The organism is Mycobacterium decipiens, assembly GCF_963853665.1.
Classification (GTDB): Bacteria; Actinomycetota; Actinomycetes; order Mycobacteriales; family Mycobacteriaceae; genus Mycobacterium; species Mycobacterium decipiens.
On sequence record NZ_OY970459.1, the window covers coordinates 1840116 to 2070801 of the forward strand.

Genomic DNA, 230686 nt, shown 5'->3' on the forward strand with positions numbered 1-230686 from the left:
CCATCGCGCTCGGGCGTATCGGGGAGCCCGCCGACGTGGCGAGTGCGGTCGCATTCCTGGTGTCGGACGCCGCGAGCTGGATCACCGGCGAGACGATGGTGATCGACGGGGGTCTGGTGCTCGGCAACGCGCTGGGGTTCCGGGCACCGCCGCACGGCGGTAATGGTCAGCAATGAGCACTGAGGAAGGCAGCACGGCCGACCTGAACGCGCGGGTAAAGACGCTGCTGGACGAACACAACCCGGCCACCAGCGACCCGCGGGAGTTTCTCGGCGCGCGGTTCGACGCGGGGCTGGCGTGGGTGTACTTCCCGCGGGGCGAAGGCGGATTGGACCTGCCGCGAACGTGCCAGGCTCAGGTCGACGCGCAGCTCGCGGCCGCGGGCGCGCCACCGGCCGGCGGCGGCAGAAACATCATCGGGATCGGTATGGCGGCACCGACGATCGCGGCGTTCGGGACGGCGGAACAGAAGCGAAAGTTTCTGCGCCCGTTGTTTACCGGTGAACACCTCTACTGCCAGTTGTTCAGCGAACCGGGTGCGGGGTCTGATCTCGCTGCGGCGGCAACCCGCGCCGTCCGCGACGCGCATCACCCGCAGGATTGGATTGTCAACGGACAGAAGGTTTGGACATCGATGGCGCAGCACGCGCAGATGGCGATCCTGGTCGCTCGCACCGATCCGACGGTGCCCAAACACGCTGGCCTGACTTACTTCCTGTGCGACATGACGCAGCCGGGCGTCGACATTCGGCCGCTACGCCAGATCACCGGCGAGGCGGAGTTCAACGAGGTCTTCCTCACCGATGTCCGGGTGCCCGACGCGAACCGGCTCGGCCCCGAAGGTGGTGGCTGGCGGGTCGCGACCACCACGTTGAACAACGAGCGCGTCGCTATCGGCTCGCGAACCGGCCTTCCCCGGGAGGGCGGAATGATCGGCAAGGTTGCCCAGGCGTGGCGTGACCGACCGGCGTTGCGTAACCCGGCTATGCACGACGAGATGATGCGGCTGTGGGTGGATGCGGAGGTGTTCCGCCTGACCGGTGAGCGGCTGCGCCAGCGGGCCGCTACCGGCCAGCCCGGCCCAGAAGGTGCCGGCATGAAGGTGGCTTTTGCCCGTCTGGCACAACAGATCTCGGGTTTCGAGCTGGAACTGCAGGCCGAATCCGGACTGCACTATGACGACTGGACTTTGCGTAGACCCGAAACGGTCGACTTGACCGGTCGCCAGGCTGGCTATCGCTACCTGCGTGCACGCGGCAACTCGATCGAGGGCGGCACCTCAGAGATCTTGCGCAACACGATCGCCGAGCGGGTGCTCGGCCTGCCCGGTGAGCACCGCGTCGATAAGGACGTCGCCTGGAAGGACTTGGACAGGTGAGCGCCGCGGACTTGTTGTACTCGGACACCGAGGACGCGTTGCGGGACAGCGTTCGGCAATTGTTCGCCGACCGATGCCCGCCGGAATTGGTAGCGCAGGCCTACGAGATGCCGCCGCACGACTTTTCGGCGATCTGGCGGACGCTGGCCGCCGACCTGGGGGTGGCGGGGTTGCTGGTGCCCGAGGCGCTCGGCGGCGCCGGCGCGGGTGCCCGCGAGACCGCGGTGGTCATGGAGGAGATCGGCCGGGCCGTCGCACCCGTGCCATTTTTGTCCAGCGCCGTGCTGGCCACGGTTGCGCTGCTGCACGCCGGCGATACCGAAACGCTGCCGGCGTTGGCGCAGGGCGTGCGCACCGCGGCGCTGGTGGTGCCGCTGTCGACGGCGCCCGGCGAGCCGGTCGCGGGGGTGAGCATCGGCGCCGACGGCCTGACCGGTTGGGTCGGCAACGTGGCGGGCGCGAGCGAAGCCGACATCCTGGTGGTGCCCGTCGCGGGTGAGGATGGAACCGAGCTGCATACCGTCATTCGCGACGCGGCCGGCGTCGAGGTGTCGCCGCTGCTGGCGCTGGATATGACCAGACCCCTTGCCCAGGTGCGGTTCTCAGGGGCGCGGTCGGCGCGGGTCGGCACCGGCCCGGCGCACGGCGCGGTCGCGGCGGCGCTGGAGACGGGCGCGACCCTACTCGCCTCCGAGCAACTCGGGCTGGCGCAATGGTGTTTCGACACCACGCTGGCCTATACGAAGCAGCGCAAGCAATTCGGCCGCGCGATTGGGTCGTATCAGGCGATCAAGCACCGCCTGGCCGACCTGTGGTTTGAGGTGAGTTCGGCCACCGCGGCGGCCCGATACGCCGCCGACACCCGCGCTCGCGGCGACGCAGACGCGGCCATCGCCGCGGCCATCGCTCAGGCCTACTGCAGCGGTGTCGCCGTGCACGCCGCCGAGGAGTGTGTCCAGCTGCACGGCGGTATCGGGATGACCTGGGAGTATCCGGCGCATCTGTACCTGAAGCGGGCCAAGAGCGACCAGTTGGCCCTGGGCACCGCCTACCGACACCGCGCCCGATTGGCCGCGTTGGTCGACCTGCCGGCCAGCTGAGTCGTTCGGCGAGCAGACGCAGAATCGCACGACACGCCGCCGGCTTGTGCGATTCTGCGTCTGCTCGCCAGGCCTAGGGAGCCAGTGTGGCGCCGAACAACTCCGTCATCGCCGCCCAATGCCGTTCGTCGGCTGCGGTGTCATAGGGCGGATTGTCCGGGACCGCGAACCCATGGGCGGCCGGGTACCACTCGATGCGGTGCTGCACACCGGCCGCTGTGAGTGCCTTGTCGAGTTGCTCGGCGTGGTCGGTGGTGAACGACGCGTCGTTCTGGGCGCCGCCGATGTACACGGTGGCGCTGATCTGGTCGGCCAGCAGGTGTGGGCTGTCCGGGTTGTCGGTCACCAGGCCGCCGCCGTGGAAGGACGCTGCGGCGACAACACGGTCGGCTTGACGGCCAGCGATCACCAGTGACATCCGCCCACCCATGCAGTAACCGCAGACACCGAATCGTTGGCCGGCCACCTCCGGGCGACTGGCTAGGTAGTCGAAGAGCGCGCCGGCGTCGCGGGTCACCCGGTCCGGTGTCAGGGTGCCCATCATGAACATGATCCGCGCGCGCTCTTGGGCGTCGCCGAACACGGTGGTCATATCGAACGGGGCCCAGTCGCCCTCGCGGTAGTACACATCGGGAAGCAGCACCACGTAGCCCGACCCGGCCAGCCTGGCCGCCATCTGGTCGAAGGTCACGCGCACGCCGCCCGCGTCGGGGAACATGACCACACCGGGCCAGGGGCCAGGGCCGGCTGGGGCGAACAGATGTACCGGGCAGCTGCCGTCGGGAGTGGCGACGGTGTCGGTGATCTTCGGCATGGTCTCCGTTGTACTCCGTGGCCCGAGCGCAGATCTATTGGCGTCGACCCGTCGCGCCCGCTTCGCCGCGCTTGCGATCGCCGTTAAGCTGACCGCGTGCCGATCCCGACGCCCTACGAGGACTTGCTGCGCCTCGTGCTCGGAACTGGCGCGGCCAAATCCGACCGCACCGGCACCGGAACCCGCAGCCTGTTCGGCCAGCAGATGCGGTATGACCTGTCTGCCGGCTTCCCGCTGATCACCACCAAGAGGGTCCATTTCAAATCGGTGGTCTACGAGTTGCTGTGGTTTTTGCGCGGCGACTCCAACGTTGGCTGGCTGCACGAACACGGAGTTACCATCTGGGACGAATGGGCAAGCGATACAGGCGATCTCGGGCCGATCTACGGCGTGCAGTGGCGATCGTGGCCCGCTCCTTCGGGTGAGCATATCGACCAGATCGGCGGGGCGCTTGATTTGCTGCGCACCGACCCCGACTCCCGGCGCATCATCGTGTCGGCCTGGAACGTCGGCGAAATCCCGCGAATGGCGCTGCCGCCGTGTCACGCGTTCTTCCAGTTCTACGTCGCCGATGGCCGGCTGAGTTGTCAGCTCTACCAGCGCAGCGCCGACCTGTTCCTCGGTGTGCCGTTCAACATCGCCAGCTACGCGTTGCTCACCCACATGATGGCCGCCCAGGCCGGCCTGTCGGTCGGCGAGTTCATCTGGACCGGCGGCGACTGCCACATCTACGACAACCACGTGGAGCAAGTCCGGCTGCAGCTCAGCCGCGAGCCACGGCCATACCCAAAACTCGTTCTGGCCCACAGAGATTCGATATTCGACTACACTTTCGACGACATTGTTGTCAAGGACTACGATCCGTATCCGGCGATCAAGGCTCCTGTCGCGGTATGACGGTCCTGGGCCTGATCTGGGCTCAGGCGCCCTCAGGAGTTATCGGCCGCGGCGGCGGCATCCCATGGCGGTTGCCCGAGGACTTGGCGCGTTTCAAACAGATCACCATGGGTCACACGGTCGTGATGGGCCGGCGGACCTGGGATTCGCTGCCGGCCAGCGTCCGGCCGCTGCCCGGCCGGCGAAATGTCGTAGTGAGCCGCCAAACTGGCTTCATGGCGCAGGGAGCGGAGGTGGTCGGTTCGCTCGAGGAGGCATTGAGTGAGCCGGAGACGTGGGTGATCGGCGGCGGACAGATCTATGCGCTGGCGCTGCCGCACGCGACCAGATGTGAGATCACCGAGGTCGACATCGACCTGCCGCGCGATGCCGGCGACGCACTCGCCCCGGTGCTCGACCAGGCGTGGCGGGGCGAGCCAGGCCAGTGGCGCCTCAGCCGATCGGGCTTGCGCTACCGGTTCCTTAGCTACCATCGCTCATGAGCGCCGCTTCTTCTCATCGCTTCGCTCTGCATCGTCGCGGCGCGCGCTCATGAGCGCCGCTTCTTCTCATCGCTTCGCTCTGCATCGTCGCGGCGCGCGCTCATGAGCACCTTGACCGCCGCGCAAGCCGGCCGGGTGGCCGTCGCGGCACAGGGCTTCGCCGAGCCCAAGCCGGCCGGCCAGATTACCCGTCGCCATCTCAGCCGGCTGATCTCGCGAATCCAGCTGCTGCAGCTGGATTCGGTGTCGGTGGCGGTGCGCGCGCATTACGCGCCGGTGTTCAGCAGGCTCGGCCCCTATGACCGTGAGGTGCTCGACCGTGCCGCCTGGGGCCCCTCGCGGACGCGGCTACTGGTCGAGTACTGGGCGCACGAGGCCGCGCTGATGGCCGTCGACGACTGGCCGTTGTTGCGTTGGCGGATGCGCCAGTATCGACATGGCCGCTGGGGCACCCATATCGTCAAGGCCAACCCGCAGCTTGCCGATGACATCGTCGCTGCCATCGCCGAGCTCGGGCCGAGCACCGCCGGGCAGATCGAGGCGTACCTGGCCGCCGAGCCGCGCCGAGGCCAACGAGCCTCGAATAACGCAATGTGGAACCGCAGCGATACCAAATGGGTCGCTGAGGCGCTGTTCGCCTCCGGTGTGTTGACGACGGCCACTCGGGTCGGCTTTGCCCGCCACTACGACTTGGTGGAGCGGGTGCTGCCCTGCGACGTGTTGGTCCGGGAGGTTGACGACGGCGAGGCCGTGCGCGAGCTGACGCTGCGCGCCGCCACCGCGCTGGGTGTGGGCACCGAGGCCGACATCCGCGACTACTTCCGGCTGTCCGCCCAGCAGGTCAAGCCGGCCGTTGCTGACCTGGTGGCCGCCGGCGAGATTGAGCGGGTCAGCGTCGCGGGCTGGCCGGCGCCGGCCTATCTGCGGGCCGGACGGACCGTGCCACGCCGAGACCGGGGCACTGCGCTGTTGTGTCCGTTCGACCCGTTGATTTTCTTCCGGCCGCGGGTGGAGCGCCTGTTCGGCTTTCACTACCGCATCGAGATTTACACGCCGGCGGCAAAACGCCGATACGGGTACTACGTGTGGCCGCTGCTGCTGGACGGACGGTTGGTCGCGCGGGTGGATCTCAAAGCCGATCGCGTCGCGAACACGCTGCGCGTGGTGGGCGCGTTCGGCGAACCCGACATCCCGCGGGCCCGGGTCGCCGAGGCGCTGACCGGCGAGCTGAGCCGTATGACGTCGTGGCTGGGGTTGGGCGGGATCTCCGTGTCCGGCCGGGGCGATCTGGCCGGCGAACTCCGCACAGCAGCCAAGCGGGCCTGCTGATGAACGGCGCCGCGAGAGTAAGGCTGGGTGATCATCTTGACTTCTCAAACGGAAGTGCTCCGCCGGTGCGAGATTTCGACGGCCGTTATCCCGTCTATGGCGCCAATGGCGTAATCGGGTATGCGGCCGAAAGCAATGCCCGCGGCCCGCTGATAGTCGTCGGTCGGGTCGGTTCGTATTGCGGGAGCTTGCGTTATTGCGATTCCGATGTGTGGGTGACCGACAACGCGCTGGTCTGTCGGGCTAGGCGTCCGGAGGAAACGAGATATTGGTACTACGCGCTGCAGGGCAGCGGACTGAATCGATATCGTGCCGGATCCGGACAGCCCCTGCTTAGGCAGAGCATCCTGCGCGACATTTCGGTTTGCGCCGTCGACGCGTCCGGCCGCCAGCGAATCGGTGAGATTCTGGGTGCCCTAGACGACAAGATAGCCGCTAACCAGCGTGTTGTTCACGCCGCCGAGAACCTGATGCTTGCGGTGATCGGGCACATCTCTGATTGCGCGACCCTGTCCAGCTTGGCGAGCAGGTCGACCGCGTGTCTTGGGCCGCAGAAATTCGATGCCAGGGTTGCCCATTACAGCTTTCCGGCTTTCGACGATGGCGCCCAGCCCAGCCATGTCGATGGTCAAGCGATCAAGAGCACCAAGTTCGTATTGTCCGAGCCGTGCGTGCTCTTCCCGAAGATGAATCCGAGAACTCCACGAATTTGGAATGTCACGAGTCTTCCGTCGGAGATGGCATTGGCAAGTACCGAATTCGTGGTGTTGCGGCCAATGGGCGTCGATACTTCCGCCTTGTGGTCAGCGTTGCGGCAACCCGAGGTCACGGCGACGCTCCAACAGATGGTCGCGGGCATGACAGGAAGCCGCCAACGAATCCAACCGCAGGAGCTTATGCGGGTTCGGGTGCGAGATGTGCGGCGGTTGTCTGCCGGGCAAGCCAAAGCCATCGCGAGCCTGGGTGCGCTGTGCCATGGGCGACGAACCGAATCCGCGCACTTGGCGGCGCGCCGCGATGCACTTCTGCCGCTGCTGATGTCCGAGAAGATCCGGGTATGCAGATGATGCCTGAGAGGAAGAGGCGGCGGCCGCAGGCGCCATCGACAATGAAGGAGCTCAAGGACACACTTTGGAAGTCCGCCGACAAGCTGCGCGGGTCGCTATCGGCCAGCCAATACAAGGACGTGATCCTCGGTCTGGTGTTCCTCAAGTACCTTTCCGACGCCGATGACGAACGGCGCGCGGCGATCCGTACCAGGTTGGCGGCCAACCGCATCAACGAGTTGCAGACCGAACAGGGCCCCGGCGCCGGCGTGTTCGTGGTGCCGCCCAATGCGAGATGGAACTTCTTGGCGGAGAAGGCAAAAGCAAAGCAGACCGTCGGTCGTGAGCCGGCAACGAACGCTGGTCAGCTCATTGGCGAGGCGATGGACGCCGTGATGAAGGCAAACCCGACGCTCGACGGGACACTGCCGCGGCTGCACAACGTGGACAACATCGACCAGCGCCGGCTGCGCGAGCTGATCGACTTGCTCAACGGTGCCCGGTTCAGTCGACAGGGCGAGCATCGCGCGCGGGACCTGATGGGTGAAGTCTATGAGTACTTCCTCGGCAACTTCGCTCGCGCAGAAGGGAAACGGGGCGGCGAGTTCTTTACTCCGCCCAGTGTGGTCAAGGTAATCGTCGAAGTGCTGGAGCCTTCGAGCGGGCGGGTGTACGACCCGTGCTGCGGTTCGGGCGGCATGTTCGTGCAGGCCGAGAAATTCCTCTATGAGCACGATGGCGACCCGAAGGACATTTTGATCTACGGCCAGGAGAGCATCGAGGAAACCTGGCGGATGGCAAAGATGAACCTGGCCATCCACGGCATCGACGACACCGGCCTGGGCGCGCGGTGGGGTGACACCTTTGCCCGCGACCACCATCCGGACGTGCAGATGGACTATGTGATGGCCAATCCGCCGTTCAACATCAAAGACTGGGCCCGCCGCGAGGATGACCCGCGGTGGCGCTTCGGCGTTCCGCCCGCTAACAATGCGAACTTTGCGTGGATTCAACACATCCTGTCCAAGCTGGCGCCCGGCGGTAACGCCGGCGTGGTATTGGCAAACGGATCGATGTCATCCAACTCCAACGGGGAGGGCGATATTCGAGCGCGGATTGTCGAAGCGGACTTGGTGTCGGTCATGGTTGCGTTACCCACTCAACTGTTCCGCAGCACCGGAATCCCGGTCTGCCTGTGGTTCTTCGCCACAGACAAGGCGGCGGGCGAGCAAGGGTCGGTCGACCGGACCGGGCAGGTGCTGTTCATCGACGCCCGCGAATTCGGCTACCTGGTAGACCGGGCCGAGCGCGCCTTGACGAACGAGGAAATCGCTAGGATTGGCGATACCTACCATGCGTGGCGCGGCTGCAAATCGGCTGCCGCAAAAGGGGTTTCCTACGAAGATGTTGCGGGGTTCTGTAGGTCTGTGTCACTAGCGGAGATCAGAGCTGCCGGCTACGCGCTAACCCCGGGGCGCTTCGTCGGTGTGCCGGAGGTCGAGGACGACGGTGAGCCGATCGACGAGAAGATCGCACGTCTGACCAAGGAGTTGTTAACGGCGTTCGAGGAGTCGGCCCGGCTGGAAGGGGCTGTCCGGGAGCAATTGAACCGCCTCGATGGATCAGTTTGAGGTTGCTGTACACCTCGGCACCGGCCCACCAGCCACTTTTCGGGTCTGCTATGTCGTGGCCAGCGCGATTCCCAGCCCCACCATCATGACCGCGATCAGGCCGTCCAGGATTCTCCACGACCAGGGGTTGGCGAACAGCCCGCGCAACCGGCCGGCGCCGAACCCGAGGGTGGTAAACCACACCGCACTGGCGGTGACCGCGCCAAGGCCGAACAGCCAGCGCTCGTCGCGGTGCTCGTTGGCCAGCGTGCCCAGCAGCACGACGGTGTCGAGATAAACGTGTGGGTTGAGGAACGTGAGCGCCGCACAGGTCACCAGGACCTCGGCCAAGCGCGCCGGCGTGGCCTCCGACGGGGTCAATGCGGAGGGTCGCCACGCCCGCCGGGCGGCAAGCAGCCCGTAGCCGGTCAAGAACGCCGCGCCGCCGAACTTGGCGACATTGAGCGCACCCGGATGTGCGCTGATCAATGCGCCAAACCCGGCGATACCGGTGGCGATTAGCGCGATGTCGGACACCGTGCACAACACCACCACCGGCAGCACATGCTCGCGCTGGATTCCTTGCCTGAGTACGAACGCGTTCTGTGCGCCGATCGTGGCGATCAGCGTGAAACAGGCCAGGAAGCCGATGACCAGGGGTGAGCTCACGCGATCGACGCTAGGCAGTTCTTACCGGCTCAGTACAGCTAATGATTTTGCGTATCCATTAATATCGCTAATGTGCAGCAGCTCAGCCGCGTGTATGACCGGCAGCTTGACGGTTCGCAGCTGGCCGCGTTGGCGGCCGTGGTCGAACTGGGCAGCTTTGATGCGGCCGCAGAGCGCCTACATGTCACCCCTTCGGCGGTTAGTCAACGCATCAAGTCGCTGGAGCAGCGGATCGGCCAGGTGCTGGTGGTCCGAGGAAAGCCTTGTATGGCAACGACCGCCGGGATCCCGCTGTTGCGGCTGGCGGCACAAACGGCATTGCTTGAGTCGGAGGCGCTGGCCGAAATGGGTGGCAGCGCATCGCTGGAACGCACCCGGATCACCATCGCGGTCAACGCCGATTCCATGGCGACGTGGTTTTCGGCCGTGTTCGACGGGCTCGGCGATGTCCTGATCGACGTTCGGATCGAGGATCAGGACCATTCCGCGCGGCTGCTGCGCGAGGGCGTGGCGATGGGGGCGGTGACCACCGAGCGGACCCCGGTGCCCGGCTGCCGGGTTCACCCGCTCGGTGTGATGCGCTACCTACCGGTGGCCAGCAGGGCGTTCGTCGAGCGCTATCTATCCGACGGGTTCACCCCCTCGGCGGTGGCCGAAGCTCCGTCGCTGGCGTGGAATCGCGACGATGCACTGCAGGACATGTTGGTGCACAAGGCGTTTCGTGGCACCATCGCCAGGCCGACGCACTTTGTCCCGACCGCAGAGGGCTTCGCCGCCGCAGCGTGCGCTGGGCTGGGCTGGGGCATGTTCCCCGAGAAGCTGGCTTCGTCGCAGCTTGCCGACGGATCGTTCGTGCGGATCTGCGACGTACACCTCGACGTTCCGCTCTATTGGCAATGCTGGAAGCTCGACAGTCCGATCATCGCGCGAATCAGCGACACGGTGAGGGCGGCCGCGGACGATCTACGTTGACTGACGCCGCCACGCTCATTGCGCCGCTCAGAGCCGTGCATCGTAAGGTGAGCGCCGTGGCAGAGACCGCGGCGCTGCGCGTGCAACTGATCGCCAAGACCGAGTTCCTGGCGCCGCCGGACGTGCCGTGGACCACCGACGCCGACGGTGGCCCCGCGCTGGTCGAGTTCGCCGGCCGGGCCTGCTACCAGAGCTGGTCCAAACCCAATCCCCGAACCGCGACCAACGCCGGCTATATCCAGCACATCATCGATGTCGGACACTTTTCGGTGCTCGAGCACGCGGGCGTGTCGTTCTACATCACCGGCATCTCGCGGTCCTGCACACATGAGCTGGTCCGACACCGGCATTTCTCCTACTCGCAGTTGTCGCAGCGCTACGTGCCGGAAGGCGACTCGCAGGTCGTCGTGCCGCCCGGGCTGGAGGACGACGCCGAGCTGCAGCAGATCCTGACCGCCGCCGCGGACGCCAGCCGCGCCACCTACACCGAGCTGCTGGCCAAGTTGGAAGCCAAGTTCGCCGACCAACCCAACGCGATACTGCGTCGCAAACAGGCCCGCCAGGCCGCGCGTGCCGTGCTGCCGAATGCCACCGAAACTCGCATCGTCGTGACCGGCAACTACCGGGCATGGCGACACTTCATCGCTATGCGGGCCAGCGAGCACGCCGACGTGGAAATCCGGCGCCTGGCCATCACGTGCCTGCGTCAGCTCGTCGACGTCGCACCCGCGGTATTTGCCGACTTCGAGATCGCCACCCTGGCCGACGGCACCGAGGTCGCGACCAGTCCGTTAGCCACCGAAGCCTGACCCGTCGCGAGCGCGCGCAGATGTACCGTCCGCGCGGCGTGTCGCTGTACGGACACATGCGCTCTCGCGGCAGGGATAAAGCGCCAGGTAACCTAGGGAGCCGTGACCACCGTCGGATTCGACGTCGCAGCGCGCCTGGGAACCCTGCTGACCGCGATGGTGACGCCGTTTGGCACCGATGGCTCCCTTGACACCAACGCGGCGGCGCGACTGGCGAACCAGCTGGTGGAGCAGGGATGCGACGGCCTGGTGGTCTCGGGCACCACCGGCGAATCGCCGACCACCACCGACGACGAGAAACTCGAGCTACTACGTGTCGTCCTGCAGGCGGTGGGCGACCGGGCGCGTGTCATCGCCGGCGCGGGCACCAACGACACCGCGCATAGCATCCGGCTGGCCAAGGCCTGCGCGGCCGAAGGTGCGCACGGGTTGCTGGTGGTCACTCCGTACTACTCGAAGCCGCCGCAGCGGGGTCTGCACGCCCATTTCACCGCCGTGGCCGACGCGACCGAGCTGCCTGTGCTGCTTTATGACATCCCCGGGCGGTCGGCGGTGCCGATAGAGCCCGAAACGATCCGCGCATTGGCGTCGCATCCCAACATCGTCGGGGTCAAGGACGCCAAGGCCGACCTGCACAGCGGTGCCCAGATCATGGCCGAAACCGGACTGGCCTACTATTCCGGCGATGACGCGCTCAACCTGCCCTGGCTGGCCATGGGTGCGACCGGCTTCATTAGCGTGATTGCCCATCTGGCGGCCGGACAGCTTCGAGAGTTGTTGTCCGCCTTTGGTTCTGGCGATACCGCTACCGCTCGCAAGATCAACGTCGGCCTTGCGCCGTTATGCAATGCGATGAGTCGGCTGGGTGGGGTGACGATGTCCAAGGCGGGTCTGCGGCTGCAGGGTATCGGCGTCGGCGATCCACGGCTGCCGCAGGTTGCCGCGACACCGGAGCAGGTCGACGCGTTGGCGGCGGATATGCGCGCGGCTTCGGTGCTCAGGTGAGTTACACAGTGAGCCAAACGTGAACGAGGACCTTCCACCGCCAGGTCCTCTGACCGCAGGCGGGCTACGGGTCACCGCGCTAGGCGGCATCAGCGAAATCGGTCGCAATATGACGGTTTTCGAGCATCTGGGCCGGCTGTTGGTTATCGACTGCGGTGTGCTGTTTCCCGGTCATGATGAACCCGGTGTCGATCTGATCCTGCCGGACATGCGGCATATCGAAGACCGGCTCGACGACATCGAGGCGCTGGTGTTGACCCACGCGCACGAGGACCATATCGGGGCGATTCCGTTCTTGCTCAAGCTGCGGCCGGATATCCCGATCGTCGGCTCCAGGTTCACCTTGGCCCTGGTCGCCGCGAAGTGCCGGGAACACCGCGTCAAACCGGTGTTCGTCGAGGTTGCCGAGGGCCAGAGCACCAGGCATGGCGTGTTCGAATGCGAGTACTTCGCCGTCAACCACTCCGTCCCCGACGCTTTGGCCATCGCCGTGTACACCGGCGCTGGAACCGTCTTGTTCACCGGCGACATCAAGCTCGATCAGCTACCGCTGGACGGTCGCCCCACCGACCTGCCCGGGATGTCCCGGCTGGGTGATGCCGGCGTCGATCTGTTTTTGTGTGACTCGACCAATGCCGAGCATCCGGGCGTCGGGCCATTGGAAAGCGAGGTGGGCCCGACGCTGCACCGGCTGATCAGGGGTGCTAACGGACGGGTCATTGTGGCGTGTTTCGCCTCCAACGTGGACCGGGTGCAGCAGATCATCGATGCGGCAGTGGCATTGGGCCGGCGGGTGGCATTCGTCGGGCGATCGATGGTCCGCAACATGGGAATTGCGCGGGACCTGGGCTTTTTGCGCGTGGACAATTCAGACCTGATCGACATCGCCGCCGCCGAGATGATGGCGCCCGAACAAGTCGTGCTGATCACCACCGGCACACAGGGCGAGCCGATGTCGGCGTTGTCGCGCATGTCGCGCGGCGAACATCGCAGCATCACCCTGACTGCGGGTGATCTCATCGTCTTGTCGTCGTCGTTGATCCCCGGCAACGAAGAGGCGGTGTACGGCGTCATCGACGCCCTATCCAAGATCGGCGCCCGAGTCGTCACCAACGCCCAAGCCCGGGTGCATGTTTCGGGCCACGCCTATGCCGGTGAACTGCTGTTCCTCTACAACGGGGTGCGGCCACGGCATGTCATGCCGGTGCACGGGACGTGGCGGCACCTGCGTGCCAACGCCAAGCTGGCTGCCAGTACCGGAGTACCGCAAGAGTCGATTCTGTTGGCCGAGAACGGTGTCAGCGTCGATCTGGTCGCCGGCAAAGCCAGCATTTCGGGTGCGGTGCCGGTCGGCAAGATGTTCGTCGACGGCTTGATCACCGGCGACGTCGGCGACATCACCCTGGGCGAGCGGCTCATTTTGTCGTCGGGCTTTGTCGCGGTGACCGTGGTGGTCAAGCGTGGTACCGGCCAGCCGTTGGCTGCGCCACACCTACACTCCCGGGGTTTTTCCGAAGACCCCAAGGCGCTCGAGCCCGCCGTGCGAAAGGTCGAGGCGGAGTTGGAATCGCTGGTGGCCGCGAACGTCACCGATCCGATCCGGATCGCCCAAGGAGTGCGCCGCACGGTCGGCAAGTGGGTGGGGGAAACCTATCGCCGCCAGCCGATGATCGTGCCAACGGTCATCGAGGTATGAAACTTCGTGCCGCAAGCTGTTTCGGGCGTGTGGCCCGGGCTAGTTCTTCTCTGCGTAGGCAGACCACTCGATTTGGGATGCGTTGAGTTTGCGGCCGGTGGGTTCGACGTAGCGCTGCAGAAGCTCCTCCGGCCCGGCCTGCTCGGTCAGCCGCCAACCGTAGTCGGCGAGAAACGCGCCAACTTCGTCGGGCTGTAAGCCGAAGTGCCACAGTTGACGTCGCTGGCGAACCTTGCGATACAGCGTCCGGGTGCCGTAGCGGTTGGTACCGTCAATAAAGTCCCGGCGGACGTAGGTGAAAACCATCCGACTGCCCGGCGCAGTCGCGCGCAGTCCCTCCAAGGTTCGCCGGACGGCATGTTCGGTGAGGTATTGGGTCACGCCTTCGCAGATAAAGAAAACCCGGTAGTCGGTGAGATAGCCGTGCTCGGCCAGAGCGGTAAGCAGGTCGTCATGCTCAAAATCCAACGCTACCAAGCGAACCGATAACGGAAGTTCACCTAGTACCCGGCGGACCGTCTTGGCCTTCCTGGCGATGTTGACCGGTAAGTCAACTTCGAAGACGGGGATGCGGACCCGCCGGGTCAACCGGTAGGCGCGGGTATCCAATCCGGCGCCAAGGATGACAACCGCGTCGATGTCGCGGAGCGCTTCGTCGAGCTTGTCTCCGATGAAACGCTTGCGGCAGGACAGATTGGCCCACAGACCGCGGCCGGACCACTCCGACGCACCGATGAGTAGCCGGCGCAATGCCGCCGACCGGGTTGCACCGACCAGCCATCGCAGCGGCCTCGGCAAAAACAGGTCCGCGAGGTCGTCGTCCACCAGCCGGCGGTCCGGTGGCTCGTTTTGTTCCACGGCCGCCAATACCATCGGGCCGACGGCGGTCTGGGCGGCGGGATTTCGGGTCATCGACTACCGCTTGTTCACGTAGCCCGCATCGACCGGCAAGCTGACGCCGGTGATATAGCGCGCTTGGTCGGACACCAGCCACGCCACCGCGTTGGCGATGTCGGTTGGCTGCAGAACCTGCACCGGCAGCGCGTTACCCATGTCGGGCGGCGACGTCGACTCGGCGGCAAGGTCGGCAAGCCACTGCCGGGTGAACTCGTTGTTGATCATCGGCGTGTCGACACCGGACGGATGCACCGAGTTTACCCGGATACTGTGCGGTGCAAGCAGATTGGCATAAACCCGCATCAGTCCGACCAACCCGTGTTTGGCCGCGGTGTAGCCGATAGAGCCGGCATCGGCGCTGGCGGCGCCGACCAGTCCGGCGGCCGAGTTGATCAGCACGATCGACCCGCCGTCGCCTTGGTCGATCATGGTCGGTATCGCGGCCTCCACGGTGTGGAAGACGCCGGTGAGGTTGACGTCGATGGCATCGTGCCAACCATCGGTACCCGCCTGCATGGGACCGATCCCGGCATTGGCCACGACGATGTCGAGCCGGCCGAACTCATCAAGGCCCGTCTGCAACGCGGCGGAGAGCGAGGCGCGATTGCGCACGTCGGCCTGCTTGGCCACGATGCGGGCGCCAGCGTCCTTGACTAGCTTGACGGTGGCGTTCAGGTCGTCCCAGCTGCCCAGCGGATAGCGCACGCTGGCGATCTGCTCGCACAAGTCGACCGCGATCACATTCGCGCCGTCGCTAGCCAGCCGGACCGCATGGGCGCGGCCCTGACCGCGCGCGGCCCCGGTGATGAACGCGACTTTGCCTTTCAATGGTCCGGCTGGTGCCAAGTCGATCACCGGCGCAGCTGCCCTTTGTCCGGATCGCCCGCCGGAACGGGTTGCAACATCTTGATGTCCGGCGCCCCGACCAGGTGCTCGCCGACCGCGGTGAACATCTCGATGACCGCTGGCGCTGTGCTATGCGCCTTGAGTGATTCGGCATCGGCCCATTGCTCAACGAAGATGAAGGTCTCGCCCGTTTGGTGCAGCGCGTACAACTGACAGCCAGGTTCGCCGTGCACTTCGTCGACCGCCCGGGTGAGGATGTCGCGAACGGTGTCGACTGATCCAGGTTTGACGGTCAGAGTGGCGACGACGACGACGGGCATGCTGGGGCCTCCTGGAACTCGGACGCTTTTTGGGCACGTCTTGGGGGCGCGGGGTTGGTGCGTCGGGACGCGCCGTGACTTTTGTCACCGTTCGTCACCCTACTCACGCGTCCGGACCACACGGCGCCGATGGGGGGCATAGATCAGAGTTGCCAGTGTGGCGGGTGGTGCAGATGGTGTGGTTGCGACTAGGCTTGCCGTCATGGCTAGCAAGACCGTTGCCCGCTCTAGCACGCGAACGAGCAGGTCAAGGGCCACTTCGCGGGGCGCATCCCGAAGTGCACGACCGGCCGCGCCCAGAAAGAGGTCGAGCAGACCCGTCAAGGCGGTGAGCAGACCCCCCAGACGGCACCATCGGTCCCTGCTGGTCTCCGCCGGACTCACCTGCGGCCGGGCCGCGCGCGCCACCTGGATGATGGCGGCCAAGGGCACCGGCGGCGCCGCGCGCTCGATCGGGCGAGCCCGCGAGATCGAGCCCGGGCATCGCCGTGACGGAATCGCGCTGGTGTTGCTCGGTCTTGCCGTCGTCATCGCCGCAAGCTCGTGGTTCGACGCCGCCCGACCGCTCGGCGCATGGGTCGACGCGGTGCTAAGGACGTTCATCGGCTCGGGCGTCGTCATGCTCCCAGTGATCGCCGCCGCCGTGGCGGTGGTGCTAATGCGAACCGAGCCCAACCCCGATGCGCGGCCCCGGCTGATCCTCGGGGCCAGCCTGATCGCGAGCTCGTTTCTCGGCCTGTGCCACCTATGGGCGGGCTCGCCCGAGGACCCGGAGTCGCGCCGGCGGGCGGCGGGGTTCATCGGTTTCGCTATCGGCGGGCCGCTCTCGGACGGGTTGACCGCCTGGATCGCCGCGCCGCTGTTGTTCATCGGCGCGCTGTTCGGACTGCTGCTGCTGGCCGGGATCACGATCCGGGAAGTGCCCGATGCACTGCGCAGCATGTTCAGCACCCGGTTGTTCCAGCGTGACTACTCCGACGACTACGACGACTACGACGGCTACCACGACTATCAGGACTTCGAGGGTGACGACGCGGACACCGTGGAGGTCGCCCGCGAGGACTTCTCCGACGGCTACTACGACGAGGCGCCGGTGCGCCCCGACGACGGACCACAGGCCTGGCCGTCGGCCCCGGCTGTGGAGACAGAAGACGACGCTCCGACCACTCCGGAACCCGCCGTCGCCCGGACCCGCCGTCGCAGTTCACGCAAACAGACCCAGACCCTGGACCGGGTCGTCGAGGGGCCTTACACGCTGCCGTCGCTGGACCTGCTGATAGCCGGCGATCCGCCCAAGAAACGCAGCGTCGCCAACAGCCACATGGCCGGGGCGATCGGGGAAGTGCTCACCCAGTTCAAGGTGGACGCCGCCGTTACGGGCTGTACCCGCGGGCCCACCGTCACCCGCTACGAAGTCGAGCTGGGACCCGGCGTCAAGGTGGAGAAGATCACCGCGCTGCAGAAGAACATCGCCTACGCCGTGGCCACCGAGAGTGTCCGCATGCTGGCGCCGATCCCCGGCAAGTCGGCCGTCGGCATCGAGGTGCCCAACACCGATCGGGAAATGGTGCGGCTGGCCGACGTACTCACCGCAGCGTCGACCCGCCGCGACCACCATCCGCTGGTGATCGGGCTGGGCAAGGACATCGAAGGCGACTTTATCTCGGCCAACCTGGCCAAGATGCCGCACTTGTTGGTCGCCGGTTCGACGGGATCGGGCAAGTCCAGCTTCGTCAATTCCATGCTGGTCTCACTGCTGACCCGGGCCACTCCCGAAGAGGTCAGGATGATCCTGATTGACCCGAAGATGGTCGAACTGACGCCGTATGAAGGCATTCCGCATCTGATCACGCCGATCATCACCCAGCCGAAGAAAGCCGCTGCTGCGCTGGCCTGGTTGGTCGACGAGATGGAGCAGCGCTACCAGGACATGCAGGCGTCGCGGGTGCGTCACATCGACGACTTCAACGACAAGGTGCGATCCGGTGCCATCACGGCGCCGCTGGGTAGCCAGCGCGAGTACCGGCCGTACCCCTACGTGGTGGCAATCGTGGACGAATTGGCCGACCTGATGATGACCGCGCCGCGCGACGTCGAGGACGCCATCGTGCGGATCACCCAGAAGGCCCGTGCCGCCGGCATTCACCTGGTGCTGGCCACCCAGCGCCCATCGGTGGACGTCGTCACCGGGCTCATCAAGACCAACGTGCCGTCCCGACTGGCGTTTGCGACCTCTTCGCTCACCGACAGCCGGGTAATCCTGGACCAGGCTGGGGCCGAAAAACTGATCGGCATGGGCGACGGTCTGTTTCTGCCGATGGGTGCGAGCAAACCCATCCGGCTGCAGGGCGCGTTCATCACCGACGAAGAGATCCACGCGGTGGTCAGCGCCTGCAAAGACCAGGCGGAACCCGAGTACACCGAGGGCGTGACGGCCGCCAAGCCCACCGGCGAACGCACCGACGTCGACCCCGACATCGGCGACGACATGGACGTTTTCCTGCAGGCCGTGGAGTTGGTGGTATCCAGCCAGTTCGGCTCCACCTCGATGCTGCAGCGCAAGCTGCGGGTGGGCTTCGCCAAGGCGGGCCGGTTGATGGACCTGATGGAAACCCGTGGCATCGTCGGGCCCAGCGAAGGGTCCAAGGCCCGTGAGGTGCTGGTCAAGCCCGATGAGCTGGCGGCGACGCTGGCAGCGATCCGGGGTGTGAGCAGTGACTCAGATGCGGGTGACGACCTCGAGTAGCGTCGCCGACCGTGAACTCACTGCGAAATTTCGACTCAGATCTCGCAGCCAGTACACGTTCGGCGAAGTAGAACCCTAAAGCACCAGCAGCATGCGGGAGTTGCCCAGGATGTTCGGCTTGACGTAGCTCAGATCCAGGAATTCGGCGACCCCGATGTCGTAGGAGCGGCACATCTCTTCGTACACCTCGGCGGTTACCGGCGTTCCCTCGATCTCGGTGAAGCCGTGCTGGGCGAAGAACTCGGTCTCGAAGGTCAACACGAACACCCGCTCCAGTTGCAGGTCACGGGCCACTTCGAGAAGCCGATCGACGATGGCGTGGCCGATTCCGTGGCCGGTCACGGCGGGGTCGACCGCGACGGTACGGATCTCACCAAGATCGGACCACAACACGTGCAACGCCCCGCAACCAACCACCCTGTCCTGGATCTCGGGGTGTTCGGCGACCCAGAACTCCTGAACGGCTTCGTAGAGCGTCACCAGATTCTTTTCCAGCAAGATCTTTCCCGCATAGGTGTCGACGAGGTGTTTGATCGCGGGGACATCGGACGTTCGCGCGCGTCTAACCACCGGCCGATGATCTCGTGGGCTTTCGGTCACGTGTGAACAGTATCGACATCGAGGACTGCGTGAGCTGGTCAACCGTTATTCTGGTTGCCGTGTCGGGGCAGCCGCAAACAGGTCAGATGGCAGGCCGTGCCCGTATCGCCAACCTCGCCAATATCCTGACCCTGCTGCGGCTGGTGTTGGTACCGATCATGCTGGTGGCCCTGTTCTACGGTGGCGGCCATGAGCCCATTGCCCGGGTGGTGGCGTGGGCGATATTTGCGGTTGCCTGCGTTACCGATCGATTCGACGGACTGCTGGCCCGCAACTACGGGATGGCCACCGAATTCGGTGCGTTTGTCGATCCGATCGCGGACAAGGCGCTGATCGGGGCGTCGCTGATCGGGTTGTCGATGCTCGGTGACTTGCCGTGGTGGATCACGGTGTTGATCCTGACCCGTGAGATCGGGGTGACCGTGTTGCGATTGGCGACAATTCGTCGCGGCGTCATTCCCTCCAGCTGGGGCGGCAAGCTCAAGACCGTGGTCCAGGCGGTGGCGATCGGCTTGTTCATATTGCCGCTTTCGGGTCCGCTCCACGTTGCGGCCGAGGTAGTGATGAGCGCCGCGATCGTGCTCACGGTGGTCACCGGCGTCGACTACGTCGTGTCGGCCATCAGGGGGATACGCCAGACCGCCAACTGATCCGGGGAACCAACACCACCGCAGTCGGCGTTCACCTGATGACGACTGAGAGGCGGACAAGGAGAACTCGATGGCGGCATTGGTGCGTGAGGTCATTGGTGACGTGTTGCGCGGGGCCCGGACGTCGCAGGGCCGGACGCTGCGCGAAGTGTCTGAGTCGGCGCGGGTGAGCCTCGGGTACCTGTCGGAGGTCGAGCGCGGTCGCAAGGAGCCCTCGAGCGAGCTGCTCAACGCGATCTGCGATGCATTGCGGGTCCCGTTGTCGGTGGTGCTCATCGATGCGGGCGAGCGGATGGCGCGCGAGGAGCGCGCGGCCCGCACCACCTCGGATGGCGGAGCAACCGGTGCCACCATTGACCCCGGCACCAAGGTCGTCATTCCCCCGGTGGTGTCTCTGGCGGTGGCCTAAGTGCCGTCCGGCAGTCCGCGTCCCCAAGATATGCACCATGGGTGGGGCTACGCGCGCTGACGCACTAAATTGAGCGACAGGGCAGCGAGCCCATCCGGTGCACACAAAGAAACGAAGGCGGAGCTAACTAATGGCCAATCCGTTCGTCAAAGCGTGGAAGTACCTCATGGCGCTGTTCAGCTCGAAGATCGACGAGCACGCCGACCCCAAGGTGCAGATTCAGCAGGCCATTGAAGAAGCACAGCGCACCCATCAGGCGCTGACTCAACAGGCGGCGCAGGTGATCGGCAACCAGCGGCAATTGGAGATGCGGCTCAACCGGCAGCTGGCGGACATCGAAAAGCTGCAGGTCAATGTGCGCCAAGCCCTGACATTGGCCGACCAGGCCACCGCCGCCGGTGATGCTGCCAAGGCCACCGAATACAACAACGCCGCCGAGGCGTTTGCAGCTCAGCTGGTGACCGCCGAGCAGAGCGTCGAAGACCTCAAGTCGTTGCACGACCAAGCGCTCAGTGCCGCGGCCCAGGCCAAAAAGGCCGTCGAACGAAACGCGATGGTGCTGCAGCAGAAGATCGCCGAGCGCACCAAGCTGCTCAGCCAACTCGAGCAGGCGAAGATGCAGGAGCAGGTCAGTGCATCGTTGCGGTCGATGAGTGAGCTCGCCGCGCCGGGCAACACACCTTCGCTCGACGAGGTGCGTGACAAGATCGAACGTCGTTACGCCAACGCGATCGGTTCGGCCGAACTTGCCCAGAGCTCGGTGCAGGGCCGCATGATCGAGGTTGAGCAGGCCGGCATCCAGATGGCCGGTCATTCCCGGCTGGAGCAGATCCGGGCGTCGATGCGGGGCGAGGCGTTGCCGGCTGGGGGGACGGCGGCCACACCCAGACCGGCCACCGAGACTCCCGGTGGGGCTATTGCCGAGCAGCCCTACGGTCAGTAACACGGCAGATTCGACATGGTCGTGAAGTCGAATCAGCGCGGGCATGGGCGCGCGGTGCTGCAACGCGGACTCGACACGGTAGCCGACCTAGCCGACTTGGTGGCCCGCAAGATCAGGGCCGCAAGCGACCCGCGGGCACGGTTGCTTCGTCGGCGCCGACGAGCGCTGCGATGGGCATGGATATTCACCGCCGGGGTCGCTTTTTGGGGCTTGGTGACGGCAGTCCTGGCGGCCTGGGGCTGGTTTGCGCTGTTGCTGCAGATCACCGGCGCGGTAGCGGTGGTCATGGCCGTTCCGGCGACGTTGTTGTTCTTCCGCTACCGCTGGCTGAAGGCGGAGCCGCTGCCGGCGCAGCGGCCGACCAACACCCGTCGGCTCCCTCCGTCCGGTTCGGCGGCGCGGCCCGCGATGGGCGCGCTGGGCGCCTCCGAACGCGGGTTCTTCTCATTGCTGGGAGTTATCGAGCGGGGCGCAATGCTGCCCGCCCACGAGGTCAGTGATCTGACTGACGCGGCCAAGCGGACGTCGGCCGCGATGGTGGCCACCGCCGCCGAGGTGGTGTCGATGGAACGGGCGGCGCACGAGTCCGCATCGTCGCGCGGGTATCTGGTGCCGACCATCAATGCCTACACCGCGCAGCTGGGGGCCGGCGTTCGTCAGTACAACGAAATGGTAACCGCGGCAGCGCAATTGGTGTCTTCGGCGAATGGTGACGCGGTGCGTGACGTGGGTTCGCAACAGCGCTATCGCGCGGAACTGGCTGGAGCTACCGATCGTCTGGTTAGCTGGGCCCAGGCGTTTGACGAACTGGGCGGATTGCCGCGCAGATAGCGGGCTACGGCCCGCCGACGCCGCCGTTACCGCCGGCGCCGCCGGAGCCAACCAGCCGTCAGATGTCGCTGCTGCAGAGTTGGGTTCAGTCGGGTCGCGGCCCGTAGCGGTCGATGTACGCCTGGTGGATATGGGCGTCTCGTTGCCGAGCACGTTGATCAACGAGCTCCGGGTCGAGGCCGTGTACGCGCAGCATGTGCCGGCGCCATATCTTGTTGAGCGCGTGCGAGAAGTACACGAACGGAATGAGAATCGGCAGCGTCATGCTCAGGTGGACGTCCAGCGTCGTCGGAATCAGCCAGAACGGGGCGACCACCAGCACCGCCGGAACTGCGACGCGGATCATCATCCGGGCGGTCGCACCCTTTCCCGCGAGGTCGTTGCGCACCCAGTCCCGCATCGAGTCGGGCAGTCGTCTGCCGTAGCAATAGCGGATGTACTGCAGCGCGTTGGGTTTCGTGCGTGCGTCGCTCATCTAGAACGTCGCCCGCAGTGACGGAATGACAATCCCGGCCAGGCCGCGCATGAGTGCCTTGAGCATGTCGAAGGTGTCGAAGTAGTCCCGCCACAGGGTGATCCGGCCGTTGTGCACCTCGAAAACGCCGCATACCCAGAACTGAATCCGCAGTGGGCCGAAGATCAGTGCGTCTGTGCGTTCGGTGAGCACCGCAGCGCCGTCGGCGGCCACGCGGTGGATCTTCACCTCGAACCCGATGCGGCCTTGCATCTGGCGAAGCAGCTTCGCCGTTCGGCGGCCGCCGCGGATCCTGGAAAATCCGACGTTCTCGTAGACCAGGTCGTCGTCGAATGCCGCGTCTACGGTTTCGAAGTCCTCATCCTGCAGGGCGTTCAGGAAACCCTCGACCGTGCGCATGTTGTCGGTGCTGGTTTGGGTCAGCTCGGTCATGGTTGCCAGCCTAGGGCTGCGGCGCTGTGGCAGGGTAGGGCGAATGCGCGTCGCGGTGGTCGCCGGGCCAGATCCCGGGCACTCCTTTCCCGCGATCGCGCTGTGCCAACGGTTCCAGCAGGCCGGCGATACGCCTACCCTGTTCACCGGGGTGGAATGGCTGGAAGCCGCCGGCGCCGCCGGCGTTGAGGCCGTCGAGTTGGAAGGGCTGGCGGCCACCGACGACGATCTTGACGCCGGGGCCAGGATCCATCGGCGTGCCGCGCAGATGGCCGTGCTGAATGTGGCGCCGCTGCGCGCATTGGCGCCTGAGCTGGTGGTGTCCGACGTCATCACGGCGTGCGGCGGCATGGCCGCCGAGTTGCTGGGGATCCCGTGGGTGGAACTCAACCCGCATCCGCTGTACCTGCCGTCGAAGGGGCTGCCGCCGATTGGCAGCGGATTGGCTCCGGGCACCGGTATCCGCGGCCGGCTGCGCGATGCCAGCATGCGAGCGCTGGCGGGGCAGTCCTGGCGGGTGGGCCTGCGGCAGCGCGCCGCCGTTCGGCTCGAGATCGGACTGCCGGTCCGTGACCCCGGACCGCTGCGACGGCTGATCGCCACATTGCCCGCGCTCGAGGTTCCCCGTCCGGATTGGCCCGCCGAGGCCGTCGTGGTGGGCCCATTGCACTTCGAGCCGACCGATCGGGTGCTGACCGTCCCCCCCGGTTCCGGGCCGGTGGTGGTCGTCGCGCCGTCCACCGCGTTGACCGGAACTACCGGATTGGCCGAAATCGCGCTGGGGTGCCTGGCGCCGGGAGAAACGCTGCCGGCGGGATCGCGCCTGGTGGTGTCGAGGCTGAGCGGAGCGGACCTGATGGTGCCGCCCTGGGCGGTGGTTGGGCTGGGGAGCCAGGCCGAGCTGTTGACGCAGGCCGATCTGGTGATCTGTGGCGGCGGTCATGGGATGGTGGCCAAGACACTGCTCGCCGGGGTGCCCATGGTGGTAGTTCCCGGCGGCGGGGATCAGTGGGAGATGGCCAACCGGGTGGTCCGTCAGGGCAGCGCGGTGCTGATCCGACCGTTGACGTCCGACGCGCTGGTGGCGGCGGTGAACGAGGTGCTGTCGTCGCCGAGGTTCCGCGCGGCCGCGAAAAGGGCCGCCGCCAGCATCGCGGGGGTCGCCGATCCGGTGCAGGTATGCCACGACGCGCTTGCGCTGGCTGGGTAACGCCGTAGGTATGTTGGCGAGCGTGCGGTTGACGGAGTTCCACGAGCGGGTCGTCCTGCGGTTCGGTGCTGCTTACGGCTCGTCGGTGCTGGTCGACCACGTACTGACCGACTTCGACGGCCGCACCGCCGCCCAGGCGATCGAGGACGGTGTCGAGCCCCGTGCTGTGTGGCGGGCGCTCTGCGTCGCCTTCGACGTTCCCCGGGATCAGTGGTGAGCCCTTGGGACCTCGAGTCTGCGCTCAGGGCGTCGGTCTAGCTGCTCGCTAGAGCGGACAATCGCCGCACTTGGCTCCCGCGGGTGTTCGGTACAAGAGGCAGCAGCTGCGACGCCTGAACCGCAAACTTGGGCCGGTGATCACGCCGGAGCCGGTCAGGTTGCCGGTGCTCAGCAGACCGTTGGTGAGCTCGACCAGGGGCCTACGCAAGTGGGGGCGCGCCGCAAGGACGGCCCTAGCCGTCCCGACCAGGGCAGACGCGATGTTTCCGGACAGCAGGCCGGGCGCCAACTTGACCCGCAGGCCGGCCGCGAATGGCTCCATATGGTTGGTCACGACCACGCGATAGAGCAACTCCGGCGATGGTGAGGCAGGCGCTCCGACGGGTTCGGGCAGTCGTAGCTGTGCGCCGTCGTCGGCACGCTGCAGGTTCGTCAAGTCCGGGATGACGCCGTGGCTCAGTACGCACGCCAGCACGGGTGACCACAGCCGGGCTGCATGGCCGAGGTGCACCAGGGAGGCGCCGATTCGCAACTCCGTCGTGTGGTAGCGCCTGACGGTGGCCTCGATCAAATCCGCGGAGCCGTCGGCGTAGGACCGGGCGACCGGATGCCATCCCGTTGCATCTCCACCCACGGTCAGTGCGAAAAACCCTCCATAGGAGGAGATTTCGGCCAGCTCAGCGGAGATGTTCATGTGTTCTTCGATAGCTGATATTCCCACACACGGCGTGTCGAACTTGAATCGAACAGGTGTTCGGCTACTGTGGTGACCATTCGGAGATCCGACTTGTCGGTGGCCTTCTCTAGTGTCACGGCCAACCGACCAATACCGGTCACCGAACACCGACTACAGGAGAGGCACCATGACGCAAGCCCCCGACCGTGAGAAGGCTCTTGAGCTGGCCGTGGCCCAGATCGAGAAGAGTTACGGCAAAGGTTCGGTGATGCGCCTCGGCGACGAGGTGCGTCAGCCGATCTCGGTCATTCCGACCGGGTCCATCGCACTGGACGTCGCCCTGGGCATCGGCGGGTTGCCGCGTGGCCGGGTGATAGAGATCTATGGCCCGGAGTCTTCGGGTAAGACCACCGTGGCACTGCATGCGGTGGCCAATGCCCAGGCCGCCGGCGGTGTCGCGGCGTTCATCGACGCCGAGCACGCGCTGGATCCGGAGTATGCCAAGAAGCTCGGGGTGGATACCGACTCCTTGTTGGTCAGCCAGCCGGACACCGGTGAACAGGCACTCGAGATCGCCGACATGCTGATCCGCTCAGGCGCGCTCGACATTGTGGTCATCGACTCGGTGGCGGCGCTGGTGCCGCGGGCGGAACTCGAAGGCGAGATGGGGGACAGCCACGTCGGACTGCAGGCCCGGCTGATGAGCCAGGCGCTGCGGAAAATGACCGGCGCGCTGAACAATTCGGGAACCACGGCGATATTCATCAACCAGCTCCGCGAAAAGATCGGCGTGATGTTCGGATCGCCCGAAACGACAACTGGCGGAAAGGCGCTGAAGTTCTATGCGTCGGTGCGTATGGACGTGCGGCGGATCGAGACGCTCAAGGACGGTACCGAAGCGGTCGGTAACCGCACCCGGGTCAAGATCGTCAAGAACAAGGTGTCGCCACCGTTCAAGCAGGCCGAGTTCGACATTCTCTACGGCAAGGGCATCAGCAGAGAAGGCTCGTTGATCGATATGGGCGTGGATCAAGGCTTTATCCGCAAATCCGGTTCCTGGTTCACCTACGAGGGTGAGCAGCTCGGCCAGGGCAAGGAAAATGCCCGCAACTTCCTACTGGAGAACGTCGACGTGGCTAACGAGATCGAGAAAAAGATCAAGGAAAAGCTTGGCATTGGTGCGGTGGTGACCGATGACCTCTCAAATGACGGCGTCCTGCCCGCCCCCGTCGACTTCTGAGTCGACTCGCGAGGAGCAGGCGCGGGCACTGTGTCTGCGCCTGCTCACCGCGCGATCAAGAACCCGAGCCGAGTTATCCGGCCAGCTGGCGAAACGGGGGTACCCCGACGACATCGGGAAGCGGGTATTGGATCGGCTGGCCGCCGTTGGCCTGGTGGACGACACCGACTTCGCGGAACAGTGGGTGCGGTCCCGTCGGGCGAGCGCGGGAAAGAGCAAGCGCGCATTGGCCGCCGAATTGCACACCAAGGGCGTCGACGACGAGGTGATCGCCGCGGTGTTGGACGGGCTCGGTGGCGGTGCCGAGCGGGACCGGGCTGAGCGGCTGGTCCGGGCCAGGCTGCGACGGGAGGTACTGAGTGAGGACGACGCGAAGGTCAGTCGCAGGCTGGTGGCGATGCTGGCCCGCCGCGGGTACAGCCAGACCGTAGCGTGCGAAGTGGTGGTCGCCGAGCTGGCCGCCGAACGGGAACGCCGGCGGGTCTAGCTGCGGGTTAATCCAATGGGCCTCGGTCGCCGTACCATGGCCCCGTGACTTCGATGGTGGTGCCAGACGCGGCTGCGCCGTTATCGGAGTCGGCGCGCACCTATCAGGTCCGCACCTATGGCTGTCAGATGAATGTCCACGATTCCGAGCGGCTGGCGGGCCTACTCGAAGCGGCTGGCTACCACCGTGCAGCCGACGGTGCCGAGGCCGATGTCGTGGTCTTCAACACCTGCGCCGTCCGCGAGAACGCCGACAACAGGCTGTACGGCAACCTGAGCCATCTGGCCCCGCGCAAGCGTAGAAATCCGGACATGCAAATCGCGGTCGGTGGTTGCCTGGCTCAGAAGGATCGAGACGCGGTGCTTCGCAAGGCTCCGTGGGTCGACGTCGTCTTCGGCACCCACAACATCGGGTCGCTGCCCACGCTGCTGGACCGCGCCCGGCACAACAAGGTCGCCCAGGTGGAGATCGCCGAGGCGCTGCAGCAGTTTCCGTCGTCGCTGCCGAGCGCTCGCGAGTCAGCTTATGCCGCTTGGGTTTCCATCTCGGTCGGCTGCAACAACAGCTGCACGTTCTGCATCGTCCCGTCGCTAAGGGGCAAAGAGGTCGACCGCAGCCCGGCCGACATCCTGACGGAGGTGCGGTCACTGGTCGATGCCGGGGTGCTCGAAGTCACGCTGCTGGGCCAGAATGTCAACGCCTACGGCGTTTCGTTCGCCGACCCCGCGCTACCTCGAAATCGGGGCGCTTTCGCCGAGCTCCTGCGGGCTTGCGGAGACATCGATGGGCTGGAAAGGGTCCGGTTCACCTCCCCGCATCCGGCCGAGTTCACCGACGACGTCATTGAGGCGATGGCCGAGACGCAAAACGTCTGCCCCGCACTGCACATGCCGCTGCAATCCGGATCGGACCGTATCCTGCGCGCGATGCGGCGCTCCTACCGAGCCGAGCGCTATCTGGGGATCATCGAGCGCGTGCGGGCGGCCATGCCCCATGCCGCGATTACCACCGATCTGATCGTGGGGTTTCCCGGTGAGACCGAGGAGGACTTCGCGGCCACGCTTGATGTGGTGCGACAAGCTCGGTTCGCGGCCGCGTTTACCTTCCAGTACTCCAAGCGGCCGGGCACTCCGGCGGCTGAACTCGACGGACAGTTGCCGAAAGCCGTCGTCCAGGAACGTTATGAGCGGCTGGTGGAGCTACAAGAGCAGATCTCGCTTGAGGGGAACGGGGCCATCGTCGGGCAATCCGTGGAGGTGCTCGTTGCCGCCGGTGAAGGACGCAAGGACGCCCGCACCGCGCGCATGAGCGGGCGGGCACGTGACGGCAGACTGGTCCATTTCACAGCCGGTGACCCTCGGATTCGTCCGGGCGACATCATTACCGCAGCAGTCACCGACGCCGCGCCGCACTATCTCATCGCCGACGCGGGCATCCTCAGCCACCGGCGCACTCGCGCCGGTGACGCGCACTCCGCGGGGGAGCGGCCGCGCGGTATCGGCCTGGGCCTGCCAAGTGTCGGGCGGCCCCGGGTCGAGTCCACCGAACCCGCCGGGTGCGGAACGTGAACGGAGAACAGGTCGTGGCGGAATTCGATGCCTTCCGGTCCGAGATCGAGGCGGCGGAACGCCGCGTTGCGGGTGAGATCGAGCCTGGCGCAAGGGCTTTCGTTGTCGCGATCCTGGTGTTCGTGCTCGTAGGTTCCTTTGTCCTGCCGCACACGGGTCAGGTACGGGGATGGGATGTGCTGTTCGGCAGCCACGGCGCCGGTGCGGCCGCGATTGGCCTACCCGAGCGGGTCTTCGCCTGGCTGGCGCTGATTTTTGGCGTCGGCTTCTCGATGTTGGCATTGATGACTCGGCGCTGGGCGCTGGCCTGGGTGGCGCTCGCGGGCTCGGCGCTGGCCAGCGGTACCGGACTGTTGGCCGTCTGGTCGCGCCAGACCGTGGCCGCCGGTCATCCCGGCCCAGGTATTGGGCTCATCGTCTCGTGGATAACGGTGATCGTGCTGACATTTCATTGGGCGCGGGTGGTGTGGCAGCGCACCATCGTGCAGCTCGCTGCCGAGGAGCAGCGTCGCCGGGTCGTCGCGCAGCACCAATCTAGGACGCTGTTGGACAGCTTCGACGACCCCGATACGCCGAGCACCCGAACCGGTGACTCCGAAGACCGCTAGGACCTGCGGGTCAGCGCCTCGGCGGCGGCCTCGGCCCACTGTCGCCATTGTTCGGCGTTGGCCTTGGCCTCTTCGGCTTCTTTGGTCTTGCCAGCCGCGGCGGCCTTGGCGGCCTGCTGCTCGAACTGCGTGACGCGGGCGCGGAACTGCTCGGCACGCGCCTGAGCCTGCGGGTCGGACCAATCCGCGTCGCCGGCGTCGCGCACCTTCTTCTCGATCGCGCGCAGCCGGCGCTCCAACTCGGCCGACCGTTCCCGGGGCACCTTGCCGATCGCATCCCACTTGTCGGCGATCGTCCGGAGCGCCGCCCGGGCGGCGTCGAGGTTGGCGGTGTCGAGCTTTTCCGCTTCAGCCAGCAGCGCCTCTTTTGCGGCGGCATTGGCTCGCAACTCGGCGTCTTTTTCCGCCGTGGCGGCATTGCGAGCCGTGAAGAAGGAGTCCTGTGCGGCCTTGAAGCGACGCCACAACGCGTCGTCCACGTCCTTGCTTGCTCGGCCAGCTGCTTTCCAGTCGGCGAGCAGCTTGCGGAACTCTGCGCTGGTGGCGGTCCAGTCGGTCGACTCGGATAGCTCCTCGGCCCGGTCGCAGAGTCGTTCCTTCGACTGCCGGACGCCAGATCGTTCACGGTCCAATTCGGCGAAGTGGGATCCGCGCCGTCGGTTGAACGTGTCGCGGGCCGCGGAGTAGCGCTTCCACAGTGCGTCGTCGACTTTGCGGTCCAGCCCGCCGATCGTCCTCCACTCGTCGAGGATCGCCCGCATGCGGTCACCGGCGACTTTCCACTGGGTGGAGTTGGCGGCCAGCTCCTCGGCTTCGGCGGCCAGCGCCTCCTTACGGGCCGTCTGGGCGGCTCGATGCTGCTCACGTCTGGAGCGGTCCGCGGCCGCGATGACCTCGGCACGATCGTGAATGCTTGTCAACCGGTCCGCGAGCGCGTCGACATCGCCCAGCACGCATGCCGTCGGCAACGTTTCGGCCAGCTCGATGGCATGGGCTTTGATCTTGCGTGCGTCGCCGGTCCCCGTCGCCAGCCGCTCGTCCATCAGCGTGATTTCGGTGCTCAGGTCATCGAATCGCCTGCCGAAATGGGCGAACGCGGCTTCGGGGTCGCCGGCCTGCCAGGAACCGATGATGCGCTCACCGGTCGCGCTGATCAGCCACACCGTGCCGTCGTCGTCGACACGTCCGAAACGGTGTGGATCGCTGGGCGGGGGCGCTGCCACCGGGTGGGCGATGGGTCGGGCCGCCGGCCCGGGGCCGGGACGCGGTCCCGGTCGGGGCGCCGGTCTTGCCACCGGTTGGGGAGCCGGCCCGGGCGACTCGTTGCTGCCGGGTTCGTCAGCCGTCATGCGCTCGTCACCTACCTTGCAACCCTTCGCGCGGTGGTATCCCGCGCACCTGCCGCGCGAAGCGGCACCTCTATGGTCGGCAGGCCCGATGCGCTCACCGGGTTCCGCTAACCGTTTTCCAACAGTATTGAAGCAAGTATTGAAGCAGCTCGACAGGCTGTCCGTGCCACCATTGAGAATGCTGGGCCCAAGCTGGGGCCGTTGCTGGGCCGATAGCCCAACCCGAGAGCGTCACAATAGTCGTGAGCAACGCCGCGGCCGCCTTGTCACCTATGCTTTTTCCACCATCCGAAGAGCTGATCGAGATTGGGTCCCTGCGGATCACCCTGGACGAGAGAGATCATCAGTTGCGCCTCGTTGGTCCATACCACAGTCGGGCTGCTTTCCTGGACCGCGCAGAAAACCATGCCGCCCACCTGCGGGCTGTCGGGGTGCTGCCAGCTGGTTGGTGACTTCGTTTCCCCGGGGCAAGTCACCATGATGTCGGTGCGCAAGAGTCCGTCGAAGGACTGGCGCAGCGTGGCGGTTTCCCCGAACAGTGCGTAAATCCCCCGAGACGGGCCACCGGGGTCGATGTTCTTATCGCATAGCACTCTGGCCAGCGCATCCTTCGGCGGCAAGAACGACCTGCATGTGCCGGGCGCGTAGCCCAACGGCAGCAGGCTGAGCAGGCGGGCCAGCGCGTCCGCGGATGCCGGCGACGCTGGAGCGGATGTCGCCGTGGGTCCGGTCGTCACGGTCTGGGGAGCCGACGAGGTGTTCGGGCGAAGGCTTAGCCGGACTCCCTGGGCGGCGAGGACCACCAGGACCACCAAGGCGGCCGCTCCGAGGAGCAACCACGGATTGCGCAAACGCGAGATTAGCGGGGCCGGTTGCCCTAACGGTGGTGCGTCACCGGGCGGCCGCTGTGGTGGGGGTGTGTCGCTATGACCGGGCCACGAGGTGTCCGGTTTGAAAGCCGAAGTGTTCAGCGACGTCGTCGGAAACGACAATGGCGACACTGGCTCGGGAAAGCTCAGGTCGGGTTGTGCCATCGGCGTCACCGGTGTGGGCGCAGAAGGTGTGGCGGACGGCGGAGCCACGTAGGTGATTCCCGGGTCAGCGGCGGCGTCGTCGCGCAGTCCGGATTCTTGGCTGCGTTTAAGGATGCGAAACTCCTGGGCCTGATGGGGTGCGCTGAGTGCCTGATGCGCAGCCAGCGCCAGCTCACCCGCGCTGGCGTAGCGATCCTGCGGATTTTTCGCCATGCCGCGCGCGATCACCTCGTCGAACGCGGCGGGGATCCCGGGTCGCAGCTGGCTGGGACGCGGGATGGGTGCCATCAGGTGCGCGGTGATCAGCATGCCGGCGCTGTCGGCCCGATAGGGCGGGGATCCGGTCAAGCACTCGTGCAGCACACAGGCCAATGAATAGATGTCGGCGCGGTGGGTCACCTCGGCGTCGGAAAACCGCTCGGGAGCCATATATCTCCAGGTCCCCACCGCGCTGCCGATCTGGGTCAGTTTCTCGTCGGTGGCCGCGCTGGCAATCCCGAAATCCACCAGATACGCGAAGTCGTCGCGGGTGACCAGGATATTTTCCGGCTTCACATCGCGGTGCATCACCCCGGCGGCGTGGGCGGCGTCCAATGCCGAGGCCACTTGATGCACCAGCGCCACCGCCCACGGCGGTGTCACCGGCCCGAACCGCTCCAGGAGCAAGGCCAAGTGGGTGCCCTCGACCAGCCGCATGTCCAAGTAGAGCTGCCCGTCGATTTCCCCATAGTCGTGGATGGGCACCACGTGTGGTTCCTGCAACCGGCCCGCATTGCGCGCTTCCCGTTGCATCCGCATCCGGAACACCGGATCGTGGCTGAGCGACTCCGACATAAGCTTGAGCGCCACCACCCGCTGCCGGACGGTGTCGACGGCCTCATAGACCTCGCCCATCCCGCCGCCGCCCAGCTGCCGCTTGAGGTAGTAGGGGCCGAACCGGGTCCCCACTCGCGAACCTCGCGCGGAGGCGCTCATCGCCTTCTCCTCAGAGCAACGGTCAATTGCACAGGCACGCCACACTCATCGGCCGACCCGCCGACCGCAAACCCGGGTGGAGCAACCATGACGGTAATTCCTCACCAATCCCGGCGCACCAAAACATGCAACATCCGTCCCACAGCTGAAACCGTTCCGTTAGCCGCGCCGTCGAGCTGTGTCCGTGGGTGAACGTCGGTTTTGGCCGGCGAATTCCGAAAGCCAGTGGCAAAGCGTGTCCCCGGGCGGAATGTCTTGCTGTGATATTTGTCCAGCACACCACAATCATTATTGAACAACTGCTTAAATCGAGGTGTATCGGACAACTTCCGGGCCGAATGTCGGTGGGAGGTCACCTATGGCCGGCGTCGAATTGGCGACTCTGCTCGCGCTGGCCGCCGCGCTAATGGCCGGGATCGGGTATGTGGTCCTTCAGCGGTCCGCGCAACAGGTCACCGACGAAGAAGACGTCGGCCATTTCACGTTGTTCCACCTCTCCCTACGCCACGCCCAGTGGTGGCTGGGTAGCCTGGCCGCGCTCGCCAGTTTCACCCTGCAGGCCATTGCGTTGACGATGGGTTCGGTGGTGTTGGTGCAGTCACTGCAGGCCAGCGCGCTGCTGTTCGCGCTGCCGATCGATGCCCGGCTCACCCGCCATCGGTGTACCGCCAGGGAGTGGATGTGGGCGGTATTGCTGGCCGGCGCGGTGGCCGTCATTGTCATGTCGGGCAACCCGGCGGTCGGCGATACCCGGGCCCCGCTGTCGACCTGGGCATTGGTTGCCGCCGTGATTGTTCCCGCGGTGCTGCTTTGTGTGCTTGGCGCGAAGATCGCCTCCGGTGCGCTGTCGGCGGTGCTGCTGGCGGCGGCGTCGGCGGCAACGCTGGCGGTATTCACCGTGCTGACCAAAGGGGTCGTGACGGAGCTCGACGAAGGCTTCGCGACGCTGATCCGGACCCCCGAGTTGTATGCCTGGATCGTGGTTCTGCCGATCGGGCTGGCGCTACAGCAATCCTCGCTGCGCGTGAGCGCGCTTACCGTCTCGTTGCCGACGATCGTCGTGGCCCGCCCGGTGATCGCCTCGGTGCTGGGGATCACCGTGCTCGGTGAGGTGCTGCACACCGGTCGGGTGACGCTGTTCGCGCTGGTGGCTGCGATAGTGGTGGTGGTTGTCGCGACCGTGGCCCTGGCCCGGGACGAGGCCGCCATGATGACTACGCCCTCCGACGAAATGGGGACCGCGGGCCAGCTCGCGGTCCGTTAGCCGCCCGCGGGTCGCGCGCGAAACCCGGCGGGCCCGGTACGGTGGCCGGCGGCCAGTGCGACCGTCTGTCCGGTGCCATCGGGTGTGACCAGCCAGACATAGATTTTTCAATGGCCATACATAGGTTGGTGGATGGTTCTTCCAGTTAAGTTTTGGGGAGGTTCGAATCCGGGAGCGACCGTGGTGGACATGCCCAGCAGCGGGTAGTGGATACCGGATGTATGGCACGGCTTCCGAGGCCGGACTTCGGCGAGGAGGTCGCCCATGACGAAGGCGGATATCGCGGTGGTTCTCGCCCTGTGCGCCGCGTTGGCATCCGCGATCGGCAATGTGGTTCGTCAGCGCTCCGCCCAGGAGATCACCGACGAGCGGGTGGGACATCTCAAGCTCTTCCGCTTGTCGCTGCGCGATACCCGGTGGTGGCTGGGTGCCGGCGGGGCGATCGCCAATTACACGTTGCAGGCCGCGGCCCTGGCGCTGGGATCGGTGATGCTGGTGACGGCCTTGCAGGTGACGGCGCTGCTGTTCGCGTTGCCGATCTATGCCTGGGTGACCCGGCGCCGGGTCACCCACTGGGAGTGGACCTGGGCGGTACTGCTGGCCGCTTCGTTGGCGCTGGTGGTCACGGTCGGTGAACCGAGCGCCGGGGCTTCGCGCGGCTCCCTGACCGTCTGGTTGCTGGTGGCGCTCGTGCTGGGGCCGGTGCTGGTGTTCTGCGTGCTGGGTGCCCGGCTCTGGACCGGTTCGGTGGCCGCGGTGCTGCTGGCGGTGGTCGCGGGTTGCGCCTTGGCGCTGTTTGCGGTGCTGACCAAGGCTGTCGTCGAGATAGTCGGCGGGGGCCTCGGGGCATTGCTACGCGCGCCGGAATTCTATGCCTGGATCGCAGCCGCGCTGGTCGGAATGATCTTTCAGCAGTCGTCATTCCGCGCTGGTTCGCTGACCGCATCCCTGCCGACATCGGTCGTCGCCAAGCCGTTGGTCGGTTCGATACTGGGCATCGTTGTACTCGGCGAGACGTTGCACACCAGCAGAACGGGGTTGTTTGTGGTGGCTGTGGGCGTTGCGTTGGTGATTGTCGCGACCGTGGCCCTGGCCCGTGGCGAGGCCGAGAAGGTGGTGGAAGAGGCGGTTGAGAGCGGGCGCATTCCCAAAGTCTCCGACCGGCATGCCGCATCGCCGCAGGTTCGGCCCGGCGACGCAGCCGCTGAAGACGACGATCGAACCGACCGGCTACCCAGGGCCGGGCAGTCGGCTTACTAGCGTCCGCCCGCCAAGGCGCTAGTTTTGTGTCGTGTTGAGCGCCATCGCAATTGTTCCGTCCGCGCCGGTGCTGGTTCCCCAACTGGCCGGCGGGGCCGCTGCCGAGCTGGCCGACCTGGGGGCCGCGGTGAACGCGGCGGCCGCCTTGTTGCCCGCGCGCTGGATCGCCGTCGGAACGGGGCGTGCCGATGACGTCGTGCGCTCCGACCGCGTCGGCACCTTTGCGGGCTTCGGCGCCGACGTGCGAGTTCGGCTCTCGCCGCAGCTGGGTGACGGGGTTGCGGTGCCGGTGGAATTGCCCCTGTGCGCGCTGCTCACCGCCTGGGTGCGGGGCCAGGTCCGGCCCGAGGCCAGCGCGCAGGTCCATGTCTATGTCAGTGACCACGGCGCCGACGTCGCTGTGGCCCGCGGGAGGCGGCTGCGTGCCGAGATCGACCGGTCGCCCGAGCCGATCGGGGTACTGGTCGTCGCCGACGGTTTGAACACCCTGACGCCGCGCGCTCCCGGTGGCTACGACCCCGATGGCGCCGGCGTACAGCTGGCTCTCGACGACGCGCTGGCCAGCGGCGACATCGCGGCCTTGGCCCGACTGCCCGAGCAGGTGCTTGGGCGGGTGGCATTTCAGGTGCTGGCCGGCCTCGCCGAGCCGGGGCCGCGGTCGGCCAAGGAGCTCTACCGGGGAGCGCCGTACGGTGTGGGGTACTTCGTCGGTGTCTGGCAGCCGTGAGGCCCCTGGCGATAGTGGGACCGACCGGTACCGGCAAGTCCCAGCTGGCGCTGGACGTCGCCGAGCGGCTCGGCGCCGGGATAAGCGCGGAGGTTGTGAACGCCGACGCGATGCAGCTATATCGCGGCATGGACATCGGGACGGCGAAGCTGCCCATCGACGAGCGCCGCGGCATCCCGCATCATCAACTCGACGTCCTCGGTGTCACCGAAACCGCGACCGTCGCGCGCTACCAGCGTGCCGCCGCCGCGGACATCGAGGCGATCGCGGCCCGGGGAGCGGTGCCGGTCGTGGTGGGCGGCTCGATGCTCTACATCCAATCGCTGCTCGACGACTGGTCGTTTCCCGCAACGGATCCGTCGGTGCGCGCGAGATGGGAGCAGCGCCTGGCCGAGGTCGGGGTGGCTGGGCTGCATGCCGAGCTGGCTCGCCGCGACCCGGCCGCGGCCGCGGTAATTCTGCCCACCGACGCCCGGCGCACGGTGCGGGCGCTCGAGGTGGTCGAACTCACCGGGCAGCCGTTTGCCGCGTCCGCACCGCGCATCGGCGCGCCCCGGTGGGACACGGTTATCGTCGGGTTAGATTGTGACACAACCATTCTCGATGAACGACTGGCCCGTCGCACCGACCTGATGTTCGATCGGGGCCTGGTGGCGGAGGTACGCACGCTGCTTCGCAACGGCCTGCGCGAGGGCGTCACCGCGTCACGCGCGTTGGGCTACGCCCAGGTAGTTGCCGCCCTCGACGCGGGTGCCGGAGCCGAAGCGATGCGGGACGCGCGGGAGCAGACCTATGGCGGTACCCGCCGCTATGTGCGACGGCAGCGGTCCTGGTTTCGCCGAGACCACCGGGTGCATTGGCTCGACGCCGGCGCGACTACCCCGGCGGACCGTGCTCGCCTGGCCGAGGACGCGGTGCGAGCATGGCGGCACGTAACCTGATCTGGTGGCGCACATGATCTTCGCGAAGGGCCACGGTACCGAGAACGACTTCGTGCTACTGCCCGATGTCGAGGCCGAGCTGATGCTGACCCCTGCCCGGGTGGCGGCGTTGTGCGACCGGCGCCGCGGGCTAGGCGCCGACGGGGTGTTACGGGTTACCACCGCGGGTGCGGCCATGACGGCGGGGGTGCTCGACCGCCTGCCCGACGGTGTCAGCGCGACCGACTGGTATATGGACTACCGCAACGCCGACGGGTCGGCAGCCCAGATGTGCGGCAACGGGGTGCGAGTGTTTGCACACTACCTGCGCGCCACTGGCCTGGAGGCCCGCGACGAGTTCGTCGTGGGGTCACTGGCCGGCCCGCGACTGGTCACCTTGCATCACGTCGAGGCGACGAACGCCGACGTCTCCGTCGATATGGGCAAGGCCAACAGACTGGGCGAAGGAGAGGCTGTCGTCGGTGGTAGGCGATTTCACGGCGTTGCGGTCGATATGGGCAACCCGCATCTGGCCTGCGTGGATCCCGAGCTGACCGTCGAGGGCCTGGCAGCGTTGGACGTGGGCGCGCCGGTGGGGTTCGATCGTGCGCGGTTCCCCGACGGGGTCAATGTCGAGGTAGTCACGGCCCCGGCGGGCGGTGCGGTCTGGATGCGGGTTCACGAACGCGGTGTGGGGGAAACCCGCTCGTGTGGCACCGGGACGGTTGCGGCCGCGGTCGCCGCGCTGGCGACGGTGGGCGCGGCGACCGGCACCCTCACCGTGCACGTGCCGGGCGGTGAGGTCACCGTCACCGTCACCGATGCCACCACCTTCCTACGCGGGCCGTCGGTGCTCGTGGCCCGCGGTGACCTCGCTGACGATTGGTGGAACGCGATGGGGTGATCCCGGGTGGTTGCCGATTAATTCAGATGCGCGGCCATCCGCGACGTGCCACCATCGGGTACTGGCTATGACACATCCAGACTCGCCCGACACGGGCTCTTCAGACCTCACACCAAGCCTCGGGGAACTCGCACTCGAGGACAGATCGGCGCTGCGCCGGGTTGCCGGGTTGTCGACCGAGCTTGCCGACGTCTCCGAGGTGGAGTACCGCCAGCTGCGGCTGGAGCGGGTGGTGCTGGTGGGAGTGTGGACCGAGGGCAGCGCGGCCGACAACCAAGCCAGCCTGGCCGAGCTGGCGGCACTCGCCGAAACCGCTGGCTCCCAGGTGCTCGAAGGACTCATGCAGCGCCGCGATAAGCCCGACCCGTCGACCTACATCGGCTCGGGCAAGGCGGCCGAACTCCGCGAAGTGGTGGTAGCGACCGGGGCCGACACCGTCATCTGCGACGGTGAGCTGTCCCCGGCGCAGTTGACCGCGCTGGAAAAGGCGGTGAAGGTCAAAGTCATCGACCGCACCGCGCTGATTCTCGACATCTTCGCCCAGCACGCCACCAGCCGGGAGGGTAAAGCCCAGGTATCGCTGGCTCAGATGGAGTACATGCTGCCACGGTTGCGCGGCTGGGGTGAGTCGATGTCGCGGCAGGCCGGCGGCCGCGCCGGCGGCAGCGGCGGTGGGGTGGGCCTGCGCGGTCCCGGTGAGACCAAGATCGAGACGGACCGGCGCCGCATCCGCGAGCGGATGGCCAAGCTACGACGCGATATCAGGGCGATGAAGCAGGTCCGCGACACCCAGCGCAGCCGCCGGCTGGGCAGCGACATGCCGTCGATCGCGATCGTCGGCTACACCAACGCGGGCAAGTCCAGCCTGCTTAATGCACTGACCGGAGCCGGGGTGTTAGTCCAGAACGCGCTGTTTGCCACCCTGGACCCCACCACCCGGCGCGCGGAGTTCGACGACGGTCGACCGTTCGTGGTCACCGACACCGTCGGCTTTGTTCGGCACCTGCCCACCCAGCTGGTCGAGGCGTTTCGCTCCACGCTGGAGGAGGTCGTCGACGCCGATCTGTTGGTGCACGTTGTGGACGGAGCGGACGTCAACCCGCTGGCTCAGATCGACGCGGTCCGTCAGGTGATTTCCGAGGTGGTCGCCGACCACACCGCCAATCAAGACGGCGAGCCGCCGCCCGAGCTGCTGGTGGTGAACAAGGTCGACGTCGCAGGTGACCTGACGCTGGCCAAGCTGCGTCGCGGGCTGCCCGACGCGGTGTTCGTTTCCGCTCGCACTGGGGACGGTATCGACGCGCTGCGGCGGCGGGTGGCCGAGCTTGTTATGCCCACCGATACCGCCGTGGACGTGGTGATCCCCTATGACCGCGGCGACCTGGTGGCCCGTGTGCACGCCGACGGGCGGGTGCAACAGGCGGAGCACAACGCCGAGGGCACCCGGATCAAGGCCCGGGTCCCGGTGGCGCTGGCCGCCACCCTGCGGGAATTTGCGCCGCAACCGTAGCCCCGGCGCGAGATCCGCGGCACGTGTCGCGCTCGTTGGCCGGACCCGGCCAACCGCCGACCAACCGTCCGGTTGGTATATGTTGAGCACCAGAGCTTCTTTCCGCGGAGGTTATCGATGGGCAATGTCGTCAACTACCAGCGCACACTCTTCGAGCCCGAACATGAGTTGTTTCGCGAGTCCTACCGAGCCTTCCTCGATCGCCACGTAGCGCCGTATCACGACGAATGGGAAAGGGCCAAGATCGTCGACCGCGGTGTGTGGCTCGAGGCAGGTAAGCAGGGCTTCCTGGGCATGTCGGTGCCCGAGGAGTACGGCGGCGGGGGTAATCCGGACTTCCGGTACAACACGATCATCACCGAGGAAACCAGCACCGGGCGATACAACGGGATCGGCTTCGGCCTGCACAACGACATCGTGGCGCCGTACCTGCTGGCCCTGGCCACCGAAGAGCAGAAGCAGCGCTGGTTTCCCAAGTTCTGCACCGGGGAACTGATCACCGCGATCGCGATGACCGAGCCGGGAACCGGTAGTGACCTACAAGGTATCAAGACCCGTGCGGTCAAACACGGTGACCACTACGTATTGAACGGATCAAAGACGTTCATCACCAACGGGATCAACTCAGATCTGGTGATCGTGGTGGCGCAGACTGACCCCGAAAATGGTGCGCAAGGGTTCAGTTTACTGGTCGTCGAACGCGGTATGGACGGCTTCGAACGCGGCCGCCATCTGGACAAGATCGGGATGGACGCCCAGGACACCGCCGAGCTGTCATTCACCGACGTGCAGGTTCCAGCCGAGAATCTCCTTGGTCAGGAGGGGATGGGATTCATCTACCTGATGCAGAACCTGCCGCAGGAACGGATCTCGATCGCGATCATGGCGGCCGCAGGGATGGAAGCCGTGCTGGAGCAGACACTGCAGTACGCCAAGGAGCGCAAGGCCTTTGGCAGGCCGATCGGTAGCTTTCAGAACAGCCGATTCTTGCTGGCCGAGTTGGCAACCGAAGCCACCGTGGTACGCATCATGGTCGACGAATTCATCAAGCTGCACCTCGAGGGGAAGCTGACCGCCGAGCAGGCCGCCATGGCCAAGTGGTATTCCACGGAGAAGCAGGTCTATCTGAACGACCGCTGTCTGCAACTACATGGTGGGTACGGCTACATGCGCGAATTCCCGGTCGCCCGATCCTATCTCGATTCGCGGGTACAGACGATCTACGGTGGCACGACCGAGATCATGAAAGAAATCATCGGTCGCGGCCTGGGAGTGTAAGGCTCAGGTGTGTGCGTCGCGTGCGGCATGGGCCCTGCGTAGCAGCGTCAGCAGGTCGTCGTCCCGTCCCGGCTCCACGCGGTATTTCGTTGGGAGAATGCTGATCTGGCGTTCGGCGGCGAGGAGTGCAGTGAAGATCTTGTCGCGTTCGACCGGATCGGTCTCGTAGTGCAGGTCGAGATACTCGGTGGCATACCGCCGGGCCCTCGCCATGGCGTTCTGCGCCCGTCCGCGCGCCGACCAGAACGACGCCCCGGTCGTGATGAGCAGGACGATCATGATCACCGTCAGCGACTGCGCGGTGCTCACCTCAACGACCGGGACCGGCTTGCCGCGGTTGATGAACGGAATCCTGTTGTCATGCAACGCTTCCAGCATCAACTTGACGCCGATGAAGCCAAGAATCATCGCCAGCCCATAGGACAGATAGACCAGCCGATCCAGCAGGCCGTCGATCAAGAAGTACAGCTGGCGCAGACCCAACAGCGAGAACGCGGTGGCCGCGAACACCAGGTAGACGTTCTGGGTCAAGCCGAAAAGTGCTGGAATGGAATCGAATGCGAAAAGGATGTCGGTGCCGCCGACGGCGATCATGACCAGCAACATCGGGGTCATCATTCGCTTGCCGTTCTCGACGGTGAACAAGCGGTCTCCGTAGTAGTTCTGGGAGGTCCGTAAGAACCGATCGGCCAGGCGGACGATGACCGACCTCTTAACCGTGTCGGCGTTGCGGCTTTCTAGCCCTGTGGGTTTGGCGAGGTTGCCCGCCATGACCAGCAGCACCAGGCCGAACAGGTAGAAGGCCGAGTTGAAGTTCTCGATGAGCGCAGCGCCGACGAAGATGAATCCGGTGCGGGTGAGGAGCGCAAACGCGATACCGAACAACAGCACCTTTTGTTGGGCGACGCGAGGCACCCCGAAGCTGCTGATAATGACCAGAAACACGAACAGGTTGTCGACTGACAGGGCTTCGTCGGTCAGGTAGCAGGCGAAATACTCGACCGCAAGCTCCGGGCCGCCGAAGATGACCACTGCGATGCCGAACAGGATGGCGATCCCTACGAACGTCGCCGACTGGATTACGGCCTCACGCAACGTCGGGACATGGGTCTTGCGGATGTGCGCGACGTAGTCGACCAACATCAAGCCGGCGATCAGGACGATGGTGAGGACCCAGACCAGGCCGGAAGCACCCATCTCAGCTGGGTTTCCTCTCACCGCGTCAGTCGGGATGTCGTTTCCGGCACGGTAACGCAAACCCAGCCCGGGCCGCAGCTCGGTTGCTCGCGACACGGGCGCGCCCGGGCATCAATTTGACATCGACTGGGTCTCCGTTTCCGTAATATTTGCGATTTGACTTCGCAATTGTCGTTCGCTAAAGCAAAGTAATGCGAGCCCGGCGACAATACAGAAGTTAGCGGGGGGACGGTCCACGGTGGCAGATCCACCGGCTCGGGGTTGGGCAGGCATCGGCTGGGAGGCTTGGTGAACGGGCAGAGGGGTCAATTGAGCAAGCTGATCGGGCATGCGGTGCTCAGCTTGGCGGCCACAGCGGTGGCCGCCGTGTTGCTGGCGCCCACGGTAGCGGCTTCGCCGATAGGCGAGGCCGAGGATGCCATGATGGCCGCGTGGGACAAGGCGGGTGGCGACGCTTCAACGCTGGGTGCCCGCCGGGGTGACGTCTATCCGATAGGCGACGGGTTCGCCCTGGACTTCGACGGCGGCAAGATGTACTTCACGCCGGCGACCGGCGCCAGATACATCTACGGCCCGATTCTGGACAAATACGAGTCGCTGGGCGGCCCGGCCGACAGCGATCTGGGATTCCCGACCATCAACGAAGTGCCCGGCCTTGCCGGACCTGACAGTCGGGTGAGCACCTTCTCCGCCAGCGACAACCCGGTGATTTTCTGGACGCCTGAACACGGCGCATTCGTCGTGCGGGGCGCGCTGAACGCCGCGTGGGACAAACTGGGCAGCTCGGGTGGTGTCCTGGGCGCCCCGGTTGGCGATGAAACCTACGATGGCGAGGTCACCTCCCAGAAGTTCACCGGTGGTGAGGTTTCCTGGAACAGGGCGACCAAGGACTTCACCACCGTCCCGGCGGTATTGGCGGAGCAGCTGGCGGGCTTGCAGGTAGCGATCGATCCCACCGCAGCCATCAACATGGCCTGGCGCGCGGCAGGCGGCGCCGGAGGTCCGCTGGGCGCCAAAAAGGGTGGGCAGCACCCGATCGGCGGTGACGGTATCGCACAGGACTTCGTCGGCGGCAAGGTCTTCTTCAGTCCGGCCACCGGTGCGAACGCCGTCGAGGGTGAAATCCTGGCGAAGTACGAGTCGCTGGGCGGACCGGTCAGTAGCGATCTGGGTTTCCCCATCGCCAACGAATCCGACGGTGGTTTCGGGCCCTCCAGCCGGATCGCCCTGTTTTCCGCGGCCGACAAGCCGGTGATCTTCTGGACTCCGGACCACGGCGCGTTCGTCGTGCGCGGGGCGATGAAGGCGGCATGGGACAAGCTTCGCGGTCCCAACGGCAAGCTTGGCGCCCCGGTTGCGGACCAGACCGTGGATGGCGACGTTGTCGCACAGACGTTCACCGGCGGCAAGATTTCGTGGAACCGGTCAAAAAACACGTTCACCACGGAGCCCGCGAATCTGGCGCCGTTGCTGTCCGGTCTGCAGGTGTCGGGGCAGAACCAGCCAAGCACATCGGCGATGCCCCCGCATGGCAAGAAGTTCACCTGGCAGTGGTGGTGGCTGGGGGCCGCTGGCGCGGCGGTGCTTCTTATCGTCTTGGTGGCGTTGGGGATGTTCGGGTTGCGTCGGCGTCGCGGTCGCCGCGACACCGCTGCCTACGATCATGACCAAGCCCCGGATGCCGAATACGAGACCACGGCTGATGGGGACTGGCCGCGCGACGAAGAGTTCGGTTCCGAGCACTTCGGCTTCGGCGAGCAGTTCCCGCCGGAACGTCCGGTGCCGGACGGGGGATCCGCACCGCGGGTCAGTTGGCCGCGAGGGGCCGGGGCGGTTGCCGGTGTGGCCGAGGACGTTCCAGGTGGCGAAGGCTACGGCAGCGATCTGTGGTCCGGACCCGGCGGGGTTGGGATCGAGGACGAGGTCGACGACGAAGACCCCGACGCGGTGGACACCACTCCGACACCGGTCGTGTCGCAAGCCGACCTTTCCGAATCGGTCGGTCCCGATCCGATCGTTCCGGAACGCGTGGTACCGGAGACCTTCGTTCCGCAGGCCTTCGTTCCGGAAGCGGCGGACCCCGAAGCCGCGGTACCCGACGTCCACGCTCCGGACGCCGATATTGGTGACACTGCGTTTTCGGAGGCGGCGGTACCCGCAGCTGAAGAAAGAGGCGGGCGGCACGCGGCCGCAGAACCCCCGCAACCATCGAGCGCGGATGTGCGCCCGGCGATCCATCTGCCGCTCGAGGATCCGTACCAGATGCCGAACGGATATCCCATCAAAGCCAGTGTGAGCTTCGGTCTGTATTACACGCCCGCCGGTGCGCTGTACCACGACACGCTCGCCGAACTCTGGTTTGTCAGCGAGGAAGCCGCACAAGCCAACGGCTTCGTCAAGGCGGATTGACAGTCCGCCGCCGGACCGGCGTCAAACCTTGCGGATCACCGTGACGACCTTGCCAAGCACGGTGGCGTCGTTGCCCGGGATCGGATCGAAGGCCGGGTTGTGCGGCATCAGCCACACCTGGCCGCCCGCGCGTTTGAACGTCTTGACGGTTGCCTCACCGTCGATCATGGCCGCAACAATGTCGCCGTTGTCGGCGACATTTTGCTGTCGCACGACTACCCAGTCACCGTCGCAGATCGCGGCTTCCACCATCGAGTCACCGATCACCTTGAGCAGGAACAGGGTGCCCTCGCCAACCAGCTCACGGGGCAGCGGGAAGACGTCCTCGACGGCTTCCTCGGCAAGGATCGGCCCGCCGGCCGCGATGCGTCCCAGGACGGGGACGAAGGTGGGTTCCGGTAAGGCATCCGAGCCGGGCACTTCGGTGATCGGCGACGCCGCGACGTCGTCGGCCCCGCGCACATCGACGGCGCGGGGCCGGTTCGGGTCACGGCGCAGGTAGCCCTTGCGCTCCAGGGTGCGCAACTGGTGAGCCACCGAAGACGTCGACGTCAGACCGACCGCGTCGCCGATTTCCCGGATGCTCGGTGGATACCCGCGGCTAGTGACCGACGCGCGGATGACGTTGAGAATTGTGCGTTGTCGCTCGGTTAGCGCCGTGTCCACGGACTGCAACCGGCCGTCCGCGCCAATGGCTCCGCCGCCGACTGAGGTGTCGTTGCTGTCGCTCATGGCACCGAATGTAGCCGCACCCGTGCCAATAATCAAACATGTGTTCGACATGGTGTGTCGCGGCACCGGTGCACCGGGGCAACCCGGCGAATAACAAACGTGTAACTCGCGGTACGGCGGGGTATTCGCCGCACATGCCCGCGGTGCGACCGCCGGCAATTTGTCGGTGGTGTGGTTTAGCGTTTTGCTCGTGCGACACGCTTCGATCAAATGTTCGGGTATCGAACACACAAGCGACTAATGTGTCGAACACCCGAGCGATAGTCTTCTCAGCAGGAGGAACGACCATGACACTTTTCCAGGCAGGTCCGCCCCGTACCGCCAATCCGCCCAGTCTGCGAGTCCGGGTCGACGGGCCTGGCAGGCGCCGCGCCGACTTGACCCAATCGCGCCGGCCCGGCCGGTCTAGGCCGGCGGGTGCGCCGCTTCGCTACCGCGGCATCGGGGTCGGGCTTTCCATCGCGGGGCATCGCAGGAGGCCGGTCACGCCGGCCACGACGGTGGGGCTGGCTCTGCTCGCCGCGGTGATCACCGTCTGGCTGGGTCTGGTGGCGCAGTTCGGGGAGATGATCAACGGCGGTTCCTCCGAATGGTCCGCCGGTTCACCCGCTGGCGTTCCCTACCGGCTTGCCGTGGTGCGGGTTGAACCGGGGGAGTCCTTGCAAGATGTGGCGGCTCGGGTAGCGCCGAATGCGCCGGCTCGCCAGGTTGCCGATCGCATCCGCGAACTCAACGCGCTTGTGTCACCGGCGGTGGCCGCGGGCCAGACACTGATCGCGCCGGTCGGCTGACGGTATCGCGTTGTCCCGCCGAAACCGTTCTGCGCGAACGTTACTCGGTGACCGCGATGCCGAGCGCGCAACCATCGCGACTGCGGTGGCTCTGCGGCGGAGCGCACAGGTAGTCTCGGAGTCGTCTGCGATACCCGGATGTCAGGACGGCAAAGGAGCGGCCATGCATTGCCCGTTCTGCCGGCACCCCGATTCGCGCGTGATCGACTCGCGGGAAACCGATGAAGGCCAGGCTATCCGGCGTCGCCGGTCGTGCCCCGAGTGCGGACGACGATTCACTACCGTGGAGACCGCGGTGCTGGCCGTAGTCAAGCGCAGTGGTGTCACAGAACCCTTCAGTCGCGAGAAGCTGATCCGCGGTGTGCGCCGGGCATGCCAGGGGCGCCAGGTCGATGACGACGCGTTGAACCTGCTGGCCCAGCAGGTTGAGGATTCGGTGCGCGCCGCGGGGTCGCCGGAGGTCCCGAGTCACGATGTCGGCCTGGCTATCCTGGGTCCGTTGCGCGAACTCGACGAGGTGGCCTATCTACGGTTCGCGTCGGTGTACCGGTCGTTTTCTTCCGCGGACGATTTCGAGCGCGAGATTGAGGCGCTGCGCGCGCACCGCAACTTGTCAGCCCCGAGCTGACCTGTCGCGCAACGCTAGGCTTCCTGCATGCCTGTCGACCTGCACCCCGATCTCGCGGCACTGGCACCTCTGCTGGGTAATTGGGCGGGTCGCGGTGCGGGCAAGTACCCGACCATCCAGCCGTTCGAATACCTCGAGGAAGTTGCGTTCTCGCATGTGGGTAAACCGTTTCTGACGTACGCGCAGCGGACCAGGGCGGTAGCCGACGGCGCTCCGTTGCATGCCGAGACCGGGTATCTGCGTGTTTGCGAACCGGGTCGCGTTGAACTCGTTCTCGCCCATCCAAGCGGCATCACCGAAATCGAGGTTGGAACGTATTCGGTCACCGGTGACGTCATCAAACTCGAAATGTCGACAAGTCCGACCGGGGCGATCGGGCTGGCTCCGACCGCCAAAGAGGTGACCGCGCTTGACCGTTCCTTCCGTGTCGACGGCGACGAGCTCTCGTACTCGGTGCGAATGGGTGCAGTCGGGCAACCCCTGCAGGATCACCTCGCCGCCGTGTTGCGCCGACAGCGCTGACCCCCGCGTCAGTCGACTTGTGCCACACCGTCACTGACGGCGCGGCCGGCCACCCTAACCCAGCCCTCGGGACTCCAGGTGGTTTGGATCAGCGATCCCTTGCCCTGGGTAATGGTGAGGTCGCGGCTGAGGTAGTCGGTGATCCGAATAGCCGCGGAACCGGTCGCTTCGTCTTCGACGACACCCAGGTTGGCGGCGAACACTCGGGCGCGTATCGAGCTAGCCGACTGGTCGGTCCAGGTCCATAGGTAGTGCGCGGTGTCGTCGGGAAAATCGGCGGGGTCGGCGGCGGCAAGGACGTCGACCGAGTCGAGGTCGTGGATTGCGAGCTCGGGCGCCCATTCCGAGCGGGCGCTGATGGCGGTGAGATCGCTCTGGTAGCTCACCTGGACAATGCCGGCCGGCACCTGCAGCGTGTTGATCGGCGTGCCATTCTCGCGCAGCCACCAGGAAAGCCCGACGGTGGGATGGCCGGCGAACGGGATCTCGGTGCTTGGCGTGTAGATGGTGGCGTGCGCGGTGGTCGAGCCGGCGGCGGGAAGATCTACGAATATGGTTTCGCTGTAACCCAATTGGGCTGCTAGTTGCTGCCGGTCGGCCGGTCCGACCTTGCTGGCGTCGACCACACCGAGCGGATTCCCAAAATTCCCATCTGAATCGGTGAAAACGCGCAACACCGTCACCTCAATAGCCATGGCCCGACTGTACGACCCGGGCGGGAGCCCCGACACACCCGGTGGCCGATCAGGTAGCGCTGCGTTCGTCGGATCCCATGGCGTTCAGCACGGCGACACGGGTATCGTCCGAGCCGGTGACGGTTCGTTCGCCGCCACCCGCGCGCAGCAATGCGCGAAGCGCGGCCTGGTCGTATTCGGCGGGCTCAGAGGTGTCGATGAAGCGCTGCACGACGTCGATGAAACGAGTGGGGTCGTCGTGAAATGGGAAGTGCCCCGAACCCTCGAAGATCTCTAGCCGCGAGCCTGGCATGGCGGCATGCGCCATGTGAGCGTGACGGACGGGCAACACCACATCTTTTGTCCCCCAAATGATCTGCACCGGGATTGCTTGGGTCAAGTAACATCGGTCCAGCATGGTGACCATCTGCCCCCGCCAGTCCACCACAGCCCGCAACGTGCGGCCGAACGCCGCTGATGCCGTCGGTTCCGGCAGGTCGTCCAGGATACGCAGCACGTTGGGCAGATCGTGCCCCAGGCTGGTCGTGCCGATGACCTTACCCACGATCCGCCCGGCGATCTGGACCGCCGGCAGCACCAACGGCAACCGCAGCACGGCCATGGCCTCGCTGCCCATCGGCAACGAGGCCAACCGGAAGACCACGTTGACATCCTTGGTGACGCCCCCGGCGCCGACCAGGATCAACCGGTCGACCAGCTGAGGGAACTGGTAGGCGAATTGCATTGCCACCCCGCCGCCCAGCGAGTGACCCACGATGGTCACGCGCTCGATGTCGAGCACACTGAGTAGGTCGCGCATGCCGTTGGCGTACGCAGCGACCGAATAGTCGGCGCGTGGCTTGTCGGATTGCCCGTGGCCGAGGAGATCCGGGGCGATGACGGTGAACCGCTGGGCCAGCTTGGCCTGTACCCCATTCCAGGTGGTGGAATTGTCACCAATGCCGTGGATAAGCAGAATCGCCGGCCCCGAGCCGGCGATCCGGAACGCGCGCCGATAACCGTGAATGGTGCGGAACTGCAGCGAAGGCGGTGCCACTTCGCGCACCGGGCGAAGATTTCGCTTCCGCTCGGTCATCTCGCCAACCTCGTTGTCGGGCCGATAGGGACGCTTGAGGGATCAAGTCGGGTCGTCGTCGTCAAACTTCTTCTCTGCCTGCTGGGCTAGGAACCGCTCAAACTCGGCGCCAAGCTCGTCGCCGCTCGGCAGATCTTCGTCGCGTGCTAGTAACGACCTGTTCTCCTGAGCGTCGATGAAGGCATCGTACTGGCGCTCGAGGGCCGCCACCACTTGAGCCACTTCGGCGCTCGCCTGGACTTGCTCGTCGATCTTTGCGCGGATCTCTGCCGCCGCTTCGGTCAGCGCGGCCAGCGGTAGCTGCAGGGAGCCGGTCTTGGCGACCTGCTCGAGCAGTGCCTGGGCGGCCGCGGGGTAGTCGGTCTGCGTCAGATAGTGCGGGACGTGCACGGTGAACCCGACGACCTCGTGACCGTGCTGGGCCATCCGGTATTCCAGCAGGTTGGAGGCGCTACCTGGGACCTGGATTTCGGAAATCCACGGCTGGAAATCCGTGATGAGGTCCCTGTTGTTGGAGTGTGCGGTCATCGTGATCGGTCGGGTGTGCGGAACGGCCATCGGGACGGTGCCCAGGCCGATGGTCTGCCGTACCCCCAGGCGCTCGGCCAGCAGTCGGACCGCGGTGATGAAACGCTCCCACTTCAGATCCGGCTCCATGCCGGCCAGCAGCAGAAACGGGTTCCCGATGCTGTCGCGCAGCGCGTAGAGGCTCAACTCTGGATCTTCGTAGTGGGTGAAGTGATCGGTCTTGAAGGTCATCAATGGCCGTCGCGAGCGATAGTCCAGAAGTTCATCGATGGCGAACGACGCGACCAGCTCTGTGTCCAGGGCCGCCCTGAGGTGGGCGGCGGCCAGCCGGATTGCATGACCGGCGTCGGAGAAGCCCTCCAAGGCGTGCACCAACACCGGACCACGGCCGTCGGGCGTCGACAGCTGGGGCGCCGGGAACTCGAGCTCGTACATGCCGGGCTGCCCCGGCTCGTATTCTCGCGCCTCGTCCGCGCCTTGATCGCGAGCCATGGGTGCTGCCTCCTCTCCGGGTACTCGCCGGGCTGCCGTAACCAGTGTCCCTCAAATCAGCGGGCACTAATGATTGAACAGCGACCCTGGGTGCCATTGTGTTGCGAAACGCGAAAGCGGCGGACCGCATTCGACGCCGGCCGATCGTGGGCGGCGGCGAATTTGCTGGCAAGCCTACTTGCGCGCCGGGACAGATTCACATCCGCTTGCCCGTTGGGGCCCGATCAGCGGCGGAACTCGTTGAGCGCGCGCATCTTGTTCATCACGTCCAGCGCCGCGTTCTTGTAGGCCTCGGAGAAGGTGGGGTAGTTGAACACCGCGTCGACCAGGTATTCGACGGTGCCCCCGCATCCCATCACGGCCTGTCCGATGTGCACCATCTCGGTGGCGCTGGTGCCGAAGATATGCACGCCGAGCAGCGTGAGATCTTCGGTGGACACCAGCATTTTGAGCATGCCGTAGGAGTCGCCTGCGATCTGGCCGCGGGCTAGCTCCCGGTACCGGGCCACGCCCACTTCGTACGGGATGGAGTTCTTGGTCAGCTCCACCTCGGTGGCACCGACGTAGGACACCTCGGGGATCGAGTAAATGCCGATCGGCTGAAGGTCGGTGATTCCGTCGGTTGGTTCGCCGAAGGCGTGGTAGGCCGCCAGCCGGCCCTGTTCCATCGACGTCGCGGCCAACGCCGGGAAGCCGATGACGTCGCCGACTGCGTAGATATGGTCCACCTTGGTTTGGAAGCTGTCGTCGACGAAGATCCGCCCACGCCCCTCAACCTCGAGTCCGGCATTATGCAGGTCAAGGTGATCGGTTTGTCCCTGGCGTCCCGCGGAGTACATCACCGTCTCGGCTGGAATCTGTTTGCCGCTGGCCAGGGTGGTGACGGTGCCCGCAGCGCCTACGTCGACCGCGGTCACCTCCTCGCCGAACCGGAATGTCACCGCCAAGTCGCGCAGGTGAAATTTGAGTGCCTCGACGACCTCGGGGTCGCAGAAGTCCAACATGTTGTCCCGCTTCTCCACGACGGTGACCTTGGTGCCCAACGCGGCAAACATGGAGGCGTACTCGATACCGATCACGCCCGCGCCGACCACGACCATCGAGGACGGGAGCGACTTGAGATCGAGGATCCCGTCGGAGTCGAGCACCCGTTCCTCGTCGAATTCGACTCCGGACGGCCGTGCCGGCCTGGTGCCGGTGGCGATGACGATGTAGTCGCCGGTGACGGTGGTCTTCTCCCGGCGGGTCTGATCCTCGACGAGGATGGTGTGTGGGTCGATGAACCGGCCATGGCCGACGATCAAATCGACTCGGTTGCGCATCAACTGGTTGCGCACGACGTCGACTTCCTTGCCGATCACGTGTTGAGTCCGCGCCAGCAGGTCGGCCGGGGTGATCCGGTCCTTCACCCGGTAGCTTGCGCCGTACAGCTCGCGCTGGCTCATCCCGGTGAGGTAGAGCACGGCCTCGCGCAACGTCTTGGATGGGATCGTGCCGGTGTTGACGCAGACGCCACCGAGCATTCGGCCGCGTTCGATAATCGCGACGGACTTGCCGAGCTTGGCCGACGCGATGGCGGCCTTCTGGCCGCCTGGGCCTGACCCAATCACCACGATGTCGTATTCACGCATCGACCCCATGAGATGACAGTAGAGCGCACAGTCACGCCTTCGTCCACACGAGGCCGCTCAATCGCGCCGCGCGGGCGCCGGCTGACGGTGCCGGGCCTCAGCGTTGAGATCCATGACGAAGCATCGAGGAGACTTTGAACTCCACCGCCCCGGAACACTGATCGCCGCGCTACCGGCCATCCTCGGCTTCGTGCCGGAAGAATCGCTGGTTCTGGTGTCGTTGGAAGGGGGGCAACTGGGGTCGGTGATGCGTGTCGACCTCTGTGATGAACTCGCTGATCGGGTTGGGCATCTAGCCGAGGTTGCCGCCGCGGCGGGCCCCGAGGCGGCGGTCGCGGTGATCGTCGACGGGGACGGAGCGCAGTGTCCGCGATGCGGCGAGGAATACCGGCAGCTCTGCGCGGCGCTCTCCGCGGCGTTGTCGCAGCATGACATCGTGTTGTGGGCAGCGCACGTGGTCGACCGGGTAGCCGCTGGCGGGCGTTGGCACTGCGTGGACGGCTGCGGCTGCAGCGGCGTGATCGACGATCCGTCGGCGTCGCCGCTGGCGGTGGCGGCGGTGCTGGACGGCAGGCAGCTCTACCCGCGGCGCGCCGACCTGCAGGCCGTCATCGCCGTTGACGACCCGGTGCACAGCGCCGAGCTCGCCGTTGCGTTACGACGACAAGCGGCCGCCCGAGAGATCGCACACCGTGGCGACCCCGTCGGTTGCAGTCGCCGGGACGTGGAAAGCGCGATGGCCGCCGCCGCCCGTGTCACCGACGGGCAATCGTTGTCCGACGTGGAGCTGGCGGGGCTCGGTTGCGCACTGCGCGACGCTCAGGTCCGCGACACGCTGTATGCCCTCGCCGTTGGCGAAAAGGCCGATGCGGCCGAGTCACTGTGGGCGTTACTGGCCCGCGTGCTGGCCGAGCCGTGGCGGGTGGAGGCGCTGGTGTTGCTCGCGTTCAGCGCCTACGCCCGCGGTGACGGGCCGCTGGCCGGCGTTTCGCTGCAGGCCGCGCTGTGCTGCGAGCCGGGGCATCGGATGGCGCGCATGCTGGACACTGCACTGCAGTCTGGTCTGCGCCCTGAGTACATCCGTGACCTCGCGGTCACCGGCTATCGGCGGGCTGAACAACTCGGTGTGCGGTTACCGCCGCGACGGGTGTTCGGTCGGCGCGCGGGCTAGGTCAGACCTTTTCGACCTTGACCGCGTGGGCCATCTCGTGTGGCAGGGTGACGTTCTCGTGACCCGGGATGACGATGGTCACCCCACCGCCGGGGCTGGTCTCGACCCTCACTCGTGCGTTGGGCACCACGCCGGCGTCTTTGAGCCGCGTGATCAGATCGATGTCGCCCTGAACATGCTCGGTGAGTTGGCGGACGACGACCGCGACCGGCGAACCGGCCGGCAGCTCGGTCAACCGGACAAGGTTGACGCCGTCGGTGCCGGTCTCTTGGCCCACGCCGAGTTCCACCAGGCCCGGGATCGGGTTGCCGAACGGGGACGTGGTCGGGTTGTTGAGCACCTGAACCAGCCGGCGCTCGACGTCCTCGCTCATCACGTGCTCCCACCGGCATGCCTCGGCGTGCACCTCTTCCCACGGCAATCCGATGACATCTACGAGGAGCCGTTCGGCGAGGCGGTGCTTGCGCATCACGGCGACGGCCAGCGCACGGCCCTTGTCGGTAAGTTCCAGGTGGCGATCGCCTGCCACCCGGAGCAGCCCATCACGCTCCATCCGGGACACGGTCTGGCTGACTGTCGGCCCGCTCTGCTCGAGCCGCTCGGCGATCCGAGCACGCAGTGGCGTCACGCCCTCTTCCTCGAGGTCGTAGATCGTCCGCAGGTACATCTCGGTGGTATCAACCAACTCGTTCATTCAGCACCCTCCCTTGCTGAGTCTACTGGGCCAGCTGCGCAAATGGTTCGCCGACGCCCCCCACTGCAGCAGTGTGCCCGCCGCTGACGCGGCGGGCACACTGACTGCTACCTAGCTCAAGGTGTCCAGCCTCAACTGGCGTAGGACCTTAGCCGATCGGCCCGCTCGCCGTGCCGCAGCTTGCCCATCACGTCGCGCTCGATCTGCCGAACCCGTTCGCGAGACAGGCCGAACAGCTTGCCGATTTGATCCAGGGTGCGTGGCTGACCGTCGTCCAGGCCGAAGCGGAGCCGGATCACCTGATGTTCACGCTCGTCGAGAGTGGCCAGCACACTGCGGATGTCGGTGTGCAACAGCTCGGCGATGACCGCGTTCTCCGCGGACATGGCTTCGGCGTCCTCGATGAAATCGCCCAATGGCGCCTCCTCCTCGGAGCCGACCGGCATATCCAGGCTCACCGGGTCGCGACTGTGCTCCAGCAGGTCGTTGATCTTGTCGATCGGAATGCCGGATTCGGCGGCGAGTTCCTCGTCGGTGGCTTCGCGGCCCAGATTCTGGTGCATCTCCCGCTTGATCCGCGCCAGCTTGTTGACCTGCTCAACCAGGTGGACGGGCAGACGGATGGTGCGGCTCTGGTCCGCCATTCCGCGGGTGATGGCCTGACGGATCCACCACGTGGCATACGTCGAGAACTTGAATCCCTTTGTGTAGTCGAACTTCTCCATCGCGCGAATCAGCCCCAGGTTGCCCTCCTGGATGAGGTCAAGCAACGGCATTCCCCGACCCGTGTAGCGCTTTGCCAGTGACACCACCAACCGCAGGTTCGCTTCCAGCAAGTGACGGCGTGCCGCCTCGCCATCGCGCACCACCGCTGCCAGCTCGCGTTTCCGGTTCTCGCCGAGGCGCTTCCGGGTCTCCAGCAGATGCTCGGCATACAGCCCGGCTTCGATGCGCTTGGCCAGTTCGACTTCCCCGGCGGCGTTGAGCAACGCCGTCTTGCCGATGCCGTTCAGATAGACGCGCACCAAGTCCGCTGCGGGGCTTTGAGCATCCAGATCCCCGGCACCCCGGCTTGTGGTGGCCCTCGTGGTGGCTTCGGCCATTGCGACCTCCCGATTGGCTGGCTTGTCCTGTCATGGGGATCAACGACAGACCTGGACTTTGAGTTCCCGCCCGGCCGCCATCTCACACCCTGTGACGTGCAGGAATGTGCGGAAGACCTGAGAATGTCCTGAGAAGTGCGGCGTACGGCCGGTTGGCCGGAACGGCGGCTAACCGTGGTCGGCGAACCCCGGCGGATCCGATTGCGGTGCCGGCTGTCGCCGAGGCTCGACCGCGGGCCGTTCTGCGGTCGGAAACAGCGGGGTGCGCCGGCGGGCGCCATCGAATCGTCGGGGTTCGTCAGCGCGGCGCGGGGGTCGGTCGTTGGCGATCAGAACGGCCATCCACGGCAACGGCACCGAGACTGCCACGATGAGCAGTGAGATGAGCCCGTTGTGCCAGAGGCCGTAGGCAACGGCGGCCAGAATGAGCGCCGGGATCCGGAACGCCATCAGGGTCAGGTACTTGCGTACCCGCGCGCGATGCTCCACCTCATAGGAGGGCGCCGCAGCGGTAATCAGTACCGGCCGGCCCTTGTCGGTGAAGTCGTCGAAATCGTCGAAGTCGTCGACCGTGTCCTCGAACTTGCCACCGATACCCAGCCGCAAGCCGTGCTTCATTACTCCACTGTCCCACACGCAGTCGATTCCGGAGTAGCGAGCTTTCCGGTCGAGCCGGGGGGCACAATGTCAGGTATGCAGACCCAGACGATCGAACGCACCGACGCCGACGAACGCGTCGACGACGGGACCGGCAGCGACATACCGAAGTACTTCCACTACGTCAAGAAGGACAAGATCGCTGAGAGCGCGGTTATGGGCAGCCATGTGGTTGCGCTGTGCGGTGAGGTGTTTCCGGTTACCCGCGCGCCCAAGCCGGGCTCGCCGGTCTGTCCGGATTGCAAGCAGATCTACGAGCGGCTCAAGAGGGACTGACTAGGTCGGCGGTTCTGCGGCGACAGCGTTCTGTTGAGCCGTCGAAGAATGTGTCGGCGTGCCGATACCTAAGCGTGCAATCAGCCAGTTGCGCAGCCGGTGGGCATGCGTCGCCGGCGCCGGCCACTCTTCCTGGACGGCGGCATTGAGTTCGGCGCCGAGCATGATCGCAAAGCCGCCGAAGAATGCGAACAACAGGAAGGCGATCGGTGTGGCCAGCGCGCCGTAGGTGTAGCCGGTGCGGGTGATCCACGTGAGGTAGACCCGCAGGCCCAGGGTGGCGATCAGGAAGACCGTCATCGCCAGCACCGCGCCAAGGACCAGCCGATGAGTCGGCAGTGGCACCGGTAGCGCCACCCGGTACAGGATGATGACCCCGACGGTCAGACCGAGAACGAGCGCGGGGTAGTAGCCGTAGCGCAGCAGGTTGGCCAAGCCCTCCGGGATGTGCTCGCTCACCGCCCGCGGACCCACCACTATCACCGGCGCGGTCGCCACCAGGAACACCAGCATCACCACGTATAGGAACAGGGCAAAGAAGCGCTGCCGGACCGGGTGGCGCAGCGGGGTCTGGTCGTGCGCCTCCACCACTGCATCGACGAACGCCGAGATCGCCGAGGATCCCGCCCACAGCGAGATCAAGAAACCCAGCGACGCCACCTCGCCGCGGGCGTTGTTGGTGATGTCGACGATGGTGGGTTCGATGATCTCGTTGACCACGCTGCGGGAAAAAAAGCTATGGGCCGTCGAGAGCGCGGTCTTTTCAATGGCGGGCAAGGTGTCCGGGCCGAACAGCGGCGCCACGTAGGCCAGACTGCCCAGCATTCCCAACAGCAGCGGCGGCAGAGACAAGGCCGACCAAAACGCCGCCTGGGCTGACTCCGAGAAGATCGAGTCGTCCCAGCTCTTGGACAGAGTCCTGCGGGAAATTCGCCAGATGTGGTGGCGGGACGGCTTTGGAATCCGGTCGCTCATACCAGTCCAGCATTACCGAAAACTACGCACGCCACCGGCATTTGTGGACGGGCGAGTTCGGCTTACTCGCTTCCGCTGACCTCCAGCACGGCGGACATCTCGGTCAGTTTCGCCTCGTGCTCGTTGGCGTGATGCTGGCAGAAAAGAAGCTCGGCTCCGGAGGGCAACTTGGCACGCACCCGGGCTGCCGCGCTACAGCGGTCGCAGCGGTCTGCTCTTGTCAGCTCGGGACTGGTCAGAGTTGCGTTCATGGCTTCTCCGTTCTGGCGTGTCATCACTCTGTCAGACGTTCGGGGATTTCGCCGTGTTCCCCGGCCGCTATCGGGTGTGTCGTTTCTCACGACTTTTTGGCCCGCCTATCGGGCAGGCTGGTGAGAATGACGCCCCGTCCTGCCGTGCTGGTGCACCTATGCGGGGTGAAGGAGTGGTCGCGTGCGCGAGACCGCGGTGAGATACGCCCCGAGCCCGGCAAGCCCGGGTTCATCCACCTGTCGACACTCGAGCAGGTGCATCTGCCCGCTAACCGCCTCTACCGCGGCCGCACTGACCTGGTTCTGCTGTACATCGACCCGGCGGCGCTCGACTCACCCGTGCGTTGGGAGCCGGGCGTACCTACGGATCCGCAGTCGATGCTTTTCCCGCATCTGTACGGCCCACTGCCGGTGCGCGCAGTGCTCAAAGCGAGTGCCTATCCGCCGGGTCGCGACGGGGCCTTCCCGTCGGCTCCCCAGGACCCCACGTAGGCGTCGGCCTCGATTTCCACCAGCAGGCCGGGTGCGATCAGCGCAGAAACCTCGACCATCGTCGCCGCGGGACGGATGTCACCGAACAACCGGGCGTGCACCTCGCCGACCTCGCGCCAGCGTGAAATGTCGGTCACGTAGATCCGGGTACGGACCACGTCGGCCAGGGTGGCACCGGCTTGTTGGAGCGCGATCTCTATTCGGCGAAAAGCATCTCGGGTCTGAGCGGCCAGACTATCGCCGCTCCCGGTTGTTCCGGCCACCGTCACAAGGGGCCCAATACGCACCGCGCGCGAGTAGCCGACAGCCGATTCGAAGTCGGATCCGGATGAGACAACCGTGCGGCGGGTTGACATGGGAGTCACAGTACGACGGCCAGATCGCCGGCGCATCCGAATTTATTGTGCCGCAAGGGGATAACCTGCACATTAGCGACCGCCAAGCCCGGCCGGGCGCGGCGACGATGGGGCCGGCGGATCCGGCGGGGCTGGACGGGCGGCGCCCCCGGCGCCGGCGGGCGGTTCTACGGCGCACCCGGGACGCCCGGGTAGCCGCCCGGCCTACACACCCGCCGGGAGTGTCGCTCAGTCCAGGTAGTCGCGCAGGACCTGCGAACGGCTGGGGTGGCGCAGCTTCGACATCGTCTTGGATTCGATCTGGCGGATGCGTTCGCGCGTCACGCCGTAGACCTGGCCGATCTCGTCAAGGGTGCGCGGCTGGCCGTCGGTAAGGCCGAAGCGCAGCCGTACCACTCCAGCCTCGCGTTCGGAGAGGGTATCCAGCACCGACTGCAATTGGTCTTGCAGCAACGTGAACGACACCGCGTCGACGGCCACCACCGCTTCGCTGTCCTCGATGAAGTCGCCAAGCTGGCTGTCGCCTTCGTCGCCGATGGTCTGGTCCAACGAGATCGGCTCCCGGGCGTACTGCTGGATCTCCAGCACCTTCTCCGGCGTGATGTCCATCTCTTTGGCCAGCTCCTCGGGCGTGGGCTCGCGGCCCAGGTCCTGCAGCAGCTCGCGTTGAATGCGACCCAGCTTGTTGATCACCTCGACCATGTGCACCGGGATGCGGATGGTGCGGGCCTGATCGGCCATGGCGCGGGTGATGGCCTGGCGAATCCACCACGTCGCGTACGTGGAGAATTTGTACCCCTTGGTGTAGTCGAACTTCTCGACCGCGCGGATCAAACCCAGGTTGCCTTCCTGGATCAGGTCGAGAAACGCCATCCCTCGGCCGGTGTAGCGCTTGGCCAGCGAAACCACCAGCCGCAGGTTGGCTTCCAACAGATGATTTTTCGCGCGGTCGCCATCGCGACAGATCCACATCATGTCGCGGCGCTGGGCGGCGGGCAGCTTCTCACCGCGCTCGCTCAGCTCCGTCATCAGTTGCGTCGCGTACAGGCCAGCCTCGATCCGCTTGGCCAGCTCGACCTCTTCCTCGGCGTTGAGCAGCGCCACCTTACCGATCTGTTTGAGGTAGGCGCGAACCGAGTCGGCGGACGCGGTGAGCTCGGCGTCCTTGCGGGCTTGACGCAACGCCTCCGATTCGTCTTCGTCCCACACGAAATCGCCGGACGCCTTGTCCTTTTCGGTGGGCTCAGCTATCCCCTCGTCGTCGGCGGGGGCCTGGCCGGGTGTTACGGCCGCCTCAGCCTCGCCATCCTCGCCGTCCTCGTGGTCGCCCGAGTCGAGTTCGTCGTCGGCGTCGGGCGCCACGTCGTCTTCGAGGTCGTCGAGGTTGAGGTCGGCGGTGTCAAGGTCGAGGTCCTCGCCGGGCTCGACGTCAAGGTCTGGTTCAGCGTCGAGATCCTCGGCGCCGTCCGAGGCCACCTCGTCCTGGGCGCCTTTGGGCGCCGGTGATTTCGCCGCGTGGCCACGCGCCGACGGTGTCTTTGCCGAAGCGGATTTGGCCGCGGTGCGGGTCTTTTTCTTCGGGGTATCGCTTGGCGCGGTGTCCTCGGGTGTCGAGGTGGATTTGGCGGCGCGGGCTGCCGTCTTAGCGGCGCGCTTGGCGGGGGGTGCGCCATTGGCAGACTTCGCCGCGGTTTTCTTGGTCCCGGACGCCGAAGACGCGGCAGGCGCCGAAGATGCGGGAGACTTAGTGGCGGTGCGTTTCACCGGCTCGTCGGTCGCCGGGCTTGCCTTAGTCGCTGCCACATACACCCCTTCGGTCGTTACTCACTTCCGGTTGGGTCTGGGCGTGCGTAACCGAAAGTGTCTGTTATGTCGAATGTCGGCGTTGATATCAGCGTGAGTACTCGCGCGCTATCGGTCGGGCGGCCGCCGCTGACCATTGTAACTTCACCGCGCACTAGGACTGCCCGAGCGGGCAAAATTCAGTGCGTCAGAGCCGCGACGGAAGCCATCGCCGCACCGACTATCCCGGCGGTGTTCTGCAGTGCCGCGGGTACCACTGGGGTGCGGTTTTCCAGCAGCGGCACCCATTTGTCGGCCTTGCGGCTGATGCCGCCGCCGACGATGAACAGGTCGGGCCAGATCGCGTTCTCGATGGCGACAAGCACTCGTGTCACCTGTTTGGCCCATTTTTGATAGGTCCAGTTGTTCCTTTCCTTGACCGAGGATGCAGCCCGTTCCTCCGCCTCCTTCCCGCCGACCTCAAGATGTCCGAACTCGGTGTTGGGTATCAACGTCCCCTGATGGATGACCGCGGACCCGATTCCGGTTCCGAACGTGAGGAGTACCACCAACCCGGGGTTGTTCTTGCCGGCCCCATAGCGTGCTTCGGCGAGCCCGGCGGCATCGGCATCGTTGAGGATCGTGACCTGCTGACTGTTCAGCTCGGCGCCGATGACGTCGCGCGCGTTGGTCCCAATCCAAGACTCATCCACGTTGGCCGCGGTCCGGACGACGCCGTGGGTGACGACGCCCGGATAGGTCACCCCCAGCGGACCCCGCCAGCCGAAGCCGTTGACCACCTCCGCGATGGTCTTGCTGACTGCGGACGGTGTGGCCGGTTGCGGCGTTAGGAGCTTGATCCGGTCGCCGATCAGCTGACCGGTGTCCAGGTCGACGATTCCGCCCTTGATGCCGCTGCCGCCGACGTCGATGCCGAAGCCACGGCGCTGCGGCATCGCGCCTGCCGTGTCGATGGCGGTGTCGGGTGTATCGGGGGCGGTCATCGAATCTCCTCGGCGAGACTTGGACGTGCGCTTACCCTAGCCTGGCGGCAGCGGGGAGGCGCTTGAACAACTGTGATGCGATAGGTCCGTGACACGACCCGACAATGAGCCGGCGCGGCTGCGCTCGGTGGCCGAAACGCTCGTCGCCGAGGCGGCTGCGTTCGTGCGCTGTCGCCGCGCCGAGGTCTTCGGCGCTACCAGCCGAGCCGCCGGCAACGGCGCCGTGCGAGCCAAGAGCTCCCCGACCGATCCGGTGACCGTGATCGACACCGACACCGAGCGGCTGTTGCGTGATCGGCTGGCTCACCTTCGTCCCGGTGACCCGATTCTGGGGGAGGAGGGTGGTGGGCCCGCCGACGTGACGGCTACGCCCGCCGACCGGGTCACCTGGGTGCTCGACCCGATCGACGGCACGGTGAATTTTCTCTACGGCATCCCGGCGTACGCGGTATCGGTCGGGGCGCAGGTCGGTGGCGTGTCGGTGGCGGGCGCGGTCGCCGACGTGGTCGCGGACACGGTGTATTCGGCGGCGACGGGCCTCGGCGCCCACGTCACCGACGAGCGGGGGACACACGTGTTGCGGTGCACCGGTGTCGAGGAGTTGTCGATGGCGTTGCTGGGTACCGGTTTCGGGTACTCAGTGCGCTGCCGCGAGCGGCAGGCCGCGCTGCTGGCTCAGGTTGTGCCGTTGGTCCGGGACGTGCGTCGGATCGGTTCTGCGGCGCTGGACTTGTGCATGGTGGCGGCGGGCCGGCTGGACGCCTACTACGAGCGAGCGGTGCAGGTGTGGGACTGCGCGGCGGGTGCGTTGATCGCTGCCGAGGCGGGGGCCCGGGTGGTGTTGTCAACGCCGGAGGTGGGTGGCGCAGGGATGGTGGTGGTGGCCGCCGCGCCCGGAATCGCCGACGAGCTGATGGCGGCGCTAGAGCGATTCAACGGTTTGGAGCCGATCCCGGACTGAGCCGTCCGGCGCCGGTTAGCAACTGCTGGCGTGGATCTTTGCCAGCAGCGCGGGATCCGACGGCTCGGTGGCGCCGGGTCGCAGGGTGGCGAGCACGGCGTCGATGTCGTCGTTGTGCGCCAACGTGGTGAAGTCCGTGCCAAGCGCAAGGTCGACGGAGTCGTCGGCGCGGTTGTCGCGGAACAGCTCGGTGCACGGTGCTACCAGCCATACCGCGGCCGCGGTGGCCTGCCCCGCGGTGCCGAAGCGGATCTGGCCTTGGCAGTCCAGGCGGGTGCCGGCATAGATCGGGTCATTGGCGGCGGTCGGCTGCGCGAAGCCCAGATCCTGCAGCGCGTCGGCGATGTCAGCGGCTTGACCGCCCCTGCCACTGGCGTTGAGGACGTGGATTTTGGTATCGATGAGTTTGGTGGGTGCGATCTCGGTCATATCCGTGCGTGACACTTGCTCACCGAGGTTGGTCGGTGCCGACCCCGCCAGTTGCGGAGGCGGGTTGCAGACCGCGGGCGCGCCGACATCCGCGGGCCGGGTCAGGGCAAGGGTCCACACCACACCCGTCACCACCACCAGGAAGGCCACCACGACGATGGCGGGTCGGGGATTGCGTCGCCGAAAGGGCCGACCGTGCTTGTCGAAACCGGTACCCTCGGTGATTTGTGCGACCACATGTGTACTTTAGTCCGCCGACGATGGGTGCCGGTGCGGCGCGTTGAGGAGGCGGGCCGTCGGGTTAGTCCGCCGACGATGCGTGCCGGTGCGGCGCGTTGAGGAGGCGGGCCGTCGGGTTAGTCCGCCGACGATGGGTGCCGGTGCGGCGCGTTGAGGAGGCGGGCCGTCATGCCAGTCGCGCTCAAAACGCACCGCTGAGGGGCGATCACGAGGTTCAATGTGGATATGTGATGCAAATCATACTTGAATGGGCCTAGATATGGGCACGAATCGTTTGGTGGATGCGTTCGACGCTGGTACAAAGCGTTGCTTGAAGTACGAGGGCACGTGAGGGGACAAGAATGCCTACCGACTATGACGCTCCACGGCGCACCGAGACTGACGACGTCTCGGAGGATTCGTTGGAGGAGCTCAAAGCACGACGAAACGAGGCGGCGTCGGCCGTGGTCGACGTGGACGAATCCGAATCCGCTGAGTCTTTCGAACTGCCCGGCGCCGATTTGTCCGGCGAGGAGCTGTCGGTGCGCGTCGTACCCAAGCAGGCTGACGAGTTCACCTGCTCGAGCTGCTTTTTGGTGCAACACCGCAGCCGGCTGGCCAGCGAGAAGAACGGCGTGATGATCTGTACCGACTGCGCGGCCTGATTGGTCAGCTGCGCAATGCCGACAACACCCGCTCCGGGCGGCGGCAGCTCACCAGCCAGTACGGCGTGGGATCGTCGGGGTCGTCGAGGACAACCAGAATCATGGCCCTGACCCAGGCCCGATGCAGGACAAAGGCCGCCGGATCGAGTTGGCGGCCCAGCGCCGCAGATTTGGCCGTGGCCGGGATTTCGGCGGACCGAGCGATCACGGTGATGGGCAGATGCGCTTGTCCGGCCCAAAGTTCGACTCCAGCCCCGTCTGCTGCGCCGGCGGTGACCCGGATCTCGACCCGGCCGAGCCACAACAGCGCCCCAGCTGCGACTGTGAACAGCGTTGCGAACGGTACCCAGTTGGGTAGGGCTGCAATACCCAGGTTCACTTCGTACGAGATGAGCGCCGCCAGTGCGAAACTCAACGGCCACCACCACCAGGGCACCCACAATCGCTCGCGATATCGCACGATGTGCGGCGCAACCCGCGTCCCAGACACGCGGTCAAGGGTAGTCTGTGGCCCCGTGTCGACCACTCTGGCGATTGTTCGCCTTGACCCCGGGCTCCCGCTGCCCAGCCGCGCTCATGACGGCGACGCCGGCGTTGATCTCTACAGCGCCGAAGACGTCGAGCTGGCACCCGGGCGGCGCGCCCTGGTGCGGACGGGCGTCGCGGTCGCCATCCCGTTCGGCATGGTCGGGCTGGTCCATCCGCGCTCGGGATTGGCCGCGCGGGTGGGGCTTTCGATCGTCAATAGTCCTGGCACCATCGACGCGGGTTATCGTGGCGAGATTAAGGTCGCGCTGATCAACCTGGACCCGGCCACCCCGATTGTGGTGCATCGCGGCGACCGAATTGCCCAGTTGCTGGTGCAGCGGGTCGAGTTGGTCGAGCTGGTCGAGGTCTCGTCGTTCGACGAGGCCGGGCTGGCCTCCACGTCCCGTGGCGACGGTGGTCACGGTTCTTCCGGCGGACATGCGAGTTTGTGACCGCCGACGACGATCAGTGGGGGTACCGCCCGCTTGCGCGGGACGGAGCGATGAGGAGGAGTAGCGCTCGCGATGGTATTCGGTAGGCGCAAAGACGACAGCGAAAATCCGCCCGCCGAGCCGGCAGAACCGGACGACGTCCAGGCTGACCCTGTCTCCGAGGGAGCCGCCGAGCTGGACGGCCCGTTCGACATCGACGACTTCGATGACCCGTCGGTGGCGGAGCTGGCCCGGCTCGACCTGGGCTCGGTGCTGATTCCCATGCCGGCCGCGGGTCAGGTACAGGTTGAGCTGACCGAGAGCGGGGTTCCCAACGCGGTGTGGGTCATCACATCCAATGGTCGCTACACCATCGCGGCGTACGCGGCGCCCAAGACGGGCGGGCTCTGGCGTGAGGTGGCCGGTGAGCTCGCCGACTCGTTGCGTAAGGACTCGGCAAAGGTCTCGATCAAGGATGGCCCGTGGGGTCGCGAAGTGATCGGCACCGCCGCCGGCGTGGTGCGGTTCATCGGGGTCGACGGCTACCGCTGGATGATCCGATGTGTCGTCAATGGCCCGCACGAGACCGTCGATGCGCTGACCGAGGAGGCCCGTGAGGCGTTGGCTGACACCGTGGTTCGCCGTGGTGATACCCCGCTGCCGGTGCGGACTCCGTTGCCGGTGCAACTGCCCGAGCCGATGGCGGCGCAACTGCGGGAGGCCGCGGCCGCACAGGCCGACGCGCAACAGCAAGCCGACCAGCCGGCCCCACGGCGCGGCGCCGAAGGATCAGCGATGCAGCAGTTGCGCAGCACCACCGGTGGCTAGCCGGGCGACGATGCGCGCCGTGTAGCGGGGTGAGGAGAAGCCCGGCAATTGGGTCCAGCCGGGCGACGATGCGCGCCGTGTAGCGGGGTGAGGAGAAGCCCGGCAATTGGGTCCAGCCGGGCGACGATGCGCGCCGTGTAGCGGGGTGCGGAGAAGCCCGGCAATTGGGTCTAGCCGGGCGACGATGCGCGCCGTGTAGCGGGGTGAGGAGAAGCCCGGCAATTGGGTCCAGCCGGGCGACGATGCGCGCCGTGTAGCGGGGTGCGGAGAAGCCCGGCAATTGGGTCCAGCCGGGCGACGATGCGCGCCGTGTAGCGGGGTGCGGAGAAGCCCGGCAATTGGGTCTAGCCGGGCGACTAGGTTTTGTGGCGGCTTGAGACCTCGGCGAGAGCGGCAAGGCAGGCAACACCCAGCGCGGCGGCGTCGGCGCCGATCTCGTCCAGTGTCACCGTCCGCAGCGCTGCATGGGGCGCGGCGGCCACCCAGTCGATACCGACCTGCAGAGGGTGAATCGGATCGTCGACTGCGGCGGCCACCCCCAGCGGCACGGCCAGCCGGGTCAGCTCGGCGCGGCTGGGGGCGATATAGGCTGCCGCTTCTTCCATCGCGTCGGGCAGCTGCGGCCACTGAGCCCGCCACGACCGGGCCAGCTCCTCGGCAAGCCAGGGCGGACTGGACGCCCGCAGCTGCGTCGTCGTCGCCGACAGGCCGGTGCGGCGCAACTGCGAGGCCGAAAACCGCGCCGCGTGCGCGGCGGGCGCTGATCCAGGCGTGCCGGTCCAGGCCGGCAGCGCGGCCAGGACCGCTACCGTGCGATCGGGATGAGCCAGGGCCCATGCGGCTGCGACCGCGGCTCCGATCGAGACACCGCCGACGCCGATCGGTCCCGTTCTCGCCGCGTCATCGAGGGCAGCCAGATAGCCGTCGATCAACTGATCCGGCCGTGGTCGCGGAGTCACGAGCTGTGCGCCCGCTCCCCGCAACGGGCCGGAAAAAGCTCGATGAACGTAGTCGTCGTCGGATCCGGTTCCGGGCAACAACACGGTTGTGACACCACGCAAATCGACAGCCACCCCTCGATAGTGCCCCGCGGTCACAAGTGCTCCAACATCTGTGGTGAGGTTCGTGTGGCGTCCGGGAACCAACAGGTCTACGGTGGCCGTTGGCATTAGTGGAATGCGCCGAAGTTGGACGAATCTTCCATAACGTAGGTGACGTGTCAGGAGAGGCCATGGGGGCCCAAGGTTATCTGCGCAGGCTCACCCGTCGATTGACGGAGGACCTGGAGCAACGCGACGTCGAGGAGTTGTCCGACGAGGTGGCCAACAGCGGCGCGCAACGCGCGATCGACTGCCATCGCGGCCAGGAGGTGACGATGGTTGGCACCCTGCGCTGCGTGGAAACCAAAGGCAAGGGGTGCTCGGGTGGTGTTCGCGCCGAATTGTTCGACGGCACCGATACCGTCACGCTGGTGTGGCTGGGTCAACGCCGGATACCCGGCATCGACTCCGGTCGCACGCTGCGGGTGCGGGGCCGGCTGGGCAAGCTGGAGAATGGGACGAAGGCCATCTACAACCCGCATTACGAAATCCAGCGGTGACCTGCCGGCAGTCGGATTCGCCGGTGGCTTGTGAACGCTAACCGCTTCAGCGCCCAGCGCCTCCTGGCGCACGCCGGCGGCGTGAGTGGGCTCGTCTACTCGTCGTTGCCGGTGGTGACCTTCGTGGTTGCGTCCAGCGCCGCCGGGCTGCTGCCCGCCATCGGGTTCGCCCTGGGTATGGCCGCGTTGATCCTGTTGTGGCGGCTGATTCGGCGGGAATCCACACAGCCGGCGGTAGCCGGATTCTTCGGGGTCGCGGTGTGCGCGCTGATCGCCTACGTGGTGGGACAGTCGAAGGGCTACTTCCTGTTGGGCATCTGGATGTCGTTTTTGTGGGCGGTGGTCTTCGCGCTGTCCATCCTGATCCGCCGGCCGGTGGTGGGTTATCTGTGGAGTTGGGTAACTGGGCGCGATCGCGGCTGGCGTGGCGTGCCCCGGGCCGTCTATGCGTTCGACGTCGCCACGCTCGGGTGGACGTTGGTATTCGCCGCCCGGTTCATTGTCCAGAGGCTCCTGTACGACGCCGATGAAACGGGCTGGCTGGGAGTGGCGCGGATCGGGATGGGCTGGCCGCTGACCGCGGTGGCCGCGCTAGCCACGTACGCGGCAATCAAGTCAGCCCAGCGCGCCATGCTTGCCTCCGGTAGCGCAGCGGACCACGCTGCGGCCGTGGCGGGCGGGCCCGAAATCGACGCCGACACCAGCCCCGGGTAACGCCCACCGGTTAGGTGGACGGCAGCAACAGCCGGCTCAGCTCCTCCTCCGCCTCGGTGACCGCGACGAAGAGCAACTCGTCACCACCTTCCAGCGGCTCGTCGGCTTCCGGCACGATGACTCGCGGGCCACGCAGGATCGTCACCAGCACGGCATCCCGCGGCAGCTTCAGCTTGCGCACCGGTTTGCCGCCCCACGGCGTGTTGTCGGGCAGGGTGATCTCCACCAGGTTGGCCTGACCCGTGCGGAACTCCATCAGCCGCACTAGGTCGCCGACGGCGACGGCCTCCTCGATCAGCGACGCCAGCATGCGGGGTGTTGATACCGCGACGTCTACCCCCCAGGCGTCGTTGAACAGCCACTCGTTGCGGGGATCGTTGACCCGCGCCACCACCCGCGGCACCGCGAACTCGGTCTTGGCCAGCAGGCTGAGCACCACGTTGACCTTGTCGTCGCCGGTAGCGGCGACGACCACGTCGAAGTCCTCGAGGTGAATCGACTCCAGCAGGCTCAGTTCGCAGGCATCGCCGAGCCGCCAGTGCGCCTCCGGGATGGCGTCGGCGTCGAGGTGATCGGGATTGCGCTCGATCAGGGTGATTTCATGTCCGTTCTCCACGAGTTCGCGGGTGACCGAGCGGCCCACCGCGCCCGCTCCGGCGACAGCGACCTTCATCTTCGGGCCCCCGCCTCGAAGTCCTCACTCGGCGGCAGGGCCGCGATGGCCACCGCCTCGGCGGCCCTGCCGGATATCGCGGCGACGTAGACGCTGTCGCCGGCCTGCAGGACCGTCTTCGGCTCCGGCAACACACCGGTTCCGAATCGAATCAAGAACGCAATCCGTGCGCCGGTGGCCTGCTCGAGATCGGTCGCCCGGTGACCCACCCAGTCCTCGTGCAGGACGACCTCGGCGACGGCGACGGTACCGGTCGGATCGCGCCACTTGGCGGTCTCGGTCTCCCGTGTCAGCGCGTTGAGCAGTCGATCGGTGGTCCAGGGCACGGTCGCGATGGTGGGGATGCCGAGTCGCTCGTAGACCTCCGCGCGCTTGGCGTCGTAGATGCGCGCGACGACGCGCTGCACACCGAACGTTTCCCGGGCCAATCGTGCCGAGATGATGTTGGAGTTGTCCCCGGAGGACACCGCGGCGAATGCGTCGGCCCCGTCGATGCCCGCCCGTATTAGTACATCCCGGTCGAATCCCTGACCCAGCACCCGCTCACCGGGAAACTGCGGGCTGAGCCGATTGAACGCGGCGCTGTCACGGTCGATAATCGCGACGTCATGGCCTATCCGGGACAATCCGTCGGCCACCGCAGCCCCGACCCGGCCGCACCCCATCACAACCACCCGCATTTGAGGTCCTCTCGGCTGTGTCCTGTGCGTATACGCAATCGGCAACCCGCGGTGGCCAGCCGATTTGAGCGGCGAACATTCTCGCGTAGGGAACGCTACCGCCAGGCCTGCAGGGGCTTACCCTTGGCTCTCGTGTCCAAACTTTCAACCGCCGCTCGCCGGTTGCTTATCGGCCGGCCTTTTCGCAGCGACCGGCTGCATCACACGCTGTTGCCCAAGCGGATCGCTTTGCCGGTGTTCGCCTCGGATGCGATGTCATCGGTGGCCTACGCCCCCGAGGAGATCTTCCTGGTGCTCTCGGTGGCCGGGCTGGCGGCCTACTCGATGGCACCGTGGATCGCGCTGGCGGTCGCGGCCGTCCTGCTCGTCGTGGTGTCCAGCTACCGGCAAAATGTGCACGCCTACCCCTCCGGTGGCGGCGACTACGAGGTCGTCACCACCAACCTGGGGGACACCGCCGGCCTGGTAGTCGCCAGCGCTCTGATGGTGGATTACGTTCTCACCGTTGCGGTTTCGATATCGTCGGCGACGTCGAACATCGGCTCCGCGATCCCGTTTGTCTACGACCACAAGGTGTTGTGCGCGGTGTGCGCGATCGTGTTGGTGACGGCGATGAACCTGCGCGGGGTCCGCGAATCGGGGGTGACATTCGCCATCCCGACCTACGCGTTCATCGCCGGAATCGCCATCATGCTCCTTTGGGGGTTGTTCCGGATCTTCGTGTTGGGCAACCCGGTGCGCGCCGAATCCGCCGGGTTCGTCATGCACGCCGAGCATGGCAAGGTTGTTGGTTTCGCGCTGGCATTCCTGGTGGCCCGGTCGTTCTCCTCGGGGTGCGCGGCGCTGACCGGTGTGGAGGCCATCAGCAACGGGGTGCCGGCGTTTGAGAAGCCCAAGTCCCGCAACGCCGCGGCAACCCTGCTCATGCTGGGCGCCATCGCGGTGACCTTGCTGGTGGGGATCGTCGCGATGGCTGTGATGACCGGCGCCCAGGTCGTCGACGATCCCGAAACGCAGCTGACCGGTGCTCCGCCGGACTACCAGCAGAAGACGCTGGTCGCGCAGCTGGCAAAAGCTGTTTTCGGCAGCTTCCACCTCGGGTTCCTGCTGATTACCGCGGTCACCGCGCTCATCCTGGTGCTGGCCGCCAACACCGCGTTCAACGGCTTCCCGGTGCTCGGCTCGGTTTTGGCGCAGCACAGTTACCTGCCCCGCCAACTGCACACCCGCGGGGACCGGCTGGCGTTCTCCAACGGAATCCTGTTCCTCGCCGCGGCGGCAATCGGGGCGGTTGTTGCGTTCCGCGCCGAACTCACCGCACTGATCCAGCTGTACATCGTCGGCGTGTTCATATCGTTCACGCTGAGCCAGATCGGCATGGTCCGGCACTGGACGCGGTTGCTGAGCACCGAGGTCGATCCGCGTGCTCGGCACACGATGATGCGCTCTCGAGTGGTCAACACGGTCGGTTTCCTGTCCACCAGTACCGTCCTGTTGATCGTGCTGGTGACAAAATTCCTTGCCGGAGCATGGATCGCGATTGTTGCCATGGGCGCACTTTTCATCATGATGAAGCTGATTCGCAGGCACTACAACACGGTCAGCCGGGAGCTGGTGGAGCAGGCCGCGGCCGAGGAGACCGAAATGGTGCTGCCCAGCCGCAATCACGCCGTGGTGCTGGTGTCCAAGTTGCACCTGCCGACCCGGCGCGCACTGGCCTATGCACGAGCGACCCGCCCCGACGTGTTGGAAGCCGTGACGGTTAACGTCGACGAAGCGGATACCCGTGATCTGGTGCGCAAATGGCAGGACAGCGATATCAGCGTGCCACTCAAGGTCATCGCCTCGCCGTACCGCGAAATCACGCGTCCGGTACTCGATTACGTCAAACGGGCCAGCAAGGAGTCGCCACGCACCGTGGTGACGGTATTCATCCCGGAGTACGTGGTGGGGCATTGGTGGGAACAGGTTCTGCACAACCAGAGCGCGCTGCGGCTCAAAGGCCGGTTGCTGTTCATGCCTGGGGTGATGGTGACCTCGGTTCCGTGGCAGCTGACTTCGTCGGAGCGGGTCAAGACGTTTCAGCCGCACGTGGCTCCCGGTGACACCCGACGGGGAATTTTCGATTGACCCCGAATACCGAAGCCGACGAGGCGTCGAACACGTGACATCCCCATCAGCGCGCGGGGAACTGACCGTAGTCACCGGTGCCCCCGCAAACGGCGGCAGCTGCGTGGCACACCACGAGGGCCGGGTGGTCTTCGTCCGCTACGCGTTGCCCGGCGAACGTGTGCGGGTGCGGGTCACCGCGGACCGCGGTTCCTATTGGCATGCAGCGGCAATCGAGGTGATCGACCCGTCGCCCGACCGCAGGGCGTCGCTGTGCCCGATCGCCGGGGTGGACGGTGCCGGGTGTTGTGATCTGGCGTTTGCCGCCCCCGAAGCGGCCCGGGTACTCAAGGGGCAAGTGGTGGCCAACCAGCTGGAACGGCTCGGCGGGTACCACTGGCATGGCGAGGCCGAACCGCTGTCGGATGCCGGCCCCACCGGTTGGCGCACCCGGGTCCGGCTCGAAGTGGGGACGGACGGCCGCCCCGGCTTTCACCGCTACCACAGCACGGAGCTGGTGAGTGACCTGGGCTGCGGGCAGTTGCCCGCCGGCATGCTGGACGGGCTGACCGAGGCCTTTTCCCAATCCGACTTGCCGGCGGCAGCTCAGCTGCACGTGGCCGTCGACGATGACGGCGAGCGCCATGTGGTGCGCACCGTCCGGCAGCACCGCCGCAACGCGACGAGGAACGTGGCCAAGGTGCTGGAGGGCAGCTACCAGGCGGTGCAGCGGGTGGGCCGGCGCAGTTGGCGGGTGCCGGTCACGGCCTTCTGGCAGGCGCATCGCGACGCGGCGTCGGTCTACAGTTGCCTGGTCGCTGACTGGGCGCAGCCCGCTGCGGGCATGACTGCCTGGGATCTCTACGGCGGCGCGGGGGTTTTCGCCGCGGTGCTGGGTGAGGCGGTGGGGGAGTCCGGGCGGGTGCTGACCGTCGACACCTCGCGGGCGGCGTCGCACGCCGCGCGGGCCGCCTTGGGTGAGCTACCGCAGGTGGACATCGTCACCGATTCGGTGCGTCGGGCACTGGAGGCGCAACGGGGGGGCGTCGACCTGGCGGTGCTGGATCCGCCGCGGTCGGGTGCCGGGCGCGAAGTCATCGACCTACTGGCCGCCGCCGGGGTACCGCGCGTGGTGCATATCGGTTGCGAGGCAGCATCTTTCGCTCGCGATATCAGCCTCTACCTCGGTCGTGGGTACGGCGTCGAGAAGATCAAGGTGTTCGACGCGTTCCCGCTGACTCACCACATCGAATGCGTCGCGCTGTTGACGCGGTGAGTTGTGCGTCGAGACTGCGGTGAGCGCGTGGATCAACGCTCTCGACGGGCTCGGGCCGACAGACGTGTTCACCGGGTGGTGATTATGCTGGCGATGGCGCTCCGGGAAGTCTGGTCGGAACTGGGATTCCCAATTCTCGCGGTACGACGGCTTGTCCGGCGCACCGCGCCTACCGGGAGGAAAGCGCGAGTCATGCCGAACCTCAAGACGTTATGACCGAGGTGATCCGGGTCCGTGGGCTCACCTTCACCTATCCCAAGGCGGCAACGCCCGCTGTGCGTGGCATGGACTTCACCGTGGGCCGCGGTGAGATTTTCGGATTCCTCGGTCCCAGTGGGGCGGGGAAGTCGACGACGCAGCGGCTTCTCGTCGGCCTGCTTCGTGGCCACGGCGGCGAGGCCGCGGTCTGGGGTAGGGATCCGGTGTCCTGGGGATCCGACTACTACGAGCGCATCGGCGTGTCGTTCGAGCTGCCCAACCACTATCAGAAGCTCACTGGGCTGGAGAACCTGCGGTTTTTCGCCTCGCTGTACGCAGGTCCGACGCTGGACCCGATGCAGCTGCTGGACTCCGTCGGCCTGGCCGACGACGCCCATACCCGGGTGGGCAGCTACTCCAAGGGCATGCAGATGCGGCTGACGTTCGTCAGGTCGCTGATCAACGATCCCGAGTTGCTCTTCCTCGACGAACCGACCTCCGGCATGGACCCGGTGAACGCCCGCGCGGTCAAAAGCATGATCAGGGAACTGAAATCACGCGGGCGCACGGTGTTTCTCACCACCCACGACATGACCACGGCCGACGAGTTGTGTGACCGGGTGGCGTTCGTGGTCGACGGGAGGATCGTCGCCCTGGACCGGCCCGCCGAGCTGAAGATCGCCCGCAGCCAGCGTCTGGTCCGGGTCGAATACCGAGAAGACGGAACCGGCGGTGGCAGTCTGGCCGCCGCCGAGTTTGCGATGGACACCCTGGCCGATGACCCGGAGTTCCACGCGGTGCTGCGTGGACGGCACGTCGAGACCATCCACAGCAGGGAAGCCAGTCTCGACGACGTCTTCGTCGAAGTGACCGGCAGGCGGTTGTTGTGACGCGGCTGGCGTCGGCGCTGCGGCTGGAGCTGACCCTGCAAACCCGGCAGCGGTTCCTGCATGCGGCGGTCTTCTCCGGGCTGATCTGGCTGGCGGTGCTGTTGCCGATGCCGGCCCACCTGCGTCCGGTCGCCGAACCCTACGTGCTAGCGGGCGACATCACCATCATTGGCTTCTTCTTTGTCGCCGGCACCGTGTTCTTCGAAAAGCAGGAACGTACGCTGTGGGCGGTCATTGCCACCCCGCTGCGGTTCGGTGAGTACTTGGCCGCCAAACTGGCTGTCCTGCTGGCGATCTCGCTAGCAGTGGCCGTGGTGGTCGCGACCATCGCGCATGGGTTCTCCTATCACCCGGCACCGATGATCCTCGCGGTGGCGCTGGGGACGTTGCTGATGCTGTTGGTGGGCTTCATCAGCTCGTTGCCGTTCGCGTCGATCAGCGACTGGTTTCTGGCGGCGACCATTCCGCTGGCCGTGATGAATCTGCCGGTCCTGTACTACTCCGGTCTGTGGCCGAACCCGGTGCTGTATCTGGTGCCCACCCAGGGACCGCTGCTGCTGCTGGGCGCGGCCTTCGACCAACTCAGCTTGGCGCCGTGGCAGATCGGGTACGCGGTGGTGTACCCGACCGTCGGCGTGGCGGGGTTGTTCTGGATGGCTGACGTGATGTTCGCCCGCTACGTCGTCGCGAAGGGTGGCTGATGGTGAGGGGTGCATCGGCGCGGGCACTCGCCGCGTTCGGGCGCAACGACATTCGCGGCACCTACCGAGATCCGCTGCTGGTGATGATCGTGGTGGCGCCGGCCATCTGGACCAGTGCGGTCGCGCTGCTCACGCCGCGCGCCACCGCGATGTTGGCCGACCGCAACGGATTCGACCTGGTTCCCTACTACCCGCTGGTATTGACCGCGTTCCTGCTGTTGACGAGCATCATCATCGTCGGCGGCCTGGCGGCTTTCCTCGTCCTGGATGAGCTTGACGCTGGAACCCTGGTCGCGCTGCGCGTCACGCCGGTTCCGCTGTCGGTCTTCTTTGCCTATCGCGTCGCTACCGTGATGGTGGTTACCACGATCTACGTCGTGGCAACAATGTCGCTCAGCGGGATACTCGACCCCGGGCTGCTACCGTCACTGATCCCGATCGGATTGCTGGCAGGACTCTCGGCGGTCGTCACCTTGTTGCTGATTGTTGCCTTGGCGAACAACAAGATTCAAGGCCTGGCCATGGTCCGTGCACTGGGCATGCTTATCGCCGGATTGCCCTGCCTGCCGTGGTTCATCCATTCCTACTGGAACCTCGCGTTCGGTGTGTTGCCGCCGTACTGGGCGGCCAAGGCCTTCTGGATCGCAAGCGACCACGGAACGTGGTGGCCGTACCTCGCTGCGGGCGCTGCCTACAATCTGGTGATCGCCTGGCCGCTGTTCCGGCGCTTCCGCGCCAAACACACGTGAGCCTTTGGTCCTCAGCCCAACACGAAGTAGCGCAACCAAACATAGACCGCGGCTAGTGCCAGCGAAACCGCGGTGACCACAATCCCTTTGCGGGTGAATTCCCAGAATGAGATCGGTGTGCCTGCCCGCCGCGCGATTCCCAGCATCACGACGTTGGCACTAGCCCCGACGGCGGTCAGGTTGCCGCCGAAGTCCGCACCCAGCGCCAGGGTCCACCAGAGCGTGTCGGGGTGGACTTGGCCGGGCATGACCGCGGTCAACTCGGTGACGATCGGTGTCATCGTCGCGACGTAGGGAATGTTGTCGATAATCCCGGACACCGGGGCTGAGATGCCGAGGACCAGAAATACGGTGCGCAATTCGTTGCCGCCGGTCAACTCGACCGCCGCGCGCGCCAGCTCATCGATGACGCCGGTCTTCACTAGCGCCCCAACCATGGTGAACAGCCCGGCGAAAAACAGCAGTGTCTCCCACTCGACGCTGGCCAGATACTCCGACCGCTTCAGTCCCGAGATCACGACGAGGATCCCGGCGCCCAGCAACGCCACGACGGACGGCTGCATGTGCAGCACCGGATGGGCGACGAACGCAACGAACACCAGCAGCAGGACAACGCCACACTTGATGAGCAGCCGGGTATCGCGGATGGCTTCGCGCTCATCCAGCGACATGATGTCGGCGACTCGATCGGCATCGACCGTGACGGAGCCGAACAGCAGGGGTAACAGAGCGACGAAGACGACGAGCACAATCAGCACGATCGGCGCCATGTGTAGCAGGAAGTCGTTGAACGTCAATCCCGCTCGGCTAGCGATGATGATGTTGGGCGGATCACCGACCAAGGTCGCCGCGCCGCCGATATTGGATGCGAAGACCTCGGCCATCAGGAACGGCGCCGCGTTGATCGCCAGCCGGTCACACACCAGCAGCGTGACCGGCGCGATCAACAACACCGTGGTGACGTTGTCCAGCATGGCCGACCCGAACGCCATCACCAGCACTAGCAGGATCATGATCCGACGCGGGGAGGCATTCGCGCGTTTGACGGCCCAGATCGCGACGTATTCGAAGATGCCGGTCTGGCGCAGGACGCTGACGATGATCATCATGCCCAGCAGCAGAAAGATTACGTCCCAATCGATTCCGGTCTCGGGCGAGTAGAACACGTCACGGGAGCCGACGATCCCGGCGCCGAGCATGATCCCCGCCCCCGCCAGCGCAACCAGGGTCTTGCTGACACGGTCGCTGGCGATAAGCGCATAGGCGACCACGAATACCGTGATGGCGATGACGCTCATCGGCTATCCTCCGGATCTTCCAGTAGGCGGTCGCGGCGGCGTCCCCCCGCTGACGGTCAGCTCAACACGAAGTAGCGCACCCAGAGATAGATTGCCGCCAGCACGGCGGACATCGTCGTGACCACAATGCCTTTGCGGGTGAACTGCCAGAATGAGATCGGATTGTCTGCCCGCTTGGCGACTCCCAGGATGACGACGTTGGCACTGGCCCCGATGGCGGTGAGGTTACCGCCAAAGTCGGTGCCCAGCGCTAGGGCCCACCACAGCACTTCCGGGTTGCCTTGGTCCGCCAAGGCTGGGACCAGGCTGGCGACGATCGGTGTCATGGTTGCGGCATAAGGAACGTTGTTGACGATCCCGCTGATCACCAACGACGCGGCCAGAATCACCATCGTCGCCAACAGGGTGTTGCCGCGGGTGGCGGTAACCGCCATCTGGGCTAGCTGTTCTACGACGCCCGTCTTCACCAGAGCGCCGACCATGATGAACAGGCCCACGAAGAACAGCAGCGTGTCCCACTCGACGCTGGATAGGTATTCGGAGTGGTCCAGCCGGGATGTGACGATCAGGGCGCCGGCGCCCAGCAGCGCCACCATGGACGGCTGCATGTGAATCACGGAGTTTGCGACGAAGGCCGCGAACACCATCACCAGGACGACTCCGCACTTGATTAGCAGCCCGTGATCGCGAATGGCCTCCTTCTCTTCCAGCGACATGACGTCGGCGACCCGCGCGGGATCGACGGCGAACGCGCCGGGAAACAGCCGCGGCAGCATCAGGATTAACACCGCCATCACGATGATCACGATCGGCGCCAGGTTGACCAGGAAGTCGTTGAATGTCAGGCCGCCCTTGCTGGCGATGACGATGTTGGGTGGGTCGCCGACCAAGGTCGCGGTGCCGCCGATATTCGACGCGAACGCTTCGGCCATCAAAAACGGCGCCGCATTGATGGCCAGCCGGTCGCATACCAGCAGCGTCACCGGCGCGATCAGCATGACCGTGGTGACATTGTCCAGCAGGGCAGATGCGATCGCGGTCACCACCACCAACAGGATCATGATGCGCAGCGGCGAGCCGCGGGCCCGTTTAGCTGCCCAGATCGCGACGTATTCGAACACGCCGGTCTGCCGTAGCACGCTGACGATGATCATCATGCCCAGCAGCAAAAAGATGACGTCCCAATCGATTCCGGTCTCGTGGGAAAAAAAGACGTCCTCGGAATTGATGATCGGCAGGGCGACCACGACCGCCGCGCCCGCTAGCGCTACCAGCGTCTTGTTGAAGCGGTCGCTGGCGATCAACGCGTAGGCCACGACGAACACCGACAGCGCGACGACACTCATCGAGTTGCCCGGCTTGGTGTCCGCAGACCGATTGTCGCCGAATCCGTTGAGATCAAGACTTCAGCGCCGCAGCAAGTAGGCGCGACGCCGTGACCACCCCGAGCAACCTTCCACCTTTGACCACCGCGATGAGCGGGCTTCGCAGTCGGGCCATGAGCGCGGCTACCTCGATGATGGTGTCGTCGGCATTAGCCGGGGGAACTTCGACCAGGTGGTTGGGCAACACGTCGCGGACCTTTTTGCCACTCAGTTTCTCCGCGCACCGGTCGGCCATCGATTCGTTGAGGACACCGGCCAGCGAGGGATCGTCTTGCACATAACTTGGGACGACGAACCGCACAACCTGGGAGGCAGGGAGTACCGCATACGGTTTTCCTGCTCCGGCGGTGACCAACAGCCCGGGCAGGCGGTGTTCTGCGAGCATGCGTGCAGCATCCAGCGCATTTGAATCGATGCTCACGACGGGATAGTCCTCGGCCATTTGCTCGGCACGCATATCCCGACCATACGTCTGAACCGGGGGCGCAGTTGGGTCGAGGTCTACCTTCATATCGAACTCCGGGGTTGCATGACAGTAGGGTCGCCGACCAGGCTTCCCGGCGCACCGGCCACCGACGCTATCAAAGTGGTTCAGCTCAATTGATCGGCGGAGGTCGATTGCGCGTGCTGGGCTCCGCGGGGTTCGCTGCGTACACTGGCGAAATGCTGCAACAGATCCGCGGACCTGCCGATCTGCAGCACCTCTCCCAGGCTCAGCTTCGGGAGCTTGCTGCCGAGATTCGCGAGTTCCTGATCCACAAGGTCGCCGCCACCGGGGGACACCTGGGGCCGAACCTCGGTGTCGTCGAGCTGACACTGGCGCTGCATCGGGTGTTCGACTCGCCCCACGATCCGATCATCTTCGACACCGGTCACCAGGCGTACGTCCACAAGATGTTGACCGGACGCTGCCCGGACTTCGAAAGCCTGCGCAAGAAGGGCGGGTTGTCGGGGTATCCGTCACGCGCCGAGAGCGAACACGACTGGGTGGAGTCGAGCCACGCCAGCGCGGCATTGTCGTACGCCGACGGGTTGGCCAAGGCGTTCGAGTTGGCCGGACACCGCAACCGGTGTGTGGTCGCGGTGGTCGGCGACGGCGCGCTGACCGGCGGCATGTGCTGGGAGGCGCTGAACAATATCGCCGCCTCGCACCGGCCGGTAGTCATCGTGGTCAACGACAATGGGCGCAGCTACGCGCCGACGATCGGAGGCGTCGCCGACCACCTGGCGAAGTTGCGGCTGCAGCCCGCCTACGAGCAGGCGCTGGGGAAGGGCCGTGACATGGTGCGCGCGGTGCCACTCATCGGTGAGGTTTGCTATCACGTCCTGCACAGCGTTAAGGCGGGTCTGAAGGACTCGCTGTCACCGCAGCTGCTGTTCACCAACCTTGGCCTGAAGTACGTCGGCCCGGTGGACGGTCACGACGAACGGGCGGTGGAGGTCGCGCTGCGCAGCGCCCGCGGCTTCGGCGGCCCGGTGATCGTGCACGTCGTCACCCGCAAGGGGATGGGTTATCCCCCGGCGGAAGCCGACCAGGCCGAGCAGATGCATTCCACCGCCCCGATCAATCCGGCCACCGGGCAAGCCACCACGATGGCGGGCCCGGGGTGGACGACGACCTTTGCCGACGCACTCATCGGGTACGCCCAACAGCGCCGCGACATTGTGGCGATCACCGCGGCGATGCCCGGCCCGACCGGGCTGTCGGCGTTCGGGCAGCGTTTTCCGGATCGATTGTTCGATGTCGGTATCGCCGAGCAACATGCGATGACGTCGGCGGCCGGGTTGGCGATGGGCGGGATGCACCCGGTGGTGGCGATCTATTCGACGTTCCTCAACCGGGCGTTCGACCAGATCGTGATGGATGTTGCGCTGCACAAGCTGCCGGTCACCATGGTGCTGGACCGGGCCGGGGTCACCGGTCCGGACGGCGCCAGTCACAACGGCATGTGGGACCTGTCCATGCTGGGCATCGTGCCGGGCATGCGGGTGGCCGCACCCCGCGACGGCACCCGGTTGCGCGAGGAACTCGGTGAGGCGCTCGACATCAACGACGGACCGACGGCGATCCGGTTCCCCAAAGGCGATGTGGGCAAAGATATTCCGGCTCTTGCACGGCGGGCCGGCGTGGATGTGCTCGCGGTGCCGGCCGCTGGGCTGAACCATGATGTGCTGCTGGTGGCGGTCGGTGCGTTCGCGTCGATGGCGTTGGCGGTGGCCAAGCGGCTGCACAACCAGGGAATCGGGGTGACCGTGGTGGACCCGCGCTGGGTGTTGCCGGTCTGCGACGGTGTGCGTGATCTGGCGGTGCAGCACAAGCTGCTCGTGACGCTGGAGGACAACGGCGTCAACGGCGGTGTGGGGTCGGCGGTGTCGGCCGCTTTGCGGCGCGCGGAGATCGATGTGCCCTGCCGCGACGTCGGGTTGCCTCAGGGCTTCTACGAGCACGCATCGCGAGCCGAGGTGCTGGCCGATCTGGGGCTCACCGACCAAGACGTGGCCCGGCGGATCACCGGATGGGTTGCCGCGCTGGGGACCGGGGTATCCGCTTCCGACGCGATTCGAGAACATCTCGACTAAGGCAGCGAGCACGGTCCAGGCCCGTCGAAGGCCCCAGCTACGTCCTAGTGGTCGTCGCCCTCGGTGCCGTCGGGTGTCCGGGTCAACGCCGTCGCCAGGATGGGGCCCACGAGGTCTCGCTGCCAGATCCGGGCCTGGCCGGCGCGCAGGTACTCCTCGACAGCGGCGGCGGGGTCCGGAAAATCTTGCGTGGCGGCTTCCCATTCCCAGCACAGCCGTCGCACCAGATCAGGTGAGACCAGGTTCTCCGTGGGTACCCCGACCCGTTGCGACACCTGGCCCAGCGCCGTGCGTGCCGCATCCAGCCGTGCGGCGGCTTCCGGCTTGCGTTTGATCCACCGCCCCGGCGGTGGCGGCCCGTTTGCCGGCTCGGCCACCTCCGGTGGATCTCGGTTTTCGCGCGCTGCCTGCAGCGCCGCCAACCACACCGCGGCGCTACGACGCTGGTTGCGTCCGCCGAACACCGGCAACGCGACGAGGTCGGCGAGGGACTTCGGGTCGGCAAGGGCGGCGTCGATGATGGCCGAGTCCGGCAAGATCCGGCGCGGCGCGATGTCGCGGCGCTGGGCGATCCGATCGCGCGCCGTCCACAACTCGCGGACGGCGGCCAGGCGCCGGCGGTCATGCACCTTGTGGATACCCGAGGTTCGTCGCCAGCGGTCCCGCCGGGCGACCGCCGGAACTGACCTTGATTCGAACGCCCGCAGGTGTTCGAATTCCTGTGCAGCCCAATCGGTTTTGCCTTGCTCGGCCAGCACCTGCGAGATCGCCGCGCGCAGTTCGATGAGCAGTTCCACGTCCAGTGCCGCGTAGTTCAGCCAGGCCGGGGGTAGCGGGCGTTTGGACCAGTCGGCCGCGCCGTGGCCCTTGGCCAATCCCAGCCCGAGCAGCCGCTCGACCATGGTCGCCAGGTTCACCCGATCGAATCCGGCTAGGCGTCCGGCAAGTTCGGTGTCGTACAGCGCCGGCGGGCGCATACCGACCTCGGCCAGGCAGGGCAGATCCTGATCGGCGGAGTGCAGGATCCACTCGTCGTCGTTGAGCACGGCAGCGACCGGCGCCAGCACGGTCAACGGGTCACCGCCGTGGCTGACCGGGTCGATCAGCACGGTGCCCGCCCCGGCCCGCCGGATCTGGACCAGATAGGCCCGGTTGGAGTAGCGGAAGCCCGACGCCCGCTCGGCGTCCACCCCGAACGGTCCGCGCCCGCGATCCAGCAGTTCTGCGGCCGCGGCGATTTCGCTGGCGGTCACACAGAGATTCGGCATCCCACCGGCAGGGTGGAGCAGCGGGGTGGGTTCGGGTTCCGTGCCGCCGGGCTCCGCACCCCCCGCTTCGGACTGCTCGGGGCACATGTCAGGCGCGTGACCGCGAGCCGAGGTCGGTGACCCCGGCTGGCGGCAGGCCCGCCGCGTGCTCCAGGACATCGCAGAACGCCTCGACATGGGCGCCCAGATCGGGGTTGGTCGCCGTCCATGACGCCCGTAGCTCCAGCTGGTGGGCGCGCGGCGGCCCGGAGATATCGCCGTATCGCACCGATGTGGTGGCGGTGACAGTGCCGCCCAGGGCCCGCACCTGATCGGTGCGCGCTGCCAGCGCGTCGACCAGCCAACTCCACGCCACCTCGGGTAGCAGGGGGTCGACGGCTTCACTCGAGTCCAGGTCGGCCTGGACATAGGCGACCAGGCGGATGGTGCCGTCCCACGCGTCGGAGCCGTCCGGGTCGTACAGCAGGATCAGCCGGCCGAAGGCGTCGCCCTCGGACCGCTCCGGGACGACATCGAGTTCGGGATGCTTGACCTCGGCTCCCAGCGCGTAGCTGTACGGAGCTAGCCGCTGCGGCGGTCGGATAGGACCTAGTTCGATTTCCGGCCGTACGGTGACCGCGTTCATCGCCGCTACTGCTTCGCGGAATAGGGTCGGCTCGGCTGAGGTCACCAGCGCCGCTCCTCCTCATCGCTTCGTTCCCCGCAAGCGGGCGATACCCCCGCCGCATCGTCGGCGCGGGTCACAGATTTCGACGGTAGACCTATCCGCGCACCCGCGTGAACAGGCGCGCCGAACTGTGCTCAGCTATCACGGCCGGCACCGAACCGTGCGGGGCGCTTCTCACGATGTGCGGCCAGTCCTTCCTGGACGTCGGGACCGCTGAACCCGATGAATTCCAGGCCGAGCGAGGTTTCGAAGGTGGGCCCGAACATGCGATACCAGTGATTGAGACTGCGCTTGGTCCAGCGGATCGCGTTTTGTGCGCCCTGCGCGAGGGTGTCAGCCAGGCGAGTCGCGGTTGCGAGTACTTCCTCATCGTCCACGCAGGTCGAGACCAGGCCGATGCGCTCGGCTTCCTCGCCGGAGAGCGTCTCGCAGGTCAGCAGGTAGTACTTGGCTTTGGCCATGCCGACCAGCAACGGCCAGCAGATCGCGGCGTGATCACCGGCGGCCACCCCGAGTTTGGTGTGCCCGTCGATGATTTTCGCGGTCCGGCCCGCCACCGAGATGTCGGCGAGCAACGCCACCACCAGGCCCGCGCCGACCGCCGGACCCCGAATCGCCGACACCACCGGCTTGTCGAAGTTGACCAGATTGAGCACCAGATCACGGGCCTCGCGCATAATCCGGACCCGGCCCTGGTAGTCACCAATGGTCTCCTCGATCAAATCGAAGCTGCCGCCGGAGGAAAACGCCTTGCCCTCCCCGCGAACCAGGACCACGCGCACCCTCGGATCGCGATCGATCACCGGCCAGATGTCGGCTAGGTCGCCGTGCATCTGAGGCCCGACCGAGTTCAGGCCGGGCGCGTCCAGAATCACCTGCAGCACGCCGTTCTCGCTGGGCTCACACCGAAGGCTGGGGAAGTCGTCGTAGCTGACCGGCACGTTTCGCATCGAGGTGATGTTACGCAGGTGCCGCCGCGCGGCCGTGGCAGCATTGAGTTCGATGAGTATCCGTCGCGAGCTTCCGCAATCGCCCTACCTGGCCGCGGTCGCCGGCCGCAAACCGAACCGGGTGCCGGTGTGGTTCATGCGGCAGGCGGGCCGCTCGCTGCCCGAATATCGGGCGCTGCGCGAACGGCACAGCATGCTGGCCGCCTGTTTCGAGCCGGACCTGGCGTGCGAGTTCACCCTGCAGCCGACACGCCGTTACGACGTCGACGCGGCGATCCTGTTCTCCGACATCGTTGTGCCGCTGCGCGCCGCAGGCGTGGATTTGGACATCGTCGCCGACGTCGGGCCGGTGATCGCCGACCCGGTGCGCACCGCAGCCGATATCGCTGCTCTGAAACCCCTTGATCAGCGGGCGATTCAGCCTGTGCTGCAGGCGGTTTCACTGTTGGTCGCGGCGCTGGGAGAGGTGCCGCTGATCGGGTTCGCGGGAGCGCCGTTCACGTTGGCCTCCTACCTGGTGGAGGGCGGACCGAGCCGGCACCACGCCCGCACCAAGGCAATGATGCTGGCCGAGCCGGCGAGCTGGCATGCGCTGATGACGAAGCTGACCGACCTCACCATCGCGTTTCTGCACGGCCAAATCGGTGCCGGGGTGGACGCCATTCAGGTATTCGACTCGTGGGCCGGGACGCTGTCGCTGGCCGACTACCGTCAGTACGTGTTACCGCACAGCGCCCGGGTATTCGGCGCGTTGAGCGAACATGCCGTGCCGATGACGCACTTCGGGGTCGGGACCGCCGAGTTGCTGGGCGCCATGTCGGAGGCGGTGCGCTTGGGTGGTCAGGCCAGCGTCGTCGGGGTGGATTGGCGGACCACACTGACCGACGCCGCCGCCCGCGTCGAGGCCGGCACCGCGCTGCAGGGCAACCTCGATCCGGTGGTGCTGCTGGCGGGCTGGCCGGCGGTGGAACGTGGCGCACGGGCCGTTGTCGACGACGGACGTCGCGCCGTGGACGCCGGCGCCGCCGGGCACGTCTTCAACCTCGGCCATGGGGTGCTGCCGGAGACCGATCCCGGGGTGCTGGCCGAGTTGGTGTCGCTGGTCCATTCGCTATGACCCCGGCCGGCTCGTATTGTGTTGTGGGCGGCGGAATCTCGGGATTGACCGCGGCGTATCGGCTACGGGTGGCCGTCGGTGACGATGCGACCATCACGGTGTTCGACCCGGCCGACCGGCTTGGTGGGGTATTGCGCACCGAACCGGTCGGCGGACAACCGATGGATCTGGGCGCCGAGGCGTTCGTGCTGCGCCGGCCCGAGGTGCCGGCACTGCTGGCCGAGCTGGGCCTGTCGGGGCGGCAGCGCAGCACCACCGGCGCCCGGCCGCTGATCTACAGCCAGCAGCGGCTGCACCCGTTGCCGTCGGACACGGTGGCCGGCATCCCGTCCTCGGCGACGTCGCTGGCCGGGTTGGTAGACGGCGCCACGATCGCGCGCATGGAGGCGGAACCAACCCGACCGCTGCGCTGGCAGGCGGGCAGCGATCCCGCGGCGGCCGAGTTGGTGGCCGACCGGTTCGGCGAGCAGGTTGTGGCCCGCTCGGTGGACCCGCTGCTGGGCGGGGTGTACGCGGGCGCGGCCGCGACGATCGGGCTGCGCGCGGCCGCCCCGAGCGTGACCGCGGCTCTCGACCGCGGCGCGGGCAGCTTGACCGACGCGGTCCGGCAGGGATTGCCACCGGCTGACGGCGGTCCGGTATTCGGCGCGTTGCAGGGCGGCTACCAGGTGCTGCTGGACGAGCTGGTCCGGCGCAGTCGGCCGCGGTGGGTGCGCGCGGCTATCGAGAAGATCGGTCACGGATGGGAGCTGTACGACGAAACCGGGGCTCGTTGGCACGCCGACGCGGTCATCCTGGCCGTACCGGCACCGCGGCTGGCGCGCCTGATTGACGGCCTGGCCCCACGAAGCTTCGCCGCCGCCAGCCGGATAACGAGCGCGTCGTCGGTGGTGATGGCGCTCGCGGTGCCCGGCAATACCGCGCTTCCGGAGTGTTCCGGTGTGCTCGTGGCGACCGGCGAGCCGGTACACGCCAAGGCGGTCACCTTGTCGTCTCGCAAGTGGGGCACTGCCGGCGACGTTGCGCTGCTGCGGCTGTCTTTCGGGCGGTTCGGGGACGACTTGGCCGGCCGCGCGTCCGACGAGGAGCTGCTGGCCTGGGCGGTGGACGACCTGGCCACGGTGTTCGGTGTTGCCGTCGATGTGCTCGATGTCCGCGTGCGACGGTGGATGGACGCGATGCCGCAGTATGGGCCCGGCCACGCGGAGCTGGTGGCCGAGCTGCGGGCCGGCCTGCCACCGACTCTCGCCGTGGCGGGCAGCTACCTTGACGGAATCGGCGTTCCGGCTTGCATCGCCGCGGCAGGTCGGGCGGTCGCCGGCGTCCTCGAGGCGGTAGACGCGCAAGTGGCACGATAGGAGCCATGGCCCGCCTCGATTACGACGCTTTGAACGCCACGGTTCGCTACCTGATGTTTTCGGTCTTCTCGGTGCGGCCGGGTGAGCTCGGCGAACAGCGCGACTCGGCGGTAGATGATGCGTCCCGGTTCTTCAAGCAGCAGGAGGAACGCGGCGTGGTGGTGCGCGGCCTCTACGACGTGACGGGTTTGCGGGCAGACGCCGATTTCATGATCTGGACCCATGCCGAACGCGTCGAAGCATTGCAAGCTACCTACGCCGATTTCCGGCGCACCACCACCCTGGGACGGGCTTGCACGCCGGTGTGGAGTGGTGTGGGACTGCATCGGCCGGCCGAGTTCAACAAGAGTCACATCCCGGCGTTTCTGGCCGGCGAGGAACCCGGCGCCTATATCTGCGTGTATCCGTTTGTGCGGTCCTACGAGTGGTACCTGCTGCCTGATGAGGAACGTCGCCGCATGCTCGCCGAGCACGGTATGGCCGCGCGCGGATACAAGGACGTCCGGGCCAACACGGTGCCGGCGTTCGCGCTAGGTGATTACGAATGGATCCTGGCTTTTGAGGCCCCGGAGTTGGACCGCATCGTCGACCTGATGCGTGACCTGCGTGCCACCGACGCGCGGCGGCATACCCGCGCGGAGACGCCGTTTTTCACCGGACCGCGGGTGGCGGTTGAGCAGCTGGTGACCTCGCTGCCCTGAACGATTAGAACGGGAGTCGCATGACCCAGCCCGACCCGACCGATCCCACCCGCTTCGAGGAGATGTACCGCGACGACCGGACGTTGCACGGGTTGCCAGCGGCCACGCCCTGGGACATTGGCGGCCCGCAGCCGGTGGTAAAGCAGCTGGTCGCGTTGGGTGCGATCAAAGGCAAGGTGCTCGACCCGGGCACCGGCCCGGGTCACCACGCGATCTACTACGCGTCCAAGGGCTACTCGGCCACCGGCATCGACGGGTCGGCCGCCGCCATCGAGCGGGCGCGGGAACACGCGCGGCAGGCGGGGGTATCGGTGGACTTCCGGGTGGCCGACGCCACGAAGCTTCAGGGACTGGACGCCCGGTTCGACACCGTCGTCGACTGCGCCTTCTACCACACCTTCAGCACCGACCCGGAGCTGCAGCGGTCCTACGTGCGGGCATTGCACCGGGCCACCAAGCCGGGTGCACGCCTGTACATGTACGAATTCGGCGCGCACAACGTGAACGGTTTGAGTGCGCTGCGGTCGTTGTCCGAGGATGACTTCCGACAGGTGCTGCCGGGCGGCGGTTGGGAGATCACCTATTTGGGGCCGACCACCTATCAGACCAACGTCAGCGTGGAGACCTTCGAGACGATAGCCGCGCGCTATCCCGATATGGCCGATGAGGTTAAGCCACTGCTGGAACGCATCCGGATCATCGAACCGTGGCTGGTCGATGGCATAGCGCACGTCCCGTTTTGGGAAGTGCACGCAACGCGGGTGGACTGACCCGACGCGAAACTGTAGTTAGCGCGCAAGAGTGCGAGTGGAGACCGCGCTAACTACAGGCTCGGCGCTTCGTTCGTCGGGACCAGGCGCAACGAGATCGAGTTGATGCAATAGCGCAAGTCCGTTGGTGTGGGATAACCCTCACCGGCGAACACATGGCCCAGGTGGCTGTGACAGTTCGCGCACAGCACCTCGGTGCGGATCTGGCCCAGCGAGTGGTCGGGACGTAGGATGACAGCGTCGGCGTTCGTCGGGTCGAAGAACGACGGCCAGCCGCAATGCGATTCGAATTTCTCTGTGCTGCAGAATAACTCGGCGCCACAGGCCCGGCACTGGTAGACACCCTGGGATTTGGTGTCGGTGTACTCACCGGTGAATGGCCGCTCGGTTCCGGCGCGGCGCAGCACGTCGAACTCCTGCGGGGTGAGCTTCTTACGCCACTCGTCGTCGGTGAGTTCGAGCTTCGGATGGGTCATGCATCTACGCTAGCCGGTTCGCGCTTAGCCGTCAGCCACGTCGGATCGATGCCGCTGTCCAGCCGGTTTTCCGCCTTGGCGTCCAGGTAGCGGAAGTAGAGCACGGTGAACGTCACGATCAACAGCAACGACCAACCGTAGGTGATCTTCAGGTACTCCAGGGCGCGACCCCACCTCATCCAGTTGAAGAGCAGCCAGCGATCCAGCGTGAGGAAGCCGTAGATGCCCAGCCACGCCGGCCAATTGCGGAGCACAGAGTTGGGCAGCACGACCGTCATCAGGAACGGGAACAGCATCATCGAGTAGTAGCCCTGGGCCAGCGACATCACCAGCCACGACCACAGCAGCAGCACACCTGACGAGGTGGTGAACCAGAACAGGGGGTCGCGGGTGCGGTAGTAGCGATACAGCAACCACATGCCGCCGATCGCGATCACGGTGAACAGCAGCCGCAGGAACAGGATCAGCCAGGTGGGTAGGCCGAAGTAGACGCCGTTGCCCTGAATCGAGCTGTTGAAGTAGTCCCGGGTGCCCAGGATGTAGGGCAGCGTCCGGGTGAAGAAGCTCATCGGGTCGCTGACCAGCGGCAGTGCGGCCAGGTTCACGACGATAGGAACCGCGATGGCGGTCACCAGCGCCCGCCACTGGCGGTTCAGCAGCGGCAGCAACAGCAGCGGACCCAGCAGGGGTTTGAGCACCAGCGTCAGCCCGATCGCCAGCCCGGCCCACCACTGGTGACCGACCTTCCCATCCAGCAGCCACCGCAAGAACAAAACCTCCAGCAGCAGGATGCAGCCATTGATGTTGGTGAACACCAGGGTGTTGGTCACGGTCTCGGTGCAGAACATGGCCAGCAGGAGTGCTGGAGCGGCAACCGATGCCCACGTGTAGTTGAACAACCGCAGCAACAGGTAGGCGGCGACGACAATGGCCACGGTGTTGATCAGGATGAACAGGTAGCGCGACGGGGCGAACGGCAGGTATCCGAACGGCGCCATGAGCAGCGTGCCGCCCGGTGGGTACAGATAGTGCGGGTCGACGTAATCGAAGTGCTCGTTGTAGATGTCCCAGCCGCGCCGGAAGTTCATCACCGCGCGATACACGGGTTTGAAGTCGTCGGTGATGTTTCCGTTGGTGGTCAGCACGATGCTGCGGTGCAGCACGGAAAGGATCGCCGCGGGCCACAACACCGACCGCAAGATGCTGGCCGTGCTCGGTGCGCTGGTGCGGGGACGGAATGCGGCCTGGATCTGATCGCGCAGGCCGGTTGGGGTCGAGTCTGCTGCCGTCACCAGCGCACCGTACACCGGGGCGCCAGCTGCCGAAGTGTCAGGCGGGACAGTAGGTGTCGGTGCCGGGCAGCTTGCCGCTGTCCAGATAGCCGACCAGCGGTGGCACCGCGCACGACGAGTAGACGCTGGCGCCGTGGCCGATGCCCTGCCACATCACCCGCTTGCTGGCGGCATTTGCGTTGATGATGGTGGCCGCCGTCGCGGCGACGCCTTCCGAGCCCACGATCGGGTCGTTCTGCACGCCCAGCAGCAAAACGTCGACCTTGAGATCCTTCGGCGGTTGCGGCGGTGAACTGCTCGGCCAATGCACGCATTTGACGAGGTTGAGCGCGGCGACGGTGCCGAACTGCGGATACAGCTTCCCCCAGGCGACCACCAGCTCGCGGACCCGGTCCGGGGTCGGGCGGTTGACCGCGTCGCTGCACGAGCTGACGAACTGGCCGTCTGTGTCCTGGGTGGTATCGGCGCGGTTGATCAGGTTGGACAGCAGGTTGATGTCCCCGGAGCGGGCGGCCGCCAGCGCGTCGGCCAGTTTCGTGGTGCCCTCGACCCGGCCGCTGTCGGGGAAGCCCAACGCGGTGGTGATGGCGTTGGCGACAGACGCCACCGACGCGCCACCGGGCCCGTCACCGGACCGGGCGGCCGACAGGAGCGTGCTGACAGCGCCTTTCGGATCGGAGCCCAGCGCGCAGTTCACCGCGACGCATTGCGCCGCGAATGCGTCAAGTGCGGCCTGTTGGCCCTTGACCTGCTGCTCGGCCGCGGCTTCGGCGGACACCCCCACCGCAATCGGGGAGTCGAGGATCAGCCTGGCGACCTTGTCGGGACGCGATGCCGCGTAGGCCAGCGCGACCTGGGCGCCGTTACCAATTCCGACGAGGGCGAGGGCAGGGACGTCCCAGAGGTTGCGCAGCCGCTCGAGGTCCGAGGCGGCGTGCGTGTTGTCGTAGGCGGACTCGCCCGGAGCAATGGCGTCGGTGCAGTCCGTGGTGGCGGAGTTGGAGATGTCGGAAAGATTGGCCACCGGATCGTCACCGGTCTGGAATTGCGCCTGATCGCGCATCTCTTCGCGGTCAAAGTGATCGCGGCAGTCGATCGGGCTCGACATGCCCATGCCACGACGGTCGACGGCGACGATGGGATGGCTGCGCAGCACGTCGGTGCCCGCGTGTGACAGCCAGACCGGCAACTGCGTCGAGGAGGGCAGGTCGGAGCCGGTGGTGAACACCAGCGGTCCGGCGTCGCGCGGGGTCTGGTTGGAGCGGGCGCGCACCACGCCGATACTCACCTTCGCGGCCCCTCCGACCAGCGGGTCGAGATCGGTGTCATAGCTCGCGCAATCCAGTTCGATCCCGGGCGCGGCCGGAACGCCCGCGTCCGAGAACACCCGCGACGTGCAACCGTGCCACGACAAGTCGTTCTTGGGTGCGGCAACCGGCGGCGGACCACCCGGCGGTGGTGTCGTGGTAGCCGCGCCTTGCGGTCGGGCACCCGAGTTGGTAGCGAACCGCGGGTCGGCGCCGAAGGCTGGGACGCAGCCGGCCAGCACCGTCGCCGAGAAGGTCACCGCGACCAGCAGCACGGCGGACGTCGTTTGCCGACTCATGCCGACCACAGTAGCCATTGCGCGCTGATCGGCGAGCGTCACGCCAGAGTGGCGCTCGGTGGCGTGCGGGCGACCAAGCCGCCTAGGTCCTGACGTATCGGGTGTACAGGTAGCCGGCATCGTCGGTGAGGACATGGGCACAGCGCATCCGGGTCAGCACCTGCGCGGGGCCCGTTGTAATGCGCCGGGCCAGACCGCCGACGACGTAGGGGGCGATCGTCAGACACAGCTCGTCAAGCACGTCACGCTCGATGAAGGATCCGAGCAACGTCGGCCCGCCTTCGGTAAGGATCCGCCGCAGACCCCGAGCCGCGAGGCCGGCCAGCAGCGCGGCCACATCGACACTGCCGGGATCATCGCCAGGGCAGTCGATGACGTCGGCGAGGCCGGCGAGCCGCTGGCGTGTCTGGGTGGCGGCCGCCGTGGAGGTGAACACCAGTGGCGGCACCTCGGTGCGGGTAAACACCGCCATGTCCCGGTTCAGGTGACCCGTCTTGGTGACGATCGCCAGCTGCGGGACTTCGCTTTGGTCCCGGGCCTGCCGCCGCTGGCGCTGGGCGACACCGAGGTGGACGCCCGAGTAGCCCTCGCTGCGCACCGTGCCCGCGCCGACCACGACGACGTCGGCGAGTTCACGCAGCAGGTTGAAAACGAATCGGTCGCCGGGCCCGCCCATCGCTCCGCTGGTGCCATCGGCGGTGGCGCCGCCGTCCAGGCTGCTGATGAAGTTCGCCCGCAACCAGGTGCCGTCCTCCGGATAGGCGTAGAGCCGGGGGAGTTCGCCGTCGCCGAGCGGCTGCACCGACCTGAGCAGCCTCAGCGGCGTGTCAGCGGCTCCGAGCGCAGCAGAGTCGGGCATGAGTTTGATTGCAGCACGCCGCTAGAGTGCCACCATGCACGGGTCCACCTCCCCGAATGTCCGGCAAGCTTCCGGCCGGGTGGGCCACCTGGTGGACCGGCACCCAACGGTGTCCCCGGAGCGGCTGATCTCCCAATTGCGGCCACCGCCGACCTTCGCGCAGGTCAGATTCACGACGTATCGACCTGACCCGGCGGAGCCGACGCAGGCTGCCGCCGTTGTTGCCTGCCAAGAGTTCTGTCGCAGGGCCGTCGAGCGGCGGGCGGGCCGCAAGAAGCTGTTCGGCAAAAGGGAGGTGCTGCCGGGGGTCGGGCTGTATCTGGACGGCGGGTTCGGTGTGGGCAAGACGCACCTGCTGGCGTCCGCGTACTACCAGCTGCCCGGAGCCGGACCCGACGCTGCGACGCGGCCCAAGGCGTTCGCGACGTTTGGCGAGCTGACCCAGCTGGCCGGGGTGTTCGGCTTCGCCGAATGCATCGATCTGCTCGCCGATTACACCGCCGTATGCATCGACGAGTTCGAGCTGGACGATCCGGGCAACACAACGCTGATCTCCCGGCTGCTTTCGTCCCTGGTCGAGCGGGGCGTTTCGGTGGCTGCCACCTCCAACACATTGCCCGAGCAGCTCGGCGAGGGCCGTTTTGCCGCCCAGGACTTTCTACGCGAGATCAACACGCTGGCAAAGATTTTCAGCACGGTGCGGATCGAGGGACCGGACTACCGGCACCGGGATCTGCCGCCGGCACCCCAGCCGTTGTCAAATGACGAGGTCGCCGCGCGGGCGGACGGTGTCGACGGGGCGACCCTGGACGACTTCGACGCACTCTGCGCGCACCTGGCCACCATGCATCCGTCGCGGTATTTGACCCTGATCGAGGGTGTGACCACGGTGTTTTTGACCGGCGTGCACGGCATCGATGACCAGAACGTCGCGTTGCGGCTGGTCGCGCTCACCGATCGCCTGTACGACGCCGGCATTCCGGTGGTGGCGTCCGGGGCCAAGCTGGACACGATTTTCAGCGAGGAGATGCTGGCCGGTGGCTATCGAAAGAAGTACCTGCGGGCCACCTCCCGGCTGTTGGCACTGACTGCGGGTGTCAGACCTCCCGGATCATGACGTAGTCGTTCTCGCGATGGGTGCCCAGTTGAAACGTCCGGGTGCCGTTGATCCTAAACCCGCTCTTGGTGTAGAAGCGTTGTGCACGTTGGTTTTCCTGATTGACTCCTAGCCACACGCAGCGGATGGCCCACCGGTCGGCGGTGGCCAGTGCGGCGTCCATCAACGCCGGCGACACGCCAGCGCCGTGAAAGTCAGCGAGCACGTAGAGCTTGGACAGTTCAGCGGCCGGGCGGAGCTCGACGGCTCGCTGCACCTCGACGTTGTCGGGAACGCCGCGAATCAGCATGGCGTAACCGACTATTCGGCTGTCGTGCTGTGCGGTGAGAATCGCACGCTGCGGATCCGTCAGGAACTCGGCGAAGCGGGCCGCGGACAGGTTGGCGTCGATGAACGCCGAGATGTGCTCCCTGGCCACCGATGGCGGACACGCCAGCGGAAAGGTGCGTGCGGCGACGGCGGCCAGTTCGTCGGGGTCGACGGAATCCGTCGCATCAATGTGTATGGACAGTTCAGAGGTTCCATTGCGCTAGGTGCTGGCCAGTCTTCTTGTCCAGCAGGATGACGTTTGAGACCGGATCGCGGTAGGCGTCCCAATACACGCCGCCGCGGACAATCGAGCCCTGTGGGGCATTCCCGAGCGCGGCGTCCAGCCAGTCGGGCGCGTCGCAGGGCCGCGGCTTGTAGGCGTCGGCGAATGGAGTGATCCCGTCGAAGCTGAAATTGGTGGCCAGGATGAAGGGATTGGGCACCCGGACCGCGTGGACCGTCACGTCCGCGCGCGCGACGGAACTGCCGGGAAGGCTTTTGATCGGGTTGCCGCTACGCAGGTAGCCGAAGCCGGGCGGCGGATCCACCGGTACCACGCTGGTGACGGTGACGTCCGCGACGTAACTGCCGGTATCCACCCGCAGCGTGTCACCGATGCGCCCGATCGGCGCGTCTTGGGCCCACGCGCGCGGCGCGGCGACACCCGCGGCGGCCACGAGGAAAATGCTCACCACGATCAGCCAGCGGCGCATGTTTTGCCTCCTCGGCTTTCCCGTTTTCGGGACCTTCGCATGATTGCACACGCGATGGCGCGAGGGGGAGGGTTGGTTTGACCGCCTCAGGTGGCGCCGGGCTCGCTGGCGCTGGCGTCACCGGTCAGTGATTCGAGCGCGGTGATCAGATCGGTCTCGAGGCGCTCCTTGTCTATACCGGATCCGTCGAGCGGCCCGTCTTCGAGTTCGAGCAGCGCCAGCAGCAGGTGCTCGGTGCCAATGTAGTTGTGGCCAAGCCGAAGTGCTTCACGGAAGGTCAGTTCGAGCACTTTGCGCGCCGGGCCGCTGAACGGGATCAGCGCGGTAGGTTCCTGGCCGGCGGGGGGCAGCGTTACGGCAGCACGCAGGGCCTCGGTGTCGATCTTCTGCTTACGCAGCATGCCGGTGGCCAGCGCGGTCGGATCGCTGAGCATGCCGAGCACCAGATGGTCGGGGGTGATCTCGCTGTTGGCGGCTTCGTGCGCGGCGTTTTGGGCTGCGACTACGGCATTACGGGCTCGTGGAGTGAAACGCCCGAAGCCCTGATCGGGGTCCAGGGTGGTGGCCTCGGCTTTCGGGACGAACCGCTTTTGGGCGGCCTGTTTGGTGACGCCCATGCTCTTGCCGATCTCGGTCCAGGAGGCTCCCGAGCGGCGCGCTTGATCGACGAAGTGCCCGATCAAATGGTCGGCGACCTCGCCGAGACACTCGGCGGCCAATACCGCGTCGGCGAGCTGGTCCAATGCGTTGCTGTGCGCCTGTCTGATGGCGTTGATGAGCTCGTCCAGGCTGACGGGGTAGGCGATCTTGGTTGGTTGAACCATGGCGTCAACGTTAGGTTGACGATCGGATCGTGTCAACCTTAGGTTGACGGACGAAGTGCAAAGGTAGCGCCCTAGTGGGTGGTAATTGCGTTGGCGCACAGCGTCGTTCAATGTTCATCTCCGATTTCACCGCAGAAGATGCACACCCACCGCCGCTCTGGGACGATCAGGGAGGTATGAGACTCTTCCTGCTCCCGACGGTGATCAGTCTGGCCGCCATGATCGGCACCGCCGCGCCGGCCTACGCCGATAGCAAGGACGATGAGTTCATCGCCTCACTCGATGCGGCGGGCCTTACGTATCCGGACCCGGGCCGCGCAATAGCCGCCGGCAAAGCGGTGTGCAAATGGGCCGACGCCGGCAAGGGGGCGGTAGAGGTCGTCAGCGAAGTCCAAAATGCCAACCCGGGGCTGCACGGGGACAGCGCTGCTCGGTTCCTGGCAATCGCGGCCAACGTGTACTGCCCCAAGGCCTTGTGGGGCGGTAGTGGGAAAGGCGGCCGCGGCTAGCGGCTGTCGGACGCGCTAGGCGCGTCGCGTACCGGCAGCGCTGGGTGGCGAGACCGGGGCGGGACCACGGCGTTGGTCGCATCAACGCCTGACTGAATGCCGACAATCGCGGCCCGCTCGCCATTCGGGGGCCTGGTCACAGGTCCGCTCCATCGGGTCCAGGTACCTGCTCCTGGGGCGGCACAGGCCGACGATCGGCAGATCTGTCTGCGGGTTCTGTCGTTTGCAGGCTTCGCTTGGGGTCGCGTATGGTCGCAGTAGATAGTTTTAAAAAGTAAATATTGCAGGAAGCAAGTCTTGCAGCTGGTAAATCTTGACGATGGTGCTGCTTCCTCGCCAACTGCGGATCGAGGAGCTAGCCTCTCCGTGCTCGACAGGGCTTTGAAAGTAGCTAGAGCGCAACAACTTTCGTCGGTGCAGCTGTCGTCCAGCGAGCCAAACTCGGCCACCACCTCAGGATCGAGGCTTGCAAACTGTCAGGAACTGCCGGAATTCGATGATTAGGAGACGCGTGAATATCAATCCGTTCGACGATGATAATGGCACCTTCTTAGTCTTGGTCAACGAGGGGGAGCAGCACAGCTTATGGCCAGCTTTTGCCGAGATTCCGGCGGGCTGGCAGGTGGCTTTTGGTGAGGCGACGCGCGCTGCGTGCCAGGAGTATATCGAACAGAACTGGACCGACATTCGGCCGAAGAGTCTGCGCGACAAACTGGCCCAGGCACAGGATTTTGAGGCCTAATCTGGGCGGATGCGTGTATTCGGATGAAGGCAAATGACAACGCGTTTCGGCTGACGCGGGAACAATTAGACATATGGCTTGCGCAGCAAACAGGTCACTCGGATTTGGAGTGGCAGGTTGGCGTGTTGGTGAAAATCGAGGGCGCGTTAGCTCCTGATCTACTTGAGCAGGCTATCCGTCGCGTGGTGGGAGAGATCGAATCGGTCCGGGCCGCCTTCTTCGAGGTAGATGGCGAAGTTTCGCAAAGGGTGGTTGAACACCCGAACTTTGATGTTCCGCACTATGACGTCCGATGTTCGCGGGATCCGGTGCAGGAAGTTTATCGGCTAACGGCATCGATACGACGCACGCCGATGTCATTAGCCGGTCCGCTGTTCAAATTTGCATCATTTCAGGCGCGGCCGAACGAATCTTACTTGTTCATATGCCTACATCATATCGTTGCCGACGGGTTCAGCTGCTATCTGATTGCTAATCGAGTTGCAGCCGTCTACTCTGCGCTTGTCGCTGGTATGGATGGGTCGCCTGCATTTTTGGGCTCGCTGCGTGATTTGATTTGCCGTGAGGAAGAATATGAGGCGTCCAACGATTATCGTGAGGATCTGACTTACTGGACTGAAAATATTCCATTCGAAGACGCGCCGGATTATGGGTTTGCGCAACCTGCGGACGAATATGATTCGGGCTTGGCCTCAGCGCGGGTCCCATTGGACCCTTCGATTATTGATCGAATTCAAGGATTGTCTCAAGCATTAGGTGTGCGGCCGGCGTCGATCATCACGGCGGCGTGCGCGCTCTTGGTGCGGGGGTGGTTCACAAGCGGTGACAGCTCACTGGTGGTGTTCGATTTCCCGGTCAGCCGGCGAGTAGGTCCGGATTCGGGGATACCCGGGATGGTCTCTGGGGTTGTGCCGCTGGTGTTGCGGGCTTTGCCGGCAACGGTGGTTACAGACTTCTGCGTGCATGTTGACGTGCGGATACGAGAAGCAGTGCAACATCAGAGATTTCCCGTGCAGGTTCTTGAGCGCAACGGTCACAGCAATGCAACGGGCAGGCTGGTTGTCAATTTTGTCCCTTCGTCAACTATCCGGGATTTCGCTGGCGCCTCGGCGTCAGCGCTAGTTACGGCCTGGGGCCGGGTGGAGCACTTTGGATTGTTCTTCATGAGGGCCGACGGTCAGCTCTTTCTGAGTACTGCGGGCGCGGGGCAACCGTTTTCAAATTTTGGCGTCTCTGCCTTGGCGGCCCGGTTGGAGCGGGTGTTGGCGGTGATGGTGGCCGATCCTGGCGCGATGTTGTCGTCGGTGGATGTGTTGGGGCGGGGTGAGGGGGCTCGCCTTGATGTGGTTGGTAATCGGGCGGTGTTGGATGCGTCGGGGGTGGGGGTGTCGGTTCCGGTGGTGTTTGGCCAGCAGGTGGCTTGTAGGCCGGAGGCGGCGGCGTTGGTGTGTGGGGGTCGGGTGTGGAGTTATCGCGAGGTTGATGTGGCCAGTAATCGGTTGGGGCATTTGTTGGCTGGTTTGGGGGTGGGTCGGGGTGTGGTGGTGGGGTTGTTGGTGGAGCGTTCGGCTCGGGCGGTGGTGGCGATTTTGGGGGTGTTGAAGAGTGGGGCGGCGTATGTGCCGATCGATCCGGGTTATCCCGAGGCCCGGATTGGGTTTTTGATCGAGGATGCCGCGCCGGTGGTGGTGCTTGCCAGTGCGGGGTTGGCGGGTCGGCTGGCTGGTCGTGATGTGGTGGTCATCGATATTGATGATGCGCTAAGCGATACCTCTTATCCCGCTGGCGGGTTGCCGGCGCCGGCGGCCGATGACTTGGCCTACATCCTGTACACCTCGGGCACCACGGGAACCCCGAAGGGGGTGGGGATTGCTCATCGCAATATCACTCAGTTGTTTGGTTCGTTGGGTGCGGGTGTGGTGCCGGCGGTGGGGCAGGTTGTGGCGCAGTGTCATTCGTATGCGTTTGATGTTTCGGTGTGGGAGATGTGGGGGGCGTTGTTGCGTGGGGGGCGGTTGGTGGTGGTGCCCGAGTCGGTGACGCGTTGCCCGGAGGATTTTCATGAGTTGTTGGTGGCTGAACGGGTTGGTGTGTTGACTCAGACGCCTTCGGCGGTGGGCGCGTTGTCGGTGCGGGGGTTGGAGTCGGTGACGTTGGTGGTTGTGGGTGAGGCGTGTCCGGTTGAGGTGGTGGATCGGTGGGCGCCGGGGCGGGTGATGGTCAACGCCTACGGCCCAACCGAGACGTGGTACGCGTCGATGAGTGCGCCGTTGTGTGCGGGTTCGGGGGTGGTGCCGATTGGGTCGGCGGTGTCGGGGGCGGCGTTGTTTGTGTTGGATGGGTGGTTGCGGCGGGTGCCGGCCGGTGTGGTGGGGGAGTTGTATGTGGCCGGTGTGGGTGTGGGTGTGGGGTATTGGCGTCGGGCGGGGTTGACGGGGTCGCGGTTTGTGGCGTGTCCGTTCGGGGGGGCTGGTGCGCGGATGTATCGCACGGGGGATTTGGTGTATTGGGGTGCTGATGGGCAGTTGGTGTATGTGGGGCGTGCCGATGAGCAGGTCAAGATTCGGGGGTATCGGGTTGAGTGTGGGGAGGTGGCTTCGGCGTTAGCGGCGTTGCCTGGGGTGGGTCAGGCGGTGGTGATTGCTCGTGAGGATCGGCCCGGGGATAGGCGGTTGGTGGGGTATGTGACCGGTGCGGTTGATCCGGGTGTGTTGCGTGCGCGGGTGGCTGAGCGGTTGCCGGCTTATATGGTGCCGGCGGCGGTGGTGGCGGTGGATGTGTTGCCGTTGACGGTTAATGGGAAGTTGGATATTCGGGCGTTGCCGGTCCCCGAATATGGTGGGGGCCAGCGGTATCGGGGTCCCGGTGGTGTGGTTGAGGAGGTTTTGGCCGGGATTTATGCCCAGGTGTTGGGGCTGGACCGGGTGGGGGTTGACGACTCGTTTTTCGATCTGGGTGGGGATTCGTTGTTGGCGATGCGGGTGGTCGCCGCGGTTAATCGGGCGTTGGATGCTGATCTTTCGGTGCGGGTGTTGTTTGAGGTGCCCACGGTTGGCGGGTTGGCGGCGCGGGTGGGGGTGGGGTCGCGTCGGTGGACGCCGTTGGTGTGTGGTGAGCGGCCGGCGGTAATTCCGTTGTCGTTTGCCCAGCGTCGGTTGTGGTTTTTGGATCAGTTGGAGGGGCCTTCGCCGGTCTATAACATCCCGCTGGCGTTGGGGTTGAGTGGGCAGTTGGATGTGGCGGCGTTGGGTGCGTCGTTGGCCGATGTGGTGGGTCGTCATGAGAGTTTGCGCACGGTGTTTAACGCGGTGGATGGGATCGCCGAGCAGGTGGTCATCCCTGCGGAGCGGGTGGGTTTGGATTGGGGTGTTGTCGATGCGAGCGGGTGGTCGCGGCGTCGGCTGAGTGAGGCCATTAACGCCGAGGTGGGTCATTGTTTTGATTTGGCGGCCCGGATTCCGCTGCGGGCGCGGTTGTTTGGTGTTGCCGAGCAGGAGCATGTGTTGGTGCTTGTGGTGCACCATGTTGCTGCTGATGGTTGGTCGCTGCGGCCGTTGGCCGCCGATTTGAGTGCGGCCTATGCCGCCCGGTGTGCGGGTCGGGCTCCGGGGTGGGCTGATTTGGCGGTGCAGTATGTGGACTACACGTTGTGGCAGCGGGCGAATCTGGGGGAGTTGGCCGATCCCGGTAGTGGGGTGGGGGCCCAATTGGCGTATTGGGAACGGGCTTTGGCCGGGATGGCTGAGCGGGTTCGGTTGCCCACCGATCGGGCTTATCCCCCGGTTGCCGATCATCGCGGCGCCAGTATCGGGGTGGGGTGGTCGGCGCAGTTGCAGCAGCGGGTGGCTCGGGTGGCTCGGGAGCATCACGCGAGCAGTTTCATGGTGATTCAGGCGGCGCTGGCGGTGTTGTTGGCCAAGATCAGCGGTAGTTCTGATGTGGCGGTGGGGGTTGCGGTTGCTGGTCGTGGTGAGCCGGCGCTGGATGAGTTGGTGGGGTTTTTCGTCAACACCGTGGTGGTGCGGGTGCAGGTGGCCGGTGGCGGCACCTTCGCGGAATTGTTGGCGCAGGTGCGTCAGCAGAGTTTGGCGGCTTTTGAGCATCAAGAGGTGCCTTTTGAGGTGGTGGTGGAGCGGCTTAATCCGGTGCGTTCGTTGACTCATCACCCGTTGGTGCAGGTGATGTTGGCCTGGCAAAACAACGAATCCGCGGAGCTGACCCTGGGTGATTTGCGGGTCAAGCCCTTGGCGGTGGATACCCACAGTGCGCGTATGGATCTGACGTTTTCTTTGGGGGAACGTTTCACCGATGCGGGTGCGCCCGCCGGGATCAGCGGCGCGGTGGAGTTTCGTACCGATGTTTTCGATGCGGCAACCATCCAGACGCTCATCGCCCGGTTGGAGCGGGTGTTGGCGGTGATGGTGGCCGATCCTGGCGCGATGTTGTCGTCGGTGGATGTGTTGGGGCGGGGTGAGGGGGCTCGCCTTGATGTGGTTGGTAATCGGGCGGTGTTGGATGCGTCGGGGGTGGGGGTGTCGGTTCCGGTGGTGTTTGGCCAGCAGGTGGCTTGTAGGCCGGAGGCGGCGGCGTTGGTGTGTGGGGGTCGGGTGTGGAGTTATCGCGAGGTTGATGTGGCCAGTAATCGGTTGGGGCATTTGTTGGCTGGTTTGGGGGTGGGTCGGGGTGTGGTGGTGGGGTTGTTGGTGGAGCGTTCGGCTCGGGCGGTGGTGGCGATTTTGGGGGTGTTGAAGAGTGGGGCGGCGTATGTGCCGATCGATCCGGGTTATCCCGAGGCCCGGATTGGGTTTTTGATCGAGGATGCCGCGCCGGTGGTGGTGCTTGCCAGTGCGGGGTTGGCGGGTCGGCTGGCTGGTCGTGATGTGGTGGTCATCGATATTGATGATGCGCTAAGCGATACCTCTTATCCCGCTGGCGGGTTGCCGGCGCCGGCGGCCGATGACTTGGCCTACATCCTGTACACCTCGGGCACCACGGGAACCCCGAAGGGGGTGGGGATTGCTCATCGCAATATCACTCAGTTGTTTGGTTCGTTGGGTGCGGGTGTGGTGCCGGCGGTGGGGCAGGTTGTGGCGCAGTGTCATTCGTATGCGTTTGATGTTTCGGTGTGGGAGATGTGGGGGGCGTTGTTGCGTGGGGGGCGGTTGGTGGTGGTGCCCGAGTCGGTGACGCGTTGCCCGGAGGATTTTCATGAGTTGTTGGTGGCTGAACGGGTTGGTGTGTTGACTCAGACGCCTTCGGCGGTGGGCGCGTTGTCGGTGCGGGGGTTGGAGTCGGTGACGTTGGTGGTTGTGGGTGAGGCGTGTCCGGTTGAGGTGGTGGATCGGTGGGCGCCGGGGCGGGTGATGGTCAACGCCTACGGTCCGACCGAGACCACGATGTGTGTCTCGATGAGTGCGCCGTTGTGTGCGGGTTCGGGGGTGGTGCCGATTGGGTCGGCGGTGTCGGGGGCGGCGTTGTTTGTGTTGGATGGGTGGTTGCGGCGGGTGCCGGCCGGTGTGGTGGGGGAGTTGTATGTGGCCGGTGTGGGTGTGGGTGTGGGGTATTGGCGTCGGGCGGGGTTGACGGGGTCGCGGTTTGTGGCGTGTCCGTTCGGGGGGGCTGGTGCGCGGATGTATCGCACGGGGGATTTGGTGTATTGGGGTGCTGATGGGCAGTTGGTGTATGTGGGGCGTGCCGATGAGCAGGTCAAGATTCGGGGGTATCGGGTTGAGTGTGGGGAGGTGGCTTCGGCGTTAGCGGCGTTGCCTGGGGTGGGTCAGGCGGTGGTGATTGCTCGTGAGGATCGGCCCGGGGATAGGCGGTTGGTGGGGTATGTGACCGGTGCGGTTGATCCGGGTGTGTTGCGTGCGCGGGTGGCTGAGCGGTTGCCGGCTTATATGGTGCCGGCGGCGGTGGTGGCGGTGGATGTGTTGCCGTTGACGGTTAATGGGAAGTTGGATATTCGGGCGTTGCCGGTCCCCGAATATGGTGGGGGCCAGCGGTATCGGGGTCCCGGTGGTGTGGTTGAGGAGGTTTTGGCCGGGATTTATGCCCAGGTGTTGGGGCTGGACCGGGTGGGGGTTGACGACTCGTTTTTCGATCTGGGTGGGGATTCGTTGTTGGCGATGCGGGTGGTCGCCGCGGTTAATCGGGCGTTGGATGCTGATCTTTCGGTGCGGGTGTTGTTTGAGGTGCCCACGGTTGGCGGGTTGGCGGCGCGGGTGGGGGTGGGGTCGCGTCGGTGGACGCCGTTGGTGTGTGGTGAGCGGCCGGCGGTAATTCCGTTGTCGTTTGCCCAGCGTCGGTTGTGGTTTTTGGATCAGTTGGAGGGGCCTTCGCCGGTCTGTAACATCCCGCTGGCGTTGGGGTTGAGTGGGCAGTTGGATGTGGCGGCGTTGGGTGCGTCGTTGGCCGATGTGGTGGGTCGTCATGAGAGTTTGCGCACGGTGTTTAACGCGGTGGATGGGATCGCCGAGCAGGTGGTCATCCCTGCGGAGCGGGTGGGTTTGGATTGGGGTGTTGTCGATGCGAGCGGGTGGTCGCGGCGTCGGCTGAGTGAGGCCATTAACGCCGAGGTGGGTCATTGTTTTGATTTGGCGGCCCGGATTCCGCTGCGGGCGCGGTTGTTTGGTGTTGCCGAGCAGGAGCATGTGTTGGTGCTTGTGGTGCACCATGTTGCTGCTGATGGTTGGTCGCTGCGGCCGTTGGCCGCCGATTTGAGTGCGGCCTATGCCGCCCGGTGTGCGGGTCGGGCTCCGGGGTGGGCTGATTTGGCGGTGCAGTATGTGGACTACACGTTGTGGCAGCGGGCGAATCTGGGGGAGTTGGCCGATCCCGGTAGTGGGGTGGGGGCCCAATTGGCGTATTGGGAACGGGCTTTGGCCGGGATGGCTGAGCGGGTTCGGTTGCCCACCGATCGGGCTTATCCCCCGGTTGCCGATCATCGCGGCGCCAGTATCGGGGTGGGGTGGTCGGCGCAGTTGCAGCAGCGGGTGGCTCGGGTGGCTCGGGAGCATCACGCGAGCAGTTTCATGGTGATTCAGGCGGCGCTGGCGGTGTTGTTGGCCAAGATCAGCGGTAGTTCTGATGTGGCGGTGGGGGTTGCGGTTGCTGGTCGTGGTGAGCCGGCGCTGGATGAGTTGGTGGGGTTTTTCGTCAACACCGTGGTGGTGCGGGTGCAGGTGGCCGGTGGCGGCACCTTCGCGGAATTGTTGGCGCAGGTGCGTCAGCAGAGTTTGGCGGCTTTTGAGCATCAAGAGGTGCCTTTTGAGGTGGTGGTGGAGCGGCTTAATCCGGTGCGTTCGTTGACTCATCACCCGTTGGTGCAGGTGATGTTGGCCTGGCAAAACAACGAATCCGCGGAGCTGACCCTGGGTGATTTGCGGGTCAAGCCCTTGGCGGTGGATACCCACAGTGCGCGTATGGATCTGACGTTTTCTTTGGGGGAACGTTTCACCGATGCGGGTGCGCCCGCCGGGATCAGCGGCGCGGTGGAGTTTCGTACCGATGTTTTCGATGCGGCAACCATCCAGACGCTCATCGCCCGGTTGGAGCGGGTGTTGGCGGTGATGGTGGCCGATCCTGGCGCGATGTTGTCGTCGGTGGATGTGTTGGGGCGGGGTGAGGGGGCTCGCCTTGATGTGGTTGGTAATCGGGCGGTGTTGGATGCGTCGGGGGTGGGGGTGTCGGTTCCGGTGGTGTTTGGCCAGCAGGTGGCTTGTAGGCCGGAGGCGGCGGCGTTGGTGTGTGGGGGTCGGGTGTGGAGTTATCGCGAGGTTGATGTGGCCAGTAATCGGTTGGGGCATTTGTTGGCTGGTTTGGGGGTGGGTCGGGGTGTGGTGGTGGGGTTGTTGGTGGAGCGTTCGGCTCGGGCGGTGGTGGCGATTTTGGGGGTGTTGAAGAGTGGGGCGGCGTATGTGCCGATCGATCCGGGTTATCCCGAGGCCCGGATTGGGTTTTTGATCGAGGATGCCGCGCCGGTGGTGGTGCTTGCCAGTGCGGGGTTGGCGGGTCGGCTGGCTGGTCGTGATGTGGTGGTCATCGATATTGATGATGCGCTAAGCGATACCTCTTATCCCGCTGGCGGGTTGCCGGCGCCGGCGGCCGATGACTTGGCCTACATCCTGTACACCTCGGGCACCACCGGAACCCCGAAGGGGGTGGCCGTCACCCACAACGGCATCGCCGACCTAGTGACCAGCCACGTTGAGCGTCTGGGCATTTCGCCCAACAGCCGGATTCTGCAGTTCGCTCCGTTGATGTTCGATGCTTCCGTCGGGAACATGTGGTTTGCCTTGTTGACCGGAGCAGCCGCGGTGATACCCGACAACGACCAGGCGCTGCCGGGCACCGAACTAGCTGACTTCATGGTCCAGCAAAAAATCTCCCACGCGGTGTTCACGCCTACGGCGTTGGCTGCCCTCCCCGCCAATCAATTGCACGGCATGACGCTGCTGGTGGGCGGCGAGGTCTGCACCAAAGAACTCGTGGACCGATACGCCGCCGTGGCGACACTGATAAACGAGTACGGCACGACCGAGACGACGGTGGATTCGACCATGACGGGCCCGCTGGAAAGCGGTTCGGGGGTGGTGCCGATTGGGTCGGCGGTGTCGGGGGCGGCGTTGTTTGTGTTGGATGGGTGGTTGCGGCGGGTGCCGGCCGGTGTGGTGGGGGAGTTGTATGTGGCCGGTGTGGGTGTGGGTGTGGGGTATTGGCGTCGGGCGGGGTTGACGGGGTCGCGGTTTGTGGCGTGTCCGTTCGGGGGGGCTGGTGCGCGGATGTATCGCACGGGGGATTTGGTGTATTGGGGTGCTGATGGGCAGTTGGTGTATGTGGGGCGTGCCGATGAGCAGGTCAAGATTCGGGGGTATCGGGTTGAGTGTGGGGAGGTGGCTTCGGCGTTAGCGGCGTTGCCTGGGGTGGGTCAGGCGGTGGTGATTGCTCGTGAGGATCGGCCCGGGGATAGGCGGTTGGTGGGGTATGTGACCGGTGCGGTTGATCCGGGTGTGTTGCGTGCGCGGGTGGCTGAGCGGTTGCCGGCTTATATGGTGCCGGCGGCGGTGGTGGCGGTGGATGTGTTGCCGTTGACGGTTAATGGGAAGTTGGATATTCGGGCGTTGCCGGTCCCCGAATATGGTGGGGGCCAGCGGTATCGGGGTCCCGGTGGTGTGGTTGAGGAGGTTTTGGCCGGGATTTATGCCCAGGTGTTGGGGCTGGACCGGGTGGGGGTTGACGACTCGTTTTTCGATCTGGGTGGGGACAGCATTTTGGCGATTCAGGTGGTCGCGCGGGCTCGTGGGGCTGGCGTGTTGTGTCGACCGCGGGACGTGTTCGCCGAGCAGACCGTGGCCGGGGTGGCCCGGGTCGCCACTGTCGCCGGTGAAGTCCTCGAGGTTGCTGGCGGTGACGCGGGTGTGGGCCAGGTGTTGGCGACCCCGATTGTGCGCTGGCTGGAAACTGTGGATGGCCCAGTGCGGCAGTTCAATCAGACGATGGTGGTGCAGGCCCCGGCGGGGGTGAGCGAGGCCGGTGTGGCGGTGGTGCTGCAGGCGCTGTTGGATCGGCACGCCATGCTGCGGCTCCGGGTCGGTGATGACGGCGCGGGGGGTTGGTCGTTGCATGCGGGGCCGCCGGGGTGTGTGGATGCGCGCCGGTGTTTGCAGGCTGTGGGGGTGTTGTCCGACGAGGCGCTGGCGCGGGCGTGGTCGCGGTTGGATCCGGCCGCTGGGGTGATGGTGAGCGCGCTGTGGGTCGGTTCCACCGCCCAGTTGGCGTTGGCGATTCATCACTTGGCAGTTGACGGGGTGTCATGGCGGATCTTGCTGGATGACCTCAACAGGGCCTGGGATCAACACCGTAGCGGCGAGCAGGTGGTGGCGGCGGCGGTAGGGACGTCGTTTCGGCGGTGGGCGTCGGTGTTGGCCGAATATGCGCGTCGTCCGGCGGTGGTGGAGCAGGCGGCTGCTTGGCGGAAGGTGCTGGGGGTGCCGGCGGCACTGCCGGCGGTGGAGCCGGCGGTGGATACGTTTGCCACGGCGTCGTCGATGTCGGTGTCGTTGGATGTGGAGACGACTCGCCGACTGCTAGGTGAGGTGCCGGCGGCGTTTCATGCCGGGGTGCAAGATGTGCTTTTGATCGCGTTCGCGTTGGCGTGGGCGCAGTTTTTCGGCAGTAGCGGGACGCCGATCGGCATTGACGTCGAGGGTCATGGCCGCCACGAGGAGGTGGCTGCCGGTGTTGATTTGTCGCACACGGTGGGGTGGTTCACCACCAAGTACCCGGTGGCGTTGCGGGTGGGCGGGTTGGATTGGGCGCAGGTGGTGGTCGGTGCTGCCGCGTTGGGGGCGGTGGTCAAGGATGCCAAGGAGCAGCTTCGGGCCCATCCAGACGGTTTGACGTACGGTTTGCTGCGGTATTTGAACGCCGACGTTGAGTTGACCGGGGCTGACCCGGTGATCGGGTTCAACTATCTGGGGCGTTTCGGTACACCGGGGCGGGCTGATGCCGGTGAGGACGGCTGGCGGATCGCAAAGTGGGGTTCGTTGTCTCCCGACAGCAACGCCGGCTCGTTGATGCCGTTGCTGCACACCGTGGAGGTCAATGCGGTCACCGTCGATGCGCAGGCCGGCCCGCAACTACAGGCCCACTGGACTTGGGCGTCGTCCAAACTTGATCGTGACCAGATCACCCGGGTCGGGCAGTTGTGGTTTGCGGCCCTCGATGGGTTGTGCGCGCATGTGGGCCGTGGTGGGGGTGGGTTAAGCCCGTCTGATCTTGCGCCTGCCCGGCTTAGCCAGCGGCAGATCGAGCGGCTCGAGCAGTGCTACCGCCTCGCTGATGTGTTGCCGCTGACCCCGACGCAGCGGGAGATGCTTGTCCACGCGAGCGGGCCGCCGGGCCGCACCGCGGTGTATGTGGTGCAGCTCGACATCGGCTTGGCTGGCCCGGTTGATCAGCACCGCTGGGGTCAGGCGGTGCATACCGTGGTCAACCGTCATCCCAATCTGGTGGCCCGGTTCGCATGGCGACACCTCGATGAGCCGGTGCAGATCATCCCGGGTGCTCCCGAGCCGGCCTGGCGGTACGTCGATCTTGGCGATGTCGGTGATATTGAGGGCCAGGAGCAGATCGGGCGGGTGTGCGCCGCCGAACGCGCCGCGGTCGCCGATGTCGATGGCGGTGGCAGTGCCTTTCGGGCTGTGTTGATAAGTACCGCAGCGCATCGACACCGGTTTGTGCTCACCATGCACCACCTGGTGTGTGACGGCTGGTCGCTGCCGATCCTGCTGCACGAGATTTTCGCCGTTTACACCAGACAGCCGTTGGCCGCACCGGTGCCGTATCGCAGGTTTGTCGCCTGGCTTGCCGGCTGTGACCTCGATTCCGCACGCGCGGCATGGCGTGAGGTGTTCGCCGGTTTTACGCAGCCCACCCTGGTGGGCCCACCGGATCGGTCGGGGCTCGTTGAGGGCGCTGCGAAGGGATTCTTGCTCTCCGCTGAGATCACCGAAGCGATCGGTGGTTTGGCGCGCTCATGTCATGTCACCGTCAGCACCGTGTTGCACGCGGTCTGGGCGCAGCTACTGAGCTGGCTAACCGGCCACCACGATGTCGCGTTTGGCATCTCGGTGTCGGGGCGCCCGGCGGAGCTGGCCGGCGTGCAATCCATGGTGGGCCTGTTGATCAACACGGTGCCGGTGCGGGCCCGGATCACACCCACGACCACCGCCGCCGACCTGTTGGACCAACTCCAGCACGCCCACCACAACACCCTTGAGCACCAGCACCTAGCCCTGGCCGAGATCCACCGCCTCACCGGCCACCAAAGGTTGTTCGACACCCTTTTCGTCTACGAGAACTACCCCATGGACACCCTGGACACCCCGGGCGCCGACGACGAGTTGACCCTCACCCACATCACCGGCTTTGAATTCAGCCACTACCCCCTTGCCGTGCGAGCCCTGCCCGGACCCCAACTCGAGTTCCGCGTCGAGTTCGACACCGATGTTTTCGACACGGAAACCATCGACTTGCTCATCGGGCGGCTGCAACGGCTGCTGGAGGTGATGGCCGCCGAACCCAATCGGCCGCTGCTGGAAGCGGAAGCAATCCATCAATCCCGGACAGGCGCGTCCACCTCGAAGTAGCGGCGGGAATCGCTGCACCGTCAACAGCGTTCGTCTACGCGGAGCACAGAGGCCGACAAAACCGCTGGTCGGTACCCTGTTGGCAGGGCCTCGCGCCTGCCGGGATGACCTAGGAGAAGTCCATGACCGCCGGCGAGCAGTATTTCGACCTCGGCTCCTTTCACCGGCCGATCGAAACCTCATGCGCGCAAGCCCAGGTCTGGTTCGACCGCGGACTGGTGTGGGCGTACGCGTTCAACCACGAGGAGGCGATCCGCTGCTTTGAGCGGGCCCTGGAGCTCGACCCGGGTCTGGCCATTGCGCGGTGGGGAATCGCCTATTCGGTTGGGCCCAACTACAACAAGGCATGGGAGGCATTCGACCCGGTCGATCTCACGGCGTCGCTGGCCCGCGCCCGAATGGAACTCCAGCTGGCCCCACAGGGTAGGGCCAGCCCGGTCGAGCATGGGCTCATCGCCGCGCTGCAGGCCCGCTTTCCCACCGACGACCCCTCCGACGCGCAGGCCCTGCACGCCGGTCTTGGCGCCTACGCCGACGCAATGACGGTACTGGCCGCGGCCTATCCCGACGACGTCGACGTGCAGGCGCTCGCTGCCGATGCGCTGGTCAACGTCACGGCGTGGGCGCTGTGGGACACCGCCACGGGCAAGCCCGCGACAGGCTCACGCGTGATCGAGGCCAAGCGCATCCTCGACGATGCGCTGGCCACGCCCGCGGGCCGGGAGCATCCCGGGATCCTGCATCTGTATCTGCACACCATGGAGATGTCGGCGACTCCCGAGGACGCCCTACCGGCCGCCGATCTGTTGCGCGGCCTGGTGCCCGATGCCGGGCATCTGCAGCACATGCCGAGCCACATCGACGTGCTGTGCGGCGACTACCGCAGCTCGGTGATTGCGAATCTTGCTGCGGTGCAGGCGGATCGACGCTATGTAAGCCGCGAGGGCCCGTTGAACTTCCACTCGCTCTACCGTGCACACGATCTGCATTTCATCGTGTATTCCGCGATGTTTGAAGGGCGGTCGCAGATCGCGTTGCAGGCCGCCGACGAACTGGCCGGTCAGTTGACCGCCGAGCTGCTGTCCATCGAATCGCCGCCCATGGCCGACTGGCTCGAGGCGTTGGCGCCGCTGCGCACCCACGTGCTGGTGCGGTTCGGCCGCTGGGATGAGCTGATCGTGCAGCCACTGCCGCAGGACCAAGACCTCTATTGCACCACCACGGCCACGATCCACTACGGACGCGGCGTTGGGCTGGCGGCAACCGGTCGGCTGGCGCTAGCGGACGCCGAGCGCGCCGCGTTCGGGCAGGCATACGACCGGATACCGGACTCCCGCTATCTGTTCAACAACACCGTTCGCGACATCCTGGCCGTGGCCGCTGCCATGCTCGACGGTGAGATCGCCTACCGCGAAGGGCGGTTCGAGGAGGCGTTCGGTCACCTGAGGCGCGCGGTCGAACTCGACGACGCGCTGCCCTACGACGAGCCCTGGGGCTGGATGCAGCCCACCCGGCACGCGTACGGGGCGCTGCTGCTCGAACAGGGCCACGTCGAAGACGCGGCCGCGGTGTATGCCGCGGACCTGGGGCTGGACCCGACGTTGGCCCGGCCCTGTCAGCATCCCGGGAACGTGTGGAGCCTGCACGGGTATCACGAATGCCTGCAGCGGCTCGGGCGGAGCGGTGAAGCCGCGATTATCGGTCAGCAACTTGCGCTGGCCGCCGCGCGGGCTGACGTGCCGATTCGTGCGTCGTGCGCTTGCCGGCTTACTGCGTGCTGCGAAGGCTCGTGATCCGCTCGTTCAGCGACGGTGACACTCAGAAGATCTGGGAGCTCTGTCCGAAGGGGGTTAGTAGGGAGCTGGCCAACGCCTGCGGCTAGCTTCGGGCCGATGCGAGTCCCGGCCGTTACGACGTGGCACGTCCCCTACGGTCGGTCCACCTGTTTCTAGAGCCAGGTTTGTGTTTGGTACCGACTTCGGTTGATGTCGCAGGCCACGAGGTGATGGTTTTGGCTGTATGCCGCAGCGTACGGCTGCGACAGCGGGCGTCCGAAGCGCCACTGTCGACATTTACGTGAGACGAGCCGCGGCAACGGCGCGCGTCAGTCTTTGATGCAGTCCATGATGACCAGGAGCGGGTTGTTGAGTAAGTAGTCCCAGTAGTCGCCCTCGTCGCCCGCTTCGGGGGCGGGTTCCAGATCGGGTATGTGCACGGCGAAGTCGTGGAAACCGGCATCGCGGAAAGCGGAGGCATAGGCCTCGATCGGCAGGTAGTAGTTCCTGACCTCCAGCGAGGAATCGGCGAGGTTGAGCGTGATGTCGATCGGTGCGCCGTCGAAGACGTGGTCGGCCAGTTCTACCTCGAATCCGTACTTGCGGTAATCGGGCCGGAAAGAGTACACGCCCGGATTGGTGTTCACGGTGACGAACCGGCCACCCGGTTTGATCCGACACGCCAAGCCGCGACACATCTGCGCGAGTTCTGCACGATCTTGGGCGTACACCAACAGCCAAGCGCCGACGACGATGTCGTAATCCTGTTGCGCGACCATCGAACGGGCATCCGCCACGATGTATTCGATGCCCAGCGGCTCCCGCGATTCCTGTTCGCGGGCCAGGGTGATCATGCGTTCGGAGATGTCGAGTCCGACCGCCTGCGCGGCGCCGGCGCGACGCAGCAAGCGGGTGAAATGCCCTTCGCCGCACGCGACGTCCAGCACCTTCTTGCCGTTGATGTCACCAATGTGTTTCAGAAAGGAATAGGTCTCGATGCGTTCTCGCCAGGCCTGTGTTTTCGACTCTTGATACTGCTCGGCGATATGCCCCTGGTTGTAGTCGATTACCATGCCGACCAGCCTTTTCTAAAGCAGAAGCCCAATGCGGTTATCGCCGGCTGGCGGCCGGCTTACAGAACCCCGAGGGTGCATGAAACTCGGGAGGGTTCACCACCTGGTTCTAAAGCCAGGTTGTGTTTGGTACCGATTCAGTTGATCTCGCAGGCCACGGGGTGATGGGTGTGGCTGCATGCCGCAGCGTACTCGGCCGGAATCAGATAGCCCAGTGGCGATGGCTGCCATTGTGCTCGTCCTTGAAGTCGCCGATGACGACGCGGGCTTCGAGCAGGTTGGTCCAGTGGTTTATGCGGCGTCGTGGGTGGGATGTGGTACAGCCCTCCCTTTCCGGCGCAAAACGATTGCAGCGCTTGAGAAATCAGTTCGAGGCCATTGTCCATTCGCAGCACCATCGGCGGGCCGCCAGCGGCGGTGAAACACTTTTGCAGCTCGTAGATGAGCCGCTCGGCGGTGATCGAGCGCTCTACGATGTTCAGCAGGGACTCGCGGGTGCGCTCGTCGACCATCGACGCGATCTTGATGGCCCTGCCGTCGACGGTGGAGTCGAACTGGAAGTTCAACGCCCACCACCTTGGGCGCATCAGCCGCCACCTCCGCCGGCCGGGGCGACTGGCCCGCACGTTTGCGTGGGCTGTGCACGCGGCGCTGCAGGCCTTCCTCCTTCCACAGCCGATGCACCTTATTCTTGTTCACCTCTCGGTGCTCGTTATGGCGCAGCGCCGCCCACGCCCGGCGAAACTGATGGCATGGGTGTTTGGTCGAGTACTCACGCAGCAATTGCCGTAGTGGGGCGTCCCGGATCGGCCGGGGTTTGCGCGGCAGGGGTGCGCCGGTAGGTGGCACGGGCAAGCCCGACCGCTTGCACGCCGACCGCTCAGAGGTGCCCATGGCCTCTTTCAGCATGTCCACCGCGCGGCGCTTGGCGGCCGGGCTCAAATTTCCCCTTTGCCACCTCCCGCAGAGCATCGTTTCCAGCTCCGCCTCGGCCAGCAGCCGCTTGAGGCGGGTTCTGCTCCCGCAGCTCCTTGAGTTCTTTGGCCGCGTCCGCATCCATCCCGCCGTACGTGCGGCGCCAGTTGTACAACGTCGCCGCCGCGACCTCCAGCTAGGCGGTGATCGCTTCATTGGTCTTACCCGCCGCGGCAAGTTTGTCCGCGAGGCGCAGCTTACGCACCACATCCTCAGCGGAATGCTTCTTCCAGCCAGCCATTCGTCTCATCGTCCCTTCCGACCCCCATCCGGGGCCACAGGCCTCTACAACAAGGCGGACTCATCTATTGGGACACGCCAGTTCAAGCTGACCATCTGCCCATGGCAACGACTCGGCAAATCGCTCAAGCTCCGCCAACTGAAACAACACCTTCGAGCCGTACTTCTTCGCTGAGAACCTTCCGGCTCGTCGCAGGTTATCGGTTTCTGTCACACTGACCGACCAAGATGCTAGCGGCCTCTGTCGGTGTCACCAGCAGCGACGTGGGGCTGTTTGGTGACCCTGTCCATGAGTCGTCCTGAGTGAGTCCGTCATGGATGGCGAACGTAGTTCCGAGTCCGCACCACCGCGAGTACATGCGGTGTACGTCGCAGCACCGTTTAGGCCACCCTTAGTTGCGCGAATATTACGCGGGGGTTGTCGAGATAGCCCGATATAGGCGGTGAGCTGCAAAAAACACTGTGCGCGATACTGGGATTGAACCAGTGACCTCTTCCGTGTCAGGGAAGCGCTCTCCCGCTGAGCTAATCGCGCTTGGGGATCGATTCTGGAGGTGGAGACGGGAATCGAACCCGTGTGCACGGCTTTGCAGGCCGTTGCCTCACCACTCGGCCACTCCACCGCGGGGGTTTTTGATGCCACTTGCACCTTCGAGCGGATGACGGGATTCGAACCCGCGACCCTCACCTTGGCAAGGTGATGCGCTACCAACTGCGCTACATCCGCGCGCAACGAGCGAGAGCGTCGCCCGGTGCGAAGGACGACATTAGTCCACGTGAGCGGGCACACACAAATCTCTTGGTACGTTGCGGTTCTAGGCTATCGCAGCGTCTGCGCGGTGCGCACGGAGATCAGGTTGAAGCGCGGGTCGTGCTAGTGTTCGACGTCGTTCGCCTCTCGGCGCCGGTCCCGTGGCTCAGTGGGAGAGCGTCCGCTTCACACGCGGAAGGTCGCTGGTTCGATCCCAGCCGGGACCACCACAAAGTGCAGTTCGGCGGCTTTTTGCCACCCAACATGGTGCGCAGCGTCCGGCCGAAGCCGACCAGGCCGCCCCCGATGTCGATGTCATCGGTGATGAACATCTCGTCCAGCGCGGTAAGGCGCAGCGTTCGGGTCATGGGCGCGGGATGGCCAGTAGTTCGGCAATCAGCTCCCCGACGCGTTCGGCGATGTCGTCGCGGATCGCGCGAACGACCTCGACCGGTTGGCCGGCGGGGTCGGGCAGGTCCCAGTCGCGGTAGGTGACACCCGGGTAGTAGGGGCAGGTGTCACCGCAGCCCATGGTGATCACGACGTCACTGGTTGTTACCTGCTCGTCGGTGAGCACCGTGGGGGTGTTGGGGGTGACGTCGATGCCCAATTCGGCCATCGCCGCGACCGCCGCCGGGTTGATCTGATCGGCGGGTTCTGTTCCGGCGCAACGGACTTCGATGTGATCACCGGCCAGGTGGCGCAGCAGCCCGGCGGCCATCTGGGAGCGTCCGGCGTTGTGCACGCAGACGAACAGGACGCTGGGTTTGCCGGCCGCACGGGGAACTCGATGACCGGCTGGCTGACCGAACAGGCGAGTGCGCAGCGCCAACGACACATAGACCAACCCCACCAGGACCGGCACCTCGATCAGGGGTCCGACGACTCCGGCCAGTGCCTGCCCGGAGGTTGCGCCGTAGGTGGCGATGGCCACCGCGATGGCCAGTTCGAAGTTGTTGCCCGCCGCGGTGAATGCCAGCGTGGTGGTGCGTGGGTAGCCCAGTCGCAGGGCCGCACCCAGCAGGTAACCGCCGCCCCACATGATCGCGAAGTAGACCAGCAGTGGCAGCGCGATGCGCGCAACATCCAGGGGGCGGCTGATGATCTGATCCCCTTGCAGCGCAAACAGAATCACGATGGTGAACAGCAGGCCATACAGCGCCCACGGCCCGACCCTGGTTAGGAACCGCGATTCATACCAGCGCCGACCCCGGGCCCGTTCTCCGATCCGCCGCGACAGGTATCCGCCCAGCAGCGGGATCCCAAGGAAGATCAGCACCGATTTGGCGATCTGCCCCGGTGAGGTGGCGATGGTGGTCTGGGCTAGGCCCAGCCAGCCGGGTAGCACCGACAGGTAGAACCAGCCGAGCACGGCGAACATGGCGACCTGGAAGATCGAGTTCAATGCGACGAGCACGGCGGCGGCTTCGCGGTCGCCGCGGGCCAGGTCGTTCCAGATGATCACCATGGCGATGCAGCGGGCCAGCCCCACGATGATCAGACCGGTGCGGTACTCGGGCAGATCGGGCAACAGCAACCAGGCCAGCGCGAACATCAACGCCGGTCCCAGCACCCAGTTCAGCAGCAGCGAACCAATCAGCAGCTTGCGGTCGCCGGTGACGGTGTCGAGGCGGTCGTAGCGGACCTTCGCCAGAACCGGATACATCATGACCAGCAAGCCCAGGGCGATCGGCAACGAGATCCCGTCGATCTGAACCCTTTCCAATGCGATGTTCAGACCCGGAATCCACCGGCCGAGCAGCAGCCCGGCGGCCATCGCCGAACCGATCCACACCGGCAAAAACCGGTCAACGGCGGATAGCTTGCCCGCCGCCGGCGGTGTGGTGTCGCGGGGGAGGGTCGCCGTCATGCCGGTGCCCCGACGGTGGGCGTGGCATCGGCATGAACGCTCAGCAGCGTCGACAACGCATGGAGCGCCTCGGGAACCACGGCGTAGTACACCCACGAGGCGCGGCGCTGCGAGGTGAGTAAACCCGCGTCGCGCAGGACCTTGAGGTGATGCGAGATCGTCGGCTGGCTCACCGCGACGCCCGCCGAGATGTCGCAGACGCAGGCCTCGCCGCCGGCATGACTGGCCACCGAGCTCAGCAACTGCAGTCGCACCGGATCGGCCAGGGCCTTGAATTGGGCCGCCATTTCGGCCGCGGTTTTCGAACTCAGCGGTTCACGCACCAGCGGCGTGGTTACACAACAGGCCAAATCCGGTCGGGGCAGCGGGTTAGACATACATCAATATTGATGATCATCGAATCAATGTGCAAGTGGCACCCGCGGCCACCGGTGGTGGGCATCGTCGGTTTGGATGCCCACCACCGGGTTCGCCGTCAGCAGCACGAGGCCGCGGTGCCGCTCTGGCCCGCGCAGCACGCGTTCGCCTCCGCGTCACCATCGTCGGCGAGTTGGGGGCCGGTGCCGAAGGTGTCCGAGTCGGCCAGCACGGTATAGACCTCCCAGCGTTCCCCGCCGGGGCCGGCAACCCACACCTTGTCCTGGGTGGCAAAACAACACGTCGTGCCGAGTTCCTCCTCGGTGAACATTCCGGCCTCGGTCAACCGGGTGATCTCGGCATGCACGGTGTCGCTGGAGTCGACCTCCACGCCGAGATGGTTGAGGGTGCCGCCGGTACCCGGGTTTTCCAGCAGCACCAACTTCAGCGGCGGGTCGGCGATCGCGAAGTTCGCATACCCGGGCTTGCGCTTGGCCGGCTCGGCGTTGAAGAGTTTGGCGTAGAACGTGATTGCTTGCTCGAGATCATCGACGTTGAGCGCAAGCTGGACTCGAGACATTCGAGACACCTCCTGGTTATTTCGACATATATCAAAGTGGCGCCGGTACCCAGTCTGGCACCTTTTTGATATATGTCAAGATATCTGGCAGGGTGGGCTTATGCCGAAGTCGCTGCCCGTGGTCGATATCTCCGCTCCGGTCTGCTGTGCCCCGGTGGCCGCCGGACCGATGAGCGACGAGGACGCCCTGGCGGTGGCTTTGCGACTCAAGGCCCTGGCCGACCCGGCACGAGTCAAGATCATGTCCTACCTGTTCAGCTCGTCGGCGGGGGAGGAGATCAGCGGCGAATTGGCCGCGGTGCTCAACCTCAGCGATGGCACCGTCAGCCATCACCTGGCCCAGCTGCGCAAGGCCGGCCTGGTCGTCTCCGACCGCCGGGGCATGCACGTCTTCCATCGGGTTCACCCGGAAGCCCTGGAAGCGCTGTGTCACGTACTCAACCCCGACTGCTGCGATCTGCGGGGATCGGGTGCCGGGTCGGGGCGGCACGTCTAGGGTCGGGCACCATGGTGCTGCGCTCGATCCTATTGTTCGTCCTGGCTGCGGTCGCCGAGATCGGCGGCGCCTGGCTGGTGTGGCAAGGCGTCCGCGAGCAACGAGGTTGGCTCTGGGCGGGACTCGGAGTCATCGCACTCGGCATCTATGGGTTTGTCGCCACATTTCAGCCGGACGCCCATTTCGGCCGGGTCCTGGCCGCCTACGGCGGTGTGTTCGTCGCCGGTTCGCTCGCCTGGGGCATGGCCCTGGACGGGTTCCGGCCCGACCGGTGGGACGTCATCGGCGCCCTGGTCTGCATGGCCGGGGTGGCCGTGATCATGTACGCCCCTCGTGGTCACTGACCGCCAGGCATTCCTCGAGGCAATGGCATACCGTCAGGCTTGACCTCGGATATGCCCGCCAAAACACAAGGGGATGACCGGCGATGACCAACAGCGAAGGTATCGGCTTCCTGAAACTCGAATGCCCGCAAGGCCATCCGGTTGGCAGGATCCTCAAGCAGGTCCCACATCAGCTGGTCCAATACGACCCTGGAGCTAGCGTTGGCCCACGCCGACATTGGCCGCAAGAAGGCGAGCAGCACCAATTCAAGACACGCTGCCCCCACTGCGACAAACCTGTGGGCGATTCCACCGCCACGCTGCAGAACAAACTGAGTGAATTGCTCGCCGACGCATCCGAGGCGTACGGAACCGCGACGGTGCCGTACCTGTAGGCGCGGTCGGCGGGCGGCGCCGCTATTCAGAAGTTGCTCAGCGTGGCGGCGGCGGCCGCCGCGATGACGTCCCTCATTTCGCCGCGCTTCCGCCATGCCCGGAGCTGTCGCATAGCGCCATTGCCCTGCATAGCGATGCGGTCGAGCTCGTCGACGACGCGGTCGTATTCACCGAGCGCATCCAACGCCGGGCGTACCCGTCGGACCAGCGAACGCAGTTGCTCACCCGCCGGCACCGCCCCACGGCCGTCGACTAGGTCCAGCGCGCATCCGGAGAGCCCGTCGTGGGCGGCTTTCCAGTACGCCGCCCGCAACGCACCGGGCGGCAGGTGCCCAACGACATCGCCACGTGCGTCGAGGGCCGTCATCACGGCAGCCCTAATCAGGGTGGCCAGCAGCACCGTTTCGGCGACTGTCGCCGGCACGTCGGCCACCCGGACCTCAACCGTCGGGAAGTTCGCCGACGGGCGCACGTCCCAATAGATCATGTTCGGGTCCAGAATCACCCCAGCGTCCAGCAGCATGCGCACGGCGCGGTCGTACTCCTCGATCGAGGAGAAGAACGGCGGCGCCCCCGCGGTTGGCCAACGAGTCCATAGCACGCTCCGCCAACTTGCATAACCGCTATCGGCATTGCGGTACAGCCGGGAATTGGCGGACAGCGCAAGCAGCGACGGCAGCCACGGGCGCAGCCAATTGCTGACCTCGATCGCGGCTGCACGGTCGGGCACCCGCACGTGCACATGGCAGCCGCAGATCCCTTGCTCGTGCGCGATCATCCCGAACTGGGCCCCGATCCGCCGGTAGCGCGGGGTGGCCGTGACCGGGAACTCGTGCGGCGTGGCCGGCGGCAGCCCCAGAGCCAGCAACCGAAGCCCGCCGGCCTCGGCGGCCTGCGCCGCGATGCGTCTCATCCGGGCCAGCTCCTCGCCGAGTTGCGCGCTGGTGGTCGTCACGCTGGAGGTGGTTTCGACCTGGCAACTGCTCAACTCCAGCTGCAGGGCGACGCCCCGGCGTTCGGCCTCCGCGGCGACCGCTGTATTGCGCGGGGCCGGTTCCCCGGTTCGGGGGTCAACGAGGAGGAATTCCTCCTCCACACCAACGGTAGGAAGGTCGCTCACCGAGCACCGCGTGCTCATATCCGCAAGCTACCCGAGTGCGCCGATGGCGAAACACGCCTAGGTGTCTGCATTGTCGATCTCCCCAACTGAATTACTTTGCGGGGCAAGCGATCCTCGCGCGGTGGGGTCGGGCGCTCTCAGAACGCCAGCGCGCTATCCACGGTCGGGTAGATGGGCAGGACCCGGCTCAGCGCGCACGCCTTGACAATTCGGGCGACGATGGACTGGCGGCTCACCAGGCGCAGGTCCACACCGCGTTGTCGGCATCGTTGCGCCTCGTCGGCCAGAACGGCGAAAGCGCAGCAGCCCATGAAATCGAGGCCGTTGACGTCCACGATGAACGGGCCCGGTGCGGTGACGCCGGCGGCGGCCTCGCTGACCAATTGGCGCCAGATGTGCTCGTTGCAGGCGTCGACCTCGCCGCCCGCATGGATCAACAGTGCCGCCCCGCTGCGGTCGGTGGTTGCCCGCAGCGCGCTGCGTGGGTCGCCCAGCTCGTAGACGAGCCGCGTGCTGAGCAGGTGGGGACTGGAACTTGGTTCTGTAGTGATCAGGCCCATGGTGCACTCCTAATCGGCCGGCTTAGACGCCGCGATGGATGCCCGTCCTGCATGTCTGAAGACAGACTCGTCGCAAATGTAGATCTCATTCTTATAACAAGACAGGGCGGTCTGTCTATATTTTGGATCTTAAGAGTATGGTGTGGCCGCAATGGCAACCCCTGAACTGGCGAGAACCGCCGTGCCGGCTCGGGAACGAATCCTGAGTGCGGCCTACGAGTTGTTCGCCCGGCGTGGGATCCGTGGGGTGGGCACCGATGAGGTGATCGAGCGGGCCGGGGTGGCCAAGGCAACGCTTTACCGGCACTTCGCGACCAAAAACGACCTGGTGCTGGCGGTGTTGCAGCGTCGAGAAGACCTCTGGACGTTCGGTCTGATCGAGGCGCAGTCACGGCTGCGCGGCGATACCCCCGAGGGGCAGTTGCTGGCGATCTTCGACGTCCTGCACGAGTGGTTCCAAAGCCGCGACGGCTATGAAGGCTGCTCGTTCGTCAATGTGTTGCTCGAATTGGGGCGCGATCATCCTGCCGGACGGGCCAGCATCGCGCACATGGACACGGTCCGCGATATCGTCCGCCAACGCGCTGTGGCAGCCGGGCTGTGCGATGTTGAGGACTTCGCCTGGTCGTGGCACATGCTGATGAAGGGCGCCATCATCCTTGCCGCTATCGGCGACCCGGGCGCCGCCCAGCGCGCCCAGGCGATGGCCCGCACGCTCATCGAGCAGCATCGCCCGAACACCCCGGCTTGAGGCCGGTCGGTCACGCAGCGGGGGTGCCGGTTTTGCGGTAGTGCTCGGCCTCGAGTTCGGCGATCGCGCGAGAAGTGCGCTCGCGCAGCAAGATCGCGGCCGTGATGCCGGCGACGACGGCGATGACGAGCGCGATCCAGGAGAAGCGTTCCAGCCAGTGTTGGGCGGCCATCCCGGCGAAGTACACCAGTGCGGTGGTGCCGCCGGCCCAACAGATGCCACCGGAGACGTTGGCCGCCAGGAAGCGTGGGTAGGCCATCTTCAAGGCACCGGCGAGCGGCCCCGCGAATATCCGCAGCAGCGCGATGAAGCGACCGAAGAACACCGCTCGGACCCCCCATCGGTTGAACAACCGTTCAGCGAGCGCGACATGTCCGGGGCCGAAGTGTTTCGGGAACCGCCGGCCGAGCCGGTCAAACAGTGGCATGCCAAATCGGCGGCCGATCGAGTAGCCGATCGAGTCGCCGACCACGGCGCCGATCACGGCGGCGCCACCGACCCCGATCGGGTTCACCGCCAGCTCGTGGTGCGACGACAACAGCGCGGCACTGACCAGCACGATCTCCCCGGGTAGGGGGATGCCCAAGCTCTCGATCCCAACCACGGCGCCGACCACCAGGTACACCGCCAGCGGCGGGATCGACTGCAGCAGTGCCTCCACATCCATGGGTAAAGGATGCCTGACTGGCCCAGGATGCGCCCCGTAATGTCGTTCCCGAGTCCGGCGCGTCGTGTGCGATGGTCTGCCGGACCGGATAATCCGAGGAGAGCCAGTGGAATTCAACATCGCCCAGGTGTTCGCGGCGGTCGCGGCAGCGAACCCCGACCGGGACTGCATCGTATTCGGAGATCGGCGATTCACCTTCTCGCAGATCGACGAACGCACCCGCCGATTGGCCCGGGCGCTGCACGACTGGGGATTGGGCGCCCACCGGGAACGCTCTGGGCTGGCGCCGCATGAGTCGGGTCAAAACCATCTCGCGTTGTACATGACCAACTGCAACGAGTTCCTCGAGGCGATGATCGGGGCATATAAGGCCCGGGTCGCCCCGTTCAACGTGAACTATCGCTACGTCGCCGATGAACTGGCGTACCTGCTGCGCAACGCCGGAGCGGACGCGGTCATGTACCACGCCCGGTTCGGGCCGATATTGGCCGAGACGTTGGAGAAGACCCGCGGCGAGCTGCGGCTGATTCACGTCGACGACGAGTCCGGAAATGATCCGCTGCCCGGCGCGGTGCGCTATGAGCAACTGCTGGCGTCGGTGTCCGACGAGCCGCTCGACGTTGCGGTGTCGCCCGACGATCTCTACGTGCTGTACACCGGTGGCACCACCGGGATGCCCAAGGCGGTGCTGTGGCGCCAGCACGACATCTACATGAACGCCATGGGTGGCCGGACCGTCGGTACCGGTGAGATGGTGACGAGCCTGGACGAGATCGTCGAGCGATCACGGCCGGGGGGACCGGGTTCGATGACGGTCGCGCCGCTCATGCACGGCGCGGCGCAGTGGGCGGCTTTCATCAGCCTGTGCGGCGGGCGGCCGTTCGTCATGCCCGCGACGGCGACCCGCTTCGATCCAGCCGAAGCCTGGGCGCTGGCCAGCCGTGAGCGGGTGATGACGCTGTCGATCGTCGGCGACGCCTTCGGCCGGCCGTTGGTCGACGAACTCGGGTCCGGCGGATACGACCTGTCGGGACTGGTGGTGCTGATCACCGGAGGAGCCGCGCTCAGCGCCGGAGTCAAACAGCGGTTCGTCGAGCTGCTGCCGCAATTGACGATCCTGGACGCGGGTGGCTCATCGGAATCCGGAGCGCAGATGGTTCAGGTCTCCAGTCGGGTGGTCCGCGCGACCGGACGGTTCGACCCGAACCCCGGCGCGGTGGTGGTCAGCGAGGACATGGCCAGAATCCTGTCCCCGGGCGACGACGAGATCGGCTGGCTGGCCCAGCAGGGCTTGATACCGCTGGGCTACCTCGGGGACAAGGCGAAGACCGCACGGACATTTCCCGTCATCGACGGTATCCGGCATTCCGTTCCGGGTGATCGGGCCCGCTGGGACGCCAACGGTCAGATCGAGTTGCTTGGCCGGGATTCGGTCACCATCAACTCCGGCGGCGAGAAGATCTTCGCCGAAGAGGTCGAGGCCGCGATTGCCGAGCACCCCGCGGTCTACGACGTTGTGGTGACGGGTCGCCCCAGCGCCCGGTGGGGAAACGAAGTCGTCGCCATTGTCCAGCTGGCCGAAGGCGGGCAGGCCGACGCCGAGGACATCGTCGCCGAGGCGGCCCACCACATTGCCCGGTACAAACTGCCGAAGCAGATCGTCTTCTGCAGCCAGGTGCAGCGGCAACCGTCCGGAAAGGCCGACTATCGGTGGGCGAAAGAGCTAGTCGGACAAGACCTTTGACGCTGCCTTAGGGAGATAACGCTTGCGCATCCGGTTGAAAGCCGTGGGTTCCGGTCCGTCCTGGTAGCGGTCGTGGAACTCCCGCGCCAGCTCGAGGACCGGTGTCGCGGTGGTATCCAGCTCGAAGTCGTACTCGGCGTCGGCGTGGGCGGCGCGTGCGCTGCCCCGGTTCCACCCGGGGTAACGATCGCCGCGTTCTTGTTCCCGGCGGGCGCCTTCGTCGTCGGATACGAAAACGCCGACCATCCAGACCCGACATCCCCCGAAAATCACCAGCGCATCCACCAACCAGTCACGCTTCCAGATCACGTCGTCGGCGATCACGTTCATGCCGTTGTCCAGGTAGGACCTGATGGCGTGATACCGGGCATGCATGGCCCGGTCCAAAAGGGGCCCCGGGTGCACGGTGAACCATTCCAGTCCGTCGGCTTCGACCACGCACTCCCACGTGTAGTACTCGGGCCGGACCCGTGCCAGGTCGAGTTGTTTCGGTGGCAGCGCCAGCCAAAACGCGTCAATGCCCAGGTGCATCCAACATTCGGCGGCAAGATCCTGAAACGCCAGAGCGAGTGACGTCTTTCCCGCGCTGGATCCGCCGTTGAGGATGATGAGCTTGCCCACTGAAGGACCCGACACACCCGCCATAGCCGCAGGAGGATACCGCACCCGCAGGCCCGGTTTAGCCGCTTTCGTCCGGTCAGCCCGAGTAGCCTGCGCCGCGTGGTTCACCGGCCCCGCCACAATGCGCAAGAGTTTGCTGGACGCGGCGGTTCCCGCGCCGGCGTCGCGGGAACCGCCGCTGTTGAATTCCGGAATCCCGGACGTCAACCGCGGAATGTTGGTGGTGGAATCAACGAGACGCGCTGTTGGTCAAATGTCCGCCGAGCTGTCCCAGGCGGGATAGGATTTGTTGCTGCCGATGCTCGATGATTCGCGGTGACCAACGGTCGTCCGGTGCGGGAGGTCGCAGATGTCGTTTGTGATTGCGGTGCCGGAAGCGGTGGCAGCGGCGGCTTCGGATCTGGCCAACCTCGGGTCGGCGATCGGTGCGGCGAATGCGGCGGCGGCGTTGCCGACTACGGGGCTGGCGGCGGCTGGCGCCGATGAGGTGTCGGCGGCGGTGGCGGCGTTGTTTGGGGCCTATGCGCAGGGCTATCAGAGCCTGGGTGCGCAGATGTCGGTGTTTCACAGCCAGTTCGTGCATTCCCTAACGGCCGGTGTGGGTGCGTATGCGGCGGCCGAGGCGGCTGGTGCTTCGGCGATGCAGGACTTGTTTGGGGTGATCAATGCGCCGGCCCAGGCGGTGTTCGGGCGTCCGTTGATTGGTAATGGTGTCAACGGGGCTGATGGGACCGGGGCTCCCGGTGGGCCGGGTGGGTTGTTGCTGGGTAATGGGGGCAATGGTGGTTCGGGTGCGGCGGGTCAGGCCGGTGGTGCGGGCGGGGATGCCGGGTTGATCGGTAGTGGCGGAACCGGTGGCAAGGGCGGGGCGGGAGTGGTTGGGTCCGGTGCGGCCGGGGGTGCCGGTGGTCGGGGTGGGTGGTTGCTGGGCAACGGCGGGACTGGTGGGGCTGGTGGCGCTGAGGGGCTAGCTGTGACCGGGGGTGTTGGTGGTGTCGGTGGGGCGACCGGGCTGTTGGGCAGTGGGGGATTTGGTGGTGCTGGTGGGACGGGTACCACTGGCGGGGTTGGGGGTAGCGGTGGGGTTGGTGGTGTGTTTGGCGGTGGTGGGTTCGGCGGGGCCGGTGGGGTTGGCGCCGCTGGTGGTACGGGTGGGGCGGCGAGTTTCTTCGGTACCGGCGGTGGCGGCGGGGTGGGTGGGGAAGGTGCGCCCGGCGGTGACGGCGGCGCCGGGCCGCTGTTCATCGGCAATGGCGGTATTGGGGGTCTCGGTGGGGCCGGTGCGGCCGGTGGTAACGGCGGTGCCGGGGGGACGGTGTTCGGCGATGGTGGTGCCGGCGGGCAGGGTGGGCCGGCGGTGGCGGGTGTGTTGGGTGGTCTGCCTGGGCCGGGTGGTAACGGCGGTAATGCGAACTGGTTCGGTTCCGGTGGCCCCGGCGGGCAGGGTGGTACCGGTCTGGCCGGCACCAACGGGGTCAACCCCACCTCGACTCCCAACCCCAATACCGGCACGACCGGCGGCAACAACGCTGGAAATGGGGATCAAACTGGCGGCGACGGGGGTCCCGGCCCGGCCGGAGGCCTCGGTGAGGCCGGGGGCACCGGCGGGATTGGCGGGCAAGGGGAATCGCAAGACGGTAACAACGGCACCGGTGGTGCCGGCGGCGCCGGGGGCACCGCTGGTCCCGACGGCGGCGACGGCGGCAACGGCGGTCAAGGGGGCGACGGTTTCACGAACGGCGCTGGCACGGCAACCGGGGGAAAGGGCGGTAGCGGCGCCACGGGTGGCGTCGACGGCGGTGCCGGCGGTGCCGGCGGCATGGGCGGCATCGGCGAGAACATGGGTGCCGGTCCCGCGGTCGGGGGCGACGGCGGCGACGGCGGTGCCGGTAATGGGGCACTAGGCACCGCGGGCGGTAGTGGCGGCACTGGTGGTGCCGGCGGTCATGGTGGTAAGGGCGGGATGTTCATCGGCAATGGCGGTGCCGGTGGCGCCGGAGGGACCGGGGGCACCGGCGGCACCGGGGCCGCCGGCTACGCCGGTGGTGTCGGTGGCGCGGGCGGACCCGCAGTTAGTTCGTCGGGTGATGGGACGGGCGGCAATGGCGGCCTCGGCGGCCTCGGCGGTGTCGGCGGCAGCGGCGGAACGGGCGGTAGCGGAGGAATTGGCGGCAACGGCGGCGCGGCCGGGGCGTTCATCGGTATCGGTGGCGCCGGGGGCGCTGGCGGTCTTGGCGGCACCGGCGGCATCGGCGGCATCGGTGGTGCCGGCGGTAATGGTGGTGGCGGTGGATCAGCAAGCGGGGGAGCGGCCGTTGGCGGCGACGGCAACACGGGCGGCGTTGGCGGCATGGGTGGTACCGGCGGCGTCGGGGGAGCCGGCGGGGTAACCGGCGGCAACGGAGGATCCGGTGGGCTGATCGGGTTCGCCGGCGCCGGCGGCGGCACCGGAGGCGGTGGTACCGGCGGCCAAGGTGGCCTCGGTGGCCAGGGCGGCAACGGCGGCGACGGTGGCAACGGTGTGACGGGCGGCCAAGGCGGCAACCTTGCGTTGGGTGGCGCCGGCGGCAACGGCGGCGCCGGCGGCTCGCCGGGCGGCAGCGCTGGCTTCCAGGGCAATATGGGCCCGCCCGGAATGCAAGGTGTCGACGGATAGGCATCCGACCGGATCGCCCGACCGTCGCAGTTATGCGGGAAGAACAAAGAACAAAGGACCGCAGACGTTTGGGCCGCCGATTCGCTTGCGCCGCAATATCCAATCGAATCAAGGAGATTGGCGATCAGCTGGCTGCAGCAATTGATCGCGCGACCTCGTGTCGCGTGGCCCGCTCGACACGGTCGGCCAACCAAGGTCGCTGGGCAACGGCATGCCCAGCGCGGCGTACCTGCACAGGATCCTTCGGGATTATTCACAGCTACTTCGCACTATGGAGCTGCGGAAGCGAGGTTACGGTTAATTCGTCGGATTCGAGTGCGGAATAGAGCAACCACGTGAATGCCTACGACGTGTTAAGACAACACCACAGCGTGCTCAAGGGGCTGGGCCGCAAGGTCAGCGAGGCGCCGGTGAACAGCGAAGAGCGCCACGTTCTTTTCGATGAGATGCTGATCGAGCTGGACATACATTTTCGCATCGAGGGCGACCTGTACTACCCGGCGCTTTCGGCCGCCAGCAAACTGATCGCGGTTGCGCATGCCGAGCACCGCCAGGTGGTTAACCAGCTGGCAACGCTACTGCACACGCCGCAGAGCACGCCCGGATACGAACGAGAGTGGAATGTGTTCAAGGCCGCGTTGGAGGCGCACGCCGACGAAGAGGAACGCGACATGATTCCCGCGCCGCCTCCGGTGCGGATCACCGACGCGGAACTCGAGGAGCTCGGCGAGAAAATGGCGGCCCGTATTGAGCAGTTGCGCGGCTCGCCCCTGTACACCCTCCGCACCAAGGGCAAGGCCGCCCTGCTGAAGGCCGTCTAGCCGGCTAGCGGCGCCCGACTCCGACCATCATGATCGGCGTTATGACGCGGATGTCGGCGCCGAAGGCAGCGGCGGCCGCGTTGGCGTCCTCGGGCGAGATCAGGCCGGCACTGACCACAGCGCCCCGCAGGCTTTCGAAGGACAACCTGAAGAAGTCGAAGCCCGCGGAGCGGGAGTCGATCACCCGTGCGCGGCCCTCGCCGCGAACCTCGGTGAGTCCCGCCGCGGCGAGGTCGGCCACGACGTGGCGGCCGTAATGCGGCTCGAAACCGGTGCGCTGCATGAAGGACAGGATCGCCTCGGTCACCCGGTCCAGCCGCGCGTCAGCGCCCTCGAATCCGAAGGCGGTCCAGTCGTAGTCCTCGATGACCAGCCAACCGCCGGGGCGCAGCGCCGCGGCCAGGCGGTCGAGGATCTGCCTGCGCTCAGGCAGGTGCTCGAGCACCAGCCGAGCGTGAACCAGGTCGAACTCGCCGCGCGGCAGCTCGTCGGTCCGGATGTCGACGCGACGGACTTCGATCGTGTCACTGGCCAACGGCTCGATAAAACGGGTGTCGATGTCGATCGCGACCACCGTGGCGCCGCGGCCGGTCATCCATTGCAGCAGCGAGCCGCCGCCCGCGCCGACTTCCAGGCAGTGCCAGCCTCCCTCGGCCCGGCTGATACCGAGTTCGTCGAGCAGCGCCTGGGTCCCGGGATCCCATAGGCTCTCGATTCCGGCCAGCCTGGTCCGTTCTTCGGGGAACGCTTGGTCATAGACGTAGTCCCGTGACATGGCGGTAACGCTATACACGCGCACGCTGAGGAACCAGATACGCCGTTGCCGGCTCGCGCCGGTCGCCAGAACCACCTGCATTGGATCTTTGTAATCCCTTGTGTCACTGTAGCTTCAGTGGCAACAGCGCGGCGATTCTTGTCGGTGACCGTTCGTAAAGTTTGAGGCGTGGGTTCGAGCAGTCGCGAGGAGATCGTCGAGGTCTTCAACGCGCTCGACGCGGACCTGGACCGCTTGAGCGCATTGTCCTTTGACGTGTTCACCACCCCCGAACGACTGCGCGCCTTGGAACGCCTGGAACGCGCGGCACGCCGACTGCGCGCCCCCCAGCACGCGTTGATCAATCAGCTCGGCGCCCAGGCCAGCGACGCGGAACTGGGCGGCAAGCTGCGTACGGCGCTGGCCGACCGGTTGCGCATCACCAAGGCTGAGGCCGGCCGGCGCATCGACGAAGCCGCCGATCTCGGAGAACGCCGAGCGCTCACCGGGCAGCCGTTGGCGCCCCGGTTGACCGCGACCGCGGCCGCTCAACGCGAGGGGCTGATCGGCGATTCGCACGTGCGGCTGATCCGCAGTTTCCTGGCCCACCTGCCCGCCGAGGTGGACCTGTCCACCCGGGCGGCCGCCGAAGCCGATCTGGCCCACAAGGCCGGCGACTATCGCCCCGATGAGTTGGCCACCTACGCCCAACGGATCATGGACTGGCTGCACCCCGACGGGGAGTTCAGCGATGCCGAACGGGCCCGCAAACGCGCCATCACGATCGGCAACCAGGACTACGACGGCATGTCGCGGATCAGCGGCTACCTCACCCCCGAAGCGCGCGCCACCTTCGAGGCCGTGCTGGCCAAACTGGCCGCCCCCGGCGCCGGCAACCCCGACGACCACACCCCGGTCATCGACCAGACCCCCGATCAGGCTGCGGTCCGGCGCGATGCCCGCAGCCAAGCTCAACGCAATCACGACGGCCTGCTGGCCGGCCTCCGGGCCCTGGTGGCATCGGGCAAGCTGGGCCAGCACAACGGCCTACCGGTGTCGATCGTGGTCACCACCACCCTCAAGGAGCTGCAAGCCGCCGCCGGCAAGGCCCTGACCGGCGGCGGCTCCCGGCTGCCCATGTCGGATCTGATTCGAATGGCCAGCCACGCTCGCCACTACCTCGCCATCTTCGATGGCGGCAAAGCGCTGGCGCTGTATCACGCCAACCGGCTGGCTTCCCCGGCACAGCGAATCATGCTGTACGCCAAGGACCGCGGCTGTACGAAGCCGGGCTGTGACGCACCCGCCTACCACAGCCAGGTCCACCACGTCCGGGGGTGGGCCAGCACCGGCCGCACTGACATCAACGACCTCACCCTGGCCTGCGGGGTCGACAACAGACTCGCCGAGAACGGCTGGACCACTCGCAAGAACGCCAAAGGCGACACCGAATGGATCCCGCCGGCCCACCTCGATCGCGGACAACCCCGAACAAACCCCCACCACCACCCGGAACGATTCCTATCCGATGACGACGACGAACCCGTTTGAGCGCGAAAAGTAGGGCGTGTCCTAGCGACCAATGATCGTGAGTTCACCTCCGCTCGGCGGTGATCGCATGTAAGCATCTCCGGTAGTGGGTATTCGGCCTATTGCGAGCAGGTCAGCTGACGCAGCGGAAACCCGATAAGGAGATTCCTATGACGGCCAACGTAGACAACACCAAAACCTGCCAGATCGACGTGCTAATCGAGGAGCACGACGAGCGCACCCGGGCAAAGGCGCGGCTGACCTGGGGCGACGACAGTTTCGTCGGGGTCGGCCTGGCCCGACTCGATCCGGCTGACGAACCGGTGGCCCGGATCGGCGATGAACTCGCCATCGCCCGCGCGCTGTCTGACTTGGCGAATCAATTGTTCGCGCTGACATCGTCGGATATCGAAGCCAGTACTCACCAGCCGGTTACGGGTCTGCACCACTGAATAGGGGGCCTCACCCTTTAACGACGCCCAAGGGAACGAGGCGAGCGACCTTGCGGGCCAGGCCGCCGTGCTGGCTAACTTCGATGACCTCGTCGATGTCCTTGTAGGCCTCCGGCTTTTCCTCGGCAAGCCCTCTGCCGGAGGTGCCGCGGACGAGGATGCCGCGCTCGGCGAGGCTGGTACGTACCGCCTCGCCGCTGGTGTGGTGGGCGGCCTGGTGACGGCTCTGCACCCGCCCGGCGCCATGCGCGGTGGAAAAAAACACGGGGTTGTCGGCGACCCCGGCAAGCACATACGACGCAGTGCCCATCGTCCCGGGTATCAGCACGGGTTGGCCGACCGCGGCCAGTTCGGCAGGTAGCTCGCGATGATGCGGCGGCAGTGCACGGGTCGCACCTTTGCGGTGCACGCACATGGAGCGGAGCTGACCGTCGACGGGGTGCACCTCGATCTTGGCCAGGTTGTGCGAGACGTCATAGAGCAGGTCCAGCGCTGTCCCGACTTCATCCTCGAACACGCGACGCGTTGCCTCGGTGAGCAGTTGGCGGTTGGCGCGTCCGTAATTTGCCGCCGCGGCCATTGCCGCGAGATAGGCCTGGCCATCGGGGGAATGCGCCGGCACACACGCCAATTGCCGATCGGGCACCGCAATGCCATAGCGGCCCATGGCTTGTTCCATCTGGCGGACGTGATCGGTGCAGATCTGATGGCCCAGGCCCCGCGAGCCGGTGTGAATCATCACGCAGGCGGTACCTTCGGCCAGGCCCATCTGCGCGGCCGCGGCCGGATCGTAGACGCGGTCGACGGCCTGGACCTCCAAGAAGTGGTTGCCTGAACCAAGGCTGCCGATCTGCCCGAGCCCGCGTTCGATCGCTCGGTCGCTGACCGCGGCCGCGTCGGCTCCTGTCATCACACCGCCGTCTTCGCACCGCTCGAGATCCCGCGCGACACCGTGCCCCTCTTCCACCGCAAACCGGGCACCACCGGCCAGTACCTGTTGCAACGCGTGCCGGTTGGGCAGCCGCCACACCCCTGCGGTGCCCACGCCACGCGGTATCGCGCGATCGAGCCGATCCATTACCGCCGGCAGTCGTGGTTGCAACCTCTCGCGGTCAAGCCCGTGGGCAACCAAAAGTCTTACACCGCACGAAATGTCGAAGCCGACTCCACCAGGAGAGACGACTCCGTCATTGTCGATATCGGTCGCGGCCACCCCACCGATCGGGAATCCATAGCCCCAGTGCACGTCGGGCATCGCATAGGACGCACGGACAATCCCCGGTAGCGCAGCCACATTGACCACCTGCGTCAGGGCCAACTTGCCCCGGTCCCGAGGCAGCAGCGATCGGGACGCGAACACCATCCCGGGCACTCGCATCGCGCCCTCGCGTTCGATCCGGAACCGGTATGGGGTCTCCTCGACGATTCTCATGCGCGGGCTCTCAATTCACGTTGAGCGACACCGACTTAGGCATGACACTCACTGAACCAGCGTAGTCGCATCGGCCAGCGCAAAATGTGCCGTCGACAGTGCAGGGCGGCCCTGGAAACATGGGGCACCAGTCACGTCGTGGGAAGGAGCCATCGGGTGAACGCCGGACCGGCGATCGAGGTCGCTGTCGCCTTCGTCTGGCTGGGCATGGTGCTGGCGATTTCGTTTCTGGAAGCTCCGGTGAAGTTCCGGGCGCCGGGCGTGACGCTGCAGATCGGGCTCGGCATCGGCCGCCTGGTGTTCCGTGCGCTCAACACCGTTGAGGTCGCGTTCGCGTTTGTCATCCTCGCGATCGTGGTGGCCGGCCCGACACCGGCGCGGATCGCCGCGGCGCTTTCCGTCGCCTTGGCCGCGCTGACGGTCCAGCTGATCGCGGTGCGTCCTCGCCTGACCCGGCGTTCCAACCGGGTGCTCGCCGGGCTGCAGGCGCCCCGGTCCCCTGCGCACTACGTCTATGTCGGTTTGGAGGTAGTCAAGGTGGTTGCATTGCTCGTGGCGGGGATACTGCTACTGAACGGCTGAAAGACATCTCACGAAGTTAAAAGTCATGCCGCGAGCTGGAGAGGGGGTGGAAGCGCCCGATGTTCGTCGTAGAGCTGGCCGGTGTGCAGGCAGTGGTGGAGTTGGCCGAGGAATTTGTTGAACAGGTGTGGTTGGGCTTGGCGGTTCCAGTCGCCGGCGTCGGCCAGCAGTGTCAACAACGCGGCGAATCCGGCGGCGTCGTTGCTGACCCGGCTGCGCGCCACCACGCGGCCGTCGCGGTCGACCACTGCAACGTCGTGATGGTCTGTGGCCCAATCTATTCCGCAGTACAGTCCCACGTTCTCCTCACGCCTTCGATCCATCGCTGTGCCGTTACCGGTGGATTCAGGCGGCGCCCTAATCGTGGGACTCAAAGGTCCGTCATCTCACTAGCCGTCCGTGACTCCAGCGCACTGCAGGACTTCGTTCTGTCGAAGAGCTCAAGGCTCGGGAACAATTGTCAGGCAGTCAACCCTGCGGCGGCTCGGGCAACGAAATCTCACCACCCCCGAAGTTGGCTCTGTCGCCAGGCGCGCCGTTCTTTCAGAAGTCGTCGAACGACGGGAAGCACACGGGCGTCGCCAGGCGGCAGACCGAACAGGAACAGCCCCAGTCACATGACCAATCAACCCTTCCCAACAAACGATTAGGACGCACCGATGCAATCCATCTCGCTGACCAGCCTGGCCGCCGAAAAGCTGGTCGAGGCGCAGCAGGCGCACAGCGGCCGGGCCGCACACACCATCCACGGTGGTCACACCCACGAACTTCGCCAGACCGTGCTGGCCTTGCTTGCCGGCCACGATCTGTCCGAACACGACAGCCCGGGTGAGGCGACGTTGCAAGTGCTGCAGGGTCATGTCCGCCTGACCGCCGGTGATGACGCCTGGGACGGCAAGACCGGCGACTATGTCGCGATTCCGCCGCAGCGGCACGCCCTGCATGCGGTCGAGGATTCGGTGATCATCTTGACCGTGTTGAAATCCCTGCCCGACGCTCACTAGGCGTGCTGTCTACGCCGTGGTCGCGGGCCATGGGCCTGCGGGTACCCATCGTCAACGCGCCCATGGGCGGGGTCGCGGGCGGGCGATTGGCCGCCGCGGTCACCGCCGCCGGCGGGCTGGGCATGGTCGGCATGGGCAGTACCGCGACGCGGGCATCGTTGCACACGCAGCTGCGGCACCTGACCGGCAAGTTCGGGATCGGCCTGGTGGACTGGGTAATTCGCAACGAGCCGGGGCTGCTGGAGGAGGCTCTGGCCGCGCGGCCGGTCGTGTTGTCGGTCAGCTTCGGTGCCGACTGGTCATGGGTCGGCAAGGCCCGCGACGCCGGAATCGCCACCGCCACACAGGTTTACGACGCTCTCGGGGCGCGTCAGGCGGTCGACGCGGGTGTTGACATGCTGGTGGCGCGCGGGGCCGAAGGTGGTGGTCACGGGGAGGTGAAGCTGGCGACGCTGCCGTTGCTCGACATCGTTTTGGCTGCCGTGGCCGTGCCGGTGCTGGCGGCGGGCGGCATCGCCTCGCCCCGAAGCCTGGCCGCCGTGCTGGCCGCCGGTGCCAGCGGCGCATGGGTGGGCACCCGCCTGGCCGCGTGTCCGGAGGCGCTGACCGGCGACGCCGCCCGCCGGGCGCTGATCGCTGCCCGCGAAACCGACACCCGGATCACTCGGGTCTTCGACGTCGCCGCCGGCCTGCCGTGGCCCGCGCGGTTCCCGTCGCGCGTGCTGGCCAATGACTTCGTGGCGCGCTGGACGGGCCGGGAAGAGGAGCTGGCCGCCGATGGCGCGGCCCGCGACGAACTCACCGCCGCGGTCGCCGCCGACGACCTGCGGATCGCTCCCGTCGACGCCGGTCAGGGCGTCGGCATGATCGGCGATGCCGCGCCGGTGGGTGAGGTCATCGAACAGATGTGTCTGGGCGCGCAGCGTTTGCTTACCGCGTGGAGGTCCTAGCGGCGCGGCGCTGGAGCACGACGCAACACCGGGCCGGCCCGGGTTTTAGCCGCACCTGGGGCCCGTATGGCGCCAGGGCGTCGGCCACGCCGCTGATCAACGCGTGGTTCATGTTGCAGGCCAGCTCGGTTTGCACCTGGGCCAACGCGTGGAACGGGCAGTTCGCGAGCTCGATCTCGCGATCGCTGCGGCGGGGTTCATAGCCGTACCTGCTCAGGACGCCGAGCGCCAGCTGCAGCGCCGCCGCGGCGTCCGCGGGTGGCCGGTTGGCGGCGGTGGCGCCGATGGTGTGGCCGTAGTCGTGGGCGATCCGGTTGAGCACCTCGACGACCGGCTCCCCGGTGTTGGCCGACCGTGCGATGGCCGCGGCCATCAGCCGCCCGGCCAGCTCGTATTCGCGCTGCGGGAGGCTGACGGCGATGTCGCGGCCGGCCCGGCGATACAGCTTGGCGGTCCGCCCGGCGCCGGGGCCGGATCGGCCGGTGAGGCGCGCGTACTCGGTGTCCAGCAGGCCTTCGGCGGTGAGTCGGTCCAAGTGGAATTTCGCCTGGTGGTGGGGGATGCCGACGGCGTCGGCCGCCTGCTCGCGGCTCACTGCCACGGGTTGCGAGCACACGAATTGGTAGAGCTGGTGCCGCACCGGATCCGCGAGCGCGCCGATCCCGGCGGCGTCGCGCTGCAGGTCATCCACGTCGACCACCCATTTCTAACAGACAAAATACTTGACGATACAGTCTACAAGTTCTAACGTTCGAATTATTATCCTTTAGAACTGGAGGAAGCCATGGGCATCAGACCAACGGCCAGCCCCGCACTCGCAGACCAGCTGAAGGATCCGGCCTACTCCGCGTACGTGCTGCTGCGCACCGTGTTCGCGGTCGCGCCGATCGTGTTCGGGCTGGACAAATTCTTCAATCTGCTGACCCATCCGAACCACTGGAACATGTACCTGGCCGGCTGGGCCAACGCCCTGGTGCCCGGCACCGCCGATCAGTGCATGTATTTGGTCGGGGTGATCGAGATCGTGGCCGGGGTGCTGGTTGCGGTCGCACCGCGCATCGGCGCCTGGGTAGTCGCGGCCTGGCTGGCCGGGATCATCCTGGACCTGGTGACCGGGCCCGGCTTCTATGACGTTGCGCTGCGCGACTTCGGTTTGCTGGTGGGTGCCGTCGCGCTCGCCCGACTGGCGCAGGGCGTGCACACTGGCACGATCGGGCGCGGCTAGCCAGACCGCCGGCGCGTCACACCGCGCGCAGGTAGCGCTTGGCGATGACGCGCTGCGCCACCGCCCCCAGCGGCCCGGCGGCCTTGCTCGCAAAGGTCGCCGGCCGGGAGAACGACGACACCTCGGCGAATACCGCGGAGCTGGTCGGGTCCCGGCGTACCGCGAACCGTTCCTCACCGGACACCGGATGGCCCGGCAAGGTGCCATAGCCGAATCCGCGCAAATCGGGTTCGTCGACGACGTACACCACGCGGCACGGTGCGCGCAGGAAAGCGACTCCCACCAGCACCACCGCGGAGACCACGGCGATGTCGGAGCTGGCGTGTACCCGCAGACCGGCGCCACGCTGCATGCCCCAGTGCATGACGGCGTCGGCCGCCCGCTCGAAACGCTCCTGGCCCATACCGATCTGGGTCATCACGCTGAGGTGGTCGTATCCAGGGGGCAGCTCGCCGGCCGCGGTCGCACCCACCTCGGGGTAGGTCAGCGGCAGATCGGCCAGCGCGTCCAGGTCCACCCGTTCAGCTTGCCACGCGGCAGTGGGCGGCACAGCGGGGAAATGACTGCGCGGCGTACGGTCTTACCCGTGATCGCACAAGCATCCGGAACCTTCACACTGGGCGGTGATCTGACCGTCAACCGGCTCGGTTTTGGTGCCATGCGCCTCACCGGCGACGGCGTCTGGGGCCCGCCCGCCGACCGCGACGAAGCCATCCGGGTGTTGCGGCGCGCCGTCGAACTCGGTGTCAACTTCATTGATACCGCCGACTCCTACGGCCCCTACGTGTCCGAGGAGATCATCGCCGAGGCGCTACATCCGTATTCCGGGCTGGTGATCGCGACCAAGGCGGGGCTGCTCCGTACCGGCCCGGGCGTGTGGATCCCGCTGGGCAATCCGAGCTACCTGCGCCAGGAATGCGAGATGAGCCTGCGGCGCCTGCGGGTGGACACCATCGACCTGTTCCAGCTGCACCGCATCGACGCAAACTTCCCGCTGGCCGATCAGCTGGGTGAGCTGGTGGCATTGCAAAACGAAGGCAAGATCCGCCATATCGGTTTGTCCGAGATCGACGTCGATCAACTCATCGCGGCCCAGCGGATCACGCCGATCGTGTCGGTGCAGAACAGGTACAACCTGACCGCCCGCACCGCAGAACCCTTGCTGGAGGCGGTGACCAGCCGGGGCATCGGCTTCATTCCGTGGTTCCCGCTGGCCGCCGGACCGCTGGCCGCCCCGGATGGCCCGCTGCACCAGATCGCCGCCGCCCACCACGCGACGCCGTCGCAGCTGGCGCTGGCCTGGCTGTTGAAGCGGTCGCCGGTCATGTTGCCGATCCCGGGCACGTCGCGGGTGGCGCACCTGGAGGAGAACGTCGCCGCCGCCGAGATCGTCCTGACCGACGAGGAGTTCGAAACCCTGGCGGCTGCCGGCGCGCGGCGCTAGCTCACCGGGCGCGCAGGGTGGGCACAGGTGACTCTTGGCCGGACCCAATACGGTGTTCTGGTGGCCGGCGACGTAGTGCGACACCCTGGCGGCGGATTCAACCCGCCCGAACCGACCCGCAAGGGCGGGCCCGACTACGGCAGGTTCATCGATGGCGTCAGAAGGTTGCAGGATCACGCTCGTGCCGTCGACGCGCCCGATGAGGTGATCACCGAGGCCGCCGACTTGCTTGAGAAGGTGTCCGTGCTGCTCAGCCCGTTCGACGCCGACGAATGGCAGTCGCCGTCCGGGCGCCGGATGGATCTGCCGGTACGGGGCAACATCCTGACCATCCCGATGAAGGTCCAGAAGGTACCGGTAGCGGGAGCCGCCGACCGGATCCAGGGCTGGGCCCGTTTCGCCCGGTTTCATCTCGGGCGAAACGGTGCCGTGCACGGCGGTGCCCTCGGAATGCTGTTCGACACCGTGCTCGGGTTGGCGGCCTCGGTGCTCACTGGCAGTCCCCGCCAGCGCACCGCATACCTCAAGATCAACTACCGCAACATCGTGCCGATCGAGAAAGAGCTGCAGATCGACGCGGGCGTCGACCGGGTCGATGGGCGCAAGATCTTCGTGTCGGGCCGGCTGAGCCACGGTGACACGCTGCTGACCGAAGCCGACGCGCTGTTTGTGCGGCTCAAGCCCGCCCAGCCGTAACCGACAAAACGTGCGCGGTGCAGCAACCTCCCCTATAGTGAACGCACACGTATACTAAATTGGCATGCTGCTAGCCTGGCGCCCCATCGTCATCCCACGCTGCTGTGGACCCGCGGCCTGCCACCGCCGCTGTGGAGAGGCCGATGACCGATCAGTCCGCCGGTGGATCCGCGTTTTCGTCGGTGACGATCGTGATTCCCGCCTACAACGAAGAACGGTTCATCGCCAAATGCCTTGAATCATGTATCGACCAGACTTCGGCACCGGACGAGATAATAGTTGTCAACAATAAATCGACCGACGATACCGTATCGATAGTGCGCCGGATTCAAGCGGAGAACCCGCACATAGATATTCGACTCCTCGAGCAAAGCACGTTTCAAGGCATCGCTCCGACGCGCAACTGTGGGTTCGATGACGCGCGCAGTGAAGTTATCGGCCGGATTGACGCCGACTCCATCGTTGCCAATGACTGGGTTGCGACCATTCGCCAGTGTTTTGCGGACCCGGCCATCGACGCGGCGACGGGGCCGGTCGTGTACTACGACATGCCGCTGCGAGGGCCCGTTTTCAAGCTCGACGATACCGTTCGCCAGCGCATGCATCGCAAGGCGAAGGACCAGCGCTTCCTGCTTGGGGCGAACATGGCCCTGCGCGCCTCGGCGTGGCGGGCGGTGCGCCATCTCACGCGGCTGGATCTGGAAGATCGGCTCCACGAAGACATCGACCTTGCGGTGACGCTGTTCAAAAACAATTTTGAGATCCTGTATGAGCCCGCGTTAGTTGCCGGAATGTCGGGCCGACGGGTGGAATGCGCGCCCCGCGATTTCTATCGGTACGCCACACGCTATATTAGGACGACAAAAGCACACGGCGTCAGCAGCGGTGCCGCGCTGATGACGATATTCATCCTGCTATTGGGATACTTTCCGGTCCGCGTGCTGCGGTTCTTTTATGACGTTGAGGGCAATCGGTTTAGTTTGACAAAGCTCCGCAGCGGGCGGCGCCGACGCGAGACCAAGCCTGCGTCGGTGGCCCGCTGCGTCGGTATGCCGGGTGCCGATGCCTGCGGCGCGCACCCAGACGCGCCGTCCCAGCGCGCGGCGTGATCGGCGCCGTAGCGGCGATTTGACGTTCGCGGTCCGGCTCGCCACACCTGAGGCGCGGGGCCAAAGATCGGTGTTTCACTCAACGCGGCAGGCGCGCGCATCGCCTTGGGTTCGTCGAGGTCCACCCCGATAGCATGGTCGCGATCGATGCGATACGCCCCAGATAGACCCACAGACGATAGACCCACAGACCTTCCGCAGCCAGCCAAGCCTTGGAGACCGACCCGATGAGCGCCCCCGCACACCCCTCCCGAGCAGACGGCGGCGATCCGCGGCACCCGGCTGTGCCGGGTGTGCGGTCGCCGCAAGCCCCGATCCGGGTTCCTGCCGGGACTACCGCGGCGGCCGCGGTCGGCGAGGCCGGGCTACCGAGGCGCGGCGCGTCCGACGCGGTCGTGGTGGTCCGCGACGCCGACGGCAAGCTGCGCGACTTGAGCTGGGTTCCCGACGTTGACGCCGAGGTCACTCCGGTGGCCGCCAACACCGAGGACGGTCGCAGCGTGATCCGGCATTCAACCGCACACGTGTTGGCCCAAGCCGTCCAAGATCTCTTCCCGCAGGCCAAGCTGGGCATCGGGCCACCCATCACCGACGGCTTCTACTACGACTTCGACGTCGCCGAACCGTTCACCCCCGAGGACCTGGCGGCGCTGGAAAAGCGGATGCGCCAGATCGTCAAGGACGGGCAACTGTTCTCGCGACGGGTCTACCAATCCAAGGGCCAGGCCCGCGCCGAGCTGGCCAGCGAGCCCTACAAGCTGGAACTCGTCGACGACAAGTCCGGAGACGCCGAGATCATGGAGGTCGGCGGTGACGAGCTCACCGCATACGACAACCTCAACTCGCGCACCCGCGACTGCGTCTGGAGCGACCTGTGCCGCGGCCCGCACATCCCGACCACCAAGCACATCCCCGCGTTCAAGCTCACGCGCAGCTCGGCGGCCTACTGGCGCGGTAACCAGAACAACGCCAGCCTGCAACGCATCTACGGCACCGCGTGGGAGTCGCAGGAGGCCCTCGAGAACCACCTCGAGTTGATCGCCGAGGCGCAACGCCGTGACCACCGCAAGCTGGGTGTCGAGCTGGACCTGTTCAGCTTCCCCGACGAAATCGGTTCCGGCTTGGCGGTTTTTCATCCCAAGGGTGGCGTGGTGCGCAGGGAGATGGAGGAGTACTCCCGGCGCAAGCACATCGAGGCCGGCTACGAATTCGTCAACACCCCGCACATCACCAAGGCGCAGCTGTTCCACACCTCGGGCCACTTGGACTGGTACGCCGACGGCATGTTCCCGCCGATGCACCTCGACGCCGAACACAACGACGACGGTACGGTGCGCAAGCCGGGCCAGGACTACTACCTCAAGCCGATGAACTGCCCGATGCACACGCTGATCTTCTCCGCGCGGGGGCGGTCGTATCGGGAGCTTCCGTTGCGGCTCTTCGAGTTCGGCACGGTGTACCGCTACGAGAAGTCCGGTGTGGTGCATGGGCTGACCCGCGCCCGCGGGTTCACCATGGACGATGCGCACATCTTCTGCACCCGCGAGCAGCTGCACGGCGAACTGGCATCGCTGCTGACGTTCATCCTCGACCTGCTCGGCGACTATGGACTCGAGGACTTCTACCTGGAGCTGTCCACCAAGGACCCCGACAAGTTCGTCGGCTCCGAAGAGGTCTGGGACGAGGCCACTGCCGCACTGGCCGAGGTCGCCCGGGAGTCGGGCCTTGAGCTGGTTCCCGATCCCGGCGGCGCCGCCTTCTACGGCCCGAAGATCTCGGTGCAGGCGCGCGACGCGCTGGGCCGCAGCTGGCAGATGTCGACCATCCAGGTGGACTTCAACTTCCCGGAGCGCTTCGAGCTGGAGTACACCGCCCGCGATGGGGCTCGGCACCGGCCGGTGATGATCCACCGGGCGCTGTTCGGGTCAATCGAACGGTTCTTCGGCATCCTCACCGAGCACTACGCGGGGGCGTTCCCGGCATGGCTGGCGCCCGTTCAGGTGGTGGGCATCCCGGTCGCCGATGAGCACATCGCCTACCTGGAAGCGGTTGCCAGGCGACTGAAATCGCACGGGGTGCGGGTCGAGGTCGACGTCAGCGACGATCGGATGGCCAAGAAGATCGTCCATCACACCAACCAGAAGGTGCCGTTCATGTTGCTGGCCGGCGACCGCGACGTGGCCGCCGGCGCGGTGAGCTTCCGGTTCGGTGACCGCACGCAGATCAACGGAGTGCCCCGGGACGACGCGGTCGCGGCCATTGTGGGTTGGATCGCGGACCGCGCAAACCACGCTCCCACAGCTGAACTGGTGAAAGTGGCCAGCCGTGGGTGACGAGCAGCGCGCGGATCCCGCCGGCGGGGACGACACCATCTTCGATCGGGGTGTCGGCCAGCGTGACCAGCTGCAGCGATTGTGGACCCCGTACCGGATGAACTACCTGGCCGAGGCGCCGCTGAAACGCGACGACGCCAACTCGGCGCAGCCGTTCAGCGAGATTCCGCAACTGTCCGACGAAGAGGGGCTGGTGGTCGCTCGCGGCGAACTGGTCTACGCCGTGCTCAACCTGTACCCGTACAACCCCGGGCACCTGATGGTGGTGCCCTATCGGCGGGTATCGGAGCTGGAGGATCTCACCGACGCGGAAAGTGCGGAGCTGATGGCGTTCACCCAGAAGGCGATTCGCGTCATCAAGAACGTGTCGCGGCCGCACGGCTTCAACGTCGGTCTGAACCTGGGGACATCGGCGGGCGGGTCGCTGGCCGAGCACCTGCACGTGCATGTGGTGCCGCGATGGGGCGGCGACGCGAACTTCATCACCATCATCGGGGGCTCCAAGGTGATCCCACAGTTGCTGCGCGACACCCGCCGGCTGCTGGCCAGCGAATGGGCTCGCCAACAATGAGCTCCCACCAGTGGGCGCTACCCCCGCCCGTCGGCGGGGGAGAGCGCCACTCATGAGCAAGGTGCCGTTCCTATCCCGGGCGGCGTTCGCACGGGTCACCAACCCGCTCGCCAGGGCGCTGCTGGGGGTCGGCCTCACGCCGGACGCCGTGACCATCGTGGGTACCACCGCGTCGGTGGCGGGGGCGCTGACGCTGTTCCCGATGGGCAAGCTGTTCGCCGGCGCGTGCGTGGTCTGGTTCTTCGTCCTGTTCGACATGCTCGACGGGGCGATGGCCCGGCAACGAGGGGGCGGCACCCGCTTTGGCGCTGTCCTGGACGCCGCGTGTGATCGCATCAGCGACGGCGCGGTGTTCTGCGGGCTGCTGTGGTGGATAGCGTTTCACATGCGCGACGAGCTGCTGGTGGTCGCGACGTTGATCTGCCTGGTCACCTCGCAGGTGATTTCCTACATCAAGGCGCGGGCGGAGGCCAGCGGGTTGCGCGGTGGCGGCGGCATCATCGAACGGCCGGAACGGTTGATCATCGTGCTGACCGGAGCCGGCGTGTCGCAATTCCCGTTTGTCGCCTGGCCGCCGGCATTGCCGGTGGGGATGTGGCTGCTGGCGGTAGCCAGCGTGATCACTTGTGGGCAGCGGTTGTACACGGTGTGGGCGTCCCCCGGGGCGACCGATCGCATTCCTCTTCCTGGAAAGAGCGAGCCGTGATGCCCTCGGCGCCCGGTCTGAAGGCGGGGCTGAGGCTGCCCGAAGGCCCGCGCGAATATCTCACCGGTACCGCAACCGACTGGGCGTATGCCGCCGGCTGGATGGCGGTGCGAGCGATGCCGGAATTCGCCGCGCGCAACGCATTTGACGCCGGAGCGCGTTATGCGGCCCGCCGTGGCGGGCCCGAGCAGCTACGCAAGAACCTGGCCCGCGTCCTGGGGGTGCCGCCGGCCGCGGTCCCGGGCGCACTCATGCGTGCCTCGCTGGCGTCCTATGGCCGTTATTGGCGGGAGGTGTTCCGGTTGCCGACGATGGACCACCGTGCGATCGCCCGCCAGCTCGACCACCTGATCGGCGGGCTGGACCAGCTGGATGCGGCGTTGGCAGCGGGCCGCGGCGCCGTGCTGGCATTGCCGCACAGCGGCAACTGGGATATGGCCGGGGTGTGGCTGGCGCAGCGGCACGGCACCTTCGCCACCGTCGCGGAGCGACTCAAGCCCGAGTCGCTGTACCGGCGTTTCATCGACTATCGCGAGGGCCTCGGCTTCGAGGTGGTGCCGCTGTCCGGCGGCGAACGGCCACCTTTCGAGATTCTCTGCGAGCGGCTGCGGGACAACCGGGTGGTGTGTCTGATGGCCGAGCGTGACCTCACCCGCACCGGGGTCGAGGTCGACTTCTTCGGCGCGCCCACCCGGATGCCGGCGGGGCCGGCCAAGCTGGCGATCGAGACCGGAGCGGCCCTGCTGCCCACGCATTGCTGGTTCGAGGGTCGGGGCTGGGGCTTCCGGGTGTATCCGGCGTTGGATTGCACCAGTGCTGACGTCGTCGCCATCACGCAGGCACTGGCCGATCGATTCGCGCAGAACATCGCCGCCCACCCGGCGGACTGGCACATGCTGCAGCCGCAGTGGCTGGCGGATCTGTCCGAGGCCAGGCGGGCGCAACTGAGGTCCAAATGAGGAAAGCCTGATGCGGATCGGGATGGTCTGTCCGTACTCGTTCGACGTCCCGGGCGGGGTGCAGTCCCATGTGCTGCAGCTGGCCGAGGTGATGCGAGCGCGCGGGCACACGGTCAGTGTGCTCGCGCCGGCCTCGCCGCACGCCTCGCTGCCCGACTATTTCGTCTCGGGGGGCAAGGCCGTCCCGATTCCCTACAACGGTTCGGTGGCGCGGCTCCGATTCGGCCCGGCGACTCACCGCAAGGTCAAAAAGTGGCTTGCAGAAGGCGATTTCGACGTGCTGCATCTGCACGAGCCGAACGCCCCGAGCCTGTCGATGCTGGCCCTCAACATCGCTGCGGGTCCGATCGTGGCGACGTTTCACACCTCGACCACCAAGTCGCTGACGCTGACGGTGTTTCAGGGCATCCTGCGGCCGATGCACGAGAAGATCGTCGGCCGGATCGCGGTGTCCGATCTGGCCCGGCGCTGGCAGATGGAGGCGCTGGGGTCCGATGCTGTGGAGATCCCCAACGGGGTGGACGTCGATTCCTTCGCCTCGGCGGCCCGGCTGGATGGGTATCCGCGGCAGGGTAAGACGGTGCTGTTCTTGGGCCGCTACGACGAGCCCCGCAAGGGCATGGCGGTGTTGCTCGACGCGCTGCCGAAGGTGGTGGGGCGATTTCCGGACGTGCAGCTGCTCATCGTCGGCCGTGGTGACGCGGACCAGTTGCGTAGCCAGGCAGGCGGTTTGGCAGCGCACATGCGCTTCCTGGGCCAGGTCGACGATGCCGGCAAAGCCTCGGCGATGCGTAGCGCCGACGTCTACTGTGCGCCAAACACCGGCGGTGAGAGTTTCGGCGTCGTGTTGGTCGAAGCGATGGCCGCCGGCACTCCGGTGGTGGCCAGCGACCTGGATGCCTTCCGGCGTGTGCTGCGCGACGGCGAGGTCGGGCGGCTGGTGCCGGTGGGACCCCCGGATTTGCAGGCCGCCGCGCTGGCCGATGCCCTTGTTGCGGTGCTGGAGAACGACGTGCTGCGGGAGCGCTATGTGGCGGCCGGTCTCGAGGCGGTCCGCCGGTATGACTGGTCGGTGGTGGCGAGTCAGATCATGCGGGTGTACGAGACGGTCGCCGGGTCGGGCGCCAAGGTTCAGGTGGCCAGCTGATGACGTGGCTGTTGGTGGCCGGCGCGGTGCTGCTCGTTGTGCTGATTGCGTTCGGGGCATGGGGATATCAGACGGCCAACCGGCTGAACCGGTTAAACGTCCGCTATGACCTGTCCTGGCAGTCGCTGGACGGCGCGCTGGCCCGACGCGCGGTGGTGGCGCGCGCGGTCGCGACCGATGCGTACGGCGGTGCTGCCCCGGGCAGGAGGCTGGCCGCGCTGGCCGACGCCGCGGAGTGTGCGCCCCGGCATGCGCGGGAGAATGCGGAAAACGAGCTTTCGGCCGCGCTGGCGGTGGTCAATCCGGCGTCTCTGCCGGCCGCCCTGATCGCCGAGTTGGCCGACGCGGAAGCCCGGGTGCTGCTGGCGCGCCGCTTCCACAACGACGCGGTTCGCGACACCCTCGCCCTGGGTGAGCGACGGCTGGTACGTGCGCTCCGGCTCGGCGGCACCGCCACGCTGCCAACCTATTTTGAGATCGCCGAACGGCCCCACGCGTTGGCGCACGGCGAGCAGGGTGTGCCCCGCCACCGCACCTCCGCGCGGGTGGTGCTGCTGGATGAGCGCGGCGCCGTGCTGTTGCTGTGCGGCTCGGATCCGGCGAACCCGGCGTTTCCGGACGGGGCCGCGCCTCGATGGTGGTTCACCGTCGGGGGCGAAGTGCGACCGGGTGAGCGGTTGGCCCAGGCCGCCGCCCGCGAGCTGGCCGAAGAAACCGGTCTGCGGGTCGCACCGGCCGACATGATCGGACCTATCTGGCGCCGCGACGAGGTCTTTGAGTTCAACGGATCGCTGATTGACAGTGAGGAGTTCTACCTGGTGTACCGGACGCGTCGGTTCGAGCCGTCCGTCGCGGGGCGGACCAATTTGGAACGCCGCTACCTGCACGCCGCCCGCTGGTGCGACGCGAACGATATCGCCGCGCTGGTCGGGTCCGGCGAGCTGGTGTATCCGGTGCAACTCGGCGAGCTGTTGCCGGCGGCCAACCGGCATGCGGACGCCGCGCTGGACAACGAGGCCGCGCGCGATGCCTCTGTACCCCAGCCCATTCGCTGAGACTCTCAGGGAAATCGGGGCAACGCCGGGATCGGCGGCGGCCAACCCAGTTCGGCCAGGGCGTCGTTGACGCCCTGCACGGCGCCCTGCTGCAGATCGGCGGCGACCGTGGCCCAATCGACGTCCGGAAACAGCCCGAACGGCCTAGGCACATCCTGATAGGCGGTGCGCTCGTAGCCCAACTCGACGAGCACTCGCAAGTTCGGCTGGATGAGGTCGGCCAGCGGGTCTCCCAGCACGGGGATGGCGCGCAGCGGATACAGCAGCGGCAGATCCTCCGAGGGAATCAGGATGTAGGTAGTTAGCGACTGCGGCGACACCGGCTGGACCACACCCGCGGCAAGCTGGGCCGGCGTGAGGTCGGTGTACAAGGGGTGCAGCAAAAGGAAGCCCGCGATCGCGTTAGCGGTCGCAAAAAAATTGAGCGGATACAGCGGGAAGTCGGCGGCCGCGTCATATTGGATTGCGTAATCGGTGGTCGGGTAGGCATCGGCCGGAGTCGCGCCGAAAAACGTGAAACCGATTTCCTTGATGTACTGACCGGCGAAGCGCGAGAGAAAGCCGCCGTCGGGCCGATTTGGGTTACCGGTCAGCGTGAAAAACAGGTCATCCGGACCTGGCCGCATGTCGGCAGGCAGCGACATGAGCTGCCGCATTACCAGGGTGGCTACCGTCGCGCTCTGGGAGGTGGCGAAAACGACGGTGTCGTATCCCGCCTGGTATTGCGTCATGATCGCGGCATGCAGGTTTGCCGCCCCCAGACCTACCGACGTGTCGAAGGTCAGGCTATCCAGGCCGGTAAACGGAAATAGCTTCGACGGCGTAACCAGGAATTGCGGGGTAAACCCGGGGAAACCGGGGAGGTAGAGCGGCTCGACCTCCGCGATGTACTCCGGCTCGGGCAGCGGGCTGAAACTGGTGCCGCCCAAGATCAACGCGGTGGCCGCCTGGCCGAGGGTTGACTCGGGATCGGCCAAGATCAAGTTGGCGTACAGGTTGGTGATGGCCAGCAGGTCGTTGGCGGTGATTATGCCCCCGATGTTCCCGTCGCCGGGTTTTCCGATGCCCAGCATCCCGAATCCCGTGTTCCCGATGCCAATGTTGCCGCTGCCGACGTTCAGGAAACCGATGTTGTTGTTTCCGGTGTTCCCGATGCCGACGTTGCCGTTTCCGGTGTTCTCAAAGCCGATGTTGTAGTTGCCGGTGTTTTCGTTGCCTAGGTTGAAGGCGCCGATGTTCAAAATGCCTACGTTGGTGGGGAGCCCGGCGCCGGTGTACGCGCTGGCCAACTGGCCTGCCAGGCTTGTCAGCGACTGTTGCCAGGGCGTCAACTGGGTGGCCAGCGCCGAAGCCCAGGTGTGATAGCCCCACATCGCGACCACGTCCTGGGCCCAGATCTGCTCATATTCGGCCTCGGCGGCCGCGATCGCCGGGGCGTTCTGGCCCAGCAGGTTGGCAGCCACCAGCGTCGCCAGCACTGTCCGGTTGGCCGCGACCAGCGCTGGGGGAATGGTGGCCGCCAGTGCCGCCTCGAACGCGCTCGCCGCACCCCGGGCCTGGCCGGCCGCCCGCTCAGCTTGACTCGCCGCCGTGCTCAACCACCCCAGGTAGGGGTCGGCGGCGCGCGTCATCGCCACCGATGCCGGACCCTGCCATGCCCCGCCCGCCAGCCCTGCGGTCACCGACGCAAACGAACTCGCCGCGGTATGCAACTCCTCGGCCAACCCATCCCAGGCCGTCGCCGCCGCCAGCATCGGGCCCAGGCCCGCACCGGCAAACATGCGCGCCGAATTCACCTCCGGCGGCAAAACGGCGAAACTCATCGCTACGTTCTTTCTCGGTTGGCCCCTGGTCGGTCGGCCACCACCGCGGCGGGTATCCCCGATGAGCCGTGGTTATAGGTCACCGAGCGATTCCGGTAGCAAAAACTCTATGACAGGTCCGTCAGGATCTGTGCAGTTCCACCAAAACTTCCCGTGGCGGGGCCGAATTATCAAAGATCAGGGTTGCAACCGTTCCAGCCGGCCATGGGTAATGCGGATTCGGTTGTGCAGGCGGTTTTCCCGGCCTTGCCAAAATTCCACGATTTCCGGGGCGATGCGGTAGCCGCCCCATCCTGGCGGCACCGGGATCTGGTCCTGGTCGGCAAAGCGACGGATCACCTCGGCGAGCTGGTCGTCGAGCTGGGCGCGAGAACCGACCGGGCGGGACTGCTGTGATGCCCACGCACCCAGCTGCGCCCCTCGCGGGCGCACGGACCAGTAGGCGAGTGTTTCCTCGGTGCTGACCTTGCTGACTGGGCCTCGGACGTGCGCCTGGCGGCCCAGCTCGTACCAGGGAAAGGTCGCCGACGCGTAGGGTGTGGCGGCGAGCTGCTCGCCCTTGGCCGACGTATAGCTGGTAAAGAACGCGACACCCGACTCGTCCAATATCTTGCAAAGCACCGAACGGCTCACCGGTTTCCCGTCGTCGACAGTGGCCAGCACCATGGCGTTCGGTTCCATCACCCCGGCGCGCTGTGCATCATTCATCCACCGGCGAAGCAACGCCAGCCAGCCGTCGTCGAGCCAGTCGAAGTCCAGGTCGCCGCAGCCATCCTTCTCCGGTCCGTATTCGCCACGCATCCGTGCTAATTGGTCTCCATCGATGTCGACCATCTGGGCGTTATCGTCCATCTGGGCCTCCGGTGCTCGACGGGGGAGAGATTCGTAATCTACCAATCGGCGACCGGCCATCCCCCGGAGTAGCTACCGGGCGAGCGTGGCTGCGGTCGTATCGTAGTGGGGATCAGAGGAGGCACCCATGGATCCTGCAGGTAACCCGGCCACCGGTACGGCGCGGGTCAAGCGCGGCATGGCGGAGATGCTCAAGGGCGGCGTCATCATGGACGTTGTCACCCCGGAGCAGGCCCGCATTGCCGAGGGCGCCGGTGCGGTCGCGGTAATGGCGCTGGAACGAGTGCCCGCCGATATCCGCGCCCAGGGTGGGGTGTCGCGGATGAGCGATCTCGACATGATCGAGGGCATCATCTCCGCGGTCACGGTCCCGGTGATGGCGAAGGTGCGCATCGGCCATTTCGTCGAGGCGCAGATCCTGCAGACACTGGGCGTGGACTACATCGACGAGTCCGAGGTGCTGACTCCCGCCGACTACACCCACCACATCGACAAGTGGAACTTCACCGTGCCGTTCGTGTGTGGGGCGACCAATCTCGGGGAGGCGCTGCGGCGCATCAACGAGGGGGCGGCGATGATCCGGTCGAAGGGCGAGGCAGGTACCGGTGACGTCTCCAACGCGACCACGCACATGCGGGCCATCGGCGGCGAGATCCGCCGGTTGACGTCGATGTCGGCGGACGAGTTGTTCGTCGCGGCAAAGGAATTGCAGGCGCCCTACGAACTCGTCGCCGAGGTGGCTCGGGCGGGCAAGCTGCCGGTCACGCTGTTCACCGCCGGGGGCATCGCCACACCGGCGGACGCGGCGATGATGATGCAGCTGGGCGCCGAGGGCGTCTTCGTGGGTTCCGGCATCTTCAAGTCCGGTGATCCCGCGCAGCGCGCGGCGGCGATCGTCAAGGCCACCACGTTCTACGACGACCCCGATGTGCTGGCCAAGGTGTCGCGCGGGCTCGGCGAGGCGATGGTGGGGATCAACGTGGACGAGATCGCCGTCGGCCACCGGCTCGCCGAGCGCGGCTGGTAAGAACGGCGATGAGGGCTCGCGCGAAGAGCAGACGGTCATAGCGTGTCGATCGAAGAGATCCTTGATCTCGAGCAACTCGAGGTCAACATCTACCGAGGAAGCGTGTTCAGCCCCGAATCGGGTTTCCTGCAGCGCACCTTCGGTGGTCATGTGGCCGGGCAGTCGCTGGTGTCGGCGGTGCGCACCGTCGACCCGCGGTATTCGGTTCACTCGCTGCATGGCTATTTTCTGCGGCCCGGAGATGCCAAGGAGCGCACGGTATTTCTCGTCGAGCGCATCCGGGACGGCGGATCATTCTGCACCAGGCGGGTCGACGCCATCCAGCACGGGGAAACCATCTTCAGCATGGCGGCGTCGTTCCAGAGTGAGCAGGACGGCATCACCCATCAGGACGCCATGCCGGCGGCGCCGCCACCCGACGGCCTGCCGGGGTTGAACTCGATCAGGGTCTTCGACGACGCGGGATTCCGGCAGTTCGAGGAATGGGACATCTGCATCGTGCCCCGCGAGCGCCTGCAGCTTTTGCCCGGCAAGGCTTCCCAGCAGCAGGTGTGGTTTCGGCACCGCGACCCGCTGCCCGACGACCCGGTGCTGCACATCTGCGCGCTCGCCTACATGAGCGATCTCACGCTACTGGGATCGGCGCAGGTCACCCACCTCGATGTGCGGGAGCATCTGCAGGTGGCATCGCTGGACCATGCCATGTGGTTTATGCGAGCCTTCCGTGCCGACGAGTGGTTGCTCTACGACCAATCGTCGCCGTCGGCCAGCGGTGGTCGCGCGCTCACCAAGGGCGAGATATTCAAACAGTCCGGTGAAATGGTCGCGGCGGTCATGCAGGAGGGGCTGACCCGCTATCGGCGCGGGTACCAGTCGGCTGGGCAGTGAGCGGGCTGTGACCTTTCCGAGGGTCGGGGTACTGGCGCTGCAGGGCGACACCCGGGAGCACCTGGCGGCGCTGCGCGAATCCGGGGCGGAGCCGATGACGGTGCGGCGCCGCGACGAACTTGACGCGGTGGACGCGCTGGTCATTCCGGGTGGGGAATCCACCACCATGAGCCACCTGCTGCTCGACTTTGGCCTGCTGGAACCGCTGCGGGCGCGGCTGGCCGACGGGCTGCCGGCCTACGGTTCGTGCGCCGGCATGATTCTGCTGGCCAGCGAGATCCTGGACGCCGGTGCCAACGGCCGTGCGGCGCTGCCGCTGCGGGCGATGGATATGACGGTGCGGCGCAACGCTTTTGGACGTCAGGTCGACTCGTTTGAGGGCGATATCGCGTTTGTGGGTCTGGACGATCCGGTGCGCGCAGTGTTCATCCGGGCGCCCTGGGTGGAACGGGTCGGCGACGAGGTGCAGGTGCTGGCCCGGGCCGCGGGACACGTCGTGGCGGTGCGACAGGGCGCCGTGCTCGCGACGGCCTTTCACCCGGAGATGACCGGCGATCGCCGGATTCATCAGTTGTTCGTCGACATCGTCAACGGGAATGCGTGACACCTGGCCGTCACGCTGGCGTGACGCTCGGCGCGACGAGGCGTCCACGTAGACTCGTCTGGCGAACTTGTCGAGCACCAGAAGGCAAAAGAAAAGGTAAAACACTGCGATGAGCGGCCATTCCAAGTGGGCCACCACCAAGCACAAGAAGGCCGTCGTCGACGCCCGCCGCGGCAAGATGTTCGCCCGGCTGATCAAGAACATCGAGGTGGCGGCCCGTGTCGGCGGCGGTGATCCGGCCGGCAACCCTACGCTCTACGACGCGATTCAGAAGGCGAAGAAGAGTTCGGTTCCCAATGAGAACATCGAGCGAGCCCGCAAGCGCGGCGCGGGCGAGGAAGCCGGTGGCGCTGACTGGCAGACCATCATGTACGAGGGATACGCGCCCAACGGCGTGGCCGTGCTGATCGAGTGTCTGACCGACAACCGCAACCGCGCTGCCAGCGAGGTGCGAGTGGCTATGACGCGCAATGGCGGCACCATGGCCGACCCGGGCTCGGTGTCCTACCTGTTCACCCGCAAGGGTGTGGTGACCCTGGAAAAGAACGGCCGGAGCGAAGACGATGTGCTGACGGCCGTCCTGGACGCCGGCGCCGAGGACGTCAACGACCTGGGCGACAGTTTCGAGGTCATCTCCGAGCCTGCTGAACTGGTCGGGGTCCGCACCGCTCTGCAGGACGCGGGCATCGACTACGAATCGGCCGAGGCCAGCTTTCAGCCCTCGGTGAGCGTGCCCGTCGACCTGGACGGCGCACGAAAAGTGTTCAAGCTCGTCGACGCGCTGGAGGACAGTGACGACGTGCAGAACGTGTGGACCAACGTCGAGGTGTCCGACGAAGTGCTGGCGGCGCTCGACGAGGAGTGAGGTTTGGGTGCGGTGCTCTGGGTCGGAGAGCCGTTCTAGTCCCACCCGTGGCGCATGTCCTCGACAATGCGCGGATGCTCCAGCGTCGAGGGCACCAGCGTGCGGGGTGCGATGTCGCCGGAGAACACCGTGGCGGCGTCCAGTACTTGCTGGTCGAGGAACCGTAGTGGCGGTGCGTCACCCGGAAGAGCAGCCGGGGGCGCGGTGTCGCCGCGGCTCGCCAGGGCGAATCCCCAGTCGCCGAAGGTGGGCACATGCACGTGGTAGGGGGTGACGGCGTAGCCGGCGGATTGAATCGTCGAGATCGTGCGCCAGAACGCGGTCGGGGTGGAATACGGGCTGCCCGCCTGCGCCACCAGGAGCCCCCCAGGAGCAAGCGCACGAGACGCCAGCGCGTAGAACTCGGTGGAATACAGCCGGCCCAACGCGGGGGTGTCGGGATCGGGCAGGTCGACGATGACGGCGTCGAAGCGGCCGACCCCGGTGCCGCGCAGCCAGCTCATCGCATCGTCGATCACCACGTGCACGCGCGGGTCATCCAGCGACCCGCCGTTGGCCTCGCGCATGGTGGTGCGGGCCAGCTCGATCACCGCCGGGTCGAGTTCGACCTGCACGATCTGTTGCACACCGGGCTGCCGTAGCAGCTCGTGGGCCGCCAGGCCGTCGCCGCCGCCGAGCACCAGCACCGAGCGGGCGCCGTCCCGCAACGCGGGGTAGACCAGGCTTTCGGTGTAGCGGTACTCGTCGCGGGTGGAGAACTGCAGACCCCCGTCCAGGTACAGGCGCAGGTCCTCGCCGCGGCGGGTGACGACGATCTCTTGGTAGGTGCTGTGCCGGTAGGCGATGATCGGGTCGGCGTAGAGCTGTTGGCGGCTGGTGGTTTCGATGTCGTGCGCACGCACCAGCAGGGTGATCAGCAGCCCGAGCGCGGTAGAAAGCGCGCACAGGGCGGTGACCAGCTGCCGGGTGGACACGATGCGTCGTAGCAAGAAGATGGACACGATGGCCGCGGCTACCAGGTTGACCATGCCGGTGGCCGCCGCGCCGCGGATCATTCCCAGCTGCGGCAGCAGGACGAACGGCCAGACCAGCCCGCCGACCAACGCGCCGAGGTAGTCGGCGGCGTTGAGGTTGGCCAGGGTGCGGCCCGCGTCGGCGGCGCCCGCCACCCGGCCCCGCTGCAAGAGCGTCATCAGCAGCGGAACCTCGGCGCCGACCAACCCGCCGATCAAAGCCGTCCCCACGGCCAACACCAACGTCGACCCGTCGATGAAGGCAAACGCCACATACAGCGCCGCCGCGGACAACCCGCCGATGATGCCCAGCAGCGCCTCGACGGCGATGAACGCGACCGCCGCGTGCGCCAGCAGCGGCTTGACCAGCAAGGCGCCCAAGCCCAGTGCGGCAATGTAACCCGCGACGATCAGGGACGTTGCGACGATCCCGCCGCCGTTGAGGCTGGTCGACAGCGTCAGCAGCGCGAGCTCGTAAATGAGACCGCATGCCGCGCAGGCCGCGACGGCGGCCAGCAGCAGCGCCCGCCAGCGCCCGGACGACTCCGTGGCGCGGGCCAGCGCCGGTGCGTGATCCGTGGCTGTCATGACAACGCGGCGGCAATCACCCCTGCTACGGCCAGCAGCATTACCGCCGTGGCGAACGCCGCCGGATGCAGCGCCGGCGCGTCGATGTGCTCACGGAACCGACCCGGCACCGCAATTTCCAGGATCACCAACGCCACCCCCTGCAGTGCGACGCCGACGAGCCCGTACACCGCCACGCCGATCAGCCCCTGTGCCAACTGGTTGGAGCTGGCGTAGATGGCGGCGATGATGACGATGGCCAGCGCCACATACATCGCCGAGGCCAGCACGACGGCGTTGGGGCGCCGGTCGATGAACACCAGGCGACGCAGATCGCCCGGGGTCAACAGGTTGACCATCACGAAGCCCGCGACCAGCACGGCGGCGCCGACCAAGAAGTACAACACGGTGGCCACCACTCCGTGCAGGATCGGCGTAAGGCTGACGGTCCCGAAATCGACTCCGGCCTGGTACCTGGCCTGGTGCATGACTGTCTCCTTTGCGTTCCGGCCTTACTTGCTTCCGCCCGGGCCGCCGGGGCTGCCCCCCGAACCGCCCGACGGCGACCCGGGGGTAAACCCGGGGCCGAGGAAGATATACGCGCCGTGGTTGTATCCCGCGCTCAAGTGTTCGACGCGGATAACGCACGGATAGGTGCCGTCCGGGCCGACGGACACGATGTTGTTGCGGTAGCGCAGGTACTCGGTGTCGCCGTAGGACGCGCGCGCCGCGGGGGCCCGGTACTTGGCGAGCGTGTCGGCCACCTGTTTTGGCGATCCGGTGCACAGATAACGCGTTCCGTTCACATCGCGGGATTCCTCGCGATAGTGCGACGCGATGTAGGAGCCGACATCCCTGTTAAGCAACGTAATTCCGGAAATCAGGGACACCGTGGCGGCGACCGCAAGCACGGCGGCAACCCCGAACAGCCGGTTGCGGCTCATGGCCGCCACCGGCTCGCCGTATGGACCACCGTCCCGCCGGATGCACTCGGGTACAGGTGCCACGTCCGCCAACGCCAGCCGGTCAAATAGGGTTCGGCGGCCAGCGCGGTCAACGCGGCGTCGTCACCGGGAAACACGCCGCCGAGCCACCCGGTTTCCAGAGCACAGCGTTCGCGAAGGTCGCGCGCGAGCCGGCGAAACGTCACCTCGTCGTGGGTGTGGGTGCGGGATTGCAGGTCATAGCCGGGTGCTTCGGTGCGCTCGGGCAGTTCGCCCCCGTGGCTGCGAGCGGTGCAGGACACCTGTTCGGAGAAGCCGCCGGTGGGATGCTCGACCGTGACGACGTGTGATGCGCTCAGAACGCCGAGCTGCAAGAGGCCACCAACCGGGTGGGCCAGTCGACAGGTGGCCAGTGGCCGCGGCGCGGGCACGTTGAGCGCCAGACCAAGCCGTTCCCCTGATACGTCGGCCGGGGTTACGGCGAGCTGATGAAGCGGCACCGATCTGGTCCTCTGGGTCCTACGCCGAGGCGGGGGGCGCGGGGTAGACGGTGAGCTCGCCGGGCAGCACGGGCTTGCCGGTGGCCACCTCCCAGGGCATGTTCGGCGCCCAGCGCTCGAACGACAGCAGCGCGGACTCGTCGGCGTTGGTGCAGTCGACGTAGTCCATGTCGCCGCCCGCCGGCAGGCCCGTGGTGCCTTCGGTGGTGTACCCGGCCCGACCACGCTCGGTCTGCCGATACGTCACCTCGTCGACCACGTGCTGGCCACCGGGCTGCAAGTCAAGATCGGCGCGTTTCGCCCACATCGCAAGTTCAAGGCGCCCGTCGTCCTCTTCCACGCTGAACCAGACCGGCTGGTCGCCGCCTTCCAACAGATGCTCCCACCACACGAAGGGACCCTCGCGAAAGGTGACCGATCCGCGTACCACGTAGTCGATGCCGCCGTAGCTGACAACCGCACCGGGGCCGAGCTGGCGCGGCCCGAACTGCGGCATGGCGTTGAAGGCGAGCGGATCCCGGCGACCACCCGGCTCGGGTGCTGTCTTGGGCCGCCGGAGGGCGACGACGAGAACGATGATGGCGGCGATGAACAGCGCCACCGCGAGCACAACCAGCAGACTTCCCACACGCACCCTCTCGTACCGCCTACTGCGCCGCGGTTGGTCGATCGGCGGAATATCGATGGTGCGGTTAAGGTAACAGCTTTGATTGCTCCTGGTGTCACAACGGTCCCGCGGTGCCAGCGGATTATCCGAGGTGGCGGTGCCACCCGCAGGTCCGGCGGGCCGGACGGGCGGTCTGCGATCTGGGGTAGCTGGCCCCGTCGCCGCCTGTCGTGCCGGCCGATGTCACAACCACCTGAGGTGGTGCTCGGCGAGGTGATCGATCAAACCGCGCGTGTCCTGCGCGGCGATGTCGGTGGGATCCGCTACCGTATCGAACGGTTGTTCGGAAACGCCTGAGGGAGCATGCGGTGCGGGTGATGGGTGTCGATCCCGGGTTGACCCGATGCGGGCTGTCGCTTATCGAGAGCGGGCGCGGTCGGCAGCTCACCGCGCTGGACGTCGATGTGGTGCGCACCCCGTCGGACGCGGCCCTGTCGGAGCGACTGCTGGCCATTAGCGATGCCGTCGAGCATTGGCTGGACACCCACCATCCCGACGTGGTGGCCATCGAGCGGGTGTTCTCCCAGCTGAACGTCACGACGGTGATGGGCACCGCCCAGGCCGGCGGCGTCATCGCCCTGGCGGCGGCCAGGCGCGGTGTCGATGTGCACTTTCATACCCCCAGCGAGGTCAAGGCAGCGGTTACCGGCAACGGTGCCGCGGACAAGGGGCAGGTCACTGCGATGGTTACCAGAATCCTTGCGCTGCAAGCCAAACCGACGCCGGCCGACGCGGCCGACGCGCTGGCCCTGGCGATCTGCCACTGCTGGCGGGCGCCGATGATCGCCCGGATGGCCAAAGCCGAAGCGCTGGCCGCGCAGCAGCGCCGCAACTATGCGGCCAAGCTGAAGGCCGCCCGATGATCGCCTCGGTCCGCGGCGAGGTCCTCGAGGTGGCGCTCGATCACGTGGTGGTCGAGGCGGCGGGTGTCGGCTATCGGGTGAATGCGACGCCGTCGACGCTGGCGACGCTGCGCCACGGCACCGAGGCCCGGCTGACCACCGCGATGATTGTCCGCGAGGATTCGATGACGCTGTATGGCTTCTGCGACGGGGAAACCCGTGACCTGTTCCTGACGCTGCTGTCGGTCTCCGGCGTCGGGCCGCGGCTGGCGATGGCGACGCTGGCCGTGCACGACGCTGCGGCGCTGCGGCAGGCGCTGGCCGACGGCGACGTCGGGGCACTGACCCGGGTGCCCGGCATCGGGAAACGCGGCGCCGAACGGATGGTGCTGGAGTTGCGCGACAAGGTCGGCCCAGCCGGCGCAGCCGCCGGAGCACCCGCGGTCAATGGCCACGCGGTGCGCAGTCCCGTGGTGGAGGCGCTGGTCGGCCTCGGTTTTGCGGCCAAACAGGCCGAGGAAGCCACCGACAAGGTACTGGCCGGGAGCCACGATGCGACAACGTCGGGCGCCCTGCGGGCCGCTTTGTCGCTGCTGGGGAAGGCCCGATGACTGACGAGCCGGCGGAGCGCGACGTCTCGCCCGCGCTCACCGTCGGCGAAGGCGACATCGACGTCAGCCTGCGGCCCCGCTCGTTGCGTGAGTTCATCGGCCAGCCCCGGGTGCGCGAACAGCTGCAGCTGGTCATCGAGGGAGCCAAAAACCGCGGCAGCACGCCGGATCACATTCTGCTGTCCGGGCCACCGGGCCTGGGCAAGACGTCGCTGGCGATGATCATCGCCGCCGAGCTCGGGTCGTCGTTGCGGGTGACGTCGGGGCCCGCGCTGGAACGCGCGGGCGACCTGGCCGCGATGCTGTCCAACCTGGTCGAACACGACGTGCTGTTCATCGACGAGATCCATCGCATCGCGCGACCAGCCGAGGAGATGCTCTACCTGGCCATGGAGGACTTCCGGGTGGACGTGGTCGTCGGCAAGGGCCCTGGGGCGACGTCGATTCCGCTGGACGTCGCGCCCTTTACCCTGGTCGGGGCGACCACCCGGTCCGGCGCGCTGACCGGCCCGCTGCGCGACCGGTTCGGCTTCACCGCGCACATGGATTTCTACGAACCCGCCGAGCTGGAGCGGGTGCTGGCCCGTTCCGCCGGCATTCTCGGCATCGAGCTGGGCGGCGAAGCCGGCGCCGAGATTGCCCGACGCTCGCGGGGGACGCCGCGGATCGCCAACCGGTTGCTGCGCCGGGTTCGTGACTTCGCCGAGGTGCGTGCCGACGGCGTCATCACCCGTGACGTCGCCAAGTCCGCGCTGGAGGTCTACGACGTCGACGAACTCGGTCTGGACCGGCTGGACCGGGCGGTGCTGTCGGCGCTGACCCGCAGCTTCGGTGGCGGGCCGGTCGGGGTTTCGACGCTGGCGGTGGCGGTGGGGGAGGAGGCCGCCACCGTGGAGGAGGTGTGCGAGCCGTTCCTGGTGCGTGCCGGTATGGTGGCCCGCACCCCGCGCGGCCGGGTGGCCACCGCGCAGGCCTGGACGCACCTGGGCTTGACTCCACCGGTCGGGGTCAGCCAACCGGGGCTGTTCGAGTAGTGGCCGGCGGCCTTACCAAACACCCATCCGGCTAGGGCGATCCGTTCGTCCCGTTGGCGCCGGCCAAAATGCCGCCGCTGCCGCCGGTGCCGCCAACTCCACCGTTGACGCCGTTGCCGCCGTTGCCGCCGAAACCGAACAATGCCGGGACGAAGGAGCCGTCGTTAACTAACCCGATGTTGCCGCCGTCGCCGCCGTCGGCAGCCAAGACGCCGACGCCACCGTTGCCGCCATTGCCGCCGTACCCGATGCTGATGAGGCCGCCAGCGTCGCCGCCGGCGCCGCCCTTGCCGCCCGCTCCAGCGACACTGTCGCCGCCAACACCGCCGGCGCCGCCGATGCTCGGGCCGACGAGCGCGGCACCTTGACCGCCCGCACCGCCCGCGCCGCCGGTGGTGAGGCCGAAGCCGCCGACACCGCCGAGACCGCCGGCGCCCAGGCCGACCAGCACGGCACCTTGACCGCCCGCACCGCCCACGCCGCCGGTGTTGCCGACGCCGCCCAGGCCGCCGAAACCGCCGACGCCCAGACCGACGAGCGCGGCGCCGATGCCGCCCTGGCCACCCGCACCGCCTTCGCCGCTGTCGCTGCCACCACCAATGCCGCCGGCTCCCGCCTGGCCGAGGCCGAACACGCCGGCGCCTTCACCGCCGGCGCCACCGGCACCGCCCACGCCGGCGGCACCCGTCGCGGCGCCACCGGCGCCACCGCCCCCACCGAGGCCGAAGAGGTAACCGCCGCCGGCGCCGCCGGCGCCGCCGGCGCCACCGGCATCGACGCCCAGTCCGCCGACGCCCCCCGCGCCGCCCACGCCAGCGAACAGGCCGTTTCCGACGCCGCCGGCGCCCCCGGCGCCGCCGGTCGTGCCCGACCCGCCGGCCCCGCCGGCACCCGCGAGTCCGAATGCGCCGCTGGCGCCGCCGGCCCCGCCGTCCCCGCCGGTTGAACCGGGACCGGGAGCGTTACCTCCAGCGCCGCCGTTGCCGCCCCAGCCGAACAATGGGGCATTTCCGCCAGCCCCACCAGCACCACCCGGACCAGCGAGCACTGAACCACCGGCGCCGCCGGCCCCGCCGCTGCCGACCAGCCACCCCCCGGTGCCGCCGGCACCGCCGGCCCCACCCATAAAGCCGTTCCCGCCGGCCCCGCCGTTGCCGACCAAACCCGCGGATCCACCACTTCCGCCGTTCTCGCTGGCGACCCCGCTGGTGAAGCTAAAGCCGTTGCCGCCGTTGCCATACAAAATCCCACCGGCGCCGCCGTTGGGACTTGCCGCGGTCCCGTTCGCGCCGTTGCCGATCAGCGGACGCCCGAACAACGCCTGAGTGGGCGCGTTCACCACACCCAAAATGCCGCTCTCCAACGCTTGGGCAGCGTTGGCCGCCTCCGCACCCGCATACGCCCCACCGGCAGCGGTCAACGCTTGCACAAAACTCTGATGAAACTGCGCGGCCTGAGCGCTCAGCGCCTGATACTGCCCGGCGTAGGCACTGAACAGCGACGTAATGGCCACCGACACCTCATCGGCACCGGCCGCCAGCATCCCGGTTGTTGAGGTTGCCGCGGCCGCGTTTGCCGTGCCGAGCGACGTACCGATGCTCGCCACCTGCTGCGCCGCCGTCGCCAGCATCTCCGGAGTTGCGATAAGGAACGACATCAGAACCCTCCGTAAAAGTGATTTGGCACACATTACCCGCGTACCAGCGACGGATGAGCAATATCGGCGGATCCGATCTGTACGCAGTGACCTGGGTTACATTGCCGCGCTCTTCGGGTACTCAGTCGATGCCGGTGTATCCGGTGTCTACCGAGGAGATGTTTGTTATGAAGAGCGCGGAAAGCGACCGTCCCAGCAGGTTGTGGATGCCACGCTCCCGCGGCGCGGTGAGCGGATTGCTGCTCATCATCCTGGGCGCCTGGGGTGCGCTGATACCGTTCGTCGGTCCCTACTTCAATTTCGCCTATACGCCCGGTCAGCAATGGGTGTGGACCGCGGTTCGGGGCTGGCTTGAAGTGTTGCCCGGAATCGCCACTGTGGCAGGCGGTCTGCTGCTGATCGGTTCCAGAAATCGCGTCAACGCGATGTTTGGCGGTTGGCTGGCGGTGCTCGCCGGTGCCTGGTTCGTGGTCGGCGGCTCGTTCGCCCCCGTGCTGCGCATCGGAACTGTCGGCGATCCGGTTGCGGCAACGGACTTCAAACGAGCCCTGCTCGAGGTGTCGTACTTCTCGGGCCTGGGTGTGCTGATCGTGTTCCTGGGCGGGGCTGTGTTGGCCCGCCTGGTGGCTCGGTTGGCGCGTGATGTCCAACCCGCGGAATCGGTAGCGCCCGCAGAGCCCGCCGAATCGATACCGGTCAGGCATGCGGCACCGGAACCGTCAGCGGACGCGGAAACCGAAGCGCAGCCGGAGCCGGAGGCGCAGCCAGAACCGCAGGCGCAGCCAGAACCGCAGGCGCAGCCGGAACCAGAGGCGCCGGCAGAACGGGTGGCGCCCGCGGAAGCGGCGTCGGGCACCTCGCTACGGCACCGGCTGGGCGGCCTGTTCCGCCGCCAGCGTGCCGGCGCGTCGGCCGGTCACCGCGACACGGCATAGCTATTCGGGCGCACCGGGCCTGCTTTGCCGATGGTCCGGTGTCAGAGCAGCCCGAGTAGTCGCAGGTCGCTGACGTACTTGGCGATGATCGGCGCGCAGATGTGCGGAATGTCTTTATCGGGGCCGATCTTCGCTTCCTGGACGGCGGCTCGGAACCGGTCGGTGGGCGCCGTCGATCCGCACACCGGCTGGTCGGGCTGCCGGTAGTTGTGCAATAGCGGCAGTAGTGAACTGTGGCGCTGCCGGTCCGGCAGGGCGCGCAGCGAAGTCTCGAACCGGTGCAGCCACTCGCCGTAGTCGCCAATCCGTTGGATGGAGCAACCGGCGTCATTGAGCCAGTCGACGAACTCGTCCAACCCGATGCCGTCGTCGTAGGGGTTCATCACGTGATAGGTGTGGAACCCTTCGCCGCTTTGGGTGCCTAGCACCGAGATTGCCTCGGCGATGAATTCGACAGGCAGACCGTCATAGTGGGCGCGTTGCCGGTGGCCGGCGGTGTCTTGCTGGTAGAAGGAATCCGGCGCGATACCGGTGGCCGCCAGGCTCAGCATCAGCCGGGTGAACATGTCCGGCACGTTGAGCTGACCGGCATAGGTGGTGTCGGCCAGGATCATGTCGCAGCGGAACACCGCGACCGGCAGCCCGCACAGCTCGTGGGCCTCGCGCAACAGCACTTCTCCGGCCCACTTGCTGTTCGCATAGCCGTTGGCGTAGCTGTCGTCGACGTTGCGGGTAGCGCTGACGACCCGGATGTCGGCGTCCTCGGTGAAGGCCGCCGGCGGGATCTGGTCGCCCACCGCGATCGTCGAGGTGTAGATGTATGGCTTGCGCTTGCCGGTCAGTGCCAGCCGAAGCAACTCGGCGGTGCCCAGTGCGTTGGGGCCGAACAGCTGGCGGTACGGCAGCACGTGGTTGACCAGGGCCGCGGGGTCGACGATCAAGTCGACTGTGTCGGCCAGCCGCTGCCACGTCGGGCGGTCCAGGCCTAGGTCGGCATCGCCCTTGTCGCCGGCGATCACCTCGAGGTGATCGGATGCCAGGTCTTGGTAGTGCCGCAGCAGCTCCGGATCGCCGCTGTCGAACGTCTTGTCCAGCCGGGCCCGCGCTTGGGCGTCGGACTTGGCCCGGACCAGGCAGATCAGCTTGCCGTCGACCAGGTCCATGCGCTCGAGCCATTCCAGCGCCAGGTAGCGACCCAAGAAGCCGGTGGCGCCGGTCAGGAGCACGGTGCGCACCTGGCCGTTCGGGGCCGGCAGGTTCGGGGCTGCCGCCAGGGTGGCGGCGTCGATGAACTTGTCCAGGGTGAGGTCGCTCGCGTGCACCTGGGTAGCCGGTTGCTCGCGGGGCCCGTGTACCGAGGCGAAGGTGGGCCGCTGGGCGCCGGGTGTGCGCGCCGCCTCGATGTAGCCGGCCAGGGCCTGCAGGTCGGTTGCCGGGCTGACGATGACGCCCACCGGCACGTCTACGCCGAAGATCTCATGCAGCAGGTTGGCCAACGACAGCGCGGAGAGCGAGTCGCCGCCCAGGTCGGTGAAGTGGGCGTTCGGCCGCACATCGCCAGCCCCGGAGCCCAGCAGCGCCCCCGCGGCGCGACACAGCGTCTCGAGCACCGGCCCATCGGCACCGCTTTGTCGCAGCTCGCGTAGCTCGTTGGCCTGGCCGTCGGCCAGCTTGGCGTAGAGCTCTTCCAGGCGCTGGCCGTAGTGCTTCTTCAACTGCGGGCGCGCCAGCTTGCGGATGCCGGTGAGCAGGCCGTTCTCCAGGGCGAACGGCGTGGTCTCGATGATGAAGTCGCGCGGGATCTCGTAGGTCTGCAGGCCGGACGCCTTGGCGACCTCCTGCAGGGAATCGCTGAGCAGCGGCTTGAGCCCGGCGAGGCTATGGCGAAACAGCGCATCTTCGGTGGGAACGATCACCGCGAGCAGGTAGGCCCGGGCGCTGTTGCCGTAGATGAAGATCTGCCGGATCAGCGGGCTGTCGCCGAAAATCGTCTCCAGCTTCGACACGGCGACGAATTCGCCCTGGGAGAGCTTCAGCACGTTGTTGCGACGGTCGAGGTAGACGAACTGGTCGGGGCCGACCTCGGCCACGACGTCACCGGTCCGGTAGAAGCCGTCGGCGTCGAAGACTTCGGCGGTGACTTCCGGGCGCTTGTAGTAGCCCGGGAACAAGCTCTGCGTCTTGACCAGCAGCTCGCCCCGGGGATGGGGCCGGTCGGTGCGGAAGTAGCCCAGGTCGGGCACGTCGACCAGCTTGTAGTCGATCACTGAGGGGCGCCGCACGATGCCGTCCATCAGAATCATGCCGGCCTCGGTGGAGCCGTAACCCTCCAGCAGATGCACATCCCCCAGCAGCGTCTCGACCCACGTCTTCATTTCGTCGGAGATGGGCGCGGAGCCGGTCAGCGCCGCGACGAAACGCCCGCCGAGCAGGTTGGTTCGCAGCTCGGCCCGCACCTGTTCTTCCAACGCCGCGCGGTCGCCGCCGTCCACCAAACGCCGGTCGACCTCGCTCTGGAACTCGGCGAACACCATGTCCCAAATGCGCGGCACGAAACTCAATTCGGTGGGCCGCACCGCGGCGAGGTCCTCGAACAGGGTCGACAGGTCGCTCTTGGCGACGAAGTACGCGGTGCCACCGTTGGAGAGCGTCCCGTACAGCATCTGCCGGCCCATGACGTGACTCATCGGCATGAAGTTGAGCGTGATCGATGGGTAGCTGGTCGGCTCGAACCAGGCACTCGACTTGCGCCAGAAGTTCATCAATCGGGTCTGGCGGTACATGGCGCCTTTGGGCGCGCCGGTACTCCCGGAGGTGTAGATCAGCAGCGCCAGTGTGTCGTCGGCCGGATCGGCGATCGGCGTGGCCGGCAGCGTCTTCCCGCGCTCAAGCACCTCGGCAAGTGTCTCGATGATCACCGCACCGGCCAGACGAGCTCGGGCGGCTTCGACCGCGTCGCGGTGTGCGTCAACCTCGGGGTGGTAGTCGAACACGACCAGCCGGGCCGGCGCGTGACCGGTCCGCACCAATTCGACGGCGTCACCGAGATTGTCGATGCTCGCGGCGAGCACGGTCGGCTCGGTCTCGGCGACGATGGGGCGCAACCCGCTGACCGGCGCACTGGTCTGCAGCGGAACTGACACGGCGCCCAGCCGGACCAACGCGATGTCGATCATCGCGTAGTCGACGCTGTTGAAGCCGAGCACGCAAACGCGGTCGCCGGGCCGGACCGCAGGCTCGGCGCTCAACGCGTTGGCGAACGCGCCGGTGCGGTCCCATAGCTCGCGGTAGGTCAACATCTCGAACTCGGGCAGCAGCTCGGCCGTGGTGCGGCCGGTGGCGGGGTCGGTGACGAAGTGGATGGCACGCCGGCCGAGCGCCGGCCGATCGGCGTAACCCTGCATGACCATGCGGATGATCTGCGCTGGCGTGACGCCGGCCTGATCGATTGCCTGGGTGATCGCCTCGTTGGGCTTGGCGGCGGCGAACTGTGTGTCGTTGGCAAATAGGTCTGCTACGCGGCGTGCCAGCCGTTCCGCACGGTTGTTGATCGACATGACAGGTCACCTCGGAATGACGAACGGGTCGGGGAGCTCACGGCGCGACGGTGCGCCGGAAACCAATAAAACGTTAGCGAAAGTAAATATATTACTCAAGGCTGCGCCTAGCGAACCCGCTGCTGATGGCTGTGAGATGCACCACGCGATGATGTCGGCGCCGCCGGGCCTGCCTGGGGCCTGTCAGAGGCCGGCCAGGATCCCGCACACGATGTCAAGACCCTCCGACAGCAGCTCGTCGCTGATGGTCAGCGGTGGCAGCAGCCGGACGATGTTGCCGAACGTGCCGCAGGTCAAGATGATGACGCCGGCCGCGTGGGCCGCGGTGGCGAGTTTCGCGGTCAGCCCGGGGTCGGGGTCGGTGGTTCCGGATTTGACCAGTTCGACGGCGATCATGGCGCCGCGGCCACGCACGTCGCCGATCCGGTCGTCGGCGGCTTGCAGCGGCATCAACCGGTCGGTCACCAGGCGCTCGATCTGGCGGGCCCGCTCGATCAGGCCATCGCTCTCGATGGTCGCGATGGTGGCCAGTGCGGCCGCGCAGGCCACCGGATTGCCGCCGAAGGTGCCGCCCAGGCCGCCGACATGGGGGGCGTCCATGATCGCGGCGCGGCCGGTGACCGCCGACAGCGGCAATCCGTCGGCAATGCCTTTGGCCGTGCAGATCAGGTCGGGCTCGATGCCCTCGTGCTCGCAGGCGAACATCGCTCCGGTGCGGGCAAACCCGGTTTGCACCTCGTCGGCGACGAACACCACGTCGTGCTCGCGGCACCAGTGCAGCAGGGTGGGCAGGAACCCCTCGGCCGGAACGATGAAACCGCCTTCGCCCTGAATCGGCTCGATGATGAGGGCGGCCAGGTTGGTGGCGCCGATCTGCTTGTCAATGACGCTGATGGCCCGGGCCGCGGCCAGCTCACCGTCGGTGGCCAATTCCTTGTCGAGCAAGCCATCCCGATACGGGTAGGACAGCGGCGCGCGGTAGATCTCCGGCGCGAACGGACCGAAGCCGCTCTTGTAGGGCATCGACTTGGCGGTCAGTGCCATTGTCATGTTGGTGCGGCCGTGGTAGGCGTGGTCGAAAGCCACCACGGCGGGCTTGCGGGTGTAGTAGCGCGCGATCTTGATGGCGTTCTCGACCGCCTCGGCGCCGGAGTTGAACAGCACCGAGCGCTTCTGGCCGGAACCCGGCGTGATCCGGTTGAGCTGTTCGGCGACGGCAACATACCCCTCGTAGGGCGTCACCATGAAGCAGGTGTGGGTGAACTCCGCCACCTGCGCGCGTATCGCGTCGACGACGCGCGGGGACGAGTTGCCGACCGTCGTCACCGCAATGCCCGAACCCAGGTCGATCAGCCGGTTGCCGTCGACGTCCTCCACAATGCCGCCGCCGGCGCGGGCCGCGAACACCGGCATGGTGACCCCAACGCCACGAGGCAGCGCCGCGGCCCGCCGGCTGGACAGTTCCAGCGAGGCCGGACCCGGGATTTCGGTGACCAGATGCCGACTCTGCTGCAGGCTGGCCACAGATCCTCCTCAACCGGCTGGCCGGTCACGTCGCGGGTAAAGCCTAGCTGTTGGCCGGGGTTTCCGGCCTGCCAGACTGGACGGGCACACTGGATCGTAACGGGGTGCGCGGCCGGCGGGTCGGCCCGGCACCGCGATCGCCATACCGAACGAAAGACAGGTTGATGGACAGTCTCGTTTTGTTCTTGCCGTTCCTGCTCATTATGGGTGGGTTCATGTACTTTGCTTCGCGCCGCCAGCGGCGGGCGATGCAAGCCACCATCGATCTGCACGACTCGCTGCAGCCGGGTGACCGGGTAAACACGACTTCCGGACTGCAAGCCACCATCGTCGAAATCGCCGACGACACCGTCGACCTTGAGATCGCGCCCGGGGTGGTCACCACGTGGATGAAGCTGGCGATTCGTGACCGGATCCTGCACGACGACGACCTCGATGAGGATTGCGCCGACGACATTGATGAGGAGTCGGCCGACGACACGGACACGGTGACCGGCGAGAGCCGGGTGGCCAAGGAATCCTGATCGCGAACCGGCCGGCCGGCACCGACGAGCCGCGTGCGCGACGCGCCCCAGCGCGACACGTAGGCTCTGTCGGGGGTAGAAACTGATTTCGAGGAGATTGAAGGAACGTGGCATCGTCTTCGGCGTCGGTGCATCCTGCCCGCTACCTGTCGGTGTTCCTGGTAATGCTGATCGGCGTCTATTTGCTGGTGTTTCTCACCGGGGACAAGCGAGCCGCCCCCAAGCTCGGCATTGACCTGCAGGGCGGCACCAGGGTCACGCTGACCGCGCGTACTCCGGACGGCTCGGCCCCGACCCGGGAAGCGCTGGCGCAGGCACAGCAGATCATCAGCGCGCGGGTCAACGGGCTGGGAGTCTCCGGTTCGGAGGTGGTGGTCGACGGTGACAACCTGGTCATCACCGTGCCCGGAACCGACGGCAACGAGGCCCGCAACCTCGGACAGACCGCTCGGCTCTACATCCGGCCGGTGCTCAACTCGATGCCGGCGCAACCCGCTCCGCAAGAAGCGCCGCCGCCCGGTCAACCCGCCGCACCGCCGTCGCCGCAATCGGGTGCGCCGGTGTCCCCGAAACCGGGGACCCAACCCCGGCCGTATCCGCAGGACCCGGCGCCCACACCGAGCCCGGCGCCCGGCCCAACCGCGCCGGCGCCGCCCGCTGATGCGCCTGCGCCGCCGGATCCGCGCAAGGATCTCGCCGAGCGCATCGAGCAGGAGAAGAAGTGGCGGCAGAGCACCAACCAGTACATCCAAATGGTCGGCCTGCAATTCCAGGCCACCCGCTGCGACAAGGACGACATTCTGGCCGGCAACGACGACCCGAAGCTGCCACTGTTGACCTGCTCGACCGACCACAAGACCGCTTACCTGCTGGCACCGTCGATCATCAGCGGTGACCAGATCCAAAACGCCACGTCGGGTATGGACCAACGCGGCATCGGCTACGTCGTCGATCTGCAGTTCAAGGGTCCGGCGGCAAACATCTGGGCCGACTACACCGCCGCCCATATCGGCACCCAGACTGCCTTCACACTGGACTCGCAGGTCGTCAGTGCACCGCAGATCCAAGAAGCGATCCCCGGCGGCCGGACCCAGATCAGTGGTGGGGATCCGCCATTCACCGCGTCGACCGCACGCCAGCTCGCCAACGTTTTGAAGTACGGGTCGCTGCCGCTGTCCTTCGAATCGTCGGAAGCCCAAACGGTTTCGGCGACCTTGGGGCTGTCGTCGCTGCGAGCGGGCATGATCGCGGGTGCGATCGGCCTGCTCTTGGTGCTGGTGTATTCGTTGCTCTACTACCGGGTGCTGGGATTGCTCACGGCTTTGTCGCTGGTCGCTTCCGGCGCCATGGTGTTCGCGATCCTGGTGCTGTTGGGCCGATATATCAATTACACCCTGGATCTGGCGGGTATTGCGGGTCTGATCATCGGTATCGGCACCACCGCCGACTCGTTCGTGGTGTTCTTCGAACGAATCAAAGATGAGATTCGCGAAGGCCGTTCGTTCCGGTCGGCGGTGCCGCGCGGCTGGGCGCGCGCCCGCAAGACGATCGTGTCGGGCAATGCCGTCACCTTCCTGGCCGCTGCGGTGCTGTACTTCCTGGCAATCGGCCAGGTGAAGGGATTCGCGTTCACCCTGGGCCTCACCACGATCCTCGACGTCGTCGTGGTGTTCCTGGTGACCTGGCCGCTGGTGTATCTGGCGTCCAAGTCGTCGATGCTGGCCAAGCCGGTATACAACGGCCTGGGAGCTGTTCAGCAGGTTGCGCGCGAACGCCGGGCCATGGCTAGGACGGGACGGGGATAGCGGATGGCGTCGAAAGCCAACACCGACAGGAACACCGAAGCCAGTTCGGCGGTCGAACTGACCGACGGCGACGCCACGACGGACACGGCCGGAAAGCCGCCGCACCACAGCTTCCTCTCGCGGCTCTACACCGGCACGGGTGCGTTCGAGGTGGTGGGACGCCGCCGGCTGTGGTACGGCGTGAGCGGTGCGATCGTCGCGGTCGCCATCGTGAGCATCATCTTTCGCGGGTTCACCTTCGGGATCGATTTCAAGGGCGGCACCACGGTGTCCATGCCCGCCGCGGGCGGGAAAAGCACCGCCCAGGTCGAACAGGTCGAGGACGTCTTCTATCGCACCCTCGGCAGTGAGCCGCAATCGGTGGTGATCGTCGGGTCCGGGGCCTCGGCGACGGTGCAAATCCGTTCGGAGACGCTGACCAACGACCAGACGGCGAAACTGCGTGACGCCCTGTTCGACGCATTCGGACCCAAGGGAACCGACGGCAAGCCCAGCAAGCAGGCCATCAGCGACTCGGCGGTATCGGAGACCTGGGGCGGTCAGATCACCAAGAAGGCGGTGATCGCGCTGGTGGTGTTCCTGGTGCTGGTCGCCCTCTACATCACCGTGCGCTACGAGCGCTACATGACCATCTCCGCGATAACGGCCATGATCTTCGACCTGGCCGTCACCGCCGGTGTGTACTCCCTGGTGGGCTTCGAAGTCACCCCGGCTACTGTCATCGGCCTGCTGACCATTCTCGGTTTCTCGCTCTATGACACCGTCATCGTGTTCGACAAGGTCGAGGAGAACACCCACGGCTTCCAGCACACCACCCGGCGCACCTTCGCCGAGCAGGCCAACCTCGCGATTAACCAGACGTTCATGCGGTCGATAAACACCAGCCTGATCGGCGTGTTGCCGGTGCTGGCGCTGATGGTGGTGGCGGTCTGGCTGCTGGGCGTCGGCACCCTCAAGGACCTGGCGCTGGTGCAGCTGATCGGCATCATCGTCGGCACCTACTCGTCGATCTTCTTCGCGACGCCCCTGCTGGTCACCCTTCGTGAACGCACCGAGCTGGTGCGCAACCACACCCGCCGGGTGGTCAAGCGGCGCAACTCCGGCGCGCCGGCGGGATCGGCCGACGTCAGTGCGGACCTCGAGGAGCAACCGGACGCCGCTGAGGAAAAGTCGCTGGTGGCGAGCGGGCAGGCCAGCGGCAACGTCGCGGCGGCACCGAACAAGCCGGCGCCGGGGGCGCGCCCGGTGCGTCCCACCGGTACCAGGCGTCCGACCGGCAAGCGGAACGCCGGCCGGCGGTAGTCGCGATGGCCAACTGGCGTCGGCGCACTGCGCGGATCGCCGGCGTGCGGTGGGCATTGCGGTGCTCGGCCTTTGGCATGGTCATCGGTACGGCGGCGACGCTGGCCGCGTGTTCGGGGAGCGCCGCGGCGCAGATCGACTACGTGGTCGACGGCGCGCTGGTCACCTACAACACCAACACCGTCATCGGCGCCGCATCGGCCGGGGCGCAGGCTTTTGCCCGGACGCTCACCGGGTTCGGCTATCACGGCCCGGACGGGCAAGTGGTGGCCGACCACGACTTCGGAACGATCTCGGTGGTGGGCGGTTCGCCCTTGGTGCTCGATTATCAGATCGCCGACGACGCCGTCTATTCCGACGGAAGGCCGGTGACCTGCGACGACCTGGTGTTGGCCTGGGCGGCCCAATCCGGGCGTTTTCCCGGCTTCGACGCTGCCACCCAGGCCGGCTACGTCGACATCGCCAATATCGAGTGCACGTCGGGAGAGAAGAAGGCCCGGGTGTCGTTCATTCCGGATCGCAGTGTCGTCGACTACACCCAGCTGTTCGCCGCGACGTCGATGATGCCGTCGCATGTCATCGCCGACCAACTGGATATCGATGTGACCGCGGCGCTGCTGGCCAACGAGGCGCCACAGGTGGAACGGGTTGCTCGACTGTGGAATACCACGTGGGACCTGCGGCCGGGCCTCAAACCCGACGAAGTCCGCAAAAGCTTCCCGTCGTCAGGGCCCTACAAGATCGAATCCATCCTGGACGGTGGTGCCGTCGTGCTCGTCGCCAATGACCGTTGGTGGGGCACCCAGGCGGTCACGAAGCGGATCACCGTCTGGCCGCAGGGGGCCGACATCCAAGACCGGGTCAACAACCGCAGCGTCGACGTGGTCGACGTCGCGGCCGGTTCGTCGGGATCGCTGGTCACTCCGGACAACTACCAGCGCACCGATTACCCGTCGGCCGGGATCGAGCAGCTGATCTTCGGACCGCGCGGCCCACTCGCGCAAAGCCGCGCCCGCCGCGCGTTCGCACTGTGTACGCCGCGGGACGCGATTGCCCGGGACGCCGGGGTGCCGATCGCGAACTCGCGGCTCAGCCCAGTAATCGACGATTCCGTAACCGAGGCCGTCGGTGCCGCCGAGGCCCGTCGGTTCGACAGCGCGGATCCTGCCGCCGCTCACGATGCGCGCGATGGTGCGCCGCTGACCGTGCGGATCGGCTACGGGCGGCCCAACGCGAGGTTGGCGGCCACCGTCGGGACCATTGCTAACTCGTGCGCCTCGGCCGGGATCACCGTCTCTGATGTGGCGGTGGACACATCGGGACCGCAAGCGCTCCGGGACGGAAGGATCGACGTATTGTTGGCGAGCACCGGTGGAGCCACCGGTAGTGGATCGAGCGGGTCGTCTGCGATGGATGCCTACGACTTGCACAGCGGCAACGGAAACAATTTGTCGGGCTACGCAAATGCCCAGATCGACGGCGTTATCGGGGCGCTTGCGGTATCCGCCGACCCGGCCGAGCGTGTCAGGTTGCTCGGCGAGGCCGCGCCGGTACTCTGGGACGAGATGCCAACTTTGCCGTTGTACCGGCAGCAGCGCACGTTGTTGCTGTCGACGAAAATGTATGCGGTGAGCAGGAATCCGACGCGATGGGGTGCGGGTTGGAACATGGATCGATGGGCGCTACGGCGGTGACCGTCGCTAGCTCCCGGCCACGGGTGTGACGAAATATGGTGTTCAGCAATGGTTGTCCTCGGGCGAGCCATCGGCAGGTAATTGACAGGTTCCGGCGACGAAACGCTGATCAATCGGAGCGTATCGTCGCAGATGCTCCGTCCGGTCCAAGAGAGGATCTGTGCCATGGTTGAGTGGTCACGGCCTCTTGGGGAGGGGCGTCGTTGCGGCCCGCGGCGGGTGATCACGTGTTGAACGTGATCGCGACGGGGCTCTCCTTCAAGGCACGACGGAGGCGCCGCCGGGAGGTTAGGACCGATGACGGGCGGGTGTTGGCGTTCGGCGAGGCCTGTCCGAGCCCGGCCGCGCCCGTAGCCGACCTGGTCGAGTCGCTGACCCGCGACGTAGCCGACTTTCCGGTTCCGGGTGTCCAGTTCAAGGACCTCACCCCGCTATTCGCTGACCGGCGAGGGCTGGCCACGGTAACCGAAGCGCTGGCCGACCAGGTGTCCGGAGCTGACCTGGTGGCCGGCGTCGACGCCCGCGGGTTTCTGGTGGCAGCGGCCGTGGCTACCAGGCTCGGAGTCGGTGTGCTGGCCGTTCGCAAGGGCGGCAAGCTCCCGCAGCCGGTGTTCCGCGAGGACTATCACCGAGAGTACGGCGCCGCCACCCTGGAGATTCTCGCCGAGGGCATCGACATGGCGGGCCGCCGCATCGCGATCATCGATGACGTACTAGCAACCGGTGGCACCCTCGCCGCGGCGCAACGCCTGATTGAGCGCGGCGGCGCCACCGTGACCGGGGCGGCGGTGGTGGTCGAACTTGTGGAGTTGAGCGGTCGCGCGGCGCTCGCGCCTCTGCCAGTGCACAGCTTGAGCCGCCTGTGAGGGGATATCCTCTAGGTCGGAGGTGACGAACGTGGCCGAGGACCAGCTCACGGCGCAAGCTTCTGAGCCCCTGCCCTCGTCGCTGGTCCCCGACCCACCCGAGCCGCCGGTCGAGACCCTAAAGACGAGCAGCAGCGCGTCCCGTCGGGTGCGGGCCCGGTTGGCCCGGCGCATGACCGCCCAGCGCAGCACCATCAATCCGGTGCTCGAGCCGTTGGTGGCGGTGCATCGGGAGATCTATCCCAAGGCAAACCTTTCGATGCTGCAGCGAGCCTACGAGGTTGCCGACCAACGGCATGCCAGTCAGTTGCGCCAGTCCGGTGATCCGTACATCACTCACCCGCTGGCCGTTGCCAACATTCTGGCCGAGTTGGGCATGGACACCACCACCTTGGTGGCCGCGCTGCTGCACGACACCGTTGAGGACACCGGCTACACCCTCGACGCGCTGTCCGAGGAGTTCGGCGAAGAGGTGGGCCATCTCGTCGACGGGGTGACCAAGCTGGATCGGGTAGTCCTGGGTAGCGCCGCCGAGGGCGAGACTATCCGCAAGATGATCACGGCCATGGCCCGCGATCCGCGGGTGCTGGTGATCAAGGTGGCCGACCGGCTGCACAACATGCGCACCATGCGCTTCCTGCCGCCGGAGAAGCAGGCCCGCAAGGCGCGCGAGACGTTGGAAGTCATTGCCCCCCTAGCGCATCGGCTGGGCATGGCTAGCGTCAAATGGGAGTTGGAAGACCTGTCCTTCGCGATCCTGCACCCCAAGAAATACGAGGAGATCGTCCGGCTGGTCGCCGGCCGCGCACCGTCGCGGGACACCTACCTGACCAAGGTGCGGACCGAGATCGTCAACACATTGACCGCGTCGAAGATCAAGGCGACGGTGGAGGGCCGGCCCAAGCACTATTGGTCGATCTACCAGAAGATGATCGTCAAGGGCCGCGACTTCGACGACATCCACGACCTGGTCGGTATCCGCATCCTGTGCGACGAAATCCGGGATTGCTACGCCGCCGTCGGTGTGGTCCATTCGCTGTGGCAGCCGATGGCGGGACGGTTCAAGGACTACATTGCCCAGCCCAGATACGGCGTGTACCAGTCGCTGCACACCACCGTGGTCGGGCCCGAGGGCAAGCCGCTGGAAGTGCAGATCCGCACCCGGGATATGCACCGCACCGCCGAGTACGGCATCGCCGCGCACTGGCGCTACAAAGAGGCCAAGGGGCGCAACGGAGTGCTGCATCCGCACGCCGCCGCCGAGGTCGACGACATGGCCTGGATGCGTCAGCTGCTCGACTGGCAACGGGAGGCGGCCGACCCCGGCGAGTTCTTGGAATCCTTGCGCTACGACCTTGCGGTGCAAGAGCTTTTCGTGTTCACCCCGAAGGGTGACGTGATCACCCTGCCGACCGGTTCGACGCCGGTGGACTTCGCCTACGCGGTGCACACCGAGGTCGGCCACCGTTGCATCGGCGCCCGGGTGAACGGCCGGTTGGTAGCGCTGGAACGCAAGCTCGAGAACGGGGAAGTCGTAGAGGTCTTCACGTCCAAGGCGCCCAACGCGGGGCCGTCGCGGGACTGGCAGCAATTCGTGGTGTCGCCGCGCGCCAAGACGAAGATCCGGCAGTGGTTTGCCAAGGAACGCCGTGAGGAGGCGCTGGAGACCGGCAAGGAGGCGATGGCCCGGGAGGTACGCCGTGGCGGACTTCCGTTGCAGCGCTTGGTTAATGGCGAATCCATGGGAGCGGTGGCCCGCGAGTTGCACTACGCCGACGTGTCGGCGCTCTACACCGCGATCGGTGAGGGGCACGTCTCGGCCCGGCACGTCGTGCAGCGGCTCCTGGCCGAGCTCGGCGGTATCGACCAGGCCGAGGAGGAACTCGCCGAGCGGTCCACGCCAGCGACCATGCTGCGGCGTCCGCGCAGCACCGACGACGTCGGGGTCTCCGTCCCCGGCGCCCCGGGTGTGTTGACCAAGCTGGCCAAATGCTGCACGCCCGTGCCGGGAGACCAGATCATGGGGTTCGTCACCCGCGGCGGTGGGGTCAGCGTGCACCGCACCGACTGCACCAACGCCGCATCGCTGCAGCAGCAGGCCGAGCGCATCATCGAGGTGGTGTGGGCGCCATCGTCGTCGTCGGTGTTTTTGGTGGCGATTCAGGTCGAGGCGCTCGACCGGCACCGGCTGCTGTCGGATATCACCCGCGCGTTAGCCGACGAGAAGGTGAACATCCTGTCGGCGTCGGTCACCACGTCGGGCGACCGGGTGGCGATCAGCCGGTTCACCTTCGAGATGGGTGACCCCAAGCATCTCGGGCATCTGCTCAATGTCGTCCGGGCGGTGGAAGGCGTCTACGACGTCTACCGGGTGACGTCGGCCGCGTAGTAGTTCCACCGCGAGCAGACACAGAATCGCATTCCCGCAACCGATTTCGTGCGATTCCGCGTCTGCTCGGCGAGCCTTGCGTAACGACTCAGTCCAACAGCACCGACGTGATGATCACGTCGAGGGCGGGCTTGCCGTCCTCGCCGCCGCCGGCTACGCCGGCCTTGGCGATCTTGTCCAGGGTGGCCAGCCCGTCGGCCTGGATCGTGCCGAACACGGTGTACTGCGGTGGTAGCTGCGAGTCCCGGTAGACCATGAAGAACTGGCTGCTGTTGGTATTGGGCCCCGCGTTGGCCATTGCCAGTGTCCCGCGCGGATAGATAACCGGCTCGTTCAGCTTGGGGTCGTTCGGCGGGTATTGGTCGGTGGGGTACTCGTTGGCGAACTCGTAGCCCGGACCACCCGTGCCGTCGCCTTTCGGGTCGCCGCATTGCAGTACGCCCAGCATTGGCGAGGTAGTCAACCGGTGGCACTTGGTGTCTTTGAAGTACCCCTGCTGAGCGAGGCTGACGAAGCTGTTGACGGTGCACGGCGATTCGTTGTTGGCCAGCATCAGACCGACGTTGCCCTGGTTGGTCGCCATGCTGACGCTCACTTGGGCCGGGTCGGTCGGAACCTTGCCCGTCCTGGGCGGCTTGACCGGCTTGCCAGCCTTATCCGGCGAAGCCGGGTACTGGCAGTTGGCGCCCAGGTTGGCCGACGGCTTGAACGGCGGCAACGGGCCGACGGTACCCGTGTCCGGAGCCGCGCTGGTCGGGGCCGACTCGCTGGGGGTCGCCGATGCGGTGTTGCTCTTGTTGTCGTTGGTGGTGATCACGACGATCACCACAGCGGCGATCACCGCCACTGCGGCGATGGAGCCACCGACGACTAACAGGACCCGGCGCCGCCGGGCTTGCTTGGCGCGGCGCTCCAGCTGCCGTTCGAGCTTGCGCTTGGCTGTCGCACGTCGCTGTTGGTTGGTCGGCACGGCCGATATCCCTCCCTGGTCGTCCGGTGAGTCGGGCCGAGTGGCCAGCCCAGGCTAATCGGGGCGCCGCGTCCCGTGTCAAGCGGGCTAGGCCAGCCGGGTGGTCCGCATCGTTGCCAAAGCGCTGGGATGGGAAACTGGAAGCGTGTTGATCACCGGATTTCCTGCCGGGTTGCTGGCGTGCAACTGTTATGTGCTGGCCGAGCGACCCGGAACCGACGCCATCATCGTGGATCCAGGCCAGCGCGCAATGGGGCCGCTGCGGCGCATTCTCGACAAGAACCGGCTGACCCCGGCCGCGGTGTTGCTCACCCACGGGCACATCGACCACATCTGGTCTGCACAGAAGGTTTCCGACACCTTCGGCTGCCCCACCTACATCCATCCCGAGGACCGGTTCATGCTGACCGACCCGATCTACGGCCTGGGCCCGCGGATGGCGCAACTGGTAGCGGGTGCGTTCTTCCGCGAGCCCAAGCAGGTCATCGAGCTGGACGTCGACGGCGACAAGATCGACCTGGGCGGCATCTCCGTCAACGTCGAGCACACTCCCGGGCATACGCGCGGATCGGTTGTCTTCCGGGTCCTTCAGGCGGCCAAGAACGACAAGGACGTCGTGTTCACCGGTGACACGCTCTTCGAGCGCTCGATCGGTCGGAGCGACCTTTTCGGTGGCAGCGGGCGCGATCTGCTGCGCTCGATTGTCGACAAGTTGCTTGTGCTTGACGACACCACGGTGATTCTGCCCGGACACGGCAACTCCACCACCATCGGGGCCGAGCGTCGCTTCAATCCGTTCCTCGAGGGCCTGAGCCGGTGACGGAATTCTCGTCCCTCTCGGCCCCCAAAGGGGTACCGGACTACGTCCCGCCCGACTCGGCGCAGTTCGTCGCCGTGCGTGACGGGCTGCTGGCCGCGGCCCGCCGAGCCGGCTATAGCGATATCGAGCTGCCCATCTTCGAGGACACCGCGCTGTTCGCTCGGGGCGTGGGTGAGTCCACCGACGTGGTGGCCAAGGAAATGTACACGTTCGCCGACCGTGGTGACCGATCGGTGACGCTGCGGCCCGAGGGTACCGCCGGCGTGGTGCGCGCGGTGATCGAACACGGCCTGGACCGCGGCGCGCTGCCGGTGAAGCTGTGTTACTGCGGCCCCTTCTTCCGCTACGAGCGTCCCCAGGCCGGCCGGTATCGCCAGCTGCAGCAGGTCGGTGTCGAGGCGATAGGCGTCGACGACCCGGCGCTGGATGCCGAGGTGATCGCCATTGCCGACGCCGGCTTCCGTTCGCTGGGTCTCGATGGGTTCCGGCTGGAAATCACCTCCCTGGGCGACGAGAGCTGCCGTCCACAGTACCGGGAGTTGTTGCAGGAGTTCCTGTTTGGGCTCGATCTCGATGAGGACACTCGCCGGCGCGCCGAGCTCAATCCGTTGCGGGTGCTCGACGACAAGCGTCCCGCGGTGCGTGCGCTGACGGCCGACGCGCCGGTGCTGCTCGACCATCTCTCCGATGTCGCCAAGCAGCACTTCGACACCGTGCTGGCTCATTTGGACGCGCTCGGGGTGGCTTACGTCATCAACCCGCGCATGGTGCGCGGGTTGGACTACTACACCAAGACCACCTTCGAGTTCGTGCATGACGGGCTGGGCGCCCAATCCGGCATCGGCGGCGGCGGCCGCTACGACGGCCTGATGCGCCAGCTGGGCGGACAAGACTTATCCGGCATCGGGTTCGGGTTGGGCGTGGACCGGGCCTTGCTGGCGCTGCGCGCCGAGGGCAAGAACGTGGGGGAGACCACCCGGTGCGACGTGTTCGGTGTGCCGTTGAGCGAGGCCGCGAAGCTGCGGCTGGCGGTGTTCGCCGGGGAGCTGCGGGCTGCCGGTGTGCGGGTTGACCTGGCCTACGGTGACCGCGGGCTCAAGGGCGCGATGCGGGCCGCGGATCGATCGGGTGCCCGGCTGGCGCTGGTCGCTGGCGACCGCGATATCGAGGTGGGCACGGTGGGGGTGAAGAATCTCGCGACCGGCGAGCAAGCGTCGGTGCCGATGGCATCGGTCGTCGCCGAGGTGCTTTCGCGGCTGGGCCACTAGACCGCTGGTCATTGCCGACTGGATCGCAGCGCCGGAGTATGTGACGGCCGCGGCCAGCGAGCTGGCGCCAGAAGCGGGGCGCCGGCGCGACCGGAGGCCCTGGTGAAGCGGTGGCGCCGGTGTCCTCGGACAGCTTGGCGGCACTGGCGGCAAAGGCGGACAGATTCTCGGTCAGCCCGGGGCCGACGGGCCGGCGTAACGAAACCTTTGGGCCTGGGCCGCACGATCGCCCGCGTCGCGACCCTTGACTTCACTTCGAACTAGTGTTCGAATACGATTCATGCGCTGGGCATGCCAGGTCGTCGCGGTCAACGGGACGCCCGTCGACGACGGGGCGCTACCGGGGCTGCAGCGGATCGGCCTGGTGCGAAGTGTGCGGGTTCCGCATTTCGAGGGAATTACCTTTCACGAGGTGCTGTGCAAGTCCGCGCTGAACAAGGTGCCCAACGCGGCCGCATTGCCCTTTCGCTACACCGTCAACGGGTACCGCGGCTGTTCGCATGCCTGTCGCTATTGTTTCGCGCGCCCCACCCACGAATACCTGGACTTCAACTGCGGCACCGACTTCGACACCCAGGTGGTGGTGAAGACGAACGTCGCCGCCGTCCTGCACCGCGAGCTACACCGGGCCTCGTGGCGACGCGAGACCGTCGCACTGGGCACCAATACCGACCCCTACCAACGCGCGGAAGGCCGCTACGCACTGATGCCGGGCATCATCGGCGCCCTCGCCGGATCGGGCACGCCGCTGTCCATCCTGACCAAGGGCACCTTGCTGCGGCGCGACCTGCCCCTGATCGCCCACGCGGCCCAACAGGTGCCCGTGGCGGTGGCGGTGTCGTTGGCGGTGGCCGACCCGGAGCTGCACCGCGATGTCGAACCCGGCACGCCGACACCGCGGGCGCGGCTGGAACTCATCACCGCCATCCGCGACGCCGGCCTGGATTGTCACGTGATGGTCGCGCCGGTCTTGCCACACCTCACCGACTCGACCGAGCACCTCGACCGGCTGCTCGGCCAGATCGCCGCCGCCGGTGCTACCGCAGTGACGGTCTTCGGGCTGCATCTGCGGGGTTCGACGCGCGGCTGGTTCATGTCCTGGTTGGCCCGCGCGCATCCCGAACTGCTCGGCCGGTATCGCGAGTTGTATCGGCGCGGGGCATATCTACCGCCGAATTACCGCGAGATGCTGCGGGCACGGGCGGCCCCGCTGATCAGCAAGTATCGGCTGGGCGGTGATCGCCGTCGGTCCCCGCCGGTGACCGAAGCGACGATAGTGCCGGAATCGGCACAGCCGACATTGTTCTGAGCTATCCGCCGCGCGGTTTGGTCAGGGTGAACCGGTCCACCACACTGACCGCGCCGTACGGCCCGGTCACCGCGTAGTACGTCGCCTTGATCGATGTGTTGCCACCTGGTCGACCCGGGTCGACATCGAAAGCCACGAAGCCGTAAGGATTGTCGCGGTCGCGAAACGCCGACCACGGGGCATCCTCCAACACGTGTATCGACGGCTTGCGCCGGATCGCGGGATCGAACGCGCCAACTCCGGTTATCACCTGGCACCGAGGGGTCGGGAAAAGGAACCCGTTGGTCGGCCTGGATGTGCCGCCACCACCGATGACCAGGTGTACCGTTCCCTGGGTTGCATCGATGAGGTCGGCGCGGGTGTCCACCGGTGCCGGCGTTCGGGTATCGGTACCCAGTGCTCCGCGCAGCGGGTGTGACCGCTCGTAGTGGTGTTCATGACCGCACACCACTAGGTCGACCTCGTACTGGTCGAACAGTGGCAGCCATTCTTGCCGGATTCCGAGGTCGGCACCGTTGTTCTCATCGGCGGTGGAAATCGCCGTTTGATGCATGCAAATGACCACCCAGTCGACTGCTGGGTCGTGCCGGGCATCGGCGAGTTCGGCTTGCAGCCAACGCTTTTGTTCGCCGCCGGAGTAGCCGCGTACGTAGGAGTTGCCGGCGTCCTGGTAGCACACGTCATCGTTGTGCAGGCTGATCACCCGCACCGAGCCAGCGGTGAACGAGTACCACAGTCCGCGCAGCTGTGGACTGGATCCCGAATCGGGCACCGCAAAGTAGGTCTGATAGGCGCCGTAACCGATTGGCCCGTTACCCAATTCGTTTTCGTGATTGCCCGCCGCCGGCATCCAGGGCCGGTAACGCGCCGAGCGGGTGTTGTTGTCAAACCAATCCGACCAGGTGCGAATTCGGTCTCGTGCCAGGTTGGCGTAGCACAGGTCGCCGTTGATCAGGTTGAACAGCGGGGCAATACGCTCGATCGCGGTCGTGATATCGCCGGCGAAGGGTGACCCGATGTTGTCGCTGACGTACGTCCCGTCGGCCGGCCTGCCCAGCGCGGGCGTGGACTGGTCACCGAAACTCGTAAAGAGCAGCGGCTTCCGCCCCGATGGCGCGGTTCTTATCGTCCCGAGTTCCGGGTCCGTGCCGTCGTGTACCGCGGCGTACACGTAGTCGGTGTCGGGGAGCAGATTCGTCAGGTGGGCGTGGTTCACCCGAACCTCGGTGTTGGAATTCGCGTCTCGGTACGTCCGGGTCTCGGCCACCACGGTGCGGCCGAAGCCGGACGCCGGAGCGCCCAGCATGACGCGCGGATTTCCGACGGCCTGCGTCGTGTGCCATGACACCACCACCTCAGTGCTGGCGTTCTTGCCGAACTGCAGATGCAGACCGCCCACCGGCGCCGCGCCGCTCCGATCGGGCCGATTCCAGACGGTCGGACCGCGGCGGCGCGACGACAGTAGTGCGGCCCCGCCCGCGCCCATTCCGATACCGAGGACAGCCGAGGCCGCCCCCGTCGTCAGGAGCCTGCGGCGGCTGACACCTGCCGGGAGCGAATGCTCGTCGACGGGTTGCATCGGATCGTCGCTCACCCACGCTTGATACCCGGGCGGGATTACGGGTCGGTAAACATGCTGCCTAATGGCGGTGTGGCTCAAGCAATCCAGCCTGCCCGTAGTGCGGCGGTCGTGATGCCAGCCATTCCCGGGTGGCCTCCTGTGAACGCTCGATGAGGGTTGCCGCATGCGAGAAATCCGCTCCGGAAACGGCGACCGGACACAGCGGTCGGATGACGCGCAGATCGACCGTTGGCTCGAAGCGCTCCACGTCGACCGCGAGGCGATGGTTGAGGGCGACGGTCATCGCGTGCAGAACCATGTTGACCGCCGTCTTTGGTGCGGCGGGCAGGTCGCAGGAGTAGCCGGTCGGCAACACCCAGACTCGGTCGGCGCCTAGCGCGACGGCATGGGACACCGGGGTGTTGTTCACCACACCGCCGTCCATCAGGTAGCGCCCGTTGACGTTCACCGGCGGGAATACGCCCGGGATGGCAGTGCTGGCCGCGATCGCGTCGACGGCGTCACCCGAGGAGAGTAGAACGTCGGTGCCCGAGACCACGTCGGTAGCCACTACGTGCAGTGGGATCGGCGCATCCTCGAGTCGGGTGAATTCCAGTTTGTCGGCCAGAAGTCGCCGCAAACCACCGTTGGGTACCAGGTGCGATCGGCGACCAAGCATGCCCAGGGTCCCGGCGATCGGATGGGCGGGGAATATGTCTTTGCGTGACAGTGACATCCACAGGTCGGCCAGTCCGCGAATTCCGGCGGTGTCCGGCCGCGCCGCGATCCACCCGCCGTTGACCGCGCCGACGGACGTGCCGACGATCAGGTCGGGCATGGCCCCTTCGTCGGCCAACGCAAGCAGCATCCCCACCTGGATTGCGCCGAGGCTTGCGCCGCCGGACAACACGAATGCTGTAGGCACACCTGCATAGTATGGAAATTTGCCGGCTAGGCTGCGCATTCGGCAGACATCTCGATCGGTTTGTCGGTAACGAATCCGGTAGCGTTTTCGATATGCCGAACGTGCGAATGGCGACGAACGTGGTCGCGGTAGCGACGTTTGTGGGAGCGGCCCTGGGCGGGGCTACGCCGGTGATCGCACACGCGGATCCAGCCGGGCATCAAGTGACCTACACCGTCACGACCACCAGTGACTTGACCGCCAACATTCGGTACATGAACACCGATCCGCCTAGCATGGCGGCCTTCAATGCCGATTCGTCGAAGTACATGATCACCGTGCACACCCCGATCACCGGTGGGCAGCCGCTGGTCTACACGACCACGCTGGCTGACCCCAACCAGTGGGCGATCGTCACCGCCAGTGGTGGGCTGCGGGTCAATCCGGAGTTCCACTGCGAGATCGCGGTGGACGGCCGGGTGGTGGTGTCGCAGAGCGGCGGCAGCGGCGTGCAATGCGCGACACGCCCCTGGTAGCGCAAGCCCGACCTGTCCAGCCTCGACGGCACGAATCAAACCGCTGCTGATGTCGGCGGTCCCTACCGTGATCGGGTGGTGAAGACGCAGATCATCGCTGGAGCTGCTGACGAGGGACTACCCCAGGTCGGCGGTGGAGAAGGTGTCGCAGATGTTCGGGTCGCCAGTTTGATACCCGACGGTGAACCACTTCTGCCGTTGCGCCGCCGAACCGTGGGTCCAGGTCTCGGGGTTGGTGCGTCCGGTCGTCTGCCGCTGAATGCGATCGTCACCCACCGACGCCGCCGCCGAAAGGGCGTCTTGAATATCCTTGTCGCTCAACGGCTCCAGGTAAGGCACACCGGTGCTTTCCTGCTTGACGGTGGACGCGTAGTGTGCCCACACCCCGGCATAGCAGTCGGCCTGCAACTCCGTGCGTACGCCGCTGCCCGCCGCGCCTTGGGCACCCTGCTGGGCACGGCCGAGCACCCCCATCAGGTTCTGCACGTGATGGCCGTATTCATGGGCCACCACATACTCTTCCGCGAATGGGCCACCGCTGGAACCGAATTGGGTGACCAGCACCTGGAAGAAGTCGGTGTCGAAGTAGGCCGTCTTGTCCACCGGGCAGTAGAACGGCCCGACGTCGCTGCTGGCCGGTCCGCATCCGGTGCCCACCTGGCCGCTGAACAGCCGCATACGGGGGCGGGTGTAGCCGGACAGCAGCTGCTTCCATACCGCGTCCACAGAGTTACCGGTGGCCACCACCCGGCACTGCACGAACCTGTTGGCGTCGGCCCCGGTTCGGCACTGGCTCAGGTCGAAGCCCGGCGCTACGTCGTCGCGGATGTCGACCGGTTGCTGGCTCACCACGCCACCGGGATCCACACCCAGCAGCAACGCGACCACCACCACCAACAACCCGCCGAGACCGCCGCCGATGGCCAAGCCCCGGCCGCCACCGCCACCCGACGTCGACGTGGTGCTGGTGTCGATTTGCATACCCTCGTTGAAGGTCATCGCACCCTCCCGAAATCTGACCGGGCAACCCGGGCCGATCCAGCCTAACCCTGCTGTGCAGCGGCGAACCGGGCATCGGTATACCTGCGCAGATTGGTCAGAAACCGGCGCAGGGCCAGGTTCAGCAGGGGCCGAAACACCAACATCGCCAATCGCGCCGCGCCGGCGGGCTTTTGCGCCATGGTCCAGGTCAGCCGGCAACCACCGGGGATGACCTCGACTCGGTAGTCTTCGGCGAACGCGGCGACGGCTCGCGTTGAGCACTCATTGAACCGAAATGCCATGTGGGTAAACGGTTCCCACGAAAGGAACTCCTCGTCGCCGACGATGCCCCCGCGCATCTCGACGATGCGGGTGGTACCGACACCGCGCGGTTGGGGACTGGTCCAGGTCACCTTGGTGATCACCGTGGCCCAGCGCGGCCAGGACTCGGCGTCGGCAAGCACCTCGAACAGCTGCTCGGGCGTGATGGCGAGGTCGACGGTATTGCGGAACAGGTAGGGCGCGGTCTCGATGAAGCTCAGGTCCACGCGCTCGCACGGGAACATAAACCTAGACCTTAGCCACACCGCCTACCCTGGCCCGTCGCTGGTCGCGGCGAGCAACGGCACCACCACGTCGCTGATCGGCGTCGCCAGGCCGTGGGCGCGTGCCTTGCGGACGATCACCGCGTTGCGAATGTCCCATTCCAGCCGCCGGCGGCTTTCCCGGTCGGCCAGCATCGAGGTGCTCATGTCGTCCGGCGCGGAGCGGAAGAGGTCGACCAGCTGGCTGACGACGTCGTCAGCCAGCTGGGCGCCCTCGGCGCGCGCCACCGCCAGGCATTCGGCGACATAGCGGCGCGAGAGCGCCGCCACGTCGTCGCGGCGAAACATTGCGGACCGCCGTCCGGACAGAGCCATGAAACCGGCCAGCGCGTTGACCAGCAGTTTGCGCCAGGCCGCGGTGGTGAAGTCGGGGTCGCAATCCACCCTGGCGCCGGCGCCGCGCAGCAGGTCGGCGAACTGCTCCGCCGCGGGCCCGGTTGGGACCACCAGTGCGGCCTCACCGCGCAACCGCACCCACCCGGCAGGCTGGGTCTCGGCGGAAAACCAAACGATCCCGGGGACCACGGCCGAGGACGGACAGTAGGGCTGCACCTGCTCGACCTGTTCCACACCGTTCTGCAGGACGACTACCACGGTGTGTTCGTCGCACAGGCGCGCCAGCCAGCCACCCGCGGCCTCGTTCTGGGTGGCCTTGACCGCCAGGATCAGCACATCGACCGGGCCCCAATCGATGTTCTGCCCAGGATCGGTGTGCACCGGACCGGGCACCACGATGGGGTCGGCGCCGTCGGGCCGAAGCTCGATCCCGGCACGCGGAGTGTGGCCGCACAGCAGCGGCGAATACCCGGCCTTGTGTAACAGCGCGGCGACCGTGGTCCCGACGGCACCGGGTCCGACTAGCGCGATGGTGGTTGAGATGACCTCGAAACTACCCCTTTAGACTGAGCAGTCGGTCAAACCTGGTGAAGGGAAGTTTTTGTGCTGCGCAACCACGCCGCTGGTTCGCTACGGGATCGCGACGCCGGGCAGCGGGTGGCGTTGGCCGGTTGGGTGGCCCGCCGCCGCGACCATGGCGGGGTCATCTTCATCGACCTGCGCGACGCTTCCGGCATTGCCCAGGTGGTGTTCCGGGCCTCCGACGTGCTGGCACAGGCGCACCGGCTGCGCGCCGAGTTCTGCATCGCGGTGACCGGCGTCGTCGAGGCCCGCCCGGTTGGCAACGCCAACCCGGAGATCGCCACCGGCGACATTGAGGTCAACGCCACGTCGCTGAGGGTGCTGGGCGAATCCGCGCCGCTGCCGTTTCAGCTGGACGAACCAGCGGGTGAGGAGTTGCGGTTGAAGTACCGTTACCTCGACCTGCGCCGCGACGCCCCCGGCGCGGCAATTCGATTGCGTTCCAAGGTGAATGCCGCCGCACGAGCGGTGCTGGCGCGTCACGATTTCGTCGAGATCGAAACGCCGACGATCACCCGCTCGACGCCGGAGGGGGCGCGCGACTTCCTGGTGCCGGCCCGGCTGCATCCCGGTTCGTTCTATGCCCTGCCGCAAAGCCCGCAGCTGTTCAAGCAGCTGCTGATGGTGGCCGGGATGGAGCGCTACTACCAGATCGCCCGCTGCTACCGCGACGAGGACTTCCGCGCCGACCGGCAGCCCGAATTCACCCAGCTCGATATGGAGATGAGCTTCGTCGACGCCGAGGACATCATCGCGATCTCCGAGGAGATTTTGACCGAGTTGTGGGCGCTGATCGGCTACCGGATTCCGACGCCGATCCCGCGGATCAGCTATGCGGAAGCCATGCGCCGATTCGGTTCGGACAAACCCGACTTGCGGTTCGGCCTGGAGCTCGTTGAATGCACAGAGTTCTTCTCCGACACTACATTTCGCGTCTTCCAGGCACCGTATGTGGGCGCGGTCGTGATGCCCGGCGGGGCCGCTCAGCCGCGGCGCACGCTGGACGGCTGGCAGGACTGGGCCAAGCAGCGCGGACACCGCGGACTGGCCTACGTACTGGTCGGCGAAGACGGCACCCTGGGCGGCCCGGTGGCCAAGAACCTGTCCGAGGCCGAGCGCGGCGGCCTGGCCGCGCATGTCTGGGCCAAACCCGGCGACTGCATCTTCTTCTCGGCCGGCCCGGTGAAATCGTCGCGGGCCCTGCTGGGTGCGGCCCGGATCGAGATCGCTGGCCGCCTGGGCCTGATCGACCCGGACGCGTGGGCATTCGTCTGGGTGGTCGACCCGCCGCTGTTCGAGCCGGCCGACGAGGCGACCGCCGCCGGTGACGTCGCGGTGGGTTCGGGGGCGTGGACAGCGGTGCACCACGCCTTCACCGCGCCAAAACCGGAGTGGGAGGAGCGCATCGAATCCGATACCGGCAGCGTGCTGGCCGACGCCTACGACATTGTCTGCAACGGCCACGAGATCGGCGGCGGCTCCGTTCGTATCCACCGGCGCGACATCCAGGAACGGGTGTTCGCGGTGATGGGCTTGGACAAGGCGGAGGCGGAAGAGAAATTCGGTTTCCTGTTGGAGGCGTTCATGTTCGGCGCACCGCCGCACGGCGGCATCGCGTTCGGCTGGGACCGGACCACCGCACTGCTGGCCGGGATGGACTCGATCCGCGAGGTGATCGCGTTCCCGAAGACCGGTGGCGGCGTCGACCCGCTCACCGACGCACCGGCGCCGATCACCGCCCAGCAGCGCAAGGAGTCCGGAATAGACGCCAAGCCCAAACAGGTTGAGCAGGCATGACCCAACAGATGCCGGACCGCGAAACGATCAAGGCGTTCAACGACGCCATCATCGACGAATTTCGAGCCAACGATGGCTTGGTCGGGGGCCAGTTCGCCAATGCCGATCTGCTGCTGCTCACCACGACCGGCGCCAAGTCCGGCCAACCGCGGGTGGCGCCGCTGGCCTACCTGCGCATCGACGGCAGGATAATCATCGTCGGATCCTTCGCCGGCTCCGACCGCGACCCGGCCTGGGTGGGTAATCTCCGGGCCAATCCGCGGGCACACGTCGAGGCCGGTACCGACGCGTTCGACGTCACCGCGCGTGAGTTACCGACCGCGGAGCGCGACGAGATCTTTCCGAAGGTCACCGCCGCCGCACCCGGATACGCCGACTATCAGGCGAAGACCAACCGGGTGATTCCATTGTTCGAACTGCACCGCGCCTAACTGCTCAGCAGTCTGCGGCACAACCGGGCGCGCCAGCGCGGTAGCGATGAGGTTCTCGCGTTTGAGTAAATGGGCGTCATGAGCACTTCGCTGCTGGCCAGGACGGCCTACGGTAGCCTCGCGACCGTCCAACGGTTGCTCGCCGTGTTGTGGCCGATCACCCAGACATCGCTCGCCGCCGGTCTCGCGTGGTACCTCACCCACGACGTGCTCGACCATCCACAGCCCTTCTTCGCGCCGATTTCGGCTGTCGTGTGCATGTCGGCGACCAACGTGCTGCGCGCGCGACGCGCCGCACAAATGATCGTCGGGGTGGCGCTGGGGATCGTGCTGGGCGCCGGTGTGCACGGCCTGCTCGGTTCCGGACCGATCGCCATGGGTGTGGCGGTGTTCATTGCGCTCTCGGTTGCGGTGCTGTGCGCCCGCGGTTTCATCGCCCAGAGCTTGATGTTCATCAACCAGACCGCCGTCTCCGCGGTGCTGGTCTTGGTCTTCGCGTCCACCGGCGGGGTGGTCGCCGAACGCCTCTTCGACGCGTTGATCGGTGGCGGTCTGGCGCTGGTGTTCAGCATTCTGCTCTTCCCTGCCGACCCGGTGGTGATGATCTGCAGCGCGCGTGCCGACGTGTTGGCCGCCGTGCACGACACCCTCTCCGAGCTGGCAAACCTGGTAACCGATCCCCGCAATACCCCTCCCGACTGGCCGATGGCGGTCGTTGACCGACTGCATCAGCACCTCGGCGGGCTCATCGAGGTTCGCGCCAGCGCTGCCCTGGTGGCGCGGCGGGCACCCCGCCGATGGGGGGTGCGGGGCATCATCGGCGACATCGATCAGCAGGCCGCGTACTTGGGCCTGCTGGTCAGCTCCGTGTTGCATCTGGCCCGCACCATTACCGGGCCCGGTAGCGACGAGCCCCCAGAGGCCGTGCACGCCGCGCTCGCCGACCTGGCGGCGGGAACCGGCCTCGCCGACGCGGATCCCGCGGCAGCGACCGCACACACCGCCGCCGCCCGCCGCAGCGGGTCCGCGCTTCAGGCCGCCGCCCGCGACCGGGACGAGGTGGTGCGCGCCGACGTCGTCCAAGCGTGCGTGGACGACCTTCAGCGGGTAATCGAACGTCGCGGCCCGTCGGGCAAATCAGGGTGAATTGGCCAGAAACTCCTGGACCAGCCGCTTCGGCGCCTGCGTCAGCCAGGCCTCGGTGACCAACTCCTCGAGGTCGCGGACCTCGATCTCGGCCAGCCTGACCAGCACCGCCGGATAGCCGTCGAAATGCGGGGTGGTGAAGTACACGTCCGGCTCCTCGGCGATCAACGCGAACTTGACCCCCTCGTCGGACACCCGCACGCCGAGGATGTCGCCGGACGGCGGCTCCGATCCCGCCCTAGCCAGAGCTTGGCGGTCGGACTTGCGCAGCGGCCGCTCCCACGCCATCAGCTTCTTGCCGACCCGCCAGTCGTGCGGTGTCCGCTGCGTGATGAGCGGCAGCCCATCCACGATGCGAGCGACGTCGTTCCAGGTGGCCACGCTTTAATTGTGCTCCGGCTATGGTGCGCTTGGTGCCACATTGGTGGACGATCGAGGCGGATGTCGAGGCAGGAGGGTAGCTAGTTGTCAGAAGGTAGCTCGTTGTCAGGAGGTGGGCCGTTGCCATCCCCGGACACTCACCGCTATCGAGTAACGCATCGCACCGAATACCGCTACTCCGACGTGGTGACCAGCTCCTACGGCCGCGGGTTTCTCACGCCGCGGAATTCACTGCGGCAGCGTTGCGTCGCGCACCGGCTGATCATCGACCCGGCCCCCTCCGACCGGTCCACCAGTCGCGACGGATACGGCAACATCAGCTCGTATTTCCATGTCACCGAGCCGCACCACACCCTGACGATTACCAGCGACTCCATCGTCGACGTGTCCCTGCAGGTGCCCGGGCTCTACACCAGCGGGCCGGCGCTGGGACCGTGGGAGGCCGCCCGGCCGGCCGGTCTGACCGGATCGCTTGCCGCCGAGTTCACCCTGGACTTGAACCCGCCGGAGATCACCGATGAAGTGCGCGAGTACGCGGCCCCTAGCTTCGTGCCCGAACGCCCATTGGTCGAGGTGCTGCGCGATCTCGCGTCGCGGATCTACACCGACTTCACCTACCGCTCGGGGTCTACGACGATTTCCACCGGAGTGAACGAGGTTCTGCTGGCCCGGGAAGGGGTCTGCCAGGACTTCGCCAGGCTGGCGATCGCCTGTCTGCGCGCCAACGGGTTGGCCGCCTGCTACGTGTCCGGATATCTGGTCACCGACCCGCCGCCGGGAAAGGATCGGATGATCGGTATCGACGCGACGCACGCCTGGGCCTCGGTGTGGACTCCGCAGCCGCCCGGTCAATTCGAGTGGCTGGGGCTTGATCCCACGAATGACCAGATGGTCGATCAGCGCTACATCGTCGTGGGACGCGGCCGCGACTACGCGGACGTGCCGCCGCTCCGCGGCATCATTTACACCAACTCCGAGAACAGCGTGATCGACGTTTCCGTGGATGTCGTGCCGTTCGAAGGGGACGCGCTGTATGCGTGACTTCCACTGTCCCAACTGCGGCCAGCGCCTGACGTTCGAGAACTCCACCTGCCTTTCGTGCGGCAGCGCGTTGGGGTTTTCGCTCGCCCAGATGGCGCTGCTGGTGATCGCCGACGACGCCGACTTTCAACTCTGCGCCAATCTCCACCTCGCCGAATGCAACTGGCTGGTGCCCAGTGATCGGCCCCGCGGACTCTGCGGGTCGTGTGTGCTGACCGCCGAACGGCCCAGCGATACCAACACCTCCGGGTTGGCGGAGTTCGCCCTAGCCGAAGGCGCCAAGCGACGGCTGATCGCCGAGCTGTACGAGCTGAAGCTGCCGATCGTCGGACGTGACCAGGATCCCGAGTACGGGTTGGCATTCCGGCTGCTATCGAGTGCGCACGAGAATGTGGTCACCGGGCACGAGAACGGCGTCATCACACTGGATCTCGCCGAAGGCGACGACGTCCACCGGGAGCAGCTGCGGGTTGAGATGGACGAGCCGTACCGCACCCTGCTCGGGCATTTCCGGCACGAGGTCGGGCACTACTACTACTACCGGTTGATCGGCCGGTCCAGCGACTACCAGTCGCGGTTCAACGAGCTATTCGGCGATCCCGACGCCGACTACTCCGAGGCGCTGGATCGGCACTACCGCGATGGCCCGCCGGAAGGTTGGCAGGAAAGCTTCGTGTCGTCGTACGCGACGATGCATGCCGCCGAGGATTGGGCCGAGACGTTCGCTCACTACCTGCACATCCGCGACACCCTGGACACCGCGGCCTGGTGCGGTCTGGCACCGGCGTCGGCAACCTTCGACCGGCGGTCGCTGGGCCCCAGCGCGTTTCCCACCATCATCGAGACGTGGCTGCCGCTGTCGTGGTCGCTGAACATGGTCAACCGTTCGATGGGCCACGACGACCTGTATCCCTTCGTGCTGCCGACCGCGGTCCTGGAGAAGATGCAATTCATCCACACCGTTATCGACGAGGTGACCGCGGATTCGACCCAGCCCGCCGCCGTCGACACGGTCTAGGCGGGCATCACCCGCCGTTCGTCGGGCCCCCATAGTGGCTGCATGCCGCCGGGCAACGCCAACTGGGTGGTGGTGAGGACCTCGGCCACCTCGCGTAGCGCGACGTGTATCCCCGTCAACAGGTCCGCCAACTCGGCACGGACCCGGTCGGCGGAGACCCCTTCCAGCTCTTCTGGGTGCGAGCGGCGCAGCTGGGTGTTCATCTCGTCCACCATCCGCTCCGGACGAGACGACCCCGACGAGCCGGGCAGGTCTCTCAGGTCGGCGCGCAGCCGTTCCAGCTGGTAAACCAACGACCGCGGATTCTGGGCGTCAAACAACATCAGCTCGGTCACGGCGGCAACACTGAATTTGCCCGCGGTGCGGCGTCGGTAGATAACCGACGATTCGCACGCCACCACGGTTGCCTCGATGATGGCCTGCTCGGCGGCGGGGTTACGCACGGCGGTGAGCGTGGCCTGCAGCAACGCGGTCAGCCACAGACCGCGTTCGATGCGCTTGCCGATGTCCATCATCGTCCAGCCCACGTCGTGCACCATCGACTCGCTGGCCACTCCGGACAGCGTCAGCATGCCGGCTAACGTCTGCGCCTGGGCATCGGCGAGCACGGCGTCCGCCTCTGCCAGCGACTGCGGCGGGTCAGACCTGTGTGCCACTGCGCGCTCCACGTTGGCCAGCACCATCCAGGTGTCGCTGGACAGCTGGTCGCGCACCGCCCTGGCGGCCAGCGCCAGCCCCTCCACCGACTGAACCAGAGAACCCGGCCGGTTCGAATCCACGGTCAACGACCACAGCGTCGACGGGGCGACGGCGATCATCTCGGCCCGGTCGGTTCCCGCCACGGTGGCGTTGCCGGTGATCCGGCTCAGCGCGGCCATCAGCACCGGCACGCACTCGCTTTCTTCGGTGTCCTGCTGGTGCCGGTAGACGTGGTAGCGCTCGCGGGTCACGATCAGCAGCCGGGCCATGTTCTCCGCGCGTTCACCGTAGCGGCCCATCCAGAACAGGTCGGACAGCACGCGCGGTGAGCTGACCGCCCAGGTGCCCGCTCCCGTTTTCGCCGGCGGCACCAACACCGGCAAAGTTATCGCCTCGGCATGCGCACGCTCCATCGGGCGCACCCAGACATCTTTTGCTGCAACGGTTTTCAGCGTATGCGCGGCGGGCCCGGGCGCCAGTACGTAGCCGAGGCCGCCGATCATCGGCGCGTAGCCGCTGCGTTGCGCGACCGTGAACAACCGCATGCCGACCCCGGCGGACGACAACACTCCGGCATGATCGGTCGGCGCCGACGAGAACTGCGGCAGCTCCTGACCCACCCACTGCCACGGCATCGTCTCGATGCGCATGGCCAGTTCCGCCAGTTGTACAGACGAAAGTGTCGGTCCGACAAGGGTTTCCCCGCCGACAACGGGCTTTATCAACAGTGACGAGAGATTCGCGAGCAAGTGTGAGCGTTCGCTGCCGATGCCGCCCCAGTAGACCGGCGCGCTGTGTAGCAGCGGGGCTTCGTCGAGCAGGCGCTCGGATAGCTCGGGCAGGAAGCGCAACAGCCCCGGGTTCTCCAGGATGCCGCTGCCCAGCGTGTTGACGACGGTCACCGTTCCGCGGTGCTGTGCTTCCACCAAACCGACCACGCCGAGCCTGGAATCGGCGCGTAGATCCAGTGGGTCCGCGTAGTGCGCATCGACGCGGCGAAGAACGACGTCAACGCGTTTCAGCGTGCCCAGTGAGCGCATCCACAGCTTGCCGTCGCGCACCACCAGATCCGCGCTTTCCACCAGCGGGAAACCCAGCAGCGTCGCGAGGTACGCCTGGTCGAACGCGGTTTCCGAATAGATGCCCGGGCTGAGCACCACCACCACCGGGTCTTGGGCGACGTCGGGTGCCGCGTCAATCAGTGCCAGCCGGAGCGCCTGCGCGAACGGTGTAGTGGGTCGCGGCGCGATCTCCTCGTACAGATCGGGAACGGCGTGCGCGACGACACGTCGGTCGGCCATCGCATAGCCGGCACCCGAGGGCGCCTGCGTCCAGTCGCCGTTGACCTGAAAGGTGCCGTCGGACAGCCGGCTGACGTCACAGGCGTGCATGAAAAGCTTGTGCCGCCCGGGCATCTCGATTCCGTTCGCGGCACGCACGTAACCGGGATGGGCGAACAGCATTTCCGGCGGCAGGACGCCCTCGGTGAGCATGCTTCGGGGCCCGTACAGGTCCGCGAGGACGGCATCGAGCAGACGCGACCGCTGCACCAGGCCGGCCTCGAGCACCTCCCAATCGGCCGCGGAAACCACGAGCGGCAACGGGTCCAGCCGCCACGGCCCGGGCTCGAGACCGTGGCCGCCGGCCGGCGTGTCCCGGTGCGAATCGACCGCGGTGTAGGTGATGCCGTCGTGATCGATCAGGCTGTGCACTACCGAGCGCAGCCGGTCCAGCCCGGCCCTGCCCCGCTCGGCCACCGCGTCGGCCAGCTCGATCCAGGCCTCCCGCACGTTGCCGTCTTCGTCGACGAATTCGTCATAGCCGATGCCCGGACCATCACGCAGGTCGAACAACGCTTCCTGAGCCCGCGCGGTGCGATAGCCGGCGAGCAGGCGGTCGACGTCGTAGCGACCGGTAGCGGCAGAAGCTGAGGGTGCCATTACTGCTGAACGGTACGCACGCGTCGTAGGTCCAGGATGCCCGGCGCGCCGATATCGGTGAGTATCCTGGCCTGTTTCTCCCGCATGTCGGACAGGTCTAGCTTGCCCGGGGTGAAACCGGTCGCCTCGAAGCGTCGAGCGCGGCGCGCCTCCGCCTCCACCGCGTTGACCGGTGGCTCGTCGTAGGCGCGTCCACCGGGATGGGCGACATGGTAGGTGCAGCCGCCGCACGACGTACCGGTGGCCACGTCGATGAGCTCGAACCGCAGCGGGCTGTCGACCGTGATGGTCGGGTGTAGCGCGCTGGGCGGCTGCCACGCCTTGAACCGCACACCACCCACGTGGATGTCGGGGTTGTCGGTGGCCAGCAACGGCATCGGGTAGCCGTTGCAGGTCACCACGTAGCGGTGGCGGTCGGCACCGATGATGCGGACCTGGATGCGCTCGACCGACGAGTCGACATAGCGGGCGGTGCCCGTCCCGGTGGCCTCCTCACCAAGGGTGTTCCATGGCTCGATGGCCCCGCGCAGCTCGATCTCCACGCCGTCGAAGACGGCGGTGCCGATGCGCGGGAAGCGGAATTCGGTGAAGGGGTCCAGCCAGCTGGTCTCGAAGGCGATGCCGTGCGCGCGCAGGTCGGCGGCGACGTCGGCAATGTCATGGATCAAGAAGTGCGGCAATAGGTATCGGCCGTGCAGGTTGGCGCCGTGGCGGATCAGCGGGGCGCGCAGCGGTTGGTCCCAGAACCACGCCACCAGCGAGCGCACCAGCAGCGACTGCACCATCGCCATGTGCAGGTGCGGCGGCATCTCGAAGCCGCGCAGTTCCAGCAGGCCGAGTCTGCCCCGGGCGCTGTCGGGGCTGTAGAGCTTGTCGATGCAGAATTCGGCGCGATGGGTATTGCCGGTGATGTCGGTGAGCAGGTGCCGCAGCGCACGGTCGGTCACCCACGGTTGCGGCCGGCCGCCCCCGGCAGCCGGAGACAGCCGGAGGATCTCGGCAAACGCGATCTCGAGTTCGTACAGCGCCTCGGCGCGGCCCTCGTCCACCCTGGGTGCCTGTGATGTGGTGCCGATGAATCGCCCGGCGAACAGGTAGGACAGCGCCGGGTGCCGCTGCCAGTAGGTCAGCAGCGAGACCAGCAGGTCGGGCCGGCGCAGCAGCGGTGAGTCCGCGGGTGTGACACCGCCGAGCGTGATGTGGTTGCCGCCACCGGTGCCGCCGTGACTGCCGTCGACATCGAACGCCTCTGTTGACAGCCGCGCCAACCGAGCCTGCTGATAGAGGGTTTCCAGCTGCTGCCGTTGTTCGGCGAATGAGGCGGTGGGCGCGATGTTGACCTCGATGACACCGGGGTCGGGGGTGATTGTCGTGGACTTCAGCCGCGGGTCCGGTGGCGGGCCGTAGCCCTCGATCACCACCGGGCAGTTGGCCTTCGTCGCCGCGGCTTCGACTCGGGCAATGAGGTCGATGAAGTGTTCGAGCGCCTCGGTGGGCGGCAAGAAGATATGCAACAGCCCATCCCGGACCTCGGCTACCAACGCGGTCGTCGGCGCCGTCTCGGGATCCTCCAGCACCGCGTCAATGTCGGCTGCGGGGTCGGGCTCCGCCGGCAATTCGCCTCGTTGCGTCACCGGGTCGGCGTCGAACGTTGCCCGGGGTGGGCGCCAGCTGATCGCATCCAGCGGCAGCCGCAGGCCCGCCGGCGAATCCCCTTCGCGTAGCACGATGCGACCCCGGCGCAGCCGCCAGTTCGCGCTGGCCCAGCCCAGGCCGTCGTCACGACGGTGCAGCGGCAGCACGAACGCCGCGGGGGAGGTGACGGACTCGTCGAGGCGCGCCAGCAGCGCGGCGCGGCCGGCAGCAGTGTCGGAGACCGTGTCGGGGGCGAGGTCGTCGTCGGATTCCACCGGGTCGCCGGAAGGCATTCGCACGGCGGCCGCCAGCCGGCTTAGCGGGTCGTCGTAGGCGGGTCGCACCTGCGCGAGCGGCAGTCCGAAACCGTCGGCTATGCCGGCGAGCACCCGGTGGGCGGCGTCGTTATCGACGGCCTGCGCGGCCGCACCCGTCCAGGGGTCGGCCAGCAACGCGTCGTTGGTCCAGAGTCCTCGCCCGTCGGTACGCCAGTACAGCGCAATCTGCCAGCGCGGCAACGGCTCTCCCGGATACCACCTGCCCTGCCCGCGGTGGATAAGTCCCTGCGGGGCCCACGCCGCCTTCAGCCGGGCGGCCAGATCCGACGCCCGTTGGCGCTTGTGCGGGCCGTCAGCCGCCGTCGTCCACTCTTCATCGACCTGGTTGTCCACCGACACGAACGTCGGCTCGCCTCCGACGGTCAGCCGGACGTCGGCGGCGGCCAGCCGCTCATCGACGTGCTGACCGACCGCACATATGGTCTTCCACGACTCGTCGGTGTAGGGCAACGTGACACGCGGGTCCTCGTGGACGCGGGTGACGGTGTTGGAGAACTCGAGCACGGTGGCGCAAACGTCGGTGCCGCCGCTGATGGGTGCCGCGCTCGCGGGGTGCGGCGTGGCCGCCAGCGGAATGTGGCCCTCGCCGGCCAACAGTCCCGACGTCGGGTCCAGCCCGATCCAGCCGGCACCGGGGATGTATGCCTCGGCCCACGCGTGCAGGTCGGTGAAGTCGGCGGCGGGGCCCGACGGCCCGTCCAGCGCCTCGATGTCGGATGCCAGCTGCACCAGGTAGCCGGACACAAACCGGGCGGCCAGCCCGAACTGACGCAGGATCGAAACGAGCAGCCACGCCGAATCCCGGCACGAGCCGACGCCGGTGCGCAAGGTGAAATCCGGCGTCTGGACGCCGGGCTCCATGCGCAAGCTGTAACCGACGTCGGCGTTGATCGCGCGGTTGAGTGCGACCAGGAAGTCGATGGTGCGGGTGCCATCGGGCACCGAGAAGTTGCGCACCCAGGCCTGGGTGAGCTCGCCGGGGCCAGAACCGTCGCCGTCTTCATCGACCGGCCGCAGGTACGGTTTGAGGTCATCGGCTAGCGCTTTGGGGTAGGCCATCCCGGCGCCGGGCCATGTCTCGGCCCAGTCCTCGATAAAGAAGTCGAATGGGTTGATCACCTTGAGGTCGGCGATGAGCCCGACGGTGATGGTCAGCTGGCGCGTGGGATTCGGAAAGACCAGCCGCGCAAGGAAGTTGCCCAGTGCGTCTTGTTGCCAGTTGATGAAGTGTTCGCCGGGCTCGATGCGCAGCGAATAGGCCTCGATGGGTGTGCGAGAGTGGGGCGCCGGGCGCAGCCGCACGATGTGCGGGTACACCTGGACTAGCCGGTCAAAGGTGTAGCTGGTGCGGTGCTCCAGCGCAACTTTGATGCTCATAGCTGCTGATCAGATCACACCACCCAGAACGCCGCAGCGCATGTGGCACCAACACGGAATCAGGTCGGGGTTATGCCACCTGGGGGCCCGGCGGCATGCCGATCGGGGCGGCCGGCTGGGTTGCCGCAACGACTTGGCCGCCCGACAGCTTCCGGTAGGTGTAAACGTGAATGAGTGCGGCGACCGGAACGCCGACCAGCATGCCGACCAAGCACAGCAATTCGCCGACGAGTACCGCCGCGTATTGCGCGAGCCACGACAGCACACTGCCACCGATGTTGGACCTGACCGTCGCGATACTGGCCTTCACGGAGTCGATCGGCGACGTGGATCGGTCGACGGCAAAGGCGATGGCGAACTGTGCGACGAAGCCAAAGATTAGGCCGGGGATGACGCACAACAGGGCGCCGATGAAGGTGAGAACGACGATCAGCAGTCCGGTGACGAGCACCAAGCCCAGATTGCGCGGCTTGAAGAACGATCCGATGGTCACCGGTTTTCCGTCGGCGATGTCAAGGCAGCCCGTCAGAATTCCGGCTTGCATGTAGAGCGCCACGACGAACAGGGCGATGTAGCCGAAAAACATCACGATGCCCGCAGCCGGGGTCATCGATATGTTCACCGATTCGCCAGAGACGCCGTAGGCGTCGGTGTAGGAGGTGGTCGTATGGTCCGACAGGACGATAACGAGCCCTATCATCGCGCCGATGAGCGCGGCCAGCACCACGGCGTATGCCAGCACCGGGACGATGAGCGTTACGGCGTTCTGCGTGAACCTGTTCCATGACCAACTGATCGCGTCGCCCACGTTGAAACCCGACGTTTGCTGACCGCCGAAGCCGGGTGGGGGCGGGTAACCGGGTGGGGGCGGGTAACCGGGCGGGGGCGGGTAACCGGGCGGTGGGCCCGGTGGCGGGCCATAGCCGGGGGGCGGCGGTGGTGCGGTGTAGCCCGGGGGCGCGTAGCCGCCGGGTGGTGGTCCATAGCCGGGCGGTGGCGGCGGCGTGCCGTAACCCGGTGGTGGGGGCGGCGTGCCGTAACCGGGGGGCGGGGGAGGCGTGCTAGGACCGGGAGGCGGCGGGTAGCCGGGAGAACCCTGGGGGTCGGCTGGATTGCCTGGATGTTCTGGTGGCTGGCTCATCGCTGTCCTAATCGCTTCGTAGTTCGCTCTTATCGGTGGTACGCGCGCGGAACTTAGCCAACCGGAACTTAGCAAATATGTGCTGAAGGCGCGCGGATTGTGCGCGGGGCGTCTTCGGCGAACATGCGTGTCGGACCTTGTCGGGTGGGCATGGTATGTCTGAAGCCGTGTCCGACGGTCTGTTTGACCTGCCCGGCGCGCCGATGACGTCCGACCATGGCCTGGGCGTGTCGGCGGGGGCACCGTTGGCGGTGCGGATGCGTCCCGCATCGCTGGACGAAGTAGTCGGCCAGGACCACTTGCTGGCACCCGGTTCGCCGTTGCGCCGCCTGGTCGAAGGCTCCGGGGTGGCCTCCGCCATCCTCTATGGCCCCCCGGGGAGCGGCAAGACCACGCTGGCGGCGCTGATCTCGCAGGCGACCGGCCGTCGGTTCGAGGCCCTGTCGGCGTTGTCGGCCGGTGTCAAGGAAGTGCGCGCGGTTATCGAGGTGGCCCGGCGGGCACTCCTGAACGGCGAGCAGACGGTGCTGTTCATCGACGAGGTGCATCGGTTTTCCAAGACCCAGCAAGACGCCCTGCTGTCGGCGGTGGAGAACCGGGTGGTGCTGCTGGTGGCGGCGACCACCGAGAACCCGTCGTTTTCGGTGGTGGCCCCGCTGCTGTCGCGATCGCTGATCCTGCAGCTGCGGCCACTGACGGCCGACGACATCCGCACGGTGGTGCAACGCGCGATCGATGACCCCCGCGGTCTCGGCGGGAAAGTTGCGGTAGGGCCCGAGGCCGTCGACCTGCTGGTGCAACTGGCGGCCGGCGACGCCCGGCGCGCCCTGACCGCGCTGGAAGTAGCGGCCGAGGCCGCCCAAGCGGCCAGCGAGCTGGTCAGCGTGCAGACCATCGCGCAGTCCCTGGACAAGGCCGCAGTCCGCTACGACCGTGACGGTGACCAGCACTATGACGTCGTCAGTGCCTTCATCAAGTCGGTGCGTGGTTCCGATGTCGACGCCGCGCTGCATTATCTGGCCCGCATGCTGGTCGCCGGGGAGGACCCCCGCTTCATCGCGCGCCGCCTGATGATCCTGGCCAGCGAGGACATCGGCCTGGCCGACCCGACCGCGCTGCAGGTGGCGGTCGCCGCCGCGCAGACGGTGGCGCTGATCGGCATGCCCGAGGCTCAGTTGACACTGGCCCATGCCACCGTCCACCTCGCCACCGCGCCGAAGTCGAACGCCGTCACTACCGCCCTGGCCGCGGCGATGGACGACATCAGGGCCGGCAAGGCCGGTCTGGTGCCGGCTCATCTGCGCGACGGGCACTACTCCGGTGCCGCAGCGCTGGGCAACGCGCAGGGCTACAAGTACTCCCACGACGACCCGGATGGCGTTGTGGCCCAACAGTATCCGCCCGATGAGCTGGTGGACGTGGACTACTACCGGCCCACCGGTCGCGGCGGCGAACGCGATATCGCTGGCCGGCTGGATCGGTTGCGGGCGATCATCCGCAGGAAACGGGAACGCCCATGACACCGAGCGCGGGCCTAGCCGCGTACCTAACCTCTCAGGTCAGTACATCTAGGCCAGCTCGGGCACCCGCAGGTGGGCGATCGCCAGTTCGAATTCGGCCACGTCGAGCACCTCGGCGCCCAAATCCCGGACCCGCCTACTGCGCAGTTCGGTCGCCCGGTCACGGTTTCGGGCCATGGCGTCCATGCTGTCGAACGTGGAACACGACACCGCGCGCCGGCATGCGGGGTGGTCCACCATCAGGCTGGCGCTGCAGAAGCCGTCGAGATTCTCCAGCTCGGGCAGCACGTGCGTCCGGTAGAACTCCAGCGACCGCTCGACCTGATCCGGCACCACTTTGAGCCAGGTGGCGCGCACGCACGCCCCTTCATGCGACCGGTGGTCGCGGTGCATCAAGGCGATGTCCCATTCCTCGACTTTTGCGCTACCGGAGAACATCAGCGCGGCGCGGTCGCGAATGGGCGCCACCTGCCCGGCGCTGGCCCGCATCGCCTCAAGGGTGTCCCAGGAGCTGGTCGCGATGCATCTGCCGGACTGGCGGTCGACTAGCAGCGACACTCCGACACACCCGTGGATCTCTCGCAAGGCGGGCATGACGACATCGCGAACATGCGCAATGCCAATGTCGACCGACAAAGGTTGCGCCTCGATGGTGGTTGAGCGTGCGTACACGATCGACCCCTCCCGTGTCGGGGCAGCGCCCCGGTGGCGCCACCGGTCCCACCCATTACCTTCCTCCAACCGATTGGGCGTGGCAATGCTTGTCCGGGGCTTGTCCTGGGGTGGGTGTGCAACCGCAGCCGGCGTCGGTTGATAGCTGCCGGTGCCGTTTCGGCGGTCGCGGCGGGCACGATCCCCGTCGATGTCGCGGCGCAGGCAGTCGATCAGCAAGTGGTGGTATTTGCGCGCGCCGACGGCAACCCGGTTGTTGGTCGGTGACCTGCTGTTTGCTGGGTGTCGGCGCCGACTCCGGGGAGTGAGCGCAGGGCCCGACGGTCGGCCGCTACTGCCGCCGCAATCTCGATCAGACCAGCTCGGGCACTCTCAGGTGGGCGAGCGCCAGCTCGAATTGGCATTCGTCGAGTTCCTCGGCATTCGCCTCCGGCATGGACGTGGCTTTGAGGGCGGTTATCTGGTCTCTGCTGCGTTCCATCGCGTCAAGGCTGTCGAACGTCGTGGAGGAGACAGCTCGTCCGGATGCGCGGTCGACCATCAGGCTGGCACTGCAGAACCCGTCGAGGCCCTCGAGCTGGGGCAGCACGGACGACCTGTAGTACTCGATGCCTTGGTCAACTTCATCCGGCGGCACCTTGACCCAGGTCGCCAGCACACACGCACCTCCGGCCGAGCGGTGGTCGCGATGCATTGCCGCGATCTCCCACTCTTCGACGTTTGCCGTGCCCCCGAACATCTCCGCTGCCCGATCACGGATCGGCGTTATCCGTTCCACGCTGGCGCGCCTGGCGTCCTCGGTCTCCCAAGCGGTGGTAGCGATGCACCGGCCAGACTGCCGGTCGACTAGCAGGGATACGCCAATACATCCATCTATATCCTGAAGCGCGGGCATAACCTCATCGCGAACATGCGCAATTCCGGCGTCGATGGACGAGGGTTGCGCCTGCACAGTGGTAGAGCGTGCGTACACGATCCACCCCTCTTTCCTTTGGTAAGGGGCGGCGCCCCGGTGGCGCCACCGGTCCCACCGAATACTTTCCTCCGGCCGACTGAGCGTGGCAATGCTTTTGGGGCGTCTCTGCTGGGCATGCAACGGATTGGCGGGTCCATAGCAAGCCGTGTGCCGCCCCCGTAGGCTGGATGAGTGAATACCGATGTGCTGGATGTGGACACCGCGCGGCGCCGCATCGTGAATCTCACCGATGCGGTGCGCGCGTTCTGCGCAGCACATGGCAATGGTCATGCTGATGGCTTGTGCAATGTGTTCGTTCCGCATGCCACGGCGGGAGTTGCGATTATCGAAAGCGGCGCCGGTTCCGACGACGACCTCGTGGATACGCTGGAGCGGTTGTTGCCGCGCGACGACCGCTACCGGCACGCGCACGGGTCCTACGGTCACGGTGCCGACCACTTGTTGCCCGCTCTGGTCGCGCCGTCGGTGACGGTGCCGGTCTCCGATGGCCAGCCGCTGCTGGGCATCTGGCAAAGCATCGTTCTGGTCGACCTCAACCGGGACAATCCGCGGCGGTCGGTGCGTTTGAGCTTCCTGGCAGGTTGATGGAGGGTGAGCGCAAGGCCGGTAGTCTTCTCGGTCGAAATGCGTCTTTGGACAGTCATCTAATAGCCCGGCGAATAGGCTGGGAATTGACCTCAGGCAAGCAGCGCCACGCCGGCGGGAGTAAGGAAGAAGCAGAGTGCAAACACACGAGATCAGGAAGCGGTTCCTTGATCATTTCGTGAAGGCGGGCCACGCCGAGGTGCCCAGCGCCTCGGTGATCCTCGACGACCCCAACCTGTTGTTCGTCAACGCCGGGATGGTTCAGTTCGTGCCCTACTTTCTCGGCGCGCGCACTCCGCCGTACCCAACGGCCACCAGCATCCAGAAGTGCATCCGCACTCCGGATATCGACGAGGTGGGGATCACTACCCGGCACAACACGTTCTTTGCGATGGCCGGCAATTTCTCGTTCGGCGACTATTTCAAGCGCGGGGCCATTGAACTGGCCTGGGCACTGCTGACCAACAGCCTCGCCGACGGCGGATACGGCCTGGACCCGGAAAGAATTTGGACGACAGTCTATTTCGACGACGACGAAGCCGTCCGGCTATGGCAGGAGGTCGCCGGGCTGCCGGCGGAGCGGATCCAGCGCCGCGGCATGGCCGACAACTACTGGTCGATGGGAATTCCCGGACCGTGCGGCCCGTCATCGGAGATCTACTACGACCGCGGGCCGGACTTCGGTTCCGAAGGCGGCCCCATCGTCAGTGAGGATCGCTACCTCGAGATCTGGAACCTCGTGTTCATGCAGAACGAGCGGGGCGAGGGAACAACCAAAGAGGACTACGAGATTCTCGGACCGTTGCCTCGCAAGAACATCGACACCGGCATGGGTGTCGAGCGGGTTGCGCTCGTCCTGCAAGACGTGCACAACGTCTACGAGACCGACCTGCTGCGGCCGGTTATCGACTTGGTCGCCGCGCGCGCACCCCGCGGCTACGATGTCGGCGACCACGCGGACGACGTGCGGTATCGCATCATCGCCGACCACAGCCGCACCGCTGCGATCCTGATCGGTGACGGCGTCAGCCCCGGCAACGACGGCCGCGGTTATGTGCTGCGCCGACTGCTGCGCCGGGTGATCCGCTCCGCCAAGCTGCTGGGCATCGGCACGGGAATCGTCGGTGATCTGATGGCCACGGTGCGCGACGCGATGGGACCGTCATATCCTGAACTCGTCGCCGACTTTGAGCGGATCAACCGCATCGCGGTCGCGGAGGAGACGGCGTTCAATCGCACGCTGGCATCGGGGTCCCGACTGTTCGAGGAGGTGGCCAGCTCTACCAAGAAGTCCGGCGCCACCGTGCTGTCTGGGTCGGACGCTTTCACCTTGCATGACACCTACGGGTTCCCGATCGAGCTCACGCTGGAGATGGCGGCGGAGACCGGCCTGCAAGTCGACGAAATCGGGTTCCGCGAGCTGATGGCCGAGCAGCGGCGTCGCGCCAAAGCCGATGCCGCGCTGCGCAAGCACGCGCATGCCGACCTGACCGCTTTCCGCGAGCTGGTCGACGCCGGCCCCACCGAGTTCACCGGATTCGACGAGTTGCGTTCCCAGGCCCGGATTTTGGGCATCTTCGTTGACGGCAAGCGGGTTCCGGTGGTGGCGCACGGTACCGATGGGGCGGGTCGAGTCGAACTCGTGCTCGATCGCACTCCGCTCTACGCCGAGTCGGGTGGGCAGATCGCCGATGAGGGCACCATCAGCGGAACCGGCCCCAGCGAAGCCGCCCGGGCCGCGGTCACCGACGTGCAGAAGATCGCCAAAACGCTTTGGGTGCACCGAATCAACGTGGAATCCGGGGAATTCGTCGAGGGCGACACCGTCATCGCGGCGGCGGACCCCGGATGGCGCCGGGGTGCCACCCAAGGCCACTCGGGTACTCACATAGTGCACGCCGCGCTGCGACAAGTGCTGGGGCCCAACGCGGTTCAGGCCGGATCGCTGAACCGGCCAGGATACTTGCGGTTCGACTTCAACTGGCAGGGCCCGTTGACCGAAGACCAGCGCACCCAGATTGAGGAGGTCACCAACGAGGCGGTGCAAGCCGACTTCGAAGTGCACACGTTCACCGAACAGCTCGACAAGGCAAAGGCGATGGGCGCCGTCGCACTGTTCGGCGAGAGCTATCCCGACCACGTGCGGGTGGTGGAGATGGGCGGACCGTTCTCGCTGGAGCTGTGTGGGGGTACCCACGTGCGCAACACGGCGCAGATCGGTCCCGTGACGATCCTGGGCGAATCGTCTATCGGCTCCGGGGTGCGCCGGGTGGAGGCCTACGTCGGGCTGGACTCCTTCCGTCACCTGGCCAAGGAGCGTGCGCTGATGGCCGGGCTGGCCTCGTCGCTGAAAGTGCCGTCCGAAGAGGTGCCCGCCCGGGTCGCCAATCTGGTGGAGCGGCTCAAGGCTGCGGAGAAGGAACTGGAACGAGCCCGGCAGGCCAGCGCCCGGGCCGCCGCGACCAACGCTGCCGCCGGGGCCGAGCGGATCGGTAACGTCCGTGTGGTGGCGCAGCGCATGTCCGGCGGGATGACCGCGGCGGACCTGCGGTCTCTGGTCGGCGACATCCGCGGCAAGCTAGGCAGCGATCCCGCGGTGGTGGCGCTGATTGCGGTGACTTCTGGGGGCGATAGCCAAACCGTGCCGTATGCGGTCGCCGCCAATCCCGCCGCCCAGGACCTCGGGATCCGGGCCAACGACCTGGTCAAACAGCTCGCCATGGCGGTCGAGGGCCGGGGCGGCGGTAAGGCCGACCTGGCCCAGGGCTCGGGAAAGAATCCGACCGGTATCGACGCCGCGCTGGATGCGGTCCGCTCCGAGATCGCCGCGATAGCGCGGGTCGGCTGAGTGGTCCCGGCACAACACCGCCCGCCTGGCCGGCCCGGCGAGCCAGAGCAGCACCCCGGACCCTTGCTAGATCGAGGCCGGCGCCTCGGCATCGATGTGGGCGCCGTGCGCATCGGCGTGGCTTCCAGCGACCCGGACGGTATCTTGGCCACCCCGGTGGAAACGGTGCGTCGTGACCGTTCCGGCAAGCACCTGCGCCGGCTGGCTAACCTGGTCGCCGAACTGGAGGTGGTCGAGGTGATCGTCGGACTGCCGCGGACGCTGGCCGACCGCATCGGTCCCTCGGCCCAAGACGCCATCGAACTGGCCGAGGCGCTGGCACGCCGTGTTTCTCCCACACCGGTGCGGCTTGCCGATGAGCGGCTCACCACGGTCAGTGCGCAGCGATCGCTGCGGCAGGCCGGGGTGCGGGCCGCCGACCAGCGTGCGGTGATCGATCAGGCGGCCGCGGTGGCAATACTGCAGAGCTGGCTCGATGAACGCCGCGCCGCGATGGCCAGGACCAAAGATGGCTCCGATGTCTGACGGTGGCCACCGCCACCGTGCTCAGCCGGTGTCGGTCGGACCGAACCGGCACCGCACGACCCGAGGCAACCGCGCCCAGCATCGACACGCCCACCGACTCCGGCGCCGCCGGCGCGCCGCCGGCGGAATCGCCCTGGTCGCGCTCGTGGCGGTGGCGGTGGCGGCTGTCGTGGTCGGTGCCAAGCTGTGGCATTCCGTGTGGGGCTCCGGTGACGACTACTCCGGTACCGGCAGGCGCGACATCGTGATCCAGGTCAAGGCCGGCGACTCGACCACGGCGGTGGGGGAGACGCTGCTCAAATACGGTGTGGTGGCCACCGTCCGGGCATTCGTCGATGCCGCGCACGGCAACGCCGCGATTTCCTCGATCCAACCCGGCTTTTATCGGGTGCGAACCGAGATCCCGGCGGCCGCCGCTGTCGCACGGCTCACCGATCCGAACAATCGGGTGGGCAGGCTCGTCATCCCGGAAGGGCGGCAGCTCGACGACACCACCGACATGAAGACCAACGTGGTGAATCCGGGCATATTCTCCCTGATCTCCCGCGCCACCTGTGTCGATCTGGACGGTACTCAACGCTGCGTCTCGGTGGCCGACCTCCGCGCGGCGGCCGGCAAGAGCACGCCGGCGATGCTCTCGGTGCCACGCTGGGCGGTTCAGCCGGTGCTGGAGCTGGGCAATGACCATCGCCGGATCGAGGGCCTGATCGCACCGGGGACCTTCAACATTGATCCGTCGGCATCGGCCGAAACCATCTTGGCGACCTTGATCAGCGCGGGCGCCGTGGAGTACATGAAATCCGGGTTGGTGGATACCGCAAAGTCGCTGAGCCTGTCGCCCTACGACATCCTGGTGGTGGCGTCGCTGGTGCAGCAGGAAGCCAACACCCAGGATTTCCCGAAGGTGGCGCGGGTCATCTACAACCGGCTGAATGAGCGCCGTTCCCTGGAGTTCGACTCGACCGTCAACTACCCGCTGGACCGCCGGGAGGTGGCGACCAGCGATGCCGACCGGGCCCAGCGCACGCCGTGGAACACCTACGTGTCGGAAGGATTGCCGGCGACGGCGATCTGTTCGCCCGGCGTCGACGCGCTGCGTGCCGCCGAACATCCCGCGCCAGGTGACTGGCTGTACTTCGTCACCATCGATGCTCAGGGCACGACGCTGTTCACCCGGGACTATCAACAACATCTGGCGAATATCGAGCTGGCTAAGCACAATGGTGTCCTCGACTCCGCGCGATGAGCGTAGCCGCGCGCAGCGCGGCGGCGAAGAACGCAATCAGGCCGCGTGCGCTAGGCAGGCGCCCAACGGCGCCCCGAGAAGGGCCGCGGTGCTCGGCTCACCGATCGCGCATTCCCGATCGCCGCAACTGCACCTGGCCGCCTACCGCGCCCTGGGCCTGCACGACTGGACCTACGAACGCATCGAGTGCGGGGCGGATGCGTTGCCGGGCGTGGTCGGCGGGTTCGGGCCGGAGTGGGTCGGCGTCTCGGTGACCATGCCGGGCAAGTTCGCCGCGCTGCGGTTCGCCGACGAGCGCACCGCGCGCGCCGAGCAGGTGGGTTCGGCCAACACCCTGGTGCGTACGCCGCGTGGCTGGCGGGCCGACAACACCGACATCGACGGGGTCGCCGGGGCGCTCGGGCCACTATCCGGACCCGCAGCTGAACACGCGCTGGTGTGCGGGTCGGGGGGCACCGCGCCGGCGGCGGTCGTGGGGTTGGCCGAACTTGGCGTTACCGGCATCACCGTGGTGGCGCGCAATCCGGAAAAGGCGGCCCGCCTGGTGGAACTGGGAACTCGGGTCGGCCTGGCGGCCCGGTTCTGCGCCCTGGACGACCCCGGGTTGGCCGACGAAGTCGCCGCCGCGCAGATCCTGGTCAGCACGATCCCAGTGGACGTGGCATCGCGCTACGCCGGGACTTTCGCCGCGATCCCGGTCCTGCTCGACGCCATCTACAACCCGTGGCCCACACCGCTGGCCGCGGCCGTGTCCGCCGCGGGTGGCCGGGTGGTCAGCGGCCTGCAGATGCTGCTGCATCAAGCGTTCGCGCAGGTGGAGCAATTCACCGGGTTGCCCGCCCCGCGAGAAGCGATGACTTGCGCGCTGGCGGCTTTGGACTAGCGTGCCCCAGCATGCTGGCGGGGGCGGTGCTGCTCTGGATGGGTGTGTTATGCGTTTACGACGTCCGGCAACGGCGGCTCCCCAACTGGCTTACCCTGCCCGGCGCGGCCGTGATCCTGCTCGGTGGGCTTGGTGCCGGCCGCGGGGGGCCGGCGCTGGCCGGCGCGGCCGCGTTGGCCGGGGTGTACCTGCTGGTGCATCTGGTGGCCCCGGCGGCGATGGGGGCCGGGGACGTCAAGCTGGCGATCGGTCTGGGTGGGCTGGCCGGCTGCTTCGGCGTCCAGCTGTGGTTTCTGGCGGCGCTGGCCGCGCCGTTGCTGACGGCGGTGTGCGGCGTGGTTGCGATGTTGCGTGGCGCGCCCACGGTGCCGCATGGCCCATCGATGTGTCTGGCCACCACCGGTGCGGCGGGGCTGGCGCTGCTGGGTTGATCTGCGCCGCCTGCCGCACGGCCGCTCGCAAGCCGCCATGGGAAGATGATCGGGTGTTGCGCTGGATCACCGCGGGGGAGTCCCATGGCCGCGCGTTGGTGGCTGTGCTCGACGGCATGGTCGCCGGCGTGGAAGTCAATTCCACCGACATCGGCGACCAATTGGCGCGTCGCCGGCTGGGTTATGGCCGCGGCGCGCGGATGGCGTTCGAGCGCGACGCGGTGACCGTGTTATCCGGGATACGCCATGGCAGCACCCTGGGTGGGCCCATCGCCATCGAGATCGGCAACACCGAGTGGCCGAAGTGGGAAACCGTGATGGCCGCGGACCCGGTCGACCCGGCGGAGTTGGCCGGTAGCGCGCGCAACGCGCCGCTCACCCGACCGCGGCCGGGCCATGCCGACTACGCGGGCATGCTCAAGTACGGTTTCGACGACGCGCGGCCGGTGCTGGAGCGCGCCAGCGCCCGGGAGACCGCCGCGCGTGTCGCCGCCGGAACGGTTGCGCGGCAGTTCCTCAAACAAGCGCTCGGTGTGGAGGTGCTGTCGCACGTGATCTCCATCGGCCCGTCGGAGCCTTACGACGGGCCGCCGCCGCGGCCGGACGATCTGCCCGCCATCGATGCCAGCCCCGTTCGCGCATTCGACAAGCGGGCTGAGAAATCCATGATCGCCGAGATCGAAGCGGCCAAGAAGGACGGCGATACCCTGGGTGGCGTGGTGGAGGCGGTGGCGTTGGGCCTGCCGGTCGGGTTGGGCTCCTTCACCAGCGGTGACAACCGGCTCGACAGCCAGCTGGCCGCGGCGGTGATGGGCATCCAGGCCATCAAGGGCGTGGAGATCGGCGACGGATTCGAGACCGCGCGCCGCCGCGGCAGCCGCGCCCACGATGAGATGTACCCCGGGCCCGACGGCGTGGTCCGCTCGACCAACCGGGCCGGTGGGCTCGAGGGCGGCATGACCAACGGCCAGCCGCTGCGGGTGCGCGCCGCCATGAAACCGATCTCCACCGTCCCACGGGCGCTGGCCACCGTCGACATGGCGACCGGCGACGAGGCCGTCGCCATCCACCAGCGCTCCGATGTGTGCGCCGTGCCGGCCGCCGGGGTCGTGGTCGAAACCATGGTGGCGCTGGTGCTGGCGCGGGCGACGCTGGAGAAGTTCGGCGGCGATTCGCTGGCCGAAACCCGGCGCAATATCGAGGCTTACCAGCGCGCGGTCGCCGATCGCGAGTCGCCGGCCGCTCGGGCTTCGGGCTAGGGGCAGGCGAAGTGGCACCCAAAGCGGTGTTGGTGGGACTGCCGGGCTCCGGCAAGTCCACCATCGGGCGCCGGCTGTCCAAGGCGCTCGGGGTCGGCTTGCTCGACACGGACACGGCAATCGAGCAGCAGATGCGACGCAGCATCGCTGACATCTTTGCCGCCGACGGGGAGAAGGAGTTCCGACGCATCGAGGAGGGCGTGGTGCGCGCGGCGTTAGCCGAGCATGACGGTGTCTTGTCGCTCGGCGGCGGCGCTGTCACCAGCCCCGGCGTCTGTGCGGCGCTGGCCGGCCACACGGTCATCTTCTTGGAGATCGGCGTCGCCGAAGGCGTGCGGCGCACCGGCGGCACCACCGTACGTCCGTTGCTGGCCGGACCCGATCGCACCGAAAAATACCGGGAATTGCTGGCCAACCGCGCGCCGCTGTACCGGCGCGTTGCGACCATTCGGGTGGACACCAACCGCCGCAATCCCGGTGCGGTGGTCCGTTACATCCTGTCCCGACTGCAGGCCTCCACTCCCAGCAAGGCCGCCACGTGACCGATATCAGCGCACCGGTCACCGTGCAGGTGGCCGTCGACCCGCCGTACCCGGTGGTGATCGGTACCGGTCTGCTCAACGAGCTGGACGAACTGTTATCGGGCCGGCACAAGGTCGCCATCCTGCACCAGCCGGTCCTGGCGCAGACCGCGGAGGCGATCCGAAGCCACCTGGCCGGCAAGGGTCTGGACGCCCACCGCATCGAAATACCCGATGCCGAGGCCGGCAAGGACCTGCCCGTGGTGGGATTCATCTGGGAGGTGTTGGGCCGCATCGGGATTGGCCGCAAAGACGCTCTGGTCAGCCTCGGCGGCGGGGCCGCCACCGACGTCGCCGGGTTTGCGGCGGCCACCTGGCTGCGCGGCGTCTCGATCGTGCACGTGCCCACCACGCTGCTGGGGATGGTCGACGCGGCAGTCGGCGGCAAGACCGGCATCAACACCGAAGCCGGCAAGAACCTGGTCGGCGCGTTTCATCAACCGCTCGCCGTCCTGGCCGACCTGGCAACGCTGGAAACATTGCCGCACAACGAAATCGTGTGCGGGATGGCCGAAGTGGTCAAGGCCGGGTTCATCGCCGATCCGGTGATCCTGGACCTCATCGAAGCCGACACGCAGGCCGCGCTGGACCCGAAAGGTGATGTGCTGCCCGAGCTGATCCGGCGCGCGATCACCGTCAAGGCCGAGGTCGTCGCCGTCGATGAGAAGGAGTCCGAGCTGCGTGAAATCCTCAACTACGGCCATACTTTGGGCCATGCCATCGAGCGCCGGGAGCGGTACCAGTGGCGGCACGGAGCCGCCGTGTCGGTAGGGCTGGTGTTCGCAGCGGAGCTCGCCAGGGTTGCCGGACGGCTCGACGACGCGATCGCCGAACGCCATCGCGCTATCCTGTCGTCGCTTGGTTTGCCCGTCAGCTACGACGCCGACGCATTGCCGCAGCTGCTGGAATTCATGGCCGGCGACAAGAAAACTCGGGCCGGTGTGCTTCGCTTCATCGTCCTCGACGGACTGGCCCAGCCCGGTCGGTTGGTGGGACCAGACCCATCGTTGCTGGTGGCCGCCTACGCAGGGGTGGGTGCCGCATGAGTGAGCCCGCGCCGGCGACGATGCCCATGCCGGTGACCGTGAACGTTATCAACGGCCCCAACCTGGGCCGGTTGGGCCGGCGCGAGCCCGCCGTCTACGGCGGCACCACCCACGACGAGCTGGCCGCTCTGATCGAGCGTGAGGCTGCTGAACTCGGGCTCAAAGCTGTTGTACGGCAAAGCGATAGCGAAGCCCAACTGTTGGACTGGATTCATCAGGCGGCCGATGCTTCGGAACCGGTGATCCTCAACGCCGGCGGCTTGACCCACACATCGGTGGCGCTGCGTGATGCCTGTGCGGAACTGAGCGCACCCCTGATCGAGGTGCATATCTCCAATGTGCATGCGCGCGAGGAGTTTCGGCGCCACTCTTACCTCAGCCCAATCGCGACCGGGGTGATCGTCGGGCTGGGGATCCAGGGCTATCTGCTCGCCATGCGCTACCTGGCTGAGCAAGCTGGGAGTTGAGGGCTAATCCTTCTTCGGCTCGTCGCCGGGCTTGGTTTGGTCGGCCTCGGTGTCGGTGTGGATTACCTCGGTGGGTGCATCGCTTTCGGTCGTGCGGATCACTTCGGTGGGCGTCTCGCGTTCGACGGTGGCCACCGTCGCGGTCTGAGCCTCCGGCTGCGCGACTGGCATCTCCCCGGTCGGGCTGTCGTCGCCGCGGACCGCGGTGAACACGTCGGTATCGGCGCGTTCCTGTTGAGCGGCAAGCCCGTGGTGTCGCACCGGCGCCTTTGCCAACCGCCGGTCCACTCGCCACCGGCCCACAGCCGCTCCGACGATCCCGAACAGAAAGACCAGAAGCGCGGTGAAGGCCGCGAACGTCGTCAGCTCGTTGACCACCCCCCCGGTGTAGATCGCCGTGTAGAACAGCGAAATCAGCCAGGACACCCCGCCGCTGAGCAACCCGGCCAGCAACCCGGCCAGCAGCCAGGTCATCGACAAATCCTGGCGGCGGTCCGGATCCGGGTTCGTCGTGGCGTCGGCGCGCCCGTCGATCAACCCCCATAACACCGCGCCGATGGCGAAGAGCAGGAGTAGCGCCACACTGATCAGCCCGGACAGCGCCTGCCACGCGTTGATCAACGCCCCCTGGAACAGGCGGAGAACGACCATCGCGGCGGCGAACACCAATCCGCGCAGCATCCAGTTAGTCATGGGCATTCAGCGTAGCGAGTACCGTCAAGAGTCGTGACACATTCCCAGCGTCGAGACAAGCTAAGAGCACAACTCACCGCAGCCGGACTGAACGCGATGCTGGTCAGCGACCTGATAAACGTGCGATATCTATCCGGTTTCAGCGGGTCCAACGGCGCGTTGCTGGTGTTCGCCGATGAGCGCGAGGCCGTGCTGGCCACCGACGGCCGGTACCGGACTCAGGCCGCTGCGCAAGCACCCGACCTCGAGGTGGCCATCGAGCGGGCAGTCGGGCGCTACCTGGCCGGCCGGGCCGCCGAGGGTGGCGTTGGGAAGTTGGGCTTTGAGAGTCACGTGGTGACGGTGGACGGCCTGGACGCGCTGACGGGTGGTCTCGGGGGCAAGAAAACCGAGTTGGTGCGGGCATCCGGAACCGTGGAGGCGCTGCGCGAGGTCAAAGACGCCGGCGAGCTGGCGCTGCTGCGCCTGGCCTGCGAAGCGGCCGACGCCGCGCTGGCCGACCTGGTGGCACGCGGCGGCCTGCGGCCGGGCCAGACCGAACGGCAGGTCTGCCGCGAGCTGGAGGCACTGATGCTCGATCATGGCGCTGACGCGGTGTCGTTCGAGACGATCGTGGCCGCCGGTGCCAATTCGGCTATCCCGCACCATCGGCCGACCGATGCGGTGCTGCAGGCCGGCGACTTCGTCAAGATCGACTTCGGCGCCCTGGTCGCCGGGTACCACTCCGACATGACCCGTACCTTCGTGCTGGGCTCGGCGGCCGACTGGCAGCTGGAGATCTATCAGCTGGTCTTTCAGGCCCAACAGGCTGGCCGGGAGGCGTTGCGGCCGGGTGCCGGACTGCGCGATGTGGACGCCGCGGCGCGTCAGCTGATCGCCGAGGCGGGCTACGGCGACCACTTCGGCCACGGCCTGGGACACGGTGTGGGCCTGCAGATACATGAAGCGCCGGGAATCGGGGCGACGTCCGCCGGTACACTACTGGCGGGCTCCGTGGTGACGGTGGAGCCCGGCGTCTATCTACCCGGCCGCGGCGGTGTCCGCATCGAGGACACATTGGTAGTGGCTGGCGGGACGCCGAAAATGCCTGAAACCGCCGGGCAGACCCCGGAATTGCTGACCCGGTTCCCCAAGGAACTGGCCATCCTGTAGGAGATTCACCGTGGCGACCACTGCTGACTTCAAGAACGGACTGGTCCTGGTCATCGACGGCCAGCTGTGGACGATCACCGAATTCCAGCACGTCAAACCCGGCAAGGGCCCGGCCTTCGTGCGCACCAAGCTGAAGAACGTGCTCTCCGGCAAGGTCGTGGACAAGACGTACAACGCCGGGGTGAAGGTGGAGACTGCCACCGTCGACCGGCGCGACACCACCTACCTGTACCGCGATGGCTCCGACTTCGTGTTCATGGACAGCCAGGACTACGAGCAGCACCCGTTGCCGGAGGCCCTGGTTGGCGACTCCGCACGGTTTCTGCTGGAAGGCATGCCGGTGCAGGTGGCGTTCCACGACGGCGCGCCGCTGTACATCGAGCTGCCGGTGAGCGTCGAACTCGAGGTCACCCACACCGAGCCGGGCCTGCAGGGCGACCGGTCCAGCGCGGGCACCAAGCCGGCCACCCTTCAGACCGGGGCGCAGATCAACGTGCCGCTGTTCATCAACACCGGAGACAAACTGAAGGTGGATTCGCGCGACGGTAGCTACCTAGGCCGGGTAAACGCCTGACCATGGGCGACGCAAAGCCGGCCAGACCAGTTCGCGGACGACATCAGGCCCGCAAGCGCGCGGTGGACCTGATGTTCGAGGCCGAGGCGCGTGGCATGAGCCCGGCCGAGGTGGTCGACGCCCGTGCCGCGCTGGCCGAAGCGACCGCGGACGTTGCCCGGCTGCATCCCTACACGGTGACGGTGGCCCGTGGCGTCAGCCAACACGCCGCGCACATCGACGACCTGATCACCTCGCATCTACAGGGCTGGACGCTGGACCGGTTGCCCGCGGTCGATCGCGCCATTCTGCGGGTCTCTGTGTGGGAGCTGCTGCACGCCGAGGACGTGCCGGAGCCGGTGGCGGTCGACGAGGCCGTCGAGCTGGCCAAGGAGCTGTCCACCGACGACTCGCCGGGCTTCGTCAACGGAGTGCTGGGCCAGATCATGTTGGTGACCCCGCAGATCCGCGCGGCCGCTCAGGCGGTGCGAGGGGGCGCGTCATGACCCGGCTCGAACTGCGCGTCGTCATCGCCGCCTGGCTGGCCGCGACGGTGGTGTTCGGCGCGGTCGTCTGCGCCGCCTACGGCTGGGCCATCGCCTCGTCGGTGCTGGCGATCTACGCGCTGGGCGTCGGCGCCTGGCTGTATCACTCGATCGAACGGCTGATCCTGGCGCGCCGCATCAGTACGGTTCGCACGGCGGCGAAACCGCTGCAGCCGCTGCTGCCGGTGATGGCTGCCATCATGGGCTTATCGCAGGCCGTGGTTCGATCGCTGGGCGATGTCACCGATCTGCCGGCGCGTCGCTGGGAGCTTGGCCAGCTGCCGGTGCTGCGGTGGGTGGAAAACCCCCTCGGGAATCGGGGTAACCGGCGGATCGTGGATAACGACGATTTGCTTTGACGGCGCTACCCGCCCGAAGAATAGTTGACGACATGAATCCAACCAGCGCCCGCCCGCGACGATTGCATGTCTCCGCGCTGGCGGCGGTAGCCAACCCGTCCTACACGCGCATGGACACCTGGAACCTGCTCGATGACGCGTGCCGTCACCTCGCGGAAGTCGACCTCGCCGGGCTTGACACCACGCACGACGTGGCCCGGGTGAAGCGGTTGATGGACCGCATCGTCGCCTACGAGCGGTACTGGTTGTACCCCGGGGCGCAGAATCTGGCAACTTTCCGGGCTCACCTGGACAGTTATTCCACGGTGCGGCTTACCGAAGAAGTGTCGCTGGCCGTTCGGCTGCTGTCCGAATACGGCGACCGCACAGCGCTGTTCGACACCTCCGCGTCCCTGGCCGAGCAGGAGCTGGTTGCGCAGGCCAAACAGCAGCAGTTCTACACCGTGCTGCTCGCCGACGATTCCCCGGCGACGGCTCCGGACAGCTTGGCCGAGTGCCTGCGGGAACTGCGCAATCCGGCCGACGATGTGCAATTCGAGTTGCTCGTCGTGGGAAGCATCGAAGACGCCATCACCGCGGTCGCGCTGAACGGCGAGATTCAGGCGGCGATCATCCGCCATGATCTGCCGCTGCGGTCCCGCGACCGGGTGCCGGTGATGACCACGCTGCTGGGCGGCAACGGCGCCGACGCGGTGGCAGACGATACCCACGACTGGGTGGAATGCGCCGAGTGGATCCGGGAGCTGCGACCCCACATCGACCTCTATCTGCTCACCGACGAGTCGATCGCCGCGGAGACCCAGGACGAGCCCGACGTCTACGACCGCACGTTCTATCGGCTCAACGACGTCACCGACCTGCACAGCACCGTGCTCGCGGGCTTGCGGAACCGGTTTGCCACACCGTTTTTCGACGCCCTGCGCGCGTACGCGGCGGCGCCGGTGGGCCAATTCCATGCTCTTCCCGTCGCGCGGGGGGCCAGCATCTTCAACTCCAAGTCGCTGCACGACATGGGCGAGTTCTACGGCCGCAACATCTTCATGGCCGAGACCTCGACCACCTCCGGTGGGCTGGACTCGCTGCTGGACCCGCACGGCAACATCAAGACGGCGATGGACAAGGCCGCACTGACCTGGAACGCCAATCAGACCTACTTCGTCACCAACGGAACATCGACCGCGAACAAGATCGTCGTACAGGCCCTGACCCGCCCCGGCGACATCGTTCTCATCGACCGCAACTGTCACAAGTCGCACCACTACGGCCTGGTACTTGCCGGCGCGTACCCGATGTATCTCGACGCTTATCCGCTGCCGGACTACGCGATTTACGGTGCGGTGCCGTTGCGCACGGTCAAGCAGGCGCTGCTGGACCTCGAGGCTGCCGGACAGCTGCACCGGGTGCGCATGCTGCTGCTCACCAACTGCACCTTCGACGGTGTGGTGTACAACCCGCGCCGGGTGATGGAGGAGGTGCTGGCGATCAAGCCGGACATCTGCTTTTTGTGGGACGAGGCGTGGTACGCGTTTGCGACCGCGGTGCCGTGGGCCCGGCAGCGGACCGCGATGATTGCCGCCGAGCGACTCGAGCAGATGCTGTCGGCTGCGGATTACGCTGAGGAATACCGGGATTGGTGTGCGTCGATGGACGGCGTGGACCGCTCCGAGTGGGTTGACAAGCGGCTGCTGCCCGATCCCAACCGCGCTCGGGTCCGGGTGTATGCGACGCATTCGACCCACAAGTCGCTGTCCGCGCTTCGGCAAGCGTCGATGATCCACGTGCGCGACCAGGATTTCAAAGCACTCACCCGCGACTCGTTCGGTGAGGCGTTTTTGACCCACACCTCGACCTCGCCCAACCAGCAACTTCTGGCCTCGTTGGACTTGGCCCGGCGGCAGGTTGACATCGAAGGGTTCGAGCTGGTCCGGCATGCGTACAACATGGCGCTGGTCTTCCGCCACCGGGTCCGCAAGGACCGGCTGATCAGCAAGTGGTTCCGCATCCTGGACGAGTCCGACCTGGTGCCCGATGAGTATCGGTCCCCCACGGTCAGCTCGTACCGTCAGGTCAGGCAGGGGGCCCTGGCCGAGTGGAACGAGGCGTGGCGATCCGATCAGTTCGTGCTCGATCCGACCCGAGTCACCCTGTTTATCGGGGCGACCGGAATGAACGGATACGACTTCCGCGAGAAGATTCTGATGGAGCGATTCGGCATTCAGATCAACAAGACGTCAATCAACAGCGTGTTGTTGATCTTCACGATCGGTGTCACCTGGTCGAGCGTCCACTATCTGCTTGATGTGCTGCGCCGGGTGGCCACCGATTTCGACCGGAGCCAGAAGGGGGCAAGCGCGGCCGATCTGGCCTTGCACCGGCGCCACGTCGAGGAGATCACCCAGGATCTGCCGCACTTGCCCGACTTCAGCGAGTTCGACATCGCCTTCCGCCCCGAAGACGCCAGCTCCTTCGGCGACATGCGGTCGGCTTTCTACGCCGGCTACGACGAATCCGACCGCGAGTATGTGCTGATCGGTACGGCCGGGCGACGACTGGCCGAGGGGAAGACCCTGGTGTCTACCACCTTCGTGGTGCCCTACCCGCCCGGCTTCCCGGTGCTGGTGCCGGGTCAGGTGGTCTCCAAGGAAATCATCTACTTCCTGGCCCAGCTCGACGTCAAAGAAATCCACGGATACAACCACGATCTCGGCTTGTCGGTGTTCACCGAGGCCGCCCTGGCGCGAATGGAGGCGGCGCGCAACGCGGTTGCGGCGGCGGGTGCTGAGTTGCCGGCCTTCGAGGTGTCGCGGGATGTGGCGGGCGTCAACGGCGACAGCGCCGCGCAGGTGGTTTCCGAGGACGCGTGAGGGCACTGCTCGACGCCGACCGCGAAGCCGGATAGTCGGGCAGGTCGACGGACTCGGCGATGGTGAACCATTTTCGCTCGGCGATCGGCCGAAACGGCCAGCGCTGCATGTACTTCATGAACAGGGCGTTGATGCGGATGTCGGAAGCGGATTTCGGCACGTAGGTGTCGATGCCGTTGGGCAGCGTCTGGCATCTGTCGACGTAGGGGCGCATCACCGACTGGTAGCGGTCCAGGGCGGCCGCCAGCGGCTCCGCGCCGATGCGGCCGTCGTCGTCGGCGGCACCCAGCTCACCGGCCAACACGTATGCACCGACCAGCGCCAAACTGGTGCCCATGCCGCTCAGTGGCGAGGCGCAGTAGCCGGCGTCCCCGACCAACGTGACGCGTCCGCACGACCAGGTATCCATGTGGACCTGGGCGAACGCGTCGAAGTAGAAGTCGTCGGCCGCACGTGCGGCGGCGACCAGCGCATCGCTGTGCCAACCGGCACCGGTGAAGCGGGCGGCCAGCAGATCGCGTTGGGCGTCGAGGTCACCGCGGTCGTAGCTGAGCGGCTCGGAGCGGAACGCGAGCCCCGCCTTGGCGGTCCCCGGATCGTGCGACGGGCGCAGCGATGCGTTCAGCCCACCCGGCGCCTGATACATGAGATACCAGCCGTCCACGCCGACGGTGTCGGGTGCGGTGAACCAGGCGTGGTAGCCGCCCAGCGGCCGGACGAATTTCTCCTCGGGCCCGAAGACCAGCCGTCGCACCGTCGAATGCGGGCCGTCGGCCCCGACGACCAAGTCGGCGCACACCGTCGTGCCGTCCGACAGCGTCGCCACCATTGGCTTGGATGAGGGGTCATCCGACTGCCTCAGCTCGGTGATCCGGGTGCTGAACCGGTAGTCGGCGGCTGCGGCGGTGGCCTGGTAGAGCACGTCGGCCAGGTCACCGCGCAAGATCTCGAGCTTGCTGATCACCCCGTTGCCGTGGAAGGCCTCCACCGGCATCTCGGCCCGGCGCCGTCCGTCGGACTTGACCCAGGCGGCACCGCGTTGGTCGAGGCTGCGCTCACGCATCTGATCGATCAACCCCATCCGCTCGACGACCGCCCGTCCCGCGCCACGCAGATCGACGGTTTGGCCGCCCGCCCGGATGCCATCGGCGAGCTCGACAATCACCACGTGGTATCCGCTGCGGCTGAGCCAGAACGCAAGGGCAGGGCCGGCGATTCCCGCGCCGCTGATCAGGACCATGGGTTTTGCCATGGCCGCAGCCTATGACACGGCCATGGCTAGGGGTTCAGCGCGCGATAGGTGCGCCGGATGAACTTTGGTTGTGCGGTCCGCAGTTTCGCCAGCGACGGGTTTCCCGCGACCGCCGCGGTCGCGTCCACGGACAGATCGGGGCAATGCTGAATGAGATACAGCAGTATCAGGTCGGCGCTCGGGTCGGCCTGCCACCATGTCCCATACGCGCCGGGCCAACTGAACGTTCCCAGCCCGCCCGGCCCGTACAGCGGCGTGGACTTCGCCGGATCGGTCACCACCGACAGGTTCAGTCCGAAGCCGCGGCCGACCCAGAACGGCGCCCCCAGGAAATTGTGCCGCTTCTGCTCGTCGGTCAGCCGGTCGGTGCGCATCAGGCGCACCGACTCAGGTGACAACACGCGGACACCGTCGACCGTGCCGTCGCCCAGCAGCATCCGCACGAACCGCAGGTAGTCATCGGCGGTCGACCACAACCCGCCGCCGGCATTGCAGAACGACGGTGGTGTGACATGGGGCGGCCCCATCACGTCGTGCCGTAACCGGCCATCCTCGTCGAGCCGGTACATCGTGGCGGCCCGCCGCCGTGCGTCCGCCGAGACGAAGAAGCCGGTGTCGACCATGCCTGCCGGACCTAGCACCCGCTCGTCGAGGACCTGGTAAAACGGCTTGTCCTCGATGCGGGACACGATGATGCCCAGCACGTCGATGGCCTGGCTGTAGGTCACCCGGTCGCCCGGTTGGTGCACCAGCGGGAGGGTGGCAAGTTCGGCGAGCCACGCGTCGGGACCCTGGCCGAACGGCAGTCGCTGATAGGCCCGCGAAATCGGCCCGGACACCGAGAAACCGTAGGCCAGGCCGCTGGTGTGGGTGAGCAGATCCTCGACCAATACGGCTCGTCGCGCGCGATGCGTCCGGTCCAGCGGGCCGGCGGGGTCGTCCAGCACCGCCACATCGGCCAGTTCCGGTGCCCAGCGTGTAATCGGGTCACGCAACGAAAGCCTGCCCTCGTCGAGGAGGCTCATCGCCGCCGCCACCGTGACCGGCTTGGTCATCGATGCGATACGAAACAGTGTGTCCCGTTGCATCGGCAGGCCCGCGTGCACATCTCGATAGCCGATCTCGTTGACTTGCAACAATTTTCCGCGCTGCCAAACCATGGTCAGCGCGCCGGAGAGTAGGCCGGCGTCGCATACCTCGCGGATGGACGCCTGATTGCCGTCGAGATTCACCAGGTCTAGGGTACTGTCCGGCCGGCGCGGCTTGGCGGACCGCTAGTTATGCGAAACGTGTTCCCGTGCAGCGGCCGCGTGTTACTGTCGCGCTCTCCGGCAAATGTGATCTGGGGAACATGCTGCGAGCGCAGCGGCATGCTTGTGACGACGGTGTCGCTGCTGGTGAACCAGGGTGCGGGTAAGAAGTCACCGAGACCCGCAACCATGGACGGGGGCTGGATTCAGGGGCTCCGTTCATGCCGCTCAATTGAACCGGTTGGACAACTCAGCAAAGGCTGGCCATGAATGGCTCGATCTCACAAGCCCACATCTCCCACCGACGGTCTTCCCGTCGACCCTCGACACTCGGGGCTGTCGCGATCCTGATCGCGGCGACGCTTTTCGCAGCGATCGTTACGGGGTGCGGGAAAAAATCGACAATGGGGACCTCTCCGACTCCCGGGTCACCGGCGACCTCTCCGGCGACTGTGGCATCCGGATCGCCGTCGCCGGAAGCCCAGCAGATTCTGCAGGACAGCTCCAAGGCGACCAAGGCGCTGCGTTCCGTTCACGTGGCGGTGACCGTGACTAACCTCTCGAATCTCCCGTTTGAGAGCGTCGATGCCGACGTGACCAACCAGCCGCAGGGCAACGGCCAGGCGGTGGGCAACGCCAAGGTCAGGATGAAGCCGGACACCCCGGCGGTCGCCACCGAGTTCCTGGTCACGAACAAGACCATGTACACCAAGGAGGGCGGCAGCTACGTCTCCGTGGGCCCCGCAGTGAAGATCTATGACCCGGGCATCATCCTCGACAAGGACCGGGGGTTGGGTGCGGTTGTCGCACAGGTGCAGAACCCGACGATCCAGGGGCGTGAAACGGTCAACGGTCTGGCGACCGTTAAGGTGTCCGGAGCCATCGACGCTTCGGTGATCGATCCGGTCGTGCCTCAGTTGGGCAAGGGCGGGGGCACCCTCCCGATCACTTTGTGGATTGTTGACGTCAAGGATTCGGCGCCGACGCCGCCGCCCGCCGCGAACCTGGTGCGGATGGTCATCAACAAAGATCAGGGCGACGTCGACATCGCGCTGTCCAATTGGGGTGCGCCAGTCACCATCCCGAACCCGGCGGGGTAGTAGGCGCGAGCGTGAACTCCGGATTGGGAACCGGCCCGGTCCAGCCGTATAGCTGGTCGATCGGCTGCCGGCCGGGCCGGTTCCTGTCCGCGGGGCGAAGAATCCTTTGAGAATTCGCCAAGCCCACGACTCCAGCATTGGGATCTAGCCGAACGCAACGGCTAGCAACCGATCCCGCCCGAGGAAGACCTGGAGGAATACGAATGACGAATGACCTCCCTGAAGTCCGGGAGCGTGCCGCCGGTCCACGCCCCGCTCCTCCTCCGGGTGGGCCACCGATGTCAGACGTGTGGGTTTACAACGGGCGGGCGTACGACCTGAGTGACTGGATTGCCAAGCATCCCGGCGGCGCCTTCTTCATTGGGCGGACCAAGAACCGCGACATCACCGCCATCGTCAAGTCCTACCATCGCGATCCGGCGATCGTGGAGCGAATCCTGCAGCGGCGGTATGCGTTGGGCCGTGACGCAACACCTAAGGACGTCCACCCCAAGCACAATGCACCGGCATTTCTGTTCAAAGACGATTTCAACAGCTGGCGGGATACCCCGCAGTATCGTTTCGACGACCCCAATGATCTGCTGCACCGGGTCAAAGCGCGGCTGGCCGAGCCGGCGCTGGCCGCGCGGATCAAGCGCATGGACAAACTCTTCGACATTGTCGTTGCGGTACTGGCCGTTGCCTATTTCGCAGTTCAGGGTGTGCGGTTGGTCGAACCGCGATGGATGCCGCTGTGGGCCTTCGTGATTGCGATGGTACTGCTGCGCAGTTCCCTGGCCGGGTTCGGTCATTACGCACTGCACCGCGCGCAGCGGGGCTTCAACCGGGTTCTTGACAACGCGTTCGATCTGAACTACGTGGCTTTGTCCTTGGTCACCGCCGATGGACACACACTGCTGCACCACCCGTATACCCAGAGTGACGTGGACATCAAGAAGAACGTGTTCACGATGATGATGCGACTCCCGCGGTTGTATCGCGTTCCCGTACATACGATTCACAAGTTCGGCCACATGTTCAGCGGTATGGCGATCCGGATCGCGGACGTCTGGAGGATCACCCGCAAGGTAGGCGTGCAGGAGGCCTACGGAAGCTGGCGCGGCGCGCTTCCGCACTTCCTCGGATCGTCCGGAGCGCGCCTACTCCTGGTGGGTGAGTTGCTGATCTTCGCGCTCGCCGGCGACTTTTGGGCCTGGGCACTACAATTTGTGGTGACACTGTGGGTCAGCACTTTCTTGGTGGTCGCGAGCCATGAGTTCGAGGACGATACCGAGGATAGCGCCGGCAACGGCGAAGACTGGGGCATAGATCAACTCGAGCACGCCAATGACCTTATGGTGATCGGGAATCGCTACGTCGACTGCTTCCTGTCGGCCGGCCTGAGTTCACACCGCGTCCATCACGTGCTGCCGTTTCAGCGCAGCGGGTTCGCTAACATCGTCACCGAGGACGTCTTGCGCGAGGAAGCCGCGAAATTCGGTGTCGAGTGGCTTCCCGCAAAGAGTTTCGTCACCGATCGGCTGCCCAAGCTGTGCCGGACGTATCTGTTGTCGCCGTCGCGCCAAGCCGACGAGCGCAATTGGGGCTTTGTCCGCGAGCACTGCTCGCCCGCGGCCTGGAAGGCCAGCGCCAGCTACATGCTTGCGGGGTTCGTGGGAATCGGGTCGGTATGAACAGCTCAGCTGAGGGCGGCGCGCGGCGCCGGGCCGACGAGGGGCACGAGGTTGACCTTGCCCAATTGCCGCCGGCTCCGCCGACTACGGTGGCGGTGATTGAAGGCATTGCGACGGAGGCACCGCGTCGGGTGATCAACCAGTCCGACGTCGCCGACCGTGTTGCCGACCTCTTCGTTGATCCGGTTCAGCGGGAACGGATTCCGCGGGTGTATCAAAAGACGCGGATCACCACGCGCCGCATGGCGGTTGACCCGCTCGACGCCGGCTTCGATGGGCTCCGCCAACGTCCGGGAACGATCCGGGATCGGATGAACCTGTTCTACGAGCATGGTGTTCCGCTCGCGGTGCAGGCGAGCAGGCGGGCCCTGGCCGGCGTTGAGCACCGGGTGGACGAGATCGGGCTGCTGGTGTTCGTCACCAGCACCGGATTCATCGCGCCGGGCGTGGATGTCGCGATTGTCAAAGAGCTGGGGCTGTCCCGGTCGATATCACGCGTTGTGGTCAACTTCATGGGATGCGCCGCGGCGATGAATGCCATCCGCACTGCCACCAACTATGTTCGTGCCCACCCGGCTATGAAGGCACTGGTGGTGTGTATCGAATTATGCTCGGTGAACGCTGTTTTCGCCGATGACATCAACGACGTCGTCATTCACAGCTTGTTTGGCGACGGGTGTGCAGCGTTGGTGATCGGCGCCAGCCAGGTTCAGGAGAAGCTCGAGCCAGGCAAGGTGGTTATCCGCAACAGTTTCAGCCAGCTGCTCGACGACGCCGAAGACGGCATCGTGCTTGGCGTCAATCACAACGGCATCACGTGCGAGCTGTCCGAGAATCTTCCGGACTACATCTACAGTGGCGTCGCGCCGGTGGTCACAGAGATGTTATGGGACAACGGATTACAAAAGTCTGATATCGATCTCTGGGCGATCCATCCGGGTGGCCCCAAGATCATCGAACAGTCGGTGCGCTCGCTGGGGATCTCCGCGGAGCTGGCGGCGCAGAGCTGGGACATACTCGGCCGGTTCGGCAACATGCTCAGCGTATCGCTGATCTTTGTGCTGGAAACGATGGTGCAGCAGGCGGAGTCGGCGAAAGGCATCTCGACGGGGGTGGCGTTCGCGTTCGCGCCGGGGGTCACCGTCGAAGGCATGCTGTTCGACATCATCCGGCGATGAATACAGGAGCAATTGTCGTGTCTTTTGTTGCGGACGAAGGGCGTAGTCCCGGCGATCGGGTCATGTACCGCTCGTGGATGAGCGACAACCTGCGTTGGGACGCGCTGGAATTGCGAGCCGGCGACATTATCATCTCCGCGCCACCGAAGTGCGGCACCACCTGGACACAGCGGCTGATTTCCTTGCTCGTTTTCGATGGGCCGGACCTGCCGGGTCCGTTGCCGCTGGTATCACCGTGGCTCGACCTGACCGCCCAACCGGTCGAAATGGTTGTCGCAGCGCTCGGCGCCCAGAACCACCGACGGTTCATCAAAACCCACACGCCACTGGACGGCCTCTTGCCCGATGATCGCGTCACCTATATCGGAGTGGGCCGCGATCCGCGCGATGCCGCAGTTTCGATGCTGATGGACCATGACCGGATGCGGGCCCTGCGTGAGGCCGCTGGGCCGCCCGGCGAGCCCTTCCCCCCCATTCGCCGCGACTTTGGCGGCGAGTTCGGCCCGCTCGACGTCCTCCGAACCTGGATAGAGGGGCCGATCGCAGCCACTGAGGGGATAGCGTCGCTGGCCACCATCCTGCACCACTTCAACTCGGTCTGGTCCCGGCGCCACCAGCCCAACGTGGCGGTGTTCCACTACGCCGACTACCAGGCGGACCTCGTGGGCGAGCTGGTCCGTCTCGCCGCGGTCCTCGGAATCGCTCTGGGGCGAGATCGTGGCGAGGAACTCGCCGAGCACGCCACTCTTGACGCCATGCGCGCTCACGCCCGAGAACTCGCCCCCAGGGCCACTCCCGGCGTTCGGCCGAGGCACCAGCAGCGTAGCGACGACCCATTCTTCCGGGTCGGTGGCCGCGGACAGTGGCGACAAATCTTCACCGAGGCCGAGCATCGGCGCTATTCCGAGCGCGCAGCCGAGTTGGCTGGTCAGCTGGGTGGGCCGGAGTTCCTCGCCTGGGCGCACGCGGGCCGTAGCGGCAACGACACTGCCGTGGACAGGGGCAACTCATGGCGGTGACCAGCCGAGCCGTGTATCGCTCGTGGATCAGCGACAACCAACGTTGGGACGCGCTGGAATTGCGGGAGGGGGACGTCGTCATCTCCGCGCCGTCGAAGTGCGGCGTGACATTGACTCAGCGGCTGGTGTCGCTGCTCATCTTCAACGGGCCCGATTTGCCGGCGCCCCTGTCGGTGGTGTCGCCGTGGCTCGATAGGACCGTCCGACCGATCGAAGAGGTCGTGGCCACCCTCAACGCCCAGGACCACCGTCGGTTCATCAAGACGCATACGCCGCTGGACGGCCTCGTGCTCGACGACCGCGTCATCTACCTTGGCGTGGGCCGCGATCCGCGCGATGCTGCCATGTCGGAACTGTTCCAGTGGGACAACATGAACCACACCAGCCTCGACCGGATGGGGACCCGGCCGGATGCCCACTGCGACCCCAGCCCGGGTCAGGCGTTCCGGGCCTGGATGGAGGGACCGATCATGCCGCCCGAGCGGCCAAGCGTGCCGCCGGAGGGGACGGGGCCCCTGCCCCCGGCGAAGCACATGGGCTCGCTGTCCAACATCCTCCATCACTTCAATACGGTCTGGTCCCGGCGCCAGCGGCCCAACGTGGCGATGTTCCACTACGCCGACTACCGGGCGGACCTCGCGGGTGAGCTCGTCCGCCTCGCTGCGACACTCGGTCTTGATCTCGGTCGCGATCGCGCCGAGGAACTGGCGCAGCACGCCACACTCGATTCCATGCGCGAACACGCCGCAGCTCTCGCCCCCGAATCCACCGAAGGCATTTGGCGCAGCAACGAGCGCTTCTTCCGGGCCGGCGGCAGCGGCGAATGGCAGCAATACTTCAACGAGCACGTGTATCGGCGCTACTACCACCGCATCAACGAGCTGGCCCCACCGGATCTGCTGGCCTGGGCACACGAGGGCCGCCAGGGCTGCGACCCAGCCAACTGAGGTTCAGCGCCGCTGGGCTCGGACATACCAGAACGCCATCTCGACTTCGATGCCGTCCAGTTCGCGGCGCACCGTGGCGGGCTCCAGCGATGTGATGCCCCAGCCCGCGCCGCCGAGGACGTCGCGCAGCGTCTGTTCGGACACCGACGGCCGCGGCCATTCGTCGTCGGGTGGATTCGCGTCGGAGAAGCAGCTGAGCAACAGGGTGGCGCCGGGTCGGGTGGCCCGGTGCACCGCGGCGGCGTACCTGCGCTTGCCGTCATCGTTGAGGCAGTGGAACATCCCGCTGTCGATGACCGTGTCGAATGCGGCGGTGTAGCCGTCGAGCCTGGTGGAGTCGGCCACCGCGAACTTCACCTCCACCCCGGCGTCCTTGGCCCGCCGTTCGGCGGTTCTTAGCGCGGTCGGTGCAATGTCCAGCCCGGTCACGTTGTGTCCGTTGGCGGCGAGATAGATCGCGTTGTCGCCAAGCCCGCAGCCGATGTCGAGAACATCGCCGTGTACCCAGCCGTTGCTCTGCCAGGTGACCACATTGTCCTTGGGCGCCTTGGTATCCCAGGGTGGGGTCGTCACCGGCGGGAGGCCTCCACCTGGGCTTTCTCCGCGGTAGAGGGCGTCGAAATCGAGGCGCTGCAGGTGGGCGGGAAAGCCGGCGGATTCTGCGGAGGAGCTCGAGCTTGTCACTTTCGCCAGGGTAGTCACGTTTGCCCGGCTGCATCCCGGGCGGGTGTGCTGCGATCACACTACTCGCCGAAGGGGACCAGCCTTCGACGAATCCGGTATCAACAGTGAGCTTGGGGAACACGTCGGAACAGAGATTCGCAGCGAGGCGGGGGCTGTATCAAACCACCCCTTCATCGGGTCTGTGCACCATTGCCATTAGCTCTTCGGGGCTCGAAGAATCGATAATGCGTTCAAGGTCTATTTGGTCAGTTTGTCGGGGCCTTTCTTCGGCATCACCATCTGTTCGATCACGTTTTTGCTTCGTTCCGCTACGAGCCAAGAGCAACAGTTCCTCTAGCAGACCTGCATCTCGAAGATCGCTGACCGCGATCGTTTTTAGGGTGGATCGCACCCTTTCGTCGTCAGATCTGGCAAGCCCTGGTTGCTGATCATCAGACTTGGGATGGTCGGCGACGCCGAGTCGGTGGCCCAAGTAGTGGGCAAGGGTGGCGGGGGTGGGGTGGTCAAAGGCCAGGGTGGGGGCCAGGGTCAGGCCGGTGTGTCGGGCTAGGGTGTTGCGTAGTTCGACGGCGCTTAGGGAGTCGATACCTAGGTCTTTGAAGGGGCGATCGGTGTCCAGGGTGGTTGGGTCGGGGTGGGCTAGAACGGTTGCGGTGGTTCTGGTGACTAGGTCGGTGAGGGTGCGGAGTTGTTGATCAGCGGTCTGGGTGGTTAGCCGTGCGGTGAATGCCTCGGAGTGGGCGTTTTTTGTGGTGTTGGTGGTTGTTGGTGCGTGCGCCGAGGCCAATTCCGTTAGTAATGGGTGTGCGCGGCGGGCGGTGAATGCGGGTAGGAATTGGTTCCAGGAGACGTCAGCGATCGTAATGAGGGTGTCGTTTGTTTCAAGCGATTGCTGCAGTGCGGCCAGTGCGGTTTCGGGGGAAAGGGCTTTGATTCCGATGCGTTGGAAGGAGTTGAGGGCTTCGTCGGGCATTCCTGCGTGGTCTGCCCAAAGCCCGAAGGCCACGGATATCGCTGTCGTGTGCTTGTTGGCTCGCAATTGTGATGCGAGTGCATCGATATGGGCGTTGGCTGCTGCGTAGGCGCCTTGTTGGGCCCCGCCCCAGACCCCTGCGGCCGAGGAGAACAGGATGAATGTCGCTGGCGGTTCGTCGTCGAGCAGTTCTGTCAGGTTGTCGGCCCCCACCGCTTTGGCGTAGTCCTGGCAGAACTCTTCTGTGGTTATTTCAGATATGGTGTGCCATCCGATGGTTGCTGCGGCATGAACTACCGTTTTGATGGGGCCGTGTTGGTTGCGGGTGTCGGCAAGAACGGTTGCTAGGGCTTCACGATCGGTCACGTCGACCGATACCAATGTTGCTCCAACGCCAATGGCGTCGAGTTGCTGTTCGAGTTCTGCAGTTTGCGGGCTTTGGGCGGCGTGGCGGCTCAACAATATGAGGTGGCTGGCCCCAGCTTCGGCTAGCCATCGAGCAACGTGCTTGCCTAATCGACCGGTGGCGCCGGTGACTAAAGCGGTGCCCGATGTTGTCCACGTAGTTGCACGATCTAGTCGATCTAGCGGCAACGGCGCCTCGTATAAGCGTCGAGCACTAATGCCGTGTTGGCGTATTGCGAGTTGATCTTCTGATTGCGGGCAGGTCAGTATCTTGTGCAGATGCTCAACATTGCGGGCAGTCGCTATGTCAGGAAGATCGATGAGCCCTCCCCACCGGTCGGGGTACTCAATACAGATGGATTGCCCTAACCCCCACACAGCGGCCTGGCTCGGACTGACAGTACTGTTTTCGTCTGGGGATGTGGCAACCCCGCCTTGGGTGAGAACCCACAACGGCACGTCAAGACCGGAATCGCCATAGGCTTGCCCAACGCGCAAGGTCGCTATGAGGCCTGTAGATATCCCTGAAAGACCGGGGTGGGGTCGCTGTGCTAGTGCCATGAACGAAACGATGTCCTCACAACCGGTGCGTGCAACTGTGTCAGACAAAAGCGCCGTCAGGGAGTTTTTGTCGAAGTCGCTCGGATCGATAGCGAGCACTTCTAGGTTGTCGGTGTATTGTGCCGACAAACTGGCGATCCAGGCATTGTCGTCGGCCTGTTCAGGAAATGCTAAAACGAGCAATCGTTGGCGGGTCCGTGGAAAGGTATTCGGGGTGATAGTTTGCCAGCCGACTCGATAACGCAATCCGTTAATCATCGAGCGAACTCCGAGGTCTTTACGCCATTGCCGCAGGGCGTGCACGACCGGTTCTAGTGTTAGGTCTTTGGCGTCGCTGATCTTTAACACCTTCGCCACGGTGTCGACCGCATCGTCTTCGATGGCGTTCCACAACACCTCTTCCCCGGGGAGGCCGATATCAGCGGTTGGGGTGGGGGCCAGCCAATAGGAACGGTGTTGGAAGGGGTAGGTGGGCAAAGCGACGGCTTGCGCGTGGGGATACAGACTTTGCCAGGAGGGGCTATGGCCATGGGCGTGCAGCTGGGCGATTGTGCCGGCCAGCATGTCTAGGTCGGGATGGTCGCGGTGCAAGGTGGTGATCACCGCCGACTGGGTCCGACCAGAAGTGCGAGCCAACGTGTCGGCGATTGGTGGGGCTAGCACCGGGTGCGGGGATAGCTCCACAAAAGTGTGCTCACCGGTAGCCAGCAGATGCTCGACACTGTCATGGAGTCTGACCGGCTCACGCAGGTTGCGGTACCAGTAGTCGGCGTTCATCACGGTGGTGTCCAGCGGCTGATCCGATAGTGCGCTGTGCACCGTGGAATACAGCTGCATCTGCGCCGGGTTGGGGGTCAAGCCGGCCAGTTCGTCCAGGAGGTGTTCACGCAGCTGCTCAACCTGGCTGGAGTGCGAGGCGTAATCGACAGCCACACGCCGGGTATGGATACCGTCCTGATCACAGGCGGCGCTGAATTGTTCCACCGCGGATGGCTGGCCGCTGATGATGGTGTGTGAGGGGCCATTGACCGCGGCGATGCTCAACGCATCACCGTAACGCTGCAATCGTGAGCGCAGTTGATGGGCGGGCAGCAACACCGAAGCCATTGCGCCAGCACCTGACAACCGCGCCAGCGCCGCACTGCGCAGCGCCACAATTTTGGCGGCATCGGCCAGACAAAACACCCCAGCGACATAGGCGGCAGCGATTTCTCCCTGGGAATGCCCGATCACCATATCGGGCACGATCCCGTAGCTGCCTAGTGTTTTGGCCAACGAGACCATCACCGCAAATAACACCGGTTGGACCACGTCGGCGCGGTCTAGCCGTGGCGCACCCGGATCCTGACAAATAACATCACGCACCGACCAGCCTGTCCAAGGCCGCAGCGCCTGATCGCACTCGTCTAGGGCCGCAGCAAACACGTGATGGTTGTCGTAAAGCTGTGCGACCATGCCGGGGTATTGCGCGCCCTGGCCTGGAAAAACGAACACGATTTTGCCCGCGAGGTGGGGTAGATGGTGGTGGCTGGTCAGCTGTGGGTGGGGTTGATCGGCCCCCAGCGCCTGCAGGACCTCGAGCAAGTGATCACGGGCATTCTCGGTGCCGCGGTGACTAGTGATGACCGCGCGGTAAGGATGGTGACTGCGGGTAGTGGCCAAACTGTAGGCCACGTCGGTCAAATCCACATCGGGATGGCTGATCAGGTGCTCATGTAACCGCTGGGCCTGGGCGCAAAGGGCCCGTGGGCTGCGCGCTGAGATCGCCCACACCAACAGCGGTGGCATACCCACCGATGCATCACCACCCGACGCGAATGCAGCAGGTGAACTAGGGGCTTGCTGCACGATCAGATGAGCATTAGTGCCACTGATCCCAAACGACGAAACCGCCGCGGTACGGGGATGATCCGTCACCGGCCAAGCCACCGCTTCAGTAAGCACCCGAACCGTGCCAGCCGACCAGTCGATATGCGGGCTGGGCCGATCCACATGCAAGGTCGCAGGCAATATGCCATGGATGATGGACTGAATCATTTTGATCAGCCCAGCAATCCCGGCCGCGGCTTGGGTATGACCCAGGTTGGACTTGATCGATCCCAGCCACACGGGATGTTCACGGGTATGGTGCGCGCCGTAGGTGGCGATCACCGCACCGGCTTCGATCGGATCCCCCAGTGTGGTGCCGGTACCATGGGCCTCGACCACATCGACGTGCTCAAGACTGATACCTGCGTTGGCTGCTGCTTGGCAGATAACCCGCTGCTGGGCGGGCCCGTTGGGAGCGGTCAACCCGTTGGATGCGCCGTCTTGATTAATCGCCGAGCCAGCAATGACTGCCAATACAGGATGATGGTTGCGCCGAGCATGACTAAGCCGCTCGAGCACCACCACCGCCGCGCCTTCCCCCCATCCGGTGCCATCGGCAGCCGCGGCGAACGCTTTGCACCGGCCATCGACTGCCAACCCGCGCTGGCGGGCGAACTCGATAAACGCAGCTGGCGTGGTCATAATGGTGACCCCTCCGGCCAACGCAAGGCTGGATTCACCGTTTCGTAACGACTGACACGCCAAATGAGTGGTCACCAAGGATGACGAACACGCGGTATCCACCGTGATCGCTGGGCCCTGTAAGCCCAGGAGATAAGCGACCCGACCTGAAACCACGCTGGTGGCAACACCGGTCAACGTGTGGCCTTCGGCTCGGTGTGAGTTGCTAGCTCCGTAGGGCTGCGACCATGCGCCGGCAAACACTCCGGTATCCGAGCCAGCCAACCCCACCGGGTCGATCCCAGCGGTCTCCAAAGCCTCCCAGCACAGCTCCAAAAACACCCGCTGTTGAGGATCCATGGCTTGGGCCTCGCGTTGGGAGATCCCGAAAAATTCCGCGTCGAAGTCGGCAGCCCCCGCCAGGAACGCGCCAGAGCATGTGTACGTTTTGCCTACAGCGTCCGGATTAGGGTCAAACAATGTGCCCAAATCCCACCCACGATCATCTGGAAACCGACCCACCGCATCGGTTTTGCTGCTAACCACATCCCATAACGACGCCGGTGATACAACACCACCAGGAAACCGGCACGCCATACCTACCACCGCCACCGGCTCGTCAACACCTGCCGCGGCGGTAACGAGTGTCGTGGGTGTGGTGGTGAGGCTAAATGCACTGACTAGATGACGGGCAAGGGTGGCGGGGGTGGGGTGGTCAAAGGCCAGGGTGGGGGCCAGGGTCAGGCCGGTGTGTCGGGCTAGGGTGTTGCGTAGTTCGACGGCGCTTAGGGAGTCGATACCTAGGTCTTTGAAGGGGCGATCGGTGTCCAGGGTGGTTGGGTCGGGGTGGGCTAGAACGGTTGCGGTGGTTCTGGTGACTAGGTCGGTGAGGGTGCGGAGTTGTTGATCAGCGGTCTGGGTGGTTAGCCGCGCGGTGAATGCCTCGGAGTGGGCGTTTTTTGTGGTGTTGGTGGTTGTTGGTGCGTGCGCCGAGGCCAATTCCGTTAGTAATGGGTGTGCGCGGCGGGCGGTGAATGCGGGTAGGAATTGGTTCCAGGAGACGTCAGCGATCGTAATGAGGGTGTCGTTTGTTTCAAGCGATTGCTGCAGTGCGGCCAGTGCGGTTTCGGGGGAAAGGGCTTTGATTCCGATGCGTTGGAAGGAGTTGAGGGCTTCGTCGGGCATTCCTGCGTGGTCTGCCCAAAGCCCGAAGGCCACGGATATAGCTGTCGTGTGCTTGTTGGCTCGCAATTGTGATGCGAGTGCATCGATATGGGCGTTGGCTGCTGCGTAGGCGCCTTGTTGGGCCCCGCCCCAGACCCCTGCGGCCGAGGAGAACAGGATGAATGTCGCTGGCGGTTCGTCGTCGAGCAGTTCTGTCAGGTTGTCGGCCCCCACCGCTTTGGCGTAGTCCTGGCAGAACTCTTCTGTGGTTATTTCAGATATGGTGTGCCATCCGATGGTTGCTGCGGCATGAACTACCGTTTTGATGGGGCCGTGTTGGTTGCGGGTGTCGGCAAGAACGGTTGCTAGGGCTTCACGATCGGTCACGTCGACCGATACCAATGTTGCTCCAACGCCAATGGCGTCGAGTTGCTGTTCGAGTTCTGCAGTTTGCGGGCTTTGGGCGGCGTGGCGGCTCAACAATATGAGGTGGCTGGCCCCAGCTTCGGCTAGCCATCGAGCAACGTGCTTGCCTAATCGACCGGTGGCGCCGGTGACTAAAGCGGTGCCCGATGTTGTCCACGTAGTTGCACGATCTAGTCGATCTAGCGGCAACGGCGCCTCGTATAAGCGTCGAGCACTAATGCCGTGTTGGCGTATTGCGAGTTGATCTTCTGATTGCGGGCAGGTCAGTATCTTGTGCAGATGCTCAACATTGCGGGCAGTCGCTATGTCAGGAAGATCGATGAGCCCTCCCCACCGGTCGGGGTACTCAATACAGATGGATTGCCCTAACCCCCACACAGCGGCCTGGCTCGGACTGACAGTACTGTTTTCGTCTGGGGATGTGGCAACCCCGCCTTGGGTGAGAACCCACAACGGCACGTCAAGACCGGAATCGCCATAGGCTTGCCCAACGCGCAAGGTCGCTATGAGGCCTGTAGATATCCCTGAAAGACCGGGGTGGGGTCGCTGTGCTAGTGCCATGAACGAAACGATGCCCTCACAACCGGTGCGTGCAACTGTGTCAGACAAAAGCGCCGTCAGGGAGTTTTTGTCGAAGTCGCTCGGATCGATAGCGAGCACTTCTAGGTTGTCGGTGTATTGTGCCGACAAACTGGCGATCCAGGCATTGTCGTCGGCCTGTTCAGGAAATGCTAAAACGAGCAATCGTTGGCGGGTCCGTGGAAAGGTATTCGGGGTGATAGTTTGCCAGCCGACTCGATAACGCAATCCGTTAATCATCGAGCGAACTCCGAGGTCTTTACGCCATTGCCGCAGGGCGTGCACGACCGGTTCTAGTGTTAGGTCTTTGGCGTCGCTGATCTTTAACACCTTCGCCACGGTGTCGACCGCATCGTCTTCGATGGCGTTCCACAACACCTCTTCCCCGGGGAGGCCGATATCAGCGGTTGGGGTGGGGGCCAGCCAATAGGAACGGTGTTGGAAGGGGTAGGTGGGCAAAGCGACGGCTTGCGCGTGGGGATACAGACTTTGCCAGGAGGGGCTATGGCCATGGGCGTGCAGCTGGGCGATTGTGCCGGCCAGCATGTCTAGGTCGGGATGGTCGCGGTGCAAGGTGGTGATCACCGCCGACTGGGTCCGACCAGAAGTGCGAGCCAACGTGTCGGCGATTGGTGGGGCTAGCACCGGGTGCGGGGATAGCTCCACAAAAGTGTGCTCACCGGTAGCCAGCAGATGCTCGACACTGTCATGGAGTCTGACCGGCTCACGCAGGTTGCGGTACCAGTAGTCGGCGTTCATCACGGTGGTGTCCAGCGGCTGATCCGATAGTGCGCTGTGCACCGTGGAATACAGCTGCATCTGCGCCGGGTTGGGGGTCAAGCCGGCCAGTTCGTCCAGGAGGTGTTCACGCAGCTGCTCAACCTGGCTGGAGTGCGAGGCGTAATCGACAGCCACACGCCGGGTATGGATACCGTCCTGATCACAGGCGGCGCTGAATTGTTCCACCGCGGATGGCTGGCCGCTGATGATGGTGTGTGAGGGGCCATTGACCGCGGCGATGCTCAACGCATCACCGTAACGCTGCAATCGTGAGCGCAGTTGATGGGCGGGCAGCAACACCGAAGCCATTGCGCCAGCACCTGACAACCGCGCCAGCGCCGCACTGCGCAGCGCCACAATTTTGGCGGCATCGGCCAGACAAAACACCCCAGCGACATAGGCGGCAGCGATTTCTCCCTGGGAATGCCCGATCACCATATCGGGCACGATCCCGTAGCTGCCTAGTGTTTTGGCCAACGAGACCATCACCGCAAATAACACCGGTTGGACCACGTCGGCGCGGTCTAGCCGTGGCGCACCCGGATCCTGACAAACAACATCACGCACCGACCAGCCTGTCCAAGGCCGCAGCGCCTGATCGCACTCGTCTAGGGCCGCAGCAAACACGTGATGGTTGTCGTAAAGCTGTGCGACCATGCCGGGGTATTGCGCGCCCTGGCCTGGAAAAACGAACACGATTTTGCCCGCGAGGTGGGGTAGATGGTGGTGGCTGGTCAGCTGTGGGTGGGGTTGATCGGCCCCCAGCGCCTGCAGGACCTCGAGCAAGTGATCACGGGCATTCTCGGTGCCGCGGTGACTAGTGATGACCGCGCGGTAAGGATGGTGACTGCGGGTAGTGGCCAAACTGTAGGCCACGTCGGTCAAATCCACATCGGGATGGCTGATCAGGTGCTCATGTAACCGCTGGGCCTGGGCGCAAAGGGCCCGTGGGCTGCGCGCTGAGATCGCCCACACCAACAGCGGTGGCATACCCACCGATGCATCACCACCCGACGCGAATGCAGCAGGTGAACTAGGGGCTTGCTGCACGATCAGATGAGCATTAGTGCCACTGATCCCAAACGACGAAACCGCCGCGGTACGGGGATGATCCGTCACCGGCCAAGCCACCGCTTCAGTAAGCACCCGCAGAGTGGACTGGTGGGGCGCTAGGGCGGCGTTCGGGGAAACGAAATTTAGGGTCGCAGGCAATAAGCCATGTCTTAGCGCCAGAGCGACTTTGATAATGCCAATAACCCCAGCGGCAGCCTCAAGGTGTCCGACGTTGGCCTTTACACTACCAAGCGTAAGGGGAGCGACCTCCGAACGGTGGCTGCAATATGCCGAAGCTATCGAAAGCGCTTCGGCTATGTCTCCAACCGGTGTGCCGGATCCATGTGTTTCGACATAATCGACCGTATCGGGCTCTACCCCGGCGTCCGCCAATGCGGCATCGAATAAACGTTTGTGACCATCTGCATCGGGTGTAGCTAGCGCTGGACGTGTGCCGTCATTGATTACTGCACCTCCTCGAATTTCGCAATACACCCGGTCGCCGGACTCCAATGCATTAGCCACGCTTTTAAGCGCAACAAAGCCGCCTCCCTCGCCGCGAACATACCCATTAGCGTGTTGATCGAATGGGCGGCACATTCCGTCAGGGGAAAGCACACCCAATTCGGAAATGGATCTCCCTGCATAGGGATCAAGATTGAGATGCACCCCACCAGCTATTGCCAGGTCGCACTCGCCCTTCTGTAGGCTCGCCATCGCCAAAGCGATGGCTACCAATGACGACGATTGCCCAGTATCGATAACCAAGCTTGGGCCCGAGAACCCGAAAAAATGCGATATTCTTCCGGAAATAACAGACCGAAGCGATCCTAGCGTGGTCCGTGCGGTCGGCGCAGAGCTGCGGCCCGACATTAAAGAGTTGAAGTCATCGCGCATCGCGCCGATAAACAAACCCACTGCCGTACCAG

Annotated in this window: 204 protein-coding genes, 4 tRNA genes and 10 pseudogenes (2 of these 218 only partly in view); 126 read left to right on the top strand and 92 right to left on the bottom strand. The window is 66.1% G+C overall.

The genetic code is table 11. The features are described from left to right. The 3 genes in view from AADZ55_RS08375 to AADZ55_RS08385 are tightly spaced (each overlapping or abutting the next) and all read left to right on the top strand, a layout consistent with a single transcriptional unit that may run on beyond the window. Positions 1-176, top strand: the 3' portion of a protein-coding gene (locus tag AADZ55_RS08375) for an SDR family oxidoreductase (RefSeq protein WP_085323973.1). 616 nt of this gene lie to the left of the window's left edge; 176 of the gene's 792 nt are visible here — the last part of the coding sequence; its start codon lies beyond the left edge, outside the window; its stop codon occupies positions 174-176. Next, a complete protein-coding gene (locus tag AADZ55_RS08380; protein ID WP_085323839.1) occupies positions 173-1378 on the top strand; it encodes an acyl-CoA dehydrogenase family protein in 1206 nt (401 codons plus the stop codon). The genes AADZ55_RS08375 and AADZ55_RS08380 overlap by 4 nt, the downstream gene beginning before the upstream one ends. Continuing rightward, entirely contained in the window at positions 1375-2478 is a 1104-nt protein-coding gene (locus AADZ55_RS08385) for an acyl-CoA dehydrogenase family protein (RefSeq protein ID WP_085323838.1), read from the top strand. The genes AADZ55_RS08380 and AADZ55_RS08385 overlap by 4 nt, the downstream gene beginning before the upstream one ends. A 73-nt stretch (positions 2479-2551) precedes the next feature. On the opposite strand, the gene AADZ55_RS08390 is transcribed toward AADZ55_RS08385, so the two are convergent. Continuing rightward, positions 2552-3292 (bottom strand): dienelactone hydrolase family protein, encoded by a 741-nt coding sequence (locus AADZ55_RS08390; protein ID WP_085323837.1) that lies wholly within the window; start codon positions 3290-3292, stop codon positions 2552-2554. A gap of 96 nt (positions 3293-3388) precedes the next feature. Between AADZ55_RS08390 and AADZ55_RS08395 the strand changes: the two genes are divergently transcribed. From AADZ55_RS08395 to AADZ55_RS08415, 5 genes are all read left to right on the top strand, one after another. Beyond that, entirely contained in the window at positions 3389-4189 is an 801-nt protein-coding gene (locus tag AADZ55_RS08395) for a thymidylate synthase (protein WP_085323836.1), read from the top strand. Then, on the top strand, positions 4186-4671 hold the full coding sequence (locus AADZ55_RS08400; RefSeq protein WP_085323835.1) for a dihydrofolate reductase: 486 nt from the start codon (positions 4186-4188) through the stop codon (positions 4669-4671). Before AADZ55_RS08395 ends, AADZ55_RS08400 begins: the two co-directional genes overlap by 4 nt. A gap of 102 nt (positions 4672-4773) precedes the next feature. Further along, a complete protein-coding gene (locus tag AADZ55_RS08405; RefSeq protein ID WP_085323834.1) occupies positions 4774-6000 on the top strand; it encodes a winged helix-turn-helix domain-containing protein in 1227 nt (408 codons plus the stop codon). Continuing rightward, the gene (locus AADZ55_RS08410) at positions 6000-7067 is read left to right on the top strand and encodes a restriction endonuclease subunit S (protein WP_085323833.1); all 1068 of its coding nucleotides are present in this window, start codon (positions 6000-6002) and stop codon (positions 7065-7067) included. Before AADZ55_RS08405 ends, AADZ55_RS08410 begins: the two co-directional genes overlap by 1 nt. Then, positions 7067-8677 carry a type I restriction-modification system subunit M gene (locus AADZ55_RS08415; protein ID WP_085323972.1) on the top strand — a complete coding sequence of 537 codons (1611 nt, stop codon included), beginning with the start codon at positions 7067-7069 and terminating at the stop codon, positions 8675-8677. Before AADZ55_RS08410 ends, AADZ55_RS08415 begins: the two co-directional genes overlap by 1 nt. Positions 8678-8725: 48 nt before the next feature. Here the strand turns inward: AADZ55_RS08415 and lysE are convergent, their stop codons facing one another. After that, on the bottom strand, positions 8726-9325 hold the full coding sequence (gene lysE / locus AADZ55_RS08420) for an L-lysine exporter (protein WP_085323832.1): 600 nt from the start codon (positions 9323-9325) through the stop codon (positions 8726-8728). Positions 9326-9415: 90 nt separating this feature from the next. Here lysE and AADZ55_RS08425 point away from each other — a divergent pair, with 90 nt between their 5' ends. The 4 genes from AADZ55_RS08425 to AADZ55_RS08440 all read left to right on the top strand — a co-directional run bounded on the left by AADZ55_RS08425 (position 9416) and on the right by AADZ55_RS08440 (position 13807). Continuing rightward, on the top strand, positions 9416-10297 hold the full coding sequence (locus tag AADZ55_RS08425; protein WP_085323971.1) for an ArgP/LysG family DNA-binding transcriptional regulator: 882 nt from the start codon (positions 9416-9418) through the stop codon (positions 10295-10297). A 56-nt stretch (positions 10298-10353) separates the two neighbouring features. Beyond that, positions 10354-11106: an FAD-dependent thymidylate synthase gene (gene thyX, locus AADZ55_RS08430; protein ID WP_085323970.1), complete on the top strand. Its 753-nt coding sequence runs from the start codon at positions 10354-10356 to the stop codon at positions 11104-11106. Between the two features lie 102 nt (positions 11107-11208). Further along, on the top strand, positions 11209-12111 hold the full coding sequence (gene dapA, locus AADZ55_RS08435; protein WP_085323831.1) for a 4-hydroxy-tetrahydrodipicolinate synthase: 903 nt from the start codon (positions 11209-11211) through the stop codon (positions 12109-12111). A gap of 19 nt (positions 12112-12130) precedes the next feature. Continuing rightward, complete coding sequence (locus AADZ55_RS08440) at positions 12131-13807, top strand: ribonuclease J (RefSeq protein WP_085323830.1); 1677 nt, start codon at positions 12131-12133, stop codon at positions 13805-13807. A 39-nt stretch (positions 13808-13846) separates the two neighbouring features. On the opposite strand, the gene AADZ55_RS08445 is transcribed toward AADZ55_RS08440, so the two are convergent. Genes AADZ55_RS08445 through AADZ55_RS08455 form a run of 3 tightly spaced genes read right to left on the bottom strand, consistent with a single transcriptional unit; the run spans position 13847 to position 15870 of the window. Continuing rightward, positions 13847-14719: a class I SAM-dependent methyltransferase gene (locus AADZ55_RS08445; RefSeq protein WP_085323829.1), complete on the bottom strand. Its 873-nt coding sequence runs from the start codon at positions 14717-14719 to the stop codon at positions 13847-13849. Between the two features lie 3 nt (positions 14720-14722). Beyond that, entirely contained in the window at positions 14723-15550 is an 828-nt protein-coding gene (locus tag AADZ55_RS08450; protein ID WP_085323969.1) for a mycofactocin-coupled SDR family oxidoreductase, read from the bottom strand. Positions 15551-15555: 5 nt separating this feature from the next. Further along, the gene (locus AADZ55_RS08455; protein WP_085323828.1) at positions 15556-15870 is read right to left on the bottom strand and encodes a putative quinol monooxygenase; all 315 of its coding nucleotides are present in this window, start codon (positions 15868-15870) and stop codon (positions 15556-15558) included. 202 nt (positions 15871-16072) lie between these two features. Between AADZ55_RS08455 and AADZ55_RS08460 the strand changes: the two genes are divergently transcribed. Further along, the gene (locus AADZ55_RS08460) at positions 16073-18616 is read left to right on the top strand and encodes an FtsK/SpoIIIE family DNA translocase (RefSeq protein ID WP_207569026.1); all 2544 of its coding nucleotides are present in this window, start codon (positions 16073-16075) and stop codon (positions 18614-18616) included. 75 nt (positions 18617-18691) lie between these two features. Here AADZ55_RS08460 and AADZ55_RS08465 read toward each other — a convergent pair whose 3' ends face one another. Continuing rightward, entirely contained in the window at positions 18692-19216 is a 525-nt protein-coding gene (locus AADZ55_RS08465) for an amino-acid N-acetyltransferase (protein WP_085323827.1), read from the bottom strand. A gap of 86 nt (positions 19217-19302) precedes the next feature. Here AADZ55_RS08465 and pgsA (AADZ55_RS08470) point away from each other — a divergent pair, with 86 nt between their 5' ends. From pgsA (AADZ55_RS08470) to pspM, 4 genes are all read left to right on the top strand, one after another. Continuing rightward, positions 19303-19866: a CDP-diacylglycerol--glycerol-3-phosphate 3-phosphatidyltransferase gene (gene pgsA, locus AADZ55_RS08470; protein WP_207569031.1), complete on the top strand. Its 564-nt coding sequence runs from the start codon at positions 19303-19305 to the stop codon at positions 19864-19866. Positions 19867-19936: 70 nt separating this feature from the next. Beyond that, entirely contained in the window at positions 19937-20275 is a 339-nt protein-coding gene (gene clgR / locus AADZ55_RS08475) for a transcriptional regulator ClgR (protein ID WP_085323826.1), read from the top strand. 130 nt (positions 20276-20405) lie between these two features. Continuing rightward, entirely contained in the window at positions 20406-21218 is an 813-nt protein-coding gene (pspA, locus tag AADZ55_RS08480; RefSeq protein ID WP_085323825.1) for a phage shock protein PspA, read from the top strand. A gap of 15 nt (positions 21219-21233) precedes the next feature. Beyond that, complete coding sequence (gene pspM / locus AADZ55_RS08485; RefSeq protein ID WP_085323824.1) at positions 21234-22049, top strand: phage shock envelope stress response protein PspM; 816 nt, start codon at positions 21234-21236, stop codon at positions 22047-22049. A gap of 85 nt (positions 22050-22134) precedes the next feature. Here the strand turns inward: pspM and AADZ55_RS08490 are convergent, their stop codons facing one another. Next, the gene (locus AADZ55_RS08490) at positions 22135-22524 is read right to left on the bottom strand and encodes a DUF5313 domain-containing protein (RefSeq protein ID WP_085323823.1); all 390 of its coding nucleotides are present in this window, start codon (positions 22522-22524) and stop codon (positions 22135-22137) included. Then, the gene (locus AADZ55_RS08495) at positions 22525-22956 is read right to left on the bottom strand and encodes a limonene-1,2-epoxide hydrolase (RefSeq protein ID WP_085323822.1); all 432 of its coding nucleotides are present in this window, start codon (positions 22954-22956) and stop codon (positions 22525-22527) included. 43 nt (positions 22957-22999) lie between these two features. Between AADZ55_RS08495 and AADZ55_RS08500 the strand changes: the two genes are divergently transcribed. Together AADZ55_RS08500 and AADZ55_RS08505 are read left to right on the top strand one after the other, a co-directional pair. Continuing rightward, positions 23000-24166 (top strand): glycosyltransferase, encoded by a 1167-nt coding sequence (locus AADZ55_RS08500; protein ID WP_085323821.1) that lies wholly within the window; start codon positions 23000-23002, stop codon positions 24164-24166. A gap of 22 nt (positions 24167-24188) precedes the next feature. Next, complete coding sequence (locus AADZ55_RS08505; RefSeq protein ID WP_423202364.1) at positions 24189-24383, top strand: DUF3046 domain-containing protein; 195 nt, start codon at positions 24189-24191, stop codon at positions 24381-24383. A gap of 48 nt (positions 24384-24431) precedes the next feature. Here the strand turns inward: AADZ55_RS08505 and AADZ55_RS08510 are convergent, their stop codons facing one another. Further along, positions 24432-25079, bottom strand: a complete 648-nt coding sequence (locus AADZ55_RS08510) for a (2Fe-2S)-binding protein (RefSeq protein WP_085323819.1) — start codon at positions 25077-25079, stop codon at positions 24432-24434. Positions 25080-25248: 169 nt separating this feature from the next. Here AADZ55_RS08510 and recA point away from each other — a divergent pair, with 169 nt between their 5' ends. The 4 genes from recA to AADZ55_RS08530 are packed head-to-tail and all read left to right on the top strand — an operon-like array spanning position 25249 to position 28964. Continuing rightward, positions 25249-26301, top strand: coding sequence for a recombinase RecA (gene recA / locus AADZ55_RS08515; RefSeq protein ID WP_085323818.1), 1053 nt, complete (start codon positions 25249-25251; stop codon positions 26299-26301). Beyond that, a complete protein-coding gene (gene recX / locus AADZ55_RS08520) occupies positions 26267-26788 on the top strand; it encodes a recombination regulator RecX (protein ID WP_085323817.1) in 522 nt (173 codons plus the stop codon). The genes recA and recX overlap by 35 nt, the downstream gene beginning before the upstream one ends. A 53-nt stretch (positions 26789-26841) precedes the next feature. Further along, the gene (gene miaB / locus AADZ55_RS08525; RefSeq protein ID WP_085323816.1) at positions 26842-28356 is read left to right on the top strand and encodes a tRNA (N6-isopentenyl adenosine(37)-C2)-methylthiotransferase MiaB; all 1515 of its coding nucleotides are present in this window, start codon (positions 26842-26844) and stop codon (positions 28354-28356) included. Continuing rightward, complete coding sequence (locus tag AADZ55_RS08530; protein WP_085323815.1) at positions 28353-28964, top strand: hypothetical protein; 612 nt, start codon at positions 28353-28355, stop codon at positions 28962-28964. Before miaB ends, AADZ55_RS08530 begins: the two co-directional genes overlap by 4 nt. Here the strand turns inward: AADZ55_RS08530 and AADZ55_RS08535 are convergent. From AADZ55_RS08535 to AADZ55_RS08540, 3 genes and pseudogenes are all read right to left on the bottom strand, one after another. Beyond that, positions 28961-30313 carry a DUF349 domain-containing protein gene (locus AADZ55_RS08535; protein WP_085323814.1) on the bottom strand — a complete coding sequence of 451 codons (1353 nt, stop codon included), beginning with the start codon at positions 30311-30313 and terminating at the stop codon, positions 28961-28963. The genes AADZ55_RS08530 and AADZ55_RS08535 overlap by 4 nt on opposite strands. 7 nt (positions 30314-30320) lie before the next feature. Continuing rightward, positions 30321-30477 (bottom strand): annotated as a pseudogene (locus tag AADZ55_RS23510) (hypothetical protein); the annotation flags it as partial. 102 nt (positions 30478-30579) lie between these two features. Continuing rightward, entirely contained in the window at positions 30580-32322 is a 1743-nt protein-coding gene (locus tag AADZ55_RS08540; RefSeq protein WP_085323813.1) for a serine/threonine-protein kinase, read from the bottom strand. Positions 32323-32680: 358 nt separating this feature from the next. On the opposite strand from AADZ55_RS08540, the gene AADZ55_RS08545 reads away from it, so the two are divergent. The 7 genes from AADZ55_RS08545 to AADZ55_RS08575 all read left to right on the top strand — a co-directional run bounded on the left by AADZ55_RS08545 (position 32681) and on the right by AADZ55_RS08575 (position 40185). Beyond that, positions 32681-33586: a DMT family transporter gene (locus tag AADZ55_RS08545; protein WP_085323812.1), complete on the top strand. Its 906-nt coding sequence runs from the start codon at positions 32681-32683 to the stop codon at positions 33584-33586. A 264-nt stretch (positions 33587-33850) separates the two neighbouring features. Next, a complete protein-coding gene (locus AADZ55_RS08550; protein WP_085323811.1) occupies positions 33851-34846 on the top strand; it encodes a DMT family transporter in 996 nt (331 codons plus the stop codon). 31 nt (positions 34847-34877) lie between these two features. Then, positions 34878-35573 carry a hypothetical protein gene (locus AADZ55_RS08555; protein ID WP_085323810.1) on the top strand — a complete coding sequence of 232 codons (696 nt, stop codon included), beginning with the start codon at positions 34878-34880 and terminating at the stop codon, positions 35571-35573. After that, complete coding sequence (gene miaA, locus AADZ55_RS08560; protein WP_085323809.1) at positions 35570-36514, top strand: tRNA (adenosine(37)-N6)-dimethylallyltransferase MiaA; 945 nt, start codon at positions 35570-35572, stop codon at positions 36512-36514. Before AADZ55_RS08555 ends, miaA begins: the two co-directional genes overlap by 4 nt. A gap of 13 nt (positions 36515-36527) precedes the next feature. Beyond that, complete coding sequence (gene dapF, locus AADZ55_RS08565) at positions 36528-37397, top strand: diaminopimelate epimerase (protein ID WP_085323808.1); 870 nt, start codon at positions 36528-36530, stop codon at positions 37395-37397. A 67-nt stretch (positions 37398-37464) separates the two neighbouring features. Continuing rightward, positions 37465-38907, top strand: a complete 1443-nt coding sequence (hflX, locus tag AADZ55_RS08570; protein WP_207569025.1) for a GTPase HflX — start codon at positions 37465-37467, stop codon at positions 38905-38907. Positions 38908-39024: 117 nt separating this feature from the next. Then, positions 39025-40185 (top strand): acyl-CoA dehydrogenase family protein, encoded by a 1161-nt coding sequence (locus AADZ55_RS08575; protein ID WP_085323807.1) that lies wholly within the window; start codon positions 39025-39027, stop codon positions 40183-40185. Between the two features lie 3 nt (positions 40186-40188). Here the strand turns inward: AADZ55_RS08575 and AADZ55_RS08580 are convergent, their stop codons facing one another. Both AADZ55_RS08580 and AADZ55_RS08585 read right to left on the bottom strand, forming a co-directional pair. Next, entirely contained in the window at positions 40189-41382 is a 1194-nt protein-coding gene (locus tag AADZ55_RS08580; RefSeq protein WP_085323806.1) for a TerC/Alx family metal homeostasis membrane protein, read from the bottom strand. Between the two features lie 25 nt (positions 41383-41407). Further along, positions 41408-41651, bottom strand: a pseudogene (locus AADZ55_RS08585) (hypothetical protein). 19 nt (positions 41652-41670) lie between these two features. On the opposite strand from AADZ55_RS08585, the gene AADZ55_RS08590 reads away from it, so the two are divergent. Next, positions 41671-43791, top strand: coding sequence for an LGFP repeat-containing protein (locus AADZ55_RS08590; RefSeq protein WP_085323805.1), 2121 nt, complete (start codon positions 41671-41673; stop codon positions 43789-43791). A gap of 21 nt (positions 43792-43812) precedes the next feature. Here the strand turns inward: AADZ55_RS08590 and lexA are convergent, their stop codons facing one another. Then, on the bottom strand, positions 43813-44523 hold the full coding sequence (lexA, locus tag AADZ55_RS08595; RefSeq protein ID WP_085323804.1) for a transcriptional repressor LexA: 711 nt from the start codon (positions 44521-44523) through the stop codon (positions 43813-43815). Between the two features lie 287 nt (positions 44524-44810). Between lexA and AADZ55_RS08600 the strand changes: the two genes are divergently transcribed. The 3 genes from AADZ55_RS08600 (at position 44811) to AADZ55_RS08610 (ending at position 46464) form a co-directional block, all read left to right on the top strand. Further along, positions 44811-45314, top strand: a complete 504-nt coding sequence (locus AADZ55_RS08600; protein WP_085323803.1) for a LysM peptidoglycan-binding domain-containing protein — start codon at positions 44811-44813, stop codon at positions 45312-45314. Between the two features lie 163 nt (positions 45315-45477). Continuing rightward, positions 45478-45942, top strand: a complete 465-nt coding sequence (nrdR, locus tag AADZ55_RS08605) for a transcriptional regulator NrdR (RefSeq protein WP_085323802.1) — start codon at positions 45478-45480, stop codon at positions 45940-45942. 27 nt (positions 45943-45969) lie between these two features. Then, positions 45970-46464, top strand: a complete 495-nt coding sequence (locus AADZ55_RS08610; RefSeq protein ID WP_085323801.1) for a peroxynitrite isomerase — start codon at positions 45970-45972, stop codon at positions 46462-46464. A gap of 8 nt (positions 46465-46472) precedes the next feature. On the opposite strand, the gene AADZ55_RS08615 is transcribed toward AADZ55_RS08610, so the two are convergent. The 4 genes from AADZ55_RS08615 to sthA all read right to left on the bottom strand — a co-directional run bounded on the left by AADZ55_RS08615 (position 46473) and on the right by sthA (position 50885). Beyond that, complete coding sequence (locus tag AADZ55_RS08615) at positions 46473-47159, bottom strand: PhzF family phenazine biosynthesis protein (RefSeq protein ID WP_085323800.1); 687 nt, start codon at positions 47157-47159, stop codon at positions 46473-46475. Between the two features lie 49 nt (positions 47160-47208). Next, complete coding sequence (locus tag AADZ55_RS08620; RefSeq protein WP_085323799.1) at positions 47209-48234, bottom strand: alpha/beta fold hydrolase; 1026 nt, start codon at positions 48232-48234, stop codon at positions 47209-47211. A 42-nt stretch (positions 48235-48276) separates the two neighbouring features. Then, positions 48277-49254, bottom strand: coding sequence for a proteasome assembly chaperone family protein (locus tag AADZ55_RS08625; RefSeq protein ID WP_085323798.1), 978 nt, complete (start codon positions 49252-49254; stop codon positions 48277-48279). A 224-nt stretch (positions 49255-49478) separates the two neighbouring features. Next, positions 49479-50885: a Si-specific NAD(P)(+) transhydrogenase gene (sthA, locus tag AADZ55_RS08630; RefSeq protein ID WP_085323965.1), complete on the bottom strand. Its 1407-nt coding sequence runs from the start codon at positions 50883-50885 to the stop codon at positions 49479-49481. 112 nt (positions 50886-50997) lie between these two features. Here sthA and AADZ55_RS08635 point away from each other — a divergent pair, with 112 nt between their 5' ends. After that, positions 50998-52056 (top strand): DUF4192 domain-containing protein, encoded by a 1059-nt coding sequence (locus AADZ55_RS08635; protein WP_085323797.1) that lies wholly within the window; start codon positions 50998-51000, stop codon positions 52054-52056. Position 52057: 1 nt separating this feature from the next. On the opposite strand, the gene ideR is transcribed toward AADZ55_RS08635, so the two are convergent. The 3 genes from ideR to AADZ55_RS08650 form a co-directional block, all read right to left on the bottom strand. Then, positions 52058-52750 carry an iron-dependent transcriptional regulator IdeR gene (gene ideR / locus AADZ55_RS08640; RefSeq protein WP_085323796.1) on the bottom strand — a complete coding sequence of 231 codons (693 nt, stop codon included), beginning with the start codon at positions 52748-52750 and terminating at the stop codon, positions 52058-52060. A 131-nt stretch (positions 52751-52881) separates the two neighbouring features. Further along, entirely contained in the window at positions 52882-53853 is a 972-nt protein-coding gene (gene sigB / locus AADZ55_RS08645; protein ID WP_085323795.1) for a sigma-70 family RNA polymerase sigma factor SigB, read from the bottom strand. Positions 53854-54021: 168 nt separating this feature from the next. Then, entirely contained in the window at positions 54022-54489 is a 468-nt protein-coding gene (locus tag AADZ55_RS08650) for a DUF3099 domain-containing protein (RefSeq protein WP_085323794.1), read from the bottom strand. 57 nt (positions 54490-54546) lie between these two features. On the opposite strand from AADZ55_RS08650, the gene AADZ55_RS08655 reads away from it, so the two are divergent. Next, positions 54547-54786, top strand: coding sequence for a DUF3039 domain-containing protein (locus tag AADZ55_RS08655; RefSeq protein WP_207569024.1), 240 nt, complete (start codon positions 54547-54549; stop codon positions 54784-54786). Here AADZ55_RS08655 and AADZ55_RS08660 read toward each other — a convergent pair whose 3' ends face one another. After that, a complete protein-coding gene (locus AADZ55_RS08660) occupies positions 54787-55761 on the bottom strand; it encodes a YihY/virulence factor BrkB family protein (protein ID WP_085323792.1) in 975 nt (324 codons plus the stop codon). 62 nt (positions 55762-55823) lie between these two features. Then, on the bottom strand, positions 55824-55940 hold the full coding sequence (locus tag AADZ55_RS23515; RefSeq protein WP_015456423.1) for a DUF7455 domain-containing protein: 117 nt from the start codon (positions 55938-55940) through the stop codon (positions 55824-55826). Here AADZ55_RS23515 and AADZ55_RS08665 point away from each other — a divergent pair. Together AADZ55_RS08665 and AADZ55_RS08670 are read left to right on the top strand one after the other, a co-directional pair. After that, positions 55893-56136 (top strand): annotated as a pseudogene (locus tag AADZ55_RS08665) (hypothetical protein). The gene AADZ55_RS23515 and the pseudogene AADZ55_RS08665 overlap by 48 nt on opposite strands. Beyond that, positions 56133-56504, top strand: a complete 372-nt coding sequence (locus AADZ55_RS08670) for a DUF952 domain-containing protein (RefSeq protein ID WP_085323791.1) — start codon at positions 56133-56135, stop codon at positions 56502-56504. Before AADZ55_RS08665 ends, AADZ55_RS08670 begins: the two are co-directional and overlap by 4 nt. Here AADZ55_RS08670 and AADZ55_RS08675 read toward each other — a convergent pair. The 3 genes from AADZ55_RS08675 to ppgK all read right to left on the bottom strand — a co-directional run bounded on the left by AADZ55_RS08675 (position 56450) and on the right by ppgK (position 59646). Beyond that, complete coding sequence (locus AADZ55_RS08675; protein ID WP_085323790.1) at positions 56450-56860, bottom strand: RidA family protein; 411 nt, start codon at positions 56858-56860, stop codon at positions 56450-56452. The two genes, AADZ55_RS08670 and AADZ55_RS08675, sit on opposite strands and share 55 nt — an antisense overlap. 228 nt (positions 56861-57088) lie before the next feature. After that, positions 57089-58663, bottom strand: coding sequence for an RNA polymerase sigma factor (locus AADZ55_RS08680; RefSeq protein WP_085323964.1), 1575 nt, complete (start codon positions 58661-58663; stop codon positions 57089-57091). Between the two features lie 179 nt (positions 58664-58842). Further along, on the bottom strand, positions 58843-59646 hold the full coding sequence (gene ppgK / locus AADZ55_RS08685) for a polyphosphate--glucose phosphotransferase (protein ID WP_085323789.1): 804 nt from the start codon (positions 59644-59646) through the stop codon (positions 58843-58845). Between the two features lie 88 nt (positions 59647-59734). Here ppgK and AADZ55_RS08690 point away from each other — a divergent pair, with 88 nt between their 5' ends. Further along, the gene (locus AADZ55_RS08690) at positions 59735-60607 is read left to right on the top strand and encodes an inositol monophosphatase family protein (RefSeq protein ID WP_085323788.1); all 873 of its coding nucleotides are present in this window, start codon (positions 59735-59737) and stop codon (positions 60605-60607) included. A 15-nt stretch (positions 60608-60622) separates the two neighbouring features. Here AADZ55_RS08690 and cei read toward each other — a convergent pair whose 3' ends face one another. Next, on the bottom strand, positions 60623-61273 hold the full coding sequence (gene cei / locus AADZ55_RS08695; protein ID WP_085323787.1) for an envelope integrity protein Cei: 651 nt from the start codon (positions 61271-61273) through the stop codon (positions 60623-60625). 344 nt (positions 61274-61617) lie between these two features. On the opposite strand from cei, the gene AADZ55_RS08700 reads away from it, so the two are divergent. Then, entirely contained in the window at positions 61618-61920 is a 303-nt protein-coding gene (locus tag AADZ55_RS08700) for a DUF4193 domain-containing protein (RefSeq protein WP_003899437.1), read from the top strand. Between the two features lie 4 nt (positions 61921-61924). Here AADZ55_RS08700 and AADZ55_RS08705 read toward each other — a convergent pair whose 3' ends face one another. Then, the gene (locus AADZ55_RS08705; RefSeq protein WP_085323786.1) at positions 61925-62410 is read right to left on the bottom strand and encodes a DUF3093 domain-containing protein; all 486 of its coding nucleotides are present in this window, start codon (positions 62408-62410) and stop codon (positions 61925-61927) included. A gap of 25 nt (positions 62411-62435) precedes the next feature. On the opposite strand from AADZ55_RS08705, the gene dut reads away from it, so the two are divergent. Both dut and AADZ55_RS08715 read left to right on the top strand, forming a co-directional pair. After that, entirely contained in the window at positions 62436-62900 is a 465-nt protein-coding gene (gene dut, locus AADZ55_RS08710; RefSeq protein ID WP_085323785.1) for a dUTP diphosphatase, read from the top strand. 72 nt (positions 62901-62972) lie between these two features. Continuing rightward, positions 62973-63707, top strand: a complete 735-nt coding sequence (locus AADZ55_RS08715; RefSeq protein WP_085323784.1) for a DUF3710 domain-containing protein — start codon at positions 62973-62975, stop codon at positions 63705-63707. Positions 63708-64063: 356 nt separating this feature from the next. On the opposite strand, the gene AADZ55_RS08720 is transcribed toward AADZ55_RS08715, so the two are convergent. Beyond that, positions 64064-64780, bottom strand: coding sequence for a hypothetical protein (locus tag AADZ55_RS08720; protein ID WP_085327303.1), 717 nt, complete (start codon positions 64778-64780; stop codon positions 64064-64066). Positions 64781-64938: 158 nt separating this feature from the next. Here AADZ55_RS08720 and AADZ55_RS08725 point away from each other — a divergent pair, with 158 nt between their 5' ends. Together AADZ55_RS08725 and AADZ55_RS08730 are read left to right on the top strand one after the other, a co-directional pair. Further along, positions 64939-65307: an OB-fold nucleic acid binding domain-containing protein gene (locus tag AADZ55_RS08725; protein ID WP_085327297.1), complete on the top strand. Its 369-nt coding sequence runs from the start codon at positions 64939-64941 to the stop codon at positions 65305-65307. Positions 65308-65337: 30 nt separating this feature from the next. Further along, positions 65338-66021, top strand: coding sequence for a DUF3159 domain-containing protein (locus AADZ55_RS08730; protein ID WP_085327296.1), 684 nt, complete (start codon positions 65338-65340; stop codon positions 66019-66021). Positions 66022-66031: 10 nt separating this feature from the next. Here AADZ55_RS08730 and AADZ55_RS08735 read toward each other — a convergent pair whose 3' ends face one another. Next, positions 66032-66694, bottom strand: coding sequence for a potassium channel family protein (locus AADZ55_RS08735; protein WP_085327295.1), 663 nt, complete (start codon positions 66692-66694; stop codon positions 66032-66034). Beyond that, the gene (locus AADZ55_RS08740) at positions 66691-67374 is read right to left on the bottom strand and encodes a potassium channel family protein (RefSeq protein ID WP_085327294.1); all 684 of its coding nucleotides are present in this window, start codon (positions 67372-67374) and stop codon (positions 66691-66693) included. Before AADZ55_RS08740 ends, AADZ55_RS08735 begins: the two co-directional genes overlap by 4 nt. A gap of 132 nt (positions 67375-67506) precedes the next feature. Between AADZ55_RS08740 and AADZ55_RS08745 the strand changes: the two genes are divergently transcribed. The 5 genes from AADZ55_RS08745 (at position 67507) to AADZ55_RS08765 (ending at position 73297) form a co-directional block, all read left to right on the top strand. Then, on the top strand, positions 67507-69504 hold the full coding sequence (locus tag AADZ55_RS08745; RefSeq protein ID WP_085327293.1) for an APC family permease: 1998 nt from the start codon (positions 67507-67509) through the stop codon (positions 69502-69504). A gap of 34 nt (positions 69505-69538) precedes the next feature. Next, complete coding sequence (locus tag AADZ55_RS08750; protein WP_085327292.1) at positions 69539-70759, top strand: class I SAM-dependent RNA methyltransferase; 1221 nt, start codon at positions 69539-69541, stop codon at positions 70757-70759. 212 nt (positions 70760-70971) lie between these two features. Next, positions 70972-71847: an ABC transporter ATP-binding protein gene (locus AADZ55_RS08755; protein ID WP_085327291.1), complete on the top strand. Its 876-nt coding sequence runs from the start codon at positions 70972-70974 to the stop codon at positions 71845-71847. Next, positions 71844-72548, top strand: coding sequence for an ABC transporter permease (locus AADZ55_RS08760; RefSeq protein ID WP_085327290.1), 705 nt, complete (start codon positions 71844-71846; stop codon positions 72546-72548). Before AADZ55_RS08755 ends, AADZ55_RS08760 begins: the two co-directional genes overlap by 4 nt. Then, a complete protein-coding gene (locus AADZ55_RS08765; RefSeq protein ID WP_119185091.1) occupies positions 72548-73297 on the top strand; it encodes an ABC transporter permease in 750 nt (249 codons plus the stop codon). Before AADZ55_RS08760 ends, AADZ55_RS08765 begins: the two co-directional genes overlap by 1 nt. Before the next feature lie 11 nt (positions 73298-73308). Here AADZ55_RS08765 and AADZ55_RS08770 read toward each other — a convergent pair whose 3' ends face one another. The 3 genes from AADZ55_RS08770 to AADZ55_RS08780 are packed head-to-tail and all read right to left on the bottom strand — an operon-like array spanning position 73309 to position 76437. Continuing rightward, a complete protein-coding gene (locus AADZ55_RS08770; protein WP_085327289.1) occupies positions 73309-74595 on the bottom strand; it encodes an ArsB/NhaD family transporter in 1287 nt (428 codons plus the stop codon). A gap of 56 nt (positions 74596-74651) precedes the next feature. Continuing rightward, positions 74652-75941 (bottom strand): ArsB/NhaD family transporter, encoded by a 1290-nt coding sequence (locus AADZ55_RS08775; RefSeq protein WP_085327288.1) that lies wholly within the window; start codon positions 75939-75941, stop codon positions 74652-74654. 52 nt (positions 75942-75993) lie between these two features. Then, positions 75994-76437, bottom strand: coding sequence for a CBS domain-containing protein (locus AADZ55_RS08780; RefSeq protein WP_207569165.1), 444 nt, complete (start codon positions 76435-76437; stop codon positions 75994-75996). A 206-nt stretch (positions 76438-76643) separates the two neighbouring features. Here AADZ55_RS08780 and dxs point away from each other — a divergent pair, with 206 nt between their 5' ends. Next, entirely contained in the window at positions 76644-78560 is a 1917-nt protein-coding gene (gene dxs / locus AADZ55_RS08785; protein ID WP_085327301.1) for a 1-deoxy-D-xylulose-5-phosphate synthase, read from the top strand. 44 nt (positions 78561-78604) lie between these two features. On the opposite strand, the gene AADZ55_RS08790 is transcribed toward dxs, so the two are convergent. The 3 genes and pseudogenes from AADZ55_RS08790 to AADZ55_RS08800 form a co-directional block, all read right to left on the bottom strand. Further along, positions 78605-79915 carry an HRDC domain-containing protein gene (locus tag AADZ55_RS08790; protein ID WP_085327286.1) on the bottom strand — a complete coding sequence of 437 codons (1311 nt, stop codon included), beginning with the start codon at positions 79913-79915 and terminating at the stop codon, positions 78605-78607. A 1-nt stretch (position 79916) separates the two neighbouring features. Next, positions 79917-80572: pseudogene (locus AADZ55_RS08795) on the bottom strand (DUF3000 domain-containing protein). 57 nt (positions 80573-80629) lie between these two features. Continuing rightward, the gene (locus AADZ55_RS08800; protein ID WP_085327300.1) at positions 80630-81436 is read right to left on the bottom strand and encodes an enoyl-CoA hydratase/isomerase family protein; all 807 of its coding nucleotides are present in this window, start codon (positions 81434-81436) and stop codon (positions 80630-80632) included. Between the two features lie 61 nt (positions 81437-81497). On the opposite strand from AADZ55_RS08800, the gene hemE reads away from it, so the two are divergent. Genes hemE through AADZ55_RS08820 form a run of 4 tightly spaced genes read left to right on the top strand, consistent with a single transcriptional unit; the run spans position 81498 to position 85391 of the window. Next, positions 81498-82562, top strand: coding sequence for a uroporphyrinogen decarboxylase (gene hemE, locus AADZ55_RS08805; RefSeq protein WP_085327284.1), 1065 nt, complete (start codon positions 81498-81500; stop codon positions 82560-82562). Next, entirely contained in the window at positions 82559-83920 is a 1362-nt protein-coding gene (locus AADZ55_RS08810) for a protoporphyrinogen oxidase (protein ID WP_085327283.1), read from the top strand. Before hemE ends, AADZ55_RS08810 begins: the two co-directional genes overlap by 4 nt. A 5-nt stretch (positions 83921-83925) precedes the next feature. Then, on the top strand, positions 83926-84621 hold the full coding sequence (hemQ, locus tag AADZ55_RS08815; RefSeq protein WP_085327282.1) for a hydrogen peroxide-dependent heme synthase: 696 nt from the start codon (positions 83926-83928) through the stop codon (positions 84619-84621). Between the two features lie 20 nt (positions 84622-84641). Continuing rightward, the gene (locus AADZ55_RS08820) at positions 84642-85391 is read left to right on the top strand and encodes a class I SAM-dependent methyltransferase (RefSeq protein ID WP_085327281.1); all 750 of its coding nucleotides are present in this window, start codon (positions 84642-84644) and stop codon (positions 85389-85391) included. A gap of 53 nt (positions 85392-85444) precedes the next feature. Here AADZ55_RS08820 and msrB read toward each other — a convergent pair whose 3' ends face one another. The 4 genes from msrB to AADZ55_RS08840 form a co-directional block, all read right to left on the bottom strand. Continuing rightward, positions 85445-85867 carry a peptide-methionine (R)-S-oxide reductase MsrB gene (msrB, locus tag AADZ55_RS08825; RefSeq protein WP_085327280.1) on the bottom strand — a complete coding sequence of 141 codons (423 nt, stop codon included), beginning with the start codon at positions 85865-85867 and terminating at the stop codon, positions 85445-85447. Continuing rightward, positions 85864-87174 carry an arabinofuranan 3-O-arabinosyltransferase gene (gene aftC / locus AADZ55_RS08830; protein WP_085327279.1) on the bottom strand — a complete coding sequence of 437 codons (1311 nt, stop codon included), beginning with the start codon at positions 87172-87174 and terminating at the stop codon, positions 85864-85866. Before aftC ends, msrB begins: the two co-directional genes overlap by 4 nt. Before the next feature lie 22 nt (positions 87175-87196). Then, on the bottom strand, positions 87197-88783 hold the full coding sequence (locus tag AADZ55_RS08835) for an alpha/beta fold hydrolase (RefSeq protein WP_085327299.1): 1587 nt from the start codon (positions 88781-88783) through the stop codon (positions 87197-87199). A gap of 64 nt (positions 88784-88847) precedes the next feature. Next, entirely contained in the window at positions 88848-89624 is a 777-nt protein-coding gene (locus tag AADZ55_RS08840) for a pyrimidine reductase family protein (protein ID WP_085327278.1), read from the bottom strand. A 34-nt stretch (positions 89625-89658) separates the two neighbouring features. On the opposite strand from AADZ55_RS08840, the gene zapE reads away from it, so the two are divergent. Beyond that, positions 89659-90741: a cell division protein ZapE gene (gene zapE, locus AADZ55_RS08845; protein WP_085327277.1), complete on the top strand. Its 1083-nt coding sequence runs from the start codon at positions 89659-89661 to the stop codon at positions 90739-90741. Here the strand turns inward: zapE and AADZ55_RS08850 are convergent. The 3 genes from AADZ55_RS08850 to AADZ55_RS08860 all read right to left on the bottom strand — a co-directional run bounded on the left by AADZ55_RS08850 (position 90722) and on the right by AADZ55_RS08860 (position 92587). Then, a complete protein-coding gene (locus AADZ55_RS08850; protein WP_085327276.1) occupies positions 90722-91252 on the bottom strand; it encodes a GNAT family N-acetyltransferase in 531 nt (176 codons plus the stop codon). The two genes, zapE and AADZ55_RS08850, sit on opposite strands and share 20 nt — an antisense overlap. Position 91253: 1 nt before the next feature. Continuing rightward, a complete protein-coding gene (locus AADZ55_RS08855) occupies positions 91254-91763 on the bottom strand; it encodes a hypothetical protein (protein ID WP_085327275.1) in 510 nt (169 codons plus the stop codon). A gap of 86 nt (positions 91764-91849) precedes the next feature. Further along, positions 91850-92587 carry a Clp protease N-terminal domain-containing protein gene (locus tag AADZ55_RS08860; protein WP_085327274.1) on the bottom strand — a complete coding sequence of 246 codons (738 nt, stop codon included), beginning with the start codon at positions 92585-92587 and terminating at the stop codon, positions 91850-91852. Positions 92588-92697: 110 nt separating this feature from the next. Between AADZ55_RS08860 and AADZ55_RS08865 the strand changes: the two genes are divergently transcribed. From AADZ55_RS08865 to AADZ55_RS08880, 4 genes and pseudogenes are all read left to right on the top strand, one after another. After that, a complete protein-coding gene (locus tag AADZ55_RS08865) occupies positions 92698-93096 on the top strand; it encodes a DUF732 domain-containing protein (RefSeq protein ID WP_085327273.1) in 399 nt (132 codons plus the stop codon). A gap of 511 nt (positions 93097-93607) precedes the next feature. Further along, positions 93608-93838, top strand: a complete 231-nt coding sequence (locus AADZ55_RS08870; RefSeq protein WP_085327298.1) for an MbtH family protein — start codon at positions 93608-93610, stop codon at positions 93836-93838. Positions 93839-93861: 23 nt separating this feature from the next. Beyond that, positions 93862-105951 (top strand): annotated as a pseudogene (locus AADZ55_RS08875) (amino acid adenylation domain-containing protein); the annotation flags it as partial. Between the two features lie 158 nt (positions 105952-106109). Then, entirely contained in the window at positions 106110-107780 is a 1671-nt protein-coding gene (locus tag AADZ55_RS08880) for a tetratricopeptide repeat protein (RefSeq protein WP_085327508.1), read from the top strand. 311 nt (positions 107781-108091) lie between these two features. On the opposite strand, the gene AADZ55_RS08885 is transcribed toward AADZ55_RS08880, so the two are convergent. The 5 genes and pseudogenes from AADZ55_RS08885 to AADZ55_RS08905 form a co-directional block, all read right to left on the bottom strand. Then, on the bottom strand, positions 108092-108835 hold the full coding sequence (locus AADZ55_RS08885) for a class I SAM-dependent methyltransferase (protein ID WP_085327507.1): 744 nt from the start codon (positions 108833-108835) through the stop codon (positions 108092-108094). 202 nt (positions 108836-109037) lie between these two features. Then, a pseudogene (locus tag AADZ55_RS08890) lies at positions 109038-110051 on the bottom strand (transposase). A 462-nt stretch (positions 110052-110513) separates the two neighbouring features. Next, positions 110514-110585 (bottom strand) — tRNA-Val (locus AADZ55_RS08895). A 14-nt stretch (positions 110586-110599) separates the two neighbouring features. Next, positions 110600-110673 (bottom strand) — tRNA-Cys (locus tag AADZ55_RS08900). A 31-nt stretch (positions 110674-110704) separates the two neighbouring features. After that, positions 110705-110777: transfer RNA gene (locus AADZ55_RS08905), tRNA-Gly, on the bottom strand. A gap of 179 nt (positions 110778-110956) precedes the next feature. Between AADZ55_RS08905 and AADZ55_RS08910 the strand changes: the two genes are divergently transcribed. Continuing rightward, positions 110957-111031 (top strand) — tRNA-Val (locus tag AADZ55_RS08910). 75 nt (positions 111032-111106) lie between these two features. On the opposite strand, the pseudogene AADZ55_RS23520 reads toward AADZ55_RS08910, so the two are convergent. From AADZ55_RS23520 to AADZ55_RS08925, 4 genes and pseudogenes are all read right to left on the bottom strand, one after another. Beyond that, a pseudogene (locus AADZ55_RS23520) lies at positions 111107-111169 on the bottom strand (hypothetical protein); the annotation flags it as partial. Beyond that, positions 111166-112671, bottom strand: coding sequence for an ACR3 family arsenite efflux transporter (gene arsB / locus AADZ55_RS08915; protein WP_085327506.1), 1506 nt, complete (start codon positions 112669-112671; stop codon positions 111166-111168). The pseudogene AADZ55_RS23520 and the gene arsB, both read right to left, overlap by 4 nt. Then, entirely contained in the window at positions 112668-113048 is a 381-nt protein-coding gene (locus tag AADZ55_RS08920) for an ArsR/SmtB family transcription factor (protein ID WP_085327505.1), read from the bottom strand. The genes arsB and AADZ55_RS08920 overlap by 4 nt, the downstream gene beginning before the upstream one ends. Positions 113049-113146: 98 nt before the next feature. Next, complete coding sequence (locus tag AADZ55_RS08925) at positions 113147-113608, bottom strand: ArsI/CadI family heavy metal resistance metalloenzyme (RefSeq protein ID WP_085327504.1); 462 nt, start codon at positions 113606-113608, stop codon at positions 113147-113149. A gap of 100 nt (positions 113609-113708) precedes the next feature. Here AADZ55_RS08925 and AADZ55_RS08930 point away from each other — a divergent pair, with 100 nt between their 5' ends. The 3 genes from AADZ55_RS08930 to AADZ55_RS08940 all read left to right on the top strand — a co-directional run bounded on the left by AADZ55_RS08930 (position 113709) and on the right by AADZ55_RS08940 (position 114822). Further along, positions 113709-114104, top strand: a complete 396-nt coding sequence (locus tag AADZ55_RS08930; protein WP_085327503.1) for an Rv2640c family ArsR-like transcriptional regulator — start codon at positions 113709-113711, stop codon at positions 114102-114104. 11 nt (positions 114105-114115) lie between these two features. Beyond that, positions 114116-114448 (top strand): YnfA family protein, encoded by a 333-nt coding sequence (locus tag AADZ55_RS08935; protein ID WP_085327502.1) that lies wholly within the window; start codon positions 114116-114118, stop codon positions 114446-114448. 83 nt (positions 114449-114531) lie between these two features. Further along, on the top strand, positions 114532-114822 hold the full coding sequence (locus AADZ55_RS08940) for a hypothetical protein (protein ID WP_085327501.1): 291 nt from the start codon (positions 114532-114534) through the stop codon (positions 114820-114822). A gap of 26 nt (positions 114823-114848) precedes the next feature. On the opposite strand, the gene AADZ55_RS08945 is transcribed toward AADZ55_RS08940, so the two are convergent. Further along, positions 114849-115943: a glutamate--cysteine ligase gene (locus AADZ55_RS08945; protein ID WP_085327510.1), complete on the bottom strand. Its 1095-nt coding sequence runs from the start codon at positions 115941-115943 to the stop codon at positions 114849-114851. Between the two features lie 137 nt (positions 115944-116080). Further along, complete coding sequence (locus AADZ55_RS08950; RefSeq protein WP_085327500.1) at positions 116081-116503, bottom strand: anti-sigma factor antagonist; 423 nt, start codon at positions 116501-116503, stop codon at positions 116081-116083. Positions 116504-116654: 151 nt separating this feature from the next. Between AADZ55_RS08950 and AADZ55_RS08955 the strand changes: the two genes are divergently transcribed. Next, complete coding sequence (locus tag AADZ55_RS08955) at positions 116655-117254, top strand: TetR/AcrR family transcriptional regulator (protein WP_085327499.1); 600 nt, start codon at positions 116655-116657, stop codon at positions 117252-117254. 10 nt (positions 117255-117264) lie between these two features. On the opposite strand, the gene AADZ55_RS08960 is transcribed toward AADZ55_RS08955, so the two are convergent. Further along, positions 117265-117921, bottom strand: coding sequence for a DedA family protein (locus tag AADZ55_RS08960; protein ID WP_085327498.1), 657 nt, complete (start codon positions 117919-117921; stop codon positions 117265-117267). 106 nt (positions 117922-118027) lie between these two features. Here AADZ55_RS08960 and AADZ55_RS08965 point away from each other — a divergent pair, with 106 nt between their 5' ends. Further along, the gene (locus tag AADZ55_RS08965) at positions 118028-119665 is read left to right on the top strand and encodes an acyl-CoA synthetase (RefSeq protein WP_085327497.1); all 1638 of its coding nucleotides are present in this window, start codon (positions 118028-118030) and stop codon (positions 119663-119665) included. On the opposite strand, the gene AADZ55_RS08970 is transcribed toward AADZ55_RS08965, so the two are convergent. Further along, positions 119645-120310 (bottom strand): phosphotransferase-like protein, encoded by a 666-nt coding sequence (locus AADZ55_RS08970; RefSeq protein ID WP_085327509.1) that lies wholly within the window; start codon positions 120308-120310, stop codon positions 119645-119647. The two genes, AADZ55_RS08965 and AADZ55_RS08970, sit on opposite strands and share 21 nt — an antisense overlap. A 325-nt stretch (positions 120311-120635) precedes the next feature. Here AADZ55_RS08970 and AADZ55_RS08975 point away from each other — a divergent pair, with 325 nt between their 5' ends. Together AADZ55_RS08975 and AADZ55_RS08980 are read left to right on the top strand one after the other, a co-directional pair. After that, positions 120636-122942: a PE family protein gene (locus AADZ55_RS08975; protein WP_341286285.1), complete on the top strand. Its 2307-nt coding sequence runs from the start codon at positions 120636-120638 to the stop codon at positions 122940-122942. A 335-nt stretch (positions 122943-123277) separates the two neighbouring features. Continuing rightward, positions 123278-123763, top strand: a complete 486-nt coding sequence (locus tag AADZ55_RS08980) for a hemerythrin domain-containing protein (protein WP_085327239.1) — start codon at positions 123278-123280, stop codon at positions 123761-123763. 4 nt (positions 123764-123767) lie between these two features. Here the strand turns inward: AADZ55_RS08980 and AADZ55_RS08985 are convergent, their stop codons facing one another. Further along, a complete protein-coding gene (locus tag AADZ55_RS08985) occupies positions 123768-124538 on the bottom strand; it encodes a class I SAM-dependent methyltransferase (RefSeq protein ID WP_085327265.1) in 771 nt (256 codons plus the stop codon). A 168-nt stretch (positions 124539-124706) separates the two neighbouring features. Here AADZ55_RS08985 and AADZ55_RS08990 point away from each other — a divergent pair, with 168 nt between their 5' ends. Then, complete coding sequence (locus AADZ55_RS08990) at positions 124707-126068, top strand: HNH endonuclease signature motif containing protein (RefSeq protein ID WP_085327240.1); 1362 nt, start codon at positions 124707-124709, stop codon at positions 126066-126068. Positions 126069-126217: 149 nt separating this feature from the next. Next, complete coding sequence (locus AADZ55_RS08995) at positions 126218-126499, top strand: DUF1876 domain-containing protein (protein WP_085327241.1); 282 nt, start codon at positions 126218-126220, stop codon at positions 126497-126499. A gap of 10 nt (positions 126500-126509) precedes the next feature. On the opposite strand, the gene rtcB is transcribed toward AADZ55_RS08995, so the two are convergent. Next, the gene (gene rtcB, locus AADZ55_RS09000; protein WP_165759453.1) at positions 126510-127931 is read right to left on the bottom strand and encodes an RNA-splicing ligase RtcB; all 1422 of its coding nucleotides are present in this window, start codon (positions 127929-127931) and stop codon (positions 126510-126512) included. Between the two features lie 156 nt (positions 127932-128087). Between rtcB and AADZ55_RS09005 the strand changes: the two genes are divergently transcribed. Further along, positions 128088-128513, top strand: coding sequence for a hypothetical protein (locus tag AADZ55_RS09005; RefSeq protein ID WP_085327242.1), 426 nt, complete (start codon positions 128088-128090; stop codon positions 128511-128513). 23 nt (positions 128514-128536) lie between these two features. Here AADZ55_RS09005 and AADZ55_RS23525 read toward each other — a convergent pair. Then, positions 128537-128671 (bottom strand): annotated as a pseudogene (locus AADZ55_RS23525) (IS110 family transposase); the annotation flags it as partial. A gap of 12 nt (positions 128672-128683) precedes the next feature. Continuing rightward, positions 128684-128836: pseudogene (locus AADZ55_RS23530) on the bottom strand (IS110 family transposase); the annotation flags it as partial. Positions 128837-129172: 336 nt separating this feature from the next. Here AADZ55_RS23530 and AADZ55_RS09015 point away from each other — a divergent pair. Both AADZ55_RS09015 and AADZ55_RS09020 read left to right on the top strand, forming a co-directional pair. Further along, positions 129173-129517: a cupin domain-containing protein gene (locus AADZ55_RS09015; RefSeq protein WP_085327243.1), complete on the top strand. Its 345-nt coding sequence runs from the start codon at positions 129173-129175 to the stop codon at positions 129515-129517. A 2-nt stretch (positions 129518-129519) separates the two neighbouring features. After that, positions 129520-130467 (top strand): NAD(P)H-dependent flavin oxidoreductase, encoded by a 948-nt coding sequence (locus tag AADZ55_RS09020; RefSeq protein ID WP_085327244.1) that lies wholly within the window; start codon positions 129520-129522, stop codon positions 130465-130467. On the opposite strand, the gene AADZ55_RS09025 is transcribed toward AADZ55_RS09020, so the two are convergent. Beyond that, on the bottom strand, positions 130448-131158 hold the full coding sequence (locus AADZ55_RS09025) for a helix-turn-helix transcriptional regulator (RefSeq protein ID WP_165759455.1): 711 nt from the start codon (positions 131156-131158) through the stop codon (positions 130448-130450). The two genes, AADZ55_RS09020 and AADZ55_RS09025, sit on opposite strands and share 20 nt — an antisense overlap. 93 nt (positions 131159-131251) lie before the next feature. On the opposite strand from AADZ55_RS09025, the gene AADZ55_RS09030 reads away from it, so the two are divergent. After that, positions 131252-131692, top strand: a complete 441-nt coding sequence (locus AADZ55_RS09030; RefSeq protein ID WP_085327245.1) for a DoxX family membrane protein — start codon at positions 131252-131254, stop codon at positions 131690-131692. Positions 131693-131708: 16 nt separating this feature from the next. Here AADZ55_RS09030 and AADZ55_RS09035 read toward each other — a convergent pair whose 3' ends face one another. Beyond that, positions 131709-132209 (bottom strand): DUF1990 family protein, encoded by a 501-nt coding sequence (locus tag AADZ55_RS09035; RefSeq protein ID WP_085327246.1) that lies wholly within the window; start codon positions 132207-132209, stop codon positions 131709-131711. Positions 132210-132281: 72 nt separating this feature from the next. Between AADZ55_RS09035 and AADZ55_RS09040 the strand changes: the two genes are divergently transcribed. The 9 genes from AADZ55_RS09040 (at position 132282) to AADZ55_RS09080 (ending at position 141712) form a co-directional block, all read left to right on the top strand. Next, positions 132282-133136 (top strand): aldo/keto reductase, encoded by an 855-nt coding sequence (locus AADZ55_RS09040; RefSeq protein ID WP_423202393.1) that lies wholly within the window; start codon positions 132282-132284, stop codon positions 133134-133136. Between the two features lie 27 nt (positions 133137-133163). Beyond that, positions 133164-133832, top strand: a complete 669-nt coding sequence (locus AADZ55_RS09045) for a PaaI family thioesterase (RefSeq protein ID WP_242670358.1) — start codon at positions 133164-133166, stop codon at positions 133830-133832. Positions 133833-133975: 143 nt separating this feature from the next. Continuing rightward, positions 133976-134941, top strand: a complete 966-nt coding sequence (locus AADZ55_RS09050) for a glycosyltransferase (protein ID WP_085327269.1) — start codon at positions 133976-133978, stop codon at positions 134939-134941. Between the two features lie 227 nt (positions 134942-135168). Beyond that, entirely contained in the window at positions 135169-137274 is a 2106-nt protein-coding gene (gene thrS / locus AADZ55_RS09055; protein WP_085327248.1) for a threonine--tRNA ligase, read from the top strand. Continuing rightward, the gene (locus AADZ55_RS09060; RefSeq protein ID WP_085327249.1) at positions 137267-137845 is read left to right on the top strand and encodes an HIT family protein; all 579 of its coding nucleotides are present in this window, start codon (positions 137267-137269) and stop codon (positions 137843-137845) included. The genes thrS and AADZ55_RS09060 overlap by 8 nt, the downstream gene beginning before the upstream one ends. 52 nt (positions 137846-137897) lie before the next feature. After that, positions 137898-138551, top strand: a complete 654-nt coding sequence (gene pgsA / locus AADZ55_RS09065; RefSeq protein WP_085327250.1) for a phosphatidylinositol phosphate synthase — start codon at positions 137898-137900, stop codon at positions 138549-138551. Continuing rightward, positions 138551-139510: a phosphatidylinositol mannoside acyltransferase gene (locus AADZ55_RS09070; RefSeq protein WP_085327251.1), complete on the top strand. Its 960-nt coding sequence runs from the start codon at positions 138551-138553 to the stop codon at positions 139508-139510. The genes pgsA (AADZ55_RS09065) and AADZ55_RS09070 overlap by 1 nt, the downstream gene beginning before the upstream one ends. 10 nt (positions 139511-139520) lie before the next feature. Beyond that, on the top strand, positions 139521-140657 hold the full coding sequence (gene pimA, locus AADZ55_RS09075; protein ID WP_085327252.1) for a phosphatidyl-myo-inositol alpha-mannosyltransferase: 1137 nt from the start codon (positions 139521-139523) through the stop codon (positions 140655-140657). Continuing rightward, complete coding sequence (locus AADZ55_RS09080; protein ID WP_085327253.1) at positions 140657-141712, top strand: NUDIX hydrolase; 1056 nt, start codon at positions 140657-140659, stop codon at positions 141710-141712. Before pimA ends, AADZ55_RS09080 begins: the two co-directional genes overlap by 1 nt. 5 nt (positions 141713-141717) lie before the next feature. Here the strand turns inward: AADZ55_RS09080 and AADZ55_RS09085 are convergent, their stop codons facing one another. Next, positions 141718-143535, bottom strand: coding sequence for a PE-PPE domain-containing protein (locus AADZ55_RS09085; protein ID WP_085327254.1), 1818 nt, complete (start codon positions 143533-143535; stop codon positions 141718-141720). Positions 143536-143712: 177 nt separating this feature from the next. Continuing rightward, positions 143713-144387, bottom strand: coding sequence for a pyridoxamine 5'-phosphate oxidase (pdxH, locus tag AADZ55_RS09090; RefSeq protein ID WP_085327255.1), 675 nt, complete (start codon positions 144385-144387; stop codon positions 143713-143715). A gap of 127 nt (positions 144388-144514) precedes the next feature. Here pdxH and pdxS point away from each other — a divergent pair, with 127 nt between their 5' ends. The 4 genes from pdxS (at position 144515) to AADZ55_RS09110 (ending at position 147771) form a co-directional block, all read left to right on the top strand. Then, the gene (gene pdxS, locus AADZ55_RS09095; protein ID WP_085327256.1) at positions 144515-145414 is read left to right on the top strand and encodes a pyridoxal 5'-phosphate synthase lyase subunit PdxS; all 900 of its coding nucleotides are present in this window, start codon (positions 144515-144517) and stop codon (positions 145412-145414) included. 42 nt (positions 145415-145456) lie between these two features. Then, positions 145457-146302 (top strand): acyl-CoA thioesterase II, encoded by an 846-nt coding sequence (tesB, locus tag AADZ55_RS09100; protein ID WP_085327257.1) that lies wholly within the window; start codon positions 145457-145459, stop codon positions 146300-146302. A 7-nt stretch (positions 146303-146309) separates the two neighbouring features. Beyond that, entirely contained in the window at positions 146310-146906 is a 597-nt protein-coding gene (pdxT, locus tag AADZ55_RS09105) for a pyridoxal 5'-phosphate synthase glutaminase subunit PdxT (RefSeq protein ID WP_085327258.1), read from the top strand. A gap of 109 nt (positions 146907-147015) precedes the next feature. Next, positions 147016-147771, top strand: coding sequence for a YebC/PmpR family DNA-binding transcriptional regulator (locus AADZ55_RS09110; RefSeq protein ID WP_085327259.1), 756 nt, complete (start codon positions 147016-147018; stop codon positions 147769-147771). 35 nt (positions 147772-147806) lie between these two features. Here the strand turns inward: AADZ55_RS09110 and AADZ55_RS09115 are convergent, their stop codons facing one another. Genes AADZ55_RS09115 through AADZ55_RS09135 form a run of 5 tightly spaced genes read right to left on the bottom strand, consistent with a single transcriptional unit; the run spans position 147807 to position 151423 of the window. After that, entirely contained in the window at positions 147807-149372 is a 1566-nt protein-coding gene (locus AADZ55_RS09115; protein WP_085327260.1) for a polyamine aminopropyltransferase, read from the bottom strand. Then, complete coding sequence (locus AADZ55_RS09120) at positions 149369-149839, bottom strand: DUF350 domain-containing protein (protein ID WP_207569164.1); 471 nt, start codon at positions 149837-149839, stop codon at positions 149369-149371. The genes AADZ55_RS09115 and AADZ55_RS09120 overlap by 4 nt, the downstream gene beginning before the upstream one ends. A 24-nt stretch (positions 149840-149863) precedes the next feature. After that, positions 149864-150295 carry a DUF4247 domain-containing protein gene (locus tag AADZ55_RS09125; RefSeq protein WP_085327271.1) on the bottom strand — a complete coding sequence of 144 codons (432 nt, stop codon included), beginning with the start codon at positions 150293-150295 and terminating at the stop codon, positions 149864-149866. Then, a complete protein-coding gene (locus AADZ55_RS09130; protein WP_085327261.1) occupies positions 150292-150795 on the bottom strand; it encodes a DUF2617 family protein in 504 nt (167 codons plus the stop codon). The genes AADZ55_RS09125 and AADZ55_RS09130 overlap by 4 nt, the downstream gene beginning before the upstream one ends. 19 nt (positions 150796-150814) lie before the next feature. Continuing rightward, positions 150815-151423 carry a DUF4178 domain-containing protein gene (locus AADZ55_RS09135; protein WP_085327272.1) on the bottom strand — a complete coding sequence of 203 codons (609 nt, stop codon included), beginning with the start codon at positions 151421-151423 and terminating at the stop codon, positions 150815-150817. Positions 151424-151770: 347 nt separating this feature from the next. On the opposite strand from AADZ55_RS09135, the gene ruvC reads away from it, so the two are divergent. The 3 genes from ruvC to ruvB are packed head-to-tail and all read left to right on the top strand — an operon-like array spanning position 151771 to position 153949. Then, positions 151771-152325 carry a crossover junction endodeoxyribonuclease RuvC gene (gene ruvC / locus AADZ55_RS09140; RefSeq protein WP_085327262.1) on the top strand — a complete coding sequence of 185 codons (555 nt, stop codon included), beginning with the start codon at positions 151771-151773 and terminating at the stop codon, positions 152323-152325. Then, positions 152322-152915: a Holliday junction branch migration protein RuvA gene (gene ruvA / locus AADZ55_RS09145; protein WP_085327263.1), complete on the top strand. Its 594-nt coding sequence runs from the start codon at positions 152322-152324 to the stop codon at positions 152913-152915. The genes ruvC and ruvA overlap by 4 nt, the downstream gene beginning before the upstream one ends. After that, positions 152912-153949 carry a Holliday junction branch migration DNA helicase RuvB gene (ruvB, locus tag AADZ55_RS09150; RefSeq protein ID WP_085327264.1) on the top strand — a complete coding sequence of 346 codons (1038 nt, stop codon included), beginning with the start codon at positions 152912-152914 and terminating at the stop codon, positions 153947-153949. Before ruvA ends, ruvB begins: the two co-directional genes overlap by 4 nt. Before the next feature lie 31 nt (positions 153950-153980). Here ruvB and AADZ55_RS09155 read toward each other — a convergent pair whose 3' ends face one another. Next, on the bottom strand, positions 153981-155606 hold the full coding sequence (locus AADZ55_RS09155) for a PE family protein (RefSeq protein WP_341286286.1): 1626 nt from the start codon (positions 155604-155606) through the stop codon (positions 153981-153983). Between the two features lie 167 nt (positions 155607-155773). On the opposite strand from AADZ55_RS09155, the gene AADZ55_RS09160 reads away from it, so the two are divergent. After that, positions 155774-156541 carry a hypothetical protein gene (locus AADZ55_RS09160; protein WP_242670354.1) on the top strand — a complete coding sequence of 256 codons (768 nt, stop codon included), beginning with the start codon at positions 155774-155776 and terminating at the stop codon, positions 156539-156541. 41 nt (positions 156542-156582) lie between these two features. Here AADZ55_RS09160 and car read toward each other — a convergent pair whose 3' ends face one another. Both car and gabT read right to left on the bottom strand, forming a co-directional pair. Further along, positions 156583-160098: a carboxylic acid reductase gene (car, locus tag AADZ55_RS09165; RefSeq protein WP_085327182.1), complete on the bottom strand. Its 3516-nt coding sequence runs from the start codon at positions 160096-160098 to the stop codon at positions 156583-156585. 183 nt (positions 160099-160281) lie between these two features. After that, a complete protein-coding gene (gene gabT, locus AADZ55_RS09170) occupies positions 160282-161622 on the bottom strand; it encodes a 4-aminobutyrate--2-oxoglutarate transaminase (RefSeq protein ID WP_085327183.1) in 1341 nt (446 codons plus the stop codon). Between the two features lie 164 nt (positions 161623-161786). Here gabT and yajC point away from each other — a divergent pair, with 164 nt between their 5' ends. The 6 genes from yajC to AADZ55_RS09200 all read left to right on the top strand — a co-directional run bounded on the left by yajC (position 161787) and on the right by AADZ55_RS09200 (position 170202). Further along, positions 161787-162146, top strand: coding sequence for a preprotein translocase subunit YajC (yajC, locus tag AADZ55_RS09175; RefSeq protein WP_085327184.1), 360 nt, complete (start codon positions 161787-161789; stop codon positions 162144-162146). A gap of 107 nt (positions 162147-162253) precedes the next feature. Then, positions 162254-163951: a protein translocase subunit SecD gene (gene secD, locus AADZ55_RS09180; RefSeq protein ID WP_085327185.1), complete on the top strand. Its 1698-nt coding sequence runs from the start codon at positions 162254-162256 to the stop codon at positions 163949-163951. A 3-nt stretch (positions 163952-163954) separates the two neighbouring features. Beyond that, complete coding sequence (secF, locus tag AADZ55_RS09185) at positions 163955-165253, top strand: protein translocase subunit SecF (RefSeq protein WP_085327186.1); 1299 nt, start codon at positions 163955-163957, stop codon at positions 165251-165253. 5 nt (positions 165254-165258) lie between these two features. After that, positions 165259-166947 carry an ABC transporter substrate-binding protein gene (locus AADZ55_RS09190; protein ID WP_085327187.1) on the top strand — a complete coding sequence of 563 codons (1689 nt, stop codon included), beginning with the start codon at positions 165259-165261 and terminating at the stop codon, positions 166945-166947. Positions 166948-167150: 203 nt separating this feature from the next. Beyond that, positions 167151-167813 (top strand): adenine phosphoribosyltransferase, encoded by a 663-nt coding sequence (locus tag AADZ55_RS09195; protein ID WP_085327188.1) that lies wholly within the window; start codon positions 167151-167153, stop codon positions 167811-167813. Between the two features lie 31 nt (positions 167814-167844). After that, positions 167845-170202 (top strand): RelA/SpoT family protein, encoded by a 2358-nt coding sequence (locus AADZ55_RS09200; RefSeq protein WP_085327204.1) that lies wholly within the window; start codon positions 167845-167847, stop codon positions 170200-170202. Between the two features lie 88 nt (positions 170203-170290). On the opposite strand, the gene AADZ55_RS09205 is transcribed toward AADZ55_RS09200, so the two are convergent. Further along, positions 170291-171172, bottom strand: a complete 882-nt coding sequence (locus AADZ55_RS09205) for a peptidylprolyl isomerase (RefSeq protein ID WP_085327189.1) — start codon at positions 171170-171172, stop codon at positions 170291-170293. Positions 171173-171317: 145 nt separating this feature from the next. On the opposite strand from AADZ55_RS09205, the gene AADZ55_RS09210 reads away from it, so the two are divergent. The 3 genes from AADZ55_RS09210 to AADZ55_RS09220 all read left to right on the top strand — a co-directional run bounded on the left by AADZ55_RS09210 (position 171318) and on the right by AADZ55_RS09220 (position 174569). Beyond that, on the top strand, positions 171318-171992 hold the full coding sequence (locus tag AADZ55_RS09210) for an MBL fold metallo-hydrolase (RefSeq protein ID WP_085327205.1): 675 nt from the start codon (positions 171318-171320) through the stop codon (positions 171990-171992). After that, a complete protein-coding gene (hisS, locus tag AADZ55_RS09215) occupies positions 171989-173260 on the top strand; it encodes a histidine--tRNA ligase (RefSeq protein ID WP_085327190.1) in 1272 nt (423 codons plus the stop codon). The genes AADZ55_RS09210 and hisS overlap by 4 nt, the downstream gene beginning before the upstream one ends. A 280-nt stretch (positions 173261-173540) precedes the next feature. Beyond that, positions 173541-174569, top strand: coding sequence for an Rv2578c family radical SAM protein (locus AADZ55_RS09220; protein ID WP_085327191.1), 1029 nt, complete (start codon positions 173541-173543; stop codon positions 174567-174569). Between the two features lies 1 nt (position 174570). Here AADZ55_RS09220 and AADZ55_RS09225 read toward each other — a convergent pair whose 3' ends face one another. Both AADZ55_RS09225 and AADZ55_RS09230 read right to left on the bottom strand, forming a co-directional pair. Beyond that, complete coding sequence (locus tag AADZ55_RS09225) at positions 174571-176148, bottom strand: purple acid phosphatase family protein (protein WP_085327206.1); 1578 nt, start codon at positions 176146-176148, stop codon at positions 174571-174573. A 61-nt stretch (positions 176149-176209) separates the two neighbouring features. After that, on the bottom strand, positions 176210-177055 hold the full coding sequence (locus AADZ55_RS09230) for a patatin-like phospholipase family protein (RefSeq protein ID WP_165759450.1): 846 nt from the start codon (positions 177053-177055) through the stop codon (positions 176210-176212). Between the two features lie 11 nt (positions 177056-177066). Between AADZ55_RS09230 and AADZ55_RS09235 the strand changes: the two genes are divergently transcribed. Further along, complete coding sequence (locus AADZ55_RS09235) at positions 177067-177570, top strand: hypothetical protein (RefSeq protein ID WP_119185083.1); 504 nt, start codon at positions 177067-177069, stop codon at positions 177568-177570. Positions 177571-177687: 117 nt separating this feature from the next. Here AADZ55_RS09235 and ypfJ read toward each other — a convergent pair whose 3' ends face one another. Genes ypfJ through AADZ55_RS09250 form a run of 3 tightly spaced genes read right to left on the bottom strand, consistent with a single transcriptional unit; the run spans position 177688 to position 180035 of the window. Further along, on the bottom strand, positions 177688-178569 hold the full coding sequence (gene ypfJ / locus AADZ55_RS09240) for a KPN_02809 family neutral zinc metallopeptidase (RefSeq protein ID WP_085327193.1): 882 nt from the start codon (positions 178567-178569) through the stop codon (positions 177688-177690). A gap of 44 nt (positions 178570-178613) precedes the next feature. Then, a complete protein-coding gene (locus AADZ55_RS09245) occupies positions 178614-179117 on the bottom strand; it encodes an SRPBCC family protein (RefSeq protein ID WP_085327194.1) in 504 nt (167 codons plus the stop codon). Positions 179118-179141: 24 nt separating this feature from the next. After that, on the bottom strand, positions 179142-180035 hold the full coding sequence (locus tag AADZ55_RS09250; protein ID WP_207569163.1) for an oxidoreductase: 894 nt from the start codon (positions 180033-180035) through the stop codon (positions 179142-179144). A gap of 60 nt (positions 180036-180095) precedes the next feature. Between AADZ55_RS09250 and aspS the strand changes: the two genes are divergently transcribed. The 3 genes from aspS (at position 180096) to AADZ55_RS09265 (ending at position 183448) form a co-directional block, all read left to right on the top strand. Further along, positions 180096-181871 (top strand): aspartate--tRNA ligase, encoded by a 1776-nt coding sequence (gene aspS, locus AADZ55_RS09255; protein WP_085327196.1) that lies wholly within the window; start codon positions 180096-180098, stop codon positions 181869-181871. Next, positions 181868-182302, top strand: coding sequence for a nitroreductase family deazaflavin-dependent oxidoreductase (locus tag AADZ55_RS09260; RefSeq protein WP_085327197.1), 435 nt, complete (start codon positions 181868-181870; stop codon positions 182300-182302). The genes aspS and AADZ55_RS09260 overlap by 4 nt, the downstream gene beginning before the upstream one ends. A gap of 78 nt (positions 182303-182380) precedes the next feature. After that, entirely contained in the window at positions 182381-183448 is a 1068-nt protein-coding gene (locus AADZ55_RS09265; protein ID WP_085327208.1) for an FUSC family protein, read from the top strand. Here AADZ55_RS09265 and AADZ55_RS09270 read toward each other — a convergent pair. Next, a complete protein-coding gene (locus tag AADZ55_RS09270; protein ID WP_085327198.1) occupies positions 183440-183829 on the bottom strand; it encodes an MmcQ/YjbR family DNA-binding protein in 390 nt (129 codons plus the stop codon). The two genes, AADZ55_RS09265 and AADZ55_RS09270, sit on opposite strands and share 9 nt — an antisense overlap. Before the next feature lie 84 nt (positions 183830-183913). Here AADZ55_RS09270 and AADZ55_RS09275 point away from each other — a divergent pair, with 84 nt between their 5' ends. Both AADZ55_RS09275 and AADZ55_RS09280 read left to right on the top strand, forming a co-directional pair. Beyond that, on the top strand, positions 183914-184870 hold the full coding sequence (locus AADZ55_RS09275) for a transglutaminase family protein (protein ID WP_085327199.1): 957 nt from the start codon (positions 183914-183916) through the stop codon (positions 184868-184870). Then, positions 184863-185888 carry a zinc-binding metallopeptidase family protein gene (locus AADZ55_RS09280; protein ID WP_085327200.1) on the top strand — a complete coding sequence of 342 codons (1026 nt, stop codon included), beginning with the start codon at positions 184863-184865 and terminating at the stop codon, positions 185886-185888. Before AADZ55_RS09275 ends, AADZ55_RS09280 begins: the two co-directional genes overlap by 8 nt. Here AADZ55_RS09280 and AADZ55_RS09285 read toward each other — a convergent pair. The 3 genes from AADZ55_RS09285 to AADZ55_RS09295 form a co-directional block, all read right to left on the bottom strand. Then, positions 185885-188527, bottom strand: coding sequence for a circularly permuted type 2 ATP-grasp protein (locus AADZ55_RS09285; RefSeq protein WP_085327201.1), 2643 nt, complete (start codon positions 188525-188527; stop codon positions 185885-185887). The two genes, AADZ55_RS09280 and AADZ55_RS09285, sit on opposite strands and share 4 nt — an antisense overlap. After that, positions 188527-191877: a DUF2126 domain-containing protein gene (locus AADZ55_RS09290; protein WP_085327202.1), complete on the bottom strand. Its 3351-nt coding sequence runs from the start codon at positions 191875-191877 to the stop codon at positions 188527-188529. Before AADZ55_RS09290 ends, AADZ55_RS09285 begins: the two co-directional genes overlap by 1 nt. Before the next feature lie 70 nt (positions 191878-191947). Next, positions 191948-193018, bottom strand: coding sequence for a hypothetical protein (locus AADZ55_RS09295; RefSeq protein WP_341286287.1), 1071 nt, complete (start codon positions 193016-193018; stop codon positions 191948-191950). Positions 193019-193173: 155 nt separating this feature from the next. On the opposite strand from AADZ55_RS09295, the gene AADZ55_RS09300 reads away from it, so the two are divergent. Further along, complete coding sequence (locus AADZ55_RS09300; RefSeq protein ID WP_085327356.1) at positions 193174-194538, top strand: replication-associated recombination protein A; 1365 nt, start codon at positions 193174-193176, stop codon at positions 194536-194538. Between the two features lie 48 nt (positions 194539-194586). On the opposite strand, the gene AADZ55_RS09305 is transcribed toward AADZ55_RS09300, so the two are convergent. Both AADZ55_RS09305 and AADZ55_RS09310 read right to left on the bottom strand, forming a co-directional pair. Next, positions 194587-195210: a hypothetical protein gene (locus tag AADZ55_RS09305; protein ID WP_085327357.1), complete on the bottom strand. Its 624-nt coding sequence runs from the start codon at positions 195208-195210 to the stop codon at positions 194587-194589. A 352-nt stretch (positions 195211-195562) separates the two neighbouring features. After that, positions 195563-196183 (bottom strand): hypothetical protein, encoded by a 621-nt coding sequence (locus AADZ55_RS09310; RefSeq protein ID WP_085327359.1) that lies wholly within the window; start codon positions 196181-196183, stop codon positions 195563-195565. 186 nt (positions 196184-196369) lie between these two features. On the opposite strand from AADZ55_RS09310, the gene AADZ55_RS09315 reads away from it, so the two are divergent. The 10 genes from AADZ55_RS09315 (at position 196370) to aroQ (ending at position 206057) form a co-directional block, all read left to right on the top strand. After that, positions 196370-196771, top strand: coding sequence for a secondary thiamine-phosphate synthase enzyme YjbQ (locus tag AADZ55_RS09315; protein ID WP_085327360.1), 402 nt, complete (start codon positions 196370-196372; stop codon positions 196769-196771). A 136-nt stretch (positions 196772-196907) separates the two neighbouring features. Beyond that, complete coding sequence (alaS, locus tag AADZ55_RS09320; protein ID WP_085327361.1) at positions 196908-199619, top strand: alanine--tRNA ligase; 2712 nt, start codon at positions 196908-196910, stop codon at positions 199617-199619. Then, positions 199620-200144 (top strand): Holliday junction resolvase RuvX, encoded by a 525-nt coding sequence (ruvX, locus tag AADZ55_RS09325; protein ID WP_085327362.1) that lies wholly within the window; start codon positions 199620-199622, stop codon positions 200142-200144. It begins immediately after the preceding gene. Continuing rightward, entirely contained in the window at positions 200137-201390 is a 1254-nt protein-coding gene (locus tag AADZ55_RS09330; RefSeq protein ID WP_085327381.1) for an endolytic transglycosylase MltG, read from the top strand. The genes ruvX and AADZ55_RS09330 overlap by 8 nt, the downstream gene beginning before the upstream one ends. After that, on the top strand, positions 201365-202273 hold the full coding sequence (locus AADZ55_RS09335; RefSeq protein WP_085327363.1) for a shikimate dehydrogenase: 909 nt from the start codon (positions 201365-201367) through the stop codon (positions 202271-202273). The genes AADZ55_RS09330 and AADZ55_RS09335 overlap by 26 nt, the downstream gene beginning before the upstream one ends. Before the next feature lie 11 nt (positions 202274-202284). Then, positions 202285-202704, top strand: a complete 420-nt coding sequence (locus AADZ55_RS09340) for an A24 family peptidase (RefSeq protein WP_085327364.1) — start codon at positions 202285-202287, stop codon at positions 202702-202704. A 53-nt stretch (positions 202705-202757) separates the two neighbouring features. Continuing rightward, on the top strand, positions 202758-203963 hold the full coding sequence (gene aroC / locus AADZ55_RS09345) for a chorismate synthase (RefSeq protein WP_085327382.1): 1206 nt from the start codon (positions 202758-202760) through the stop codon (positions 203961-203963). An 11-nt stretch (positions 203964-203974) separates the two neighbouring features. Beyond that, positions 203975-204505: a shikimate kinase gene (locus AADZ55_RS09350; protein ID WP_085327365.1), complete on the top strand. Its 531-nt coding sequence runs from the start codon at positions 203975-203977 to the stop codon at positions 204503-204505. Beyond that, entirely contained in the window at positions 204502-205590 is a 1089-nt protein-coding gene (gene aroB / locus AADZ55_RS09355) for a 3-dehydroquinate synthase (RefSeq protein WP_085327366.1), read from the top strand. Before AADZ55_RS09350 ends, aroB begins: the two co-directional genes overlap by 4 nt. 26 nt (positions 205591-205616) lie before the next feature. Next, positions 205617-206057, top strand: coding sequence for a type II 3-dehydroquinate dehydratase (aroQ, locus tag AADZ55_RS09360; RefSeq protein ID WP_085327383.1), 441 nt, complete (start codon positions 205617-205619; stop codon positions 206055-206057). A gap of 3 nt (positions 206058-206060) precedes the next feature. Here the strand turns inward: aroQ and AADZ55_RS09365 are convergent, their stop codons facing one another. Beyond that, the gene (locus AADZ55_RS09365; RefSeq protein ID WP_085327367.1) at positions 206061-206750 is read right to left on the bottom strand and encodes a B-4DMT family transporter; all 690 of its coding nucleotides are present in this window, start codon (positions 206748-206750) and stop codon (positions 206061-206063) included. 33 nt (positions 206751-206783) lie between these two features. Here AADZ55_RS09365 and AADZ55_RS09370 point away from each other — a divergent pair, with 33 nt between their 5' ends. From AADZ55_RS09370 to AADZ55_RS09390, 5 genes are read left to right on the top strand one after another with little or no spacing between them, the layout of a single operon-like run. Continuing rightward, the gene (locus AADZ55_RS09370; protein WP_085327368.1) at positions 206784-207902 is read left to right on the top strand and encodes a M24 family metallopeptidase; all 1119 of its coding nucleotides are present in this window, start codon (positions 206784-206786) and stop codon (positions 207900-207902) included. 10 nt (positions 207903-207912) lie between these two features. Further along, the gene (gene efp, locus AADZ55_RS09375) at positions 207913-208476 is read left to right on the top strand and encodes an elongation factor P (protein ID WP_085327369.1); all 564 of its coding nucleotides are present in this window, start codon (positions 207913-207915) and stop codon (positions 208474-208476) included. Between the two features lie 2 nt (positions 208477-208478). Then, positions 208479-208961, top strand: a complete 483-nt coding sequence (nusB, locus tag AADZ55_RS09380) for a transcription antitermination factor NusB (RefSeq protein WP_085327370.1) — start codon at positions 208479-208481, stop codon at positions 208959-208961. Then, positions 208958-209359 carry an antitermination protein NusB gene (locus AADZ55_RS09385; RefSeq protein ID WP_085327371.1) on the top strand — a complete coding sequence of 134 codons (402 nt, stop codon included), beginning with the start codon at positions 208958-208960 and terminating at the stop codon, positions 209357-209359. The genes nusB and AADZ55_RS09385 overlap by 4 nt, the downstream gene beginning before the upstream one ends. Positions 209360-209391: 32 nt before the next feature. Then, on the top strand, positions 209392-212223 hold the full coding sequence (locus AADZ55_RS09390) for an aminotransferase class I/II-fold pyridoxal phosphate-dependent enzyme (RefSeq protein WP_085327372.1): 2832 nt from the start codon (positions 209392-209394) through the stop codon (positions 212221-212223). Here AADZ55_RS09390 and AADZ55_RS09395 read toward each other — a convergent pair. Both AADZ55_RS09395 and AADZ55_RS09400 read right to left on the bottom strand, forming a co-directional pair. Next, a complete protein-coding gene (locus AADZ55_RS09395; RefSeq protein ID WP_085327373.1) occupies positions 212180-213475 on the bottom strand; it encodes an FAD-dependent monooxygenase in 1296 nt (431 codons plus the stop codon). The two genes, AADZ55_RS09390 and AADZ55_RS09395, sit on opposite strands and share 44 nt — an antisense overlap. Positions 213476-213501: 26 nt before the next feature. Continuing rightward, entirely contained in the window at positions 213502-214707 is a 1206-nt protein-coding gene (locus tag AADZ55_RS09400; RefSeq protein ID WP_085327374.1) for a serine hydrolase domain-containing protein, read from the bottom strand. 284 nt (positions 214708-214991) lie between these two features. On the opposite strand from AADZ55_RS09400, the gene AADZ55_RS09405 reads away from it, so the two are divergent. From AADZ55_RS09405 to AADZ55_RS09425, 5 genes are all read left to right on the top strand, one after another. Continuing rightward, positions 214992-215825, top strand: coding sequence for an LppX_LprAFG lipoprotein (locus AADZ55_RS09405; RefSeq protein ID WP_085327376.1), 834 nt, complete (start codon positions 214992-214994; stop codon positions 215823-215825). A gap of 203 nt (positions 215826-216028) precedes the next feature. Next, positions 216029-217498, top strand: coding sequence for a fatty acid desaturase (locus AADZ55_RS09410; protein ID WP_085327377.1), 1470 nt, complete (start codon positions 216029-216031; stop codon positions 217496-217498). Next, positions 217495-218676 carry a type III polyketide synthase gene (locus AADZ55_RS09415; RefSeq protein ID WP_085327378.1) on the top strand — a complete coding sequence of 394 codons (1182 nt, stop codon included), beginning with the start codon at positions 217495-217497 and terminating at the stop codon, positions 218674-218676. The genes AADZ55_RS09410 and AADZ55_RS09415 overlap by 4 nt, the downstream gene beginning before the upstream one ends. A gap of 62 nt (positions 218677-218738) precedes the next feature. Continuing rightward, positions 218739-219695: a sulfotransferase domain-containing protein gene (locus tag AADZ55_RS09420; protein WP_242670367.1), complete on the top strand. Its 957-nt coding sequence runs from the start codon at positions 218739-218741 to the stop codon at positions 219693-219695. Then, the gene (locus tag AADZ55_RS09425; RefSeq protein WP_085327380.1) at positions 219686-220642 is read left to right on the top strand and encodes a sulfotransferase domain-containing protein; all 957 of its coding nucleotides are present in this window, start codon (positions 219686-219688) and stop codon (positions 220640-220642) included. The genes AADZ55_RS09420 and AADZ55_RS09425 overlap by 10 nt, the downstream gene beginning before the upstream one ends. A 3-nt stretch (positions 220643-220645) precedes the next feature. On the opposite strand, the gene AADZ55_RS09430 is transcribed toward AADZ55_RS09425, so the two are convergent. From AADZ55_RS09430 to AADZ55_RS23535, 3 genes and pseudogenes are all read right to left on the bottom strand, one after another. Beyond that, positions 220646-221278, bottom strand: coding sequence for a class I SAM-dependent methyltransferase (locus AADZ55_RS09430; RefSeq protein WP_085327384.1), 633 nt, complete (start codon positions 221276-221278; stop codon positions 220646-220648). Positions 221279-221483: 205 nt separating this feature from the next. Continuing rightward, positions 221484-229916, bottom strand: a complete 8433-nt coding sequence (locus AADZ55_RS09435; protein ID WP_423202394.1) for a type I polyketide synthase — start codon at positions 229914-229916, stop codon at positions 221484-221486. Then, positions 229908-230686, bottom strand: a pseudogene (locus AADZ55_RS23535) (polyketide synthase); its annotated part runs 334 nt beyond the window's last position; the annotation flags it as partial. The gene AADZ55_RS09435 and the pseudogene AADZ55_RS23535, both read right to left, overlap by 9 nt.

What these genes read in the sequence shown, in the direction of transcription:
- AADZ55_RS08940 (WP_085327501.1), top strand. Translation starts at nt 114,532, where the DNA reads ATGACCAACAGCGAAGGTATCGGCTTCCTGAAACTCGAATGCCCGCAA.
- AADZ55_RS08970 (WP_085327509.1), bottom strand. Translation starts at nt 120,310, where the DNA reads ATGGCGGGTGTGTCGGGTCCTTCAGTGGGCAAGCTCATCATCCTCAAC.
- AADZ55_RS09410 (WP_085327377.1), top strand. Translation starts at nt 216,029, where the DNA reads ATGACGAATGACCTCCCTGAAGTCCGGGAGCGTGCCGCCGGTCCACGC.
- AADZ55_RS09155 (WP_341286286.1), bottom strand. Translation starts at nt 155,606, where the DNA reads ATGTCGTTCCTTATCGCAACTCCGGAGATGCTGGCGACGGCGGCGCAG.
- AADZ55_RS09335 (WP_085327363.1), top strand. Translation starts at nt 201,365, where the DNA reads ATGGTGTCCTCGACTCCGCGCGATGAGCGTAGCCGCGCGCAGCGCGGC.
- AADZ55_RS09390 (WP_085327372.1), top strand. Translation starts at nt 209,392, where the DNA reads ATGAATCCAACCAGCGCCCGCCCGCGACGATTGCATGTCTCCGCGCTG.
- AADZ55_RS08415 (WP_085323972.1), top strand. Translation starts at nt 7,067, where the DNA reads ATGCCTGAGAGGAAGAGGCGGCGGCCGCAGGCGCCATCGACAATGAAG.
- AADZ55_RS08765 (WP_119185091.1), top strand. Translation starts at nt 72,548, where the DNA reads ATGGTGAGGGGTGCATCGGCGCGGGCACTCGCCGCGTTCGGGCGCAAC.
- hemE (WP_085327284.1), top strand. Translation starts at nt 81,498, where the DNA reads ATGAGTATCCGTCGCGAGCTTCCGCAATCGCCCTACCTGGCCGCGGTC.
- AADZ55_RS08780 (WP_207569165.1), bottom strand. Translation starts at nt 76,437, where the DNA reads ATGCGTGCCGAGCAAATGGCCGAGGACTATCCCGTCGTGAGCATCGAT.
- AADZ55_RS09070 (WP_085327251.1), top strand. Translation starts at nt 138,551, where the DNA reads ATGCCCTCGGCGCCCGGTCTGAAGGCGGGGCTGAGGCTGCCCGAAGGC.
- hflX (WP_207569025.1), top strand. Translation starts at nt 37,465, where the DNA reads ATGACACATCCAGACTCGCCCGACACGGGCTCTTCAGACCTCACACCA.
- AADZ55_RS09365 (WP_085327367.1), bottom strand. Translation starts at nt 206,750, where the DNA reads ATGACTAACTGGATGCTGCGCGGATTGGTGTTCGCCGCCGCGATGGTC.
- AADZ55_RS08975 (WP_341286285.1), top strand. Translation starts at nt 120,636, where the DNA reads ATGTCGTTTGTGATTGCGGTGCCGGAAGCGGTGGCAGCGGCGGCTTCG.
- recA (WP_085323818.1), top strand. Translation starts at nt 25,249, where the DNA reads ATGACGCAAGCCCCCGACCGTGAGAAGGCTCTTGAGCTGGCCGTGGCC.
- dapF (WP_085323808.1), top strand. Translation starts at nt 36,528, where the DNA reads ATGATCTTCGCGAAGGGCCACGGTACCGAGAACGACTTCGTGCTACTG.
- AADZ55_RS08790 (WP_085327286.1), bottom strand. Translation starts at nt 79,915, where the DNA reads ATGTGCCCCGAGCAGTCCGAAGCGGGGGGTGCGGAGCCCGGCGGCACG.
- AADZ55_RS09425 (WP_085327380.1), top strand. Translation starts at nt 219,686, where the DNA reads ATGGCGGTGACCAGCCGAGCCGTGTATCGCTCGTGGATCAGCGACAAC.
- AADZ55_RS08620 (WP_085323799.1), bottom strand. Translation starts at nt 48,234, where the DNA reads ATGACCGAGCGGAAGCGAAATCTTCGCCCGGTGCGCGAAGTGGCACCG.
- secF (WP_085327186.1), top strand. Translation starts at nt 163,955, where the DNA reads ATGGCGTCGAAAGCCAACACCGACAGGAACACCGAAGCCAGTTCGGCG.
- AADZ55_RS08840 (WP_085327278.1), bottom strand. Translation starts at nt 89,624, where the DNA reads ATGCCCGACTCTGCTGCGCTCGGAGCCGCTGACACGCCGCTGAGGCTG.
- AADZ55_RS08455 (WP_085323828.1), bottom strand. Translation starts at nt 15,870, where the DNA reads ATGCCCGTCGTCGTCGTCGCCACTCTGACCGTCAAACCTGGATCAGTC.
- AADZ55_RS09030 (WP_085327245.1), top strand. Translation starts at nt 131,252, where the DNA reads ATGGGCATCAGACCAACGGCCAGCCCCGCACTCGCAGACCAGCTGAAG.
- AADZ55_RS08615 (WP_085323800.1), bottom strand. Translation starts at nt 47,159, where the DNA reads ATGGCTATTGAGGTGACGGTGTTGCGCGTTTTCACCGATTCAGATGGG.
- AADZ55_RS08550 (WP_085323811.1), top strand. Translation starts at nt 33,851, where the DNA reads ATGACGAAGGCGGATATCGCGGTGGTTCTCGCCCTGTGCGCCGCGTTG.
- lexA (WP_085323804.1), bottom strand. Translation starts at nt 44,523, where the DNA reads ATGAGCGACAGCAACGACACCTCAGTCGGCGGCGGAGCCATTGGCGCG.
- nrdR (WP_085323802.1), top strand. Translation starts at nt 45,478, where the DNA reads ATGCATTGCCCGTTCTGCCGGCACCCCGATTCGCGCGTGATCGACTCG.
- AADZ55_RS09295 (WP_341286287.1), bottom strand. Translation starts at nt 193,018, where the DNA reads ATGAGCCAGCCACCAGAACATCCAGGCAATCCAGCCGACCCCCAGGGT.
- AADZ55_RS08920 (WP_085327505.1), bottom strand. Translation starts at nt 113,048, where the DNA reads ATGTCTAACCCGCTGCCCCGACCGGATTTGGCCTGTTGTGTAACCACG.
- sthA (WP_085323965.1), bottom strand. Translation starts at nt 50,885, where the DNA reads ATGCGTGAATACGACATCGTGGTGATTGGGTCAGGCCCAGGCGGCCAG.
- dxs (WP_085327301.1), top strand. Translation starts at nt 76,644, where the DNA reads ATGCTGCAACAGATCCGCGGACCTGCCGATCTGCAGCACCTCTCCCAG.
- pgsA (WP_085327250.1), top strand. Translation starts at nt 137,898, where the DNA reads ATGAGCAAGGTGCCGTTCCTATCCCGGGCGGCGTTCGCACGGGTCACC.
- AADZ55_RS08540 (WP_085323813.1), bottom strand. Translation starts at nt 32,322, where the DNA reads ATGAGCGCCTCCGCGCGAGGTTCGCGAGTGGGGACCCGGTTCGGCCCC.
- AADZ55_RS09330 (WP_085327381.1), top strand. Translation starts at nt 200,137, where the DNA reads ATGTCTGACGGTGGCCACCGCCACCGTGCTCAGCCGGTGTCGGTCGGA.
- AADZ55_RS09050 (WP_085327269.1), top strand. Translation starts at nt 133,976, where the DNA reads ATGACCGATCAGTCCGCCGGTGGATCCGCGTTTTCGTCGGTGACGATC.
- AADZ55_RS09260 (WP_085327197.1), top strand. Translation starts at nt 181,868, where the DNA reads ATGACCCAACAGATGCCGGACCGCGAAACGATCAAGGCGTTCAACGAC.
- sigB (WP_085323795.1), bottom strand. Translation starts at nt 53,853, where the DNA reads ATGGCCGAAGCCACCACGAGGGCCACCACAAGCCGGGGTGCCGGGGAT.
- clgR (WP_085323826.1), top strand. Translation starts at nt 19,937, where the DNA reads ATGGCGGCATTGGTGCGTGAGGTCATTGGTGACGTGTTGCGCGGGGCC.
- thrS (WP_085327248.1), top strand. Translation starts at nt 135,169, where the DNA reads ATGAGCGCCCCCGCACACCCCTCCCGAGCAGACGGCGGCGATCCGCGG.
- AADZ55_RS08495 (WP_085323822.1), bottom strand. Translation starts at nt 22,956, where the DNA reads ATGACCGAGCTGACCCAAACCAGCACCGACAACATGCGCACGGTCGAG.
- AADZ55_RS08985 (WP_085327265.1), bottom strand. Translation starts at nt 124,538, where the DNA reads ATGTCACGGGACTACGTCTATGACCAAGCGTTCCCCGAAGAACGGACC.
- AADZ55_RS09125 (WP_085327271.1), bottom strand. Translation starts at nt 150,295, where the DNA reads ATGAGCCGCAACCGGCTGTTCGGGGTTGCCGCCGTGCTTGCGGTCGCC.
- ideR (WP_085323796.1), bottom strand. Translation starts at nt 52,750, where the DNA reads ATGAACGAGTTGGTTGATACCACCGAGATGTACCTGCGGACGATCTAC.
- pspM (WP_085323824.1), top strand. Translation starts at nt 21,234, where the DNA reads ATGGTCGTGAAGTCGAATCAGCGCGGGCATGGGCGCGCGGTGCTGCAA.
- AADZ55_RS09115 (WP_085327260.1), bottom strand. Translation starts at nt 149,372, where the DNA reads ATGACAGCCACGGATCACGCACCGGCGCTGGCCCGCGCCACGGAGTCG.
- AADZ55_RS09245 (WP_085327194.1), bottom strand. Translation starts at nt 179,117, where the DNA reads ATGTTCCCGTGCGAGCGCGTGGACCTGAGCTTCATCGAGACCGCGCCC.
- AADZ55_RS09080 (WP_085327253.1), top strand. Translation starts at nt 140,657, where the DNA reads ATGACGTGGCTGTTGGTGGCCGGCGCGGTGCTGCTCGTTGTGCTGATT.
- AADZ55_RS08610 (WP_085323801.1), top strand. Translation starts at nt 45,970, where the DNA reads ATGCCTGTCGACCTGCACCCCGATCTCGCGGCACTGGCACCTCTGCTG.
- AADZ55_RS09420 (WP_242670367.1), top strand. Translation starts at nt 218,739, where the DNA reads ATGTACCGCTCGTGGATGAGCGACAACCTGCGTTGGGACGCGCTGGAA.
- AADZ55_RS08675 (WP_085323790.1), bottom strand. Translation starts at nt 56,860, where the DNA reads ATGTCAACCCGCCGCACGGTTGTCTCATCCGGATCCGACTTCGAATCG.
- AADZ55_RS09415 (WP_085327378.1), top strand. Translation starts at nt 217,495, where the DNA reads ATGAACAGCTCAGCTGAGGGCGGCGCGCGGCGCCGGGCCGACGAGGGG.
- AADZ55_RS08575 (WP_085323807.1), top strand. Translation starts at nt 39,025, where the DNA reads ATGGGCAATGTCGTCAACTACCAGCGCACACTCTTCGAGCCCGAACAT.
- AADZ55_RS08490 (WP_085323823.1), bottom strand. Translation starts at nt 22,524, where the DNA reads ATGAGCGACGCACGCACGAAACCCAACGCGCTGCAGTACATCCGCTAT.
- miaB (WP_085323816.1), top strand. Translation starts at nt 26,842, where the DNA reads ATGGTGGTGCCAGACGCGGCTGCGCCGTTATCGGAGTCGGCGCGCACC.
- AADZ55_RS08855 (WP_085327275.1), bottom strand. Translation starts at nt 91,763, where the DNA reads ATGCGCCGCTGGCTGATCGTGGTGAGCATTTTCCTCGTGGCCGCCGCG.
- AADZ55_RS08580 (WP_085323806.1), bottom strand. Translation starts at nt 41,382, where the DNA reads ATGGGTGCTTCCGGCCTGGTCTGGGTCCTCACCATCGTCCTGATCGCC.
- AADZ55_RS08930 (WP_085327503.1), top strand. Translation starts at nt 113,709, where the DNA reads ATGCCGAAGTCGCTGCCCGTGGTCGATATCTCCGCTCCGGTCTGCTGT.
- AADZ55_RS08535 (WP_085323814.1), bottom strand. Translation starts at nt 30,313, where the DNA reads ATGACGGCTGACGAACCCGGCAGCAACGAGTCGCCCGGGCCGGCTCCC.
- AADZ55_RS08775 (WP_085327288.1), bottom strand. Translation starts at nt 75,941, where the DNA reads ATGAGTGTCGTCGCGCTGTCGGTGTTCGTCGTGGCCTACGCGTTGATC.
- AADZ55_RS08820 (WP_085327281.1), top strand. Translation starts at nt 84,642, where the DNA reads ATGACCCAGCCCGACCCGACCGATCCCACCCGCTTCGAGGAGATGTAC.
- yajC (WP_085327184.1), top strand. Translation starts at nt 161,787, where the DNA reads ATGGACAGTCTCGTTTTGTTCTTGCCGTTCCTGCTCATTATGGGTGGG.
- hemQ (WP_085327282.1), top strand. Translation starts at nt 83,926, where the DNA reads ATGGCCCGCCTCGATTACGACGCTTTGAACGCCACGGTTCGCTACCTG.
- AADZ55_RS08995 (WP_085327241.1), top strand. Translation starts at nt 126,218, where the DNA reads ATGACGGCCAACGTAGACAACACCAAAACCTGCCAGATCGACGTGCTA.
- AADZ55_RS08770 (WP_085327289.1), bottom strand. Translation starts at nt 74,595, where the DNA reads ATGAGCGTCATCGCCATCACGGTATTCGTGGTCGCCTATGCGCTTATC.
- AADZ55_RS08865 (WP_085327273.1), top strand. Translation starts at nt 92,698, where the DNA reads ATGTTCATCTCCGATTTCACCGCAGAAGATGCACACCCACCGCCGCTC.
- AADZ55_RS08885 (WP_085327507.1), bottom strand. Translation starts at nt 108,835, where the DNA reads ATGGTAATCGACTACAACCAGGGGCATATCGCCGAGCAGTATCAAGAG.
- AADZ55_RS09110 (WP_085327259.1), top strand. Translation starts at nt 147,016, where the DNA reads ATGAGCGGCCATTCCAAGTGGGCCACCACCAAGCACAAGAAGGCCGTC.
- AADZ55_RS09405 (WP_085327376.1), top strand. Translation starts at nt 214,992, where the DNA reads ATGAATGGCTCGATCTCACAAGCCCACATCTCCCACCGACGGTCTTCC.
- AADZ55_RS09160 (WP_242670354.1), top strand. Translation starts at nt 155,774, where the DNA reads ATGAAGAGCGCGGAAAGCGACCGTCCCAGCAGGTTGTGGATGCCACGC.
- AADZ55_RS08735 (WP_085327295.1), bottom strand. Translation starts at nt 66,694, where the DNA reads ATGAAGGTCGCTGTCGCCGGAGCGGGCGCGGTGGGCCGCTCGGTCACC.
- AADZ55_RS08835 (WP_085327299.1), bottom strand. Translation starts at nt 88,783, where the DNA reads ATGGCTACTGTGGTCGGCATGAGTCGGCAAACGACGTCCGCCGTGCTG.
- ruvA (WP_085327263.1), top strand. Translation starts at nt 152,322, where the DNA reads ATGATCGCCTCGGTCCGCGGCGAGGTCCTCGAGGTGGCGCTCGATCAC.
- AADZ55_RS09340 (WP_085327364.1), top strand. Translation starts at nt 202,285, where the DNA reads ATGCTGGCGGGGGCGGTGCTGCTCTGGATGGGTGTGTTATGCGTTTAC.
- pdxS (WP_085327256.1), top strand. Translation starts at nt 144,515, where the DNA reads ATGGATCCTGCAGGTAACCCGGCCACCGGTACGGCGCGGGTCAAGCGC.
- AADZ55_RS08510 (WP_085323819.1), bottom strand. Translation starts at nt 25,079, where the DNA reads ATGAACATCTCCGCTGAGCTGGCCGAAATCTCCTCCTATGGAGGGTTT.
- AADZ55_RS08880 (WP_085327508.1), top strand. Translation starts at nt 106,110, where the DNA reads ATGACCGCCGGCGAGCAGTATTTCGACCTCGGCTCCTTTCACCGGCCG.
- AADZ55_RS08925 (WP_085327504.1), bottom strand. Translation starts at nt 113,608, where the DNA reads ATGTCTCGAGTCCAGCTTGCGCTCAACGTCGATGATCTCGAGCAAGCA.
- AADZ55_RS08545 (WP_085323812.1), top strand. Translation starts at nt 32,681, where the DNA reads ATGGCCGGCGTCGAATTGGCGACTCTGCTCGCGCTGGCCGCCGCGCTA.
- AADZ55_RS08715 (WP_085323784.1), top strand. Translation starts at nt 62,973, where the DNA reads ATGGTATTCGGTAGGCGCAAAGACGACAGCGAAAATCCGCCCGCCGAG.
- AADZ55_RS09300 (WP_085327356.1), top strand. Translation starts at nt 193,174, where the DNA reads ATGTCTGAAGCCGTGTCCGACGGTCTGTTTGACCTGCCCGGCGCGCCG.
- car (WP_085327182.1), bottom strand. Translation starts at nt 160,098, where the DNA reads ATGTCGATCAACAACCGTGCGGAACGGCTGGCACGCCGCGTAGCAGAC.
- AADZ55_RS09220 (WP_085327191.1), top strand. Translation starts at nt 173,541, where the DNA reads ATGCGCTGGGCATGCCAGGTCGTCGCGGTCAACGGGACGCCCGTCGAC.
- zapE (WP_085327277.1), top strand. Translation starts at nt 89,659, where the DNA reads ATGCACGGGTCCACCTCCCCGAATGTCCGGCAAGCTTCCGGCCGGGTG.
- pspA (WP_085323825.1), top strand. Translation starts at nt 20,406, where the DNA reads ATGGCCAATCCGTTCGTCAAAGCGTGGAAGTACCTCATGGCGCTGTTC.
- msrB (WP_085327280.1), bottom strand. Translation starts at nt 85,867, where the DNA reads ATGACCCATCCGAAGCTCGAACTCACCGACGACGAGTGGCGTAAGAAG.
- aroQ (WP_085327383.1), top strand. Translation starts at nt 205,617, where the DNA reads ATGCCGGTGACCGTGAACGTTATCAACGGCCCCAACCTGGGCCGGTTG.
- AADZ55_RS08380 (WP_085323839.1), top strand. Translation starts at nt 173, where the DNA reads ATGAGCACTGAGGAAGGCAGCACGGCCGACCTGAACGCGCGGGTAAAG.
- AADZ55_RS09265 (WP_085327208.1), top strand. Translation starts at nt 182,381, where the DNA reads ATGAGCACTTCGCTGCTGGCCAGGACGGCCTACGGTAGCCTCGCGACC.
- AADZ55_RS08400 (WP_085323835.1), top strand. Translation starts at nt 4,186, where the DNA reads ATGACGGTCCTGGGCCTGATCTGGGCTCAGGCGCCCTCAGGAGTTATC.
- AADZ55_RS09285 (WP_085327201.1), bottom strand. Translation starts at nt 188,527, where the DNA reads ATGGCACCCTCAGCTTCTGCCGCTACCGGTCGCTACGACGTCGACCGC.
- arsB (WP_085327506.1), bottom strand. Translation starts at nt 112,671, where the DNA reads ATGACGGCGACCCTCCCCCGCGACACCACACCGCCGGCGGCGGGCAAG.
- ypfJ (WP_085327193.1), bottom strand. Translation starts at nt 178,569, where the DNA reads ATGACCTTCAACGAGGGTATGCAAATCGACACCAGCACCACGTCGACG.
- AADZ55_RS08410 (WP_085323833.1), top strand. Translation starts at nt 6,000, where the DNA reads ATGAACGGCGCCGCGAGAGTAAGGCTGGGTGATCATCTTGACTTCTCA.
- rtcB (WP_165759453.1), bottom strand. Translation starts at nt 127,931, where the DNA reads ATGAGAATCGTCGAGGAGACCCCATACCGGTTCCGGATCGAACGCGAG.
- AADZ55_RS09225 (WP_085327206.1), bottom strand. Translation starts at nt 176,148, where the DNA reads ATGCAACCCGTCGACGAGCATTCGCTCCCGGCAGGTGTCAGCCGCCGC.
- AADZ55_RS08500 (WP_085323821.1), top strand. Translation starts at nt 23,000, where the DNA reads ATGCGCGTCGCGGTGGTCGCCGGGCCAGATCCCGGGCACTCCTTTCCC.
- AADZ55_RS08860 (WP_085327274.1), bottom strand. Translation starts at nt 92,587, where the DNA reads ATGGTTCAACCAACCAAGATCGCCTACCCCGTCAGCCTGGACGAGCTC.
- AADZ55_RS08460 (WP_207569026.1), top strand. Translation starts at nt 16,073, where the DNA reads ATGGCTAGCAAGACCGTTGCCCGCTCTAGCACGCGAACGAGCAGGTCA.
- pgsA (WP_207569031.1), top strand. Translation starts at nt 19,303, where the DNA reads ATGGCAGGCCGTGCCCGTATCGCCAACCTCGCCAATATCCTGACCCTG.
- AADZ55_RS08955 (WP_085327499.1), top strand. Translation starts at nt 116,655, where the DNA reads ATGGCAACCCCTGAACTGGCGAGAACCGCCGTGCCGGCTCGGGAACGA.
- AADZ55_RS08445 (WP_085323829.1), bottom strand. Translation starts at nt 14,719, where the DNA reads ATGACCCGAAATCCCGCCGCCCAGACCGCCGTCGGCCCGATGGTATTG.
- AADZ55_RS08810 (WP_085327283.1), top strand. Translation starts at nt 82,559, where the DNA reads ATGACCCCGGCCGGCTCGTATTGTGTTGTGGGCGGCGGAATCTCGGGA.
- AADZ55_RS08600 (WP_085323803.1), top strand. Translation starts at nt 44,811, where the DNA reads ATGACACTTTTCCAGGCAGGTCCGCCCCGTACCGCCAATCCGCCCAGT.
- AADZ55_RS09015 (WP_085327243.1), top strand. Translation starts at nt 129,173, where the DNA reads ATGCAATCCATCTCGCTGACCAGCCTGGCCGCCGAAAAGCTGGTCGAG.
- ppgK (WP_085323789.1), bottom strand. Translation starts at nt 59,646, where the DNA reads ATGACCGCCCCCGATACACCCGACACCGCCATCGACACGGCAGGCGCG.
- AADZ55_RS09190 (WP_085327187.1), top strand. Translation starts at nt 165,259, where the DNA reads ATGGCCAACTGGCGTCGGCGCACTGCGCGGATCGCCGGCGTGCGGTGG.
- AADZ55_RS08950 (WP_085327500.1), bottom strand. Translation starts at nt 116,503, where the DNA reads ATGGGCCTGATCACTACAGAACCAAGTTCCAGTCCCCACCTGCTCAGC.
- AADZ55_RS09085 (WP_085327254.1), bottom strand. Translation starts at nt 143,535, where the DNA reads ATGAGTTTCGCCGTTTTGCCGCCGGAGGTGAATTCGGCGCGCATGTTT.
- pdxH (WP_085327255.1), bottom strand. Translation starts at nt 144,387, where the DNA reads ATGGACGATAACGCCCAGATGGTCGACATCGATGGAGACCAATTAGCA.
- recX (WP_085323817.1), top strand. Translation starts at nt 26,267, where the DNA reads ATGACGGCGTCCTGCCCGCCCCCGTCGACTTCTGAGTCGACTCGCGAG.
- AADZ55_RS08725 (WP_085327297.1), top strand. Translation starts at nt 64,939, where the DNA reads ATGGGGGCCCAAGGTTATCTGCGCAGGCTCACCCGTCGATTGACGGAG.
- pimA (WP_085327252.1), top strand. Translation starts at nt 139,521, where the DNA reads ATGCGGATCGGGATGGTCTGTCCGTACTCGTTCGACGTCCCGGGCGGG.
- AADZ55_RS08390 (WP_085323837.1), bottom strand. Translation starts at nt 3,292, where the DNA reads ATGCCGAAGATCACCGACACCGTCGCCACTCCCGACGGCAGCTGCCCG.
- AADZ55_RS09235 (WP_119185083.1), top strand. Translation starts at nt 177,067, where the DNA reads ATGGAAATTTGCCGGCTAGGCTGCGCATTCGGCAGACATCTCGATCGG.
- AADZ55_RS08655 (WP_207569024.1), top strand. Translation starts at nt 54,547, where the DNA reads ATGCAGACCCAGACGATCGAACGCACCGACGCCGACGAACGCGTCGAC.
- AADZ55_RS08700 (WP_003899437.1), top strand. Translation starts at nt 61,618, where the DNA reads ATGCCTACCGACTATGACGCTCCACGGCGCACCGAGACTGACGACGTC.
- AADZ55_RS08755 (WP_085327291.1), top strand. Translation starts at nt 70,972, where the DNA reads ATGACCGAGGTGATCCGGGTCCGTGGGCTCACCTTCACCTATCCCAAG.
- AADZ55_RS08405 (WP_085323834.1), top strand. Translation starts at nt 4,774, where the DNA reads ATGAGCACCTTGACCGCCGCGCAAGCCGGCCGGGTGGCCGTCGCGGCA.
- AADZ55_RS09290 (WP_085327202.1), bottom strand. Translation starts at nt 191,877, where the DNA reads ATGAGCATCAAAGTTGCGCTGGAGCACCGCACCAGCTACACCTTTGAC.
- AADZ55_RS09385 (WP_085327371.1), top strand. Translation starts at nt 208,958, where the DNA reads ATGACCCGGCTCGAACTGCGCGTCGTCATCGCCGCCTGGCTGGCCGCG.
- AADZ55_RS08625 (WP_085323798.1), bottom strand. Translation starts at nt 49,254, where the DNA reads ATGGCTCGCGATCAAGGCGCGGACGAGGCGCGAGAATACGAGCCGGGG.
- AADZ55_RS08935 (WP_085327502.1), top strand. Translation starts at nt 114,116, where the DNA reads ATGGTGCTGCGCTCGATCCTATTGTTCGTCCTGGCTGCGGTCGCCGAG.
- AADZ55_RS08740 (WP_085327294.1), bottom strand. Translation starts at nt 67,374, where the DNA reads ATGCGGGTGGTTGTGATGGGGTGCGGCCGGGTCGGGGCTGCGGTGGCC.
- AADZ55_RS09280 (WP_085327200.1), top strand. Translation starts at nt 184,863, where the DNA reads ATGCGTGACTTCCACTGTCCCAACTGCGGCCAGCGCCTGACGTTCGAG.
- AADZ55_RS08635 (WP_085323797.1), top strand. Translation starts at nt 50,998, where the DNA reads ATGACGAAGCATCGAGGAGACTTTGAACTCCACCGCCCCGGAACACTG.
- AADZ55_RS08660 (WP_085323792.1), bottom strand. Translation starts at nt 55,761, where the DNA reads ATGAGCGACCGGATTCCAAAGCCGTCCCGCCACCACATCTGGCGAATT.
- ruvB (WP_085327264.1), top strand. Translation starts at nt 152,912, where the DNA reads ATGACTGACGAGCCGGCGGAGCGCGACGTCTCGCCCGCGCTCACCGTC.
- nusB (WP_085327370.1), top strand. Translation starts at nt 208,479, where the DNA reads ATGGGCGACGCAAAGCCGGCCAGACCAGTTCGCGGACGACATCAGGCC.
- AADZ55_RS08960 (WP_085327498.1), bottom strand. Translation starts at nt 117,921, where the DNA reads ATGGATGTGGAGGCACTGCTGCAGTCGATCCCGCCGCTGGCGGTGTAC.
- AADZ55_RS09395 (WP_085327373.1), bottom strand. Translation starts at nt 213,475, where the DNA reads ATGGCAAAACCCATGGTCCTGATCAGCGGCGCGGGAATCGCCGGCCCT.
- AADZ55_RS09120 (WP_207569164.1), bottom strand. Translation starts at nt 149,839, where the DNA reads ATGCACCAGGCCAGGTACCAGGCCGGAGTCGATTTCGGGACCGTCAGC.